Genomic DNA, 230,686 nt, shown 5'->3' with positions numbered 1-230,686 from the left:
TACCAGCCATCTAGCCTCTTTATTCCAACATTTGCGTGATATCCCAGAGGTAGTCAGAATTACCCGTGTTCAAAATTAATTCAGGAAAAACCATGACTAAAAGTATTATCAGTACTCCACACGCTCCTGCCGCAATAGGCACTTACTCTCAGGCCGTTCGCTGTGATGACACAGTTTACCTATCAGGCCAAATTGGGCTTGATCCAAAAACCATGTTGCTTGCTGAAGGCATTGATAACCAGATTATTCAAGTACTGAATAATTTAAAGGCGGTAGCAGAAGCTGCTGGCGGGAGTATGAACGATTTTGTTAGACTTACTGTATATCTCACAGATTTGAGTCATTTTGCAAAAGTGAATGACTATATGTCTCAGTATTTTGCTCAACCTTATCCGGCACGAGCAGCTGTAGGTATCGCTTCTCTACCACGGCAAGCACTCGTAGAAATAGATGGGATAATGGTTATCAGTTAAAGCATGACCGATCAGTTAGTTGATCTGAAACTGAATGAAAAGACAATCAAGCTATTAAATAAGCTTGGTATTTCTAGAGTTACTGATCTTATATTACATTTTCCTTATCGCTATAGCGATGAAACAAAAATCACTTTAATTCATGATATTCCCATGAATGAGGAATGTCTTATTGAAGGGGAAGTGATCGCAAGTGAAGTACTATACCGCCCACGTAAAATGCTGATCATAAAAGTGCAAGATGACAGCGGTGTAATAACCTGTCGTTTTTTAAACTTTTATGGCAGCCAAGTCAGTCAGTTATCAAAAGGGAAACGTTTTCGTTTTTTTGGTGAAGCCAAACAAGGTTACTTAGGTTTGGAAATGATTCATCCAAAATATCACGTAGCAAGTCCCCTTAAAGAATTATCCTCCACTCTTACCCCTATATACCCCACTGTGGCTGGGTTAACACAACCAACAATAAAAAAAGCTATTGACCTTGCTATGAAATCTCTGTCATTGGAGGATACTTTGCCAGAATCAGTAGTTCATAAATTGCACTTACCTTGCTTTGTCGATGCAGTTAAAACACTACATTATCCAGAACCCACAGTGGATATTCACGCACTGAGCAACAAAAACCATCCTGCATGGCAGAGAATCATCTTTGATGAACTATTGGCACAACAAATTTCGACGCGTATTAATTATCATAAAAGAGAAAAAAGACTAGCGCCGCGCTTAACAGGCAATAAAAGCTTTTTAACTGATTTTATTAATCATCTTAGTTTCACATTAACTAGAGCACAAATAAGAGTGCTACAAGAGATCACTTCCGATCTCAAGCGTACTTATCCCATGCATCGTTTGTTGCAAGGCGATGTAGGTAGTGGAAAAACAATTGTAGCCACAATAAGTTGTTTACATACGGTTCATTCAGGCTTTCAGGCGGCACTGATGGCTCCCACTGAAATTCTTGCTGAGCAACACTTTATTAAAATTGAACGTTGGCTCAGTCCACTTGGTATTCGTACGCAGTGGTTAACTGGTAGCATGAAGAAGAAAGAAAAAGATATTGCCCATGAGAAAATCAAGAATCATGAGGTAGATCTGATAATTGGTACACATGCACTCATACAACAGGAAGTTGAATTCGCCAAACTCGGCCTTGCTGTGATTGATGAACAACATCGATTTGGTGTAGAACAAAGACTTGCTTTACGTCTTAAAGCCACAGAAAACAAAAGTCTTGAACCACATTTATTAATGATGACCGCAACACCTATACCTAGAACATTAAGTATGAGCTATTTTGCAGATCTTGATGTATCGATTATTAATGAACTGCCTCAAGGACGTCAGCCGATAATTACAAAACTCATTGAAAGTCGTAGACGTGATGAGGTAATACTACGAATTAGAGAGATTTGTTTATCGGGTAATCAAGCTTATTGGGTTTGTCCTTTAATCGAAGAATCAGAAACCCTACAACTTGAAACTGCATTAGATACCTTTCACTATATTCAAAACCATTTTCCTGACCTACAAGTTGGGTTAGTCCACGGCAAAATGGATCGCTTTGAAAAACAAGCTATCATGGATTTATTTTATAAAAATGAAATCCACGTACTTGTAGCAACAACCGTAATTGAAGTAGGCGTTGATGTACCCAATGCCACAATGATTGTTATTGAACATGCTGAAAGAATGGGGCTTGCACAATTGCACCAATTAAGAGGTCGTGTGGGTAGAGGAGCGGATCAAAGTATGTGCATTTTACTGTATCATGGCCCCCTCAATGAGACGGCTAAAAAACGTCTAAAGATTATTTATGAAACTACCGATGGGTTTGAGCTTGCCAGACAAGACTTACTAATCCGTGGTCCTGGTGAATTATTAGGTGCCAAACAAAGTGGGGTACCCGGGTTTAGATATGCCAGCCTTGAACAACATGAGGATTTGTTGGCGCCGGTTCAACAAATTGCAGATGAAATGATCAGTGACTATCCTATAATGGCTACGAATCATGTTTCACGTTGGTATAGTCAGCCAAAAGATTATCTAAAAGCCTAATTATGAATTTGTCTAATTATATAAAATTAATGAGGCTCGATAAGCCTATTGGTATTTTGTTGTTACTCTGGCCAACACTATGGGCTGTATGGATTGCAAGCCATGCCCATCCAACTATACACATACTGCTGGTGTTTATTTTCGGTACTATTCTAATGCGCTCTGCAGGATGTGTAATCAATGATGTAGCTGACAGAAATTATGATCGCCATGTAAAGCGTACTGAAAATAGACCTATAACAAGCGGCGCCGTATCAGTAAAAGAAGCATTAGTCTTAACTTTTTTATTAAGCTTAGCTTCTTTTTTCCTCGTTCTTACTTGTAATAATTTAACAATAATTTTATCGGTTATTGCTGCTTTTCTTGCGGCCTCTTATCCTTTTACCAAACGTTTTTTATCTATTCCCCAAGCTTATCTTGGTATTGCTTTTGGCTTCGGTATTCCCATGGCATTTGCAGCACAACTTAACTTTATTCCCCCTGTTGCCTATCTACTACTAGTAGCTAATATATTTTGGGCTATTGCTTATGATACTGAATACGCCATGGTGGACCGCGATGATGATATTCATCTAGGTATTCATTCGTCAGCGTTGTTGTTTGGTAGATATGATGTATTAGCTATTATGTTGTGCTATCTGATTACCTTGCTATTATTAGCTGTTGCTGGATATCTTTTACATTTTGGCATAGTGTATTTTGCTGCATTAGTCATAGCAGGCTTGATCGCTACTTACCACTATTTGTTAATTAGATTAAGAGATAGACAAAGTTGCTTTAAAGCATTTTTGCATAACAACTGGTTTGGTGGTGTGATCTTTTTAGGAATATGGCTTGAATTTGCTCTACATTAGAATCGATATTTAAGCCCAATAGTTAACAGGTCCAATCCATTATCACCGTTGATTCGATTATATTTAAGTTGATATCGATCCAGGTTACCCTGTAATAACAAATGACTGCCTAAATCATAACTTATACCTAATCCCATTTGGTCATAGGGTAAGATGCCATCCATGCTCATGGATGACCCGTTACTGAGCCACGGACGATCGGGGGATACGGTACCTAGTCGCCCCAACATATTCCATCTTTTACCTAAGGGGACTGATCCTTCACCACCTATTAAATTAGGCCGATTACGTCCGGAAAACACACTATTACCTGCCCCATTATCTATACCCCCTAAAACGGTGGTATAAGGTAGGGCACTGATACCAGAGAACCATCCTTTCTCTTCTTGAGCAAACACACTCATACTCATAAGCAATAAGCTTATGACTATAATTTGATGTGTTTTTGTGCTCAGTTTCATTTAAATAGTCTCATTTATGAAAGAGTTCATAAGGCAACTTCCCATTCTTAATTTTACGCTTTTAAAAAAACTTTTCAATTAAATTATTGAGTTACACTCCAAATGAAAGCATAACGCTTTGTCTTATAACTCCTGAACTCAAGCGGCTAGCCTTGTCATAAAAACCTCCTAAATTCTCCGTTATACGAATTATTTGTGTCTAATAATTTTAGAGTTATTCAGATAACGCTGTAGATTGAAAAAGTAGCTAACGAACTCTCCCGCCGCTAAAGCCCTGTACATCTTGTAACGGGGGTGTCTTCTTGGGGCAACGACCAGAGCATTGAAGTATTGCCACCCTTGTGACTTACCGCGATCTAACCAAGCGTAGACTGTGATTCTTCGCAATCGCTTCGAGAGCCTTCCGCCCCTACTTTGATTTTTGTGGTCCTGTGTCGTTTCTTACCTTTTGTACGCACTAGTTAGCCAGCAATGGCCGGATATCCCGCATGGCAATAACCTTTGCCGCATTGTGATCCGCGTGGTCGGTGTTGCCGCAGCTTAAACAGATGAATCCAGATTGAAATTCCAGAGCGCTTCCCACTTGCCGCGTGAGGGTTCGGCTTTAAGGATAGCAACCATGGCGCGCTCTAATCAAATAAATGATGTCGTTAATGGTAATACAATCATCTTGTTTAGTTAATGCAATTGCATTGCCTTTATTAAATTATCGAGTTAAGTATATCCAGTCTAATAGTCTATGGATAAAAGGCATACTAGTTGCCGCATTGTCATCATTAATTAAGCAAGTTACTGTATACCATTGCCCTTTTTTAGTTTGCACATAACCTGCAACCGCTTTAACTGATTTTAATGTACCAGTTTTAAGATACATCTTATTAATCTCGAAGGAGTTAGTCTGCTTTCTTATTAGGGTACCTTCTGACCCCATTAAAGGTAACGAGGCGATGACTTCATGACCCAACGGGTCTTGCCATATGACCTGTAATAGAGAATTTAAAAATTGGGGACTTAGAGAAGACTCTCGTGAAAGTCCAGAGCCGTTTTTAATAACTAAAGGTTTTGTATCAATTCCTTTGCGTTGTAAAAAGTCTCTAATATTCTTCTCAGCTTGCTCAAAGGAGGTTTTTTGAGTTGCATCTGGGTTGCCGACACTAAGATAAATCATTCTAGCTATTACGTTATTACTATACTTATCCATCAGTGGAATGAGTACAAACAATGGTAGAGAGTGATTGCTTACTAACTCAGGAAGCTTTTTATAACTTTGATTAAAAATTATTTTTCCATCAAATTTACCACCTAGTTGTTGCCAAATTTGTACAATCGATGAGCTAATAACTCTTTCGTTAGGCAAAAGTCTTCTTGATAATTGACCAATACCACAAGAGATTGGCCACTCTCCTGTTACGTGAATATGGGTTTGGTCACCTTGTTGTTGAGCGAATACTTGAATGCTCTCCTCAACATCATGAGGACATGGTAAATCTACCGGTTTAACCTCATTAACGATTACTGTATCTGGCCAATTGAAATTACTATTTACGTAAATCGAATGGTTAATAGGGGTAATATTTAACGCGAAACGATCAAAATCTATTGTTAAAGGATGAGGAACTAAGTTATATACTCGGTCACCTTGATGATCAAATAAATTGGGATCTTGGTAATTGATTTGATAACGGGCATTATCAATAATGATATTACCGTGAATTTCATGTACACCAAGTAAATACAGTTCGCGCCACAATTGAGACCAATTCTCAAGGGTTAACAAGGGGTCTCCTTGCGCTTGTACTACTAAATCCCCTACTAATTGACTATGTTTATCTAATTCACCATGTATCGATGTTAACCAGGCATAATTAGGACCCAGCAATGACAAAGAAGAGTAAGCGGTTACTATCTTTATAACCGAAGCTGGTTGATATTGTTTATCTTTATTTAGTGACAGAAGCGGGGTTGGCGCCCCAACTTTCTGAACTATTAGACCCACATGCTCCTCAGGGATATTAAGATCCTTAAGTAGTGTTGCGAGTGGTTGAGGTAACCCTTCAGCATTAACCTTATTTAAGGTGAAGAGACACACTGTAATAAATAAATAACAAATTTTACTCACTAAGACTCTTGAAATTTGCATAATGCGCCCTTACTATATTAGCACTCGCTCTTAATGAGTGCTAACAACCACTTTTTTTATTAACCTCTTAGGAGATTAGTAGTATGAAAATTCGTCCTTTGCACGACCGTGTTATTGTCAAACGCCTTGAAGAAGAGCGCAAGACAGCTTCTGGAATCGTTATCCCTGATACTGCCACAGAAAAACCTGATCAAGGTGAAATCTTAGCTGTGGGTAAGGGAAAAACTCTTGAGGATGGTAGCGTTCGCGCCCTTGAAGTTAAAGTAGGCGACAAAGTGCTATTTGGTAAATATTCCGGACAAACTGTAAAAGTTGACGGTGAAGAGTTACTCGTGATGCGTGAAGAAGACATCATGGGTGTAATTGAATCTAAATAATTAATTAGTTCATCTAATTGCCTTTTAAGGAGTAGTAATTATGGCTGCAAAAGAAGTCCGTTTTCATGATAATGCCCGTTCACGTATGGTAACCGGTATTAACATTTTAGCTGATGCGGTAAAAGTCACCTTAGGCCCAAAAGGTCGTAACGTTGTTTTAGAGCGCTCTTTTGGTGCTCCAACTATCACCAAAGATGGTGTATCAGTTGCTAAGGAAATCGAATTGAAAGACAAATTCGAAAACATGGGCGCACAGATGGTTAAGGAAGTAGCATCAAAAACCTCTGACGTTGCAGGTGACGGAACTACTACCGCAACCGTATTAGCTCAAGCAATTGTTAAAGAAGGGATGAAGTACGTTGCTGCCGGTATGAACCCAATGGATTTGAAACGTGGGATTGACCGTGCTGTTACAGCTACGATTGAAGAATTAAAAAACCTTTCAAAACCTTGCACAACCAGCACTGAAATTGCCCAAGTTGGTTCTATTTCAGCAAACTCAGATACCTCAATTGGTGAAATCATCTCTCAAGCCATGGAAAAAGTAGGCAAAGAAGGTGTTATTACCGTTGAAGATGGTTCTGGTTTACAAAATGAATTAGACGTTGTTGAAGGGATGCAATTTGATCGCGGTTATCTCTCACCCTACTTTGTTAACAATCAAGATCGTCAGATCGCTTTACTTGAAGATCCTTTCATTCTCTTGCACGACAAAAAAATCTCTAACATCCGTGATTTGTTACCCGTGTTAGAACAAGTTGCCAAAGCCGGACGTCCTTTGTTAATTATTGCTGAAGATGTTGAAGGTGAAGCATTAGCTACTTTAGTTGTTAACAACATTCGCGGTATCTTGAAAACCACCGCCGTTAAAGCTCCAGGATTTGGTGACCGTCGTAAAGCTATGCTTGAAGATATCGCTATTCTCACTGGCGGTACTGTTATCGCTGAAGAAGTAGGCCTTTCATTAGAAAAAGTCACTCTGAACGATTTAGGTCGCGCCAAACGTATTGAAGTAGGTAAAGAAGAAACCACTATCATTGACGGCGCAGGTGATGAGGCTTCAATCAAAGCTCGCGTTACCCAAATTCGCAAACAAATCGAAGAAGCCACAAGCGACTACGATCGTGAAAAAATGCAAGAACGTGTTGCTAAGTTAGCTGGTGGTGTTGCAGTTATTAAAGTTGGCGCTGCAACAGAAGTTGAAATGAAAGAGAAAAAAGCCCGTGTAGAAGATGCACTTCACGCAACTCGTGCGGCAGTTGAAGAAGGGATTGTTCCTGGCGGTGGTGTTGCTTTATTACGTGCCCGCGCTGTTCTGAAAAACGTCAAAGGTGACAATGCTGATCAAGAAGCTGGCATCAAAATTGTTTCTCGCGCTATTGAAGAGCCGCTACGCCAAATCATTGCCAACTGTGGTGATGAGCCTTCAGTTGTTGTTAACAAAGTTCTGGAAGGTTCCGGTAACTATGGTTACAACGCTCAAACAGGCGAATACGGCGACTTAGTTAGCATGGGTGTAGTTGATCCAACTAAAGTAACTCGTTCTGCATTACAAAACGCTGCTAGTATCGCTGGTCTCATGTTGACCACAGACTGCATGGTTGCTGAACTTCCAAAAGAAGAACCAGCTATGCCACCTGGTGGCGGAATGGGTGGAATGGGCGGCATGGGAATGGATATGTAATTACCCCACCTGGATACTATCTAGGTGTTTCCCCGAAAAACCCGGCCACAAGCCGGGTTTTTTATTACCATCAACTCTTATAAAATAATCATGCTTTTTATATAAGAGTTAAAAATAAATTGGAATTATTCAATAATCCTATTACTATACAAAACAGTAAGTAAATATTCGTTAAGCTATTGTGTTAGTGAATGTTGTTTACACCATAAAACTACGTAGAGAGTTTATTTAATACAATTGGAGGAAATGTATGCAAAACGATATAGCTCGTCGTGTTCGCGCTCACCCTAAATTTGCCGAATTGGTAGCAAAGCAATCACGTCTAAGCTGGACCTTAACTATTATTCAATTAGTTATTTACTTTGGCTTTACCATTCTCATCGCTGTGTCTCCTGGCTTTTTTAAAGAGTCCTACTCAGGGGGGACAACTACAATGGGAATCCCAGTTGGGATTGCCGTTATTGTAGCCGCTTTCATTCTTTCAGCTATTTATGTCTGGAAAGCAAACAGTGAATTTGATGAACTCAATTCACAAATTATTGATGAGGTAACAAAATGAGTAAATTAAAACAATTAATGAACACCTCTCTTACTCTACCGCTAATTTTTATCAGCCAACTAAGTATGGCGGCAGGGGGTGATTTGGGACAAACTGAACGACAAGCCACTAACTGGCATGCCATTATTATGTTCATCGTTTTTGTGGCTATTACCCTATTCATCACCAAATGGGCAGCTTCAAGAACAAAGTCTGCGGCTGACTTTTATGCTGCAGGAGGCGGGATAACGGGTTTCCAAAACGGCCTAGCAATCGCTGGTGACTATATGTCTGCTGCATCCTTCTTAGGTATTTCCGCATTAGTATTTGCCAAAGGCTATGACGGCTTATTGTTTTCTATAGGCTTTTTAGTTGGCTGGCCAATCATCTTATTTATGATTGCTGAGAGGCTAAGAAACTTAGGAAAATTTACTTTTGCAGATGTTACTGCCTTTCGTTTTTCTCAGGGACCAATTCGTTCCATGGCAGCAATCAATACTTTAGTAGTCGTTCTTTTCTATTTGATTGCTCAAATGGTTGGAGCAGGGCAGCTCATTAAGTTACTCTTTGGTCTAGACTATGTATATGCCTTAGTCATTGTAGGTGTATTAATGATCTTATACGTACTCTTTGGCGGGATGTTAGCAACCACTTGGGTACAAATCATTAAAGCTGTGATGTTGTTAGCTGGCGCTACATTTATGGCTCTTGCAGTACTCAGTAACTTCAACTTTTCCTTTGATGCAATGTTTACTAAAGCTGTAGAAGTATATGGTCAAGTTCACCACACAGACGGTCACAGTATCATGGCTCCTTCGCCAATTAAGGATCAACTATTCTTAGGCTTTAATATTCCAGGATGGGTAGATTCTGTATCCTTTGGTATGGCTCTGATGTTTGGTACTGCAGGTTTACCACATATCTTGATGCGCTTTTTCACAGTAGGTAATGCTAAAGAAGCTAGAAAATCTGTTTTATATGCTACAGGTTTTATTGGTTACTTTTATATTCTTACTTTTGTGATTGGTTTTGGAGCGATCATTTATGTAACTCAAAATCCACAATACCTTGATGCTGTCAAAATGCTTGCCACAGGGAAACTGGCTCTACGCGGTGGAAATAACATGGCAGCTATTCATTTAGCTGATGCTGTGGGTGGTGATTTGTTCTTAGGCTTCATCTCTGCTGTTGCATTTGCTACGATTCTTGCAGTGGTATCAGGTTTAACACTATCAGGTGCTTCAGCTGTATCACATGACATTTATGCTAATGTAATTGCAAAAGGTAAAACAACCGATGAGCAAGAAATTAGAGTATCCAAAATGGCTACCTTAGCATTAGGTGTTGCTGCGGTATTATTAGGAATCGTTTTTGAAAAACAAAACGTTGCCTTCATGGTGGGCTTAGCTTTCGCCGTGGCAGCTTCCTCTAACTTCCCTGTACTCATTATGTCCATGTTCTGGAAAAATATGACTACACGTGGCGCAGTGATCGGTGGCTTAGTTGGTTTAGTCAGTTCAGTTATCCTGATTATCCTAACCAAATCTATGTGGGTTGACACTTTCCATATGGGTAAAGAAGCCATCGTACCATTTAAAAACCCTGCTATGTTCTCAATGATTCTGTCTTTTGTTTGCTGCTGGTTCTTCTCTATTACAGACAACTCCAGTAGTGCGAAAGAAGAAAGAGAGAAATTTGAAGAACAATATATTCGTTCGATGACGGGTATTGGTGCAGAAAAAGCAGCAAAACATTAATAAAACTGTAATTACTCTTAAAGGGCAGATAACTATCTGCCCTTTTTTTATTTCAACTTCAATAATTTCCTTAATTTCAAAAACATTAATGCAGCCATCAGCGAATCATTAATAGCATCATGCTCTGGCCATCTTGGAATATCTAAGTCTTTTAGAATATAGTTAAAGTGTAAATCCACATTGCTATCTGTATGTTGTTTGAATTTATAATCGTAAAATAAACCAGATACTTCTATTTTTTGCTGAGGCAATGGAATACCAATCATGGGTATTAAAAGCCGATTAATCATTGCTACATCAAACTCTAAATAGTAGCCAACTAATGGTCGACTACCGACAAAATGAAGAAGTTGATCAATCGCCTCGATTGGTTCAATGGCAGAACTTAAGTCTTTTTGTCTAATTTGATGAATTTTTATACTATTTGAATGAATCTGGCCTTGTGGTTTTATCAATATTTGTAGTTTTTCACTAGTTAGAATCTTATTATCACGAATTTTTATCGCGCCAATAGCGATAATATGATCTTTCTCACGATTTAATCCTGTAGTCTCACAATCTAAGCTCACCCACTCATTTATAGGTGGCGGATCTAATAAAAAACCGTATTGAGGTTTTTTTAACCGAGATTTATACCAACGACTCTGTAGAGTCTGCCAAATATTAAAGTGCATCGATTTTAAAGTGATAATGTATTAGCTGTTTGAATCGTTTTACAATTTGTAGACTGTCTTTAAATACATCTTTATCTAATGTAGATAATTGTGCCAAATCTAGTTGATTGTCAGGTCGTGAGCCCATTGATAATTGATTCAAACCACTTTTAAGACGTAAGCTCATCATAAAACCTAAGGTCTCAGACAAGTCTGTGGCCATATCTTGTGACAAAACCCCAAACCTTGCGAGTTCACTAATTCTCTCAACGGTGTTGGTTGACTTTACCCCTAATTCAAGAGCAAGACTTCTGACACCGTGAACGATGGGAAATATACCAATTTTTTTAATATCAACAAGATTGCTCTCCGCTGAACTACCTAAAAGTCGTCCAATCCAACTGCCTGTTTGGTCTGATACCAGTTCTCCTGCACGGGCAAAATGTGAGTAAAAACTTGGGTTATCAATGAGTCGTTGTCCATAGTACTCTTTTAAATGATCAAGTAGTGTTGTATCTCCACATACCGCTTCGGCATCTGTAAATATAGCCAAACGCATATGGTTTTCAGGATTAGCGTGATAAATCCATTGTCGTATGGTTTCTTTAAAATCCGCAAGCTTCTGACACCACAATGGATTTCTCATCATAACCCCACCTAAACATGGGGGATAACCTAGTTCTTCTAGATAATCATTAAAACGCTGTGCTACTTGTATCACCTCAGGATTCATGTATTGATCACTAATAATGAGTGCATTATCTTGATCGGTTTTCAGTATTTGTTCACCTCTGCCTTCGCTCCCCATAACAACCACACAAGTATTTTTTTGTATCTCGGGGGAGGCGATAAGTTGCCATAATCGGCTGAATACTTTTCTATTAAGCTCTGTGATAAGTTGTGAAATCATGGTGATTTTGACCTCACTTTCACACAACAGCTGTATCACTTTGGTTAAATTGTCGACAACCTGTTTTAATTCCTGAGGTTGAGTTACCTGTTGAATTTGAAGCGATATCAGATGTGAGTGATTAGAAATAAAACTCATCAAGTCTAGTTGATCTAATACACCCAATAATTGTCCGTTATGTTTTACCACTAAGCGATGGATACCATGACGAATCATTAATATTAGTGCATCTAATACAGATTTTTGGCTGTCGATCTCAATTAAAGACCAAGTAGCTAATGAACCGACCTCTAGATCATGTAAGTTACTATCTGATAACACTGCTTTTAATAAGTCTGTTGCGGTAAATATACCCAACTGATTATCTTTTTTTACTAGTAGATGTGTCAGATTTTCTTGTTCAAGCTTTCGGCATACTTGATAGATACTTAATTGAGAATCAACAATAATAGGTGCTCTGATAAAGGTCTTTTCAACCTTTGAATGCATAAGCGAATGAAGCTCTCTTTGGTTGGTCCGCTCTTCTCTGGCTTTTAATTTGTTCGCTAAATCTGAAAATAATAGTGAACCAAAGGCGTTATTAGAGGCAATCAATCGATTGATTGTTTGTTTTGGAATACGGTAGGCAATTAATTCTTCAGCTGTCTTGAAATAACCATTTATTTGACCAGATATGATGCCACGCGCATCAAAACATTCATCCGGTCCATAAATATAGTTAATTTCACCTGCCTCTTCGTGTTTGACATGCCCTTTGATAATCATCAACAGATAGTTTGGTTGATCTTCTGTCGATAAGATAATTTCTCCCTCTGGATAATATTCAATATCAACACTATCTGATACCCAACGTTGCTGTTCAACATTAAGCGTGTCGAAGGGTGGCACATGAAAATTAAAATTTGTCATTAGTCGGATCAGTCAGGATGATCTATACTTTACATCACTTTATACGGGATGTAATTGGTATGCAAAAAAAAATCAACTCTGCAAAGGGAAAAACGTGGTCTGGACGGTTTAGCGTCCCCACTACTGAACTAGTTAAAACTTATACGGCGTCTGTCTTTTTTGATAAAAAATTAGCTTTGTTTGATATTCAAGGCTCACTGGCACACGCGCAAATGCTCAGCGAAGTTGGTGTATTAAGCCAAAAAGACTTAAAGGATATTAAGTCTGGGATGGCTAAAATAAAAAAAGAGATTGAAACCAATGAATTTAACTGGTCACTTGACAGTGAAGACGTTCATTTAAATATAGAACGGAAATTAACTGACTTAATCGGTGATGCAGGTAAGCGCTTACATACTGGTCGATCAAGAAATGATCAGGTTGCTACTGATATACGTCTTTACTTGAGGCATGAACTTGATAATATCCAACTCTATTTGTTGGAGTTATTGAGTTCTTGCGCTACGTTTGCTGCAGAACACTTTGATACAGTCATGCCTGGCTTCACCCATTTACAAGTAGCGCAACCTATTACTTTAGGACATCATTTACACGCATACTGCGAAATGTTTGAGCGTGACCTAGAACGGTTTGAGGATTGTCGTAAACGTATTAATCGTCTGCCTTTAGGATCTGCAGCTTTAGCTGGTACCAGTTATCCTTTAAACCGGCAGCGTGTAATGGAGCTATTAGGTTTTGAAGATATCTCAAGAAACTCACTTGATGCGGTATCGGACAGAGATTTTGCTATTGAGTTTTGTTCTTGCGCATCCATTTTAATGATTCATCTCTCTCGTCTTTCAGAAGAATTGATACTCTGGATGAGTCCACGTTTTAACTTTATTGAAATTGGTGATGCTTTCTGTACAGGCTCCTCAATCATGCCTCAGAAAAAGAACCCTGATGTTCCAGAACTTGCTCGTGGTAAATCAGGTAGAGTGATTGGACATCTCATGGGTTTGTTAACGCTCATGAAAGCCCAACCTTTGGCTTATAATAAAGATAACCAAGAAGATAAAGAACCCTTATTTGACACAGTGGAGACAGTTTCACAAACTCTACAAGTTTTCCGAGATATGCTTGCTGATATAAAGGTAAACAAAGCCAATATGGAGCAAGCAGCTAAAGAGGGGTTTGCGACCGCCACTGATCTTGCTGATTATTTGGTTAAAAAAGGGATACCTTTCAGAGATGCTCATGAAATTGTTGCAAAGGCGGTATTAAACGCTGAAAAACGTGGCGTGGATCTGGATGGATTATCACTTGATGAGCTAAAAGTGTATTCAACACTGATTAATAAAGACGTCTATGAGGTGTTAACACTCAAAGGCTCCTTACATAGTCGCGATTTACCAGGTGCCACTGCGCCAAAACAAGTAAAAAAAGCACTCAATCAAACCTTATCACGTATCAAAAAACGACTTGGTCAATTTCAAGCTAGAGCATCAAGTACTTAACGAGCTACTTTTCGGGGCCTGTTCACGGCAAATTTTACGTGTTTCAGGTCCCGATAAACGCTCCCCAAACCAAGCACAATGGTGAATTCGCTGGCTTTTTCTTTGGTAATAAATGCAGTTATTACACACACCAAATGGTGTACCACCGTTTATACTCTGCATTTCAAACAAAATTGTCCTTAATACCGTTACACAATAACGAATTCGATGAGCACTAATTTCTCGTGCGCCACTTTGCCACAAGCCAGCAGGATTGGTTTCATCTAAAAAAGCTTCACCCAGCAGACTCAATCTTAATCTCACTACTCGTTTATCCACGTCATCTTGATAACGTTCTATTAATCCATGTCGATCAAGTAGCAGTAAGCTTTGCGATACGGTACCTTTAGTAACATTAAGATATTCTGATAACGCTTGAGGTGTATTACTAAATCGATTAGCTTGTTGTAGAAATAATAGGGCTTGTATATGAACAGGCTGCAACCCTTCTTCTCCTCCAATACGCCGAAACTCCCCACGCATCACGTTTGCGAGGCGCTCAACAATATCAAATAGAGCAATTGGATTTTTTAACATGGTTTAGATAATATCGACTCTAAACTATATTGTCAAAATCAAAAATTGCTTTTTTTTGGTATCGTATCGATACTACCACACGAAAAAACCCTTAAAAAACAGTGTTTTTTGTTCAAAATAAGGCTTTTTTTCACTCGTCAAGCACTATTTTCATACGTGTTGTAAAAACAACAACAACCTGCAAACCCTGCAAATAAGCGGCTTTCAAAGGGTTTAATATCATATAACATTGATTTTTTTAAATAAAATCAAAAAATCACTGCTTTTCTAGTATGTGTTAGACTTATTTCCCATGAAAAACATTTATTTAGTTAAAATTTCTCTTATTGTTATACCGTTTGCAATTCTGTTAAATAGTTGCGGCTTACGAGGTCCTTTGTATTTACCTCCCAAAACAACACCTAAAGAATCGACCAAACCTAACAATCAAAACAAACAAAGTCTTTTAATAGTTCAGCACAGTACGTTCAGGACCTAACATAAGTATGGCAAATCTCACTCCATTCCCAGAGCTTTCATATCGTCAACAAGAACTATACATTGAAGACATATCGTTAACAGATCTTGCAACGATTTACGGTACTCCTTTATACGTGTATTCCTATAGCGCCTTATCTAAAGCGTACCGTGAATTCAGTGAGGCTTTTGCTAGTCGAGAGACAATGATCTGCTATGCGGTAAAAGCCAATGGCAACCTTGCTCTATTAAGAGAGCTGGTGATGCTTGGTGCAGGCTTTGATATTGTCTCTGCAGGCGAATTAAAACGCGTATTAAAAGCTGGAGGAGATCCTCAAAAAGTTGTTTTTTCAGGAGTAGGGAAAAGTAAAGAAGAGATTATCTTTGCTTTAAATGCCAATATTTTCTGTTTTAATATTGAATCAGAAGCTGAATTGTATAGGATTCAAGAATGCGCTTCTGAGTTAAACATGGATGCCAACGTGTCTTTCCGCGTCAATCCAGATGTCGACCCTAAGACGCATCCCTATATTTCTACAGGACTTAAAAACAGTAAATTTGGTGTACCTTTTGATACAGCCATAGATCTATATAAGAAAGCCAATCAACTTAATAACATCATAATTAAGGGAATTGATTGTCATATTGGCTCACAAATTACAGACCTCAATCCATTCATTGAAGCCCTAGAACGTATATTAGAGCTGATTGATGAATTAAAACATTTAGGAATCATAATCTCTCATCTTGATTTAGGTGGTGGCTTAGGAATCACCTATAAAGATGAAAGCCCCATCTCATTAGCCGCTTACGCCGAGGCGCTATTAAGCCGCTTACATGGCTTTTCTGGTAAGTTAGTTTTTGAACCGGGACGAAGAATTATCGGTAACAGCGGATTGTTACTCACCAAGGTCGAATTTTTAAAACACTCTCCAGAACATCAGTTTGCAATTGTTGATGCAGCGATGAATGATTTAGTAAGGCCCTCTTTATATGATGCTTGGCATGAAATTATTGAAGTAACACGTCAGCCAAACCTTACATTAAATGAATTTGATGTAGCGGGCCCGGTGTGTGAAACAGGCGATATATTAGGCTCGAAAAGAAAATTATCTACAAAGTCTGGTGATTTACTCGCCATTCTGTCAACAGGAGCCTATGGATCCGTAATGAGTTCAAATTATAATGCCCGTTCACGTGCTGCGGAAGTATTGGTTTATAAAGATCAGCATTATCTAATTAGTCAACGAGAGAGCTTTGATGATTTGATTCGTAGAGAATTAACTGACTTTTTAACACAATCATCACTAACAAAAACCTGATTTATATTTTATTTTTATGTACATTTAGTATTGATACGATACTATTTATTAATCATCAATTCAAAATAACTTATATTCTTTTAATTAATTGTATTGTTTTGTTCTATTCAAAAGTTAAAATTCTAATCACCAGGAGATTAATTTATCTCTTACAAGAGTTAACTTTTAATTCTAAGTTGATTCAATGGAAGTGCATTGCACGACTTATAACAAATCGATCAACACTAAAAGGAGTAAGTTAGTATGGTAACAGCCAAGAAAAAGCCGGCAGCTAAAAAGCCAGCCGCAAAGAAGGTAGCTGCAGCTAAAAAACCAGCCGCTAAAAAAGTAGCAGCTGCTAAAAAACCAGCCGCTAAAAAAGTAGTGGCAGCTAAAAAGCCAGCCGCAAAGAAGGTAGCTGCAGCTAAAAAACCAGCCGCTAAAAAAGTAGCAGCAGCTAAAAAACCAGCCGCTAAAAAAGTAGTAGCAGCTAAAAAACCAGCCGCTAAAAAAGTAGCAGCAGCTAAAAAACCAGCCGCTAAAAAAGTAGCAGCAGCTAAAAAACCAGCCGCTAAAAAAGTAGCAGCAGCTAAAAAACCAGCCGCTAAAAAAGCAGTAGCCGCTAAAAAACCAGCTGCTAAAAAAGCAGTAGCCGCTAAAAAACCAGCCGCTAAAAAACCAGCCGCTAAAAAAGCAGTAGCAGCTAAAAAACCAGCCGCTAAAAAACCTGTGGTAAAAAAAGCTGCTCCAGTAAAAGCAGTTTCTGCACCTACACCAGCTCCAATTATCACAGCACCACTGATCAAACCAATGTTCTAATAGGTTGGATTTGAGACTTCTAGGTATCTGTCGATACCTAGAAGATTTTACTTAGGTATTAAAACTTGATTCATTCTTTGTTGAATGAGTTGAGATTTGTCTAATAATTTTTCTGTGGTTCCAAACCTATCATAATACTTAGGTTTTGGTATCATTGACGCCAATAGCGCTGCTTGGCTAGAAGTAACAGCACTTACCGTTACGCCAAAATAATGTCGGGCTGCTGATTCACAGCCATAAATTCCATCACCCCATTCAATGACATTTAAATAGACTTCTAATATCCTTCTTTTATCCCAAACCATTTCCAGCATTACTGTAATAATTGCTTCTTCAGCTTTCCTGAAAAGATTTCGCCTAGGGGATAAAAATAAATTTTTTGCTAATTGTTGTGTAATCGTTGATCCACCTGCAATAACTGTTTTTTTATTTATATCTTTTTGAAATGCGACTTTTATACCCCGCCAATCAAATCCGCTATGATTAATAAAATTGGCATCTTCTTCAGCTACTACCGCTCTTTTTAGTGAATTTGATATATGTGAATAGCTGATCCATGGATAATGAATATAGGGTATTTTATGTTGCGCTAATCTTTCTTTTTCGCGCTGCGCTGTTAGAGAAGTAAGTCCTTTGGGATTATAAAATTTCCACCAAACAATTTCAGAAAAAATCCATATATTCCAAAATAACCATATAAAAAACAATAACTTAATTGATTTTTTTATGGTCAAGAAAAAAAATTTCAAGATATATTTAACTGTTATTATTAAGTTGTTGTCTCAACAGTACCCTGAGTTCGTCTGTTTTAGGTCGGCAATGACGCCAGATTCTAAAGGATTCTGCTGCTTGTTCTATTAACATACCCAACCCATCATAGTAGTGTGCCGCTTTGTGCATTGCGGCTTGCTCTAGGAAAGGTGTCAGTCCTGCTCTATAACTCATATCGTAAGCATAACTGTGGCTAGAAAATAGATGTTGAGGAAAAACGAGGGCTTCACCTTTAATTGCCGCTGAGGTAGCGTTAATAATTACGTCAAAGGAACGTGATAGCCTTGGATCTGTAATTAATCCAGCATGGACTTTAGCGTTACCAGGATTGCTATCTGTCTGAAAGTCCTCAATCAGTTCTATGGCTTTTTTTGCTGTTCTATTAGCAATAAAAATCTCTGCAGGTGAGTGCTCTAGTAATGGCCCCAATACTCCTCTAACCGCACCACCTGCTCCTAATATCAAAACACTTTTATTTTTGATAGGAATATTCAAATAATTAAAGTCTGCTATGAGTCCTAAGCCATCCGTATTGTCAGCACAGATTCGCCCCTCTTCGATCCACAGAGTATTGGCTGCATGGGCTATTTTTGCTCTTGAACTAAGTTGTTGCGCTAACAAATAGGCTCTTTCTTTAAAAGGTAAGGTAATATTTAAACCCTTACCACCAGAGTTAAAGAAATCTTTGACGCATTCCTCAAACTGATCAATGTGAGGTGCTAGTCGACCATATTCTATTTGCTGCTGTGTTTGTATCGCAAAATAGGTATGAATATATGGGGATCGACTATGCTCTACAGGCTGCCCCACAACGGCATATCGATCCATATAACTTAACCTTGTTTCCATGGCAGACCAGCATGACGCCATCCACCAACAGTATTTCTGTGGTTATGCTGATCCTTATCTCCCTCAAATCCCTCTAACACATTATATGAATTAATAAATCCCGCTTCTGTGGCGAGTTTTGCGGCTGCATGCGATCTAGCGCCAGAACGACACATAAAAAACAAAGGGGTATCTTGGCTTACTTCGGATTGGATTTGTTTTATAAAATCTGGATTATGCTCACCACTTGGATAATCACTCCACTCTATATGTAATGAATCTGGCACATAACCCACCCAGTCTAATTCAGCTTGGGTACGTACATCAATTAATCGTGAGCCGTGTATGAGACTTAATAGTTCGTAGGCTTCTTTGGGTAATAACGCACCTGCATAAGGAAGGTTAGCTTGATGAGCGCGCTCTTGTGCTTTCAATAAAATTTCAGAAGATTTAGACATGATTTTTCTTCATCACTTTAAAAATGGATAAACGACTTTTATTTTACGCGCCAAAATGGTTTTATAACAAAAAAAGTATGCTTAATTAACTAAAATGCATTATTTTGGCGCAAATAAACTGCAAATGTTTTATTTTGGTGCGTAAATATTTTGTAAACTATATAAAAAGCCCGGCAAAAGTGAAAGAATGCTAATATTATTGCTTGGCATACAAAGTGCTTAATGAATAGCAAGAATTTCAAATCATTATGGGATTTCTCACTATTATGAAATGTCATAATGGCTTCATAGATTAACCAACTAGGAGATAAAAATGGCAGTTGAAAAGGTCATGCAAATGATTAAGGAAAACGAAGTCAGATTTGTTGACTTTCGTTTCACCGATACCCGTGGTAAAGAACAGCACGTATCAGTTCCAATAAGTGCATTTGACGAAAGCAAATTCACTGAAGGTCATGCTTTTGATGGCTCATCTATCGCAGGTTGGAAAGGTATCCAAGCCTCTGATATGTTATTAATGCCTGATGCAACCACTGCTAATATTGATCCTTTCATGGATGAGGCAACACTCATTTTAACTTGCGATGTTATCGAGCCATCAGATGGTAAAGGTTACGATCGTGATCCACGCTCGATTGCCAAACGCGCCGAAGCTTATTTAAAAGCAAGTGGTGTGGGTGATGTAGCTTATTTTGGACCAGAACCTGAATTTTTTATTTTTGATTCTGTCAGTTGGCATGTTGATATGTCAGGTTGCAGCGTAAAAATTTCAACAGAAGAAGCTCCTTGGTCATCTAACAAAGAATATGATGGCGGTAATATGGGTCACCGTCCTGCTGTTAAAGGCGGTTATTTCCCTGTTCCCCCAGTCGATTCATTGCAAGATATTCGCTCTGCCATGTGTCTCGCACTTGAAGATATGGGTGTACCTGTAGAAGTACATCATCACGAGGTTGCAGCACCTGGGCAATGTGAAATCGGTACCCGTTTTGCACCCTTAGTTCAGCGTGCTGACTGGACACAAATTTTAAAATACGTTGTTCATAACGTTGCCCATTCATATGGTAAAACCGCTACCTTTATGCCAAAACCAATCGTTGGCGATAACGGTTCTGGTATGCACGTGCATCAATCAGTTTGGAAAGATGGTAAAAACCTCTTTGCTGGCAATGGTTACGCAGGTCTTTCTGAGTTTGCCTTGTACTACATCGGCGGTATTATCAAACACGCTAAGGCATTGAATGCGTTAACCAACCCTAGCACCAACTCTTATAAGCGCTTGGTACCAGGATTTGAAGCCCCAGTTAAATTGGCTTACTCAGCACGTAACCGTTCTGCTGCAATTCGTGTTCCATTTGTTCAAAGTGATAAAGCACGTCGTGTGGAAATTCGCTTCCCAGATCCTACTGCTAACCCATACTTGGCTTTTGCGGCCATGTTGATGGCAGGCTTAGATGGCGTTCAAAACAAAATCCATCCTGGTGAAGCATCTGATAAAGACTTGTACCATCTCTCTCCTGAAGAAGATGCCAAGATCCCATCACCAGCTGCGTCCTTAGATGAAGCGCTTGAAGCATTGGACAAAGACCGTGAGTTCTTAACTCGTGGTGGCGTATTCTCCAACGAAATGATTGATGCTTATATTGCATTAAAAATGGAAGAAGTAACCTTGTTCCGTATGACAACTCATCCTTTAGAATTCCAGATGTACTACAGTCTGTAAAGGATTAGGCCCTAGATGGTTCATTTAGGGCAGTCACAATACCAACAAAACCCGCAATTTATGGATACTTAGATTGCGGGTTTTTTAACTAAAAAATCTATGAAAAACGACGATTATAGAGGTCTTGATCTCATCACTACAGCGGTGGTTGTACTCAACAAAGAATTTAATATCGTTTTCATTAACACTGCAGCTGAAGATCTGTTTGCGGTAAGCCGTAAAAATATTCTCGGATATCGACTAGACTCAGTACTCGCCGATATTGAAAGACTGCTAGAAGACTGTAGCCTATCCTTTGAAAAAAAAATGGGGTTTATTGAGCATGAATGGACTTTCCATTCGACGGCTCATGACAAATATGTTCTGACTTGTACTGGTACACCACTAGAAGATTCAGTAAATATTCTTCTTGAGTTTAGACCGATTAACCAACGAGCGAAAATAGAAAAAGAAGAAAAAATCATTCAAGATCAAGAGGTTAATCGTCAGCTAATACGTAACCTGGCGCATGAAATAAGAAATCCTTTAGGTGGCATTAAGGGTGCTGCTCAATTATTAGAAAAAGAATTGGATCAAGTGGAGCTTAGGGAATATACAGAAGTTATTAAGAATGAAGCAGGGCGCTTACAGTTATTACTTGATCGTATGTTAAGCCCCAATAGCCGTCTTCACCAAACTGCACCTCTTAATATTCATGAGGTACTTGAAAGAGTTCGCAGTGTCACCTTAGCTGAGTTTCCTAAGCGGGTATCGATACAACGAGATTATGACACCAGTATCCCAGAGTTTTTAGCTGATCGTGAACAACTTATTCAAGCCATACTAAATATTGTACGTAATGCCGCTCAAGCATTTCAAACTCAAGGCACAATTAAAATACAAACACGCATATTACGTCAAATTACTCTGGCTAAAAAACGGTTTAAATTAGGTATTGTCGTCAAAATTATTGATAATGGCCCCGGTATTCCAACCTCACTACAACCCCGTATTTTTCAACCTCTGGTCTCTGGTCGCGAGGGAGGAACGGGACTAGGATTAATGTTGGCACAGAATTTGATTAGTCAACATTATGGTATGGTGGAATTTGAAAGTCGTCCAGGATTCACTTGTTTTGATCTCATTCTCCCCATCACCGAAACAGAATATAGCTAACTTTGAAATAGCATAACAAGGATCAATATGAAACCTGTTTGGATAGTAGATGACGATAGATCAATAAGATGGGTCTTTGAGAAAGCACTCACACGAGAAAATATCGCTCATAAGACCTTCTCCTCTGCACCAGAAGCGCTCGAAGCGCTTGAAGAAGAACAACCACAAATTGTCATCAGCGATATACGAATGCCGGGTCAATCTGGATTAATTCTTTTAGATAAATTAAAAGAACGTTGCCCCCATGTGCCGGTAATTATTATGACAGCCTACTCTGATCTAGAAAGTGCGGTGAGCGCTTTTCAAGGAGGTGCTTATGAGTATTTACCTAAGCCCTTTGATGTAGATCATGCCATTGAGCTGATTCGTCGCGCCATGAATGAAAACGCTACTTTTGAAAATATGGCCATGGAGGACAACCTTCCCCCTGAAATCCTTGGTCAAGCCCCAGCTATGCAAGAGGTATTTAGGGCCATAGGTAGATTATCGCAATCTAACGCCAGTGTTCTGATTACCGGTGAATCCGGTACCGGCAAGGAATTGGTTGCTCGTGCACTGCATCGCCATAGCCAACGAGCTCATAAACCTTTTATTGCTATCAATACCGCAGCAATTCCTAAAGAACTACTAGAGTCAGAATTGTTCGGTCATGAAAGAGGTGCTTTTACAGGTGCCAATACATTACGTAAAGGAAGATTTGAGCAAGCTGAAGGTGGTACTCTGTTTTTAGACGAAATTGGTGATATGCCAGCTGATCTACAAACCAGACTATTACGAGTGTTATCTGATGGACATTTCTACCGCGTCGGTGGGCACTCACCCATCGCTAGTCATGTACGGATCATTGCTGCTACCCACCAAAACCTAGAGCAGCGAGTAAATGAAGGACTCTTTCGTGAAGACTTATATCATCGTTTAAATGTTATTCGTATCCGCATCCCCTCCCTACGCGATCGCCGTGAAGATATTCCATTATTAAGTCGATATTTTCTGCAAAAAAGCGCCCGTGAATTGCAAGTTGAACCTAAGCGCTTTACTGACAACGCCATCCAGTTTTTAAAAGGATTAGCATGGCGTGGTAATGTAAGGCAGCTTGAAAACCTGTGTCATTGGGTGAGTGTGATGGCGCCTGGTATGTCTGTGGACGTATCTGATTTACCTGAGGATATTAAAACCCCGGCTATATCCGAACAGACAGAAGCCAACTCAGTCTTGTCACATAACTGGCAAAGCGCACTTGAACGCGAAGTATCCTCATCTTTTAACCAAGGGGAGCAGGGTATTTTAAATCGCTTAATTACTGATTTTGAGCGTATTCTCATTGAACAAGCATTAATTCATACAGGGGGTAAGAAAGTAGAGGCAGCCCAATTGTTAGGTTGGGGAAGGAATACTCTCACTCGTAAAATTCAAGAGTTAGGATTGGAGGAAGATAAATCTACAAATAACGGAGCATGATCTGAGGGCCGCTCGTTACCTCTTGGCGTAGTATCCACCTGACAATCTTGTAAGCGAGGGAGTAGAGCGTTACTAATTAATGCATGGTCAATTCTAAGGCCCATTTTTCGCTTGAAGGCGTTCATACGATAGTGCCACCAGGTAAATCCAGGGTCATCTGGGTAGCGCTGTCTGAACGCATCCACTAAACCTAAAGACAACAATTGTTGGAAGGCCTGTCGCTCAGCATCGGTGCACAGGACTTCCTCTTTGTAAGCTTCAGGATCATAAACATCCTTATCCTGTGGGGCGATATTAAAATCACCCAGAATAACGAGCTGATCATTGCCAGATAAAAGAGCTTTTAAATATTCAGTTAATGCCCTATACCAATTTAATTTATATTGATACTTGTCTGAAGTGACTGCTTCGCCATTGGGGCAATATGCACTAATAATGCGCACATCATTAATTGTTGCAGCAATTAGACGCTGTTGATGATCTTCAAACTTAGGCATACCAATTACCACATCCTGTGCCTCATGACGGCTTAAAATCGCCACACCGTTGTAGGTCTTCTGGCCAGCAATCAGAGCGTGATAACCTAATTCTTTAAAATAACTCTCTGGAAACTGACTACTCTCACATTTAAGTTCTTGCAGACATAATACATCGGGAGAAGCTTTATTAAGCCAATCACCTACTTGCTCCATGCGTACTTTAATTGAATTAACATTCCATGTGGCAATACGCATCTATACCATTCCATTATGTCTTAATAACGCATCAATTGTGGGCTCTCTTCCTCTAAAAGCCACAAAAGAGTCCAAAGCGGGTCGCGATCCGCCACGAGATAGAATTTCCTCACGGAAACGATGCCCAATCGTGGTATTCAAACCACCGTTTTCTTCAAATAATGAATAGGCGTCGGCAGATAATACCTCGGCCCACTTATAACTGTAATACCCAGCAGCATAACCACCGGCAAAGATATGACTAAAACTATTAGGGAAGCGATGCCAATGAGGCGGTTGAACCACGGCGACTTCCTCACGGATTTGAGACAAAACGTTTAATGGTGATTGGTCAGCTAACAAACCACAATGAATTTGCATATCAAACAAGGCAAACTCGATTTGTCTTACTGTTTGCATTCCACTTTGGAAGTTCTTGGCTTGGGTCATACGTTGAAACAGTTCTTGAGGCAACGACTCTCCCGTATCAACATGACGCGTCATGTCTCTCAAGACATGCCATTCCCAACAGAAGTTTTCCATAAACTGGCTAGGTAATTCCACAGCATCCCACTCAACTCCGTGAATCCCAGAAACTGACAGATCATCTACTTCAGTTAACAAATGATGTAATCCATGACCAAACTCATGGAAAAGGGTAATGACTTCATCATGGGTAAAGGTTGCAGGTTTGTCACCCACAGGAGCAGAAAAATTACAGGTGAGATAGGCTACTGGTATAGCAAAATCGTGGCCACGACGACGACGAGTAATGGCCTCATCCATCCATGCACCACCTCGTTTTCCTGGCCTTGCATACAAATCAATATAAAATTGGCCTACTCGTTGTTGATGTTGATTCAATAGAGAATAAAACTTCACATCCTTATGCCATACCGGTGCATTATCAGCCACTACCGTTAAACCATATAAGGTATGAATGACTCTAAAGAGTCCTTCAAGCACTTTATCTTCTGGAAAATAATTTTTGACCTCAAGATCAGAAAAATCATAGCGAGCCACTCTCAATTTCTCTGAAACGTAAGCCACATCCCAGGGCATTAATTCATCAATAGCACATTGTTCTTGTGCGAATACAACCAAATCTTGCCAATCTTGCTGTGCATAAGGCTTAGCTTTACTGGCTAATTGTCTAAGAAAAGTCATGACCTCTTCAGCTGATTTAGCCATTTTGCTCTCAAGTGAGAGCTCAGCATAATGCTTAAAGCCCAGTAACTGTGCTTGATCAGCACGCCACTTTAAAATACTGCTTATTAAGTGCGTATTATCCCACTGTGGTTTACCCAGTTCTGAGGCTCGTGTTGCGTAAGCATAATATAAAGCCTCTCTCAGCTCTCTAGATTGCGCGTATTGCATAACAGGAATATAAGATGGAGCATGTAAAGTAAAGAGATATCCTTCTTTATCTTTAGAAGCAGCTAAATCTTGAGCTGTCTTAATGACATCTTTTGGTAAACCTGACAACATGGCATGGTCAGTTACTTGATAGGTGTATTCGTTCATCGTATCAAGTAGATTTTGCTCAAATTTAGCGGCAGCTTCAGCCAAATCGTTTTCAAGTTGGAGAAAAAGTTGCTTATCTTTATCAGAGAGTTCTGCACCACCGAGTCTAAAGTCTCTTAATTCGTTATGAATAATTTTTTGACGAACAGTAGATAAAGAATCAAATCCCTTACCAGAACGTAGTTGTTTAAAACCCTCATAGAGAGCTAAATTTTGTGCTAATTTTGCCCAATATTCGGTCACTATGGGTAAATTACGATTATAAGCATCCCTTAATTCTGGTGTATTTACTACAGAGTTAAGATGAGATACTTGACCCCAAGCACGCGAGAGCTCCTCATTGACCTTTTCCAGTGGCCAAACAAAGTTTTCCCAGCTAGGTTCGTGATTATGTTGTATCACTTGTTCTAAAGTTTGATGACATTGATCAATTAATACGGTTATAGCTTCATCAACATGTGAGGGCTGAATTTGATCAAAACGGGGAAGTCCAGAAAAATCTAATAAGGGATTCATATTGTTAATTAAGCTCTAGCATCTTCATAAATCAAAAAACCACCAATTATGGTGTGCGATACTTTACCGAGTAATGGACGGTTCACAAATGGAGTATTTTTTCCTTGGCTTTTCAGCATATCAGGGGTTACCCACCACTCTCGTTCAGGATCAAAAACACATAAATCAGCCTGTTCACCCACGGCAATTCTTCCCGCATGAATACCTAGTATTGCTGCAGGGATAGACGTAATTCGACTAAGCGCCTGTGGCAGAGGAATATTTTCTTCTCTACTCCATTTAAGAGTAAGAGGAAGTAAGAGTTCCAAGCCTGTAGCACCTACCTCTGATGCTTGGAAAGGTAACTGCTTTACATCTTCATCAACAGGAGAATGATCAGACACTAGTACGTCAATGGTTCCATCTTTAAGTCCGTTACGCAGTGCCTGTTTATCCTCCAAACTTCTCAATGGAGGAATCAAATGGCAATTGGCGTCAAAATAACTTATGTCATGCTCAGTTAAATGAAGACTATTTATAGAAATATCAGCAGTAAGTGGCAAGCCTTCTTTCTTAGCTGCCTTAATGAGTTCAACTGCTTTGGCGCTTGAGATTCGACACAAATGGACTCTGGCACCCGTTTCACGCATTAACTCTATAATAGTATGTACCGCAATACTTTCAGCACAAGAAGGAATCACGGGTAACCCTAAACGGTTCGCTACCTCTCCATCATGAGCGACCCCACCTTTAGACAAATAGGGGTCTTGTGGTTGTAGCCACACAGAAAATCCAAATGTGGCAGCATAATCCATTGCTCTAAGTAATACTTGTTTGTCTGCTATCAACTGATTAGCCTGTGAAAAGCCAATACAACCCGCTTCTTTCAACTCGCCCATTTCAGTTAATCGCTCACCTTTTAATTGCATAGTGAGGGCACCCAAAGGGTAGACGTTAGTTTGATTTTTACCCTTGGCACGATGTTTAAGCATTTCTACTAAACCTGGCTCATCCAGAGGAGGATCTGTATCAGGAGGACAAACCAGTGACGTAACACCGCCGGCACTGGCTGCTAACATTTCACTCTCTAGTGTGGCTAAATATTCATAACCAGGTTCTCTTAATCTGGCTGATAAATCCACTAGACCTGGAATAATTAATTTTTCATGGGCATCAATAATTCGATTAGGTACAAATCCTGGTGGTGCTTTATCAATCGAGACGATCTTTCCTGCTGCAATAAATACATCACCCATGCTCGTTGTCTGACTATGGGGATCGATAATTTTTCCTCTTGAAATCTGTATTTTCATATTACTTCCCCACTGGTATTACCAACTAAAATCGACATCACCGCCATTCTCACAGCGATGCCAAAAGTAACTTGGGATAAGATGACTGATTGACTTCCGTCTGCTACTTCTGAATCAATTTCCACACCACGATTCATTGGTCCTGGATGCATAACAATAGCATCGGGTTTTGCGTGCATTAACTTGTCTTTCGTTAATCCATAAAACTTAAAATATTCGTCACGACTAGGTAATAATGCGCCATTCATACGTTCATTTTGTAGTCGTAACATAATGACTACATCCACACCTTTTAAACCTTGAACCATATCGTGAAAAACATGTACTCCCATTTTCTCAACATTTCTAGGTATCAGCGTTTTAGGGCCAATAATACGTACTTCAGACACACCTAAAGTAGTCAATGCATGAATTTGTGAGCGAGCGACGCGAGAATGAAGTACATCACCCACAATAGCCACTTTTAAATGATTAAATTTACCCTTGAAATGACGAATGGTATACATGTCTAACAAGGCTTGGGTCGGGTGAGCATGTCTGCCATCACCGGCATTAATCACGTGTATATTAGGCGCCACATGATTAGCAATTAAGTGTGCAGCGCCACTGTCTGAGTGGCGAACTACAAACATATCAGCCTGCATAGCAGATAAGTTGTCTACTGTATCAAGAAGAGTTTCACCTTTACTCTGGCTAGAAGCACTGACATTTAGATTAATAACGTCAGCTGACAAGCGTTTGGCAGCAATCTCAAAAGTTGTTCTTGTACGAGTTGAAGGTTCAAAAAACAAGTTGAACACGGACTTACCTTGTAATAGAGGGACTTTTTTAATTTCCTGATGTGCAACATGCTCAAAAGATTTGGCTGTATCTAATATTTGATACAAGATAGTTGGAGGTAGGCCTTCAATAGTAAGCAAATGTTGTAATTTACCTTCCTGATTTAGCTGGATATTTTTACTCATGGACATCAGACTCCATATAACTCTGTAGAATAATTGCCGCCGCTTCCGCATGCTGCGTCAGCATTCTGTCCTTCACCTTTAAACCTCTTTCTTTCATTCGTAAGTCTGCCTCCAAAGAAGTATATCGCTCATCAATCAATACTGATTTAATGGAAGTTAATGATTCTAAATCTCTGGCAAATTGACGGCAGGCTTCAGTAAGAGGTTGTTCGTTACCTTCCTTATCAAGAGGGAGGCCTACAACTAACAATACGGGATCCCACTCTCTAACAATCATGTTTGCCAAATTCAGGCATTCACTATAATTTTTTGTTTCAATTGTTTCTAGAGGCCGGGCTGTTCTGAGAGCCAATTCACCGATAGCTATACCTGTAAAGCGTAAGCCATAGTCAAAGGCTAGTAATGTGCCCTCAGGCATGTCCTGCCTCATCGCTTAACATAGATAAGTCAAACCCTAATAATTGAATAGCAGCATTAAGACGACGTTCTGCAGGAGTATTAAATACAATTTCTAAATTTGCCTCCACGGTAAGCCAGCTATTCAACTTAATTTCTTCTTCAAGCTGTCCCGCATCCCAACCGGCATAACCTAGCGTAACAAACAATTGATCTGCCCCTAAGCCTTTACCTATTTCTTCTAAAATATCTTTAGAAGTGGTTAGTGCCACATGCTCGTTAATTTTAAGCGAAGAGCGCCAATCACCCACTGGTGAATGTAAGACAAAGCCTCTGTCAGTTTGTACAGGGCCACCTAGATACACTAAGCTATCTTTAAGGGCGTCATTCTCTAAAGGGACTTCAATTTGATTAAATAACTGAACCAAGGTAATGTCTGTTGGTCTGTTAACGATGAGGCCCATCGCTCCTTGTTCATTGTGACGACAAATATAGGTAAGTGTTCCAGAAAAATTGAGATCCTGCATAGCAGGCATTGCAATTAGGAAATGATTGGTTAAATTTACCGTTGTCATGGCGCATATTATCTCATAAGTTCTTAAAACTCGATGACGTTTTATAGGTAAAAAAATGCTAAATTCAGATCAACAATCTAATAAAAAAGCGCTCTTCTGGTTCCGTCGAGATTTACGTATTCATGACAATCATGGTCTCAGTTTCGCCCTTAACCAGTTTGAAAGTGTTTTTTGTGTATTTGTTTTTGATAGAAATATTCTAAACCAATTAAAAAATAAACAAGACAGACGAGTTGAATTTATATGGCGCTCGATTGAACTATTAAAGCAAAGTTTAATTAAAAAAGGAGGGGATCTTATTGTATTAGATGGCTCCCCTCACTCTCTAATTCCTGATTTAGCAAACCAATTAAATGTACAAACAGTTATCACTAACCACGACTATGAACCTTACGCTCGTTCACGTGACGCCGAAGTTGAAACACAGCTTAAGGAATTCGGAATTCAGTTTTTAACCTTTAAAGATCAAGCTATTTTTGAAAAAAATGAAATTTTAACTGCGCAAAACAAGCCCTATACTGTGTTCACTCCCTACAAAAACAATTGGCTAAAACAACTCTCCTTCGAACACTATGCCTATTTTGATGGACCATCTCAGCATTTAGCCAAGTCTTCAGCGTTTGATTACTCATTACCCAGTTTAACCGACTTAGGTTTTGCAGAAACCAATCTAACCACATTAAAAATCAATGCAGGGGAAGAGGGAGCCCAAGCACTACTCAACGAATTTATGCCGCGTATGTCCTTCTATCATGAACGGCGTGATTTCCCTGGTATACGCGGCGTCTCCTACTTATCTATTCATTTACGCTTTGGAACTATTTCAGTCAGAGAGCTCGTTAGGCAAGCACTACAACTTAACAACAAAGGCTCTTCCACATGGTTAAACGAGCTGATTTGGCGTGATTTTTATTTTGCCATAGTGTGGCATTTCCCTCATGTGGCCCATGGTGCATTTAAGAAAGAGTGGGATAGTTTGGTGTTTGATAATAATCATCAACTTTTTGACGCATGGTGTATGGGTTTAACAGGATACCCAATTGTAGACGCAGCCATACGGCAACTCACGCAAACAGGTTTTATGCATAATCGATTACGCATGATTAGCGCCTCATTTTTAGTCAAAGATCTACAAATTGACTGGCGTTGGGGAGAAGCTTTTTTTAGTGAACATCTCAATGACTTTGATTTGTCTGCCAACAATGGAGGATGGCAATGGTCGGCATCTACTGGTTGCGATGCCCAACCGTGGTTTCGAATTTTTAATCCCATTACGCAATCAGAAAAGTTTGATAGTGAAGGAAGCTTTATTAAACGATATTGTCCTGAATTAAAAAACTTACCACCCAGCAAAATTCATGCACCATGGTTACTATCAGCACTTGAACAACAACAATACAATTGTGTGATTGGTAAGGATTATCCTGCACCAATTGTAGATCATAAGATCGCTAGAGAAAAAACATTAGCCCGTTATAAGTTAAACTAATGACTAGAAACGGACTCATCCGCTTGTCTAAATACAAAGGTGCGGGTAATCCGCACCTCCTCAGTGACTGCTTTCATCGATTGAGAAAAAGGAGGGAATGGCTCACATAAACGAATAATTTTAATAGCCGATTGATCCAGCGCACTAATTCCCGAGCTCCTCACTACCAATAACTCTTGTATATGTCCTGCACTGTCTATCACTACACTGATCCGTACATTACCAGATAAAGGAAAGCCATTGACTGGAGGTGGGTAGTTAACCGATCCGATTCTTACTACTTTGTCTCTAAAATCCTTTTCATAATTTTGAATATCGCTATTTTGAGTAGTAATACTGTCAACGATTTTTTTTGATGACGAATCATCCAAACTAAGTGTTTTTGCTAGATTTAAACTGTTAGTTAATAAATCTTGACTTGGGGATTCTTTTCTTTGGATATTGTTATTTTGGTAACGAGTAAGTGCTTTATGGGTTATCTGCTTTTTATGAGTAGATACCTCTGTTTTATTATTTTGAGGTTGAAGCACCTGTCGGTTTTCTAAATGACTTGGCTGCTCTTGGTACCAATTTAATTCTATCGGCTCTTGAAACGAATGACTTACAGGTAAGCTAATACGAGGAATAGAATGCTGATAAAACAATAACCAAACAATTAATACATGAATAATAATTGATAAAAAAACAATCTTAGTAAATTGTGTTTTTTGTGTCATAGGCTACTGGACTAGTTCACAGTCACATTTTAGTTCCCACAAGTCTACCTTACTAATTTTAATCGTATAGTGTTGACCTGTTACTAATTTCTCTACACCTTTTACTGATAGTACTAAAGGTAACTCGTTTAACCGTACATTCACATCACGTAATGCTACAGCCTGCCAAGTAGTAACATTCTCTTGTATTAACCAACGTAGTGACCAATATCTTTCCATGTTTCTCTGAAAATCCAAGTAAGTACTGTAAGTGATATCAAATGACTTGGCTATCTCAGTAAATTCATTTTGCTCAGCAAAACAGTTATTTTGTTGGTGATTAATAATTCTTAACAATTGCCACTGATTGACCAAATCCACATAACGACGTAACGGAGAACTAGTCCATGCATATTTCTTCAAACCCAAACCTTGATGCGACTTAGGCTCAGTACTCATATAAGTTTTGCCGTTTTCTTGGACTCTATATAGCCCAACCAAATGGCTTTGCGATAACTTATCGGCCCAGTGACTATTTACCTCAATCATCAACTCTGCCACTAACGTATCAAGCGGTGAACCACGAGGTCGTTGAGTAATAGTTACCCGATCCTGTTCTACAATAAAATCATAGTCAATATAATGTGTTTGTGGTCGAGTGTTGACACCGCGTTGATCTGCCACATAGCGTGCAAGATGTAACAGAATTTGTAATTGCTGTTGATAAGCGTGAGAGGCCACTACATCATTATCTAAAAAATAAGGCTGAAGGTCATGTAATCTCAAATTATCTTCTACCCAAATTTTTTCAAGTTTGGTGGTTCTATCGCTAATCTCAAAGGTGTTTTTATTAACTGTTATATAACAAGATAAACAGGGATTCCATTGTTTTTCTTGAAGACTAAAACAATTAATAACCGCTTCTGGCAACATAGGAATTTTATTACCAGGCATGTAGACTGTAGACAATCTTAAGCGTGCATAGTGTGCAAGCTCTGATGTTTCATGAATACCAAGTGCAGGTACTGCGATATGAATACCAATTAACCAGTGTGTGTTATCCAGTTCCTGCACACTAAATGCATCATCAATTTCTGTTGTAAATGCATCATCAATACTAAAAGCAGCAACCGGCGACGCAGTTAACTGAGCGAGAAAAGTATCTTTATCAAAAGAAGATAAACCAATCTCTGGAGTAATATGGTCATGGATGAATTTCTGAGTAAAATAATCGTGACTATTTCTGATTAAGCCACATTTCACTATTAATTGCGGTAAAGACAACCCCAATGAAGTGGCAATAAAATCAGCGGTTTTGTATTCCCACGTATTCTTATCTGGTTTATATAAAATGACATGATAGTGAGACTTTAACCACTCTGGTGTCTCACCACGTTGTATCTGCTCTAATGATTTCTGTTTCTCTGCTTCCTGTACTCTTTTCTTTTCAATACCCAGTAAAGCTGCTTTTACATTTTCTTCCGGAGCTCTTCTAAATAATCCTTTACCACGTTTATAAAAATAAATTGGTGCATCAAAAATTGCCAAATAAAAAGACGCTAACTCAACAAAATTCGGTATATGCCCTAAATATTCAAGAGCAAGATTTTTAACATCTAGAGTATCAGTGGTTGGTGAGGCTTCCCACAATAAATTAACATCTATCTCTGTCTGAGCTGTTTTTGCCTGCGGTAAAAACTGCTCAAAAGGGGCATACTCAAATTCAAAGATCACCACTTGACGTTTGATTTTCACCCTTTTACCAAAAGGTGTTTCCACCATCATACTTTGTTCTGACTGAGTCAGTATTTTGGCTACTCTGAGCTCTCCCTCATCCTCATAAAAAACATTCATGATGCTAAAGCAGTTAATAGTCGCTGATGAATACCAGCAAATCCACCATTACTCATTACAAGAATATGGTCTCCAGAACGCACTTGGGCACAAATATGGCTGATCAATTGATCAATGTCATAATCAATTTTAAGCTTATCTGCTAACGGTAAGAGAGCGCTTTCAATATCCCAGCCTAAGTTTGCACCATAAGCAAAAACCCAGTCCGCACCATTTAAACTATTTGCCAATGTCTCAGCCCATACTCCCTGCTTCATTGTATTAGAGCGTGGTTCTATTACAGCCACGATACGTTGATTTTTTACTTTCTCTCTTAATCCTGCAAGCGTTGTTGCTATCGCTGTTGGGTGATGCGCAAAGTCGTCGTATACGGTAATGCCATTGACGCTGCCTCGTACTTCCATTCGTCTTGCTATGCCCTGAAAGCTACTGAGTCCCTCACTGATACTTTCAAGACTAAGACCAATTACCGATAAGGCAGTGGCTACCGCTTTTGCATTCATTTCATTATGTTTACCTAATAACTGCCAGGAAACGGTATGCGTTATTTGTGTAGATTGATGCATTAAAGACAATTGACCATCACTAACTGACAACTGAAAAAGACCTTTTTTTTCAAAAGGCACCAAGTGAGACCAACTACCTTGCTGAATAACATCGTTGATATTATCGTCGCTATCATTGTAAACCAGCGAACCTTTACTCGGTACTGTTCTTACTAAATGATGAAATTGCGTTTTTATTGCATCGAGGTCTTTAAAAATATCGGCATGATCAAATTCAAGATTATTTAAAATCGCAATTTCCGGATGGTAGTGTATAAACTTCGATCTTTTATCAAAAAACGCTGTGTCATATTCATCAGCTTCAATGACAAACCATGGTTTATCTTGAGCGCTCAGAAAATGTTTAGGCAGTCGAGCCGAAACCTTAAGGTTATGAGCGACGCCGCCGATTAGAAAACCTGGTTGGTATCCTGCCTGCTCTAATACCCAGGCCGCTAAAGATGAAGTAGTTGTCTTACCATGGGTGCCTGCAATAGCAAGAGTTCGACAATGTTTTAATATATGTTCAGATAACCATTGTGGCCCCGATACGTAATTTAAGTCATTATCAAGAATCGCCTCCATAAGAGGGTTACCACGACTAACTACGTTACCAACGACAAACAAATCAGGATTAAGATTAATTTGATCCGCCTCAAATCCCTCAATAAGATGAATACCTTGTTCGGTAAGCTGAGTACTCATTGGGGGATACACATTGGCATCACAACCTGTTACATGATGACCTGCTTCTTTTGCAAGCACAGCAATCCCGCCCATGAATGTGCCACAAATACCTAGAATGTGAATATGCATATATTATTTAACTAGATTGTAAGGATCGTAGCCTAAATTTGGTGCTAACCAACGCTCCACTTCCTCTACTGTCATATTTTTACGCTGCGCGTAACTTTCTATTTGATCACGATCCACTTTCCCGACAGCAAAATAACGACTATCAGGATGCGAAAAATAAAAACCACTCACAGCTGCAGTAGGTAACATAGCATAGCTTTCAGTAAGCTCCATATGCGCATTTTTTTCTACTTGGATTAACTCAAATAGTTGCGCTTTTTCGGTGTGATCAGGGCAGGCGGGGTACCCAGGGGCAGGGCGTATTCCCTGATAGGACTCTGCGATAAGATCTGTATTAGTGAGCTGCTCATTGTCCGCATAACCCCACAGCTCTTTTCTAACACGCTCATGAAGCCATTCAGCACAAGCTTCTGCCAGACGATCTGCCAGTGCCTTCAACATGATTGAATTATAGTCATCATGCTTTTTCTCAAACTCATTTAACTTATCATCAATTCCAAGACCTGCAGTTACCGCAAAGCATCCAATGTAATCACTTACACCTGAAGCTTCTGGGGCGATAAAGTCAGCCAAACTTTGGTTAAACCGATCCGAAGCTTTTTGATTTTGCTGCCTTAGAAAATGAAAAGTCGTTAGTAACTCATGACGTTGTGGATCGTATACAGCAACATCTTCACCCTCATGAATCGAGGCTGCAGGGAAAATTCCTACTACCGCTTTCGCATTTAGCCATTGATGGGTAATGATTTCATCCAACATTTTTTTACCATCATGAAAAACCGATTGTGCTGACTCGCCAACTATAGGATCACTCAAAATATCTGGGAATTTACCTGATAACTCCCAAGTCTGAAAAAAAGGTGCCCAATCTATATAAGGAACCAACTCTTTTAAAGAAACTTGGTCAAATACGGTAATACCTAATTGTTTGGGTTGAGGTGGAAGATAGTTTTTCCAATCAATACGCCAACGATTTTTTTCAGCTTCAACAAAAGGAATCAACGGCCCCTGACCTTTTTTCGACTCGTGTTGCTGACGTATGCGTTCGGTGTCGACTTTTAGTTTTGTTACAAACTCTGTTTTTAATTCATCGCTAAGTAACTGACTACAAATGCCCACAGCACGTGATGCGTCAGGAACATATACCGTGACACCGTTGGCATAATTAGGCTCAATTTTTACTGCAGTATGGACACGTGAAGTAGTGGCTCCACCAATGAGTAGTGGAATAGTAAATCCTTCTCGTTGCATTTCTCTTGCAACATGAGCCATTTCTTCTAGTGATGGCGTGATCAATCCAGAAAGACCAATAATGTCGACTTTTTCTTCTTTAGCCTTTTGTAAAATCTTATCAGCAGGAACCATCACACCCATATTCACTACTTCAAAGTTATTACACTGTAAAACTACTGCCACGATATTTTTACCAATATCATGTACATCGCCTTTCACAGTTGCAATGAGAATTTTCCCTTTCGATCGCGTATCTCCGGATTTGGCTTTTGCTGCCTCAATAAAGGGTATCAAATGAGCGACAGCCTGTTTCATTACCCGAGCGGACTTAACCACTTGCGGTAAAAACATTTTTCCTTCACCAAAGAGATCTCCCACCACATTCATCCCATCCATCAAGGGACCTTCTATCACCTCAATGGGTTGAGCGTACTGTAATCTGGCTTCTTCTGTGTCTTCAACAATCCAGTTTGAAATACCTTTAATTAGAGCGTGAGTCAGTCTCTCTTGTACTGATTTTTGGCGCCAACTCAAATCTTCTGTTTGTGTTTTTGAACCACCCTTAACCTGGCTTGCAAAAGCCACCATTCTCTCTGCCGCATCAGTTCTACGATTCAAAATGATGTCTTCGACATGTTCTAATAGTTCTTGAGGTATTTCAGCATAAACGCCTAATTGACCTGCATTAACGATACCCATTGTCATACCGGCACGTACAGCATGGTATAAAAATGCAGTATGAATAGCTTCTCTTACAGGCTCGTTGCCCCTAAAAGAGAAACTGACATTGGATACGCCACCACTGATTTTTGCGTGAGGTAGAGTGTCACGAATAATGCGCGTAGCTTCAATAAAATCAACTGCATAGTTATTGTGTTCTTCTATACCCGTGGCAATGGCAAACACATTCGGATCAAAAATAATATCTTCTGGTGGGAAGTCTAGTTTTTCTCTGAGTAAATTGTATGAACGAGTACAAATCTCTACTTTTCTTGCTAACGTATCAGCCTGTCCTTGTTCATCGAAGGCCATGACAATCACTGCCGCACCATAACGCAATACTAGTTTTGCTTTCTCGAGAAAAGCCTCTTCTCCTTCTTTCAGACTAATTGAGTTGACAATTGGTTTACCTTGTATACATTTAAGACCCGTTTCAATCACCTGCCAATCAGATGAGTCAACCATAATTGGCACTCTTGAAATATCAGGTTCCGCTGCAACCAAATTCAAAAAGCGTTTCATTGCTTCTTTTGAATCCAACATGGCTTCGTCCATGTTGATATCAATGATTTGCGCCCCATTTTCAACTTGGTTTCTTGCCACTGCTAACGCTTCATTAAATTCGCCTGCCAAGATCATCCTAGCAAAGGCTTTTGATCCAGTAACATTGGTTCTTTCACCCACATTAACGAACAATGACTGATCACCAATATTCAATGGCTCCAATCCTGATAAACGCAGTTCAGCAGGAATGGGTGGAATCCGCCGCGGCGGAACATCTCTTACTGCATCTGCAATGGCTTTAATATGCGCCGGTGTCGTACCGCAACAACCACCAACAATATTAATAAATCCGGCTTCAGCAAACTCCTTTAATAATCGAGAAGTGACCTGTGGGCTTTCATCATAACCAGATTCGGACAAAGGATTGGGGAGTCCAGCGTTAGGGTGAGCACTCACATACGTGTCTGCAATACGTGACATTTCTTCCACGTAAGGACGCATGAGTTCAGCACCTAAAGCGCAATTTAGCCCAATTGAAATAGGTTTAGCATGCTTTAAGGAATTCCAAAAAGCTTCTGTGGTTTGACCTGTTAGTGTTCGCCCACTTTGATCGGTGATGGTTCCTGAAATCATCACGGGCATACGTATGCCATGTGTCTCGAAATACGTTTCTATAGCAAATACCGCGGCCTTTGCGTTTAATGTATCAAAAATGGTTTCAACCAATAAGATATCGACACCACCAGCAACTAAGCCATCAATTGCTTCTAGATATGTTTCAACTAAAGCATCAAAATCCACATTTCTATAACCTGGATCATTCACATCAGGTGATATAGAAGCAGTTTTAGTAGTCGGACCCAGCACACCTGCTACAAACCTGGGTTGGTTTGGGTTATCCAATAAGGCCTGATCAACCACTTCTCTGGCTAACACAGCGGCACTTTTATTAATTTCAAATACCAACTCCTCCATGTAGTAATCGGCCATAGAAACGCGATTAGCATTAAAGGTATTGGTTTCAATAATATCGGCACCCGCCTCTAGATAGGCTTGGTGAATAGCTTTGATGATATGAGGTTGGGTTAAGACCAACAGATCATTATTTCCTTTCAAGTCATGAGGAAAGTCACGAAAACGTTCACCACGGTAATCCTCTTCAGTGAGCTTGTAGCCCTGAATCATGGTTCCCATGGCCCCATCAAGCAAAACTATTCTTTGCTTTAATAACTGCTCTAATTGATTGGTTTTATTTTGCATAGCACGCTATTTTACACCGTTTAAGCCTTCTTTCCCAAGCGCAAAAAGGCATAAAAAAAGGCGCCCGAAGGCGCCTTAAAGTACTTCTGGAGGAATAACTATTCCACACGTTCACCATGAAGAACCAGATCAAGCCCTTCTCTTTCTTCTTCTTCGCTCACTCTTAAGCCTACGATAAGATCAATTATCTTAAGAATAATCGTTGACATAACAAACCCATAGACAAGTGTTACACCGACACCAAGAGCCTGAGTCATCAAACTACCATCAACACCACTTAACTCTTTAATATTAAATACACCTGTTAGGAGAGCACCCACAATTCCGCCAATACCATGTACACCAAAGGCATCTAGAGAATCGTCATAACCTAATTTGTGTTTAAGGGTTGTGGCTGACCAAAAACAAATTGCTCCTGCAGCAATACCAATAATTAGCGCGCCCGTAGTATCAACAAAACCTGATGCTGGAGTAATAGCAACAAGACCGGCAACGGCACCTGAGGCGATCCCTAATACACTGGGTTTACCTTTTACAATCCACTCCGCAAACATCCAAGCAAGAGCAGCTGCGGCTGTAGCCACTTGGGTGACAACCATTGCCATACCAGCGCGCCCGTCTGCGGCTACAGCAGAACCTGCGTTGAAACCAAACCAACCTACCCACAGCATTGATGCGCCAACCAAAGTTAATACTAAGTTATGTGGTGCCATCGGCTCTTTACCATAACCAACACGCTTACCCATCATTAGTGCTGCTGCAAGACCTGCAATACCTGCATTGATATGAACGACTGTACCGCCAGCAAAATCTAATACTCCCTTGCTAGCTAGCCAACCACTAGGCTCCCATACCCAATGTGCGATAGGTGCGTATACAACTAAAGACCAAATTGCGACGAACAACATCATAGCTGAGAATTTCATTCTTTCAGCAAAGGCACCAGCAATAAGCGCTGGAGTGATAATAGCAAAGGTCATTTGAAACATCATATACACTGATTCTGGGACATTTGTCGCAATATGAGACACAGATACTTTTGCCGCATCATGTTGATAGAGCATGCCGTGCAATAAAAAGCGATCTAATCCACCTAACCAACTTGATCCTGGTGTGAAAGACAGACTGTAACCCATCACTACCCATAGTATGGTTACTAAACAGGTAATGGCAAAACTTTGCATAAGGGTTGCTAGGACGTTTTTCTTGCGCACCATACCGCCATAAAACAAGGCCAAGCCAGGGATTGTCATGAACAATACCAATGCAGTTGAAGTGAGCATCCAGGCTGTATCACCTGAATTGATTTTACTAAAATCCGTTAAAAACGGGGCGGTTGGTGCTGGGGCAGCAGCAGGTGCTGCCGCAGGAGCCGCAGGGGCTGCTGTGCTAGCAGGAGTGGCAGTAACACTTGCAGCAGGTGCTGCGCTGGATGGATTAGCCGCTTCATCAGCGAGCGCTTGATGTGAGCCAACTAGTAACGCCAACACAAACAGTGCTGCTGTTAAGCTCTTTGATAACATTTTCATTTTCTTTCCCCTTATAAGGCGTCTGAACCCGTTTCACCGGTACGGATACGTATAACTTGTTCTAATTCAAAGACAAATATCTTGCCATCCCCAATCTTCCCTGTATTAGCCGACTTCTCTATCGCCTCTAACACTTGATCTAACATCTCGGAAGCAATGGCAGCCTCTAATTTCACCTTGGGTAAAAAATCCACCACATATTCCGCTCCTCGGTATAACTCAGTGTGACCCTTCTGCCTACCAAACCCTTTCACTTCTGTCACCGTTATCCCTTGTACTCCTATCGCACTCAACGCTTCTCTTACCTCATCAAGCTTGAATGGCTTAATAATCGCCGTAACCAGTTTCATATGAGTCTCCTAATCATTAACTTTAAAATTTATAAATACCCTGTACGCCATAAGTCAGCATATTTTGAGTAAGAGAACCGTTACTGGTACCAAAAATTGGATTGTCAGCACGGTCACCACGTAATTCAGTTCTGATTTCAACGTTTTTAACTGGCGCATAACCAAGTGTTAAAGTCACTTCACGAACAGTATTCGCACCAAGTGGTGTCCCGCCACCGCTGTAAGCAATAGCTACTCCTTGTTCATCACGTAACTGTTCAGCACGTAAAGAAATACGGTATTGATCATTAAATTGATGGTTCAGATAAGCCGCTACACCCCAATAAGTTTCTGTCCCCACTGATGTGGCCGAAAGCGCTGCATTTTGTTGTGTAACATAATCTGCATCAACAATAAATGTAGTTTGTGCAGTTAGATTACTGGTAAAAACCACATCATAAATATTTCTTAAACCGCTACGCCCACCATTGGTAGGAAGTAAAGCACTACCACCGATCGTATTTGCAGTGTAGGTGAGTGGTACTACATTGCCAGGAGTATAGGTAGCACCGTATTGCGGCATAGCTTCATCGCCTGAATAAATACTGGCCACCAATGACGTGTCAGTAGTAAAAGTTTCGTTCAGTGCAAGCTCAATGGTTTTTGAACCAGTTTGAGCAACCGCTTGATCCCAGCCATTGTTGACACCAAAGGTCAACGTTGTTGAACCAGTTAGCGCATCTGATATACGTAAACCTGTATGGGTAAAAGGTTGATGGTTATACAGGATAGAGCGCGTCATATTAGTGTTGAGGGTACTATCAAAAGACTCCGCACCAGCTAATGAAGGAAACTTACCAAGTAGTGTTGTCCAGCTACTTTTTGCATACTGAATAAATGCCTGAGGAAGCGCTAGGCTGCCACCGCTGAAGGGTTGAGCTGTATTGTTAGTACAAATACCATAAGAACAAATTACGCCAGCATCAGATCCTGCAATAATATTAACTAATCCACCAAAACCCTCTTTAGGTTGCTTGGCTAAAACAACTCCTAACTGATGTAAACCAAATGAATTCTTATTAGGATCAATTACTTGAATATTGGTATTTGGCGTTTGATTGTGTCCAATATAACTTGCGTCAATATACTCTTTGTCTGTGATGCCGCTATTTGACAAAATAGTTTCTAACGTCGGTTTGCTTGCGTCAGTGGTTGCTGGAGCTGTCGCATCCGCATAAACAAAAGGCGAACTCACCAATAAAAGACTACTTAATGCTAACAGTGAAGTTTTTTTCATTGCATTTTTTCTCCCAAATAAATGCTACTTAAATTAAATAACTTAATGACCCAATCAATTAAAAGCACAGAGCGTGCCAGATTAATAATTTGGGCTGTTTTATTTAGTAAAAAGAGAAATACTAGAGTGAAGTGTTGATTACTTAAATTGAGATAATACAATTAGTTACAACTTTATTGACGAAAACAATTAACGCATTATTTTATGATTAAGATAGTTAAAAAATAGATTTTTTAACTATTAAAAAGAGTAATTATTTACTAATTAAAGTATCTCTTTGTTTACATGACGGATAACTCTTGTGCCGCATAATAGTGCACAGCATCATTGTTGCGCACTATTATGAGTTGATAAACTACAGCGCTTCTGAACCCGTTTCACCGGTACGGATACGTATAACTTGTTCTAATTCAAAGACAAATATCTTGCCATCCCCAATCTTCCCTGTATTAGCCGACTTCTCTATCGCCTCTAACACTTGATCTAACATCTCGGAAGCAATGGCAGCCTCTAATTTCACCTTGGGTAAAAAATCCACCACATATTCCGCTCCTCGGTATAACTCAGTGTGACCCTTCTGCCTACCAAACCCTTTCACTTCTGTCACCGTTATCCCTTGTACTCCTATCGCACTCAACGCTTCTCTTACCTCATCAAGCTTGAATGGCTTAATAATCGCCGTAACCAGTTTCATGTAAGTATCCTATTGAGTGTGAGCTAGAATTTATATATTCCTTGTACGCCAAAAGTAGTCATATTGTTACTGTTACTGTAAACAGCCAAGTCTGAATGGTCATATCTACCTTCAACTCTTATTTCTGTGTTCTTAACCGGTGCGTAGCCTAAAGTTAGAGTAGCTTCACGAACGTTATTGGCTCCTGGTGCATGAGCTCCGATATAAGCTCCAGAGTTAGGATCCGTCGCCCACCCACTGTTGTCACGCAATTCTTCAGCACGGAAAGATAAACGATAGATATCGTTAAATTGATAGTTTAAATATCCAGCAACGCCTGAATAGGTTGCGTTACCCGCTACACCTGGAACATTTTCTTGGGAGACGTAGTCGCCATTAAGAATAAATGTCAAAGAGTGAGTTAAATTAGTGCTAAACACCATATCAACTAAGTTTCTTGTACCACTAGGAATAACATTAGTGGCATTTTGAACCCCTGGGATGGCAGTATTATAGGTATAACCCGCATTAGGGAAACTGTTTTCAGCGCCAGAGTAGGCACTGATGGCTAAAGAGGTATCTTGTGTAAAGGCTGAGCTAAAACCAAGCTCCACTGTTTTTTGTGTGTTGGTGTCAGTGACTTGATCCCAACCATTATTAATACCAACAATAATGTTGGTCATATCTGACAAGGCTGTGGTAAGACGTATCCCTGTATGTGTAAAGGGAATTTTACCAAATAAAATAGAGCGGGTAATGTTTGTATCAGCAGAGCTATCAATGACTTCAGCGCCTGCCAGAGTACCAAATTTACCACCAATGACGGTATAACGACTTTTTGCGTATTGAATAAAACCTTGCGTAATATCAACTGATTGGCTACTGGCACCATATGATGAAATAGTTTGTGCATCACGTCCAGCTGTTATATTTAGTAATCCGCCAAACCCTTCTTTAGGCATTTTTGAAATGAACAAACCAAGCTGATGTAGTGCAAACGTGTTTTTGTCTTGGTTAAAAACTTGAATAGATGGATCTGGTATTTTATTGCTACCAATGTAAGAAGCATCAAAGTAACCTTTTACATCAATTTCTGAATTTTTGAGAATATCTGCAAATGTAGGCCCATTAGTATTATTATTTGATGTATTATTAGTACTACTTTCTTCTGCTAATACATAATTTGATATTAATAACCCACAACCCATAGCTGACGCTAGCACTAAGCCTCTTAAGTACATGGTTTTCTCCCCCTTGGGTACAGCAAAATTATTTTTTAAATTATTGTTACAACTGTTACGAAGTATAACCTATTTAAATATGCTTTTCACAAACAGACCCATTAGCTCCTAATTTGCTTAAAATAATCTTAAATAAACTGAAATTCTCCTTATTTAAGCTAATTCATATTAAAATTGTGCAACAAATTCAAGGAGTTTTCAGATGTTTAATAAAATTGCAATAGATGAAACCATTCATAAAATCTTATCGTTGGTTGAGAAGACACCAGTCAAAGACATCGAACAGAATCTTCGCCAAATATTAACTAATTTTTTTGCTAACAGCGGCTGGGTAACTCGTGAAGAATTTGAAATTCAGAAAGCTATTCTCTTAAAGACTCGCGAACGCTTAGAAGAGTTAGAGCAGAAAATTAATAATAAATAAAAAAACCCATAAAATTCATAGGTTAAACAAACAATGAAATATATAATTCATGTTCAACTGCTAAAATTTATTAGTTAATTAACCCTTATCCTGTGCTTCAGTGAATACATGCGCAAAAAAAATACAATTAAAAAAATATCGTTTCAAGGAGCACTGTATTTAACTGTGTGTTTATCAGGTTGCGCACTCGGTCCTGATTTTCAACAACCACAATTATCCAAGCAAGCAGGCTACGTAGAAAACCATAATAAACAACAACTTACCCCGTTAGGTAGTATTAACTTTAGTACACAAACATCCATACCCGCTGACTGGTGGAGCGTACTAGGATCGCCATCATTATCCACTTACGTGGAAATGGTGATCAATAACAATCCGTCAATGACTGTGGCTGAAACAAGCCTCAGACAGGCCAAACAAAATGTCATTGCTCAGCAAGGATTCTTTTTTCCTAGTATTGGTGCCGATTACGCGATTTCAAGAAATAAACTGGCAGGAAACTTAGGCGGAAATTCACCGGGTATACAAGGCAATGGTAATGTTATCTCCACATACCAAAATCCAAGTGGCCCAATATTTAACGGTCCAGCTTACTTTAATTTTCATACTGCTGAAGTAACATTAAACTACACCCCTGATTTTTTTGGTGCCAATAGGAGAGCGGTTGAGTCATTAGAAGCTCAAGAAAAAACCACTGCCTATCAACTTGAGGCCACATACATAACGCTGACTGCTAATGCTGTAGCTGCCGCCATCCAACAAGCTTCTTTAAAAGCCATCATTGAAGCTAATCAACGTATTATTAAAGACTATCAAACAATCGTTAATCTTACTCAACGGCAATTTGAGTTAGGGTACGCAAGTGCAATGGATGTGAATAGTCAATTCACTTTGTTAACTCAAGCACAACAACAAATCGTGCCATTCAAACAGCAACTTGAACAAACCAATGATTTAATTCATGTGCTGTCAGGACATTTTCCAAGTGAACAAATAAAGATGAACTTTGTGTTAGATGAATTTCATCTACCACATTCTCTACCCGTATCCTTACCTTCTAACCTTGTTAGACAACGACCAGATATTCTGGCAGCAGAAGAACAAATTCATTATGCTAACGCTCAAGTTGGCGTTCAACTTGCCAATCGTTTCCCCCAGTTTAATGTGACAGGCGCAATTGGTGGTGCAGCTGACGCCTTTAATCAGCTCTATCACAATGGGGCGGGATTTTTTAGTTTGATCGGCGATTTATCAGTCCCTATTTTTTCGGGTGGAACATTAAGCGCCCGTGAACAGGCTGCCAAAGAAGCCTTAGCTCAGTCTGTAGCACAATATAAACTTACTGTATTAAATGCTTTTCAAAACGTAGCAGACACCATGCACGCCATTCAGTCGGATGCGGATGCACTGAAAAACGCTGAAACACTACTTAATACTAATCAACAGTTATTATCGATGACAACCTCTCAAGAAAAACTAGGGTTCGTCAATCAACTGATCTTATTAAATGCCGATATCGCTTATCAACAAGCCAAAATTAACTATATTCAAATGCGTACCAATCAACTCGGTGATGCTGCAGCACTGTATGTAGCCCTTGGTGGTGGTTGGTGGGATAAAAAACCCTTAGATTCTCTAGCGAAAAAACCATAACTTTATGAAAAAAATTGCTATTACTATTGTTGTTCTGTTGTTGGTTGCTCTAACACGTTGGTTAGAACACAACAACAATGTTGTCACGCAAGTCGTTGCTGAACCACAAAGGAGTAACAAAGAACAAATTTTACTTACCGAGTCACAAAGCAAATTTGTTAAAGTTAAACCTGTCATAGATTATGACTTTCAAGCTAATAAAGAGGCTGTTGGCTCCATCGCTTTTAATGATCTGAAAACCATTCAAGTATTTCCTAACTACGCCGGAAAAATTCATCGTATTTTTGTCAAATTAGGTGATACGGTGAAAGTAGGTCAACCCCTTTATGCCATTGATAGTCCCGACTTATTACAAGCTGAATCAACTCTCATTGCTAGTGCTGCTACAAAGGAATTAAGTAGCAAAGCGTTAGTTCGAGCACAAGCATTATTTAAATTAAAAGCAATGGCTGAAAAAGACTATCAACAGGCCATTTCTGATCAACAAACAGCAGAAGGGGCGTACCAGAGCGCGATTAATAATCTAAAGATTTTTGGTAAGACGGATACTGAAATCCAACTGATGATAAAAAACAAGAAGGCTGATCCTGAGTTGATTGTACGTAGCCCTATTAACGGACAAGTGATTACTTTTAATAATCCAGCCCCTGGCGCCTACGTACAACCAGGTACGCCTCCAGCACCCATGGCAGTCTCAGACATAACCAGCAAATGGATGATTGCTAACGTCGCTGAAAGTGATATTTCAACCATCAAGTTAGGTCAGTCTGTTGATGTTAAAGTACCGTCTTTAAAGGATTTACATTTTAAAGGTGTGGTATCCAGTATTGGCGCACAAGTTGATATTAATACACATAGCGTTCTGGTTCGTTCGGATATTAGCGATGAATCCAATTCATTGATACCAGGGATGCTGTCTTATTTCACTATCACTACAGGTAACTTAAAAGGTTTCCCAGCCGTTCCATTCGAAAGTGTAGTGCGTCAAGGAGATGGGACGTTAACTGTATGGGTCACAGGAAATGGTCGTCTTTTTGAGAAAAGACAAGTAACCATTGGCCTGCAGCAGGGTGGTAATTATCAGATTCTATCGGGTTTACATAGCGGTGAAATGGTGGCAACGCAAGGCGCTGTTTTTGTCAGTCACGCCTATGACATGTCAACGGAGTAGTACATGTTAAAAAATCTCTTGGCGTTTTCACTCAGTAATCGTCCTATTGTTATTATTTTATTAGTTGGTTTTCTGTTTGTAGGGTTGGGAGCTTATTACAAACTCAATGTAGAAGCCTATCCCAACCCCGCACCAGTTATTCTTGAAATTACTGCGCAGTCCCCAGGGTTATCTGCTGAGGAGATGGAGCGCTATTACACTATACCCATGGAGACCGGGCTTGCTACTACACCAGGAGTTGAAGTTATTCGTTCGACTTCTTTTACCGGTTTATCTTTTATTAGAGTAACGTTTCACTATGGCGTTGATTACTATTTTGCTTATACGCAAGCAGCATTAAGCCTACAGCAAAATGTCTCATTACCTAATAATGTCACGCCACAAATTCAAGCTTCAAGCCTTGTTGGAGAAGTATATCGTTATGAATTAATGGGCCCCCCTCATTTTGGAATTACCAACTTAAGAACTGTACAAGACTGGGTAGTACAAAGACGACTTCTATCTGTACCAGGTGTTGTTCAAGTGAATACTTGGGGCGGAACTACAAAAGAATTTGAAGTTGAAGCTGATCCAGAAAAACTCGAACATTTTGGTATTACTATTCCACAACTACTCAGTGCCATTAATAATGCCAACATTAATGTAGGCGGTAGAACAATTAATTTTGGTCAGCAATCGGTCAATATAAGAGGCATAGGTCTCATCAATAGTGGCGGGGATTTAGACTTAACGAAAGGATTTAACGTCGAAGATATAAAACACATTGTTTTAAAACAAACCAATTCTTTCCCTATCACTGTTAATGATGTAGCTAAAGTCTATGTTGGCAATGTACCGCGGCTTGGCAGAGCAGGACGAGACTTAAATAATGATGTGGTTGCGGCCATTGTGGTTATGAATAGAACCATGCAAACCAATGAAGTGGTGGCAAGAATTAAAGAAGAAGTTAAAAAGATTAATCATGATGGTACGCTGCCTGCAGGGGTGCATTTGGTTCCTTTCTATGACAGAACCACTCTCGTTGCCGTCACCACACATACCGTTTTACATAACTTAATCTTTGGCTGTCTCCTGGTCTTTTTTATTCAATGGATTTTCTTAGGTGATTTGAGAAGTGCGATTATCGTCAGCGTCAACATTCCTGTGGCATTGTTTTTTAGTATTATCATATTAGTCATCACAGGGGAGTCTGCCAACCTATTGTCACTGGGCGCTGTGGATTTCGGTATTATTGTCGACTCCGCAGTCATATTAGTTGAAAATATTTTTAGAAATTTTCAGAAAGCCCCGGATGGCCGACGTGATCTCATTCAAGATCAGGAGCAAAGCGGTTTTCGTCAATTACTTATGAGTAAAGGGTGGACTAATCGTCTACGCATCATCTTCATCAGTACTATCCAAGTTGATCGCGCCATTCTTTTTTCTACTGCCATTACCGTGGCTGCCTTTATTCCGTTGTTTACTATGGAAGGGGTTGAAGGACAAATTTTCGGGCCCATGGCGCGTACTTATGGCTACGCTCTTGCTGGCGCGTTATTAGCTACTTTTACCATTACTCCGGTACTTGCTTCTTATTTATTACCTAAAGATGTGAAAGAAACAGAAACCATTCTTGTTGAAAAAATGCGTCATTTCTATAAGCCTATTCTCCAATGGGCTCTACAAAATGTTAACAAGACAGTAAGTATTGGTGTTGCGTTTTTAATTGTTTCCGTCATCATTTTTATACGTATTGGTTCAGAGTTCCTCCCCGCTCTTGAGGAGGGGAACTTATGGATAAGAGCAACCTTACCTCCCACTATTTCACTTGAATCAGGTATGCCTGTTGTGGATGCCATGAGAAAAATTATTATCAAACATCCAGAAGTAATTACCGTGGTTTCACAACATGGTAGACCAGATAATGGCAGTGATGCAGCGGGTTTTTATAATGCTGAATTTTTTGTGCCATTGAAGCCTTTTGATGAATGGAAATCAGGCTATACAAAAAATGATTTAATTAATGATTTACAAAAAGAATTTAATAGTCGCTTTCCTGGCGTTGAGCTGAATTTTTCACAATATATTCAAGATAATGTTGAAGAAGGTTTATCAGGTATTAAAGGTGCCAACTCCATCAAGATTTTAGGTCCAGACTTAGCCACACTGGAAAAACTAGCTGACCAAGTTCAATCGGAAATGGCTAAGATTAAAGGGGTGACTGACTTAGGTGTATTTCGTGTACTAGGACAACCTAATCTCAATATTAAAATTGATCGTATTAAAGCTGCTCGTTACGGCCTTAATACAGGAGACGTCAATACGGTTGTACAGGCAGCATTAGGTGGGACCCAGGCGACAACAGTCTACGAAGGAGACCGACAGTTTGCTTTAACAGTTAGATTGTCTCCTGACTATAGAAAAGATATCGATACCATCAGTCGTCTTAAGGTTGGCTATAGCGCCCCAAATGGCGCCATGGCTTATATTCCTTTAAAAGAACTAGCTGATATTTCACTTGATACAGGTGCGTCTTATATCTACCATGAGCGTAATCAGCGTTTTATTCCAGTAAAATTTAGCGTTAGAAACCGCGATTTGGGAAGCACTGTTGCAGAAGCGCAAGAAAAAATTGCCAACAGTATTGTTTTACCTGAGGGATATCATATTGTTTGGTCGGGTGAGTTTGAAGAATTACAAAAAGCCAAAAAACGTCTAGCTATCATACTCCCCATAGCCCTTGCTCTTATTCTTGTTCTTCTCTATACCTTATTTAATTCTCTCCGAGATAGCCTGTTGGCCTTAGCCGCTATTCCCTTTTCTATTGGGGGTGGCGTCATGGCTTTAGCTGTAACAGGATTACATTTTAGTATTTCCGCTGCGATTGGTTTTGTCTCTTTGTTCGGCGTCTCTGTAATGAATGGTATTTTAGTGATTACCTACTATAATCAACTTCGTTTTTCAGGTTTACCTCCTTTCGAAGCCATGTTCAATGCCGCTGATCAGCGCATGCGCCCTATGCTTATGACCGCATTGTCAGCCTGCATTGGGTTACTTCCTGCCGCCATTTCTACAGGTATCGGTAGTCAAGTACAACGCCCATTGGCAACTGTTGTGGTAGGAGGGATGTTGCTGGGACCCATTATGTTGTTAGTGGTTGCCCCAGCATTACAAATGATGTTTTTAGGAAAGGAAGAGCAAGACACCGCTCTTGAAAATGAAGATGAAATCTAAAGCGTTAGAGCATACCCAGGGTTAGCATAGCGGTTTCGCTCATTCTATCCCGGGTCCAAGGTGGCTCCCATACTAATTCCACTTTAGCACTATTTACACCTGGTACTTCCATGATACGTCTCTCAACTTCTCCTGGAAAGGTTTGTGCAACAGGACATCCAGGAGCAGTCAGTGTCATAGCAATGTCCACATGACCGGTTGAATGATCAATTGCAAGACCGTAAATTAATCCTAAGTCATAAATATTAACTGGAATCTCAGGATCATAAACAGTTTTTAATGCGTCGATGACAAGTCCCTCTAGTTCGTCCTCCCGCACTTCCTGACCTTGCTCCTGTGTTGCACCATCAGGTTGGGTGGTATGGTCTTTATTAAACCAATCTAATACAGACATGACTTACTCCGTCGTAACTGGTTGATTTGAATTATTGAGAGCAGCATGTAGCGTATGCCAGGAAAGTGATGCACATTTAACACGTGCAGGAAATTCACTCACTCCTGCTAAAACTGACAGTTTGCCAATATCAAATGAAGGTTGTTGCCCAGTAGTAACCATTTGATGAAACCCTTCAAATAGCTGTTCCGCCTCAGTCAGCGTTTTACCTTTTAAGACTTCAGTCATTAACGAAGCAGAGGCAGTAGAAATAGCACAACCTTGTCCTTCAAATTTAATATCAGTGATTCGGTCGTTATCAATGATTAAATATAAATCAAGACTATCGCCACATAAGGGATTAAATCCTTCTGCATGATGATTGGCGTTAATTAATTTACCAAAATTACGTGGGTGTCTATTGTGATCAAAAATAACTTCCTGATATAACTCTCTTAAATCACTCATTTTAAAAACATCTCCGTTACACGATGCAATGCGTTAAATAATGCATCAATATCCTGCTGTGTATTATAAAGTGCAAGTGAAGCACGGGCTGTAGCTGGAATCTTGAAATAATCCATAACAGGCATAGCGCAATGGTGTCCTGTACGAATAGCTACACCTTCACTATCTAAAATCGTACCAATGTCGTGCGGGTGTACCCCCTCCATCACGAAAGACAAGACGCTAACTTTTTCTTTTGCTTGGCCAACGATTTTTAATTGAGGAATAGATTTAGCTTGCTCAGTGGCATAGGCTAATAGTCGCCCTTCATGCTCTGCAATGTTTTTCAAACCCACAGACTGAACAAATTCTATAGCAGCGCCTAAACCAACAGCGCCTGCTATATGTGGTGTTCCTGCTTCAAACTTGTAAGGCAAATGGTTAAATGTGGATTTTTCAAAGGTCACTTTAAAAATCATATCGCCACCCGCTTGGTAAGGTGGCATGGCATTGAGTAATTGTTTTTTACCGTATAGGGCACCAATTCCTGTAGGGCCGTATAATTTATGTCCTGAGAACACAAAAAAATCACAATCTAATTCCACAACGTTAATTTCGTGGTGAAGAATAGATTGGGCACCATCTACTAAAACTAAAGCACCTACTTGATGAGCTTTTTCAATCATGTACTGAATAGGATTAACTGTACCTAACGCATTGGATACGTGGGTGATACCAAGCATTTTTGTTTTCGGTGTCAGTAACGCCTCGAACTGGGTTAAATTCAGTGTTCCTGTTTCATCTATAGGAATCACTTTAATCACGGCACCAGTTTGCTCAGCAATCAATTGCCATGGAACAATATTGGCGTGATGCTCCATCTGGCTTAATAGAATTTCATCACCTGCATGTAAATTTGCTCTACCCCAACTGCTGGCAACAAGATTAATAGCCTCGGTGGCACCACGTGTGAAAATAATTTCCTCACGATGCTGTGCCCCAATAAAATGCTGAATGGTATCGCGTGCTTTTTCAAACGCATCGGTAGCATCTTGACTCAACTTATGTACGCCACGATGAACATTGGCATTTAGCGCGTCATAATAATGTGATTCAGCATCAATCACCGACTGAGGTTTTTGTGTAGTTGCTGCATTGTCTAGGTAAACAAGTGGTTTACCTCTGACTGTACTTTTTAAAATAGGAAATTGTTCACGTATCTGTTCTACATTAAACATTTAATGACTCACGTAATAAGTTTGCGATGGTTTGTTTTAAATCTGTGTCGTTAATCTGACCAGCCACATCAATAACAAATCCCTCAATCAACATTTTTTTTGCTAACTCTTTATCGATCCCACGTGAACACAAATAAAACCACTGTTCTTCATTAATCTGACCAATTGTTGTGCCGTGAGCACACTTCACATCATCGGCGAAAATCTCTAGTTGTGGTTTGGTATCAACTTCAGCTTGATCTGACAAGATTAAGTTGTGATTTGCTTGTTGGCTCTCGGTATGCTGGGCATCTTGATCAACTACAATACGTCCGTTAAAAACTGCTCTGCCTGCTCCATCCAATACACCTTTGAATAACTCACTACTAGAACAGTCTGCTACTTGATGATGGATGAGTGTATGGAAATCTTGCAGTGATTTATGCGTGATGTGATACATACCATTGACAGTTGCGTGAGCGTGTTTACCCATTAATCTTGTGGATATATTATTTCTACCCCATTGCCCTGATAAAGCAAAATAAGAGCCATGAAAATAACTCTCGTGAGATTGATCAATGTCTGTATAGGAGAGATGAAATCCTTGGTTACCTTCTTGTTGTAACTTAACGTAATTTAAAGAAGCATTACTATCCAAAATATATTTATGTACTACGCTATTTAGATAAGACTCATCGGTAAGGCTAATATATTGCTCAACCACAGTCACTTTTGCGTTTTCACCCACAGTAATATGTTGAGCGGCGTAGTTTGCTGCCATTGCTTGTGTTGTCACATGTACCAGTAAAATGGGTTCTGCTAGTACACAGTCTTTCATCACATTAATAAAGATACCTTGATTGAGTAACGCCCCATTTAAAGCACTCAAACCGTCCGTATGATGCAGTTGAGCAAACTCTTTTTGTATCATCTCTTTTTCTGTCTCATTTATATGAGCCCAGTGTTTTAGAGTGATCTCGCCTGGTAACTGATTAATAATCGAATAGTCTTGATTGAACTGGCCATCCACCAAAACAATAAGATGTTTTGCTTGAGGCAACACTAAACGTTGACTCACCTGCTGCCAATCAATAGTAATTGTCTTATTAGTTGTTAATGCAAATAATAATTTTTGTAATGCAGCAGTAGACGTGTATTTCCAATCTTCCGCTTTAAGCGTTGGAAAGCGTAAAGTAGAAAAGGTCTCCCATGCTTGTTGTCTATATGATTTAACAGAATCAGAGTCTTGACTACTTAACTCCTGATACTGCTGTTGATAATGATTAATCACTTCCATATTACAAATTCACTGTAGATTGTTTTTCTGAAGGATCAATCCATGCGTACCCCTCTTTTTCCAACTGAAGAGCAAGCTCAGGTCCACCTGAGCGCACAATTTTTCCGCCTGCTAACACATGGACAAAATCAGGTTTAATATAATCAAGCAATCGCTGATAGTGAGTTACAAGAATCATTGAACGCTCAGGGCTTCTTAAACTATTGACCCCTTTAGCAACAATTTTTAAGGCATCAATATCAAGACCTGAATCCGTTTCATCTAAAATGGCTAAGGTAGGTTCTAATACTGCCATCTGTAAGATTTCATTTCTTTTCTTTTCTCCACCAGAAAAACCTTCGTTCACTGAACGGTATAACATGGCCTCATTCATTTCCATGAGTTTCACTTTTTCTTTAACCAAACTCAAAAAGTCCATGGCATCAAGTTCAGGCAGTCCCTGGTGTTTACGTTTTGCGTTAAGTGCTGCTTTCAACAAATAAATGTTACCTACACCAGGTATTTCTACTGGATATTGAAATGCTAAAAATAGCCCTTCTCGGGCACGCTCTTCTACATCCATGTCCAACAAATTTTTACCATGATAAAGAACTTGACCCGCTGTGACGTCAATATGCTCTCTACCTGCTAATACATTCGATAAGGTACTTTTACCCGAGCCATTTGGCCCCATAATGGCATGTACTTCGCCTGGGTTAATCGTTAAATCGATTCCCTTGAGAATACTTTTATCTGCTACTGTTGCCTGTAACCCTTTAATTTTTAACATATTATTCTCTCTTTAGCCAACGCTACCTTCTAAACTAACGCCTAGGAGTTTCTGCGCTTCAACGGCAAACTCCATAGGTAACTCTTTAAATACTTCCTTACAAAAACCATTCACTATCATGGATACGGCATCTTCCGCTGACAAACCTCTTTGTCTACAGAAAAATAATTGATCTTCACCTATGCGTGAGGTAGAGGCCTCGTGCTCAACTTGTGCTGAAGCATTTTTAACTTCAATATAAGGGAAGGTATTAGCAATACATCTGTCTCCCATTAACAGTGAATCGCATTGGGTGTAATTTCTGGCATTCACAGCACTTTTAGCGATACGCACTAAACCACGATATGACTGTTTACCAAAACCTGCAGAAATACCCTTTGAAACGATAGTACTTTTTGTGTTTTTACCAATATGAATCATTTTGGTACCGGTATCTGCTTGCTGACGATGATTAGTCAAGGCTACTGAATAGAATTCACCAACTGAATCATCACCGCGTAAAATTACGCTTGGGTATTTCCAAGTGATAGCAGACCCTGTTTCTACCTGAGTCCAAGAGATTTTTGATTTAGCACCGCGACAATCACCACGTTTTGTCACGAAATTATAAATTCCACCACGACCTTCTTTGTCGCCTGGATACCAGTTTTGTACCGTTGAGTATTTAATTGTCGCATTGTCTAGTGCCACCAATTCCACCACGGCTGCATGTAACTGGTTCTCATCGCGCATGGGTGCAGTACATCCTTCCAAATAACTGACGTAAGCGTCTTTATCTGCAATGATAAGAGTACGCTCAAACTGTCCTGTATTTTTAGCATTAATCCTAAAGTAAGTGGATAACTCCATCGGACAACGTACTCCTGGAGGGATATACACAAAAGATCCATCACTGAACACAGCAGAATTTAGTGCTGCATAGAAGTTATCTTGAACAGGGACAACACTACCTAAATATTGACGAATTAACTCTGGATGATGTTGGACTGCCTCAGAAAATGAACAAAATATAATGCCTTTTTCTGCGAGTTTATCTTTAAATGTTGTTGCCACAGATACACTATCAAAAACCGCATCCACAGCCACTCCAGCAAGCATCGCTCTTTCATGCAAAGGGATACCCAGTTTTTCATAGGTTTTGAGCAATTCTGGATCAACTTCATCTAGACTCTTGGGGCCTTCTTTTTGTGATTTGGGCGCAGAATAATAAATAATATCCTGATAATCAATGGGCGGATAATGCACATCTGCCCATTGAGGCGCTGTCATTTCTTGCCATTTACGAAAAGCATTCAAACGCCACTCTAATAAAAATTCGGGTTCATTCTTTTTCGCTGAAATAAGCCGTACTGTATCCTCTGATAATCCCTTTGGGATTTCATCAGACTCGACGGCAGTTTCAAAACCATGTTGATACTCTTGACTAATAATCTCTTCAAGTTGTGTTGTGCTGTTATTCATAATGTAACCTGCTCTGCTTTAGATGGACGCTTCATAACGATTGGTTGAGCGACTGGAACAGTCATTTCCGCAAGACTGACACTGGCTAATGCGTCATTGACTGCTTGACTAATACGTTGCCAATTGGCTTTAACTGAACACGATCTTTCTCGCTGACAATTACCCGGTTGATCAGAGGTGCCACAGTCTGTTAAACCTATTGGCCCCTCTAATGCACCAATAATATCTGCCATGGTAATATCTATTGGTGTTTTGGCTAATACATAGCCCCCTTTAATACCTCGATGAGACTCTAGTAGCCCTGATCGAGTGAGCATTTTTAATACCTTGGTGGCTGTTGGGACATTAATACCAATAGCTTGAGCGATATCTTGGGCTGAATGAAGACGTTTGGGTTCTCTAGCGAGATATGTCATCATTAACGTCCCATAATCGGTGAGTTTCCCCATCTTGATCATTTGTAATATAGCCTTAGGTATAATAGTAAAAACACTTTCATTAAAGTGGACTATTATAGTACTATTTTGTTCCCCAGCGCACAATCTTCTGTCTCTGGGTTTTTTTAGAAAGGATTAGTATGGTTCCTCACTTATCGACAGCTTTAACTGGCCCATTGCAATCATTGGAATCTCATATTTTAGATTCCATGCCTACCATTGAGCATTGGTTTCGCCAACAGTGGCTTGAACATCCTGCCCCTTTGTATACGTCTGTTGATTTACGTAACTCGGGCTTTAAATTAGCCCCTGTGGATACCAACTTATTTCCGGCTGGTTTTAACAATCTCAGACCTGAGTTTTATCCTCTTTGTATTCAAGCGCTTATGACCGCTGTTGAAAAAATTTGTCCTGACACAAGACAATTTTTGTTTATTCCTGAAAACCATACTCGCAATACCTTTTACCTTGAGAATGTGGCAGTACTCAAAACCCTGCTACAAAGAGCAGGCTTTGCTGTGAGAATCGGCTCACTTCTACCAGACATTACAGAACCCACGCGTTTTGATCTCCCTTCTGGGGATCATTTGGTTCTTGAACCGATAGTTAAATCAGGAAAACGAGTTGGCTTAAAAGACTACGACCCTTGTGCAGTCATCTTAAATAACGATTTGTCTGCGGGTATCCCAGATATATTAAAAGGTATTAACCAACATATTGTTCCTCCTTTATTTGCAGGATGGTCAACACGCAAGAAATCTCTTCACTTTAGTGCTTTTAATGATGTGGCAAAAGAGTTTTCTGAACTCATTAATCTTGATCCTTGGGTAATTAATCCTTATTTTGATCACGCTAAAGAAATTGATTTTAACGATACCAATAGCCAAGAGGCTCTTGCTAACAAAGTGGAACAGTTATTAGCTAAAATTAAGGTCAAATACGCCGAATACGATATTAAAGACGATCCATTTGTCATTATCAAAGCAGATTCAGGTACTTACGGTATGGGTATTATGACCGTTAAGAGCCCAGATGATGTGATGAACCTTAATCGCAAACAACGCAATAAAATGTCCGTAATTAAAGAAGGGCAAGTGGTGAGGGAAGTGCTACTTCAAGAAGGAGTTTATACTTTTGAGAATGTAGATGGGGCTGTTGCTGAGCCTGTTGTTTACATGGTTGATCACTTTGTTGTGGGTGGCTTTTATCGTGTTCATACCGAACGTGGTATTGATGAGAACTTGAACGCACCTGGTGCTAAGTTTGTTCCATTAGCCTTTGAAACTGAGACTATCGCACCGGATCAATCACAAAACTTTGATGCCACACCGAATCGTTTTTATACCTATGGTGTAGTAGCTCGCCTTGCTATGCTTGCTGCAGCCAAAGAGCTTGAATATATGGAAAGAGAAGCGAATTCTCTCATTTAAAGGTAAGTAAATATGAAAATCGCTTTCATTATTGATCCTTTTAATTCTCTTAATCCTAAAAAAGACTCCTCATTAGAGCTAATCCGTGCAGCACAGTTACGCCATCATGAAACCGCAGTAATTGAGCAGCATAATCTGCAACTCTATAACCACCATGTGGAAGCATTTGGTCACCAAGTGTTTTATGATTCAGGAAAGGGATTTTATCTTGGTAACAATTTTAAACGTTTATTAACTGAGTTTGATGCGGTGATCATGCGCGTTGATCCGCCACTTAGCATGAATTATATAGTAACCACTTACTTACTTGAAAAAGCTGAGAAAGAGGGCGTTTTAATATTAAATAAACCCAATAGCTTAAGAACCTATAACGAAAAATTCAGTACCACTTTGTTTCCTCAGTTTACCCCTCCGCTGATCGTCACCAGTTTGTCAGAGGAAATTAAGAGCTTTGTTATTGAGCATCAAGAAGTTATCTTAAAGCCACTTGATGCCATGGGTGGTAGTGGTATTTTTAAAGTGACCCCACGTGACCCGAATCTAAATGTCATTATAGAAACTCTTACTCATCATTCCACGCGTGCGATTATGGCGCAGCGTTTTATTCCAGCTATTAAAGAAGGTGACAAACGGGTATTAGTGATCAACGGCACACCAGCAGAGCATGCACTGGCTCGTATCCCTCAAAAAGGTGAAACGCGTGGTAATTTAGCTGCAGGAGGTCAGGGCATTGCTATGCCATTGACTAATAAAGAGAGAGAAATCGCCTTAACCCTATCACCCTTTCTAATTGATAACGGCTTATTTATCGTCGGGTTGGATGTAATCGGTGGCTTCCTCACTGAAATAAATGTCACGAGCCCCACCTGTATGAAGGAAATTCGCGATCAAACAGGTGAGGATATTGCCGAAAAAACTATTATTGAAATAGAACGCTCTATCTAACCGTTCTCCAGGGCGCTAAAACAGATAGACTCAATCAGTTCAGCAAAAGTCATTCCTGCTACCCGCGCAGACTGAGGAAGTAAACTCATGGCTGTTAATCCCGGTAGAGTATTGACCTCTAAGCACCACAACTGTCCTTGGGTATCTAATCTAAAATCACTGCGACTATATCCTGTTAATTTTAATGCCTGATGAATACTGAGAGATAAGTGTTGTACTTCTTCTGTCAGCTCTTGAGACAATTGAGCAGGAAACACTTCCTCTGCCCCTCCTGGCTGATACTTGGCTTCATAATCAAAGATTTCTCCGCGCTTTAAAATAATTTCTCCAACTGGAAGTGCGTTATTATTCAATACAGGGCACGTGAGTTCTCGACCGGGGACAAATGCTTCAATCATGACTTCATCATCATGCTGATAGGCTAAAGTGATGGCTTTTTCTAATTCAGAGGCTTCTCTTACAATAGACAATCCTACCGTAGATCCTTGTTTACTGGGTTTTACCACCACAGGCCAACCTAGTTGGCGCTCAACCTCTTCAGTACTAGAAGGAGCCATCAACCAATTAGGTGTTGGTAGGCCTGACTGACGTAATACCCTTTTGGCCATATCTTTATCCATAGCTAACGCACTACCCAGTACCGAGCTACCAGTAAAGGGGATACCCGTCATGGCTAATAACCCTTGCCAACGTCCATCTTCCCCAGAACCACCATGTAGCGCAATAAACCATAAATCAGCCTGCATCACTTGAGGTAATTGCAACCATTTAAATACTGCTTGTAGTTCATTACCAGAAATAGACGGTGGAGACAAAGAGACTGTTTTGTTAAACAATTGATTTTCTTGCTCAGAAGATAACAACCCCATAGCTGTATCAATGGCATTGACCTGATGTGAACGCTCTCTTAGGGCCTTAACCACCTGCGCGCCACTGGCAATGGATACATCTCTTTCACTACTGTCTCCACCAAAGAGAACATTAATTGTTAATTGTTGTTTATTCATTACGGTCTAACCACTATTTCTTAATCCGGCAGCAACGCCATTAATTGTTAAATGAATTGCTCGTTGAACAGCTTCAGTTGCTTCACCATGACGATAGCGTCTTAGTAAATCCACTTGTAAATGATTAAGTGGATCCAAGTAGGGACGCCTTTCACGAATACTTCTTGCGAGAGTAGGGTTAGCTGTTAAAAAATCTTTTTGATCAGTAATGGCTTTCAACGCCTCAGCAGTTAAATGAAATTCCGTCTCAATATTGGCGAAGATACGGCCACGTAACTCGTCGTCTTTCACTAATCCTGCATATCTCTTAGCGATAGTAAAATCTGTTTTAGCTAACACCATATCCATATTAGATAATAAAGTTTGCATAAAGGGCCAATGTTGATACATATATTGTAATTGTGCTAACCCGTCTGCATGTTGTTGCCTAAAAAGAGATACAGCACTACCAAAGCCATACCATCCGGGTAAGATCATACGTGATTGAGCCCAACTAAAGACCCAAGGGATAGCTCGCAAATCCTCAATACGTGCTGAGGACTTACGTGAGGCAGGGCGACTACCTATATTTAATTTTGAAATCTCACTTATGGGTGTGGCTTCCCTAAAAAATTGATCAAAATGTGGTGTCTCATATACTAATGAGCGGTATTGTTTAAATGAACTGACAGACAACTCTTCCATTACTTGATAAAAACGCTGCCATTCTTCGCCACTACCACTCTGATTAAGAAGCGTCGCTTCAAGAGTAGCCGCCACTAGGGTTTCCAAATTACGTCTACCAATGCCAGGATCGGAATATTTACTAGCAATGACTTCCCCTTGCTCTGTCAAACGAATTTGCGCATTAACGCTTCCCGCAGGCTGCGCCAGTATTCCATAGTAACTGGGTCCACCGCCCCGACCCACAGAACCGCCTCGGCCATGAAACAACCGTAGTTCTATTTGAAAATGCTGAAAGACGTCAACTAAGGTTTTCTCGGCTTTATATAATTCCCAGTTTGCCGTTAAAAAGCCGCCATCTTTATTGCTATCTGAATAACCCAACATCACTTCCTGCACATTACCGCGGCTCTTAAGCAAGTCTCGATATAAAGGAATTGAAAACACTTTCTTCATGATCTCGCCACAACCACGAAGATCGCCAATCGTTTCAAACAGTGGAATGATGTTTAAGTTAAGTTGTGGTGAAGTGCCAGGGATCAACAACCCCACTTCCTTGAGAAGAAGGGCTACTTCCAATAAATCACTGACACTATCGGTTTTTGAAATAATGTAATTGGTAACAGCACGCTCACCCAGTTCAAGTTGCATTTTTCTTGCAACGTCAAAAATAGCCATTTCCGAGCGGCATTCATCACTATACTGAATAAATGATGAGCGCAGTGGCCGAGGGTTATTGATTTCTGTAAGCAACAAACTAATACGTTGCTCCTCATTTAAAGCCAAATAATCCTCACATACACGAGCTTGTTGCACTATTTCAGCCACTGTTCTTGCGTGTATTTCAGAGTGCTGTCTTAAATCAAGTGATGCCAAATGAAAACCAAATATATCAACAGCGCGTTGTAAGTGTTTTAATCGACCATCTGCTAACGCCTCTGATCCGTGACTGACTAGAGAATGAGAAATGGTAGATAAGTCTTGTTTAAACTCATCGACACTTAAGTATGCATTCAAGCTATCAGCATGCGCTTCACTTGCTAGCTGTTGCAATACTTTTTGCGTGGCTAATAGACGTTGATAGACAGATGTTATGGCTCGTCGATAGGGTTCTTCTTTGCGTGCATCCTCTGTTTCTGGGACTAGTTCAGCGAGCCCCATGACCCCCTCACTGACAGTGACGAGGCGAGAAGACAGGGATAACTCACCACGTAACAAAATTATCTCTTGAAGATAAAAATCCATAGCCACATGACTATGACGGCGTAATGCATACTGGGTAACATCAGCGGTAACAAATGGATTACCATCGCGATCTCCACCAATCCAACTACCCATTTTAAGGGGTAATAATGGCTTCCCACCCAATTCGCGATAGGTGTCATCTTCTGCGATTAAGCGTTCAAGTTGCACACAAAAACGTGGAACTTCTTTTAAAAAGGTATATCGGTAATAAGACAGTCCGTTCTCGATTTCATCTCTTACTCTTAATTTAAAAGTTCTCAGCTCATTGGTTTGCCAAAGCGTTAATATGGCCCGTCTAATAGAGGCTTCATTGTCATCCAACTCTTCCGGTGTCATCGCGATTCGAGTGCGCTCACCCAAGCGCTTTGCAATCATCAAATGACAATCTAACACCGATTTCCTTTGTACTTCTGTAGGGTGAGCAGTTAACACAGGAGACACCAACGCTTTAGCAAAAAAATCAGCAAGCTCCGCTGTTTTTATGCGCGCTTTTTTTGCTCTCTCAAGAGCCAGTTGTATGCTCCCTTCTCTTGGTGGTGCGCCACGCTGTGAATAAATCATACGTCGACGATTATGATGGAGATCTTCAGCAATATTAGATAAGTGAGAGAAATAACTAAATGCTCTTACAACAGCAATCGTATCTTCAGCGGATAAGCCGTCTAAACTGTGTTCAAGTTTACGTAAATCAGTAGGGTTGTCATCACGTCGATATTGAATAGCGCTTTGACGTATGCCTTCAATGAGATTAAAAATGGCTTCGCCTTCTTGGCTTCTTAACGTATCACCAAGTATTCGTCCTAAAAACCGGATATCTTCCTTGAGCGGTAAATCCTTTTCAGAAGCATGATCATTCATAGCAAGAACTCCGGAATTTATGCAGCTTCATGCTACACTTTGATTTATTTAATTGTTGAAATAATTTATCCATGTCAGCACAACTCCCTATTACTATCGCAACCCGTGAAAGTCGCCTGGCCCTCTGGCAAGCTGAACATATCCGGTCCCAATTATTACAATTATATCCACAGCTTGAGGTTTCGTTGTTAGGAATGACAACTCAAGGCGATCAAATTCTTGACCGTACCCTCTCTAAAGTAGGGGGTAAGGGACTGTTTGTGAAAGAACTTGAGATAGCCATGGAGCAAGGAAAAGCACGGCTGGCGGTTCATTCCATGAAAGATGTCCCTATGGAATTACCACCGCTTTTTAATATGATTGTAGTGGGTGAAAGAGAAGAAGCCACTGATGCGTTTATTTCAAATAAGTATACCCATCTGAGCGAATTACCCAATGGAGCTGTGGTAGGAACCTCCAGTCTACGCCGAGAGTGCCAACTGCGTGAGCGCTATCCTCACCTCACCATTACCTCGTTACGAGGTAACTTAGATACACGTTTGAGAAAACTTGATCAAGGGGAATATGACGCTATTATTCTTGCTTCTGCTGGATTAAAACGGTTAGGTCTTGGTAACCGAATCAAAGCCAACATTAGCCTAACAGACAGTATTCCAGCAGTAGGTCAAGGGGCGCTTGCCATTGAATTTAGACATGATGACAAGGAGTTAGAACAACTCTTACAGCCTCTTATTAATCAAGAAACAGCCTATTGCGTCTTATCTGAGAGAACTCTGTCAAGACAATTAGCTGGCAGTTGCGATGTACCACTTGGCGCACACGCAACAATTAACAATGGTCAATTAACATTGCATGCTTTTGTAGGTCGCCCAGATGGTTCATTAATTATCCGAGCAAGCGCTACAGGAAGAGCAGAAGACTATCAGACTATTGGTCTTGACGCAGCAAAACAACTGATACAGCAAGGGGCGCAAGCCATTTTAGATGCTTGTCGTGCAGGGTAATGGCTGAACATCAGCATAAAAAAGAAGGTAGCATACTGTTAACTAGACCCATTCATCAAAATAGGGCGCTTGTTGAATTATTTGAGAAAGAGAAAGCGTTTGTTTATGAGCTACCGACAATAGATATTAGGCCGCTCACACCACCTCAAGTGCCGAATACCCCGTTTCTGACTCAATCAAGCCGATTCATTTTTATTAGCAGTAATGCGGTTAAATATGGCTGGCCAATTGTCCAACCCCATATAAACCCACATGCAACACTTTATACAATTGGACAGGCTAGCGCAAAAGAGCTTATGGCACTGTCTCACAAACCAGTCAATTACCCTCACAACAATAGCGATAGCGAAACATTATTGAATTTACCTGGCTGGCAAAAAATTAAGGGGGAAAGAATTACCATTTGCCGTGGAGTGGGTGGGCGTGAATGGTTAAAACAAGAATTAGAGCAACGCGGCGCCCATGTTGAATACCTAGAATGCTACATACGTGCTCTTCCAGAGGTAAATTTAGCGATTTTAGATAACGCAATTATCAGTCAAGCGGTTATACTTATTATGAGTAAAGAGTCTTTAACGAACCTCTGGCAAGTGGCTGGCATAGAAAAAATAGATGTACTAAAAAAAATGAAATTTTTAGTGTGTCATGAACGCATTAAAGATTACGCTAAAAGTTTAGGTATTGAGACAATTTATTTAACCGACAATAACAATCAAGCAATTTTAGATACGTGGCGCACAATCGCCCATTAAACATGACGACAGAATTAACGACTTCAGTGACAACTAAACCTTCAAAACTATATAAGCTATTTGGCTGGCTCAGTATTATTGCGTTTATAGGTACGTTTTCTCTCTGGTTACAATATCGACATGATGATTTGCAATTAAGGCGTGACTTGGCAACACGTTTAAATCAAGCTGATCGTGTAGTAAAACAAAGTCAAGGTGAGAACGCTCAGATACAAGAAGCCATTAAAGAAGCCAATCACCGCATTACTACTCTCGAATCACAGTTAGCAGATTCACAGAGCCAACAAATTGTTCTACAAAGTATGTATCAAGAATTAGCGCGTAATCGTGACGATTGGATTCTCGCTGAAGTTGAGCAATTGGTTGATGCTGCTAATCAACAATTACAATTAACTGGTAACGTTCAATCCGCTTTGTCAGCCTTACAATCTGCTGATATGCGCTTACAAAAACTGAATAAACCTTCTTTATTATTTTTAAGAAAAGCCATTAACCAAGATATTGACCGTTTAAGAGCCGTTCCTTTTGTGGATACTACAGGAATTAGTAAGCACATCGATGAAGTGGCAGCGAGTATTGATCTTTTACCTTTGGCGTCAGATACCAGACCAGTTAAAAAACCCTCTTTAACTGAACAAAACAAATCAGGTGCTTTGTCACGTATTGGACAGGAATTATTAATTGAATTAACAAAGTCTGTTCAAATTAAACGAATTGATACACCTGAACTCCCTTTATTAAGCCCGGAACAATCTTTCTTTTTACGAGAAAACCTACGTTTAAGATTAGTATCAGCAAGACTTGGTGCGCTCTCTCACAATAACATTACCTATGAAGCGGATCTAAATACAGCAGAAGAATGGATCAAGCACTATTTTGATCTGGCCTCCCCTGTGGTTAAAAACGATCTACAAATTATTCAACAACTACGCCATGCTCCCGTCAATATGTCCGTACAGGATATTAGTGCAACATTAGATGCTGTTAGACGCGCACGATCACAAAAAGAAGGTGGGCATCGATGAGCGGTTTATTATGGTTTATTGCTCTCTTTGTCGTTGCAACGATTGTTGCTATCGCTGTTGGGTTTAATACAGGTTATGTACTTATCGTCATGGCACCATGGCGTATTGAAATTTCTTTAGCCATGTTTGTGATTGGCATCATTATTATTTGTTTAAGCTTATATACTTTTTCTCGCTTAGCTTATTTGAGTTTAAGCCTACCTAATCGTGTACAGGCTTATCGTCAAAAACGCTCTAAAAACCGTGCTCGAAGTGCGCTGTATCAGGGCTTAACTGATTATTTTGAAGGTAATTTTAAACGTGCAGAAAAACAAGTGGAGTTGGCTCTTGAGAACGGGGAGTCCCCTGCTTTAAGTGCTATCGTTGCTGCTCGCTCTGCTCATGAATTACATAAATTTGAAAAACGTGACTTATATTTGGCTCGGATCACTGAGCTTGGTCCTGAAACGCGCTTATTACGCCTAACCACTCATGCGGACTTATTACTTGATGAACGTCGTTTCAATGAAGCCCTCACTCTACTAAAAGAAGCTCATCGCCTATCACCCAAACATATCCGCGCTCACCAGCTTTTATTAAAGGCCCAATTGGCAACAGGCGCGTGGCGTAATGCTATGGAAACCCTAGATTTATTAGAAAGTCTCAATGCCATTGATGAAGTACACGCACTACCTATCAGACGTAATGCTTGGCAACAGCAATTGCGTCTAGCCGCAACCTATTTAGATGACTTGAAAGCCATCTGGAAGTCTGTTCCCAGCTCAATGCGCCAAGACAATTTATTAGCCCATAGTGCAGCAGGGTATTTTATTGACCTTAAAGCACATGATGAAGCCTTAGTTATCATAGAGAAGAACTTAGAAAAATCCTGGGATGACGCTCTGGTGGCGTTATATGGCGAATGTCAGAGCCAGTCAAACCGAGCACAAATTGAAAAAGCAGAGAACTGGCTTAAAAATCATCCTGATAATGCCATTTTGTTATTAACTTTAGCTAAACTGTGCATGCGTGAATCTCTGTGGGGTAAAGCGCAAAGCTATCTTGATGCCAGCATATTTATCGATCCATCAAGAGAGGCCCAAGCTCTTCAACAGGAACTCATTGAACGAGTAGGGCCGCCTAAACAGACACAGCCTCGTAATAATAACGACATTGACCCTGATTTTGGGGTGGCTTAACTGGTCGCTTTATTATCAACTGAAGGGGTGAATGGATCAGAGTAAAATTCATCCTCAGGTAACGCTCTTGTTTGAGTAAAAGCTTTAAATCCTGATTCCACCATAATCGGTGCACCGCAAGCATAAACTTGGTAACCCGATAAATCGGCGTAATCAGCCAAAATAGCCTCATGTACCAATCCTGTTCTGCCTTGCCATTGATCCTCTAAAAGAGGTTCTGACAATACCGGAATGAATGTAAAACGATCATTTACCCAACTTTGAGCTAGGTCATAGTAATACAGATCCGCTTTGGTTCTGACCCCCCAATATAACACCATGGGACGATCAATTCCTTTATGTCTTGCCGATTCAATTATCCCTTTTATCGGTGCGAAACCAGTGGCACCAGCCATGAATATAATAGGCTTATCTGAATCCTCTCTTAAAAAGAAAGTACCCAACGGCCCTTCAAAACGTAAAATGGTTTTTTCTTTAAGCTCATTAAATACGTATTGGGAAAAGCTACCACCCGGATAGTTACGAATATGTAATTCAATCATACCGGTTTCATGAGGGGCGTTAGCCATTGAGAAACTTCTTTTCTTACCATCTTTAAGCAAGAAATCAATATATTGACCAGCCAGAAACTCAAACTTTTCCTGCGCAGGCAGTTTCAATTTCAATATAGCCACGTCATGATTGGGTTTTTCAATGGATTCCACTCGACAAGGTAATTTTTTTACTTGAATATCTTTTAGGCCATTTACTTGACGAATTTCCACTGTGATATCTGTTATTGGCTTAGCACAACACAATAGCGCGTATCCTTCCCCGACTTCTTCATCAGTTAATGCTGAACTTTGATACTCGCCACGATCAACAGAGCCATCAATGACTTTACCCTTACAAGATCCACACGCACCACTCCTACAGCCAAAAGGTAAAATAAAGCCTTCCTTCTGAGCGCCTTCTAATATGGTATCCTCTGAATCACATTGAAACTGGTTGCCACTTGGGCTTAAAGTAACCTTTACTGACATACGTTTTTTCCTGAACAATTAAGGTGTATTAAACAATGAAACGCTGGTTAATCATAGGGGCAGGGGATGTAGCACAGCGTATGATGCCACTTCTTAAACATCGCGTGCGACTCTTTGCCCTTTGTCGCAATCCTGAGAAAGCCCATTTATGGCGACAATTAGGCGCTATCCCAATCATAGGTGACCTTGATAACCTCAACAGTTTAACCAGAATTACTGGAATTGCTGATGGCATATTCCACTTTGCTCCGCCTAACCTAACGGGTACCAAAGATATCAGAACGCGCCACCTCATTGCAGCTCTTTCAAGGTGCAATAGTGTACCACAGAGCATAGTATATATTAGTACCACTGGTGTATATGGTGACCATCAAGGTCAATGGGTTGATGAAACCACTGCCACTAACCCAACCTCCGCCAGGGCCACAAGAAGAGTTGATGCAGAGAATCAATTACGTGATTTTGCGCGGCGTGCAGGGTCCTCTTTAACCATCTTAAGAGCACCAGGGATTTATGCTGAAAATAGGCTACCTCTTAATCGATTAAAAGAACAGTTACCCACTATTCAAGAAAATGAAGACTCATGGAGTAATCATATTCATGCTTTCGATTTAGCGAGAGCGGCCATATTAAGCATGTATCAACCGTTTAACTCAAGAGTATTTAACGCAGTGGATGACGAGCCCATGCAAATAGGCTCTTTTTACGATATGTTAGCGGATTTTTATCAATACACTCGTCCTCAGCGTTTACCGAGAAACCAAGTTAAAAACATGATTAGCGAAATTAGCTGGAGTTTCATGGCAGAATCGCGTAAAATAACAAATAAGAGATTAATTCAAGAACTTGGCTTTAGTTTTTTTTATCCATCAGTATTAAGCTGTTTATCTAATCTCAAAAAATAGAATAACAAACCATTAATTTCTCTTATCTTCGTCGAAAAACTAGACAAAATACCTGAAAATCAGGAAAATTGCTGTTATGAAGAAAATTTTAGTCATGCATGGACCTAATTTAAACTTATTAGGTACGCGCGAACCCGATGTCTATGGTAGAACTACACTTGATGATATTAATCATCAATTATTGGAGTTGTGCAAAGGACATCAAGTCACACTTATACCTTTTCAAAGTAACTGGGAGGGCGCTTTAATTGACCGCCTTCACCTTGCCAAAGATGAGGGAGTTGATTTTATTATTATCAATCCTGGTGGACTCACGCATACCAGCGTCTCGTTAAGAGATGCGCTATCTGCGATAAACATTCCTTTTATTGAAGTCCATCTTTCTAATATTTACGCTCGTGAGCACTTCCGTACCCATTCCTATTTATCTCCAATCGCTGCAGGGGTAATTAGTGGTTTAGGGGCAACTGGTTATCACTTAGCACTTACTTACTGGCTGGAACGTCTATGACTATGGATTTAAGAAAACTTAAAAAATTAATCGATCTAGTTCAAGAATCAGGAATCTCAGAACTAGAAATCACAGAAGGTGAAGAAAAAGTTAGGATTTCTAAGGCAGGCCCAAATTTTGTTATGCCCACTGCTATGCCTAATTTTAATTATGGTGCTCCACCTGCTCATCAAGTAGGTGCGCCTAATCAGACTTCTACCCCTCAAGTCACTAATCAGGCTCCTGAGGCAGTGAACCCAGACGATGAAGGTCATGTGGTGAAATCACCAATGGTTGGTACTTTCTACCGCTCACCATCACCTGGATCTCCTCCGTTTGCTGAAGTAGGTCAAAGCGTCTCTGAAGGGCAAACCCTATGTATTATTGAAGCAATGAAATTGCTCAATGAAATTGAATCTGATGTATCGGGCACCATCAAACGCATCTTAGTTGAAAATGGCCAGCCTATTGAGTATGGGCAGCCCTTGTTCATCATCTCCTAATTCATTGGTGACACGTTATGTTTGATAAGATTTTAATTGCCAATCGCGGTGAAATTGCGCTCAGAGTTCAGCGCGCTTGCCGTGAGTTAGGTATCAAAACAGTTGCTGTTCACTCTGAAGCAGATGCGGACGCAAAATACGTTATGCTGGCCGATGAATCTGTTTGTATTGGTCCAGCTTCTTCTCTACAAAGTTACCTAAATATCCCTGCGATTATTTCTGCTGCTGAGGTGACTGGAGCACAAGCTATTCATCCTGGTTATGGTTTTTTATCAGAAAATGCTGATTTTGCAGAACGTGTAGAAAACAGTGGCTTTGTCTTTATCGGACCGAGAGCAGAAACCATTCGCCTCATGGGAGACAAAATTAGCGCAAAAAGTGCTATGAAAGCCTCTGGCGTTCCTGTTGTACCAGGTTCTGAAGGACAACTCCCAGAGGATCCTAAAGAGCTTAAGAAAATTGCTCAACAAATAGGCTATCCAGTATTAATTAAAGCAGCTGCAGGTGGCGGTGGGCGCGGTATGCGTGTTGTGGAAAAAGAAGAGGATCTACTCTCTTCGCTACAAATGACAAGAACTGAAGCCAAAGCGGCTTTTGGTAACGACACGGTTTACATGGAAAAGTATCTTAGTCAGCCCCGTCATATTGAGATCCAGGTATTATCTGACGAACATGGTAATGCCGTGTTCTTGGGTGAGAGAGACTGTTCTATGCAGCGCCGTCACCAAAAAATCATTGAAGAAGCGCCAGGGGTAGGTATTACTGAAAAACTGCGCCAAAAAATTGGTGAGAGCTGTGTGGCTGCCTGTAAACGAATTAAATACCGTGGTGCTGGAACCTTTGAGTTTCTCTATGAAAACGGTGAATTCTACTTCATTGAGATGAATACACGCGTACAAGTTGAGCACCCTGTTACCGAGTTAATTACCGGTATTGATATTGTTCAAGAACAGATTCGTATTGCAGCTGGTAATAAACTGTCCTTTAGACAAAAAGAGGTGGTGCTCAACGGACACTCTATTGAATGTCGTATCAATGCAGAGGATCCCTATACCTTTATGCCCTCTCCAGGGCGTATTAATCAGTACCATGCGCCAGGTGGCCCTGGTACACGTGTAGACTCACATATTTACCAGAATTATTTTGTGCCTCCTTATTATGATTCGTTGATTGCTAAAGTATTGACTCATGGCGCAACACGCGAACAAGCCTTAGCAAGAATGAGAATTGCTTTATCGGAAATGGTTGTTGAGGGAATTAAAACCAATATTCCCTTACACCAACAACTACTCAACGATCCTGAGTTCATTAAAGGCGGAACCAGTATTCATTATTTAGAAGAAAAGTTATCTGCAAGCAAAGAATAATGGCCTGGCATCAACTTACCTTTGCTGTTACTCATGATATTGCTGATGAATTTTCAGATGCATTATTGGCACATGGTGCATTAACTGTCTCAATTGAAAACTTTGAAGTGCCAGGCCAACCAGAGTTTGAAGTCTTTGGTGAGCCTGGACATGAAACTGATCAATTGTGGCCATGGTGTACTCTTAATGTTTTACTTGATCTTGATCACAACGCGGAAGCGTTGATGGCAACCGTTGTTGATACACTTGGCTTATCTGAAATACCGGTTTATCAGGTAGATATCATTCACGATCAAGATTGGGTGAGACTCACCCAAAGCCAATTCGAACCCATCAAAATCAATAACCAAGTGTGGATTGTACCTACCTGGCATACCCCACCAAATATAGATGCAATTAATATCCGCATTGATCCTGGACAGGCTTTTGGTACAGGAGGACATCCTACCACCCAGCTCTGCTTAACAACTCTATTAAGCGAACTTAATGGTGCATCAGATATTCTAGATTATGGTTGCGGCTCAGGTATTCTTGCCATTGCTGCAGCCATGATGGGCGCCAAATCGGTAACAGGCATTGATATTGATGAAGCGGCTGTGAATGCGGCAAGACGTAATGCAGAACTTAACAATGTAAGCGCTCACTTCTTTAATAGTCAAGATTGGAAAGGTAATAATTTATATGATGGCGTTGTAGCCAATATTCTGGCAGCGCCTCTTAAAGTCCTTGCTCCCTTACTGTGCTCTTATGTCAAACCAGGTGGGTGGCTTATCTTATCGGGACTGCTTGCCAAACAAACGGAAGAAATGATCAGCATTTATAACCCATGGATTACCCTGTCACAAGTTGGTCAACAAGAGGAATGGGTTTGTTTGATGGGTAGAAAAAAATAATATATTTACTGGAAAGACTATGACACAACCAACTCTACGTCGTTACAGCGAAACACATCAATGGATTAGCCCCATTGATAATGATGTCTTTTATGTGGGTATTACTGATTTTGCTCAACAGCAATTGGGCGATGTTATGTTTATGGATCTTCCCAAAGTAGGAACTCAAGTTAAACAAAATGAAAGCTGCGCCACTGTTGAGTCGGTCAAATCTGCATCGGATGTCTATGCACCTGTTTCTGGCACCATAATTGAGATCAATAACCAACTTGCTGATAAACTAGAAAGTATCAACCAAGACCCTTATGGTAGCTGGCTGTTTAAAATCCAATGTAGCAATATGGCTGATTTTGAGCAACTACTTACTGAAGAAGCTTACCAAAAGCTTATTGGTTAATTTGACCAATTACCTCATCTAGAAAAATTACTGATGAGACAATATTTACGGATACCTCTATAAACTATTATGAAAACCTTAATTTGTGGTTCTATGGCTTATGACACCATCATGGTGTTTGAAGATCGTTTCCAGCATCATATTTTGCCAGAAAAAATTCATTCTTTAAGTGTGGCTTTTTTAGTCCCTACCATGCGTAGAGAGTTCGGTGGTACTGCTGGCAATATCGCTTATAACCTTAATTTATTGGGTGGTAATCCAGCCATTATGGCAACCGTTGGTCACGATTTCACTGAATATCAGAAACGTTTAGACTCTTTACGTATTTCCACTCAATATATTCAACAAGTTAACGATAATTTTACTGCCCAAGCGTTTATAACCACTGACTTAGATGACAACCAAATCACGGCTTTTCATCCGGGAGCAATGAATTTCTCTCATATTAATCAGGTAGAACAGGCTGATAACGTCAGTTTTGGTGTGGTTTCTCCAGACGGTAAGCTTGGCATGATTCAACACGCTAACTCTTTTTATCAACAGAAGATCCCTTTTCTCTTCGATCCGGGACAAGGTTTACCTATGTTCAATGGCGAAGAACTACTCAACTTCATTGAGCAAGCGAACTATTTTGCTGTCAATGATTATGAGGCCCAACTTCTAGTTGATAAAACCGGGCTATCAATTGAAGAACTAGCAAAAAAAGTAGATGCTGCTGTGGTGACTAGAGGTGCTGAAGGATCTACTATCTATACAGACAATGAGTTAATTCATATTCCAGCAGTAAGGGCTGATAACATTGTGGACCCAACAGGCTGTGGTGATGCTTATCGAGCTGGGCTTATTTACGGCATTACACATCAATGGTCTTGGGCAAAAACAGGACGCCTGGCGGCACTCATGGGCTCAATAAAAATAGCTCATCGTGGTGGACAAAATCATAGCCTTACTACTAGTGAGATTGCCTCTCTATTCAATCAATATTTTAATTTGGATTTTTATACGTGATCCGTATAACGTCTACTATTAAGCTTGTTTTTGTCTCTTTTCATGTTGTACTTGGTGTCATAACTTGTACACTGGTTTTTCCTGTTTCATCAAAAAAAGTACGTTACGGCTTAATTAGAAAATGGGCACAGATTCTATTGTTTTATCTTAGAATCCGGGTTGAGAGGATAGGGGAGCTACCTAATTTTAGAAATCAAACCTATATCCTGACTTCAAACCATATTTCTTGGGTCGATATTTTTGTTATTCATTCTCTACATCCAGTTCGCTTTGTATCCAAGTCAGAAGTGAGAAGTTGGCCTATTTTTGGTTGGTTAGCCAATAAGTCTGGAACGCTTTTTTTAGAAAGACAAAACAGAAAAGCCACACATATGATTGGTAATGATATGGTTGTCGCACTCAGAGAAGGGGACTCATTAGGCTTGTTTCCAGAGAGTACTACTTCTGATGGGCTACAAATCCTGCCCTTTAAGAGCTCTATGTTACAACCCGCTGTCAGTGAAAAAACCCCTTTTGTACCTATTGCGCTGCGCTACTATCTTGCCAATGGCAAGCTTAATCCTCATATTCCCTTTGTTGGCGATATGAATTTTGTCTCATCTCTATTTGGAGTATTAAAAAGCCCGCGAACCACTGTACGAGTTGCCATTGGGAACATCATCACTCCTGTCGATGTTCATCGACGAGAACTAGCTCAAATACTTGAAAAAGATACCCACACACTACTTCATGAAGTGCTTCAGTGACGCTTCAGCCTGGCAGTTAACTTGAAATAACTTTCTATCCTCCAAGCGTAAAGCGGTTAAACATCCTCCCCATAAACATCCTGTATCTAAAGCAAGAATAGTTGATTCTATATGAAGCCCTAAGGCTGACCAGTGCCCAAATACAATCGTATCTCGACTGGATTTTCTTTTTGGAAACTCGTACCAAGCATATAGATTCTTAGGCTTTTCTTGAATTTTCCCCTTAAAAGAAAAATCCATCTTTCCTTCTTTATCTATTAACCTTAATCGTGTCATGGCGTTGGTTATCACTCGTAAACGCTCCATACCACTTAATTTATCACTCCAAGAGGCTGGTTTATTACCATACATATGAATTAAAAAATCATGATATGTTTCGCTTCTTAATACGCTTTCCACTTCTCGCCCCAAAGAAAGGGCCTCTGTAATTGTCCATTGAGGAAGAAGACCTGCGTGAACCATAGTTACACCCTGATCATGATGAATCATTGGTCGTAATCTTAACCAATTCAATAACTCTTCTTTATCAGGAGCGGCTAATATGGGTTCCAGCGTGTCGCTACCATGGGCTTTTTGATAACCTCGAGCTACACACAACAAATGTAGATCGTGGTTCCCTAAAATAGAAATTGCACTATCACCAAGATCTTTTATAAAGCGTAATACTTCTAATGATTGTGGACCACGATTAACTAGATCCCCTACAAACCATAATTGATCTTGATTAGCACAAAAGTTAATCTTATCTAATAATTGTTGTAAAGGTGTAAAACATCCTTGTACATCACCAATAACGTAAATACTCATACGCTATTTAGCTGCAGCCACCATATAATCAACAGCAGCTTTAACCTCAGCGTCTGTTAAAGAAGGATTACCGCCTTTAGCAGGCATACTATTTTTACCGTTAATAGCACTGTGATATAAGATATCTATGCCTTGAGCTATTCTTGGTGCCCAGTCTTTTTTATTACCAAACTTAGGAGCACCTAACGCTCCAGAACTATGGCAACCAGTACAAATAGCATCAAATGTTTTTTTACCAACTAAAGTATTATCGTTACTAGCTACAGACTCTTTAGTTACTGATGATGTAGAAGCAGTATCAACAGTTTTATTTTGCGAACTATTTGCTGGTTCACTGGCGGCGGTAGCTTGCTTGGGGAGAGGAGTTATGACGACACTCGCTAATGGTTTAATTCTTTTTTCTATTTCTGTATTTGAGATATGCGGTTGTGGCTTTAAACTAAACACAAAATGTTGTAGGAATAAAACCACTACAACGCCTGCTGCTGTTAACAAAATACCTTTAACTACATTTAGAAAAGAAGAGTTTGTATTAGACATGATCTAAATCCATTGCGATATACTTTTTCATTATAGCTTCTTTGTATCTATTCAATAAAGAATATAAAATAGCACTATTCTATTAAGAATATATACGCTTCAATTTTAATTATAGTGCGCTCGTAGCTCAGTTGGATAGAGTGTTGGTTTCCGAAGCCAAAGGTCACAGGTTCGACTCCTGTCGAGCGCGCCATTTTCAGGATCAAAATAAGATCCTTACTTTATGCTAAAACCCACAAAAAAATATTTAATTATTTGTACATTAAGATTAGGAGATATTTTATTAAGTACTCCGATTGCCCATTCTATTCGCCAGCACGATCCCCATGCACAGATTGATTATTTAGTATTAAAAGGTAATGAAGGAATTCTTGAGGGTAATAGCATTATTAATAATGTCATTACATCCCCTCACCGTACTTCATTATTTAATAGAATAAAAGAGTATTTTTTTCTATGGAATAAATACGATGTGGCGTTAAGCCCTGTTTCCTCAGATAGAGCAAGATGGTATTGCTTTATATCAGCCAAAAAATCCTATGGCTTTTACAATGAACACACATCAAAATTATCCAAACATCTATTAACAGATAGTATTTTATTTGATGATTTAAACACTCATACAGTAATTCATGGACAAAAATTACTTTCTTTTTTAACTATTTCACCAAGTAACACTGTCGTCCCACCCTTTAAAGAACTAGATTTATCAAAATTTAATATTCACACTCCTTATTTTGTTATTCACCCATACCCTAAATTTAATTATAAGATGTGGGATAAAGCCAAATGGATTGAATTAATTAAATATATAAAACAAAAAAGCGTAGAAGTAATATTAACGGGAAGTTCAGACAAAAATGAACTTGAATATTGTCATGATATTCAGCAGGCAACAGGTAGCTTAAATTTAGCTGGCAAACTTTCTCTTGGAGAGGTAGGCGCTCTCATTAAAAAAGCAAATTGCTATATTGGACCAGACACTGGAATTACCCATATTGCCGCTGCTACCGGTACAAAAACTGTTGCATTATTTGGTCCAACCAATCCAGTTAAATGGGGTCCTTGGCCTATAGGTAATTTTTCAGGCAATCCTTGGGTGTTAAAAAACAATCCCTTAATAAACAATATTATTATTGTACAAGGTGAAAATGGCTGCGTACCATGTAATAAAGAAGGATGTGAGAACAACTTACTTAGTTTCAGTGATTGTATTTTGAATATATCAGTTGATCATATTAAAAATCTAATAATCTAGGTCATGAAATCTTATATTGATTTATCAATTTTAATACCTACTTATAAACGTCTAGTATTGTTAAATGAATGTCTTTTGTCTATTACAAAGCAAGAGGTAACGCCAAATGAAATATTAATTGGGAATGACGACTCATCAATGCTTCTATCACAAGAACAACTTAAAAAGAAATTTAATCTTCCCATTTTGGTTTTTAATCGAAAAATACCTTTAGGGCAATCAAGAAACGTTCAAGATCTAATAAGCAACTCTAATTCAACATGGTTGATGATTCTCCATGATGATGATCTACTACTCGAAAACTCCCTTAAGAATTTCTTTTCATATGTATCCCATGATAAGAGTATGGTTTATTTTGGGATGCAAAAATTGCTCACTAATAAAGGCTTACAAACAGATAAAGAAGGCGTGATTTTTAATAATCAATTTAAGAGAAATAGTACTTTAAATGATATGAGTACCTTTGACATAGTTTTAAATCAATCAGTACCAAGCAATGGTTTCATCATTAATACTAATACTGCCAAGAGTATTGAATATACATATAACATTAAATTTAGTAATTATGGATTGATTAAAGACGCTTGTGATTATGCATTCACGTGGAAATGCTTTAAACATAATTTAAATTTTAATTTTGTACCTTTATTTACTACTGCATATAGAATTACTGAGGGTAGTGTATCAAACTCAAAAAATGTAACAATATTAGAATCTTTTCTTGTTGAACTTGATATTTTTTTGAATTTTAATTTAATTAAATCGCTCAAAATTTTTATAAAAAAGAAATTAAACAAAAGATATACTAAAGCACTTAAGACATGTATACGTATAAAAAACTGGAAATTACTTTATCAATTAATTTTACTTAAACTCAAATCTTAATTTTAGTATTTAAAGTAGATTGATTTATTTGTTCTTTTATATTATTAGAAGTTAAAGGTGCCAACAAGCCTGCCATCATAAAACTATAAAACATAATCATATATTTAAATAAAATAACCATATCAGAAAAACCTGAAACTATTTGTGTTATCAAAAAGATAATTAGTATAGTTGCGTTTTTTCTAATTAAAAAATCATGTTTTATTTTCTCGATGATTCTCAGAGATTGTACTAAGGGAACAATAAAGCATATTAAATAAATTATTAACCCAAATATTCCATACCACACTAACAAAGTTAATAGTTGATTATGAAAATGGGTTAGATAAACATACTGCAATGTATATTTAGAAGAAAAAGCTAATAATTCAGGATTGCTTAAGATATGACCAAACCCTTTAATACCCCATCCATACCAATTTTCATGACATATTAAAAACCAGCCTATACGATAAAAAGTAATTCTTAGCCCAACAGATGTCTCTGGAGCAATACCTCCCGACCAAGGATAACTTCTAATTTCATTATAAAGCTCAATTAATCTAGAGGATACATCATGATTAAATTCAAATAAGATAATTACAATTGCTAATATAAAAACTGGTGTGATAAAGAAAAAATACTGTTTTACACTTCTTCTGTTCAACCATAACAAAATCATGGGAATTATCAAAACATTAATCCAACCAGTTCTACTCTCTGTTTTTATGGAAATATAAAATCCCACTAATATTCCAATAACTTTTAAAATACTAAAAAATGAATACCTATATGGTGATAAAAAAAATGTAGATAAAAGAATTAAACTCATAGAAATAATAATTTCTCCATAATAAACTGGATGAAGAAATAAATCTGTAAATCTATTTGTACCGTATTGAGTGTCTAAAAAAAAATATTTTGTAGTTATTAAGGATAAAAATAAAGATATTGGTAAAACTATTTCTAAAATTTTTGTGAAATCAATTTTTTTTTCGGATAAATATATTAGTATTGGTATAGCAAAAAGAAACCTTAAACTATCTAAATACTCATGAAAATTCCATGCCCATCGAAATAATTGTGTTATAAAAATTGTGAGCGGATAAATCAAAAATATCATTAGTGAAGCTTTATTTTCTTTCCAATTAAACAATATTTTCTTTTTTTGTGTTATTAATCCTATTAAGGAAAGTAAGGAGATTAGTTTATAGACCTCTCCAAATAATTTTTCATACGAAAAGAAAACTACTGGAGCAAGACAAACCAGTATATAAATCCATAAAGATAAATTATTCTCCAAGAATTCTATTGGTATTAAATTCCCATAACTTTTTTTAGATATTTTCATTTACCTAGATAATTCATTAATTTTTCAAAAAAAATATCTTTTTTTATTAGCATAATATTCGCAGTTTTGTCTGCAACACCATATGATACTTTTACTTCATTATCTAAAATGTCCATTCCCGCACAAAATTCAATTCCCTTTTTTTCAAAAATAAATTTTTCACTAGATAAAATAGTACTAAATGAAGCATCTAAAACATGTAGTTGATGATAAAAAATAACTTTGTTTTTTTTATATTTTTCTTTATTAGTTAATTTTAAAAAAATTTTTTTTAAAATATTTATCTTTTTTCTATGATGAGAAATAAATATAAACCTATCATCGTATTTTAGCGCTGTTGATGACCCTGAAATAAAACTTTTTTGCTTTCTATATTTAGATTTAAAAATCAATTCTAATTTATTATCTTTATATAAGTATATCTCTAAAGGATCAATTTTATAAACAAAATATAAATCGTTATTTTTAATTAATGGTATCCAGTTTTTTTCTCTTTTCAAATTTTCAGGTGATGCAATAACTTGAAAATTCTCTAATTTATTTTCTACAATCTTTGCTATACACATTGTATTTATAAACTGATTGTTTTCTATGTTTAAACCTGAAAATATTACCCATACTTCATCATTCCAGCAAAACAATCTTCCATCTTCAAGACCATAGCTACATTCTTTTCTATTTAGTATTATTTCTTCATCATCTATTCTTAAATAATTTTTAACGTTTAAATTTTCATCGTAATTTATTATCCAATTCTCAGAATAGAAAAAGCCGTTTCTATTTTTTTTGGTTTTATCTTCCTCTACAACTCTTACCAAGACCATTGATCCACCTTTAACTGAAATTAAAGATGGATTAAATACAGTCATATTTGTTGGAACTTCAATTTTTTTAATTTGATTTGGTATATCAATTAATTTCATGATTTACATATTCAATAATTTGATTTGTAGCATTACTTGTACTAATAGGTAATTCATTGATATTCACTTCTTTTTTTTCATTCCAGTTAATATAAATTTCATTTAGTTTTTCAACTATTGAATTAATATCTGTTGCATTTGAAATTAAACTTTTATATTTTGATAACAAGTTTTTAAATTGTTGATTTTTATTTATTATCGCGAATATTGGACGCTTAGCCCATAAATAATCATAAAACTTTGATGGGATATATTCTGCACAATCTTCTGTGTCTCCATGGATAATTAATAAATAATCCATTTCTTGCATTTTTATTTGTATTTGTTCTCGGCCTGATTTTTTTGTTTTAGGGTCATACTCTAAGCGTCCAATATCTATAAAATACTTTTCCAATTGATTTTCAGTTATAAATTTTTTTGCATTGGTATCTATATGACCACCGTAGCATTCTATTTTGAAATGATTTGCAATATCCAAACTCTCTTCTTTTAACTTTAAGAATGCCTGAGCAAACCCTTTTAAAGTTCTTACATTAGATAATGATCCAAAATGTCCAATATGAATATATTGTGGATCTCTTTTATATTCTGCTGTAACTATGGGCGGTTCTGCGCCTGGTAAAATAACCTTTCCTTTGTCGCCAAGCTCAGGATGTCTTCTTTTGGCACTGAGCATCGCCTGATCAGTAAACCACCAAGCAAAATTGGCCTCTCTACAAATCATTCCCTCAAGTTTTGCCCAAAACTTTAAATTTCTAGTTTTTGGTACCGTTCCAGGAAACACCATAGGATCATGTATTTCTGCAATCCATGGTTTTTTAGTAATCCGTTTCAACCAAATACCTGCCCAATGAGCTGAATAGGCACCGCCTGTTGAATAAATTAATTCTGGATCAAATTTCTTAATTGCGATATATCCCCAAAATATGGCAGCAGGTGTCCATGACCATTGACTTTGTAGACCGATAATCAAACGCTCTATTAAAATTAAAGGAGAAAGAATAATGGATACAGGACCAGTTGTTAGTCTATAAAATAGACCACGCCCGTACTTTTGAGCAATCAAATGCCGTAAATCAAAACGTAATCCCGCAGGACCCCAAGGTAGAATTTGACGATGGTAAAAACGGGTATCTTTTTTTCCTGTGACAGCGCTTAATACGACAGGCTCTATGCCTTCTTCAATTAAATGAGGGATTTTGTCAGTTATAGTAAGGCTAGCTGCTCTCCCATCCATGTTAAATCCGTGGGAGAGTATTAGCCATTTACGTTTTATCATTCTTCGCCTCGTTGAGAGGCAAGTTTTACTCCAAGTTGTTTTAATTTACGATATAAATGTGTTCTTTCTAAGCCAACTCTTTCAGCCACACGCGACATATTGCCCGATTCATTTTGTATATGATATTCAAAATAGGCCTTTTCAAATAAGTCTCTGGCATCCCTTAAAGGCATATCAAAACCAATCATATTAAAATGATTTTTTTGCTGTCGATCAAAATCTGAGGAGATTTTTATGACATCCTCAGAAACAATATCTGTGCCTGTTGTTGTTAAAGCCAGTGTACGAATAGCATTGGTTAGGGCAGGGAGATTACCAGGCCATTGTAACTGTCTTAAGCTATTCAATGCAGAGGAGGTAAGTACTTTATGAGGAATTTCCCCTGCCTCAATTAACCTACCCAATATTGCTGCAGCAATATCTGGTATATCTTCTGCATGATCTCTTAAAGGAGGGATAGATAGTGTTAATTGTGACAGTCTAGTTATCAATTCAACATCAATAATATTTTCACTAATTAAGTTACCTACCGTCATACTAGAGGCACAAATTAATCTTACATGATGTTTTTCTAACTTTCCTAATAACTGACTTAATCCCTTTTGTTCAGTCTTAGTTAAATTCTTTATTTCTTGGATAAAAATAATACCGCCTTGGCACTCATTCAAAGGCTCGAAGGGATTGTCAGTTAGCCAGTTATTCGAGTCGGGTGCAAACCACGGAGTATTAGGCTGATGAAGATAACGCGCTGCAAGTTCAGTGCCACAACCCACCTCACCAACTAATAGTAATGGTGCCAATCTGTTTGAAACCTGATCTAAACGTCGTTTTAACTCACTAACAACGGCCCCTTTACCAAGCTGTAACATTGATAAATCTGGTCTATATTGGGTTTCGCCTTTACGTAACGCTTTTTCTACTGTAGCTAGTAGTTTAGGTAATGTAATTGGTTTTTCTAAAAAATCCACAGCACCTATTCGTGTGGCTTCCACTGCAGTATCTACCGTCGCATGCCCTGACATCATAACCACAGGCATGGTTAATTGACCTAAACCTACCCATTCACGCAATAAAGTAATACCATCCATTTCTGGCATCCAAATGTCCAGTAATACTAAATCAGGTCTTGTGGTTTGCCTTAATTGTTTGGCTTCTAATGCATTTGCAGCCAAGGTTATTTCATAACCTTCATCGGACAGAATTTCTGACAATAACTCTCTAATACCAACTTCATCATCTACTACTAAAATATGATTCGCCATTACACTTTCTCCGCTACAGGAAAACTAATGCTTACTTTCGCACCACCTGTATCTAAATTACCTGCCTCAATATTACCTTGATGTTCTTCAACTATTTTTTTTACTATCGCTAATCCCAGTCCCGTTCCCTTAGTTTTAGTCGTCACATACGGTTCAAATATTCTTGTTAAGAACTCTTCTGAAAAACCAGGGCCATTATCGCTAATTGTTAAAATAACTTTATTATCCTGTGCTCTAGTTATTATAGTAACTTTTGGATGGCTATGGTCCTGCAATGCATCCAACGAGTTTTGCACTAAATTATGAATTACCTGCCTTAAACGATTTAAGTCCCCCTTAATTTCAGGCAAATTAGAAGCTAACTGTAAATGAATTTGTTCTCCATTTGATTCATATAAACCCATTATCTCTTGTATTAAATTATTTAAATTTAATACTGTATTTTTAGTTGCTGAAGATCTAGCGTATTCACTAAAGTCATTAACCATATTTTTTAATGCATCAACTTGGTTTACTATGGTTAGAATTCCTCTGTTTAGTAACTCCTGTTCTGCCTGAGGCAATTTATCAGTAAGTTTTAACCTTAATCGTTCTGCTGACAACTGAATAGGCGTTAATGGGTTTTTAATTTCATGTGCAAGTCTTCTTGCTACTTCAGCCCAAGCAGCATCCCGCTGAGCTTGAACCATTCTTGTTATATCATCAAATACTAAAACATAATCGCTGTTATTTCCACCAGGCAACCTTGATCCTCTAAAGTGTATTTTTTTCAGTCCACTTTTAGTTTTAAAATCAATATCGCCATCCCAAGTAAAGTCATTGGCTTCTCTAAAGCGCTCCTGAATATACTGACTTAACTCTGTTAACTCGTTTATAAAGCGACTCCATTCTTGAATAGCAATATCACGCACTCTAATTAAACGAATACCTAATATCTCATTTGCGCTCACATTAGCGCTTTTTAATTGAAAGTGTTGATCTAATACAATCACACCAGTAGAAAGATTGGAAAGAATGTTTTCTTGGTATTGTTTAGCTTCTGTCAATTTTTCCTGTGCACGTTCTCTGGCTTCAGAAGTATCCTTTAACTTTTCTGTCATAGTGTTAAAAGATTCCGTTAACATACCAAGTTCATCATTACTAATAACGGGTATTTTTCTGCTGTAGTCACCCAAGCCAATTACTTTGGTAATTTCAGCAAGAAGACCTAATGGTGCACTAATTTTCTCTGAAATAATAAATGCAGAAATAATTGCGCTTAACATGCTTAATAATAAAACAAGCGACAAATTCAAGGCATAAATACGTTTTAATCCATCACGAGCTAATAATAGTTCCTGATAACCACGGTAGGCTGCTTCAACATTATCAGCTTCTTGTGCGAGTTCTTTTGATATGGGTTGAATAACTTGCAGAGCTCTTAAGTTTTCTTCAAAAGAAATAGTATTAATAGGGACAACTACTCTTAAAAACTGTCCTTTTCCCGGACGACTCTCAACCATTTTATAAGGGCGTTGTGTTCTTATTTGGTGAATGATATTACTACTAGTTGGTAGAGCCTCTGGTACTAACGCATCATTTTGAGCGCTTGAAAAAGACAACACAGAACCTGCTTTTGAAAAAAGGGTGGCCTCTTGTACCCCATATTGCTCTCTTAAATGATAGAGCATAGTCTCTTCATCAATAATTGATGCATCAGACAATTGCAAAGCCATATTTTCTGCTTTCTGTGTTAAATCATTGAGCAAGGTATCGTAAGTGGTGCGACCCAGATCAAGCCCTGAGGTCAATGCCTTATCCACATTCACATCAAACCATGATTCAATACTATTTGATAAAAATTTAACAGAGACTCCATACACCAAGGTGCCTGGAATAATTGCCATTAATACAAAAATCATTAATAACTTTAGCGTTAACTTTGAACCAAAAACACGAGCACGTATTTTTTTATAAAGTAACAGTAGTTGTACTAAGATGAGTAATATCAATACCAAAGCAACACCTGCGCCAATGGCCAGTAAACGCGGATAGTTTTTAGAAAAGAGCGACGTGTTACCCGTCGCTTCTGATAACAAATACAGTAATACCACGCCAAAGATAGCGGAGATAATAAGAACCCATTTTAACCATGAAAAACTGGCTGTTTTTTCTGCCTTCATGGTTTTATTATCCATTGATATTGTTTAGAAGAAAGAGTCCAGTCACTATTAGCGATGGCATCAATTTGAAATGGTTTGGGTAACTGAGACACGTCTAGCTTTAATTGAAGTGTAGCTTGGTAAGTTTCATTTTTTTTCAATAAATTAGGTTCACCTAAAGACCAATTACTAATTTGTCCCACTGCTTGTAAGGCTTCTGATAACGAATCATATGAAACATAAACAGGTCCTAGATAAAATCGATATGTACGAGTTAAGGGATTAAAGGTGAGTTTTCGATCTTGTTGAGAAGAATATACTTTTTTATCGAACCAATACCACCTTGATTGAATCACATCGCAATTTAAACTAAAAATGAGAGGAATACCACGATTTAACCCTTGTTCAAGCGTGTTATTAAGTTGAATCGTGTAGCGTGCACTAATAATTCCCTGTTGAGAGTCTACAGTAACAGTAGACGAATCAATAGTAATACCCTCTGCCCAGCTATTCAGTGCAAGACCTGTTAATAGTATTATAAAAAACAGTTTAATTTTTTTGGCATACCGCATAGTAAAATCCATCGTGGAAACTATCGGGTTTTATAAAGCTTTCTTGTTCTGATCCGCTATTTAATTGCTTTGCATCTGTGTGTTTTTTTAAAAATTTTTGTATTTGTTCACTGGTTTCTTCTTTAAAAATTGAACAAGTTACGTATACTAATTTTCCCTGAGGTTTTAATAAAGGCCATAAATTATTTAGCAGTGCTTCTTGTTCTGCTACTAACTGAGATATATCACTTTCTCGCCTTAACCATTTTATATCAGGGTGTCGTCTCACCACACCTGAACCCGTACAGGGCGCATCTAATAAAATACGGTCAAATTGTACGCCATCCCACCAACTATTAATATCGCGTGCGTCTACTGCTTTTATACTAAGTCGAGGTGTGCTTAATTTTAATCGTTTTATATTGTCCCAGATGCGCTGCAATCTATCCTCTGATTTATCTAGAGCCAGTAATTCAATGGATTGTCCATGCTCGAGTAAATGACAGGTTTTGCCCCCTGGTGCTGCGCAGGCGTCTAAAACACGAGCTTGAGAAAATAAATCAATATAATTTAAAGCAAGTTGAGCCGATGCGTCTTGAATTGAAACCATACCCAAATCAAAACCCGGTAATTTATCTACGGAACAAGGTGTTGCAAGAATAATCGCTTCGTTGTTCACCCAAACCACATCTATGTGAGCTTCATTCAATTTTTTCACATACTCTTCAACACTACATTGCCGTGTATTTACTCTTAATGTGAAAGGGGCTCTCTGTTGAGCTTCTTTTAATATATCCTCCCAAATTAATGGATATTGATGTTTTATTTTATTAATCCACCACTGTGGGTGGTTGTAACGCGCTTCTTCGTTCTGTTGTGCTACTTGTATAAATCTATCTTTTTCTCTCAAAAAAGTACGTAATACAGCATTAACAAAGCCTTTTAAAGCAATATGATCAAGCTTAGCAGCGGTATTCACAGCTTGAGAGACGATAGTAAAAGCATCGTCATTGGTATAGAGAAGTTGGTAGAGTGCAATTAATAATAAATTTTCTATAAGTTGCGAGGGATATTTTTTACATAGTTTCTTTACTATAAATTTCAGCTGCCAACCATAACGCAATACACCGTAAGTATAGTCTTTTACGGCACCTAAATTAACCTCTCTTAATGTAAGTTCCTTTTCTGCCAATAATAGTGCTTGATCAATGTTTTTCCCTTGAAACACGTACCATAAAACCCATACTGCTAAACGTTGATTCTCTTCCATCATTGACCTAATATTTCACCTAGTTGTAATGAATGGCCTCGTAAAAATTCATGACTTTGCAGTGCCTTTCCACCTGCGATTTGCAACACTTTTATATTTAACTTTCCTTTTCCACAGGCCACTTCTATTCCATCCTGCGCCTTAATAATAGTTCCTGGTTGAACTTGAGTGTCACTCTCTATGACTTCTGCTTGATATATTTTTAATATATTACCGTGATGTAAGGTTTTAGCTACCAAATGGGGTTGCCATGCTCTAATTTGTCTATCTATTTGAGTGGCGGTTTGAGTCCAATTAATCATGGTCTCTTCTTTAGTAATTTTATGGGCATAAGTGACTCCCTCTATCGGTTGGGGAAGACTTTGAATGGTATTGTTTTTGAGTTGGGATAACACCTCTTTTAAGCCTTTAATACCTAAAAGAATTAATTTATCGGTCAATGTTTGACCTGTGTCTTGATTGGTTATGGCACAAGGATAAATGGCTAACATATTTCCTGTATCTAACCCTTCATCCATTTGCATGATGGTTACCCCTGTTTCTTTATCACCCGCTTCAATAGCCCTTTGTATAGGTGCAGCACCACGCCAACGTGGCAACAACGAGGCATGAACATTAATACAACCCAGGATTGGTATAGATAAAATACGCTTGGGGATAATTAAGCCGTATGCCACCACAATCATTAAATCACATTGTAGATTTTTTATAAGCTCAATGACTTCGTCATTTTTTAAATTATTTGGTTGATATACTGGTATGCCGTGGGCTAAAGCCACAGTTTTTGTGGGGCACGCAGTTAACTTTTGGCCACGTCCTGACGGCCTATCAGGTTGCGTGAAAACAGCAATGGGAACAATATTTGCTTCGATTAACCCTTGAAGATGAACACTAGCAAACTCAGGCGTACCACAAAAAATAATTCGCATTACAAGGTTTCTCTAGCACGTTTTTTTAATTTGGTCTTTATGCGGTTTTGTTTCAATAAAGAGAGATACTCGACAAATACCTTACCATCTAAATGATCTATTTCATGTTGTATACATACAGCCAACAACCCTTCTGCCTCTAATTCAAAACTTTCTCCCTTTTCATTCAAGGCGTTTACTTTTATTTTTTTTGCTCTTGTCACTTTGTCATAAATACCCGGAACAGATAAACATCCTTCCTCATTAACTGCTTCTCCTTCTTTTTCAACAATGACGGGATTTATAAATACACGCAAGTCATTTTGTTCAGGTGATACATCAATCACAATAATTCGTTCATGTACATTTACTTGAGTGGCAGCTAAACCAATACCTGGTGCTGCCCTCATGGTTTCTGCCATATCGTGAACTAATGTTTTGATTCTCTCATCTACTCTTAAGACGGGTTTGGCTACGGTATGAAGTCTCTCATCAGGATAATGAAGTATTTGTAGTAATGACATATATAAAGTATAAAAACATGAAGTAGTAATTATGAATTATAGCTTTTCCTGTTTATTGCGCCTATTTTAAAAACAAATAATGGATTTTTATAAGAATTTAACAAATCCTTAAGGGTAACTAATGATAAAATTTTGGAGAATAATAATCATTTTATAACAAACTATTCAACCTATTGATTTTAATAGAATAATTCTTTTATTTTCATTTATTTACGATTTATAGTTGTTTTTTTAAGGCAAAAATTTATTACCTCATGATAGGATAAAAACAGTAAAGCTGTTTAATAACCATTTATTTTTTGATTTTTTTAATAAAATCAATTAGTTGCGTTTACCGCTTCATTTTATTTACTTTAACGATAGGGCGGTTATAACATGGTTGATATATTGATTTTTGTATATGAGAATTTTTTTACGAGTGGTATTTACCCAAGTAATACCACTCTTCAAACCAGACTTTTCGCCGCTGGTTTTAATGAAAAAGAAGTTAACTTGGCTCTAGATTGGTTTGATCACTTAGATCAATTATCTAATCAATCTGGTAATAGTCAACCTAATGAAACTATTCGTTGTCTTCACGCACATGAACAAGAAAAGATCTCTGCTTCAGTGTGGGGATTTTTGTTATTTTTAGAACAAAACAGTATTATCTCTGCGATTCAGCGAGAATGGGTTCTCAGTAGTCTTATGTCACTAGATGTCAATGAAATTGATGTTGAACGCGTAAAATTAATTACATTAATGATTTTATGGCGCCAAGGACAATCTTCAGAGACGTTACTATTGGAAGAACTTCTTCACGAACATGAATTTTTACTCCATTAATTATTAGAATTTATCCGTGAGTACACAATTATTAATTGTCGAGTCGCCCTCGAAAGCAAAAACATTAAAAAAATATCTTGGCCCAGATTTTGAAATTTTGGCGTCCTACGGCCACGTGCGTGATTTAATACCGAAAACAGGTGCCGTGGATCCTGATCAACACTTTGCCATGAAATATCAATTGGTAGAGCGCAATGAAAAGCATCTTGATCAGATACTTAAAGCTGTAAAGAACGTTGATTCTGTCTTGCTTGCCACTGACCCGGATCGGGAAGGAGAGGCCATTGCTTGGCATTTGGCGGAAATCATTCGCTCTAAAAAAGGCTTAAATAATAAGCCCTTAAAACGCGTAGTATTTTATGAAATTACCCAAGGCGCTGTGAAACAAGCGGTAGCTAATCCTCGAGAAATATCAGAGTCTCTAGTCAATGCACAACAAGCAAGACGTGCATTGGACTATCTTGTTGGTTTTAATCTATCGCCTTTATTATGGAAAAAAATTCGCCGTGGTTTGTCAGCTGGGCGTGTACAAAGTCCTGCTTTACGTTTGATTGTTGAGCGTGAAAACGAGATTCGTGCTTTTACCAGCAAAGAATACTGGAGTATTCATCTTGACAGTCACAAAGATGGACAAAGTTTTAGCGCTAAACTCATTCAGTTTGCTGATAAAAAAATCAATAATCTTGATATAGATTCTGAAGTTAAACACAAAGAGATTATTGATCAACTAACTAGTAGTAATGGCAAAGTCAGTCGCGTTGAAAAGAAAAGAAAAAATAGACATCCAGCGCCTCCATTTACTACCTCTACATTACAACAAGAGGCTGTAAGAAAATTAGGTTTTACTACTGACCGCACCATGAAAGTTGCACAGCAACTTTATGAAGGTATCGATATTGGTAGTGGAGCTGTTGGATTAATCTCCTACATGAGAACTGATTCTGTGAATCTCTCTCAAGAGGCATTAAACGATATTCGTGGTCATATTAAAGAGCAATTTAACGCTGAGTATCTTCCTGAAAAACCCAACTTTTATGCCAATAAATCAAAAAACGCTCAGGAAGCCCATGAGGCAATTAGACCTACTTCGATTGCTCGTACACCTGCTAATGTTAGAGAACATTTAACACCTGATCAATTTAGACTATATGAAATGATTTGGAAACGCACCGTTGCCAGTCAAATGACACAAGCCCAATTTGATACGGTGAGTGTTGATATTTCTGTTAATGAGGGTAAAGCCCTATTTAGAGCCACAGGGCAAACACTTGTCTTCCCTGGGTTTATTGCTGTTTATCGCGAAGATTTAGATGAAGAAACACAAAACAATGCCGATGATGAAGCTCGTTTACCTGTGTTAGAAGAAGGTGAGATCGTTGCTATTGATCGAATTTGGGGTGACCAACACTTCACCCAACCCCCACCGCGTTATACAGAAGCAAGCTTAGTTAAGGCTTTGGAAGAATTTGGTATAGGTAGACCTTCCACCTATGCCAGTATTATTAGCACCTTAATTAATCGTGATTATGTGTTACTAGATAAAAAACGCTTTACCCCCACTGATGTCGGTGAGGTAGTGAATAAGTTTTTAACAGAACACTTCACGCGCTACGTGGATTACGACTTTACCGCAAAACTTGAAGATCAATTGGATTTGATTTCTGAAGGAAAGCTTGAGTGGCTTCCTGTCATGGATGAGTTTTGGCGTGATTTCTCTAAACAAATTGAAGATAAAAGCCAAGTTTCTCGCGCTGAAGTAACGCAAGAAGCGTTAGATGAACAATGTCCGCAATGTGGGGCACCTCTTGTTGTGCGTCTTGGTAAAAGAGGTAAATTCGTTGGCTGTAGCGCTTATCCGGAATGTAACTACACGCGCAACGTAGATAATGGTGTTAATTTATCTGAGCCAGTATTATTAGGTGAACACCCGGTTAAAAAACAATCTATTTATTTAATGAACGGGCCATACGGACCCTATGTTCAGTTAGGTGAAAGTTCTGAAGAGAATAAAAAACCAAAACGTGTTTCAATACCAAAAACCATTTCGTTAGAACAGTTTTCTATTGAACAAGGTATTCAGTTAATTGATTTACCTCGTGAACTGGGTTTACACCCTGAATCAAATAAGAAGGTAACTGTTAATATCGGTCGTTTCGGTCCCTACATTCAATATGACGGTGGCTTTAGATCAATACCCAGAGGGGATGATATTTTTTCCATCTCTCTCGAGCGTGCCCTAGAAATTCTTGCCCAACCCAAATCTCAGGGTCGTGGCGCACTCAAAAGCTTGGGTAATCATCCAGATGACAATGAGCCCATTGGTGTGTATAGCGGCCGCTATGGTCCGTATGTTAAACACGGTAAGGTGAATGCTACATTACCTTCAGGAACAGACCCTGAATCTGTAACACTAGAAGAAGCTATAGTACTGTTAGCGGAAAAAGCACTTAAACCTAGTTCTGCTAAGAAAAAAACTACAAAAAAAACAACTAAGGCAACGACAGCCAAGAAAACGACTACAAAAAAAACAACCACAAAGAAAGCCAGTACTAAGAAAGCCAGTACTAAAAAAATAAAAGCTAAAGAGTGAGATTAACCCACCAATAGTTTTAATTTACTTCTTAATATATCGTAGTAATAAAGTAAGCTTCTATCAGGTTCCCGCAGAACTATACCTTCTGCGGGCTGACCACGTCGTAAATAATGACGATCAAAAGTGGTTTGTGTAATTCCCCATTTTTTTAGAAATTGCTTTCTACCATCGTTTCTTACCACTTTGCCAGTGGATTTAGACATGAAATGGTAAACTCTACTTTGTCCCACACCAAGAAATATACGACATCCCGCTTGCCACATTTTCATAGAAAAATCATTGTCACTACTCATTCCAGGAGAAAATTCTTCACTGTAACCGCCAACCTTGTCCCACCACTGTCTATGTACTACGCAGGGCGGCCAAGTGGCACCGTACCAGTCTTTTTTATAATATTGAAGAGAGGTTTCAATGAGTTTCTTTTGATCTAAGGTTTCAGGAGATAAGCCACAATTGCTCACAATTACACAGGGATTTCTAGTTTCACGTGGTTCAATCATCGTTCCTGATAACATGAATGCGTTGGTATTAAGTTGTTTAATAACATTAAATAGCGCGCTATCCCAGTTAGGGCATACCACCATGTCGTCGTTTAGATAAACAATATAAGGAGCATTTGCTTGTTGAACGGCTATATTCAAAGCTCGACAAATACCAATATTCGTCTCTGAATAGGTAAACTTAAAGGATTGGTGTTTTAACCAGTCAACTGTCCCATCACTTCCTTCATTGACATGAATAACTATTTCATAAGGAATGGTAGTGTTCTGTTGAATGGCAGTGATACAGGATTGTAATAATGACAGGTTATTCCAAGTGGGGATAACTATAGAAAAAATAGTCTCCCCATTGTTTGATCCATTAGATGTCAAGATTGGTCACGCCCAAGGCATTGGATTCAATAAATTGACGACGCGGTTCAACTTCATCCCCCATTAAGGTTGTGAACACTTCATCTGCGCGTATCGCATCTTCAATTTGTACCCTAAATAGTCTTCTCACCTGCGGGTTCATGGTGGTTTCCCATAATTGCTCGGGATTCATCTCACCGAGACCTTTGTAGCGTTGAATTGATAAATTACGTCTTACATCAGCTAAGAGCCAATCAAGCGCTTCTTTAAAGGAATACACTTTAGCTGATTTTTCTCCACGAATAACCGTTGACTCTTGATTATTCATGCCAATTAAAAAATCACCTGTTTTTCTTAGTTGAGCGTAATCTCCACTATTTAGGAAATCTTGTTCTAAATAACTAATATGGTAGTTACCATGTGACAAACGAGTCATCATTAAACGCCATTTATTATGACGGTCGTCATAATTAACTGTTACCTCAACCCCTTTTGTGAGTAAAGTTTTGGATAACAATTGAGCGGCGTTTTTTGTACTGTCTTCAGTACTAAAATCTACAACTGGGTTAACCATTAAGGTTTCTAAAACCTCAGTGTCAATTACCCTTCCTAAACGAGTAATAATTGCTTGAGCCAATAAATACTCTCTAGCCACTTCCTCAAGAGCACTAGCGGTTAAACTTCCCTGAGGATGATTAATTGAAGCAGATTCAAGTGCTTGAGTGAGTAAATATTGGTTTAACTCTAACTCATCTTTTAAATATTGTTCTGATTTACCGTGTTTAACCTTATATAAAGGAGGTTGAGCAATATAAACATGTCCGCGTTCAACCAACTCGGGCATCTGACGATAAAAGAAAGTCAATAATAAAGTACGAATATGTGATCCATCCACATCCGCGTCAGTCATGATAATAATGCGATGATAGCGAAGTTTTTCAGGATTATATTCATCCTTACCAATTCCTGTACCCATCGCAGTAATAAGAGTCACAATCTCTTGCGAAGAAATCAACTTATCAAAACGTGCACGTTCAACATTCAAGATTTTTCCTTTTAAAGGTAAAATCGCTTGAAATTTTCGATCACGTCCTTGTTTTGCAGATCCTCCTGCGGAGTCTCCCTCTACCAAGTAGAGTTCACATAATGCCGGATCTTTCTCCTGACAATCTGCCAGTTTTCCTGGTAAACCCAATCCATCTAGCGCCCCTTTTCTGCGTGTCATCTCTCGCGCTTTTCTGGCTGCTTCACGGGCACGTGCTGCATCAATTATTTTACTTACAATAATTTTTGCTTCATTGGGATTTTCGAGAAGGTATTCTGATAGTTTTTGAGCAACCACCTCTTCAACAACCGGCCTTACTTCAGAAGAAACTAGTTTTTCTTTAGTTTGTGAAGAAAATTTAGGATCAGGCACTTTTACAGAGAGAACACACATTAATCCTTCACGCATGTCATCGCCTGTGGTTTCTATTTTTGCCTTTTTAGCAAGTTCATTATCTTCAATATATTGATTTAATGTACGGGTCATTGCTGCTCTTAGAGCAGTCAGATGCGTGCCCCCATCTCGTTGAGGGATATTATTGGTAAAACATAAAACAGATTCTTGATAAGAATCATTCCATTGCATAGCCACTTCTACACCAATCCCTTCTTTTTCTCCTTGAGCATGAAAGATGGAAGGGTGTAATACCGTTTTATTTCTATTTAAATAATCAACAAATCCTTTCACGCCACCAGAGAAAGAAAAGTTTTCTGTAGTTCCTGTACGGTGATCTGTTAATACAATACTAACGCCATTATTTAAAAAGGACAGTTCTCTTAATCTTTTCGCTAAAATATCGTAATGAAATTCAATTAAACCAAACGTTTCTACGCTTGGCATGAAATGAACCTCTGTTCCCCGATCTTTTGTCTCACCAATAACATCAAGTGGTGCCACAGCGTCACCATCTTTGAACATCATTTGATGGACTTTTCCATCACGTCTAATAGTAAGTTTTAACCAAGTAGACAGGGCGTTAACAACAGATACCCCCACACCATGAAGACCACCGGAAATTTTATAGCTGTTTCCATCAAACTTACCACCCGCATGAAGAACCGTCATAATTACCTCAGCGGCAGAACGACCTTCTTCAGGATGAATATCTGTTGGGATTCCGCGCCCATTGTCAGAAACGCTAATGGAATTATCCAAGTGGATGGCTACATTTATTTCATTACAGTAACCTGCTAGCGCCTCATCAATGGCATTATCCACTACCTCAAATACCATGTGATGTAAGCCCGTTCCATCATTGGTATCGCCAATATACATGCCAGGTCTTTTTCTTACTGCTTCAAGACCTTTCAATACCTTAATATTCTCTGATGTATATGTTTCAGGGATTTTTTTATCTGATTCCACTCTTATAGACCTTAATAAATTTTGACTTAGATTCTCATTGGCATGACCACATACTTAAATTGGTCACCTTGACTTGGGTCAGTAATTAACATGCTGCTATTTGCATCTCCAAACGAACAAGTCACTTTATCATGGGTTAAATGATTCAACACATCTAACAAATAAGAGATGTTAAAACCGATATCTAATGCCTCTTGTTGATAATCAATATCGATTTCTTCTTGCGCTTCTTCCTGTTCATTATTTGTACATACAATGGCTAAACAATTTTTTGAAAGTAATAATCTAACGCCACGTATTTTTTCGTTAGATAAAATAGATGCTCTTTGAAGAGATTGCAGTAAATCAACTCTATCGAGAGAAATGTGTTTTGCATAATTAACTGGTATTACACGTGTGTAATCAGGGAATTTACCATCAATCACTTTGGAAACCAGTTCTATATCAGCAAATTCAAAAACAACCTGATTTTCTCTTAAGGTCATTTTTACCAAATCATCTGTTACTGATAACAGTTTTATTAACTCAGAAACCGTTTTTCTAGGAAGAATCAATTCAATTTTGTCATGGTGTTCAGAAATTTTTTCTGTGGCATAACTTAACCGGTGGCCATCTGTTGCTACAACTGTTAATTGATTTTCGTTTACAGAAATTAATGTACCGTTTAAATAATAACGTACATCTTGCATAGCCATAGCAAATTGAACTTTTTCCAACAATCCTTTTAATAACTTTTGCGATAAGGTAATGACTTTACCTGGCTCATTAACAACGCTAACTTGTGGAAAGTCACCACCAGGTAAAGTTTGTAAGCTAAAACGTCCTTTACCAGAACGAACTGTTAATCGATTGTCTTTTGCCTCAAAGGTAATTACTGATTCAACTGGAAAGCTTTTTAAAATATCGTAGAGTTTTCTAGCTGATAACGTTAAAGAGGATTTTTCTATTACTTGCTCTGTTAAGGTCGATTTAGTTTTAACTTGAACTTCTAAATCGGTTGCGGTCATGTATAAATTGGTCCCTTCTGTCTCAATTAATACATTAGACAAAATGGGGAGGGTATGTCGTCTCTCAACAATACCAATTACAGATTGTAGAGGTTCTAATATTCTGTCACGTTGACTTCTAATAATAATCATTAATATACCTTAGTTAGTAATTAATAGGAGATGTAACTTTTAGTGGATAACCTATAAAAATACTTTTAAAACATTATTTTACGTTATTTAAAATCTTTGGGATAACTTAATTATTTCATGATGATATTTTGTGGATAAGTTAAAAAAAACCAAAAAATATCATTTTATTCACATTCTATTCACTTTTTATACCGTACTTATCCCTAGAGTTATTAACTACTCAAAATTTGCTGTAATGCTTGATAATCACGTTGAATAGTTTGGTCACTTGTACATAATTCCTGCATTTTTCTACACGCATGAAGCACTGTTGTATGATCTCTTCCTCCGAAAGCTTCGCCAATATCAGGTAAGCTAAGTGAAGTAATATCCTTAGCTAAAGCCATCGCCATTTGTCTTGGTCTTGCTAGAGAACGTGTTCTTTTTTTAGAAAACATGTCAGCAACTTTAATTTTGTAATAATCGGCTACTGTTTTTTGAATGTTTTCTACTGATATTTGCCTATGTTTGAGTGCCAGTAGGTCTTTTAATGCTTCTTTGGCTGATTGTAATGTAATGGGTTCATTTTTAAAGCCGGAATAAGCCTGTACACGCTTTAAAGCACCTTCTAATTCTCTAACATGAGAGCGGATATGTTTGGCTATAAAAAAAGCCACATCTTCATTAAGCTCAATATGTTGTTGTTTTGCTTTATTAATTAGAATTGCGACACGCATTTCTAATTCAGGCGCTTCAACTGCTACAGTTAACCCCCAACCAAAGCGTGAAATTAACCGCTCTTCCATACCAACAATTTCTCTAGGGAAACTATCGCAAGCAATAATAACTTGTTTATGAGACTCTACCAGGGCATTAAAAGCAAAAAAGAATTCTTCTTGAGTTCTGGTTTTGCCACCAAAAAATTGAATATCATCTACCATTAATACATCCAGTGAATGATATTCTTTTTTAAATGCATCAAACGATTTATGTTGATAGGTTCTCACTACATCTGAAACATATTTTTCCGCATGCACATATTTAACACGCGCTTGCGGATTTCTCAGCAGTACTTCATTACCTATTGCTTGAATTAAGTGTGTTTTACCTAATCCAACACCACCATAGATAAATAAAGGGTTATAAGCCTGTCCTGGGTTTTCTGCTACTTGAATGGCAGCTGCACGTGCTAATTGGTTAGCTTTACCAGCAATAAAGTTATCAAATGTAAATTGCGGATTTAATTTGCTTGGGTAGGGTGTGCTAATCGGTTCTTTTACCGCAGCATCATTATTATCCGTGTTGGTTTTAATAATAGGTTTGGGTTCAAGACGTTGAGTGATAAGCACAACCTCATTAAATCCTTCTTTTTTAGCCAACTCTTCAATTTTTACCAAAAATCTATCTTTAATCCATTGCAGTACGAAACGATTATTAGCAACAATTATTAATTGTTCATTGGTTTCTTCTACACGCAAGGGTTCAATCCATGTTGCAAATTGTTGCTCAGGAATTTCTTGGCGAAATTGATTTTTTACTTGTTCCCAGAAAGACATTATATTATTGATTATATTGGTTATTTATTATATTTTTAGGAGAATTAACTTAATTCTAAACGAGTAGTTTACTCCTTTCAATTAAAGTTATCCACCGATATATTTTTACCTTGTGGATATATTTATCTTGACTAAAACCTAAATTTACGGTTTAATCGCGGGTTCTCTAATTAGTTTTGTGAGTTTTATCATGAAGCGTACATACCAACCTTCGGTTACCAAACGCAAACGTACACACGGTTTTCGTGTTCGCATGAAAACACGTGGTGGTCGTGCTGTTATAAATGCACGTCGTTCACGTGGACGTTCCCGTTTAGCTGTTTAACGGATGAATTGACTATCATGGCCAACGAAAAATCTTTCGTCGGCTGTGATTTCAATGCTGTTCTTGCTCGTCGTTGTGGCAAAAGAGGTAAACTATTTCGTTTGTTTGCTTTACCTAACGGACTTGACTATGGTCGTTTTGGACAAACAGTTGCTAAAAAAATATGTCCTAAAGCTGTTTCTAGAAATTATATGAAGCGTGTTACTCGACAGCTGTTTAGAAAACATGCGTCAGATCTGATGGGATTAGATGTGGTGTTAATGCACCAAACTCCCTTTACTTCTTTTACTTATAACGATGTGGCTTTAGAGTTTGAATACTTAGTAAAAGCTATTCAATCATGTCGCGACTTATCCAGTATTTAATCCGCTTTTACCAATGGACTATTAGTCCTTTTTTGGGAAGATCATGCCGATTTGAACCCAGTTGTTCACAATTCGCCTATGAGGCGCTTGAACGTCATGGTATGATCAAGGGCGGTTTTTTATCAATTAAACGTGTTTGCCGATGCCATCCATGGCACCCCGGCGGATATGACCCTGTTCCTTGAGAGAAAATTCATGCCAATGCAACGAATGATTCCTTTATTAATTTTTATTTTTTCAAGCTTTATGCTGTGGAATGCTTGGCAGCAAGAACATGCGCCAAAGCAAACTACTTCAGCACAAATTCAGCAAAAGAACACGGTTACTTCTACAGTTCCTGCAAGTAATACGGTTCCTGCTAACAATCAATCAGCTGGTGTGACGCAGCTTAATACGCTTAACTTAACTAATATGAAACAAGGTGAAAGAGTTAAAGTTAGCACAGACCTGTTTCAAGCTGAATTTGATACTGTAGGCGGGGATCTAAGACGTTTGAAATTGTTAAAGCAACTCACAACAGGGGATGATCCTGGTAAGCCCCTTGAGTTATTTAATGACGTTGGCACCATCCCGTACGTTGTTCAAACTGGGTTGATTGGTAATGATTTACCTAATCACACGTCAACTTTTGTCCCTAGCACCACTTCAGCTACCTTAGAACCAGGTCAAAATAGCCTATCCATTTCATTTAAATCGGTGGTTCCCAATAAAGTTGAGTTAATAAAAACCTATACTTTTACTCGTGGTTCTTATTTGATTTCCTTAAATACAACTATTCATAATTTAGAAAACCAATCGTTAAATGTCGATAGTTATTTCCAGTTTTTAAGGGCATCTACTTCACCACCGGGTGATCCAAGATTTGTAAGTACTTACACTGGTCCCGCTTTTTATACTGATACCACCAAGTTTGATAAGGTTAGTTTTAAAGATATTGATAAAGGCACCCATGATTACCCAGGGCAGGCTAATAATGGTTGGGTTGCTATGATTCAACATTATTTTATTTCTGCTTGGTTACCAAGTAATGGTGTTCAAAGAGAGTTTTATGCAAGAAAAGTAGGGAATGATTTATATACTGCGGGACTTATTATTCCAGTTAAAAATATTGCTGCGGGAAGTACCTCTTCAATTAATGTTCCTCTCTACGCAGGACCACAGGAAGGGGAAAAACTAAAAGCCTTGGCTCCCGGTTTGCAATTGACTATTGATTATGGTCGTTTAACGATTATTGCTACGCCAATTTTTTATGTGTTGAATTTGATTCACTCATGGGTAAACAATTGGGGGGTAGCAATTATTCTTTTAACTGTCTTGATTAAGCTTATATTTTTCCCTCTCTCTGCCGCAAGTTACAAGTCTATGGCTAGGATGAGAACATTACAGCCCAAAATGACTCGTTTAAAAGAACAGTATGGTGATGATAAAGCAAGACTAAACCAAGCCATGATGGAGTTATATCGTACTGAAAAAATTAACCCATTAGGCGGATGTTTGCCGATGGTGGTACAAATTCCAGTATTTATTTCTCTTTACTGGGTGCTGTTAGAAACAGTTGAACTTCGTAATGCTCCTTTTATAGGCTGGATTCATGACTTGTCAGCGAAGGATCCCTTTTACATTCTTCCATTAATCATGACTGCCTCTATGTTTATTCAACAAAGAATGAGTCCAAAACCACCTGATCCTGTTCAGGCGAAAGTCATGATGTTTATGCCTTTAATGTTTAGCTTTATGTTTTTCTTCTTCCCATCAGGTTTGGTCCTGTATTGGGTTGTAAATAATATTTTGTCTATTGCACAGCAATGGCAAATTACTAGAATGATTGGAGATGGCAATAAAAAATGATGTAATTGTTGCTATCGCTACCGCCCCAGGGCCATCAGGCGTTGGGGTGGTACGTCTCTCGGGTTTTAGCCTTCATTCTTTTGTCCAACATATCCTTCAAATAGAGTCACTATCGCCAAGAAAAGCCGAGTTATGCTGGTTTTATGATATCCATCGAGAACCCGTAGATCGGGGTTTGGCTTTGTGGTTTTCTGCGCCCCACTCTTATACAGGAGAAGAGGTATTAGAGTTACATTCTCATGGCAGTATGGTGGTGTTAAGTGCTCTTGTGGCAACCTGCCAGTCTTTGGGTGCCAGACTTGCTGAACCGGGTGAGTTTACACAGCGCGCTTTTTTCAATGGAAAACTAGACTTGACTCAAGCTGAGGCTGTGATTGATTTGATTCATGCAGACAGCCAAGCGAGCGCAAAAGGAGCTATTCGTTCCTTAAGCGGAGTTTTCTCAAGAAAAGTTCAAGAGATAAGAAACTCGTTAATTGAGTTACGTATGTTCGTTGAAGGAAGTATAGACTTCTCAGATGAGGGATACGATTTTCTTGCTAGTATCCCTAAGCAATTAACCCAGACATTTATTGCCGATCAATTAATACAACTAATTAAAGAAGCACAAGATACATTGGTTTTTAATCAAGGCAGGCAGGTTGTATTGATTGGAGCGCCTAATGTGGGCAAGTCAAGTATCTTAAATGCGTTAAGTCAAGAAGACTTGGCTATAGTGACTGATATACCAGGCACTACAAGAGACTCAATCAAGCATCAAATAATTATACAAGGTATCTCTTTTCACGTAATAGATACAGCGGGGTTAAGAGAAACATCAGATGTGGTTGAGAAAGTCGGTATAGAAAAAACCTGGCAGGCAATCGAAAAGGCTGATATGGCTTTGGTTGTTTTTGATATTCAACAGGGTCTCACTGAAGCTGATCAACAGTTAATTAACAAACTCCCCTCAAGCCTACCCATTATTAAAGTAGCCAACAAAGTTGACTTAATTCACTTCAACGAAAAATCTCCTATAGATGAATGGGTGACTGTTTCAGCAAAAACGGGTAGCGGTTTTGATACGCTCAAAAATAAGCTTATAGAATTAAGCGGGACAAAAGTTAATTTCGTTCCCCCATTTCTCGCACGTGAGCGACATATTGCAGAATTAGAAAACTGCTTAAAGCATGTTGCATTGTCCGAACAAGTTGTTGAAATAGAGTTTATCGCAGAGGAGCTGCGCCTTGCCCAGCAGGCATTAAATGCGGTCACTGGAGAATTCACTGCTGACGACTTGCTCGGTGAGGTGTTTTCAAAGTTTTGTATTGGTAAATAATGTTTCACGTGAAACAAGCTGGTTTTACAGTTTGGTCATTTCAATTATATTTTAGGTTAATGTTCCACGTGAAACCAAAAAGTGTATTTTTTCTTTCTTTGCGGTATCATAACAGGCCCTATTAAAGCCTTATTTGTCGATTAAATAATGAATTATCCGGAACGCTTTGATGTAATTGTAATTGGTGGTGGTCACGCTGGTACGGAAGCGGCCTTGGCGTCAGCTCGTTCCGGGGCAAAGACTCTGCTGTTAACCCATAACTTGGATACCCTTGGCCAAATGTCTTGTAATCCCTCCATTGGTGGGATAGGGAAGGGGCATTTGGTTAAAGAAATTGATGCGCTTGGTGGCGCTATGGCGTTGGCAGCGGATGAGGCGGGTATACATTTTCGAATCTTAAATGCACGTAAAGGACCTGCGGTTCAGGCTACACGTGCGCAGGCTGATCGTGTTTTATATAGAAAGGCGATACGCCAACGCTTAGAAAATCAAAAAAACCTCTTTATTTTTCAGCAGGGCGTAGATGATGTTTTGGTTGAAAACGGCTCTGTAGCAGGCGTAGTAACCCAGGTTGGCATTCGTTTTTCCGCGTCTTCAGTTGTGTTAACCGCAGGAACATTCTTAGCTGGTTTAATGCATGTTGGTCTTCAACAAAACCAGGGTGGAAGAGCTGGTGATCCCCCTGCTGTTACTTTGGCTCATCGTTTACGTGAATTAGGTCTACCTGTTGGTCGGTTAAAAACAGGCACGCCACCGCGTATTGATGGTAAAACTATCGATTACACGAAACTTACTCCTCAGCATGGCGATAACCCCGTCCCAGTTTTTTCATTTATGGGTAGTAGTGAGAGTCATCCTATGCAGATTCCATGCTGGATAACCCATACTACTGAAAAAACTCATGACATTATTCGCTCTGGGTTGGATCGTTCACCTCTTTTTACTGGGGTGATTGAGGGGGTAGGACCTCGTTATTGTCCTTCAATTGAAGATAAAATCCATCGTTTTGCCGATAAAAGCTCACACCAAATCTTTTTGGAGCCTGAGGGGTTAAGTACGCATGAAGTATATCCTAATGGTATTTCAACCAGTTTACCGTTTGATGTTCAGTGGGATTTAGTGCGCTCTATTCCTGGTCTTGAAAATGCCCATCTACTTCGGCCAGGTTATGCCATTGAATACGACTATTACGATCCACGTGCTTTAAAGCATTCACTTGAGTCTAAACATATACATGGCTTGTTTTTTGCTGGACAAATTAATGGTACAACCGGCTATGAAGAAGCGGCGGCACAAGGGCTTTTGGCAGGAATTAATGCGGCTCGATTTAGTCGTGGTGAAATGGCTTGGGTTCCAGGGCGCGATGAGGCCTATTTGGGTGTGCTAGTGGATGATTTGGTTACTCAGGGAGTAACTGAGCCCTATCGTATGTTTACGAGCAGAGCCGAGTATCGTTTGCAGCTACGTGAAGACAATGCGGATTTCAGATTAACTGAGATAGGTCGTGATTTAGGTTTGATTGATGAGGAAAGATGGCGAAGTTATAGTGACAAAAAAGAGGCCGTCGAAACGGAAATTGAGCGTCTAAGATCCACATGGGTACACGCTAGAAATATCGATAGACAACGTGCTGAAGTGTTGTTTGGTCAGCCATTGGAGCGCGATTACACGGCCCATGATTTACTTAAACGACCTGGTGTCACCTATGACAATTTAATACAGTTGGAAGAAGTTGCTTTAACCACTAATTTACCCCAAGACGTAAGCCGGCAAGTTGAAATAGGTGTTAAATATCAAGGCTATATTGCTCGCCAGCTAACTGAAGTGGAAAGATTAAAGCAATTTGAGCGTGTACTCATACCCGAGCAGTTTGATTATAAAATAGTGAAAGGTTTATCTCGTGAAGTAGAGCAAAAGTTAATGCTTCATCGTCCTGAAACCTTGGGACAGGCTAGTCGTATTAGTGGCGTTACTCCTGCTGCAATCACTTTACTTATGGTTTATTTGAAAAACTATCAGGCAGGTAGCCAAGCAATAGGGCAAATTTAATGACGCACAATTTAGAAGAAGGATTGGCTTCGCTCGGCATAACTGTTTCAACCAATCAAATAGCTCAATTAAATGCTTATTTGGACTTATTAGAAAAATGGAATCGCACTATTAATTTAACAGCGGTTCGTGATCGTAACCAAATGATTTTATTGCATTTATTGGATTCGTTGTCAGTTAACAATGTGCTGGTGTCAGCGCAAGTTACCGCTCTTTTAGATGTGGGCTCAGGTGCAGGTTTGCCTGCCATCCCTCTGCAAATAGTTAATCCTCAATGGCAGGTAAGTGCAGTGGAATCCAATCAAAAAAAATGCGCTTTTTTAAGACAAGCAAAACTTGAATTGTCATTGGACAGTTTTTCAGTGCTTAATGAGCGTGTGGAGCAGGTTGAAGGGCTTCGTTTTCCATGCATCATTTCCCGCGCTTTTTCTGATTTGACCGACTTTGTTGAGAGAACTAAGCATTTGTTAACTGAAAATGGTTTTTGGGTAGCCATGAAAGGTGTGGTTCCTTATGAGGAAATGGAAAAACTACAAAAAAATTATGTTTTTTCCGTGGATTCTTTGACGGTTCCGGGTTTAAATGCTCAACGTCATGCTTTGATTATTAAGAACAGGTGATTCAGAATGCACGTGTTAGCCATTACCAATCAGAAAGGTGGAGTAGGAAAAACCACAACTGCAGTCAATGTGGCTGCAGCTTTAACCAAACTTAAGCAACGTGTACTACTCGTTGATCTTGATCCACAAGGGAACGCTACAACAGGAAGCGGCCTTGATAAAAGTAACTTATCTAACAGTATTTATGATGTGTTATTAGATCCGCAGTTAGCACAAGGAGATATTTTTTCTCTGTCACAAGCTGGCTACCATGTTTTACCGGCAAACCGCAATTTAGCTGGGGCTGAAGTGGAGTTGGTGGACGGAGAAAAGCGTGAGTATCGCCTTAAAGAGGCGCTAGCAATTTGTAGTGATCGTTATGATATTGTATTAATAGATTGCCCACCTACACTTAATTTGTTGACTATCAACGGATTAGCAGCCGCCACAAAAGTAATTATCCCGATGCAGTGTGAGTATTATGCATTAGAAGGATTGTCTGATTTAGTGCAAACTGTGCGCCAAGTACGTGGACATTTAAATCCACATTTAGAAATTGAAGGCATTGTGCGTACCTTACTTGATCCAAGAAACGCGTTAGCACAACAGGTATCTGAACAATTACAAAAACATTTTGGCGATAAGGTGTACAACACGCCTATTCCCAGAAATGTTCGACTGGCAGAAGCACCAAGCCATGGTTTAAGTGCCATTGAGTATGATGCTTCCTCAAAAGGTGCCAAAGCCTATATACAGTTAACACAAGAAATTTTGCAACGATTAACTCAAGTAAAAAATTAAAAAAGAGAGAATAAATGGTTAAAGGTAAAGGATTAGGGCGAGGATTGGACGCGTTATTGGGGGGCTCCGATAAGGGTGATAACAATCAAGAGAAGCTATCTACTTTGGCCATAAGCGCGCTCACCCCAGGCCGCTATCAGCCACGAACTGCAATGAGTGATGAGGCGTTAGAAACGCTAGCTAACTCAATTAAAGAGCAAGGAATATTACAGCCTATTTTAGTTAGACCTCTTGATCAGGTGGGGCGCTATGAGATTATTGCCGGAGAGAGACGTTGGCGTGCAGCACAACGCGCGGGAATAAGCCAAGTCCCTGTTGTAATTAAAAATATACCAGATAAAGCTACCTTAGCTGTGGCTTTAATCGAAAATATACAACGTGAAGACCTCAATCCAATTGAGGAAGCAAAGGGCTTGGCACGTTTAATTGAGGAGTTTAAATTAACACACGATCAAGTGGCTCAAGCCATTGGGCGATCAAGAAGTGCTGTGACTAACTTGCTACGTTTATTGGATTTGGATGATTACGTCCAGTCGTTAATTAATCTTGGCCAAATCGAAATGGGTCATGCTCGGGCGTTATTGAGTTTACCGTCAATTAAACAACGTCATTTAGCAAGTCAAATTGTCGAGCATCACTGGTCAGTACGTGAAACTGAAAATCAAGTAAGGCGTGAGTTAAGCGGATCGTCTATTAGAAAGGCTGATAAAACAGATCCAGATGTGATGCGTTTGCAAAATGAGTTATCTGATACGTTGGGTGCAATAGTGACTTTTAAGAGTGGAACGAAAAAAGGAGCAGGATCAATGACCATACGGTATGAAAGCCTTGATCAGTTAGATGGCATTTTGGCTTTCTTTAAAAACACGCATTAGTAAAAGTATTTCATTGACCGTAACACTCTGAAACGTTTATAATCTAACCGATTTGCTACTTTATTTGTGATACACAAAAAAATTATCCAGATAATCTTGCTGCAAATTTTACTTACCTTTTTGATTTCCTTGGTTTTTTTGGGGGTTAAGGGAGTAAATACTGCTGTATCTTCGCTACTAGGTGGCTCTGTGGTGTTTTTACCCGGAGTAGCCTACGCCTTGAGAAGTGCAGTAGTAAAAGGAAAAAATCCGCAAGACTGGTTAACAGCCCAATATGCGGGGGAGAGAATAAAATTTTTTGTAACCATAAGCTTATTTGCGTTGATTTTTAAATATGATACGCAGTTGCAGCTTGTTGGGTTTTTTACAACTTTTTTGGTAGTGTTAGCCATTTACTGGCTAGCGCTGTTAAGGGCTTAGAAGAATAGAAAATTATGAGCGAAAGTGCTGGTTTAACAAGTAGTGAATATATTCATCACCATTTGACTAATTTACAAGTGGGTCAAGGATTCTGGACATTTAATCTAGATACTATGATCACTTCAGCATTATTAGGTTTCGTTGTTTTGGGTTTATTTGCTTTGGTCGCAAGTAAAGCCACTTCAGGTGTACCTGGTAGACTCCAATCCATAGTTGAAGTTATTCTTGAGATGGTGCAGACTCAAGTAAGAGATGTATTTCATGGCGAACCAGGTATGGTTGCACCTCTTGCTCTAACTATTTTTGTTTGGGTATTCGTTTTAAATGCTGTTGATTTGTTACCAGTTGATTTAATTCCTCACCTATTAGGCCTGGCTGGTGTAGGGCACTGGCGTGCGGTACCAACAGCTGATCCAAATTTGACTTTTGCCATGTCATTAACTGTATTTGTCCTAATCTATGCCTATACCTTCAAGGCTAAGGGGGTGGGTGGTTTCTTGAAAGAAGCGCTTACCGCTCCTTTCGGTGCGAAAATGGCTCCGTTTAATTTAATCTTTAGATTAATTGAAGATTTAGCAAAACCTATATCATTGGCTCTTCGGTTATTCGGAAACATGTATGCAGGTGAGATGGTATTTATTTTAATTGCGTTGTTGCCTCCCTACCTACAATGGTTACTTGGCGCTCCTTGGGCAATTTTCCACATTTTGATTATCACGTTGCAAGCATTTATTTTTATGATTTTAACCATCATTTATTTGAGTATGGCTAACGAAAGCCACTAGTCAGGTAAGGGATCAATTTTTTTTAATTAGTACGTTTTTTAAGGAGAAATTATGGAACATCTTGCTTCATTACTGGGTAGCACCGCTATTGCTGTAGCCATTTTAATTGGTTGTGGCGCGTTGGGAACCGCTATTGGTTTCGGTATTTTAGGTGGTCGTTTCCTCGAAGGTGCTGCACGCCAACCAGAAATGATTCCAACTTTGCAAGTTAAAATGTTTATCGTTGCAGGTTTGCTTGATGCGGTAACCATGATTGGTGTGGGTATTGGTTTGTTCTTGTTATTTGCAAACCCATTCGTACCAATGCTCAAAGGTTAATTCGTTAATAGATAAACGGAGTTAAAGGCATGAATATTAATGCCACACTGCTAGGTCAGGCAATTACATTTGCGATTTTGATCTGGGTAACAATGAAGTTTATTTGGCCGCCTATCACTGCTGCATTAGAAGAGCGAGCTAAAAAAATAGCTGACGGTCTTGCTGCGGCAGAACGTGCCAAATCGGATTTAGCTAACGCAGAAGTTAAATCACAGGAAGCGCTGAAAGAAGCTAAAACAAAAGCTGCTGAAATTATTTCTTTGTCTGAAAAAAGACGTATTGAAATTATTGAGGAAGCCAAACATGAGGCTCGCACAGAAGCTGAACGTGTATTAGCGCAAGCAAAAGCTGAAGTAGATCAAGAAATCAACAAAGCTAAAGAAGCGTTACGCAGCCAAGTTGCAGATCTTGCTATGGCCGGTGCTGAAAAGATTTTACGTCGTGAGATTAATCCTGCTGCACATGCAGAATTGTTGTCATCCATAAGAGCGGAATTATAAGGAACAGATATGGCAGAGTTATCGACCATCGCAAGACCTTACGCTCAAGCAATTTTTGAAATTGCCCACGAACAGGGGCAATATGATAAATGGTCAGATGCATTATCTAAGCTGGCCGTTATTGTTAAAGATGAGCAGTTTGCAAACGCTGTAGGTGATCCTCGACTTGATCGCGGTGCCATAAAAAAATTAGTTAATTCATTATTAGCTAATTCAGATAATGATATTAATCACCTTGTAAATGTATTGGTTGATAATCACCGTTTATCTGCTGCTACGGCAATATCAGTTCAATTTGAACATTTGCGTCATGAGCAAGAAGGCATATTGGATGCTGTGATTGAAAGTGCATTCCCAATTAGTGATGCTGAAAAAGAAGTATTACTAAAAGAATTAGAAAAGAAATTTGGTCGCAAAATACGTGCTGAAGTAACGGTGCGCGAAGAATTAATTGGTGGCGTAAAAATCATTGTCGGTGATGTGGTTATCGATGGATCGGTTAAGGCCCAAATTGAGAAAATGACCGCCGCATTAAAACATTAAGTCGATGAGCTGATACCTCATAGGTTAGGAGAATAGAATGCAGTTAAACCCATCTGAAATTAGTGAACTGATTAAAGCAAAAATAAAAGATTTGCCTGTATCAGCAGAAGCAAGAACACAAGGTACAGTTGTATCCGTGACTGACGGTATCGTTAGAGTTCACGGGTTAACAGACGTTATGCAGGGTGAAATGCTTGAGTTTCCCAAAAATACATTTGGGCTAGCTCTCAACCTTGAGCGTGACTCAGTTGGTGCGGTTATATTAGGTGAGTATGAACATATCAGTGAAGGCGATCAAGTTACCTGTACTGGTAGAATTTTAGAAGTACCTGTTGGCCCTGAATTAATTGGTCGTGTCGTTGATGCTTTGGGTAAACCCATTGACGGCAAAGGCCCAATTAACGCCAAAAATACTTCTCCAGTTGAAAAAATTGCACCAGGCGTTATTTGGAGAAAATCAGTTACTCAGCCTGTACAGACAGGGCTGAAATCAATTGACTCAATGGTACCAATTGGCCGTGGACAACGTGAATTGATTATTGGCGACCGTCAAACAGGGAAAACAGCCGTAGCAATTGACACCATCATTAACCAAAAAGGCCAAGACATGATTTGTATCTATGTCGCCATTGGTCAAAAAGCTTCATCAATTGTTAATGTGGTAAGAAAATTAGAAGAGCATGGTGCGATGGACTACACCATTGTGGTTGCTGCAACAGCCTCTGACTCAGCTGCTATGCAATTTATTGCACCTTATGCAGGTTGTGCGATGGGTGAATACTTCCGTGATCGCGGACAAGATGCGTTAATTATTTATGATGACTTAACCAAACAAGCTTGGGCTTATCGTCAAATTTCTCTACTATTACGTCGTCCACCTGGTCGTGAAGCTTATCCTGGTGACGTATTCTATTTACATTCCCGTTTACTAGAACGTGCTGCTCGTGTTAGTGAAGAATACGTTGAGAAATTCACCAATGGTGAAGTAAAGGGTAAGACAGGTTCACTCACTGCTTTACCTATCATTGAAACGCAAGCAGGTGATGTTACCGCTTTCGTTCCAACCAACGTAATTTCTATTACGGATGGTCAGATTTTCTTGGAAACAGATTTATTTAATGCTGGTATTCGCCCTGCCATTAACGCTGGTATTTCGGTATCACGTGTGGGTGGTGCAGCACAAACCAAGGTTATTAAGAAGTTGGGGGGTGGTATTCGTCTAGCGCTTGCCCAGTACCGTGAGTTGGCTGCATTTGCACAGTTTGCTTCTGATTTAGATGACACCACACGTAAACAACTTGAGCGTGGTCGTATGGTAACAGAGCTTATGAAACAGGTTCAGTACGCAACTTTATCTGTTTCAGAGATGGCGGTAACACTGTATGCAGTAAATAGCGGTCATTACGACGATGTGGAAGTTAAACGTGCATTGGCATTTGAAGCTGGCTTAAAAGCCTACTTGAAAGACAAGTACGCAGGTTTGATGAACAAGATTGAAACCACTAAAGACATGGATAAGGATGCTGAAAAAGAATTGGAAGCAGCTATTCAGGACTTTAAAAAGAATGGTGTGTATTAATTCATTCGTTTAATAAGTATTAAATGAATACAGTACTCTATTGGAGTTGAGATGGCAGGTTCTAAAGAAATTAGGATGAAGATCAAAAGCGTACAAAATACGCGTAAGATCACTAAAGCCATGGAAATGGTGGCTGCCAGTAAAATGCGTAAAGCTCAAGATCGCATGCGAGCAACACGTCCTTATGGCGAAAAAATTCGTCAAGTGGCAGCCCATTTATCGACAGCACATCCTGAGTACCAACATCCTTATTTGGTACAACGTGAAAAAGTTAAGTCAGTAGGTTTTATTTTAGTTAGCTCTGATAAAGGCTTGTGCGGTGGTTTAAATACTAACGTATTAAGACAACTTACCCAAGCAATGAAAAAGTGGGAAAACCAAGGTGCTAGCATTGAGCTCGTTACTATTGGTAATAAGGGCTTAAGTTTTATGCAGCGCATGGGTGGTAATGTAATAGCTCAAGTCACTCAGTTAGGTGATACCCCTCATTTGGAAAAACTAATTGGTCCAGTAAAGGTAATGTTGGATCGTTATACCAATGGGGAAATTGATGCGGTTTATATTGCATACAACCGTTTCATTAATACCATGAAACAAGAACCTACCATTGAGCCGTTATTGCCGCTTGCTAAAGGTGAGTTAAAAGAAAACGAGAATCAAGTAAATAGTGCTGCGTGGGATTATATTTATGAACCTGATCCTAAAGCAGTGATTGATGAATTAATGGTGCGCTATGTTGAGGCGCTTGTTTATCAAGCAGTAACAGAAAATATTGCTTCTGAACAAAGTGCTCGTATGGTAGCCATGAAAGCAGCATCTGACAATGCAGGTAATGTGATTGGTGAGTTGCAATTGATTTATAACAAATCAAGACAAGCGGCAATTACTAAAGAGTTATCTGAAATTGTCGGTGGTGCAGCAGCAGTTTAACATTCTGATTAATATTTAACGGGACATACACATGAACCAAGGAAAAATCGTCCAATGTATCGGTGCAGTGATTGACGTCGAGTTTGCACATGATCAAATGCCGGCAATCTATGATGCTTTAATCATGGATGGTAGTGAGCTTACCTTAGAAGTTCAGCAACAGTTAGGTGATGGTATTGTTAGAACTATTGCCTTAGGATCCTCTGATGGTTTAAGAAGAGGCATGATTGTTAAGAATACCGGCGCCCCTATCTCTGTACCAGTGGGTCCGCAAACCTTAGGGCGTATCATGGATGTATTAGGTCGCCCAATTGACGAGGCCGGTCCTGTTACCACTGAGAAAAAATCATCTATCCACCGTAAGGCACCTGCTTACGAAGATCTATCCCCGAGTCAAGAGTTGTTAGAGACAGGAATTAAAGTGATTGACTTAATCTGTCCCTTTGCTAAGGGTGGTAAGGTTGGTCTATTCGGTGGTGCGGGTGTAGGTAAAACCGTTAACATGATGGAATTGATTAATAACATCGCTAAAGAACACGGTGGTTATTCAGTGTTCGCTGGTGTGGGCGAGCGTACTCGTGAGGGTAATGACTTTTACCATGAGATGAAAGACTCCAACGTTTTAGATAAAGTGGCTTTAGTTTATGGACAGATGAATGAGCCACCTGGTAACCGTTTACGTGTGGCCTTAACAGGTCTTACTATGGCTGAGTATTTCCGTGATGAAGGGCGTGATGTATTGTTCTTCGTTGATAATATTTATCGTTATACTCTAGCCGGTACTGAAGTATCTGCGTTACTTGGACGTATGCCTTCTGCGGTGGGCTACCAGCCCACTTTGGCTGAGGAAATGGGCCGTCTGCAAGAACGTATTACTTCAACCAAAGTGGGATCAATTACCTCTGTACAAGCAGTGTATGTGCCTGCAGATGACTTAACCGATCCGTCACCTGCAACTACCTTCTTGCACTTAGATTCAACTGTTGTGTTATCACGTGATATTGCCTCATTAGGTATTTACCCTGCGGTAGATCCACTTGATTCAACCTCACGTCAGTTAGATCCATTGGTCGTGGGTGAAGATCACTACAATACAGCACGCGCAGTTCAAGCAACATTGCAACGTTACAAAGAGTTGCGTGACATCATCGCTATTTTAGGTATGGATGAATTGTCTCCCGAAGACAAGCTAGTCGTAGCTCGTGCACGTAAGATTCAACGTTTCTTATCACAGCCTTTTAACGTAGCTGAAGTGTTTACTGGAGCACCTGGTAAATATGTTCCCTTGGCTGAGACCATTAAAGGCTTTAAGGGAATCGTTAATGGCGATTATGACTCCTTACCAGAACAGGCATTCTATATGGTAGGAACCATTGAAGAAGCAGTTGAAAAAGCCAAAACAATGCAATAAGGGAGTAACAGCATGACCCAATTAATCCACGTGGATGTGGTCAGTGCCGAGGAGCTTATCTTCTCGGGGGAAGCTGAGTTTATTGTACTTCCAGGAGAAATGGGGGAGCTTGGTATTTATCCACGCCATACTCCTCTGATTACCCGTATCCGACCAGGGTCGGTGCGTATCCGTGTGGCTGGACGGGATGATGAAGAGTTGGTTTTTGTGTCAGGTGGTATTTTAGAAGTCCAACCTGATGTGGTGACTGTGTTAGCTGATACGGCCATTCGTGGTCACGATCTTGATGAAGCCAAAGCTTTAGAAGCCAAGCGTCTTGCTGAAGAGTCGTTAGTTGAAAAATCTGCTTCACTTGACTATGCCAAAGCTTCTGCTGAATTAGCTACTGCTGTTGCACAATTAGCAGCCATTCAAAAACTACGTAAAACTCTTCGTTAATCGGAGTGGTGGGTGAGTCTCGAAAAACCGATCCCACCACATTCCCCACAATCTTTAAGTGTGGTTATTCTGGCAGCAGGTCTTGGTACCAGAATGAAGAGCCAACTTCCTAAAGTACTTCATCCTTTAGCCGGTAAACCGTTGTTAAATCATGTCCTCGATCGGGCAGATGAGCTACATGCCATGCAGCGTTTAGTGGTCATTGGTCATCAAGCTGAGTTACTACAATCTCATTTACAACACGATCAAGTGGAAACAGTGCTGCAGCAGCCCCAGCTTGGAACAGGGCATGCATTAACCCTAGCGCTTAAACATATTCCTCATGAGTGCCATACTGTACTCGTGGTATATGGTGATGTACCTTTACTACAATTAAATACCTTACAAACCTTAGTTAATTTATGTGATGGTCAACACCTCTCATTATTAACGCAAATCGTTGATGATCCTCAGGGCTATGGCAGAATTTTAAGAGATGCCAACAATCGAGTGATAGGTATTCGTGAACATAAGGATGCCTCAGCCAGTGAGTTAACAATTAAAGAAATCAACACAGGTATTATGGCGCTACCTCGTTCACAACTCGAAGGTTGGCTGACAGCCTTAACCACCAATAATGCTCAAGGTGAATATTATTTAACCGACGTGGTGGAACTCGCTCAGCAAAGCGGCTATACAATTCAAACCTGTCACCCTGAGTACGCTTGGGAAGCGCTTGGGGTAAATAGTCAACAGCAATTGGCTGAGCTTGAAAGACATTATCAAGCGCATGTGGCTCTCACTCTACAAAAAGAGGGGGTGGCAATTAGTGACCCTCATCGTTTTGATGTGCGCGGCAGCCTACAGTGCGGGCGTGATGTTTATATCGATGTGGGCTGTATTTTTGAAGGAACAGTAATCCTTCAAGATGGAGTGCGAGTCGGTCCTTATTGCGTGTTAAAAGACTGTAGCATAGCTAAAAACTCACAAGTACTTGCCTTTAGCCATATTGATGGTGCAGCAATTGGTGCCAATAACCGCATTGGTCCCTATGCACGATTAAGGCCAGGTACACACACTGAAGAGTGTGTACACATTGGTAACTTTGTAGAAACAAAAAAAACCACCTTGGGTCATTCATCAAAAGCCAATCATTTAGCTTATCTTGGTGACAGTACAGTGGGGGCCAGAGTGAATATTGGTGCAGGTACTATCACTTGTAACTATGATGGGGTGAATAAGCATCAAACAGTAATAGAAGATGATGTATTTATTGGTTCAGATTCCCAGCTTGTGGCGCCTGTCACCATTGCTCAAGGCAGTACCATAGGTGCGGGATCCACTATTGTCACTTCAACGCCGCCGGGAGAGCTGACTCTATCACGCTCCAAGCAAGTTTCTATCCCCCGTTGGCGTCGTCCAAACCCCAAAAAAAATTAGTGGTGGTTATTCTTTAAACTGCTTTCAACTAGAGCGTTGAGTACTGGAATAAGTTGTGTATATCCCCCTGCCATACTAGGAGAAGTACGATATTTGTTATCAATGATCAGTGTGGGAACAGCATCAACACCATAAGCCATCGCTAATTGATCACCTCGTTGAAGTTCACTTTGTACACTAAATGAGCGATAAGCATTAATAAATTGCTGGCGATTGACACCTTGCTTCTCAATCCAATCAAATAATACGTCTTCAGAGAATAAATTGACATTTTCTTCATGAATTGCATGAAAGATTTTTTCATGTAACTGGGGCACAAGATGCAGTGCATTGATTGCATAATACGTTTTTGCAGTGACTGCCCATTGGCTACGCCCAAAACTCACAGGGATACGTTTAAATACCACATTTTTAGGTAGTTTTTTAGCCCATGCTTCAATGGTCGGAGCAAAATGAGCGCAGTGGGGACAGGCGTAGGAGAATACTTCATCTACCTCTACCACTTGGCTATTGTCCTTAGGTATTGGTGAGTCAATCACCACATAATCTTTACCATTAACGGGGGCACCAGCATTGGCTGTGGTAACAATAGCCATAACACCAAAGGCTACAACAATAGAGTTTAGGAGTGTTTTCAAGACCATCACCTCATTAATAATTAGTCGTGTTTTTCTTTTACAACTGCAGTATGGCTAAAACCATTACTCTTAAGGGTACTGATTAGAGTATGTGCTTCATCCATATTGGATAGTGGACCAATCCGCACACGATATAGTTTCTCTTGGCCACCATTGGGTGCAATGACATTAGCGTCAACGCCAATGAGCGCTAGGTTAGCACGTTGATCTTCAGCTTCACGGGCTTGTTTAAATGCTCCCGTTTGTACAAATAAAGAGGTTTTGCTGGCAGGTTGACTGCTTTTGGCAGAATTCTCTGTGGCCGTTTGAGGAGCACTTTGATTGTTATCAACTGTGGCTTGCGGGGTAGTTACGCCACCTGGCACCACAACCTGATTATTGGCTGCATCATTGTTAGTAACAGCTGGTGGGCTGACAGGTTGAGGCGTGTTAACGACAGGTTGCGGCATACTGGGCGTGATGAGTGCCCCCACTGTTCCGTTACTACCCTCAACCGTGGTGGGATTCATAATGCCATGCTTTGATACATCAGGCATTTCATTAATGGGTTTGTCAGAACTGCTATCCACTGAGTCCACTTTTTTAACAAAGGGATTAGGCATATGAGTGACGTAAACGGCGGTACCAGCAGAAAGTGCCACCCCCAACACAAGGCCAATTAAGACACCTTTAAAAAGCTTCATCCCACCACTCTCAGGCGTGTGACTGCGTGGGGGTGTGCGTGATCTCATATCCGGTCTGTTCATTCAACAGTCATCCTACATAGTTAAAGGAGCACTTACTCCTAATAATTGTAGCCCATCATTTAAGACTGTGGCGACAGCTAATATGAGTGATAAACGTGCACGACAAAGAGTAACATCATCCACTAAAAATTGTTGTGAATTGTAGTAACTATGTAATTCAGCAGCCACTTCTTTTAGATAAAAGGCTAGAGTATGGGGTGCATAATCACGGGCTGCGGCATTAATGGTATCTGGATAATCCTCTAATAGTTGCATGAGCTTAAATTCATGCTCCAGCGTAAGAGGAGTTAAATCGCAGTCAACTAGAGTATTTAGATCTTGCCCCCATTTGTGTAACACGCTATGAATTCTTGCGTGGGCATATTGAATATAGTACACAGGGTTGTCGTTACTATGGGATTTAGCCAAATCCAAATCAAAATCCAGATGTTGGTCTGATTTACGTAACACATAAAACAAGCGGGCAGGGTCATTGCCCACTTCCTCTCGTAATTCTCGCAAGGTAACAAATTGAGCTTTTCTGGTGGACATCTGTACTTTTTCTCCACCACGATAAAGACTAACAAATTGAACGAGAGGAATAATTAAGCGCTCAGTATTAAATCCCAGTGCTTTGAGTGCTGCTTTAACCCGTGGGATATAACCATGGTGATCAGCACCCCAGACATCCACGAGTAAGTCAAAGCCACGTTCAAATTTATTGGCATGATAGGCAATATCAGAAGCAAAGTAAGTATAGATACCGTTTTCTCGTTGCACTACGCGGTCTTTTTCATCGCCAAATTGTGTGGATTTAAACCACAGCGCACCATCTTGCTGATAGAGATAGCCTTGAGCATTAAGTTGATCAACGACTTTTTTCACTGCCCCAGAGGTATATAAAGACTGTTCAGAAAACCACATATCAAAGCTAACACCAAACTCATTTAAATCCTCTTTACAGTCAGATAACTGTAACGATAAGACTTGCTCATGTAGTTGATGATAGTGGTCTTTTAATAAGAATTTTGCACGCGCAATGAGCGTATCCATATAGCGCTCAATGGCTTCATCATCCTCTGTATGAGTAGGTGGATTCAGGTTAAGAAGAACAAACTCATCGGCGTGATAGAGCTGGTTTGACCACTGTGATTGTATCAATTTTGCCATATCCGTCACATATTCACCCTGATAACCATTGCTTGGAAAAGCGATGGTGGAACCGAACAAAGCAAGATAACGCAGCCACGTAGATACGGTTAAAATATCCATCTGGCGACCGGCGTCATTGACGTAGTATTCTTTACTAACCTTAAAGCCTGCTTTGTTAAGGATATTGGCTACCGAGTCACCATAGGAGGCACCGCGTCCATGACCTACATGGAGTGGCCCTGTTGGGTTACTTGACACAAATTCAATCAATAACGAGCGTTGATGTCCAAAATTCGTGTTCCCCCACGCTGATCCCTTGTGGTGTACTTGATGAACAACGCGTTGTTTGGCGCTTGCTTTAACAAAAACATTAATAAAGCCAGGGCCTGCGATATCACAGCGTTCAATAAGCGCGTTATCAGGAAGTGCGTCAATCAGCTTTTGCGCCACCTCGCGTGGAGGTAACTTAACTAGCTTAGCCAGCTGTAAGGCACCATTATGGGCGTAGTCTCCGTGATTGCTTTGTTTTGGTCTTTCAAGAGACATCGAGGTGGCATCTACATCAGCAATACGACCAATGGCCTGATGAAATAATTGATTGAGTTCCGTTAACAGTGATAGATGTGCGTTGTTCATAACTTAGAAAACTGTGAGTGAATAGTACATTATAAAGGGTAATCGAAAGCCTCAACAATCAATCGGATCGACGTCAATAACCCAATTGATAGAATGAGGGGCATAGCTAAACAAATAATCACTCCATTGAGATAAGGCCTGTTGTAAGAGTGGTCGTGAATGACATTGAAGCAGTAATTGTAAGCGGTATTTATTACCAATTTTGTGGAGAGTAGGGGCCACCACATCAAAGAGGGTGATATCTTCATAAGATAGTCTCTTTAGCGCCTCTCTGGCCTCGCGCATAAACTGTTGTAGGGGTGACAATTCCGTTGCCGAACCTCTTAATAGCGCTTGATAGCAAAAGGGCGGAAAACCAAATAAGCGTCTTTCTTCAAGCTCGTTATCGGCAAAACGCTGATAATCATGGTCAATCAACGCCTCGAATAAAGGATGTTGGGGGAAAGCTGTTTCAATTAATACTTGCCCTTTGTCACTACCTCGACCTGCTCTTCCGGCTGCTTGCAATAGTTGTGTAAATAAGCGCTCACTTGCTCTAAAATCACTGCTGTATAAAGCGCTATCCACATTAATAGCAGCAACTAGAGTGAGCTTTGGAAAGTCGTGGCCCTTAATTAGAATTTGTGTGCCAACTAAAATATCTACCTCACCGGCGTGAATATCTTGGATTTGTGTAGCCCAACTTTTGCTCTGCAGGCTATCGCTGTCAATACGTAAAATTCGTGCCTTGGGCCACAATTCTTGAAGGCTTTCTTCTATTTTTTGTGTGCCCTCACCTAAAGTCGTCAGGTCTTCGCTATGACATTGACGACAGTGGTGATCAATGGGGCGTTGGTAATTACAATGGTGGCAGCGCAGTCGCTGTTGTCGGCGATGGACCACGAGTCGTGTTTGACAATCAGGGCAGGTGGCAAGCCACTGGCACTGATTACACATTAATACTGGAGCAAAGCCACGTCGATTAATAAATATTAAAGATTGCTGTCCTTTTGTCAGTCGTTCTTCAATAGCATGAATGATCTCAAGACTGAGTGTGGGTGAGTCATGTTTGAGATTGGCTTTTATTAACTGAATGTCAGGGAGTGTGGCACCCTGGTGAGCGCGTTCAGTCAGTTTAATAAGTTGGTATCGACCTTGTTTGGCATTCCACCAACTCTCTAATGAAGGAGTAGCAGACCCCAACACCACAGGAATAGCATTGTATTGTCCGCGCATAATGGCCAAGTCTCTAGCATGATAGCGCATCCCTTCAGCTTGTTTATAGGAGCTGTCATGTTCTTCATCAATAATGATGAGGCCAAGATGGTCAAGTGGTGCAAAAATAGCAAGGCGTGTACCTAACACAATTTGAATTTTTCCTGAGGCCACATCAATCCAGCGTTGAGCACGTTCTTTTTCGCCAACGCCACTATGTAAACTGACCATTCCCGTTGCAGGAAAACGTGCTTGAAAACGCTGTTCAATTAATGGCGTCAGATTAATTTCAGGAACCAGTATCAGAACTTGTTTTCCTCGTCCTAGGGTTTGCTTAACCAGCTCTAAATACACTTCAGTTTTACCGCTACCAGTAATCCCTTGCAATAACCAGATACGAAACTCATCATCATGCTGATTAATTTCATCACAAGCATGACGCTGCTCTAGATTCAGTTGTGGCGCACTAGTTACTGCAACGTTAATGGCTTTACTTCTTTTTTTGGGCGCTTGCCAGTCGTTGGTTTTTTTTAAAGCAGGGGGTAGGGCGTGTAATACAACAGGCCCCAGGGGATGCTGATAGTAGTGACTGGTAAAATGTAGCAAACGCAGTATCTCCTCTGACAGAGGAGGAACATCACGCCAGAGTGTTGTGGCTTTTTTAATTTTATCTAAGGGAAGCGTACTGTGATCTTTAACATTAAGGATCACCCCTACTTTTTCATCGCGACCAAAAGGGACTTTAACGCGTCGGCCAATATCATCAGGCGTTGCCTCATCACACTGATAATCAAACAGTGTATTGAGGGGTAGATCAAGGGCAACTTCAATGAAAATCATGGCTTAAGAGAATATTGGCTGCCTGTGGATAACTTTGTGAATATCTTAATAAAAGCCTTGCTAGATCTAAAGTTTTGTACTTTTTTAATTCGTCAAGGCTTTTTTAAATAAAAAAATAGTTTTAAAAATCAATTGGTTATATTTTCTTCTTGGATAGCTTTTTGATTTTTAAAGAAATATTAACACTGCTATCTTATTGTGCATAACACAAACAAAAAAGTTAAATTCCTAATTGTTTGTACGTAGGCGTCTACTTACGTTATGAACCGCATCAACCAATATCGCCACATGTTCAGGAGGGGTAAATCGAGAAATCCCATGCCCTAAATTGAACACATGACCAGGACTTGCACCAAAAGAGGTGAGGATTCTATCCACTTCATTTTCAATTGCTTGAGGTGAGCCAAACAATACTGAAGGATCCATATTGCCTTGTAGTGCCACTTGATCACCAATGCGTCTTTTGGCTTCAGACAGTTCAATCGTCCAATCCAATCCCACCGCATCAAACCCTGCTTGAGCGATGCGCTCAAGCCATAATCCACCACCTTTGGTGAAGACAATACTAGGTACGCGTCGGCCATCGGCATGTTTCGTTAATTCCGCTGCAATACGACGAAGGTAGTGTAAAGAAAACTCTTCATAAGCAGGAGTAGAAAGTGTACCACCCCACGTATCAAATACCATTACCGCTTGCGCGCCTGCTGCGATTTGTGCATTCAAATAAAGGATCACAGATTGTGTGGTCACTTCAAGAATTTGATGGAGTAGATCAGGGCGACGATAGAGCATACCTTTAATATGCCGGAAGTCTTCTGAGCCGCCGCCTTCCACCATGTAGCAGGCAAGGGTAAAAGGGCTACCGGAGAAACCAATCAAAGGAACAGTTCCTGCTAGAGAGCGACGAATTTGACTTACCGCACTCATCACATAATTTAAATGGGTGTCAGGATCAGGAGCGCTGAGGTTTCTAATTTCCCACTCATCACGTAGCGGTCTTTCTAGTTTTGGTCCTTCACCTTCAGCAAAATATAAACCCAATCCCATGGCATCAGGGATTGTTAAGATATCTGAAAATAATATAGCCGCATCAAGGGGAAAGCGCGCTAAGGGCTGAAGGGTCACCTCAGTGGCAAGATCAGGGTTCTTACATAAATCAAGAAAGCTTCCTGCTCGTGCTCGTGTGGCGTTGTATTCAGGCAAATAACGTCCAGCCTGACGCATGATCCATAAGGGCGTGTAATCCGTCGGTTGACGCAGAAGAGCTCTTAAAAAAGTATCATTTTGTAGCATGGTGTCCCTTAGCGTGGCAGAGTCGATGAGCCCATTAGATATTCATCAATGGCGCGCGCTGCCTGACGACCCTCACGGATAGCCCATACTACCAAAGATTGTCCACGACGCATATCTCCCGCAGCAAAGACCTTGTCCAAACTGGTTTTATAGTTGTCGGTATTGGCAGCAATATTGCCACGGTTATCAAGACCAATATTCAGATCTTTAAGCATCCCCTCGTGCACCGGGTGCAGGTAACCCATAGCAAGTAACACCAGATCAGCTTTAACCTCAAATTCTGAACCAGGCACTTCTTTCATGACCATTTGTCCTTGATCGTTCTTTTGCCAATCAAGACGCACGGCGAGAAGTTTTTCAACTTTACCATTACTACCTAGAAATGCTTTAGTAGCCACACTCCAATCACGTTGACAACCTTCCTCTTGTGAACTGGAGGTTCTCATTTTCATGGGATAGTTAGGCCATACCAGTGGTTTGTTTTCTTTTTCAGGTGGTCGTGGCATCAATTCAAATTGCGTAACTGAGGCAGCTCCTTGACGAATGGATGTACCCACACAGTCAGAACCTGTATCACCACCACCGATCACCACCACATGTTTACCTGTGGCAAGGATATTGTTGTTAACGCTATCACCGGCATTGCGTTTGTTTTGCTGTGGTAAAAAAGACATGGCAAAGTGAACACCCTCCAAGTCACGTCCCGGTACAGGAAGATCTCGAGGATGTTCAGAGCCACCGGTAAGTAGCACAGCATCAAAATCCTTTAACAATTCATCAGTGCTTAAGTTAACACCAACATGAACGTTGGTTTTAAAGCTTACTCCTTCTGCTCTCATTTGTTCCATACGGCGATCAATGAGATGTTTTTCCATTTTAAAATCAGGGATACCATAGCGAAGTAAACCACCGATACGGTCATTCTTTTCAAATACAGTCACCTCATGCCCAGCGCGCGCAAGCTGTTGAGCCGCAGCAAGTCCTGAAGGACCTGAGCCTACAACGGCCACTTTTTTACCAGTTTTTTGTGCGGCAATTTGTGGTTTAACCCAGCCTTGTTCCCAACCATGATCAATAATAGTGTGTTCAATATTTTTAATGGTTACAGCATCACTATTGATATTTAATACACAGGCAGCCTCACAGGGGGCAGGACAAATACGGCCGGTGAATTCAGGAAAGTTATTGGTTGAGTGCAGCGTTTCCAGTGCACTTTGCCATTGCCCTTTATAAACCAAATCATTCCAATCTGGAATAATATTGTTAACAGGACAACCTGTTTGACAGAAAGGAATACCGCAATCCATGCAACGTGAGCCCTGTGTACTCACAGACTCAAGAGAAAGCGGAATAGTAAACTCTGAATAGGTTTTAACGCGCTCTTCAGGGGGAAGGGAGGTGAGATCTTGTCTTGCAACCTCCATAAAGCCAGTAATCTTACCCATGTTGTATCACCTTATTATCTTCTTGATGTTGTTCACGTGCCAATTCAATTAATGCACGACGATATTCCATTGGCATAACTTTAACAAAACGTGGCAAATAGTGATTCCAGTTAGCAAGAATTGTCTTGGCACGTTCACTGTTAGTATAGTGAGCATGTTTTTCAATAAGACTCTTCAGTAACTCGCTATCAGATTTACCAAGATGGTTAACTTTTACGCGACCATGGCTATCTAAGTTCCCACGGCTTTCTTCCAAAGCATTGTCTTCTTCAGGAATAGGCTCCAGTTCAACCATGGCGAGATTACAGCGTTTCTCAAAATCTCCTGCCTCATCGAGAACGTAGGCCACCCCTCCGCTCATACCGGCTGCGAAGTTGCGACCTGCCTCACCTAACACCACCACAGTACCACCTGTCATGTATTCGCAACCATGATCGCCCACTCCCTCAACCACAGCGGTAGCACCAGAATTTCTCACAGCAAAACGCTCTCCCGCCACACCGCGGAAGTAACATTCTCCAGAAATGGCACCATAGAGTACGGTGTTACCGACAATAATATTTTCTTCGGGTTTAATCGGACAAACAGGATCAGGATAAATCACAATACGACCACCACATAGTCCTTTACCGACATAGTCATTGGCCTCACCAACCAGCTCAAAGGTTACCCCTTTGGCCAAGAAGGCACCAAAACTTTGTCCTGCAGTACCATGCGCTTTGACAACAATAGTATCATCAGCTAAACCTTGATGACCATAGCGTTTAGCCACTTCACCTGAGAGCATAGCACCCACTGTACGATTTAAATTACGTACTTCAGTATTGATAGTGACGGGTTGTTGTTGCTCAAGAGCTGGTTGTGCTTCAACAATCAGTTGATGGTCAAGTGCTTGTTCAAGACCATGATCTTGTCTTTCTTTCCATGAACGAGCCACTTCTTTAGGCATATCAGGCTGATGGAAGATTCTTGAGAAATCGAGTCCTTTGGCTTTCCAATGTTCAATGCCTTTTTTCATGTCGAGCATATCAACACGCCCTACCATTTCATTGAAAGTTTTGAATCCCATTTGGGCCATGTATTCACGTACTTCTTCGGCGACAAAGAAGAAGTAATTAATCACATGCTCAGGTTGACCTGTAAATTTCTTAATTAATTCAGGATCCTGTGTTGCCACACCGACTGGGCAGGTATTCAAATGACATTTTCTCATCATGATACAACCCTCTACCACGAGAGGTGCGGTAGCAAAACCAAATTCGTCAGCGCCCAACAGTGCTGCGACCACCACATCACGACCTGTTTTCATTTGGCCGTCTGCCTGCACACAAATACGTCCGCGTAATTTGTTAAGTACCAGCGTTTGTTGTGTTTCAGCAAGACCTAACTCCCAAGGAGAGCCTGCATATTTAATTGAAGACAAGGGCGATGCACCAGTCCCACCATCATGACCTGAAATGGTCACGTGATCTGCGTGGGCTTTTGATACACCAGCGGCCACAGTTCCTACACCCACTTCGGAGACCAGTTTTACACTGATCCGAGCTTGCGGATTAACGTTCTTTAAGTCGTGAATTAATTGAGCCAAATCCTCAATGGAGTAAATATCATGGTGTGGTGGAGGAGAAATCAGTCCAACACCAGGCACCGAATGGCGCAGTTTACCAATGTATTTACTGACTTTGTGTCCTGGTAATTGACCGCCTTCACCCGGTTTAGCACCTTGAGCCATTTTAATTTGAATATCATCTGCATTAACCAAGTACTCTGCAGTCACACCAAAACGACCTGAAGCCACTTGTTTAATGGCTGAACGCATTGAATCACCATTAGCCATAGGCTTAAAGCGCACAGGATCTTCACCACCTTCACCGGTGTTAGATTTTCCACCAATACGGTTCATGGCAATAGCCAGTGTGCTGTGTGCTTCATGAGAAATGGAACCTAACGACATAGCACCCGTTGCAAAACGCTTAACGATGGATTGCGCACTCTCCACTTCAGAGAGAGGGATCGGTTGTGCTGTGGATTTGATTTCAAAGAGTCCACGCAGTGTCATCAATTTCTCAGATTGATCATTGATGGCTTTGGCATACTCACGATAAGTATTGTAACTACCAGTTTTAGTTGCAAGTTGTAGTTTGGAAATACTCTCCGGTGTCCACATATGAGCTTCACCACGGATGCGATAAGCATACTCACCGCCGGTATCAAGGGCGTTAGCATATAAAGGTGAATTGGAATAAGCTTGCTGATGTAGTTTAAATACTTCCTCAGCCACTTCCTCTAGGCCAATACCTTGAATTTTAGTAGCCGTACCAGAGAAATAACGTTCCACAAAACCACTATTTAATCCAACTGCTTCAAAAATTTGCGCACCCATATAAGATTGATAGGTGGAAATACCCATTTTTGAAGTCACTTTTAATAAGCCTTTTGACACAGCTTTAATGAAACGCTTGTGCGCTTCTTTAGCATCTACATCTTGGGGTAATAAATCACCCATATTACTGATGGTTTCAAATGCCAAATAGGGGTGAATGGCTTCTGCGCCATAACCGGCTAATAAGGCAAAATGATGAACTTCACGGGCTGATCCTGTTTCGATCACTAGTCCAGTATTGGTTCTTAATCCTTGTTTAACCAAATGATGGTGAACCGCTGCGGTTGCCAATAAACCTGGAATAGCAATATGGTTTTTATCAACTCCACGATCAGACAGGATTAATACATTAAACCCTTGTTTAACGGCCTCTTCGGCATCCATACACAATTGGTTGACGGCCCCTTCCATGCCTTTGGTACCATTGGCAACAGGGAAGTTAATGGACAGAACATGCGCCTTAAATTGATTGTTGGTGTACTGATCAATATGTCTTAACTTATTGATATCCTCGACAGATAAAATAGGTTGTGATACCTCTAATCTTGGTTGAGGCTCGTTACTATGCAGACCTAATAAGTTTGGTCTAGGGCCAATAAAAGACACCAATGACATGACTAATTCTTCACGAATTGGATCAATTGGTGGGTTGGTTACCTGAGCAAATAATTGTCTAAAGTACTGGTATAAGGATTTGGGGCGATTTGATAGTACAGCCAAAGGTGTGTCATCACCCATTGACCCCACAGCCTCTTGACCGGTGGTGGCCATCGGTACCATCAAGAACTTTAATTCCTCTTGCGTCATGCCAAAGGCTTGCTGACGATCAAGTAAGGTGGCGGTGTCTTCCGTTACTACTTCCTTGGGTGCAGGAAGTTCTTCCAGACGAGTCTGGGTTTTTAATAGCCATTCACGATAAGGGTGGGCACTAGCCAACTCTTTTTTGAGCTCAGCATCACTAATGATACGACCCTGCTCCATATCGATAAGAAGCATTTTGCCAGGTTGAAGGCGCCACTTTTTGATGATTTTTTCTTGCGCTATGGGTAATACCCCCATCTCTGATGCCATTAACACCAAATCATCACTGGTTTGCAAATAACGGGCAGGACGTAGACCATTACGATCTAGGGTGGCACCAATTTGGCGACCGTCAGTAAAGGCTACAGCGGCAGGGCCATCCCATGGCTCCATCAGCGCTGCATGATATTCGTAATAGGCACGACGCTCTTCATCCATTAACGGGTTACCGGCCCAGGCTTCTGGAATCAATAAAGTCATGGCTTGGGTAAGTGGGTAACCACCTGCCACTAACAATTCGAGGGCATTGTCAAAGCTCGCTGAGTCAGATTGACCCTCATCAATGAGAGGCCAGATACTTTTAAGATCTTCTCCTAATAACACCGACTCCATCGCTGCACGGCGCGCAGCCATCCAGTTGACGTTACCTCTTAAGGTATTGATCTCACCATTGTGCGCAATCATTCTGAATGGATGAGCTAAATCCCAGGTTGGGAAGGTATTGGTTGAGAACCGTTGATGAACTAGCGCTAAAGCAGACACCATTTCTGGGTCTTTTAAATCAAGATAGTAAGTACCTACTTGGTCAGCTAATAACATCCCTTTATAAATCATGGTACGTGATGACAATGAGGGAACATAAAACTCTTTACGATCTATGCCTAAGGCAATGACTTTATGTTCACTGCGCTTTCTTGCAACGAACAATTTACGTTCAAACGCATTTTGATCTGCGCAGTTATCACCCTGTGCAATAAAAATTTGTTTTATGACAGGCTCAACAACTTTGACGCTCTCGCCTAAACCGTTATTGTCAGTTGGTACGCTACGCCAGCCAAGTACGCGTTGCCCTGCTTCTTTCAAGCATTCAGCTAAGATATTTTCACACTGCTCGCGCTTTGTTGTATCTTGCGGGAGAAATACCATGCCTACGGCATAGTGGCCCACTTCAGGCAGGGTAATATTTAATGGAGTTGTTACTTTACGTAAAAAAGCATCCGGTAATTGAATGAGAATCCCTGCACCATCCCCAGCTAACGGGTCTGCACCTGTTGCGCCGCGGTGCGTTAAATGTTCAAGAATTTGTAAGCCCTGTTGAACAATACTGTGACTCTTGACCCCTTTAATATGGGCAACAAAACCCACACCACAAGCATCGTGCTCGTTAACCGGATCATAGAGACCTTGTTCAGATGGAATGTAAGGATGGTTCACTCGAATAACCTCTACCAATCAATAAAGTACTAATTGTTGTAAACGGCCAAAAAGGCAAAAATTTTTACCCAGACATCTTGTTTGTCCCAGCTTGCGGGACAAAGTTTCAGGAGCTTAGCATTTAACTAAGTTTTTATACCGGGCATAGGATGATACAGCCATAACAGCTTTAGGGCAACCCATTTCTAGTCTAGATATCCGTTAGCAACGAACAATAGGGTTTAGTTTTGTGGCGCATAAATAATTTCCTCTAACTGACAACCTAAACCGGTACAAGAAGATCGCCCTTCTGAGCTTACCTTAACAATCAATAGTTGATGATGATGTTTAGGCGGTAATATTTTATTTTTATAAGCAGCACAGCTGCCTTAGCTGAGGTAATGAGTAATGAATGGATTTGGATTAAACAAAACAAACTTTGTATTATTTAATGATGAAGTCGTACTTTTCAACTAAATAGGTTGTTCAGTGGCTGAGCCTATAAACTGTCCACTGTTTGGTGATAATACCTCTTTAATTAAACTTTCATTAACGTCTTGCGAGAGCATTGCTTTACCCAGTTTTTCAAGAAGAACATAACGAATTTTTCCAGCTTCTACTTTTTTATCTCCTGCCATGATGTCTAAGTAACGAGTAACACCAAGGTCTGGCGCTTGGTAAGGTAAATGTAATGCTCGCGATAAATTGATAATACGTTGTAGATCGTCTTTTGGTATCAAGCCTAAACGTTGTGAGAGTTCACTTGCAATTAACATTCCCACAGCCACCGCTTCACCGTGTAGCCAAGCCCCATAGCCCATTCCCGTTTCAATCGCATGACCGAAAGTATGACCAAAATTAAGTAGCGCTCTGAGACCTGTTGTTTCGTATTCATCCTCTGCCACAATTACCGCTTTATTATGGCAAGAGCGATAAATGGCTTCTGTGAGCGTTGCTTGGTCTCGCTCGTTAAGGAATGTGCTGTGCTCTTCTAGCCAAGTAATAAACTCAATGTCACGAATAAAACCATATTTAATCACTTCAGAGAGTCCTGCGCGGTATTCTCTGTCTGGTAATGTAGATAGGGTATCTGTGTCTGCCAATACTGCCCTCGGTTGGTGAAAAGCACCGATTAAATTTTTACCTAAGGGGTGATTAATGCCAGTTTTGCCACCCACAGAAGAGTCAACTTGAGCAAGTAAGGTGGTGGGTATTTGAATAAAGTTAATACCACGCAAAAAAGTGGCAGCAGCAAATCCTGTTAAATCACCGATGACTCCACCGCCCAGAGCAATCAACGTTGAACGTCGCTCAAAACGTGCTTCAACAAGAGCGTCTAATATTATGCGATAAGACTCAAAGTTCTTATAACTTTCTCCATCAGGAAGAATCACTTGTTTTACGGTCAGACCTGACTCGTTAAGCGTATTGCGAAGTGTCGCAAGATAGAGAGGCGCCACAGTGTCGTTGGTGACAATCATCACTTGTTTGCCAGTGATGTGTGGGGTAATCAGAGAACTATTTGATAGTAACCCTGAGCCAATATGAATAGGATAGGCTCGACCAAATAAATCAACGCTGAGTGTTTTCATGATGGGCTAAGTAATTGGTAATAGTTGTTTCAATAAAAGTGATCAGTTTATCAATACTGTGGTTAACAGTATCCACTTCAATATGAGCTGTTTCTTGATATAACGGATCACGTTCGCCAAAGAGCTGTTGGAGTTTTTTTAAAGGATCGGTATTTTGTAATAGGGGACGCTGACGATCTTTTTTGGTTCTTTTCCACAAATCCTCAACGCGCGCTCGTAAATATAGAGTCACGCCTTTATTATGAAGTAGTTGACGAGTCTCGGCATTTAATACTGCACCCCCTCCTGTGGCTAGCACGATACCAGGCTTGTCCACCAGTTCTTTGATGAGCTCCGCTTCGCGCAGACGAAAACCCGCCTCCCCCTCTAATTCAAAAATAGTGGCAATGGAGACCCCAGTACGAGCTTCTAATTCATGATCAGCATCAATAAATTCTAAGTGCAGTTTTTTAGCCAGTTGTCGACCAACGGTTGTTTTTCCTGCTCCCATCAAACCAATTAAAAAAATATTTGGAAATGTATTCATACTGTTATTGTACCCGTGCACCGCATATAATGGCGAGTAACCGTTTACGAGATGATGAATTATGATCTTCAAAAGATTGCTCTTGCCATTTGGCGTTCTTGTGGCATTAGGGCTCACCGGCGCTGCTCTTGTGGTACTTGCTATGGCTTTAATTTATCCAAGCCTGCCATCCCTTGAGGCCATGACTGATTATCGACCTAAGGTTCCCTTACGCGTATTTACTGCAGACAATCAATTAATTGGTGAATTTGGTGAAGAAAAGCGCGTCGTCATGAAATTGCGTACGGTTCCTTTAAGAATGCGCCAAGCTATTTTAGCTGCAGAAGATGATCGTTTTTATCAACATGGAGCGGTAGATTATCAAGGTGTGTTAAGAGCTTTTATGGCTGATATTTTCTCTGGCAGTGCCAAAGAAGGAGCCAGTACCATTACCATGCAAGTGGCTAGAAATTTCTTTTTAAGTAATGAGCGTACGCTCACCCGTAAAGTATCTGAAATTCTATTGGCCTACAAAATTGAAAGTAATTTATCTAAAGATCAAATTTTAGAGCTCTATATTAATCAAATTTATTTAGGCCAACGTGCCTATGGCTTTGGGGCAGCAGCTTTTACTTATTATGGGAAGCCTCTTGATCAGTTGACCGTTGCTGAGATGGCCATGCTGGCAGGACTACCTAAGGCGCCATCCCGTTATAACCCGATGATTAACCCAAAACGCGCCGCCTTAAGGCAACAATATGTATTAAGACGTATGCGCGAATTAAATTATATTAATGTGGCTGAATACAATTATGCACTGGAGCATCCTGGGCATGTGGCTGACAGTCATTCCATTTATTCTGTTAAAGCAGATTATGTGGCTGAGATGGTTCGTCAATATATGGTGAAAGCCTATGGTGAGAGAGTATATGGTCTTGGTTATAAAGTCATTACTACACTCTATAAATCTAACCAAAATGCAGCGTATGCTGCTGTACGTCGTGGGGTAATGGCTTATGATCATCGCCATGGCTACCGTGGACCCGAAGACAGTGTTGACCTTCCTGATCATGCTGTCACGGATGCCGATCTTGAGGATGCACTCTCTGATTATGATATTAGTAATGCCTTGTATCCGGCGGTGGTAGTCGATGCGTCAGCACAAGAGGTGCGAGCCTACGTGAAAACTGCCGGTGTCATGATATTGCGCGGTGAACAACTTAAATTTGTCCAAGCAGCATTAGGTGATAAAGCCAAACCAAATATTCGCATTAAACGTGGTTCAATTATTCGCCTTGAGCAAGAGGATAACGGCACGTGGGTTATTTCGCAGTATCCTAAAGTAGAGGCGGCATTGGTATCGTTGGATAGTCATACCGGAGCTATTCGTGCCTTAATAGGTGGTTTTGATTTTGATAACAGTAAATACAATCATGCCCTACAAGCCTATCGCCAACCTGGGTCAAGTTTTAAGCCTTTTATTTATTCAGCGGCTTTAGAAAAAGGCTACATGCCGGCAACCCTCATGGATGATTTACCAATATCTATTAATGATCCGAATTTAAATGGTGGGCAACCATGGCAGCCACATAATTATGAGAATGAGTATCTGGGACCCATGCCATTACGTTTAGCCTTAGCTAAATCAAAAAATATGGTGGCCATTCGATTATTACAGGCAATTACACCGAGTTATGCTCATCAGTATATTACCCGCTTTGGTTTTGATCCTGATCGTCACCCCCCTTATTTAAGTATGGCTTTGGGTTCAGGGCTTGCTACTCCCATACAAATGGCAACGGCTTACGCTGTATTTGCTAACGGTGGTTTTAGAGTAAAACCATTTTATATCGATCATATTGTGGATGCTCAAGGCAAAATCATCAGTCAGACCATCCCACAGGTGGCAGGGGAGGGGGCAGAACAGGTGATTGATGAACGCAATGCCTTTATCATGAGAAGTATGTTGAAAGAGGTGATCCGTCAAGGTACGGCAGTGAAAGCGCAAGTATTAGGACGCTCTGACATTGCTGGTAAAACAGGGACCACCAATGATCTAGTGGATGCATGGTTCACTGGTTTTCAGCCATCTCTGGTGGCGGTGGCATGGGTGGGTTTTGATAAACCAGTAACCTTAGGTTCAGGAGAGACTGGGGCGCATGCAGCACTACCTATTTGGATCGACTACATGGCCGTTGCACTCAATCATATTCCTGAAGCAGAAGAGAATATTCCTCCAGGAGTCGCCTATGTGCCGATTAATCCTAGTACAGGTAAACCAGATCCAGCGGGTACCGTAAAGGATTATGTTTACACAGATAACAGGTAATTGATGGCTCAAGGAAAGCGTCAGCAGCGCGAGCACCTAGCCTATCTTGCGGCACGCCTTCTGGCCGAAGATGGATCCATTGATTTTGCTCAAGCTAAACGTAAAGCAGCGCGTCAAGCAGGCATCACCAACCCACAGTATTTGCCTGATAATCGTGAGATTGAGGAAGCGCTAAGAAGTTGGCAGAGTCTTTATCAGCAAGATGAGTTGCCGCTACGGCGTTTATATTTAAGACGTATTGCCTTAGCTGTGATGCAAGATTTTTTAGCGTTTAATCCTTACTTAGTGGGTTCCGTATTAAATGGTTATCCAGGGCCCCATTCTGATATTAATATTCATATTTTTTCAGATCAGCAAAAAGAATTTGAAATGGTGTTGCTTAATCTCGGTATTGATTTCACCAGTGAAACCAAGTCGGTGAAATTAGGAGATAGAACCTTCTTGGCAGAGCAGTATTCTTTTTATCAAGAAGGGGTAGTGATTAACTTGTTATTACTACCCGAGAACGCCGAGCGCATTAGCCCAAAAGCCCCAGATAAACGCGCTCTTGAGCGAGCGCGTATTAATCAATTAAAAGAGCTTATTGATAAATAAAAGGCTTAATAAACCTTATTTAGTATATTGTAGAGTGTTTTTAAAAGCACTATTAAAAGATCTTTATAAAATGTGATATGAAAGAGGTAATATGGCACACACCATTTTGTCTACTATTTCTGCTAGTGTTACCGAGCTTAAGAAAAACCCAATGGATACAGTTGCTGCTGGTGAAGGGTTTCCTGTAGCTATCTTAAATCGTAATGAGCCCGTCTTTTACTGTATTCCTGCCAAGGCTTATGAAGAGTTAATGGAACATCTTGAAGACCTCGAGCTGAATGCAATTGCTAACGCTCGCCGTGGTCAAAAAACAATACGAGTCAATATGGATGACTTATAAATTAGACTTTTATGAACAAGCGTTAAAGGAATGGAGAAAGCTTGATCAATCTATTCAAGTTCAATTAAAACAGAAACTTGCAGAACGCCTTGAGTCACCAAGAGTGCCAGCATCTAAACTTAGAGACAGTAAAGATCATTATAATATCAAGCTAAGAGGCTCTGGTTATCGACTTGTTTACGAAGTTCAGGATCACATTGTTACCGTACTGGTGGTTGCAGTTGGCAAGCGTGACAAAAATGACGTTTATTCGAAGGCTGGCCAACGTTTTCTTTTTTGACACAATCAGTAAGTAACTGAGTTTACTGACTCAAATAATTATGTAAGTGGTTTTCTACAATTAATGAGCGGCATACTACCGATTGGTTTTTGCTGCGCGCCGTCAACGTTATAATCATATTTACAATGATTTTAGCATCTGCGCTGCTTCAATAGCAAAATAGGTCAGCACTCCATCTGCTCCTGCTCGTTTAAAGCACAGAAGTGACTCTAGGATGCATTTTTTATCTAGCCATCCCGCGTTGATTGCCCCTTGTAACATGGCGTACTCACCACTTACTTGATAGGCAAAAGTAGGGACTTTAAAGGTATCTTTGACACGATGAACGATATCAAGATAAGGTAGCCCTGGTTTTACCATGACCATATCTGCCCCTTCCTCTAAATCAAGTCCCACTTCCCATAGGGCTTCATTGCTATTGGCAGGATCCATTTGATAGGTTTCTTTACTCCCTTTACCCAATTGCTTAGCTGAGCCTACCGCATCTCTAAATGGACCGTAAAAGCTGGAAGCGTATTTGGCGGAATAGGCCATAATTCTGGTATGAATATAGTTGGCACTATCTAATTCTTTGCGAATAACGCCTACCCGACCATCCATCATGTCAGAGGGAGCGACTACGTCAGCGCCAGCCTGGGCCTCTACCAAGGCTTGTTTGGCAAGGGCGTGAAGTGTTTCTTCATTCAACACATAGCCGTTGTCATTAATAATGCCATCCTGACCGTGGCTTGTGTAGGGATCAAGTGCTACGTCAGTAATTAAGCCTAATTCTGGGAAACGCTCTTTGAGAGCTCTCACCGTTCTTGGGAGCAAGCCCTCTGGGTTCCAGGCTTCTTCAGCGCCAAGAGATTTTTTATCGCTCTCGATCACTGGAAATAAGGCCAGTGCTGGGATACCTAATTCTAAACAGTGTTCAGCGGTATGACATAACTTGTCGATACTTTGTCTATGAATGCCTGGCATTGACGCCACAGCTTGCTCTTTATTGGTTCCTTCTATAACAAACACAGGATAGATTAAGTCATTGTTTGTTAATGTATTTTCCTGGACAAGACGACGTGTAAAAGAATCAAAACGGTTACGCCGTGGGCGTCGATGCGGAAATTGTCCTAATACTTGCATACTAAATCCCTTTAATTTTTAAAAATGATTGAACTTTATCATTCATTCTTGACTCTACCAATCGGTTGGTCAATTACTGTTAATTACCAACGCCTGCTCTCTCCCTATGCAGGTGCCTTATTTTTTAATATAGGCCTTTACCCCCCACCCTTCCCAATTGTGGGGGGTTTTTTTTGCTACTACTCATCTAACTCTTTAATTTGATTATCTTTTTTAAAGAAAGAATGAAGTATTTCAGTCACCTCATCAAAACCTTGCCTAGTATGACTAGAAAAAGGTACCACTTGATAAGGTAGTTTTAATGACTTTAATTCATTTTTCACTTCATGTAAGACTTTGGTTTGTCCTCCTCGACCCAATTTATCTGCTTTAGTTAATAAAATGAGCAAGGGTTTACCGGTAGGCTCAAACCATTCTAATAATTGTCGATCAAGATTAGTCAACGGATGACGGATATCCATTAAAACCACTAAAGCCTGTAAGGATTCACGATAGGTTAGATAATCGGATAACAACTTTTGCCAATGTAATTTAACTGAAAGTGGTACCTCAGCATAACCATATCCTGGTAAATCCACTAAAAAGCACTCATCTCCCAGCGAAAAGTAGTTAATATGCTGTGTTCTTCCAGGAGTTTTACTGGTAAAGGCTAGTTTTCGTTGTTGTGTTAAACAATTAATGGCACTGGATTTCCCGGCGTTGGAACGACCAGCAAAGGCTACCTCGATGATGTTGTCTTGAGGTAAGCCTTTCCACTCGTTAACGGTAATAAAAAATTTAGCTTGCTGAAAATTCACGCTTCTTATCCTTAACCTGCCAACTCACAAAACACTTTTTCAGCGGCTTCGAGTGTTTCATGGAGTTCTTGTGTGCCATGCACAGAGGAGACAAAGCCTGCTTCATAGGCAGATGGTGCCATGTATATACCTTCTTTTAACATGCCATGGAAAAAGCGTTTGAATAAGGCAATATCCGCTTTCATTACCTGTTCCAAGTTACCGGGACACTCTTTTTGAAAGTGTAGACCAAACATGCCACCCACAGAGCAGGAAGAGAGTGCAAAGCCGTAGCGTGTGCCAATTTCCGTGATGCCATCCATCACAGCCCGTGTCATATCACCTAAGCGCTCAAAAAGACCGGGCTCGCTCGCTAACTCCAAATTAATTAAACCTGCCGTCACGGCAACCGGGTTACCAGAGAGAGTACCTGCTTGGTAGACCGGACCCAGAGGTGCCAGATGCTCCATAATATCGCGGCGACCACCGAAAGCTGCTAGAGGCATACCGCCACCAATTACCTTGCCTAAGGTGGTGAGGTCAGGTTGTATACCATAAATGGATTGAGCGCCACCTAGTGCCACCCGAAAGCCTGTCATCACTTCATCAAAAATTAATACTGCCCCGTATTCTTGGGTTAATTCTCGACAGGCCTGTAAAAACTCACGTTGTGGCAGAACCATGTTCATATTGCCTGCTATGGGTTCGACGATAATTGCAGCGATCTCTTCGCCATAGCGCTGAAAACATTCTTTTAAAGCATGGGCATCGTTGTAGGGTAACACTAAGGTATGTGAGGCGAGATCAGCAGGAATACCCTTTGAATCAGGTTGCCCTAAGGTCAGCGCTCCTGAACCCGCTTTCACTAATAAGGCATCACCGTGACCATGGTAACAACCATCAAACTTGATGATGTTAGTGCGTCCGGTAAAGCCACGCGCTAGACGTATGGCACTCATGGTAGCCTCAGTTCCTGAACTGGTGAGGCGCACCATTTCAATGGAGGGGACAAGACCAATAATTCTTTCGGCAAGATCTATCTCAAGCTCAGTGGGTGCGCCAAAACTCATCCCATCTTGAGCCACACGGCAGACTGCATTAACAATATCTGGGTGGGCATGGCCGTGTAATAGGGGACCCCAGGAACAAACAAAATCAATATATTCACGGCCCTCAGCGTCCCAAAAGCGCGGCCCTTTTCCTTTTTTAAAAAAACGTGGTGTTCCTCCTACGCTACGAAAAGCGCGAACAGGAGAGTTAACGCCACCGGGAATGACGAGTTGTGCACGATTAAAAAGTTGTTCGTTAGGCGTGTTCATGCTGCTTCCTTGCTTCAATAAGTTGTTGGAATTGTTGTACTGTGCTCTCTAAGGTGGTTAAGTTGCTCAATGCCTGCACCACGGCAATGGCTGTTACTCCTGTGTTTAATATCACACTAGCATTGTCAAGATTAATACCACCAATCGCAACCGTTGGTATAGTTAATAGAGTTTGAGATTCACTAAATAAATGAAGTGGTGCCAATACGGCCTGGGGCTTAGTTTGTGAAGCAAAGACACTGCCAAAGGCCACGTAATCGGCACCCTTGTGTTGAGCCTCAACAGCTAACTCAAGACTGTTGTAGCATGAGGCGCCCACCATCAATCTGTGAGAGGGGAAGCGCTCTTGTAATTCTGTCAAAGTGAGATCACTCGCTCCTAAATGAACACCATGAGCATTGATTTCAGTAGCTAAGTCCACATGGTCATTAATGATTAAATGGCCATCATGGTGAGTAATCAGTTGATTAAGAATCTGGGCTTCATCAAGCATCTGTTGCTTGGATAGTTGTTTACGTCGATACTGAAACCATTGCACACGGTGTGCCAGTAAACATTCAGCCCATTCAATTAATTGATTGAAGCCAAAGGACTCTGGTGTGATGGCATAAAGGCCAGAGGGTGTGGCGTGCTTAATGTGTGTCACCCGCGTGTCGATCCTCTCTAGCCCAGAACAGTCGATCAGGAATGGGTTGCCCCATCCCTAAGCGAAAAGCATCTTTGAGTGTTTGCCAGGTGTACTCCTGTGCCTCAGCCACTGCCTCGGCAATATCTAACCCTTGAGCAAGTCCTGCTGCAATAGCAGAACTCAATGTACAGCCTGAGCCATGATAACTTCCTGACAAGCGCTCCCAACCATCAGCACGAATAACCCCTTCACGGCCGTAGAGCGTATTAATCACTTGTGTGGTGTGGTGATGGGTACCCGTAATCAACACATATTCACAGCCTGTAGCAAGAATCTCTTCGGCAGCCAGCGTTAAATCTTGATTGTCTTCCTCTTGATTGTCATCGGAGGTGAGTCGCAGTATTTCAAGTGTGTTGGGCGTGATGATCGTAGATTGAGGGATAATTAAATCTTTGAGAGCTGCAATCATGTCTTCAGAGGCCAACTCATCTCCACGGCCACTGGCTAATACAGGATCCAATACCAATGGAATTTCTGGGTAATCTGAGACGATTTCAGCAATAGCTGCGATATTCTCAATACTCCCTAATACGCCTAGTTTGAATACGGAAACAGGAACATCCTCTAGAATACAACGGGCTTGATCGGCCACCCATTCTGCATCGAGTGGAAAAATATCTTCCACACCCGTGGTATCTTGAATGGTGACTGCCGTTACCACAGACAAGGGATGACAGCCCATACTCGATAGCGTCATGATATCAGCTTGTAGTCCTGCTCCTCCGCTCGGGTCGGTGGCTGCAAAAACAAGTACGGCTGGTGGTGGAGTGGTCATGATACAGTTGCTCTAAAAGGCGTCCGGTTTTATGATGTTCGTTTTGCGTATTAATCCTAAGTAAAGCGGATTAATACACTTTCAGTAAAATTCATTTTAACTCAAATTTTAGGAAAAGTATGAATACAGAAGCACCTTTTAAGACCTATTTATGTTTAATTTGTGGCTACATCTACGATGAAGAGCAGGGTGATCCAGAGGAAGGGCTCGCCCCTGGAACACGTTGGGAAGACGTACCAGTTAACTGGGTATGTCCTGAATGTGGCGCTAGAAAAGAAGATTTTGAGATGATTGAAATCTAACCATTAGCCCAATCAACCCATCCTTGATAGGCACTAACAAGAATTAATAGGCCAAATATAATCCGATAGTAAGCAAATGAGGTAAAACGGTGCTGGCTCACAAAACGCAATAATGCCCGCACCGTAATAAAGGCAAAAATAAAAGAAAACACACTGCCTACAGCAAATAAAGCAATATCCTCACGATGAAATAAGTGATGGTACTTCACCACTTCATACACGGTTGCTGCAAATAAGGTTGGGATCGCCAAAAAGAAAGAAAATTCTGTGGCAGCTTCTCGAGACAAACCAAAAAACAATGCCCCCATGATGGTGGCTCCCGAGCGTGAAGTTCCTGGAATCAATGCTAGTGACTGACAAAAACCAATCTTGAGTGCTGTTTGCCAATTCATATCATCCACTGAATGAATCACAGGCTTTTCTTTTCTGGCTTCAATCCACAGAATAAAAACAGCGCCAATGATGAAAGCCAGCGCCACGGGTAAGGGTGCAAACAAAGTGGCTTTGATTTTTTTAGCGAATAATAAACCCAATATTGCAGCTGGCATAAAAGCCAACAACAAATTAAAGGTAAAACGTTGCGCTGATTTATCCTGGGGCAGACCTACTAATACTTGGCCGATTTTACGGCGATACTCCCAGCACACGGCAAGAATCGCTGCCAACTGAATAACGATTTCAAAGACTTTGCCTTTTTCATCATTAAAATTAAGCAGGCTTCCTGCTAATATTAAGTGTCCCGTTGATGAGACAGGTAAAAATTCAGTTAAGCCTTCAACTGTTCCTAATATCGCCGCTTTGACAAGTAATAACTCACTCACACCGAACCCTTATAGTTTTTTGTATAAATCAAGACCTGTTTGACTAAACTCTTGGGCTTTTTCCGCCATTCCTTGAGTAAGTGCTTGCTCTTCGCTAACGCCAACAGATTGTGCGTAATCACGTACATCTTGAGTGATTTTCATGGAGCAGAAATGCGGTCCACACATGGAGCAGAAATGAGCCAGTTTCGCTCCCTCTTGGGGTAGGGTTTCGTCATGAAATTCGCGCGCCTTGTCAGGATCAAGACCTAAATTAAATTGATCCTCCCAGCGGAATTCAAAGCGTGCTTTAGATAGAGCATTATCTCTGATTTGTGCTCCTGGATGTCCTTTGGCAAGATCTGCAGCGTGGGCGGCAATTTTGTAGGCCATAATGCCGTCTTTAACGTCATTTTTGTCTGGTAGCCCCAAATGCTCTTTAGGCGTTACATAACACAGCATGGCAGTACCAAACCAGCCAATCATGGCAGCCCCAATGGCTGAGGTAATATGATCATAGCCTGGTGCAATGTCGGTAGTAAGCGGGCCTAGTGTGTAAAAAGGCGCTTCATGGCAGAGCTTCAACTGCCAATCCATGTTCTCTTTAATTTTATGCATGGGCACATGACCCGGTCCTTCAATCATCGTTTGCACGTCATGGCGCCAGGCAACGGAGGTGAGCTCTCCCAAGGTCTCAAGTTCAGCAATTTGTGCCCGATCATTGGCATCATAAATTGAGCCTGGGCGCAGTCCGTCACCCAAAGAAAAGCTCACATCATAGGCTTTCATGATGTCGCAGATATCTTCAAAATGGGTATATAAGAAGTTTTCTTTATGGTGAGCTAAACACCATTTGGCAAGAATTGAGCCGCCACGGGAAACAATCCCTGTCATGCGTTGTGCTGTCAGGGGAATATAAGCTAAGCGCACACCGGCGTGAATAGTAAAGTAATCCACTCCCTGTTCAGCTTGTTCAATTAAGGTATCTCTAAAAATCTCCCATGTGAGCTCTTCTGCTTTACCATCCACTTTTTCAAGTGCTTGATAAATGGGTACCGTACCAATGGGTACTGGCGAGTTACGAATTATCCATTCACGGGTTTCATGAATATTTTTACCTGTGGATAGATCCATTACCGTATCGCCACCCCAACGAATAGCCCAGGTCATTTTTTCCACTTCTTCTTGAATACTAGAACCTAAAGCTGAATTACCAATGTTGGCATTGATTTTCACTAAGAAGTTTCGCCCAATAATCATGGGTTCTAATTCTGTATGGTTAATGTTGGCGGGGATAATAGCGCGTCCTCTTGCCACTTCATCACGCACAAACTCTGGGGTAATCATGGGCGGAATGGCTGCATCAAAGGAGTGCCCTGGGTGCTGCTGCGATAATAGGCGATGTATATCTTTACCTTGTTCCTTAAATTGTTCCAGCATTTCCTCACGGCGTGAATTCTCACGAATGGCAATAAACTCCATTTCAGGGGTCACGATGCCTTGGCGCGCGTAGTGCATTTGGGTCACGTTATGCCCGGATTTGGCGCGACGGGGCTCACGTTTCAATTCAAAACGAAAGCTTGCTAGTTGTGGGTCAACTAAACGCTCTTGGCCATAGGTTGAGGTGGGACCTGATAGGAGTTCTGTATCATTGCGCTCCACGATCCATTGTTCTCTAAGAGCTGATAATCCTTGGCGAATATCAATCTTCACCGTCGGGTCTGTATAGGGACCAGAGGTATCATAAACAGTAATGGCTGGATTTACTTCGTCACCCCGAAGGCTTGGTGTGGGGTGCTGAGAAATCTCACGCATCGGTACGCGAATATCAGGGCGAGAACCGGTAACATATATTTTGCGCGATGCGGGTAAGGGTTGAACCGCGTTTTCATCAACGCTGGCATTCTGCGACAAAAATGGGGGTTTTGCATTCATGGCAACAACTCCAAAAAAACATCAAATTAATTAGACTATGAGTTTACCTCGAAAACAGGTTTTCGTCCTTTAACTCGAGAGTTTCTTTTTGTTTTCCATGTTTTTGGTAGAATAGGGTTTTTAGCTTTCTGGGAGTCGTCCGTGAATACCGAACAAGCCCGCTTTAATATGGTTGAGCAGCAGATTCGTCCTTGGGATGTGCTTGACTTCACTGTTCTTGATCTTTTGTACGAAGTTAAAAGAGAAGAATTTGTTCCGGCACCCTATCGCCAGATGGCTTTCATGGACACAGAAATTCCCTTGGCTAATGGTGAGTCGATGCTGTCACCTAAATTAGAGGCACGGTTACTGCAATCCTTAGAATTGAAACCACATCACAACGTATTAGAAATTGGTACAGGTAGTGGTTACATGGCAGCACTCATGAGTCGCCTCGCAAAGTCAGTAACCACCCTTGAAATTCACCATGATCTTGCCCAACAAGCTCAAGCTAAACTAAGCCGCAGTGGATTTAATAATGTATCAGTCATTATTGGTGATGGTGCTCAAGGTTACGGTCAGGCTCTTAACTGGGATGCCATTGTTTTAAGTGGTTCAGTCCCACAATTACCTCAAAGTTTGTTAGATCAACTTGCGGTGGGTGGCGTACTGGTGGCGGTAGTAGGATTTGCCCCTGCCATGTCAGTGACGCGGGTAAAACGTGTGAGCGAAAGAGACTACCATACTGAAGTACTCTTTGAGACGGTCATTCCCGCCTTACATCATGTGGAAAAAACCTCACGTTTTGAGTTTTAATCAGGTTTGACGTAACTGACCTCAAGAATATCAATCTCGCGTCTGCCAGAGGGGCTCATAAAGCTAACCCGATCCCCTTCGCGCGCTTTAAGGAGCGCCTTGGCGATAGGAGAAATCCAACTAATTTTGCCTTGAGAGGGATTGGTTTCATCAATGCCCACAATTTGAAAGCGTTGCTCAATGCCTTGTTCATCGGCAATGAGCACATAGGCGCCAAAGAAAATCTGATCATTACCCAATTGCAATTGGGGATCGACCACCTGAGCGATTTCTAGGCGTTTAGTAATGAAACGCAATCTACGATCAATTTCCCGCAGACGGCGTTTACCGTAAATATAGTCTCCGTTTTCTGAGCGGTCACCATTGGACGCTGCCCAGGCAACGGTTTCAACTACTTTAGGGCGTTCCTCACGAATCAACCATTCCATTTCGTTTTTTAAGCGCTCAAAACCCTCTGGTGTAATGTAATTGGGACCCTTAGTAGGAAGCGTTGAGGGATTTAATTCCTCATCATCGTCATGATCGGGTTCTTTGACAAAATCTTTAATAAACTCTTTCATTGCTAAAACCCTGGATATCTTGTGGCGGATGTGTCTTTTTGGGTTAATGACCAAAGCGCAGAAGTATTGCGATCCTTGTTACTACTTACCGCGATCTCACCAACCGTATAGTGAGATTCTTTGCAAGCGCTTCGAGAGACTTCCAACCCTATCTTGATGCTTATGATCCTGCGCTGTTTCTTCTCTTTTTGAACTGCGACGTACTGACAGAACAGTCCGCGTAGATGGTATCCATAATTTTCCCTTAAAGTAATAGCTGAAAATATAGCTATTCTTACAGGTATGATCAAGGGGGGTTATACATTATTATTCCCACACCATAACTCTAATAGAACTTTCCTCTCCGCCATATTGATACTAAGAGCCAACTAAACTGATTTATTCATAACCTGCATATTGTCCCTGATCTCAATCACAATACAGTCAAGATGCACGATAGGGTAAATAGCGTCCAATGAACAAGACGGCTATTCTATAACCAATACATCCAGTGTAAAGCGATCCACGAATCAGATCGTAGGCATTGATTTCTGAAAGAATAATAGTCTAATATTATTTCCATAGAAAGGATACTGATCATGAATGCATCTGCCCGCAACCTAGCTACCAAGCTAGACTCATCTTCGGTGCTGACCAAAGCTGTGGCACGCGCCGCTGAGCGGTTGGATATCTCGCGCGCCTTGCTCGTCAAGATCCTGGGCGTCAGCCCGCCCACGGTGACCCGCCTCTACAACGGCGACTACAAGCTCGATGAGCGCCGCAAGGAATGGGAGTTCGCCTTGCTTTTCTTACGCGTGTTCCGATCGCTGGATTCCATCTTCCTTGCGGCTGCCTAGCGAAACGCTAGGTGTTGTCCCCGCCTAAGAAGGAGAATGTGCGGATAAATAGTCATATTGTGTGAGTCATATAACGTTGAATCAAGGTCAAAATCGCATCAGTTGCACCTTGATGGGTTAAGGTGAAATGTTTACCAGCCTCTCCCATTTGTGCCCGTTTGGTGGCGTCTTGCAGGAGTTCGGGGATGAGTGTGAGTAACTCCTCCACTTTGTTAAAACGCATAGCAGCTCCTGCGTCCAGCGCAAAACGCGCTGCTTCTTGAAAATTATAAGTATGCGGACCAACAACCACAGGGCAGCCCATAGCGGTGGCTTCGATTAGATTTTGTCCACCAAAGGGCAGGATACTGCCACCCATAATGGCCATGTCCGCTGCTTGATAATAGTTACCCATTTCTCCCATGCTGTCACCTAACAATACACTCACCTCATCAGGAACCGCTTCATGTTGACTGCGTTTTATAAAAGCAATATTTTTTCTGGCAAGAAGGGATGCCACCTCATTAAAGCGTTGTGGATGACGTGGGACGATGATGAGGAGTTGCTTGTCAATGGTTAAGCGTTTAAATATGGCTATGATGAGTTCCTCTTCTCCAGCTCTAGTGCTTGCTGCAAGCCACACGGGTCGATCATTAGACCAGAGGTGACGCAGGTTTTCTGTGGATGTATCCTGAACTGTTTTAGCTGCATCAAATTTAATGTTTCCTACAACTACCACTTCGTGTGCGCCTAATAACTTAAAGCGTTCAGCATCCTGTGCAGATTGCGTCGCAATCACACTTAATTGATTGAGTATCTCTTTAGTGAGTGGTTGATAACGCAAGTATTTCTCAAAAGAGCGCTGTGACAGCCGTGCATTAACAAGAAGTAATGGAATTTTCTGCTCCCGACATTGCACAATGAGCTCAGGCCAAATTTCTGTTTCTAACAAAATACCCATGTCAGGCTGAATACGTTTTAAGAAACGTTGTACTGCACCCTTGGTGTCATAGGGCAGATAGCAACGAAAGGCGAGTTGATTAAAATGATTCTCATCGGTTGCTCGTCCGGTGGGCGTCATGTGAGTGAGTACAATACTGTGTTCTGGGTAGCGCTCTTTGAGGCGTTTAACAAGAGTGAGCGCTGCTCGCGTTTCACCAACGGATACGGCATGTAACCAAATCACGGGACCTTGTTTTTTGAAGGGCACAAAACCTAAACGCTCGAGCCAATGTTGACGGTAGCGAGGATCAAGACGGCCTTTCCACCATAGCCTTAAAAAAGCCAGCGGTAAAAGACAATGAATGAGAAAACGATAGCGAATCATAAGCACAATGTCATTATAGAGCTTACCTCAGGCATCATGCCAATGCCCCCCACATTAACGGCGCGTTCACTACCATACACCCCGGTTGCTTGAGGATCGGTGTCAGTATAAATGGCGATTACTTTTTGTTTCAGTGCCACAGCCAAATGAGTGAGTCCCGTATCCACGCCCACAACAAACTCTGCCTCTTGTAATAGACTGGCAAGCTTTGTTAAAGAGGATTTAGGCAGAGCAAAAGCACCGTTAATCTCTTTGGCAATCAACTGCGCTCTGTGATGTTCTTTAGCATTACCTGAGGGCAGTAAAATTGCTAACCCTTGCATGGCTAGTTGTTGTCCTAAATCGACCCAATGCTCAATGGGCCACTCTTTACTTGCACGACTTGTGGCATGCAAAAAAACCACATAAGGTGAAAGAGGACGCTCGGAATGTAATAAAGGTGGCGCTGCAATACCATAAGCTACCTCTTTAGGTGGAGTGTAGCCAAATACCTGGGCTAATAGCTGTCGGTTACGTTCTACGGCATGCAGTTGCCAGGATACGTGGTGGGTATGTTGATAACAATAGCTTGCCAAGGGTTCACGAATACTATGCTTATCATAGCCGTGACGCCTACCTGGTAATAGTCTTGCAATAACCGCGCTTTTTATTAGCCCCTGACAATCAATTGATAGATCATAGGATGTATGACGAATATCTTGTAAGCGATGAAATAACTCGCGCCAGGTGGCAACTTGTAACCAATGATGGCGCCAACGTCTTAAGGCAATGGTTTTAACCTGTTTAACTTGATTGTGCAAAGCTGGAATTTCTTTAAACGACTCTTCCACCAACCAATCAATCTCAATCTCTGGACGATAATGAGCCAAGTCCGTTACAGCGGGCAAGGCGTGAATCACATCTCCAAGCGATGACGTTTTAATGAGTAACAATGTCGACATGTGAGCATTGTAGGACGCTCGCCTCAAACAAGCTACTTTTTCCTGTTACAAGAATTCATGGTTTGCCATTAATTGGCTTTTTTTGTCATGTTAGAATGCTTTCATGAAAATTTTACTTACAGGGGCAGCAGGGTTTATTGGCATGCATGTGGCACAGAGGTTGTTGGAACAAGGCCACACTGTTATTGGTGTTGATAATCTAAACTGCTATTACTCCGTTCAATTAAAGCGTGATCGTTTAAGTCGATTACAGGCTATTGATCATTTTCATTTTTATGAGTTAAGCGTTGAAAACCGTGAGGCAGTAGAAGCTCTTTTTAAACAATACAGCATTGACCAAGTAATCCATTTGGCCGCTCAAGCGGGCGTGCGCTATTCATTAGAAGCGCCCTATACCTATGTGGATAGTAATGTCACAGGCTTTCTCACTATTCTTGAGATGTGTCGTTTTTATTCTGTTAAACATTTACTCTTCGCGAGCTCCTCCAGTGTTTATGGTTCAAATCAGTCTATGCCCTGGCATGAGGGGCAAGGAGTGGATCATCCGTTAAGTCTTTATGCCGCCACCAAACGGGCTAACGAGGCCATGGCTCACTCTTACAGTCATTTGTTTGGTATCCCTACCACGGGATTACGTTTTTTTACGGTGTATGGCCCATGGGGGCGACCTGATATGGCCTACTTTAAATTTGTTGAGGGTATTCGCCAGGGGCAACCTATTACGGTATTTAATGAAGGGCAAATGTACCGTGATTTTACCTATGTCGATGATATTGTCCATGGACTAGTGGCTTTACTGAATTACCCTCCGCACGCCTCACCAGGTGCGGCTCTACTGAATACGGATCCCGCTAAAAGTGAGGCTCCTTGGCGTATTCTTAATATTGGCCATGAACAACCGGTGTTATTAATGGATATGATTAATACACTCGAATCCTTATTGAATAAAAAGGCTGTTATTAACTGGCAGCCTTTTCAGAAAGGGGATGTACTTTCAACTTATGCCAGTAATGCACGTTTACGGGAATTAATTGGCCCGCTCCCGCATACTGATCTACAGGAGGGGTTGGAGCGTTTTGTGAAATGGTATGTTGACTGGAGACATTAATGAGTTTATCTGTCATTATCATTGCTAAAAATGAATCTCATGCTATAGAAGATTGTCTTGAGTCAGTGTCTTTTGCTGATGAAATCATTCTAATTGATGGTGGTAGCACAGATGACACGGTAGAAAAAGCCAAAGCATTGGGGGCTACAGTGCATGTGAATAGTCATTGGCAAGGTTTCGGTTTTCAGAAAAACTTAGCACTTCATCACGCCACGAAAAACTGGGTATTATCAATTGATGCAGATGAACGGGTCACGCCTGAATTAAAAAACGCAATACAACGTGCCATGGCAGAGCATCAATTTGATGTCTATCGCTTGCCGCGCTCATCAAGTTACTGTGGCCATTTTATGCGCCATGGCGGTTGGTGGCCTGATTATGTGGTGCGCTTATTCAAACGTGGTGTGGCAGAATTTAGCGCTGATAGGGTGCATGAGCGTATAGAAACCGATAAACCAATTGGCACACTGCGCCATCCTCTCATTCATTTGACATATGAAACCCTTGAGGAAGTGATTGATAAAACCAATCACTATTCAACTCTAGGTGCGGAGATGCTTTTTGATAAGGGTCGTCGAGGAGGGCTTGGCGTGGCAAGTCTTAAAGCGTTGTGGGCATTTTTGCGTACCTATATTTTACGGGCCGGGTTTTTAGATGGAGGTTATGGATTTTTACTGGCAGTTAGTAACGCCCAAACCACTTTTTATCGCTACGCCAAACTGTGGCTTAAGCGCTAGCTAAAGACTGCATGCGCCACAGTTTGGTGTAATAACCATCTTGGGTTAATAGCTCCTGGTGTTTACCTACTTCAACAATTTTTCCTTGATTGAGTACCACAATACGATCAGCGGCTTCAATGGTGGAGAGGCGGTGAGCAATTACAACAGTGGTACGTCCTTGCATGAGGGTTTCTAATGCTGCTTGAACAAGGCGTTCGGATTCTGTATCTAAGGCTGAGGTAGCCTCATCGAGAATAAGAATGGGTGCGTTTTTAAGCAGTGCTCTGGCAATAGCCATACGTTGTCTTTGTCCACCAGACAAGCGCGCACCATTTTCTCCAACGAGTGTATCAAAACCATTGGGTAAGTTTTCAATAAACTCAAGAGCGTGAGCCGCTTTTGCAGCTTGTTTAATATTATCAAGTGACGTGCCACGTAGTGGTCCATAAGCAATGTTATTGGCAATGGTATCGTTAAATAACACCACATCTTGGCTTACCACAGCAATGTGGGCACGTAAGCTTTCTAGTGTTAAAGCGCTTAAGGGGTGACCATCAAGAAAAATAGTGCCACTTTGTGGTTGATAAAAGCGAGGAATAAGATTGGCAAGAGTGGTTTTACCACTTCCTGATTGGCCAACCAATGCCACTGTCTCGCCTGCATGAATGGTCAGTTGAATGCGATCTAAGGCTGGTTTACTTTGATTATTATATTGAAAAGTGACTTCATCAAAACGGATTTCACCACGAACATCATGAATAGCATGATTACCATCATTCATCTCAATGGGCTCATCAATCAATAAAAATACACTTTCGGCCGCAGCCAATCCGCGTTGCAAGGATTCACTGATATCTGATAAGCGCTTTAATGGAGCAAGCAACATAATCATCGCTGTGATGAAAGAGACAAATCCACCCACTGTAGTTTCATCGGCTCCTGCCTGAATGGTTGCCATCCAGACGATGATGGATATAGCAATGGCAGCAAAAAATTGCACTAAAGGAACATTAGCAGCAGAGGTAGCGGCTTGTTTGGTATTAAGGCGTCTGACGAGGTTACTTGCTTGATGAAAGCGCTCAGACTCTAATTCAGCTCCGCCGAATACTTTAATCACTTTTTGACAATTAATGGTTTCATCCACCACGGTGCTAATACCACCCATGGCATCTTGTGTGGCACGATTTACTTGTCTTAAACGGCCATTTACTCTTTTGACAAGAAAGGCAATGGGCGGGGCTGCCAGCAAAGTAATGCTGGTGAGTTTCCAGTTAAGTATGAGTAACCAACCCAGAAGACCAATCACCACGAAAGTGTCAGTGACCAAGTTGGTGATCACTGAAGTGGCGGCTGTCATCACTTGGCTGACGTCATAAATTAATTTTGAGATGAGCGTGCCTGCGGGATGCTCATCATAATAGGCGACGGGAACGTGTAATAAACGCTCAAACATTTTTGTGCGCAAGTCCATGACCACTTTATTACCCACCCAATTCATAGCAAATTTTGAGATAAAGTTAGCTACCCCACGAATGACAAATAAACCAAGTAACATAACAGGTACCCAGTGCATCCACAGGGGGTCTTTATGGACAAAGCTTTTATCAAGGAGTGGTTTTAACAGTGCCGGTAAGGAAGGTTCGGTTGCTGCAGTAATCACCATACCAACAATCGCCAAAAGAAATTGAGCGCGATAGGGATATACGTAACCCAATAATCTACGGTAGAGGCCAGTGCTTAATAGTGAAAGAACAAATTTACTCACAGTAATGGTTTTTATATTAACAATATGACCTACAGTATAACTTACCACCGACGATGTGCGAATCTGATAAGATAGTGAGCAAGTGAAAACAATGTAGGTTGCTATGAATACCGTATCACATCGATTATTAACGGCTTTGGTCTTAACCATAATGGTTGTGTTGACCCAGAGTCATCATTTTATGACGCTCTATCATTTTCCCCCTGCAGCCTTTGCTGTTATGTATTTGGGCGGATTTTTTCTGAAACGTTTGAGTTGGTTTGTTTATCTATCTTGTGTTGTTGCATTCATAGATAGCCTCACTATTAGTCTAGGTGCTGCTGCAGGAGCTTACTTTAGCTGGTCTTATCTATTTATGTTTCCAGCCTATGCACTATTGTGGTTTGCTGGTCTTTGGGCTAATCAGCAATCCAATCACGGTGTCATGAAAAGTGGTGTCATGACGCTAATTAGTTTTTTTAGTATTGCTCTAGCTGAAATGATTGCCAGTGGCAGTTTTTATTTGTTAAAAACGCCTAACCCACACAGTGTATCGGGACTTATTCAGTACTACACAACCTGGGCCTATCAATCTGTGGAGTCTTTCTTGTTTTGGGCGCTACCTATAATGACAATCTATTATGTAGTGAAAGTAGCCGCAGTGTTTATTAAAGGCGGATCCCATCAAGATCTTATGCAACGTTAGCGAGGTGTATGGATAAACATTTCGTCAATTTAGAGAAAAAAATCGAGCGTGTTGTGGCGCAGTGTGATGCGCTTCGCTCTGAAAACCTTAAATTAAGGCAAGAGTTACTCCAAAAAATTGATGAAATGAGATACCTCAGCGACAAAGTTGAGGAAGCCAAACACCGTTTACATCAACTCATGAATAAGGTAACGGAGGACAGTGAATGAGTGCTAATCGACAACGTGCCTCCGTAGTTGAATTCACTCTTTTTGATCGCTCCTATCGGTTAGCTTGTGAAGCTGATCAAAAACTTCTCCTTGAACAAGCAGCCACTGAGTTTATTCGTCGAGTTCAAGAAATCAAAGAATCTCATTCAGGAATGGGGCCTGAGAGCGCTGCAGTTATGGCTGGAATAAATTGTATGTTTGAGTTATTAGAACAACAAGCGGTCAGTTCTTGGGATGTGACTGAGGTAAAACAGAAAATAAAGTCATTAGAAACTCAACTTGAGCGTTGTTTTTACGAGCAAGATAATTTATTCTAGTATGTCCCCTGTGGAGTTTGTTACGGTTATATATTCTTTGAACCGATAATCATCTTACCCGGAGATTTGCTAAAAGAAATCTGTTGTGCGCATCCCATGGGACGTGCCTGATGATTTCGGCAGGTCACCACTCTTGAAGAGCCTGGGTTCAAGATGCTAACCGGACGGCTCGATGGGGGACTTCACTCCCGCTGCATATTATTTATATTTCTCCAGTTAATATATCTTATTCTTGTACGCCTGCTGTAGTAGGAGGGTTAAGCATAGCTGGCGCCACTTCAAAGAGAAACTGTTTGAATGCTCTTGCCACAGGAGAGTGGCGCTTATCTCTGTGATGCACTAAATGCCAATCCCTCACAATGGGGAAACCTGGCACAGGGAGAGTGACTAAGCGGTGTGTTTCTAGTTCAAGTGTTATGGTATGTTCAGATAAAAATGCGATACCCATTCCAGCAATGGCCGCTTGTTTAATGGTTTCGTTACTACTCATTTCCATTCTAGGTTTTACTACGAGCCCATGTTGAGCAAGAAAGCGTTCAAAGAGTTCACGTGTTCCTGAACCCTTTTCGCGTAACAGAAAAGGTTCCGCAGCCACACGTTCAAGTGTGAGACGTTTTGCTTCAGTGAGTGGATGGCTGGGGGGCGCCACAATTAAATGTGCATTTCTTGCAAAGGGCTGATTAATAAGATCCATGCCCTCTGGGGGTTGCCCCATGATGGCAAAATCCACTTCATTGTTCATTAATTCTTCAACAATACCAGCACGGTTATTGACTGATAATTTGAGTTGAACAGCAGGATACTGTTCGCAAAAACGAGCCAACAAATTAGGCGCAAAATATTTGGCCGTACTAATAATGGCGATATCTAATCGACCACTAACTCCTTCACGTAAACTCTCTAGCGCTTCTCGCGCTTCTTTCATTTGTTTGGCTATAATTCTAGTGTGTTCAAAGAGCTCTTTACCTGCATGGGTTAGAAAAATGCGTTTACCCATATGCTCAAATAAAGGTAAACCTGCTAAATCTTCTAATTGTTTAATTTGCATGGATACAGCGGGTTGCGTGAGGTGTAATTCTTCGCTAGCCCTTGAAAAATTAAGATGTCGGGCAACGGATTCGAAAATTTGTAGCTGACGGAAAGTGAAATGCATGAAGCGACCTCTTATGTATAAGAATATCTTATACTATTTGTATACAGCTCGTATACCATTTTATGATGACAGTTATGTAACACTTACTAAGTATCTAACAAAAATGAGCTTAAGTGGTGACAGTTTTTTAAAAAATCTCACTAGGGGGAGAAATAATGACAATTCGTATTGGTATTAATGGTTATGGCCGTATTGGACGCAATGTTCTTCGTGCATTGTATGAGTCTGGACGTAAAGATATTCAAGTGGTAGCGATTAACGACTTGGGCAACTCAGAAACGAATGCTCACTTAACCCGTTATGACACAGCCCATGGAAAATTTTCTGGGGAAGTACGCGTTGAGGGTGATTCAATTATCGTTAATGGCGATAAAATTAAAGTGTTTTCACAACGAAATCCTGCCGAAATTCCATGGGGCAGTGTGGGGGCGGATGTGGTACTTGAATGTACAGGTTTATTCACCACCAAAGAAAAAGCCTCAGCTCACTTAACAGGTGGTGCCAAGAAAGTGATTATCTCAGCACCTGGCGGAAAAGATGTGGATGCCACAGTTGTTTATGGTGTTAACCATAGTGTTCTTAACTCATCAATGACAGTGATTTCTAATGCCTCATGTACTACTAACTGTTTAGCGCCTTTAGTGAAACCATTACATGAAGCGATTGGTGTGGTCAAAGGATTGATGACCACCGTTCACTCTTACACTAACGATCAGGTATTAACAGACGTCTATCACAGTGATTTACACCGTGCTCGTTCTGCCACCATGTCAATGATCCCTACTAAAACTGGTGCCGCTGCGGCTGTTGGTCTCGTATTACCTGAATTAAATGGTAAATTAGATGGCTTTGCAGTACGTGTCCCCACCATTAATGTGTCTTTAGTTGATTTAACTTTTGAAGCAGCGCGCGCTACTACTGTGGATGAAGTAAACGCCATTATGAAAGCCGCCTCAGAGGGACCATTAAAAGGGATTTTAAATTACAACACAGCGCCTCTCGTGTCAGTGGACTTTAATCATGATCCGGCATCAAGCACCTTTGATGCTGGTTTGACAAAAGTATCAGGTGGTAATTTAGTCAAAGTATTGTCATGGTATGACAATGAGTGGGGCTTTAGTAACCGTATGTTAGATGTGACCGCTGCTTGGATGGCTGCAAAATAACTTTTTGGAGAGCTATTCATCATGTCTATATTACGTATGCAAGATTTAGATTTGGCACAACAGCGCTGTTTAATTCGTGTGGACTTTAATGTGCCTTTAAAAGACGGTGCCATAACAGATGACACGCGCATTCGAGCAAGCTTGCCAACCATTGAGTTGGCATTAAAACACAATGCTGCTGTTATGCTCATGTCGCATCTTGGACGCCCCACTGAGGGCGTCTATGAAGAGGAGTTTTCATTAAAGCCTGTGGCTCAACATTTAAGTAAACTTCTGGGCCGTGAAGTAAAACTCATTCAAAACTGGTTACAGAGCACGCCCGATGTTGTACCAGGACAGGTGGTGATGTTTGAAAATGTCCGTTTTAATCCAGGTGAAAAGAAAGACAACGAAGAATTGTCCAAGAAAATGGCCGCTTTGTGCGACGTATTTGTCATGGATGCCTTTGGTACGGCTCATCGTGCTGAAGCCTCAACCCATGGTGTGGCTAAATTCGCACCCAAAGCCTGTGCTGGACCTCTTCTTGCAGCAGAGCTTGACGCACTAGGGAAGGCATTAAAAGAGCCTAAACGCCCTCTGGTGGCGATTGTGGCGGGTTCTAAAGTCTCAACCAAACTCACTGTGCTTTCTACCTTATCTGCAAAAGTCGATCAGTTAATTGTTGGCGGGGGTATTGCTAACACGTTTTTGCTGGCTGCCGGTAAAAAAATAGGTAAGTCACTGGCTGAACCTGATTTGGTGCCTGAAGCGCAAAAAATTATTGAGGCAGCTCGTCAACGTGGTGGAGATGTACCTATTCCTGTAGATGTGGTTGTAGGTAAAGCCTTTTCAGAAAAAGAACCGGCTGTTATCAAGAGTGTTGATGAGGTCGCTGATGATGACATGATTTTTGATATTGGTCCTCAGACAGCCAAGCAACTTGCTGGTATTCTTGAAACAGCGGGTACCATCGTCTGGAATGGTCCTGTGGGAGTATTTGAGTTTGATCAGTTTGGCGAGGGTACCAAAACCTTAGCCATGGCCATTGCCAGATCACAAGGCTTCTCTATTGCAGGAGGAGGGGACACGTTAGCGGCAGTAGCAAAGTATAAAATAGCCGATCAAGTTTCCTACATCTCAACAGGTGGCGGCGCATTTTTAGAGTTTTTAGAAGGAAGAGAACTACCAGCTGTAAAAGTACTAGAAGACAGAGCTCAAGGTTAAGGCACCAATAAATCAAGGTTAAGGCACCAATAAAATAGAATAGGGAGAGAGGAGAGTATGCCAAGACGCACCAAAATTGTTGCCACCATTGGGCCTGCTTCAAGCACTCCTGAAGTGCTCGAGAAAATGATTTTGGCGGGTATGGATGTGGCCCGCCTTAATTTTTCTCATGGTACGGATGAAGATCATTTAGCACGAGCAGAACTGATTCGACGTATTGCCAAAAAACTTGGGCGAACCGTCGGCATTTTAGGTGATCTGCAGGGGCCTAAAATACGGGTGGGTAAATTCAAGGATCAGCGCATTACATTACAGCCTCATGCTGAGTTTATTTTAGATGCTGATTGTCAATTGGGGGATGAAACCCGTGTTGGCTTGGATTACAAAGCTCTCCCTCAGGATGTAAAAGCAGGGGATGCACTTCTTCTGGATGACGGCAAAATCGAGTTAACCGTTATTCAAGTGGTCGGTAACCAAGTCTTCACCAAAGTGGTACAAGGTGGTGTGTTGTCCAATAACAAGGGTATTAATCGTCGTGGTGGTGGGCTTACAGCACCTGCCTTGACCGATAAAGATATTCAAGACATTCACCTTGCAGCACGATTAAAAGTGGATTATCTCGCGGTATCATTTCCACGATCAGGCGATGATATGGATTACGCAAGACGTCTACTTAAGGAGGCTGGCTGGGAAGCGCAAATCCAAGCTAAAATTGAGCGCGCTGAAGCCATTGATGCGCTTGAAGATATTATTCGTGCCAGCGACTCCATCATGGTGGCGCGCGGAGACTTGGCCGTTGAAGTGGGGGATGCCGTGGTCCCTGCCCTACAAAAACGCATGATTCGTTTAGCACGACAAATGAATCGAACCATCATTACAGCAACGCAGATGATGGAATCCATGATTTCAAGTCCAGTCCCCACTCGCGCTGAGGTATCAGATGTAGCAAACGCCGTATTGGATGGAACGGATGCGGTGATGTTATCCGCTGAGTCTGCTGCCGGTCAGTTTCCAGTGGAAGCCATTGCCGCTATGGCCAGAGTATGTAATGAGGCAGAAAAAGAAGCCATGCCGGAGGTCACGATTCTCGATAATGATCCCATCGACCGAGTAGAAAAAGCCGTTGCGCGAGCGGTTATTCATACCACGAGACATTTACAAGTTAAAGCCATCGCAGCACTTACTCAAAGTGGCACCACCGCGTTATTGGTGTCACGCTCTGACATGGATGTCCCTATTTTTGCTCTCACTCCCAATGAGAGTACGCAGCGTCGTGTGACGTTATTTCGAGGGGTATATCCCTTGGATTTCCAACATGAGAACCGTTCTTCTGCAGAAGTTATTGCCATGGCAGAGCAAAAGCTGTTAGCCTTAGGGGCTGTGTCCGTTGGTGATATCATTTTGCTCACGATTGGTGAACCTATTGGTATTCCAGGGGGAACGAATACTCTTAAAATTATTCGAGTTGGCGAGCACTCACATCTAACATGAACGCATTAATTGAAACAAACATTACTTCTTTACCATTGGTTGCTAAAGGTAAGGTTAGAGATATTTACGCCGTTGGCGATGACCATTTATTAATGATCACCACAGATCGTTTATCGGCCTTTGATGTGGTCTTTCCAAATGGTATTCCAGGAAAGGGCAAAATCCTCAATCAATTTAGTTTGTTTTGGTTCAAGATGTTTGAGCCCCTTATCGCTAATCATCTTTCAGGCATCGCTCCAGAGTCAGTAGTTGCCCCGTCAGAAGTGGATCAAGTAAAAGACCGCTCGGTGGTGGTAAAGCGTCTAAAGGGTGTGCCGTTAGAGGCTGTGGTACGTGGATACCTAGAAGGATCCGGTTGGAAAGAATATCAAGATAGTCATAGTGTGTGTGGTATTAAGCTGCCTGATGGGCTACAACGCGCTGACAAATTACCTCAGCCTCTTTTTACCCCAGCCACCAAAGCGGCAGTGGGCGATCATGATGAAAATATTTCTTTTGAACAAGCTTGTCGCGCTGTGGGACAAGAACTTGCCACTGAAGTAAGAGATATCTCAATTAAGCTTTATCAACGGGCGGCGGATTATGCCCTAGAAAGAGGTATTATTATTGCCGACACTAAGTTTGAGTTTGGTTTAAATGACCAGGGTGAGTTAGTTTTAATGGATGAAGTGCTCACTCCCGATTCTTCACGCTTTTGGCCTAAAGACTCTTATCAAGTCGGCACCAGTCCTGAGAGTTTTGATAAACAATATGTACGTAATTGGTTAGAAAAAATTAAATGGAATAAAGCGCCTCCAGCGCCACTGTTGCCACCTGATGTGATTCAAGTGACACACAATAAATACCTTGAGGCGTGGCAATATCTCACCAAATAGAGTGATATCCGCCAACAGACCTGACGCTGACTAAAAAACATGATGAGTCAGAAGTTAGAGTAATGTTTGGATAACTTGCCACTCCTCTTCACTCACGGGAGTAATCGATAGTCGATTACCTTTTGCTAACAGGCGCATACTTGAGAGTTGCGGTTGATCTCTCAGTTCTTTAAGGCCAATCCAGCGCGTTTTTTGAGTTATTTGTACATCCACATGAAACCAGCGAGGTTTATTCAGCGTGGCTTTCATATCAAAATATTTAGAAGTGGGATCAAATTGTGTGGCATCAGGGTAAGGCTTGCTAGCTACTCTAGCAAGACCCACTATGCCAGGCTGCGGACAGCTTGAGTGATAAAACAAAACAATATCACCCACTTGCATATCACGCATCATAAAGTTACGTGCTTGATAGTTTCTGACCCCAGTCCATGCCACAGTTTTTTTGGGCATGGCCAGTACATCATCAATACTGACTTCTTCGGGTTCTGATTTCATTAACCAAACTTGTTGAGCCATATTATTTATCCTAAAAAGAATGGCTTTTAAACCAATTAAGCCATTGATCAAATAAATGAGCGTCATGCGCTGCAATCACTGAGCGTTGCCAGGGTTGATGCTGATGCCAAAAAGGTTCTTGGTTTAGCGTTAAAAATACCCCGCCAGCCTCTTTTAAAATTAAAGAGCCAGCAGCGTAATCCCATAGCTTTTGTCCACCATGGAGATAAACATCAAATTTACCTGCAGCCACATGACACCATTCAAGAGCACAGGCACCAAAATTTCTTTGTGAGGCATAGGGTGGTTGAATGCTTAAGTGCTGTGCAAGATCTTTGGGTAAGCGCTTAAAATCCACAGAAGCTATAGCTTCATGAAGAGCTTTTGAGCGAGGTTTCTGGGTGAGTGGCGTGTCATTACACCATGCCCCACCACCTTGTTCAGCACTGTAAGCTTCATCGGTGATGGGGTTGTAGACCACACCTAGTACCGGTATACCTTGATAAAGAAGAGCCACAGAGATGGCGAAGTAGTCAATGCCATTAGCAAAGTTTGAGGTGCCATCAATGGGATCAATACACCATAAATAGTCATCATGTGATTGCCATATGGCCAATTGCTCCTCAGTACTCATTTCCTCCCCCAGAATAGGGCAGTGTTTAAGACTGAGTAGTGTTGTGGAGAGTACTGACTGAGTGCAGAGATCAGCTTCAGTACAAATACTGCCATCTAATTTACGGTGTTGCAGTGCCTGATGATAGCGGGGTACAACCTCTTGTTTGGCAACGGATTTAATTAAATTAATTAAAGGTAAACGCATAGTGCCATGATAGCATTAGTTGGTTATTAATAGATTGCTGGATAAGGTTGCTATGTCTCGTTTTTACAGTCCTACACCCATTCCCAACCAACAGCGTTGGGCACTGCCTGATGCGGTTTTTCATCATGCCATTCGGGTATTACGCTTATCCATTGATGATGAGATAACTCTTTTTGATGGGAGTTCTACGGAATACCATGTAAAAATTGTAAGTGTCACCAAACAGGCGGCTGAAGTAGTACTCATTGCTCAATCTACGGAAAACCGTGAGTCGCCTTTAACCATTTCTTTAGCTCAAGCATTACTCAATCACGACAAAATGGATTGGGTAATTCAAAAGGCTGTGGAGCTTGGTGTAAAAGAAATAATGCCGCTCATGACAGAACGCTCAATGGTTAAATTAACGCAAGATAAAGTGAAGCCACGAGTTGAGCGCTGGCTCAATATTGCCATTAGTGCTTGTGAGCAAAGCGGTAGAAATCATATCCCCATTATTCACACGCCACAATCATTAGAATCATGGACATCTCATCTTAGTATAGATAAAAAAGTAGTGTTACATCCACAAGCCAGTGTGACCATGAGGGAGTTAACTTATCAAAAGGGTGAGTCAGTGGTGTTCGCTGTGGGGCCTGAAGGGGGGTTTAGTCCTGAGGAGATGACTCTGTTGGCGCGTTACCAATTTAGTTCGATCAGATTGGGTCCTAGGGTGTTGAGAACAGAGACAGCAGGTCTTGCGATTCTCTCTGTAGCACAACAACTATGGGGAGATTTTACTAGCTAAATAAGCCCGTATCGTTATAATCATAACTATGAATAAAACAGACTCTTTTGTTAACTGGTTTCGCTCAGCAGCACCCTATATTCACGCCTTTCGTGATCGTACTTTTGTGATCGCTTTTGGCGGTGAGGTGGTGGCTGATGGTAAATTTATTGCCCTCACTCATGATCTTAACTTGCTACAAAGTTTAGGTGTCCGTTTGGTGCTGGTGCATGGTGCCCGTCCCCAAACTGAGGCACGTCTTAAACAAAAAGGATTAAAACCACGTTATGTTAAAGGGGTAAGGGTGACGGATTCAGAAGCCTTAGGTTGTGTTATAGAGGCTGCTGCAACACTGGGTTTTGAAATTGAAGCACAGATGTCCATGGGTATTGCTAATTCCCCTATGGCAGGATCATCAATACGTATTGCCAGTGGTAATTTTGTGATGGCTCGTCCAATTGGTGTGGTAGATGGGGTGGATTTTCAGCACACGGGATTAGTCAGACGAGTGGATGCGGTGGGTATTAGAAGACGTCTTGATGATCAAGAGATTGTGCTGTTACCCCCTCTTGGTTACTCTCTCACAGGCGAAGTTTACAATTTAACTGTAGAAGAAGTCGCTACGGCTACGGCTATTGCTCTTTCAGCAGAAAAACTTATTTTCATGACAGACACGCCAGGTGTACTGAATGCTTTAGGTGAGACTCTATCAGAAATGAGTGCTATTGAAGCTGAAGCCTTGCTTAATAAGCCTGAACAATTAACAGAGGATGTGGCTTTCTTTTTACCCTGTGCTGTGAAAGCCTGCCAACAGGGAGTCACAAAAACTCACTTAATTAGTCGTCATGTAGATGGGGCGCTGATTCAAGAGCTCTTCACCCGTGAAGGTATTGGTACGATGGTGACCCGTGATATGAATGATGTATTACGGGCCGCCACTGCTGATGATATTCCAGGCTTAGTCCGATTAATTGAGCCCTTAGAAGCAGACGGGGTACTGGTTAAACGTAACCGTGCTCTGCTTGAATCAGAAATTCATCGCTTTTCTGTCATGCTTCATGAGGGGCAGATTATTGGTTGTGTGGCTTTATATCCGTTCACGGAAGAAGGATCAGCAGAGCTTGCAGCCCTTGCTATCAATCCTGGTTTTAGAAATATTGGACGTGGTGATAAGTTACTTAAATATATTGAGTTACAAGCTAAAAGCATGGGGATTAGACGGCTCTTTTTGCTAAGTACCCGTACAGGTCAATGGTTTGTGGAAAGAGGATTTTTAGAGACCACTATTGATCAACTACCTAAGAAAAAACAAGAACTCTATAATTATCAGCGTCGCTCAAAAGTGTTTGTTAAACAATTGGCTTAAAGGTTTGAAAGAATATTATGGCAAGAACAGTACATTGTATTAAGTTAAAAAAAGAAGCTCCGGGACTAGATAGACCTCCCTATCCAGGAGAGCTTGGTATGCGTATTTATAATGAAGTCTCTCAGGAAGCTTGGGCTGGCTGGATTCGCCATCAAACTATGCTTATCAATGAAAACCGCCTTAATTTAGCTGATGCCTCCGCTCGTGCTTATTTAGCTAAGCAAATGGAAGCGCATTTCTTTGGCGATGGAGCAGAACAAGCCTCGGGTTACGTTCCACCCAAGGCTTAATGTGATTAGAAAAGTGGTGCGACAACTTCTTTTTCGATTTCCTCAACCGAGGTATGACGCACATCCTTTCCTTTAACAAGGAAAATCACGTATTCAGCAATATTTTTGGCATGGTCGCCAATACGCTCAATGGCTTTGGCGGCAAAGAGTAGCTCAATTGAATTAGAAATGGTACGAGGGTCTTCCATCATGAAAGTGATGAGTTGGCGCAAAATCCCTCTAAAGGATTCATCCACATCTAAATCATCACGCAAAATTTGCATGGCAGTATTGGTATCTAACCTGGCAAAAGAATCCAGAGCACGGCGAAGCATGTCTACCGCAAGCTGAGCCACATGACGTAAATCCACAGGACGTGTATGCATGAGTCGCTCTGAGGTATGAATCATTTTAGCCATACGCGCAATTTTTTCTGCTTCATCACCCATACGCTCTAAATCAGTAATGGTTTTAATGATAGCAATAATTAACCGTAAGTCACTGGCAGCGGGCTGGCGTCTAGCAATAATAAAAGTACAGTTCTCATCAATGCTTACTTCTAAGGCATTAACATGGTGGTCTTCTGCAATAACATGATCAGCCAAAGCTAAATCAGCTTCATGTAAGGCCTCAACGGCTTTTTCAATCTGTTCTTCGACTAAACCACCCATCTCAAGAACTTTGGCACGAACAGCCTCAAGTTCCACATCAAACTGTTTTATTGTGTGCAGTGTTGTTGACATAGTTTGCCCTCTTCATCAGTGAAAGCTAAATGTTTCATTTTTATAATAATTAAGACTCAGTATTATGCTAAACGTTCCTTAACACTCACACCACCACTTTTCGCTAAAATTAACGTGTCTGCAGGTCTTTTAGCAAAGAGCCCACACATAACGACTCCAGTAATCGCAGTGATTTTATCCTCAAGCTCCACTGGGTTAAGTATCGTCATATGATGTACGTCTAAAATAATATTACCGTTATCAGTCACAAAACCTTGACGTAAAACAGGTTGGCCGCCAAGCTTCATTATCTCACGAGCCACATAGCTACGCGCCATAGGTATAACCTCTATGGGGAGAGGAAATTGGCCAAGAAGAGGAACCAGTTTTTTCTCATCAGCAATACATACAAATCGTTTTGCCACAGCAGCAATGATTTTTTCGCGAGTGAGAGCACCACCTCCCCCTTTTAGCATGGCAAAGTGTTCAGTAATTTCATCAGCTCCATCCACATAGACCGGCAATTCATCAACGCTGTTTAAATCATAAACAGGGATTCCTGCTGCTTTAAGTAGTTTAGTAGAGTTTTCTGAGCTTGATACGGCACCTTCAATACGGTGTTTAACTTTTGCGAGTTCTTGAATAAAGAAATTCACAGTGGATCCAGTACCAACACCAATGATGGCGTCATCTGGAACGTAATCGATGGCTTTTTTAGCAGCCTGTTGTTTAAGTTCATCTTGCGTCATTATCTCTCTCCTTACTTGTCAGGATAACGCGTCGTTTAAAATGACTCAATATTTATTATCAACTAATTGTTTATTAGATGTTGAAAAAATTTAATCTATATGAAGTCTTCTGTTGGAATAATTTAAACAAAGTACTTGTTCGATTTGACATATCTTTAAGATATCTATATCTTAAAGATATCTATTGATGAAAGGTTAATATGACTACTCTTAGCGCGCAAATTTCATTTCGATATCGCTTAAAAGACAGTGCTACCGGCGTGACTCGAGCCACTGCGAAGCGTTTAGCTGAAGTGCTGGGTGTTGATGAAACTCAACTCATTCATTTGGCTTTACATGACTTGGCCACTAAAGTATTACCCCAATACGAAGAAGACGAGGGAGCAATAACTAAAGCTCAATTTAGGCAAATTAAAAAATCAGTACCAAAATTTAAAGATATAGTTGTACGTAGTAATCTCTTTGACACGGAAAGTATTTGATGAGATGGTGGCCAGAGCCTACAGCTGGTGACATTCTCTGGTGTCATTTCCCGGACAGTATTCATCCGAAACCCAAACCAAGACCAAGTCTTGTGACACTAGTTGGGATGGATAAAGAAAGTAAAATTATTGTAAGTGTAGCCTATGGCACAAGCAAAAAAACTGATCGATTATATAAAGGTGAATTTCGTATAACAAAACATGAAAACCCTGCTGCATATTTAAGTGCTGGATTGAGTTACGATACTAAATTTGATTTGAGCAAAATAATTAATTTGCCATACAACAATCATTATTTTTCTGTACCGCCTCATGCACCGTATGGTCAAAATCCTAAATTAGGTATTCTGCATCCTAGTATGGTTAAGTTAGCTTGGTTAGCTTATTCTCGTTCAAATGCATAAAAGTTATATCACTAAAAAGCTTGGTTTGTAAGAAGCTAAAGATGGTGAAATCACGACTTTTTAAGCCTGTCCTCAGGGTGAGCTTGCTGAAGAGAAGACTGTTCGTTGATAATAAAAGATAGTTTCTGTTTTGCATCTTACTTAAATATATACTGTTAGTAGTTATAAGTTAAACAAATATTAAATGAAAATCGATTATTTAGAAAAAATTCTCAATGCCACGCGCGTCTATGACGTGGCTATAGAAACACCACTACAAATTGCTCCTAATTTAACTGAGCGATTACACAATACAGTATTACTTAAACGAGAAGACATGCAACCTGTCTTTTCTTTTAAATTAAGAGGGGCCTATAACAAGATGGTGTCTCTCACTCCTAAAGAAGCTAAAAAAGGAGTGATTGCAGCCAGTGCCGGCAACCACGCTCAAGGTGTTGCCTTGTCAGCACAGCGTCTTGGCATGCGTGCTGTGATTGTTATGCCTATCACCACCCCTTCTATTAAAATCGACGCAGTAAAAGCGCGCGGCGCTGAAGTGGTATTAAATGGCGTCTCTTACTCTGAAGCCTACGAGTATGCCTTAAAGCTTGCCGCACAAAAGGGATATACCTTTGTGCATCCCTATGATGATCCAGAAGTGATTGCAGGGCAGGGAACCATTGCCATGGAGATATTGCGCCAATACTCCAAACCCATTCATTCTATTTACGTGGCCATTGGTGGGGGTGGACTTATTTCAGGGGTGGCGGCTTACGTCAAAAGACTGCGTCCTGATGTGCGTATTGTGGGTGTGCAACCCGTTGACTCTGATGCCATGCGCCAGTCCCTCATTGCTAATCGTCGGGTGAAACTGGATCAAGTGGGGCTTTTCGCTGATGGAGTGGCAGTACGTCAGGTGGGAGTTGAAACATTTAAGTTATGTAAAGAGTGGGTGGATGAAATTGTCACGGTTTCAACGGATGAGATTTGTGCGGCCATTAAAGATGTCTTTGATGATACAAGAGCAGTGTTGGAACCTGCGGGAGCGTTAGCGGTTGCTGGAATGAAATATGTGGTAAAGCGAGATAAACTTAAAAATCAGAATTTGGTGGCGATTGCCTGTGGCGCCAATATAAACTTTGATCGATTACGTTTCATTGCTGAGCGAGCAGAGCTTGGCGAGCAGAGAGAGGCTGTATTTGCTGCTACGATCCCAGAGGAGCCAGGTAGCTTTAAGGCTTTTTGTGACTTATTGGGCGATCGTTCTGTCACTGAGTTTAATTATCGTTATGCAGATAGTGCTCAAGCACAGGTTTTTGTGGGGGTAAGTATTGCTCACCAACCAGAAAAACAGCAATTATTTAAAAAGCTCAAACAGCACGGTATTGATTGCGTGGATTTAACGGACAATGAAATGGCCAAACTTCATGTGCGCCATATGGTGGGGGGGCATGCGCCACGGGTTAAAAACGAACGCCTATACCGTTTTGAGTTTCCTGAGAGACCCGGTGCATTAACGCGCTTTCTTAATAACATGAGTGAGAACTGGAATATTAGTCTCTTTCACTATCGTAACCATGGCGCAGATTATGGTCGGGTATTGGTGGCCTTAGAAGTCCCGCCATCAGAAAACAAAGCCTTTCAACAATTTTTAGTGGGCCTTGGCTACCCTTATGTGGAAGAGACTAACAATCCTGCCTACCAGCTTTTTTTAGGCACTAAAGTGACCTAACCCACAGGGTTTTGATATTCGTGAATTCTCTGATGCCATGGGAGGAGAGTTCACGACCAAACCCTGATTGTTTGGTGCCACCAAAGGGTACGCGTGGATCTGAACGCACTAACGAATTAATAAAAGTAGCCCCTGCTTCAATTTGGTCGGCAATAGTGCGTGCTCGATCAATATTTTTTGACCAGACACTAGAACCCAAACCATAGGGCGTGTCATTGGCAAGCTCAAGAGCCTGTTGTTCATTATCAGCCTTAATGAGAATAGCAACGGGACCAAACAATTCTTGGTTCCAAACAGGAGATGAAGGCGTCACGTTCTCTAACACTGTAGGTTCGTAGTACCAGCCAGGCATAGCAGGGATTGTCCCGCCAGTTAAGGCTACGGCACCATTATCAATGGCTAAAGCCACTTGTTTAGCCAATTGGTCACGTAAATCGCGTCTTGCAAGTGGGCCGATTTTAACGGATTCATCTATTGGGTTACCTACAGTGAGTTCTTTGGTGAGGGCAACAAGCTGTGATTTGAAGGCATCGTAGAGTTCTTTTACTACAATAAAGCGTTTTGCAGAGATACAGGCTTGTCCACAGTTGGTGAAGCGTGAAGTCATGGCCTGATTAAGAGTCCAGGCAATATCAGCATCCTCAAGAACCACGAAGGGATCAGAGCCACCAAGCTCCAGAATACATTTTTTAAGCGCTGCTCCCGCGAGAGATGCCACAGCTCGCCCTGCACGATCGGATCCGGTTACGGTGATAGCGTGAACATGGGGGCTATTAATGACTTCTTTGACTAGTTCGTCTTCAATCATCAAGTGGCTAATTAAATGTTCGGGAAAACCAGCTTTTACAAATAATTCGACGATTTTAATAGCATTTTGCGGTACGTTAGGAGCATGTTTGAAGACGACACCATTGCCTGCCATAATCGCTGGAACACTAAAGCGTAGTACTTGCCATAACGGGAAATTCCACGGCATCACGCCAAACACCAAGCCAAGCGGAAAATAATTAATCTCAGCAACCACATTGTCTTCGTTAATCAAGGTTTCCGCTTGCAGGAATTTTTCCCCTTGATCCGCGTAGTACAAACACAGTTGAGCACATTTTTCCACTTCGGAGCGCGATTCTTTGATGGGCTTACCCATCTCAGTGGTCATGATGTGAGCTAATTCATCGCGCTCTGCCATCAAAACGTCATTCAATTGTCTAAAACACTGGCTACGATGCGCAAAACTGGTGGTTTTCCAGTGCTGTTGGACTTGATGGGTCATACTCAATTGAGCATGAACCTCTTCCGAGCTGATGGAACGGTATTCGTTGATTAACTCTTCAGTGGTGGGGTTAAGACTAACAAATGGCATAATCGCAACTTTACTTTGTTTGGAAACTAACTAGATTAACTCTAATTGATTGGGGTTAACAATATATCTTCATCATAAATTAACAGGTTATGTTAATTAAAACTTATAACTGAGACTTGTAGACTTTCGCTTATAGGAGATTTTTAGTCAATTTAACCATGACTAAGCCACAGCTATAACTTAACAAGTAACTTGATTTCAGTGAATTATGATTGTACGAGTTAGTGATAGGTTCATCTTTTAGTGGTTTTTTAGTCGTTTCTATACTATTGCAAAAATAAGAGGTTTTATGGAGAGTGCAATTACCTATAAACTACCACTGGTTTTATCAAGGTAGTAATCAGTAAACATATTGACACTATCTTACTTGATGGATTTTATCTAATTTAAAAAGAATCACATATGGTGAATAGACAAATCGTTACCTTTATTTTGATGGTGTTGTGCGTTGCGCTCACCCTTTCCTCGGCACAGGCTAAGAATTTATATAGTTATGTGGTGGTGGGGCCTGATAACACACAAATCATACGAGTCATTGTTGATGACAATCACTGTCCAACACTCTATTCAAAAGATAAGGCGTATGGCATGACTTTGCGTGTGGCAAGTGACGCCAATCATGACAATCCGTCTTATTTTCCTGTGGCGGTGTGTGAGTTAGTAAAACCCATCAATATCACAGAATTAACACTAGATAATCAACCATTACCATTATTACCAGCACACATTAACAAAATCGCCGTTATTGGCGATACGGGCTGTCGTATTAAAGCTCCTTTTTCTTATCAAGGGTGTAATGACCCTCAAGCATGGCCACTACAGACTGTGGCAAGATCAATCGCCTCAGAAAAGCCTGATGTATTGATTCATGTGGGTGATTATCTTTATCGCGAAAGTCGTTGTATCACCCAGGGTTGTCAGGGTAGTGTGCATGGGTACGGATGGGAGAGTTGGCAGGAGGATGTCTTTAAGCCTATGAGAGAGATGATGTTAACCACTCCCATGGTCTTTGTGAGAGGCAACCATGAATCCTGTCATCGGGCGGGGCAGGGATGGTTTCGCTTTCTCGATCCTTATCCTTATAATCCACAACATGCTTGCGTGAAACCCAATGCTGTTGATATGGATCAGCCCTACTCCATTATTGTTAATCCCTCTTTACAATGGATCGTGTTTGATTCTGCAGAAATACAAGAGTTACATCCTACAGCGCATTTTGAAGATTTTGTTCGTAGTATGAATAGGGTGGGGGAATTATTACAACCACAGTATCATCATTGGTTGCTACTGCATCATCCATCCTTAGGTTACGCCTATAGCCACATATTGGGATGGAACGGTGGCACCACAGAAATATATAATGCACTGTTACAGGCAAAGCCTAAACTCATGGACCAATTTGATCTCTTTATACAAGGGCACATTCATACCTTTGCCATAAGTAATTATAGAGAGTCAGGACTACCTTTGAATATTGTTTCAGGGATGGGCGGCACTAGCCTTGAAGATCGCTTTCCTGCAAAAAATCTTACGGGGTATGCTGTACAAAATACCGCTCACATTAGTAAAGAGGTCAATGATCAGCACTTTGGTTTTTTAGTTTACAGCGAAGTATCAGGGCAATCTATGCTGAATGTGAAGGATACCGAGGGTCATAATCGCATGACTTGTCAGATTCACATAAGTACACGCGATTTTACCTGTCAACCACATGATTAAGTTGTTAGGGTAGGATACATGGTTCGTAATGAAGAGCCTTAAAATTAAGAGTATTATGGCGCTCAAAAAGACATCAATTTTAAAAAGTTAACTTATCTTGCAACACTATACTGAACAACAGATACGCTCCATTATCACAGGTCTAATCCTATCTATTTTCTTAGGGGCCTTGGATCAAACCATTGTGAGTATTGCTCTCCCTAATATTTCTCATGAATTTGCTGATGTGAAGTGGTTGTCATGGGTGATATCAGGTTATTTGCTCACCTCAACCCTGGCAACGCCCATTTATGGCAAGCTCTCAGATCTTTATGGTCGGCGCTTATTATTAAGTTCATCAATTGGTATTTTTTTAGTGGCATCAATTGGTTGCGCTTTGTCACACAGTATGTTCATGCTGGTGATCTGGCGTTTGGTGCAAGGTGTGGGTGGGGGAGGGCTGATTTCTCTGGCGCAAGCCACTGTGGCAGATGTGATCCCGCCGCGCGAGCGTGGACGATATCAGGGCTATATTAGTGGGATGTATGCTATAGCCAGTGTTATTGGTCCCTTATTTGGTGGGGTATTAACCCATTCACTATCATGGCGCTATATTTTTTGGATTAATTTACCTATTGGCTTGGTGGCCTTGATCATCTCGCGGCGCGCTCTTAGAGTTCTGCCGGTACCTAACATTAGAAAGGAGCTCGACTGGGCAGGTATTTTTACTCTCACTATTACCTTACTATTACTGTTAACGGCATTTACCTTGCTAGGACAATATGGTCGTGTCACAGAGAGCATGGTGGTGTTAATCATGCTTTCGCTCTTAGGCGGTATTTTATTTATTTATGTAGAAAAACGCGCTAAAGAGCCCGTGATTCCCTTAAGTCTTCTAGATGTGAGAGAGTTTTCAGTGGGGATCCGGGTGTTATTCGTGGCCTTTATGCAAATTTTAACTTTGACCATCTTGGTGCCCTTAGAGCTACGTATGGTAAATAACATGACAGCCAGTGATACAGCTTGGCGTTTATTGCCCTTGTCGCTATCAGTGCCCTGTGGTGCGTTTATTTGTGGACAGCTCATGACGCGCACAGGCTTTTATAAGCGCTATCAACTAATCAGTCAGGCCATGGTATTACTAGGAGTAGCTGTGGTGGCATTCACTCCTTCTGGTAATACTTTCTGGTTTTGTGTGATGTTATTTATTTCCGGTGTGGGCATTGGTGGGCAATTTCCTACCACCTTGGTTGCTATTCAAAATGCTGTGCCAAAACAGACCATTGGTATTGCCACAGCCACTACAGCGCTGTTTCGCTCCATGGGTGCCACCATTGGCGTATCTGTGTTATCCAGTATTTTGCTTGCTTTACTGCAATATTATTTACCCCTTGATCAAAAGATGGGTATAGATATGATTAAAGAGTTAATGATGCAACCCGCAGGTAGTGGACACGATCGACTCATTTTTGAGTTCGCCTCACAACAGGCATTTAGATGGGTATATCTTTTATTAGCTCTCCCCACTGTCATGTCCTTTTATTTAGTATTGAACACCCGAGAGCAGGCACTTAAAACTCATTAGAACCAAATGGGATAAGCTCAATCAATTAGGAAAACTCATAAGGTTTACTGTTTCTGATCAAAATCAGGATTTACTTTCCCGACCTCAATGTCCTACTCACCACCATCCAACTTTATTGAAGATCCCTGTAGTCAACTGCGGGCAAATGTAATCAAATCGTTAAATTGTCCGTGATCGGCTGCTCGCAAGGCTGTCAGGTATTGATCGCGAAGTACTCCCATTGTGGTGATGGTGGCCTCACCTTCGCCCCACGTCAGCCGTGGACGACCAAGTCGCATGACCAACAAATCTGCCATCAAACGGGCATGGCGTCCGTTGCCATTAGGGAAGGCGTGAATCCACACCAGTTGGTGGTGAAACCGTACCGCCATCTCATCGGTATCGTAAACATGGTTCTCAATTTGATATTTTGAATTGTCCAGCAAGTTGCGTAACCTCACTGCAACCTGCGTCCAGTCCACTCCAATATTTTTATTGCTGTGGCGAAATCTTCCCGCCCAAGCCCAAGTCTTATCAAACATCTTGCGATGCAATTCGCGAATAAACCCCTCCTCCAGTAGGTCTCGTTTTTTCTGTCGTGCAGCCCAGCGAGCTCCCTGAGCAATGTTGACCTGCTCCCATGCATTTAGATCGCTTTGTGTTGTAATATGCGTCGGCACCAGACCTGCGGCTTCGTCTGGATCGATTGGGGTTGCCCCAGGCGCGTAATGAAATTCCATGTGTAAAATCTCACCACAGCTCGCGACGCGAACCTTCAATCAGATCCTTGATGGCCAGCTCAAGCTGAAGCTTATTCTGTGGCTCTTGGACTGCTTGGTCCTCCAGCGCCATAGAATGTGCAATCGGGCGTAAACGCTCACGAGCGACTGTTTCAGCTCGGTTTTTCACCTGCTGCACCAGGCTGGTGCGAGGCACCAATGCATATTGCAACTCGCAATCCAGGGCCTGAGCCAGCTTGCGTAGACTGGCTAAAGTGATGGCGTCAGACGCCTCTGCACTTTCCAGTTTGCGAACACCAGCTGGTGTCATACCTAGGCGCCTTGCAAAGGCTGCAGCAGACATACCCAAAGACTCTCGTATGGCACGCACCCATCCAGACTTGGGGCGAACGCTCAATTGTGTCGCTTTCCAGGTCTTAAGAAGTGCGTCCATTTGTTGTAGCTGAAGATCACGAAATTGCTTTATCATAGAAACCTTAAGGTAACGTTTTAATGGTTATATGTTAACCTATAGGTTTTTAAAAGTAAATGCAAACAGAACCTATAGGTTATTTATAAATCACGAAAACAACAACTCTAAGTGTCTTTTTATATCTCATAAAATGATTGAATCAAAAATCTGAACAAACTCTTGGTAGTTATTAGGAATTAAAACAAGAAGTACATCTCTTATTAAAGTCTACGTAACAGTTATTACTGGTAGATCAATAAGATGCAATAATAGGATAAATATAATATAAGGTATTCTGGTTATGAAACAGATTGTAGCTGCAGTGGGTATGCTTGTTGTGAGCGTGTTGGTGTATGCACAAAGCCCAGCATCACCTGATCTAAATACCATTCAAAATTGGTCTAATGCTGATTATATTTTGTTGGGAGAGGTACATGACAATGCTGCAGGCCATGCCTTAAGACAGGAGTGGCTCAAGGCGCTTGTCACTAAAGGGCATTTTGCTCTTGCTATGGAACAACTCGATCGTGAAAACCAAGCGCTGTTAACGGTTACCGAACAGGATTTACTATCTAAAGCCAACACAGTGAATGAAGGACAACTCAAAGAATTAGCCAAAGCAGGGAGCTTTTCCTTTAAGGGATGGCAGTGGTCCTTTTATGAGCCCCTCTTTAAGATGGCTGTTGAGCAAAATCTGCCGTTAATTGCCACCAATCTCTCACAAAGCGAGATGATGTCGCTGATGACAGGGAAAGTAAAGGCTTCTACCTTGCCATCAGAATGGCACAGTAGTATGACAAAACTCATGCAAGAGCGAGTTGAGAAGGGGCATTGCAATATGCTGCCAAAAGAGATGGTGTCCCCCATGGCGAGCGCGCAAATTGAGCGAGATCGATCGATGGCGGAAGCCATTGTTGCCGCTCATCGAGATACCCATTTGCCAGTGATATTGGTCGCAGGCAATGGTCATTTGCGTGAGGATTTGGCAGTCCCTTTCTGGTTAAAGGTTTTGGATCCTAAGGCAAAAGTGGTTAGTATTGCTGTGATGGAAGAGGGCAATACCGACAATGAGCCTCAAAAAGCGTTTACTTCAGTCTATTATGTTCCAGCACAAGATCGGGCTGATCCCTGTGAAGAGTTAAAGCACCATCGTTTTGCTATGCCTGAACATAAAAAGTAAGATGTATTCACTAAATTTCCGTTAGCACACGAGTGACTGCGCTCTAATTGTTTATTTCTTAAGTTAAGTTTGAGTAAACAAACAATGTAATTACTCTGTTATTTATAACCCTCAAACTGATTGGTATCGTGACTTAAGAGCCTCATCAATTTTAGATGAATAAAAATCTTTTCTTTTCCTACGCTGATCTCATTCAGAACACCAACTTCTACGAGGCTTTTTAGATACCGAGAGGCAGCTTGACGCTTTGCTACTCCTTTGTTTACTAAATCTGAAATTCGGCAATACGGTTGCTCAAAAATAACATTAACCAATTCACGGGTATATATTTTTGGCAGTTTAAGTCGAATGAATTGTGTGGTGTGGTCCGAGAGACTCTTTATCGCCACAATCTTTTCTCTTGTCCAGTGAGAGGTTTCTTCAATTGCCTTAAGCATAAACAGTATCCAAGGCTCCCACGCTTCAAAACGAGTTACATCAAGCAGAAGTGTGTAGTAGTCGTTCTTATTTAAAATGATGTGCCGGCTAAGAGACAGAATAGGTAATGGTAATAAGTCTTGCTGAATCAAATATAAAATGTTGATCACTCTACCCGTACGTCCATTACCATCAATAAATGGATGCACAGCTTCAAATTGATAATGTCCAACGGCCATACGAACGAGAGGATCAATCTCTTCCTCATTGTGAATATACTGTTCCCAGTTAGCCAACATATTACGTAGAGTATTTTCGCCTTCTGGCGGCGTATAAATGATCTCACCAGTTCTATCATTTATTAACTGTGTCCCCGGTGTTTTTCTGATATCCATGTCTACACCCTTGAGCGTACTGCAGACTTCAACAGCAGTTGCTGTACAAATTGGGCGATTTTTTAATGATTGATAGCCTTTGTACAGTGCGGATCGGTAACGAAGTGCTTCTTTGGTTGCTGGGTCTGCTTGGGCTTCCCCTAGTGCGTATTGAAAAAGCTTATCGGTCGTTGTAACAATATTCTCAATTTCAGAGCTATCCTTTGCCTCAAGCAGTGGGATTGTGTTAATCAGCATGGTTTGATTAGGTATCAATCCCGCAGCCTGTTTGAGCTCGGCTAGAGCTACCCGTGCGTTGATGCATACCTTCAAAACGGCCCTGCTTTCCAGTTTCTAAGCAGGAGGTAAGGGAGGGAGGCTGTTGTGCTGCTTTTCGGGAGTCCAGGGCATACTAGTATTTCTCATGATTTAAAAAGACATTTTTAACGACATGTTCTCATGTTGTTGCGATATGAACGACACGTCCAGGTAATGTGTCGATATTTTTTGAATTTGGCGACATATGTCTAATTCATGTCGCCATAAACCACATCAAGAGACAACGTGTCACCATTATTCAAAGTCGGCGACATTGGGTTTCCCTCAACAAAGAACGAGCAAGTAAAATAGTGTGTACTAAGTCAAAGTCCAAGATCGCAAAGATCTCTGTGAAGAGCCAGAGCAATACCTTTTTAAAATACCTCATCAAATCCCTTAATCTTAATTACATTTTATAAAGGTTAGTAACAGGATTTCTGGTTATTATGTTTATATGAAAACTGTTTTCTTACGTTATACATTACTGTTACTCACACTGACTCTTCTTGCCGGTTGTGCTGGTATGAGTATGGGCCCAGGCTTTGTGGGCGGTGATGGCTTTGGTGATGCGCCCGATTTTACTGAGCCAGGTGCCATGGTAGGCATGGAGCCGATGTTCGGCCCCCCTGAAATGGGTATGTTTGGTCCCTTTGGTGGATTCGGTGGCTTTGGTGGTTTCGGTGATATGGATGGAGATTAATTAGCCTTATGTTACAACATACAATCATGCGCTCCCTCTCACGGGTATTATCTAGTAGTGTTTATTTGGCTCTCGTCATGGGGTTTGCTCTACAGGCAGCCTCTCTGCCTTCAAGTGACCACTTAAATAAAGTTAATGAGCGTCTTGATAGGTTAAAGGCAAGAATATCTATTACTGCCAGTGAAGAGCCTTATTGGCAAGAGTACCGTCAAAGTGTGTTAGACAATGTCACTGATAACGAGTCACTTCTTCATGCGGAAAACAGCCAACCCAGTTTCACCGCTCCACAATACTTTGCAGCACGTATGGAACGAGTAGATAGGCTTGATCATCATTTGCACATTATCTCTGAGCGCTTTAATACTCTTTATCATCATTTAACAGCCAGTCAACAGGCTATTCTTGATGGTTATTTTGAGGCGCGGCGCCGTACTTTTAATCACTCTTTGAAATAAAAAGTTACACTTTAGTTTGTCACAATCACTGTGATGTGACACCAAACTCCATGGTACTCTTTCAGACTGTCAAAGTTAAGCTGTTGTAAGTCATTCACTTGTTATTCGTCATTACATTTAATAATTAATTTTATTATCTACGACAATGTTAAGTATGGTATCTTACAAAATGTCATGACTAAGTAACAATTATTTAATAATAATAACCAGTCATGTATTTGGTATAAAATAAAATTACTACAAAAACAATAAAATATTGGGGGAGTTGAGCCTTATTATGATTTTGTTGTGCGTGGCTTTTTTTGCATCCCTTCTTGTTGCCTTCGTAATAATTCGTTACGAATACATGCATGCTCACATGACTCATGATCATGATCTCACTGCCATACAAAAGTCTCATCTTCATCCCGTGCCGCGCATTGGCGGATTGGCTATTTGGCTGTCAGTGATTGTGGCGGTGGCGGTAAACTACTTTTTCTTCGCACAAAATGTGCAAGCAGAGTTGTGTCTGTTAATCGTTTCTTTTCCGGCTTTTTTGTTTGGTTTAATGGAGGATGTTCGTCACAGTATGGGTGTTACTTGGCGTTTGTTGGCGAGTATGCTCTCCGGTGTTCTTGGTGTTGCCATGATGCATGCCTCCATTAACAGAGTGGATGTGGCAGCCTTCGATACTGTACTGGCATTGCCTGTTTTTGCCATGGCCTTTAGCGCCTTTGCGGTGGGTGGGTTGACTAATGCCTTTAACATTATTGATGGTATGAATGGCTTACTTGCTGGCATCGCACTAATTGTGCTGGGTGCTATCGCTTATCTTGCCCATCAGCTACAAGATAGCGCCTTACAGTTACAAAGCTTAATCTTTATGGGGTCCATCTTGGGAGTGATGTTATTTAATTATCCCCGCGGACTACTTTTTTTGGGTGATGGTGGTGCCTATTTTATTGGTGTCATGGCGGCTGAGTGTTTAATCCAGTTGATTAATACTCATCCCGATCTCTCGCCTTGGTGTGCCCTGACCCTCGTTATTTACCCTGTTACCGAAACGCTTTTTAGTATGCTGCGCCGTGTGCTAACGCGCGCTCACTTAGGGCATCCTGATCGCCGTCATTTGCATCAGCTGTTATTTGATTCTCTGCAGGGGCGTAGGAGTAAAGAGGCAAGTGAGTTGTGTAATAGTAGCAATTCTATTGTTTCCCCTTATTTGTGGGTGATTACAGTCCCTCCTGTGATGGGGGCGTTAGTTTATCGCACAGACACCAGCGCGCTGCAGGTGATATGTAGCCTGTTTGTGCTGTGCTATACACTTTTATATATGTTACTGAAGCGCTATTCTTTGCCGGCCTATTTGAAAATCTCCGCTGATGAGTAAAGTGTATGTTATTAAATTGTCATCGTTGAGATAAATAATATAGAATTGTTCAATAAGTGAACGTATCTAAATTTTAGAGTGATTTTAAAATATACCCTGTCTCTGGTAGGGCGGTAGCGTCTTTAAGAGTTATTAAATTTAATATTGAAAACTCCCAATCCTAACGAGCTTGCTATTTTGGCTTATGTGAAAGAGCATCCTCATCACTCGCAGCGTGTTATGGCCAGTAACTTGAAATTAAGTCTGGGTGCTGTGAATTACTGTGTGCAGGCCTTGATTGATCGAGGCTTGATGAAGGTGCAGAACTTTAAAGGGTCGCAACATAGATGGAAGTATGTGTATGTGTTAACGCCGCGTGGCTTGCGAGAGAAAATGCGTTTAACGCAAGCGTTTTTGGTGCTCAAATATGAGGAATATGAGCGAGTGGCACGTGAGATTGAAGCGCTTGAGCGTGCTTTGACTGAGAAAGGTTAAGGACGCGCTAAACGGGGTTAGCGCTCTCTTGAAAATAAAATTGAAGTAGTAATGCCGGGTAAAAATTATAAGTAAAAGCAGTTAAATTACTTCAAGCAATATTAAATAAATTAACCATTAATGAATCAAAATCTCAATCAAAAAATCTATGTTGCAGGTCACTGTGGTATGGTGGGTTCAAGTCTTGTAAGAGAACTTGAGCAATTAGGTTTTAAGAATATAGTTACCCGTTCTCATAGTGAATTAGATTTAACTAATCAATCTGCTGTAAGAGAATTCTTTGTGTCTGAAAAACCAGATCAAGTCTATTTGGCAGCAGCTAAGGTAGGTGGTATTCATGCTAACAACACTTTTCCTGCTGAATTCATTTATCAAAACATCATGATAGAAGCCAATGTTATTGAAGCTGCTTTTAGAGCTGGGGTAAAGAAGTTACTGTTTTTAGGTTCAAGTTGTATTTATCCAAAGTTTGCCAAGCAACCCATGACCGAGGCAGAACTGTTAACGGGCACCTTAGAGTCCACCAACGAGCCTTATGCCATAGCGAAGATTGCGGGTATTAAGTTATGTGAAAGCTTTAATCGTCAGTATGGGCAATCTCATGGGATCGACTATCGCAGTGTGATGCCCACCAACTTGTATGGCCCTGGGGATAACTACCATCCTGAGAACTCACATGTGATACCCGGACTCATTAGCCGCTTTCATGAAGCTAAGGTAAATAAAGCGAGTAGTGTTACTGTCTGGGGAACTGGAATCCCAAAACGAGAGTTTCTGTATGTGGATGATATGGCTTCAGCCTCCATTCATGTGATGAATTTAGATAAAGCTATTTATGATCAACATACTGAACCCATGCTGAGTCACATTAATGTAGGTTCGGGAGTAGACATCACTATTAGTGAGCTCGCTCACACTATCGCAGAGGTAGTGGGGTTTGATGGACAAATCCTGTTTGACTCCTCCAAACCCGATGGTACGCCCAGAAAGTTAATGGATAGCGGCCGCCTTAATTCTTTGGGTTGGCAGGCAACTATCAGCTTAAAAGATGGACTGAAACTCGCCTATCAAGACTTCTTACTTAAACATTAATAAGGCTCTGTAAACAGTTATGTCAACCAATCAACCCAAAGTCGCTCTAATTACAGGTGTAACAGGACAAGATGGTGCTTATCTCGCTGAGTTACTACTTAATAAAGGCTATATTGTTCATGGGGTTAAGCGCCGTACGAGTCTATTTAATACCGATAGAATTGATCATCTATACAAAGATCAACACGAATCAGACGTTCGTTTCTTCCTACATCATGGAGATTTAACGGATAGTTCTAGTTTAGTACGTATTATTCAGCAGACTCAGCCTGATGAGATTTATAATTTAGCGGCTCAGAGCCATGTGGCAGTGAGCTTTGAGGAACCGGAGTACACGGCTAATTCGGATGCTTTGGGAGCGTTACGGATTTTAGAGACCATTCGTATTCTAGGACTTGAAAAGAAAACCCGTTTTTACCAAGCCAGTACCTCAGAGCTCTATGGTTTAGTACAAGAAACTCCACAAAAAGAGACTACTCCCTTTTATCCCAGAAGCCCATATGCGGTAGCCAAACTTTACGCATATTGGATAACTGTTAACTATAGAGAAGCTTATGGGATGTATGCTTGTAATGGTATATTGTTTAACCATGAGTCACCAATTCGCGGGGAGACCTTCGTTACCAGAAAAATTACTCGAGCATTGGCTAGAATAAAACTTGGCTTACAGGAATGCCTATACTTAGGTAATCTTGATGCTAAACGGGATTGGGGTCATGCTAGAGACTATGTAGAAATGCAATGGCTTATGCTACAACAAGATCAACCAGAGGATTTTGTGATTGCCACCGGTATTCAATATAGTGTCAGAGACTTTGTGAATGCTGCAGCTAATGAACTAGATATGCAAATTGATTGGCAAGGTCAAGGTGTTAAAGAGGAAGGTTATTTAAAAACCGATAATGGTAAAAAACGCATAGTAGCTGTGGATCCTAAGTACTTTAGACCAACGGAGGTGGAAACGTTACTAGGAGACGCCACTAAAGCAAAAGAAAAACTGGGCTGGACTCCTAAAACCACCTTTGAAGAACTGGTATCAGAAATGGTAAATGCAGACTTTAAGTCAGCCGAACGAGATGAACTCGTTAAGAATCATGGTTTTCAAACTTTGAATTATCATGAATAATTCATGTCTTCTAAAAATTGCTTGATTTTATTAACTTAATAGTTTTGCTATATAAGATGAAGAATTTTTGGTCTGTAATAAAACCAGTTACAGTTAGAAAAGTATCCTAGTGAAAATATTTGTTCGGAAGAAGTATATGCTACAAATATTATCAATATTTGTGAGTCTTGCTTCCGTTTTTATCGTTTTTAAAACATCGAATTGGCGCAATACTATAAGGCTATTTAATCCAAATATTTCAATAGAAACAGTAATACTATTTATATTGTTAGCTTTATTAATTTTATGGTTGACTGGCTTACGTTGGAATTGGTTAATAGGTAGTGCTTTGTGCACAAAGACCTTACTGATTGCCTCGTTACTAAGTGCCGGTGGTAACATGTTTTTACCTTTCCGTGGTGGTGATCTTCTACGTGTGCACTACAGTCATCTTACCGGCCAAGTTAGCCATACAATGGGCTTAAGCAGGCTACTAATTGAAAAGATGATCGATTTGATGACTGTAATGATAGTTGGGATTCTATCGATTATTTTATTAAAAAATACAGGGGTTGGTTTCTCTCAAATTTTTATCTACACGGTAGTAGTGGGATTCTTTATATTAGTAATTTTGACCTTATTTATTAAGTATGCTAATCAAATATTATTAAAATATTTACGGCTATTTTTTAAGAAAATAGGTAAATTTGAAGGTTTAGAAAGACGATTAATACACTTAATTCGAGACATTTCAGGCAATTTAAGCATATCAATTATGCTTAAGCCTACATTGTTAACAATTGTAATATGGTTAACAGTTTATGTACCATCTTACATGTTAATTGCTCATATAGTAGGGGTAACTCTTCATTATAATGAGGCTATTTTGGTTCTGTTTGCAGGAGCAGTAGGGCTAATGATTCCGGCTGCACCATCTGGAATCGGAACGTTTCATGTGTCGGTCATTTCAGCGTTTATTATGCTAGGAAGATCATCATCACAAGGACTGCTTGTCGGAACAGCTATTCACATTGCATTCCTAATTATTTACGTTACCCCGACGATTTTTCTTTATATGATTTGGCTCTTTAAGAGGGAACTATTAAATTAAATCATGAGAAATTATTTTTATACACTTCAAAGAAAATATCTGTCATTATTTTTACGTCCCGAAGATGTAGTTGTTGAAATTGATCCATTATCTCCTCTCCTAGTAAATAGAATGCCTGGTGGGCGAGTTACTTTCCGAAATACAGCCAAGGGTACAGAAAGATCTAAATACCATTCAGAGCTCATCCAGAAATGGCAGGACCTCGACGCATTAAAAATTGATTATATTGTTTTAGGTGGTGTCATTCACTATGAGCGAGATATACAAAACTTACTTTCCGTAGTCCATAAAAAATGCCATCTTGATACACGAGTAATAATTACCTACTATAATCAGTTATGGAAACCTTTGATACGCTTAGCTTCACTATTGGGTTGGCGTGAGAAACTGCCAGAGATGAATTGGCTTGCCCATGAGGACATATTTAACTTATTAACTCTCGAGGACTACGAACTGGTTTGGCGAGATAGTAAAATATTGATACCTTTTTATATTCCAATAATAAGCAATATTCTAAATCGTTATGTGGCTCCACTACCCGTTTTTAGAAGCCTTTGCATGCTTAACATTTCAGTAGCTAGGCCGTTGATAAGGACGAACCCTATTACTAACCCTTCAGTTTCAATCGTGGTGCCTGCCCGTAATGAAGCGGGAAATATTGAAAGTATAATACAACGAACTCCTTCTATGGGTCCTGATGACGAAATTATATTTATCGAGGGAAATTCATCTGATAATACTTGGCAAGTAATTCGTGCAGTACAGGAAAAATATGGTAACAATCGACATATTGTAATAGCTCAGCAAGATGGAAAAGGGAAAGGTGATGCAGTACGCAAGGGGTTTACACTTGCGTCGAAGGATATCCTTATGATCTTAGATGCTGATATGACAGTGTCTCCCGAGGATTTGCCTAAATTTTATAAGGCTATAAAAGAAGATAAGGGTGAATTCATTAATGGCTGTAGATTGGTGTATCCCATGGATAAAAAGGCTATGCGTTTTTTTAATCTTTTAGGAAATAAATTCTTCGCTAAAGCATTCTCTTGGGTTATTGGGCAAAACTTTAAAGACACTTTATGTGGAACGAAAGTGCTAACTCGGAATAATTATAAAAGGCTTGCTTTACACAGATCATATTTCGGTGAATTCGATCCATTTGGTGATTTTGATTTAATTTTTGGAGCTGCACGTATGGGGCTAAAGATAGTTGAGTTACCAATTCGATATCGTGAAAGAACGTATGGTGATACGAATATTTCGCGTTGGAAGCATGGTACCATTCTGCTTGCCATGTTAGCTTTTGCTGCAAGACGAATTAAATTTATCTAATTATGAAACCTAGTATCCAGCCTCTTTATGACAAAGAGGCTTGAACAGATCCAAGAGAGCCATGCGCGTCTAAAACTCAATTTAAGTCTGATGTATTAGTGTCAGAGATTCTATCGGGAATTATTTACATCAAATCCTGAGGTTAATAAGAAAGATCTTGAAAATTGGAAGTGGCTCATCACCCCTTAGAACTTTTCTAGATTCAGTGACAACCTCAAACGTATTAGACCTTGATTATTTAAATTTTGTTTTCGACTGTCATTAGAATCCAAAGGCCAGTGCTCCACAATATCAAGGACCCATTACCAACATCAAATCAGATAATTCCCCGTATGATTTTTCTTCTCGCAAAGAGGGACTCAATTAACAATCAGACTGCTATGAACTTTAAAATATAAAGTATAGTTTTTAAAAAAATATGGCTTATATGTTAGCGGGTGGAATTTTGAGAAACTTTTCGATTTTGTATCGCTATTATCGATTTTTCTTTGAGATAGATGGCTTACAAGTTGTTGGCCTAAGATATTTATCTTATTTTTTACTGTGCGCTTGGTAGTTAGGAAATAATTATGAAAAAAAGTTTACTTCATTTTGGAAACCGACTTTATTATGTTTGTTATCCAGTATATTCACCTTTATATACTATTTATAAAGTATTTTCTGATAGATCGGAGCGTAAATTTTTTAGGTACGTAATTAAGCCAGGTATGAATGTAGTCGATGTAGGTAGTAATATCGGAATTTATACAAAGTATTTTTCTAAACTCGTCGGTGATTTGGGAAGTGTACATTCCTTCGAGCCTGATCCACTTAACTTTAAACGTTTGAAGGAAAACTCAAGAAAATTTGTAAATGCTTCACTTAATCATGCAGCCGTAGGGGAAAGTAATGGAACCATTAAATTATATATTTCCGATAAATTAAATGTTGATCATCGTACATTCGATAGTGGAGATGGAAGACGTAGTATAGATGTTCCTGTTATTGCCTTAGATAGTTACTTTTCGCCTGGTCAACGTGTTGATTTCGTTAAAATCGATGTTCAGGGTTTTGAATGGAGTGTGTTTCAGGGTGCCAAACGTATACTAACTGAAAACAAAAATATAAAAATTCTTATGGAATACTGGCCTTGGGGTTTAAAGAAAGCATCTTCGGATCATTTAAGTTTAATTGAGTTTATTGAATCCTTAGGTTTTAATATTTTTAAAATTTCGAAAAAAGGGATTGAAAAATTTAATATAGATATCGATTTGGATGTTGAAAACGAAAATGATTATATAAATTTAATAATTTACAGATAATATTCTATTAAAGAATTGCTTAAATTACTGAATAAATACTGTTTATCATCAATATGAAACAAGAAAACGACATCTTTTTAGTTTGGGATTTTAAAAAAACCGCATATTTTATTTTAGCGTTAGTACTGTTAGTTGCTATTAGAATTACTTATTGGAGCAGTATAAATGAGACACCTTTTTCAGATATGGCGGACTACATATTTTGGGGAAAAAGATGGTCTGTTGGCGATTGGATGATGAAAGGACAATTTTGGGGTGCCTATAAACCACCTGGAGTTCCTTTATTGTATGCTAGTATATTCTATTTAACTAATGGATTTAATATTGAATATTTAAAGTGGATGCAACTTATAATTCTTGTTTTAAGTTTGACTCTGTTATCGGTTCAACTTTTCAAAATGTCAGGTACGTTTATTTTAAGTTTGTTATTAATATTGGTTGTGGCATTTTCAAAATCGTCCGTATTTTGGAGTTTTAAAGTAGGAACAGAATCATTAGCAGAGTCAATGATTTACTTGTCATTGGGGGTCACTATTTGGGTTTACAGAGACAATTATAATCCTTACAAATATTTAGTGCTTGCTTTAGTAACTGTTTTTTCAACGTTTATTCGTCCCAACTTATTGCCTTTAGTTGTTGTGTTGGTTTTACTTCCCTTATTTAAATTATTTAGTTTAAACAAAATAAAAGCCTATAAATTATTTTTTATTTATATTTTAACTGTCATATGTTTGTGGTCACCCTGGATAGTCCGTAACTACGTATACTGCGGTCAATTTGTTCCGCTATCTACTCAAGGACCATATACTTTTATATGGGAATTAGGCAGGATAAGCTTAATAGAAGATAATGGGCAACATATCAGTGTGCATGTCAATCAATTACAAGCAGATGCATCTAAGCGGTTTATAAATGATTGTCAAGCAAATAGATATGCTATGGGCCTGGTAAAACTTTGGATTAAACAAAACATTAAAGTTTATCCTGAACTTATTTTCAGTCGACTTGTTAGATATGCAACTGATAGACAAATTGATTTAACGCATATTTCACGCTTTAATTTGAATCCATGGCTAGATAGATTTCTTTTCGATAAGTCTCAACTTGAAGTGGTATTTTCTTTAATTTCCTCAATAATCTTATCGTTTTATTTTGTTTGGGCAAGAATTATTGCATCTGGTATCTTAGCAACAATTTTATTTTCTTCCCTATTTTTAGGTGATGCGAGAATGTTTGAACCATTTATCCCAATTTCAATTTTCATGTTGCTTGCCCCTGTTATACCTTTATGGAAAATGATAAAGCAAAGATTAGAGTCTGGAATATAATTTTATGAAAATAGCTATTGCAGGAACAGGGTATGTTGGGCTATCTATTGCCATGCTCCTTGCGCAAAACCACGAGGTCGTTGCTCTTGATATAATACAAGAAAAAGTTGAAAAGCTTAACCGCCACGAATCCCCAATTGAGGATAAGGAGATTAATGATTTTCTTAAAAATAAGTCGCTTAATTTCCGAGCTACGTTTGATAAGTGGGAAGCATACACTAATGCGGACTATATTATAATAGCCACTCCTACGGATTATGATCCTGAGACAAATTACTTTAATACGTGTTCTATTGAGTTGGTAATTCAGGATATCATGGAAATCAATTCTAAGGCCGTTATGGTAATTAAGTCGACGGTACCTGTAGGTTATACTGAAAAAACCAAAAGTCGTTTCAGATGTGAAAGTCTATTTTTTTCCCCCGAATTCCTTAGAGAAGGCAAAGCTCTTTATGACAACTTACATCCGTCTAGAATTGTTGTTGGTGAAAGATCACATAAAGCAGAAATTTTTGCAAATCTTTTAAAACAGGGAGCAGTAAAGCAGGATGTTCCAGTAGTTTTTACAGGATCAACAGAGGCCGAGGCGATTAAGCTTTTTGCTAATACGTATCTTGCTATGCGTATTGCGTATTTCAATGAGCTTGATACCTATGCAGTAACCCATAAGCTTGATACTAAGCAAATCATCGACGGAGTTTGCCTAGATCCTCGAATCGGTAATCATTATAATAACCCAAGCTTTGGATATGGCGGCTACTGTTTGCCAAAAGATACTAAACAATTATTGGCTAACTATCAAAATGTTCCACAGAACCTTATACATGCTATCGTTGAGTCAAATTCAACACGCAAAGACTTTATTGCTGATCAGATTATTCGTCTAGCCCCTAGGGTTGTCGGCGTTTACCGTCTCATTATGAAGGCTGGTTCAGATAATTTTCGTGCATCAAGTATTCAGGGTGTCATGAAGCGTATTAAGGCGAAGGGAATCACCGTGATTGTATACGAGCCTGTATTACATGAAAAAGAGTTTCATCATTCACTAGTAGTTAATGACTTATCTGTATTCAAACGTGAGGCGGATCTGATTATTGCTAACCGAATATCAGCTGAACTTGAAGATGTTTTTGACAAAGTTTATACACGTGATTTTTTTGGAATTGATTTATGAAGATACTTGTTACCGGATCTGCCGGCTTTATTGGCATGCATGTCGCAAAGATTCTGCTCGATCGCGGTGAAGAAGTGATTGGTATTGATAATCTAAATGATTACTACAATCCTGCTTTAAAACATGCCAGGCTTGCAGAACTTTCTACGTATCAAAATTTCAGTTTTATAGAATGCGACGTTGCTGATTGGTCAACTCTTTCGAACTTGTTTAAGCAGCAAAAACCTCAACGCGTTGTACATCTTGCTGCGCAGGCTGGTGTTAGATATTCGATAAAAAATCCACAAGCATATGTTCAATCCAATCTAGTAGGTTTTAGTAATGTTCTAGAGGGATCCCGCCATAATGATGTTGAGCATTTAGTATACGCCAGTAGTTCAAGTGTCTATGGTTCCAACACACATATGCCTTTTTCAGTAAAAGATAATGTAGATCATCCAGTTAGCCTCTATGCAGCAACTAAAAAAGCTAACGAATTAATGGCTCACAGCTATAGTCATTTATACGGTCTACCAACTACGGGCTTACGGTACTTTACAGTTTATGGCCCTTGGGGGCGTCCGGATATGTCTCCATGGTTATTTACTTCAGCTATATTGGAAGGACGCCCAATAGACGTTTTTAACCACGGGAAAATGCAGAGAGATTTTACTTTTATTGATGATATTGCAGAAGGCACTGTAAGGGTATTAGATCGAATTGCTTCTTCGAATCTAGAATATAATAACGAATTACCTGATCCTGCCTCAAGTAGTGCGCCATATCGTGTTTATAATATTGGAAATCATAAGCCAGTAGAACTAATGACATTTATTCATACTATTGAAATTGCTCTTGGTCTGGAGGCGAAAAAAAATTTTCTATCAATGCAAAAAGGCGATGTGATCGCAACCTACGCGGATGTTGATGATTTAAAGAGAGATGTGGGGTTTGAACCAAAAACACCACTATCAGTCGGAGTTTTCCGTTGGGTCGAATGGTATAAAAAATATATTCAACTGTAAATGAAAAAATTTTCAGTAAAACTTGGTTTGGGTTCAATTTTCATACATCGCGATCTTCTAAGATCTTTAGTGAAGCGTGAAGTTGAGATGAAGTATCGTGCCTCCATACTCGGTAAGTTCTGGGTAGTTATTTATCCTATTATGATGTTGGGTGTATATACATTTGTATTTGGTAGTGTATTTGGCTCACGATGGTCTGGACACGGAGATTTAATCGATTTTGTCCCCATGCTTTATTGTGGCCTAATTGTGCATTCTATCTTCGCAGAAACAGTAAGTAAGGCTCCAAATATAATTGTTAATAATCCCAACTATGTTAAGAAGGTGATTTTCCCTCTAGAACTCCTTCCTGTTGGTAGCTTGCTTACGGCGTTGTTTAACGCCTTTATTAGTTTCACACTCTTGATGATAATGGTCCTTATTTTTAAGCATAGCCTGCAATGGACTTTAATTTTTTTACCTTTGGTTATACTTCCATTGGTACTTTTTTCTATTGGATTTGCTTGGTTAATTGCCGCCTTGGGAGTTTTTTTTAGGGATATTGAGCAGTTTATCGGTGTGTTCATGTCAATATTATTGTTTCTTAGCCCCGTTTTCTATTCGATTGATTCAATACCTTTGATAGCACAAAAAATATTATCTGTTAACCCTCTTACTTATCCGATTGAAGATCTTCGGAAGGTTGCTCTTTTAGGTGAACTACCCAACTGGAAGCCTCTTTTTATGAATTTGTTGTTTTCGTTTGGAACTGCATGGTGTGGGCTTTGGGTCTTCGAAAAAACTAGGCCTGCTTTTGCAGATGTTGTTTGAGAGATAAGCGTGTCTAATCAATCTGTTATTCGTTTAGAGAATATAAGTAAATGTTATCGAATCTATACCAATCCAAAGGATAGATTTAAACAAGCTTTAAGAGAGCGTTTTAATTACTTATTTGGTAAGCAGGAGCATCCGCCACTTTACCAAGAGCATTGGGCCTTAAAAAATATTAGCTTTGAAGTTTTTCCGGGAGAGGTTGTAGGTATTCTTGGGCGAAACGGTGCTGGTAAAAGTACCTTGCTACAAATTATCGCAGGAACTGTAAATCCAACTGAAGGTAATGTTTGGGTTTCTGGGAGAATTACTGCGCTTCTTGAGTTGGGAAGTGGTTTTAATTCTGAGTTTACTGGAAAAGAAAATGTTTTTCATAATGCTCAAGTTTTGGGACTTTCACGACTAGAAATAGAAAAAAAATATGAAGATATAATTAGTTTTGCTGATATCGGAGACTTTATAGATCAACCCGTCAAAACATACAGTTCAGGTATGATGATGAGATTAGCGTTTTCTGTTCAAACCGTTTTAGATCCTCAAGTGTTGATTGTTGATGAGGCATTAGCTGTTGGAGACGCCCGATTCCAAGATAAATGTTATAGGAAACTTAGAAAGTTACGTGAAGATGGAGTTAGTATTTTACTTGTTACGCACGATGTAAGTTCTGTTACAACTTTTTGTGATCGTGCTATGCTTATTGAATCAGGGCGCATGTTAAACATTGGTAGTCCAGATACTGTTGTCCGCCAGTACGTAAACATTTTATATTCTGATGATCAACAATCACAAATAGGGAACATTACTGCTGAGAAAGATAGCAAATTAACACAAAAAAATAGCAGAGACGATAATAAAAATAATCTTTTAAATCTCGATTCAAAAAGAGATTTGAATCGTTTTGGTAATAAAAAAGTTGAAGTAGTAGAAGTAGGCATTACAAATTTAAATGGTGAAATTGAGACTCTGCTTACTTCTGGAAATAAATATATATTCAAACAGAAACTAATAGTTAATGAGAGGGTAGGCTATTTATCAACTGGGTTTACTGTAAAAACTCTAAAGAATCTAGATATATTCGGTTTTACAAATAAAACTAGTGGACAAAACTTGTACTTTAATCTTGAACCTGGGCAGGAGATTGAGGTGTCTATGACGGTTGATCTCTGGCTTGCTGCAGGTGAATATATACTGCACCTAGGCAATGCAGATGAGGATGGCGTACAGTATGACTGTGTTCAATCTGCACTAATATTTAGAGTTGTGGGTACACCTAGTTTATTTACTACATCTATTGTTAATTTAAATCCCAGCATAACTTTGGATATTAATTAACTTTTTAGCTAATCTCAGTTTACTAATAATGGCTTTCGATATCACTTTTTTAAGAAAAATTCGTAAGTTTGAATATCTTCTTGTGCGTAAATTTATTGCACCTAATTCAAGAATCTTGGAGATCGGGGCAGGTACAGGAGACCAAGCTTTAATGTTCTTCAATGATGGGTTTAAGGTAAGTGCTATAGATGTTGGTGGGTCAGTATACAAGGCAGATCGTGTATTTGACGTCTTAGATTACGATGGGATTTCTATACCATTTCCTACCGCTTACTTTGATGTAGTCTATTCATCGAATGTACTTGAACATTGCACTAATCTACCTAGCTTACATAAGGAAATTAAAAGGGTACTTAAGCCTGGGGGTGTTGTGATACATGTTTTGCCATCAGGCCAATGGCGGTTTTGGACGTTAATTTCCGGCTATGTCATAGCCGTGACTGAATCGGTAAAGTTATTTTCAAGATTGTTTCAAGAGTTTTTTCATCCCGGGTCGTTAAACCGGAATTCTGTGAAGGAGACATGGCGGTTTTTAGTGAAAGACTATTGGCTACCTATCCGGCACGGTGAAATTGGAAATGCATATTCAGAGATATGGTACTTCAGTAGTCTTCACTGGATATGTCATTTTAAGTCAATGGGGTTTTCAATTAAGCTAAATCAACCTATGGGTATTTTTTACACTGGAAATATGCTTTTTGGAAATAATTTAAGTTTAAACTGTCGAGTATGGCTGTCCAGAATTGTTGGTAGCGCATGTCGAGTGTATATATTAATTGTATAAAATCTGTATTGATAATTAAACTTAAAGCATAAAATTCTGTATTTAATTTATTTTTAAGTTTATATTATCAAGGGAAGTTACTAATTATTAGCTGGTAACTTTTTAATTAGTATCTTGTTAAATTAAATTCTATTTTAGTATTCCATTTTAAGTAGCTTACCTAATATGTTTTTCCGCATTTAGGATATTAAAATTAAATCTAATAATATTAAAAATAGAATCCCAACGTCCTTAAGTCAATTGGCGACTGGTAAAAAAACGTTATCAGTAATAATAGTCCTGTTTTTTTGACTTTTATAAGTTTTTTAATTAACGCATTATTTCTTAATCTTACAACTTTAAAAAACATTGTACTTAATACGGAATTAGCTATTCACGATACCAGCTATCTTCATGTTATACCAGTCGTACTTCCATACATTCCATTTTACGAAGCTATAGACGAAAAGATGTACGGCTCTGTTCATAATCTATCTATTAGTGAGAATGGAGTAATGCTGGGTTCAGCAGATACTTCACACAGGAAATTCGTGAAAAGGGTATGAGGCGTTTTTCCTACTTGGATGTTATAGTACTAGATTATCTAAAACAAAATGAAATTTCAGCAGTATTTTACTATGTTCCATTACATAAATCCCTAGCTGGCTTGAGTTATGGACGTACATATAGGACTTAACATAATTAATCAACAAGTTAAAAAATTAATTAGACTGCCACCCTGGATTGGATTATAGGTAAAACAGAAGGAGCGGATTGTTGATAATTTGCATAAAGCAATTTACCAGTATTTTTAAAATATTAGTCTTGTTTATCAATTAAGCTAATTCACTGATTTTTCTCTTTTTAAAACAACCATAATTTTTTAAAATGTTTTTGGGGTAAAAAAATGTGCGGTATTGCAGGTATTTATTCCGGTTCACCAAGAATAGAAAATATTAAACGTTACTCTATTATTGTAAGAAAAATGACAGATCGCATGGTGCATCGTGGACCTGATGCATCTGGTATATATTCTGATAACATAGGATGTTGTACCTTAGGTCACCGGAGACTCTCTATTATTGATACTTCTGATGCTGGTCGACAACCAATGCATTGGAATAAAGGTGAGTGGACCATTTCATTCAACGGTGAAATTTATAACTTCCAAGAATTAAAAAGTGAATTGCAGGCTAAGGGGATTGTATTTCAAGGGCGCACAGACACAGAGGTTTTGCTTGCAGGTCTTGTTGTATGGGGAGAGCATATTTTAGAACGTCTGGATGGAATGTTTGCCTTTGCCGCATACCATCAACCAACTAAAAATTTAATATTGGCTCGAGATCCGTTTGGAGAAAAGCCTCTTTATTATCTAAAAACACAAGATGGTGTTTTTGCGTTTGCTTCCGAATTACAATGTCTAGAAATTATCCCTGGATTTTCTGCTGAAGTATGCCCAGACGCTATGAGCGAGCTTTTAATGTTTCAATATATTGGAGCCCCTCGAACTATTTATCGTAATGTCCACAAGCTTTCTCCAGGGCATTATATGAAGATAAATGGAAACAATGTAACTATAAAGCGCTATTTTAAATTCGAGCCCGGAGTTCATGATCAATTTAGTGCCTCTAGAGAATATCTGGTCGACCAGTTGGAAGACATTCTTGTCAGGAGTCTTAAGCGTCGTCTAATTTCTGATGTTCCACTGGGCGCTTTCCTATCAGGCGGAGTAGACTCTTCGACTGTATGTGCTTTAGTGCGCCATAAGCTAAATATACCACTACAAACATTTTCGATCGGATTCGCTGGTGATACGGAGAGTGAACATTTAATAGCACGACAGCTTGCTAAGCATTTAGGGACCGAGCATAGAGATCAAATCGTCACTCCATCTTCGATGGAGTTTCTTGTTGAGGCGGGAAGTTTTCTGGATGAGCCAAATGCTGATAGCTCTTGTATGCCAACTTATTTACTTTCAGGATTTGCCCGTAAGCATGTAACAGTTGCGCTTTCAGGCGACGGTGGTGATGAACTTTTTGGAGGGTATAGCCGATATTTCCAAACCCTTAAAAATCATGAAGAACAAAGGAATGGTGATATTGGATGGAGCGCAGGTAAAAGCTACTATTATTCAAATCGTATTTTGGTATTTAGTCCTGAACAATTAGCGCAGTTATTTGGGTTTATTCCAACTGCAAGTGCAGAACATGTTAAACGGCTAATTTCAGAGGTAGACATTAATCGCTGGGGGCTACTCAACAGATTGAGAGCAACTGATGTTGAGAATTATCTGCCAGGAGCTGTATTGCCCAAGGTAGACCGGATGAGTATGCAACATTCACTCGAGGTTCGTACACCATTTCTTAATGTTGAACTTGCACGATTTGCTGAACGACTACCTATCGAATATTTGGGCAATAGTGGACGTGGTAAATTATTATTAAGAGAAGTTGCATATCGATATTTGCCACGTGAGATTATCGACCTCCCAAAGAAGGGATTTGGCTTACCATTAAATTCTGACTGGGGGAAACTACAGTTAGTTTCTGCTTTACGTGAGAGCCTTGGTGATGACACTCTACTTGGTAATTGGCTTGGTTCGAAGCGTGTTAAGCATTTTGTTGATACACAGTCATCTGAAAATGGTTTCTCAATTTACCAGACTTGGTCAGTTGTTATGTTATCAAATTGGTTAAGAAACCGCCCTGCAGTTCTCCCAGACTCGCAGTCTTTTTCAGTTATTCCCAAGAGTGGCGTTTCTAAATTCTTTTCAGCTAACCAAGGTATACGACAAAGGTTGGTGTTTTTTGTAGCACCGTCTGTAATTGTTGTTACGCACCCTATGATTAAAAATTATGATGATACCGAAGAATTAAATGGATTGAGTATTCCTGATCTAGCAAGGTTGTATTTTATTCTTAAATCTATTTCGATAGATCTAAATATAGAAGAATTAAAAAAATGGTCCAATGCGTCTTGGGTTGACGCAGAAGTTGATATTGATCAAGCTCTAGCATTGGCTCAAGTGGATATATCAGCCTGTTGCGTAATTTCACTTGATTTCAATAATTATTGGGTGACTATTAATGCAATTCAAAAATTGAGATTAAATAATTTGCGAGAACTAATTATTCCGGCTAGATTTATGAAAGAAGAAAACTGGATTAAATATGAATTTAATCGGTTTAATATTTTTGAGAGAATTATTAATTTAATACGTCTATTTCCATACGCGTTAGCCGTATGGATTCAAAATCCCATTACGTCTGAACAAGAAACTGAATGTAAGTTCAAGCACCTTAGTCAACTTACTATAGAGACAGACACTGAAAATGTTTTTAACTATGTTTTTTTAAATAGTTTTAGTCAATATTTACCTTTTATATCTTCACATAAAGAAATTAGTAAAAATGATGTCGGACGTTACTCGATTTGGAATCAGGGTGTTTACTATTCACAGCAAAGAATTAAGAGAGCATGGTATTTAAAACCTTTTTTCTTTTTTAACTTAGTTGCGCCTATAAATAATAATACAAAAAGATTTCTTTCTGTAACTAGTCAATTACTTAAAAGAAAAATAGAGACAAATCTTGAGGGTTCAATCAAAAGTTTAGTTCAATTAACAAATCAAAATAAACCGGAAAACAAAAACCAAGAATCTTTTGTGGTCTATACACAAAATTTATCTGCTGGTGGCGCGGAGAGACAGTGGTGCAACTTAGCCATTGGTTTAAAAGAGTTAGGTAAGAATGTATACATGGTTGTAGACAACCTTGATGGAGCTAACGGCCACTATTTGTATCTAGTTAGGGCTGCTAACATTAACATTTTACAGTTAACTCAAGAGTCAAAATTTATAAAAAGTTGTCTTAATCCAGATTTATTTAGTTTATTTTTTCATCCTAAGGTCAAAAGTAGTTTCTTTCTTGCCGTTTTGTTGAAGCGTTTAAATCCATATGCTTTGATCACACAATTGGATGCTACCAACATAAATGGAGCTATAGCCGCCTTATTATCTGATATTCCTAAAATAGTAATGTCATTTAGAAATTATAATCCAACGCATTTTGATTATCTAAAAGAGCCGCATTTTCTCTATGCATATCAAAATTTAGTGAAGTCCCACAGAGTTACTCTAACAGGCAACTCTAAGGCGGGAAATTTTGACTACGCCAAATGGATTGGAATAGAGCCCAATCAAATTAGTCTTCTTCACAACTCCTACCTTCCAGATGTTGTAAATTCATTAAATACTTATGAAATTTTAGATGTGAAGCGTTCGTTTGGTATTTCCTCTGAAACAAAAGTCATTCTTGGTGCCTTTAGATTAACCCAAGAAAAGAATCCACTTTTATTCATAGATGTATGTGCTGATGTTTTAGAAGCCGTTCCTAATGTGACAGTTTTGCTATGTGGTGAAGGTTTAATGTACGAGGAATTACAAAAAAGAGTACGCGAGCGAAACATACAAGATCGCTTTCATTTTTTAGGAAGAGTATCCCAGATTTGGAGAATTATCAGTATTTCCGATGTTTTATTACTTACTTCAAATTTTGAAGGAACTCCAAATATTGTACGTGAAGCTTTAATGTTAAATTGCCCTGTTGTTTCAACAATATGTGGAGGAATACCTGATATGATCGAAGAAGGTATAACAGGATACTTGGTTCCTACTGGGGATCGTAAGGGTATAGTAGCGAGATTGAAAAAACTATTAGAGAGTGATGAGATAAGAAAAAATATGATTAAATCAATAAAGTCTAGGCCATTGATGAAATTTGGCCCCAAAGAAATGGCTGCTAATCTTATAAAAATAATAGAGGAAAAAGATTCTCGGATTTTATAAAAAAATCCTAGTCATTATTATTTTTGTTTTTTTAGTAAGTAAGGAGAAAGTTAATTGAGTTTAAGTAGAATATTTGATATCTCAAGTTTCATTCATGAACAAGGGTATTGTTGGATCGCTGATTTACCTGTTGAAGTTCCATTGGGCGAGCTAGAAGGAAGTTCAAAAAAGTCAACGCTTAGATTGTTTGAGAACGGTGTTGAGATGGGCCCATCATCAGCATTACATTCACAAATTCGTGAAATAGGGCTTGGTGCCTACTCGCATTGGGGTAAGGACTTGTACTTTTCTAGCTCTAACAATACCAACCCTAGTAAAAAAAAATATCAAATAACAATTGAGGATCCTTGTCTATTTTTAGAGGTAGACTCAGCTATCGCAAGCGAAAATAATATAGATACACCGATAAATTATTTACAATCCTCATACGATCCTAGCAGAATAGATAGCGATGCTAAATATGCTATTAGGATTGCTGACACTTATGTGACAGCTTTGCCTGAGGGAAGAAAGTCGCTTTATGGTAAATCTGTTCTTGAGCTAGGCCCTGGAAATTCTTTTGCTACCGTGTTAATTCTGAAAGCGTTAGGTGCTAAATCTATTGGTGTTGCAGATAGATTTCTAGCTAAATTTGATAGTTTATACCATCCAGTGCTATATAAAAAAATAGCTGAGCTGTTAAAAGTAAAATACGCTGATGCAGATTTAGAAATTTTTTATCAGGTTTCTGATGTAGGGCATGCTACAAATATAGTTGATTCATATGAAGTACCTTTAGAAAAGTTAAGAGAAGTAATAAAAAATGTTGATTTAACTTTGTCTAATGCAGTATTGGAGCATCTATATGATCCTTTTGCAGGAGCTATTTCACTTTATGACATCATGGCTCCATATGGGATTGGCCTTCACCAAGTTGACTTTCGTGATCATAGAGATTTTTCTAGGCCTTTAGAGTATTTGATGCTTGGAGATCAAGAATTTAAAAATTTATTTTATAAATGTAATGGTGAGTGTGGTGGAAAAACACGTCCGTTTCAAATGTCTAGAATGTTTTCTCTAGCAGGATTTGAAAAGGTGGATTTCTATCCAAATATGTTTGTAGATCCTACTTATCTGGATGATTTTTTCAATCGACTTAAAAGACTTCCATGGAATTTGTATGGTTATTTTGATAAGACTTTGTTAATGCCAATAAGTGGGCAGTTTAGATTACGAAAAAGATTTTTGGATAAATAATTACTTCCCACAAATAATTGGCTAAAATGAAATTATATAAATATTCAGTTGATATTTTTTCCAGACTTTTACATATCAGACGTCCGTATAATCGCCAAGATATAAAGGTAGGCAATCCGTTTCCTATTTACTCTAATAGTATATTGATACAAAAAATAGATGTAAGACCTTTTTCTATTAATAGGTTAGCTTTTCTAATAGCCACTTACCAGAGAGTTAATAACTGTAAACTTAGTTTCTCTTTGTTCTCTAATGTTAATCAACTTTTATTTAATGAGGTGGTATCAGCTGAATTATTAGTCGATAACAGTTTTTATTTTTTAAATCTCCCTGACGATTTTAATTACAAAGGTGAGTTATATATTGTCATTTCATCACCTGATGCAACCAGCAGTAATTGTGTTGCTTTATGGACGGAAATGGATGTTGGTGGAAGTGCGTTATACGAGTGTCAGAATATTAGAAAGGATATAATTGATTTAAAATTTTTATTAAATCGAAGTTTGAAGTATCCTAGCTTGATTCTTAAAATGAGTATTAGTCAACAGAAATTTTCTAATACTTTACGAAGCTATCTTCGTGATTTTTGGAGACCCTCACTAAATCCAATAGTAACTATCCATCTAGCATTAGTTGGATTCGATCAATCTCAAATAAAGTTATTGTTGCAGTTAAAAAATTCTTATGATTTAAAAGTTTCATCTCTGAAATTTGATGAATTAGAATCATTTTTTGAATGCCAAGCAATATTAATACCTGTAGAAACAGATCTAATCTTGGCTAGATCTTTGGGGAAAATAGCTAGAAGAAGAAAAATTCCCTTGATTTTGGTCGATACTAGAAATAACTCGATGAATAGAAAAATAAGTGATGATTGGCTATCTTTTGCCGATGGTTTTTTAGGCTTAGAAATATTTTATTCGTCAAGATTACCTAGTGGGTTACTTACTAACGGATTACATACGGCAGTTGAAGAAATATTTAATAAATACCAAATAAGGCGATCACCGAAAGTATCAATTATTACAATTCTGAGTGGTAAATCTGATCAACTTAGATATGTAATTAAGTCGTATTTCAATCAAACTTACGAAGGTGATATAGAGGTTATATATATTGATGATTGTTTTGGTAATACTGAATCGATTATACATGAGGAGTTCTCTAGATATGCGATAGATGGCCAGATGCCAAAATTGACTTATCGCATTATTAAAAACGAACGCAATCTTGGAAATTGTGCGTCTCGTAACCGTGGTATTGCTTCTTCAACTGGGGATATTATTGTAATCATTGATGCGGACTGTATTATTAATAGCCAATTCATAGCGGCGCATGTTGATGCTCATTCATATCTTGATTGCGAAGTGGTTATCGGTCCGTGTAATATCGAAACGAACGGTGTTCCACCTCTTCAAAAACTTGCTGAAATAGAAAGTAAAGCAGGTGTCGCATTAGCTGAGTCTGACTTACAGGATAAAATTTATTTAGATAGTTTTTTGAATTGTATAACTCGTAATTTCTCAATAAAAAAAAAATCTATTGTTGAGGATTTATTTGATCTTGATTTTTCTTACTCATTATCTTCAGATTCTGGTTTCGGTTGGGAGGATGTTGAGATGGGATATCGTCTATACAAGAGGGGATTAGGAATTAAGTTTACAGAAGATGCATTTTCTATCCATATCTCACATACCTCCTCAGTACCTGAGATAGAGAAACCCAAGAGATCTATTCGAAATTTTCGTAAACTCTTTTTAAAGCACCCAGAGCTAAGAGATATTGCGCGACGTTGGGCAACAAAAACTTTGAATGCATTAAATGATTGGTCTTATAAAGTAGATCCATTACATGATGAGAACACAGATTTGTTATGGTTAAAAAATTTATTTTTTGGTACTCATAGAATTACAGACCAAATAAATATTCAGCACAAAAAATTAAGAGTACTAACATACCGTTGGCATGTACCTCATCAATATGAGCTTTATAAAAGTGGTCATGATTTTTTTCTTGTTAAAGGTCTTGGGACTCCATTGTGTGAGAATTGGCAATATGAACATCGACCATTACCAACTAATGCTCATTTCATAAACATAGAAGATGTAAACGAGTTGAATTTTGATTTAGCCTTGTTACATTTCGACGAAAATGTACTTAATCATGAAAACACAAATGGTAAAATAGGACCGGAATGGGGAGCAACATTTCGTCATTTTGTCGAGAAAGTAAATCTACCTAAGGTTGCAGTTTGTCATGGCACCCCACAGTTTCATGGGCAATACACGCCTAATTATGATAAACCAGATCTCATGGCTGTTATTGAACCTGCAAGATTGCGACTTGTTGAATATGTGAAAAATATTGAGATTATATGTAATTCTTATCAGGCACAGCGTGAATGGGGGTTTTTCAAATCTAGAGTTATATGGCACGGCTTTGACCCAGCAGAGTTTTTGCCATCGACATACACTAAAGGTATTCTTTCTCCTCAAGGGCCATTAGTTAATTCTCGTCCACACTATAGAGGTTTCTATATTTATCAACAAGTTTTTTCAACTGACTTTCCAAAAGAGTTCTCTCCTGAAACTTTAAATGTACCGGACCCCGATATTGAATATATCGATAATATTTTTGCTGTAGCAAAATATAAAAACTATATAGATCAAATTCGGCAATATAGTGTATATTTTAACCCTACTCTTCGTTCCCCTATGCCTCGAGCTCGATGTGAACCAATGATGTGTGGCATTGTTACAGTTAATACAAATAACCATGATGTCGATTTATTTATTAAAAATGGTATCAATGGTTTTTATTCAAATGAACCCGATGAATTACGGGAGCAACTAGTTTATTTAATGAGAAATCCAGTGGTTATTCGGAAAATGGGTGAGCAGTCGCGGAAAACAGCAATTGATATATTTAATCATGATCGATATCTTGCAGAATGGTCAATGGTATTTAAGTCATTTGCGTAATATTTATATTTGAAACACCAATATGAAAATAAACCCTAGGTCAATACTGATTAATTTTAAAGATGTTTTTTAAAATAGTAAAATTAGTTCTAATTAAATAAAAAATATATTTACTATAGAGCAACATTAGTAATTAACTTCATAGTTAATTATATTTTTAAAAAAATATGAGATGAGTTTTTATTACTAAGCTGTTAAGTAAGTAAAGTCAAAATTTTCTGCTTGAGACCAATGCGGGTTTAACTTAGTTTGTTACAAGAAAATCTTATGAAAAATTCAAGAGTTTTAATAATTTCAAATGAAACTTTAACTAAACGAATGTCTGGAACTGCAATAAGATCACTTGAATTAGCTAAACTTGCAGCCAATTGGGGGAGCGTAATAATTTCTGTACCAAAGATAGACCCATGTTATGAAATGGATTTTTATCTTGTAGAAGAAGGAACGGAAGATTTCTTTAACGAAATTGAGTTAGCAGATTATATATTCATACAAGGATTTGGATTAGAAAGATGTCCTCAGTTGTTAAGTACTAATGCAATAATTATTGCAGATATGTACTGTCCAGTTTTGCTTGAGTATATTCAATCATTCAATTTACAAAATGTTAAAAACAGATTGGAAGTAACGAATTCAATAATTAATTCTCAAACTTATTTATTAAAATTTGCAGACTATTATATTTGTGCGTCAGAGAGGCAAAGAGATTTTTGGATTGGCTGGTTGGCAGCAACAAATAACATAATGCCAAAGAAAAATATAAACAATGAAACAATAAAAATTAATGATTTAATTAAAATCTTACCCTTTGGTTCACCTGAGAGAAACCCGGTAGAAAAATTCAATGGGTCATTAAGGAAAAAATTTCAATTAAAAGATAATGATTTTATAATGATTTGGGGGGGAGGGATTTATGATTGGTTTGATCCTCAAACAATTATTTTGGCGGTACAAAGACTTTATGAGCAAAACATTAAAATACATTTAATTTTTTTGGGTGTAAAGCATCCAAATTCTGAAATTAGTCAACATCAAATAGTTAGCGACTGTATTAATTTGGCAAAAAAATTAAATATTTTAAATAAATTAGTTTATTTTAATTTCGATTGGGTTGAATATGAAAAACGTGATTTGTATCTAAGGGATGCAAATATTGCAGTGAGTGCTCATCATGAATCAGTTGAGACTCGTTACGCATTCAGAACACGGATACTTGATTATATTTGGTGTGAAATTCCAATTATAAGTACTAAAGGTGATTATTTTTCTTCAATAATACAAGACAAAGGATATGGATTTACTACAAATTATAATGATGTAAACGACTGGGTGTCTAAAATCTCAATTTTATATAATGAACAAAAAATATATAATGAATGCGTTGTTAATCTTAAATTAACTTCCTCAAATTTTAAATGGTCGAAATCTTCAAAGGTTATGTTTGAGTTATTATCTAGCCCTAAGGTTGATAAGAAGCTTTCTCTAAATGATAAATACTTTAGATCAAAGAAAATTATTAATATATTTTTTTTGGTTAAGAAATCTATTAGTTTTTATAATAGTTATGGTATGAAAAAATTTGTTTCTAAAGTTTTTTCTAGTATTGTTAGAAAATCTCATAGTAATTAGTATTTTTCGCAGGTAATTAAGAGGAACATTATAAAAATCCTAACAATAACCGTTACTTTTCATCCTGACTGTAACAACTTAACTAGACAATTACAAAATTTGCAAAAAGTTAGTAAAGAATTTTCTTTGACTTCAATTATTGTGGATAATGGATCAGATGAAAACGAAATAATTAATATCAAAAAAATTGTTAATACATTTAGTAGACTTGATATTGTTTTTTTAAAAGAAAATATTGGTCTTTCAGCAGCACAAAATGTGGGAATTAAGTACGCAAAAAATAATAATTTTTCCCATATCTTATTAATGGATCAAGATAGTTTGCCTGCAGAAAACATGGTTAAACAACTTGTAAAGTCTTGGAATAAACTATCTAAAAAAAATTTATATTTAGCTGCAGTTGGACCGAACTATAAAGATTTAGCTTTAGATAATCCTGTAGACTTTGTAAGATTAAAAGGCTTTGGGATTTATAGAGTACCTTATATAGATGGTATTAATGAGGTACGTGTTGATTATTTAATTGCTTCAGGTAGTTTAATTTCGTTATCAGCAATAGAGTGTGTTGGCGACATGCGTTCTGATTTATTTATTGATTATATTGATATTGAATGGGGTCTTAGAGCCAAAAGGTTAGGTTGGTTAATTTATGGAATATTTGACGCTAAAATGAGTCATTCGTTAGGCGATAAGGTAATTAGTATTTTCGGCAGACGTATTCCTCTTCACGACCCAATTAGAAACTATTTTGCAGTTAGAAACTCTTTAGTACTTTTAAAAGATAAAAGCTTACCTATAACATGGCGGTATCCGAATATTTTAAAATTACCTGTTCGTCTAATGCTTTACATAATCTTTGGGGATCGAAAAGTTTATAGATTAAAAATGATATTATACGGAATAGTAGATGCTTTCCGGTTTAAAATGGGAAAGCCAGCTTGGCTTAAGTAAGTATTTAATACTTTTAGCTAATTAACTTTAATAAAAATCTATAATGAATAATTGAACTTATAATTTCATATAAAAAAATTTATACCTATACAAATTAAATAATGAAAGTTTGTGTCTCAGTTGTTTCTCATAATCATGGAGAAATGGCCTTTAACTTAGTAAAATATCTTGTCAGTCTTCCTTCAATTGATAAAGTAATTCTGACTATCAATATTAATGAAAGTATTCCTTTATTTTATTCGGCAAAATTAAGACTGGTCGTAAATAATAAGCCTAAAGGTTTCGGTGCGAATCATAATTCTGCTTTTAATATTTCAAGATCAGATTTTTTTTGTGTTATAAATCCTGATGTAATTATAAGTAGTGATATTTTTATAAAACTTTTAGAAAAATTTCATGATCCTTCAATTGGATTAGTAGGACCATTAGTGTTTAATAGCCAAGGTATAGAAGAAGATAGTTTACGATGTTTTTTGACTCCATTTGGAATTGTAAAACGTATTTTTAAAGCTAACTCGGTAATGTATAAAATTAATAACAATGATAATGATGTTACACCGGATTGGATATCTGGATTGTTTATGCTTTTCCCTTCAAGAGTTTTTCAACACGTTGGCGGCTTTGATGAAGATTATTATATGTATTGTGAAGATGCAGACATTTGCACAAGACTTTGGAAAAAAGGCTATAAAGTTTTAGGTTGTCCATCTGTTAGCATAATCCATAATGCACAAAGAGCAAGTCATAAAAATTTAAGACACTTCTACTGGCACCTAAAGAGTTTGCTGCTGTATTTCTTAAAACATAGTTTTAGATTACCTAAAAAACAAATTACTTAAATTAATTCTGTATATATTTCATTACGGTATCTATTTTCGTCCATCTTCCTTTATTCATTAAGTTTGGGAAACTTAAATTGTTCTTGGCTAGTTCCTTCGCAGCACCCACCCTAAAAGAATGCCCGCTAATATTTCTGACTTTACCTTCATCCAATTTTACTTGCTGAGCAATTCTCTTAAAAATTCTATTAATTTGCCCTACCGATAGTTTTTCTCTTAATTTAGCATTCTTTTTTATTCCTCTAAATAAGTAGCCTTCATTAATTTTTGCTTTTCCAATCCAATTCTTAATATTTGTAATCGTCTCTCTGTTAAGATTAATAATGCTTCCCTGTTTCTCCTGATCTATCTTACTTTTTCTGAGTAATACTGATCCAGTCCCATCTTTATTTATTTTTAAATCCTCAATTCGTAGATCACATAACTCACTTCTTCTGCACAGTGTGTCGAAGGCAGTAACTAATAACGCTTTGTTTCTCAATTCATAAAGTGAATTGTCTTGCTGTTTAATCATTAAAGTTAATTCTTTTTTATTTATTCCATAGGCTTGTTTAGAAGTGCGACCAAGTTTTCTGTGCATACGCCGCATCTCAATATTTACGTCTGGATCTTTAGTAGGGTCAGGATATCGATTAAGTCTATGAATGCCTGAGAGTCCTGCAACGGCTCTTCTAATACTGGCAGAGCATAAATTATCATTAGTGAGTTTAATAATGAATTGAGCAACTGAGTTACTAGATGCTGGTAGAGCATTTTCATGTTGAGCGTCGCAAAACTCAATAAATTTTAAAAAATCAGCTCTGTAAGCTCTAATGGTTGCGTAAGCATATGCGCCTTCTATCTTATTAATTGTTTGGAATAGAGTATATTTTACAGTATCATTGTTCATATCTTTAAATCCCATAAATAATACAATTTGTATTATTATATATACTTTTAGAATTGATAACAAGTGATCAAATAAGGGCGGCACGAGCGCTTTTGAGGTGGTCGTCAAATGATTTAGCAACTAAATCAGGTATTGGTGTGGCTACTATAAAACGCTTTGAGCTAATGCAAGGTGTTCCTGTTGGAAACATCAAGTCTCTATCAAATATACAAAATGCCTTTGAGAGTGCTGGTATCGAGTTTATTGGTACACCAGAAGATCGCCCCGGAGTACGCTTATCTATCAACTATAAGATTAAGTAACATCTTATTTTTGTTCAGTTTTTCTTAAAATTCATTAATTATTTAAAATTCAGCTTCGTGGAGATCCTTGATTTATATAGGTGTTTGACATCTTTTTTACACTACTGTACAAGTAAACAGGTGTGGATAACTTTTTATCCGTAAGTCTCAGATAGTAGGTAAATACCCGGCCTGATCTTAGACTGTTTGATTTACGGGGCAATTAGGAGCTAAAAATGTCAATTCCCGTTACTAAAAGATCAGGTGGCCCAAGAACAGAGGCAGGTAAATTAAAAGCATCCAGAAATAGTAGTAAAACTGGTATTTACAGTTCCTCAGTAATTATTCAAGGGGAGAGTGTTCAGGATTATCAGGATTTTGAGGATCAAATCATGAATGTTTACAATCCTCAGGACACTCTCTCAGAAATCATTATTAAAGATATTGTCAACATTCTCTGGAAGAAGCAACGAATTCAAAATTTCGAGACAGGTTACTTAAACCAGCTAATAAATAGACCTATTACTGATGAAGAGTTTAGAATAAATATTGAGAAATATCACAAATATTGGAATGTAAGTGTCATTAATAATTTGGATTCTTATTTAAAGTTCTCTAAAGAGGAATATACAAAAAGTCTAAATTACGCTAATCAACTACTAATTAAAAGAAAGTTAATCCCAGCAGATATTGAGACCTTAGAAGAACAGTTTCCAGCGCTATATTATTTCGTAATAAAGAAGAATAAAAATTTTCAGAGTATTGGAAACACGCCAGAAGAGTTAATTGCAAGACAAATTCATGACGGTTATTTCGGAGTTATAAATTGTCTTCTTCAGTGGTTAGAATCTTTTAGGCAGCATGTCGAAGAGGCCTTTATCGCCATAGATTATCAAGAGATGCTGCGCGATTCCAAACGACAAATCCAAAACCTTCGCATTATTGCCATCATGGAAGACAGTCACTTGAAACGAGCAAGCCTTACTCTAGAGACAGCTTTCTCTAAAAAACTTGCAGAACTTCGTGCTCATCAACAGTGGATTGATCGTAGAATTCATCAAACCATCAATATGGAAGAAGTGGATGAGGAATTAGGTTCCTCAAACGTTAATCAAGAGCAGATGGTCATTAATCAATCTCAAACAGGTAATGAAGGAAGAGTGGTGAATTAAATTGACTCATTTTCACAAAACGGACTCATTCTCATTTAAAGGTAAAAATTCAGATAACTGAAGAGAATGAGTCACAAGATCAGTGTGTAAAAAGTCACTCAAAAAATCTAGCAAGTTGACCATCACTTTTTTGAATAATGGTGAATTAATCCTATTTAATCGGTATTTTTGAGCGACTTATTTGGGGTAGGGTGAGTATTATTTGAGAGATATTTGGATTTATTTATATCATTATGATATAGGTTTTGTGCATGCTAATACCACGTAGCACCCTTCGAAAATTCAGGTATGCAATTTCAGGGCATATCTGATATACTATTCGTAATGACTAAAAAATCCAAACCCAAGATCGAATCCCAGTTGGAGAGGGAGACATTTAAGTTAAAGGCAAATAAGGGCGGCGGAATTTTAAGCTTCGAAGTTTGGGGGTATGTTCAAGACGGTAAGACGATAGTAACAAGGTACAACCTGGCTTATATCAATCCACTGATTTGTCAGAAAGATAACGGGCGGGTGTTGGGGTTTGATAATGCACATGATTATCACCACAAGCACTATATGGGCAAAGTAGCCCCTGTTGAATTTGAAAGTTATGAGCAAACTCTAGAACAGTTTCAAGAAGAGTGGCAGCACATCGTTAAAGGATTAAAAAAGGTGAAAAAATGACTAAAGTAATTATTCGCACTGATAAGGTTGAGGGCTTTTTCGATCGCGCGCGCAAAGCTGCGCAAAAAGCAGATCGTGGTGAATCATTTAAGAAGTCAGCAACTTTCTCATTTGAAGATCCTCAAGAGATGTTCATGGTCCTCTCAGAAGCGCGTAGGCGCCTGATGTTAGAGGTGATGGATGAGCCTAAAACGATTACCCAACTAACGGTCAAGTTGCATCGTGAACGCTCTGCCATTACTAAGGACATTGGACTCTTGGAGAAATTGGGATTACTTGTTTCGCAAAAGAGGTCTAATCCTGGCCATGGAGTTGAGAAACTGGTAAGAACAGTTGCGCCAAAAATAGAGATGATTGCGACTTTAGGCTAATTTCTTCTGAAATGGCTTAGTAATTTGCACTCATGTTTTTATTGATAACTTGGAAAGAAAATTATGGATTGGTTGCAAGTTATAGAGGGTCTAAAGTTAGCGTTAGATTTAACTGATTTAGGAATTAATGTGAGAGATTACTTCCTTACAAATCAAGTGGAATTTGAGAGTCCTGAGGTGCAGGAAGTCATTCTACATCTTCCTTTTAATGCATCTCCCGATGAGATCATCAGTGCACTAACACCTATATACGAGCAAAAATTTCATTTGCATTTTAAGGCTGGCGATAACAACGGAGGTGACTTGTATATTCATAATGCTCAGGTTGAAGCTGGTCCAGGACATGGCATTCGCGTAAGTGGGGGTGATGGCGGTCCATTAGGAAGAGGTGGGAATACAGTTATATCCAACTCTACCTTTACTGGTGGTAAGAAAGAATAGTTAAGAAACTTATTTAGGCCCGCTGTGCGGCATTATCAGTCTTACTATCATAAGACCTGTATTTTATGGGTATTCAGCCTGATAATGCCATTTAACGCATAAGCTCTCTATTTTTTTCTTGAGGTCTTTTTCTTGATCCCTCCATTGACTCAAGCATAATCAATACTCCAGGATTTGCATAGGTAACGTCGCTATTGGCAACATTAGTCAATGCTTCATTCACTCTTGATCAAAGTTCAATATCTGCCTTGTGATAAGCCGTCTATTTTTTTAAAAGTTCATAAAACAAATACTGAGCTTGTTCCATTTTCATAATTATCTTCAACTATGATACCCAATTCTCCAACGCTAAATTGGGAACCCTCTTAAACTCTCTCAAGTTATTGGTAACTAGAATCAAGCCCTGGCTAATAGCATGGGCTGCAATATGAATATCATTCTCACCAATGATTTTGCCTTTTTTTTCTAGGGCTGCTTTAATTTGACCATAGTGTTGCGATGCCTTGGCGTCATAGGGGAGCACGTCAAGATGACTAATAAACTCTTCGATCGCCTCTAAATTTTTGTCCACATTTTGACTTTTTTCTGAGCCATAAATCAACTCAGATAAAGTAATGCTAGAAATTGCCATGCGACTGACATTTGTATTAAAAATATCTAACATTTCCTTGGGTCTGCGTTTTAGAACATAAATGACAATATTGGTATCGAGCAAAAACTTGAGCATTACAGGCTTTCTCTCTCAACTGATTTTTGTACTCCGCGCTCATTCATAAAGTCATCCGTTACCGCTGGGCCACTTAAGAAAAAGTTATCCCAGGTGTTTTCAATCGGCGTAATGATGCGTTCACGACCTCGAATGCGTACGATTACCCTTTTCACCTCATCAGGTAAACGCGCCTCAGCAGGGAGCCTGACTGCCTGGCTTCGGTTATTGGTAAACACCGTTGTAATCGCTATTGTCATCTCTTACTCCTGTGTATATAGCACAAGTATATAGCATCTCGCTTCATATAGGCAAACACTGACCAACCTTCCCATAGAGCACCTGATACTGATTCTTGGTAACTTAGTCACGCTTAACGTTATTTACATAAAGCGTTACTATCTCTCATACGGTTATTAGTTTTACATGCGCCGAAACCCAAGCGCATTTTGAAGAGAAATGCGTCGCTCGGTCTGCCAATATACACAACGTCACCACGCGTAAACTAGCACAATTAAACGCTGCAGCAAACGAGCATTTTCTGCGTTTGCCACCGGGTAGTCGATTGGAAACACTACACTGTGATCGCGCTGGGTAGTACAGCATCAGGATCAATAATCAGTGGCGCATCTGCTCAACAGGGTCACCGGGTCCTGTACGAGAGGTTGAAATTGTGGATTACCATTAAGGAGAGAGATGACAACCATTAAATGGCCACACCCAGGTGAGGTACTTCTTGAAGACTTTTTAAAGCCAATGGCGATTAGCCAGTACCGCCTAGCCCACGAGATCGGCGTTGTGCCACGCCGCATTAATGAAATCGTCAAGGGCCAAAGAGCAATCACTGCCGATACGGCTCTGCGCTTGGGTATATTTTTCGGAACGGGCGCAGAAAGCTGGATGAACCTCCAGTCGGACTATGAATTGCGCCAAGCAAAGTTGAAAATAACCAAGATCCTGTCAAGTATTCGCACATTTGATCAGATCATAGCTTAAGCGAAGTGGGTAGCGAAAATAATTATGTTCAGCCTCTGGTTGATTTTCCGCTTTACGTTCAGCTGTCAAAGCTTGTAAATAGCCCTAAGAGTGTATCCAGTAGACTTTTAAGAAAATAACTTGGATATAGAAAAAATACTGTAAAGAAACGTTATTGAGTCGGTTATATTTTACCGTTTCTCTCGGCGCAATATCCGTTATCCGCCAATATATCGAACAACAACACTGGTCATATTAATGGTAAAACGATAATCAAAATCACGTCTTATATCACCGACATTAATGGCGAGAGTTTATGATGCAAACGCTAAAGTACATTAATGCTTTGGTTGGAGGTTTGGTAATACTTTTTAGTGACTCCGCCTATCAAGTTTTATTTTTGTATAACATTTTGAAGTGGCATTTAATTTATGTTATATTTAAATATAACTCAAGGAGGCAACAATGCAGACCAATTTAAGAAAAGTAGGTGGTTCGGTGATGATGGTGATTTCGCCCGCATTTTTAGAGGAGTTGAAGATTAATGCAGGGGCAATGGTTGATGTTGTCATGCTTGAGGGCCGCTTAGTAGTCAAGCCTATTACCAAACCTGTATATAAATTGGCGGATTTGCTGGCAAAGTGCGATGCCAATGCCAAAATACCCAAAGAAGACAAACGCTGGCTGGAGCTCACCCCCGTTGGTAATGAGATCTTGTAATGAATCGAGGCGATATTTATTTGGTTTCTCTGGACCCTACCTCCGGCCATGAGCAAAAGGGAGTGCGACCAGTACTCGTGGTCTCGCCTGGTCCTTTTAATAAATTAACCAAGGCACCCATTGTGGTGCCTATTACTACAGGCGGGAATTTTGCAAGAGTTGCTGGGTTTACAGTCACTTTAGAGGGCTCTAAAACAGTTGGCGTAGTTCGCTGTGATCAACCAAGAGTGCTGGACTTGGTAGCCCGAAAAGCAAAAAAGTTAGAGAGTGTGTCAGTCGCTGTAATGGATGAAGTATTGGCTAAATTGGCGACATTGATCGCATAATAAAGTTCTTCTGAAGGTAGTATGGTGATTGCCATTGTTTTAGAAGATGAACCATCTCAGTAGATTGCGTTGCCAGTAAAGGTTAGTTTTCCTGATGGAGCGATGGTACTAAATATCAAGCGATGAGAAAACGAAAGAGTAATCATTCCTAATTAAAATACTTACAATGGTTTTTTAATTGGCCCGAAAGTGAATGATAATTTTACGAATAAAATCTAACACCCTTACTAATTAGCATTTCTAATCCTATTTTTGCTGTAAACAGCATTGTAAATAGTTAATTAACACACTACAATTTAAAAATGATAAAATCATTTAAACATAAAGGGCTTAAAGACTTTTATGAGCATGGCAATAAGGCTGGAATTCTGCCTCATCATGCTAAAAAATTACAACTATTACTCACTGCACTAAATGCAGCTAAAGATGAGAGAGATATGAATGCTCCTAGTTGGAATTTACACTTATTAAGTGGCAACTTAAAAGATTATTGGTTAGTCACTGTCAGTGGTAATTGGCGAATTACTTTTAGGTTTGATGAAGGTGATGTTGAGTTAGTAGACTATCAAGATTATCACTAGGAAAAAATGATGAATATGTATAATCCAGCGCATCCAGGAGAGGTTCTTAGAGAATGGTTACCAGAGGGTATGCGCATAGAGCAAGCTGCAAAAGAATTACACATCTCTCGTACAACCCTCTCCAAGGTCTTAAATGCAAAATCAGGGCTGACTGCTACAATGGCGTTAAGACTGTCCGCGTGGTTGGGTACGTCTCCTGATTTGTGGTTAGGCATGCAATTACAGTGGGAATTGCGTCAGGCGAAAAAAAAACGATTACCCACAATAAAACCACTTAAAAGACAAGCTGCATCTATAGCTTAGAGTTTATATTACCTTTTGGTAAAAAAGTAACGTTGTACTTCGTATTTGATTTCATCAGTATCTCCGGGAAACCCCGGCCTTCAGGCTGAGGAGGTAAAGTGACGGTTTTACTTCCCGTCTCGAATAAGTTGTATCTTAATAAATTACGTATATTGTGTAAGGCATGGACTGGAATTCCCCCAATATTACTGACACCCCTGTAAGCTCAAATAGCGTCAATTCAAACTTCAAAAATAAGTGGTTTGCGTGTTATTAATGATGTATAAACAGTGTAGATGCGTTCAAGGAGATATGCTATGGAATCTGTCATTCGCAAATGGGGAAATAGTCCCGCTCTACGCTTGCCGACCACTGTTTTAAAAGAAGCAGGTTATCAACTCGAGCAGAAAGTTGACCTTATCGTCTCTCCTGGTCGGATCATCATCCAGCCATCCAAAAATATAGCCTATGACCTTGATACTTTGATTAAGGGAATCAATGCTGCCAACATGCATGAAGAAATCAGCTTTGGTTCTCCAGTGGGGAACGAGGCGCTCTGATGCCGCGCTCTTATGTCCCCGACACAGGCGACGTGGTTTGGCTCGAATTTGATCTTCAAGCTGGACATGAACAGATGGGACACCGGCCTACGCTCGTCATCAGTCCAGCAAGTTACAACAGCAAAACTGGATTGATGGTATGTTGCCCGATATCTACCAAAATTAAGGGTTATACCTTTGAGGTGGTGATCCAGGTCGACGGCGTGGATTACGCGGCGCTTGCTGATCAAGTGAAATCGCTTGATTAGAAAGTTCGACGTGCTAAAAAGAAGTCTATCGTTAGCATAGATGTCCTCGTGCATGTCAGAGCAAAGATGAAGTCCTTATAACAAATTACTTGATTACCTATAGCGTAGCTTTGTTATGTCTAGATGGTTCGTACGATATGGAACTCCAATGAGGTTAGTGAATATAAACTTTTTTGGTTTTAAGTGCCTTTTCAAATTGTTCCCTACTTACCCAGATAGGAACAAAAGTATTCTAATCTTACAGAAAAACGATCGGTAGAGTCTGCAATATCGTACCTTGCTAATAATCATGTTCAATAGTTTAATTAAATTAAAGTTTACTTTTAGGAGATGGTTTAAATTTAAACTTAAAACTAAACAGTGAGTAAAAAAAATGAAAGAAAATTAAACCAACTTATCTTGAAAAATTTAGAGGATACCTACATTGTGTTAAACATCAATTCTCTTGTATACGCTAAATAGGCGTAAGCTATATATAACCTAATACAATTTAATCATTCACAAAATAAAGCGACACTTTATATGAACGACATCATGAGTTCCATGTGGGCGGCCACTCGAACCCAATTCAATCCTAAAATGATGATGCTGATTTTTGCGCCATTTTTTATAGCGCTGATTCTGTGGTCAATTCTGATGTTTGTATTCTGGGGGAGTTGGCATGATTCACTAATGCTTTGGGTCAATGGAGCCACCTATCCCACTTGGATATCGCCAGCAGTAGTGGCTATTGTCTCAGGCTATTTTATTTCTATTATGTTATTGTTTTTACTGGCCCCAGCAGTCTACTTAACTACCATTTTAATCACGGCATTTTTTTCTATGCCAATTATTGTCCAGCATGTACAACGTCGTTATTTTCCGCAAGTGAGTGAACAAGGGTCTCATCATGTATTGGGCAGCATACTCAATACACTGATTGCTATAGGTGTACTCTTAATAGGGTGGGTATTGGGTTTTCCGTTTTGGTTATTAACTCCCCTAGCACCTGTTATATCGCTAGTACTAACAGCGTACATGATTCAACGACTCTTTCGTTATGATGCGCTAGCAGCTTATGCCACCAATGAAGAAATGAGAGTGATCATACAACGCTCATCTTCTAAATTTTTTATGCTCGGTATTGTTGCGGCATTTATTCAATTTATTCCCATCATCAATCTTTTTATGGCAACTTGGGTGGGATTATCCTTTACCTTTTTAGCATTCAACGAGTTACGCCAATTAAGAGAGTATGAGATAGGATATCCATAGGCGGTTATAAATAAGGAGAACATTCATGAGCATCTTAAAAGACTTTAAGGATTTTGCGATTAAGGGAAACGTGATTGATTTGGCAGTGGCTGTGATTATTGGCGGTGCTTTTGGCAAAATCGTCTCATCTATGGTTGAAGATATGATTATGCCAGTGATCGGCGCAATCATTGGTAAGCTTGATTTCTCTAATTTGTATATTGTATTAGGAACACTGCCGGAAGGTGTCCCCGACACTCTAGAGAATTTAAAAAAACTAAAAATACCCGTATTGGCTTATGGCCGTTTTCTGACAGTGAGTGTGGATTTCATGATTCTTGCGTTTATTATCTTCCTCATGGTGCGATTGATTACTCGGCTTAAAAAGCAAGATGAGCCGATAGAGGCTACTCCGGTTGAGGTTCCTATCTCAGAAGAAATATTGTTGTTACGTGAAATTCGGGATCAATTAAAAAAAAGTAGTTAAAAACACAAAGCTTAAATCACTATTCATGGGCAAGCTGTACCAAATTGAGCGACCGCCTCCATGTCTTACGAGTAGGCCTTTTTTAACAAGATTGCCGAATGTGGTTTTAAGCGTATTGGGACTCGCGCCATACACGCGAACGATATCGCGTGACGTTACCCGTCCGTGATCTCTTACGTAATCTAAAACGTGAACAGCTAATTCTGGTAATACCGCAAGAGTTACTTTTTCTCTCTCAACTTTGGCGGCAAGTCTTTGTTTTTGATGTTGCAATGCCCGCATAAAGAATATCAGCCAGGGTTGCCAATTTGGCGTTTCATTATGTAAGGATTGTTGGGTTTGGCGCAAAGCCAAATAATAACTTTCCTTGTTAAGCTCAATGACGCTCTCTAGCGAACTATAAGGCACAAAGGTATACCCTGCTTGTAGAAGTAAGAGCGTAGTCAATATTCGACTCAATCTGCCATTGCCATCTTGAAAAGGATGGATTTCTAAAAAAGTCACTATAAAAACAGCAACGACTAACAGAGGATGTAATCGCCTAAGTTCACGAGCATCCTTTAGCCACTCAACTAATTCAGTCATACGACGTGGAGTATCAAATGGAGAAGCGGTCTCAAAAACAACGCCAACCATGTTGCCCTCGGTATCAAAGGCCGTCACATTGTTTGATAGTTTTTTATATTCTCCTCTATGGCGTTCATCCTTTAGACTGTAACGCAGAAGATCTCGGTGTAACTGCTTGATATGATTTTCGGTGACGGGTATGTCGTTAAAGCCATAGAAAATCATCTCTATTGTCTCGGCATAACCAGCTACTTCTTCTTCATCGCTGCTATCAAATTTCTTGATATCTAGTTTTGAAAGAAGCATTTCGACTTCACGGTCTGTTAGTTGGCTACCTTCAATGCGGGTAGAAGAGCCAATGCTCTCAATGGTAGCTGCTTGTCGCAACGCATTGAGTCTTTCTCTGGAGCAAGCGTTCCAAGCGCGCGCCAAGCTCCTTTAAATTCGTCCACTTCGCTCAGTAAATTGAGCAATTCATCCGTAATTTGTATACTTTTAATAGTAATCATACTTAAAATATGCCCGATTATACCGGATTGTCAGCCAGTATAGACCTGAATAGAGTGTGCGTAATGTCTATTGTCAGCCTGAAAATAAAGACTTGATTAAACCCGAATAAAGCAAAGCTTAGCTATTATTTGCATAATGTAATCAGAAGGTAGATGCATGGATGGATTTCAGTCTTTCGTCGCGATAGAGTGACTTGATCTAATTTATAGTCTCAGTAACAATTAAGTAAAATTCAATCTTGTTGATATAAAATTGATCAGAAAAGATTATATTGAGGTCTTGAATAAATTGAGATACAGTGTATCTCAATTGAATATAATAAGAATTCACTATGGCCACCACCACTATGGTCCACGTTCGAGTGGACGAGAACGTCAAGGCGCAAGCTAATGAAACGTTAGCATCGATGGGTTTGACTATCTCAGATGCAATTCGTGTGTTCTTAACTCGTATTGTTGCCGATAAAGAATTACCATTTTCCCTCAAAGCACCAAACGCCACCAGTCGTATCGCCATCGCTGAAGCCAGTGAGATCATTAAGAGCCATCGCTCTCGTTTTGTAACTCTAGAAGCTCTTCTAAATGACCTCGAAAAAGCCGGCAGTAATTAAGCGCACAAATCTGCCTTGAGCGGCTGACTATACCAAAGAGTTTCAAAAAGACTGGATACGTTTATCTCACTCCGGAAGATACAATATGATCCGGCTCAAAGAAGTAATGCTTCTACTAATCTCCAATGAGGGTCCGCTACCGCCAGAATGGCTTGATCATCCCTTAACGGGCGACTGGGCGGGCTACCGTGAGTGCCACATTGGTGGCGATTTTCTACTAATCTATACAATAGGTGATTTGGTAAAGAATAGCCTGATTGTCTTTGTTCGCAGTGGGACTCATTCAGATCTGTTCTCTTGATTCTGTTTAAATTCTTTAGTATAACTTTTAGGGTTTTAAATTTGAGAGGAATGGCAAAGTTGGTTTTGGTGCCGCAGACCGGAATCGAACTGGTGACCTACGCGTTACGAGTGCGTTGCTCTACCGACTGAGCTACTGCGGCAATAATTTATATTTTATCATAAAAGAGAGTTTGATTAACTAGACTCAATGCTATGGGGATCAATAAACATCACATCTCTGGAGGAAGCAGCTAAATGCTGCCCGCCATCCACATAAATCACACTTCCTGTAAGACTTGATACAGAGGAGCAGTAGAGGACTGTATGGGCAATATCCTCTGCAGTGGCAGACTTTTTAAGAGGGTTCATCTGCTGTATTGCTTCAAAATGACTTTGTGATTGAGGACCAGAGGGCAGAATGATGCCTGGAGCTATTCCCATTACCCTTACGTGAGGTGCAAATTGCTGAGCCATCAAAGGAATGGCAGATGCTAGTGCCGCCTTTGATAAGGTATACGAAAAATAATCGGGGTTAGGATTAATTAACTTTTGATCTAAGAGATGAATGATCAACCCTTGCGTTCCCTGTTGTTGATGTATCCCATAGAACTTTTCAGATAACAAGATGGGCGCTTTAACATTAATATCAATGTGCTGATTAAATAAACGAACATCAACCGCATCTGGCCTATCATACTCAAACAAAGAGGCATTATTCACTAAAAGGGCGGGGGGGCTAAGCTCAGCGCTCACTTGATCAATAATGTTACTTACTTCCTGTGGCTTTGCGAGATCAGCCTGGACTAACACAGCACTTCGTCCCATCGCGTTAATTAACGATTGAGTGTCCTTAGCCTCATGTGCAGATTGATTGTAATGAATGGCAATATCCCATCCATGTTGAGCGAGGATTAAGGCGATGGTGCGGCCAATTCGTTTACCCGCTCCAGTGATGAGCGCTACAGGACGAGCTGCGTTCATGGTAGTAGCGTCTCAAGGGCGGTTGGATTGATATTAAAGAGCTCTTTTAAGCTCTGGTATTGACTAGGTAAAACATTATCTCGTTGCATTGAAGCCAAATTGTCTCGACTCATCAGAGTTTTACCTGGTAAATGCTCAAAAGCCCAGGCTTGTATTACGCCAAGAGCGTGAGGCATAGGAATCACCAAGGGTTTTTTATTGACGGTGCGTCCTGCCAATTCCACCAGCTCTTTTAAGGTATAAATAGATGGTCCGCCCAAATCAATGGATTGATGAAAAGTGTTGCGTTGATCAATGGATTGACTAATGGCCTGTGCCACATCGCTAACTGCCACCGGCTGAAAACGACTCTGAGCGGAGGCTAAAGGAATCACTGGAAAAATGTTACATAAAGAGGCAAAGAGCTGTATAAATTGATCATCTGATCCAAAAATCACTGAGGGTCTTAAAATAGTCCAATTTAATGAGCTCTCTTTAATATACCGCTCAGCATCACCTTTGCTACGTTGGTACATGGATGGTCCGTGACTATCAGCTCCCAATGAGCTGATATGAATAAAACGTCTTGCTGGGCTGTGATTAAACGCATTAATGAGACGTTTAACCAACTCCACATGAGCTTCCTTAAACACTGGTCCATAGGGAAAGCCAGGCCTGTCATGAAGCTGACCCACAAGATTAATCACTACGCCACCAGAATCTAATTTACTAACCCATTGATTTAAATGCTCTTGAGACAACTCAGTGTCGGTTATCCAAGTCACCTCGATGGGATGATGCGAAATAGTAGCTGAGCGGGTAGGAATGATAACTTTGTCACCTCTCTCAAGCAAAAGAGAGGTGACATAACGGCCTAGAAAGCCACTGCCACCGATGAGTAAAACAGTGGCAGCTTGGGACATGATTTACAACTTAAGCGGCATGCGACATCGCAGTAGTGTGTGCACGACGAATGCGAACTACGATATCTACGCTCTCCTGAATCATGCCAGGAGGAAGTTGAGGTAAACCTTCTACGCGTAACATATCTGACTCTATATCATGCAACTCACCTGATTCGATATCAAAGAAGTGATGATGAGAACCTGTATGTGTATCGTAAAAGACACGTTCTGGATCAACGATGATTTCTTTGACCAGGCCTTTTTCGGCAAATAAATTAAGTGTGTTATAAATGGTCGCTTTTGAGACCTCAGCATGGGTTTCATTAACCATGGCAAGTAGGCGCTCGGCAGAAATGTGCTGGCGACGCTCAAATAGTTTTTCGGCAATCATCAAACGCTGCTGTGTTGGAATAATGCCTTTTTTTCTTAATAACTCGGCTATATGGTTCATAATTTTTTCTCTCCCTTTTAAGACACTTGTCTCCCCTTCAAGTTCCTAGTGTACTAAAAAAAAGGGTTATTTTTCAATGGGTCAGGGATTTAGGTAAGGGAAATACTACATTTTCAGGGGTTCCTTGCAGCTCCATCACTTCCTGCGCCCCTAGTTGTTGAAGTCTTGCAATCACTTCATTAACCAGAACTTCTGGTGCTGAAGCGCCCGCTGTAACACCAATAGAACTTTTATTATTTAACCATTCCGCTTTGATATCTTCTGCTCTATCAACCATGTAAGCACTTACTCCTAGGTTCTCTGCAACCTCTCTCAGGCGGTTTGAGTTGGAGCTGGTAGGAGAGCCCACCACAATCACCAGATCCGCTTGTTCACTTAGCTTCTTAACGGCATCTTGACGGTTTTGGGTGGCATAACAAATATCATCTTTGCGTGGCCCCTGAATGAGAGGAAAGCGCTCTTTGAGCGCATCAATGACTTTTTGTGCATCATCCACCGACAGGGTGGTTTGGGTTACATAGGCCAGTTGATCAGGGTGGTGAATCTCAAGACTTTGTACATCCTCAGGCGTTTCAACAAGGTAAATGTTGTCTTTGGCTTGCCCTAGAGTGCCTTCCACTTCGGGGTGCCCCTTATGGCCGATCATGACAATCTCGCGCCCAAGTGCATGTAAGCGAGAGACCTCAGTGTGCACTTTGGTTACCAAAGGGCAGGTGGCGTCAAACACCTTAAGACCTCTTTTTTCTGCTTCTTCTCTGACTTGCAAGGATACGCCATGAGCGCTAAAAATGACTGTGGCCCCTTGAGGCACTTGATTGAGCTCATCAACAAAGATGGCTCCCTTGTTCTTCAGATCTTCCACCACAAAACGGTTATGGACCACTTCGTGACGCACATAAATTGGCGCACCAAAGCGAATAAGTGCTTGCTCGACTATGTCAATTGCTCGGTCTACTCCGGCACAAAACCCACGCGGATTAGCTAATTTTATGGAAATAGGTTTAGTCATTTATTCAATATCCATTGGTGGAAAACCAAAGCGCTCTTCAAGCCATGGATCGGCATCGTTATGGTAGCCTCTTACTTCCCAAAACCCTGGCCGATCTTTTTTGTGCAGCTCTATAGCTTTAAGCCACTTAGATCCCTTCCATGCATAGCGTTTAGGTACGATGATTCTTACCGGGCCCCCATGCTCTTGAGCAATAGGTTGGTTAAAGAGCTGATGAGCAATAATCACATCATCATCAAGTAGCGCTTCCAAGGGTAGATTGGTGGTGTAATTGTCGTAGCCGTGGAGGGTAACAAAATGCGCTTCATCCAATGGTTCAGCCTGTAGTAATAAATCTCTTGCTAACACCCCATGCCACTGCATATCAAGTTGCGACCAACGGGTGACACAATGAAAATCTGCCGTCACAACAGATTGAGGCAGCGCTAAAAAATCCTGCCAAGTTAAAGTCAGTTCATGATTAACTAAACCAAATACTTTAAGTTGCCAGTGAGATAGAGGAATGTCAGGACGAAAACCTAAATCAAGAATAGGAAAATTAGATACTTCGGTTTGTCCTGGAGGAATTCTTGGGTTATCACTGACTTTCCCAGGTTTCATGGGACGTTGAGTTACTAATGTTTTTGCACGAATAAGTTTGAGCCAATCAGTCATTTTTCTTAAATAGGCCATCCCAAATTAAACATATTACTCCCACCGTGATCGCTGAGTCGGCAATGTTAAAAGAAGGCCAATAATGCTCCCCCACATGCCATTGAATAAAGTCAGTCACCACCCCTACATATAATCTATCAATTAGATTACCGAGTGCCCCACCAAGAATCAAGCTTAAACTAATTGAGAAAAAGTGCTCTTGTTGATGGCGATAAATGAGTATGCACAACCATATTACTGCAGTGACAGCAATGGCTGTAAAGAAGTAGCGTTGCCACCCCCCGGCGTTAGCAAGCAGACTAAATGCCGCACCTGGATTTTTAGCTAAGACAATGTTAAATAATGAATTAACCGTAATGACGTCGTGGTAGGGAATAAGATGTGACAACACCCAGCTTTTTGTCCACTGATCCACAGCGATCACCATCATGACAATCAATAAATATACTCTGAAGTTACGCATAGTGACGTGTTTCCTCGCTGCCATGAATATTACTTATACAGCGCGCGCATAAGAGTGGATGATCATGGTCATGTCCTACCTCTTCACGATAATGCCAGCAACGTTCACACTTTTGATGCTCACTGGCTTTGACCTGAATGGTGAAATGAGTGGTGTCTCCATTAAGCGTAAATTCAATTGTCTCTCTATCCTGTAATTCACTCTCAGACAATAAAGAGAGTTGAGCTTGCGAGGTTATAAAAATAAAACGTAAATCCTCTTTGAGAGGTGCGAGCCAGTGCATCAGTGTCTGATCAACATAGAGTGTCACGTCAGCTTTAAGTGATGAGCCAATCACTCCCTCTGCTCGTTTATGTTCTAACTCTTTTTGTACAAGGGAGCGAAACTCTCTTAAATGGCTCCACTCCTTAAGAAGAGTAGAGGCATCAGAGAGTGTTGGAAGGGTATACCACTGTTCATGAAAAACTGACATGTCAGTATCTTCTGGTTGCCCATTAAGTGTTATCCAAGCCTCTTCCGCTGTAAAGGTTAAAATCGGTGCCAGCCAACGCAATAAAGCATGCGTGATGTGATAGAGCGCTGTCTGCGCAGAGCGACGCGCAGTGCTATGTGGTGCTGTGGTATAGAGTCGATCTTTAAGGATATCTAAATAAAATCCACCTAAATCTTCACTACAAAAAGTTTGGATACGTTGCGTCACTGAATGAAACTCAAAGCGCTCATAATAACCTTGTATTTCTCGTTGTACTTCTTCAGTTAAACTCACTACATAGCGATCAATAGCAAGCCAGTTCTCTATAGCAACGGCTTGACTGGAGAAATCAAAATCTGAAATATTAGCGAGTAAAAAGCGTAAGGTATTTCTAATGCGACGGTAAGACTCCACCACCCGTTTGAGAATTTCATCGGATAAATTAAGCTCCCCTGAATAATCAGTGCTAGCTACCCATAATCTTAAATTATCAGCACCAAGATTTTTCATGACCTCTTGCGGGAAAATCACATTTCCCAACGACTTACTCATCTTACGACCTTCCCCGTCCACCACAAAGCCATGAGTGAGCAGTGCTTTATAAGGGGCGTGAGACTTCATGCCGCAGGAGGTGAGAAGAGAGGATTGAAACCAACCACGATGTTGGTCTGATCCTTCTAAATAAAGATCAGCAGGACTGTGTACTCCCTCGCGCTGGTCGAGTACTGAAAAATGAGTAGTACCAGAATCAAACCACACATCTAAAGTGTCTTTTAGTGGACGATAGTCTTTGGCATCATTACCTAATAACTCATCAATAGACGCTTCAAACCAAGCATCAATTCCCTCTTTTTCTATACGCTGGGCAATTGTCTCAGTAATGGCTTGAGTATTAGGATGAAGCTCACCCGTTTGTTTGTGGACATAAAAAGGAATAGGTACTCCCCATGCGCGTTGGCGTGAGACACACCAATCAGGACGCTTTTCAATCATGGCATTAAGTCGTGCGCGACCCCATTGCGGGAAAAACGCTGTCTTCTCCACTTCTTGTAAAGCCGTCTCTCTCAATGAAGGAAGCCCATTGGGGTGGTTATCCATGGTGATAAACCACTGAGCGGTAGCTCTAAAGATAATTGGCGTTTTATGTCGCCAACAGTGTGGGTAACTATGAGTAAATTCACTGTGCGCTAACAAAAGTCCTGTTTCTTTCAGTTTGGCCACAATGATGGGGTTGGCTTTCCATACAAACTGCCCTGCCACAACAGGGGTTCCCTCTACAAAGCAACCATTATCAAGAACAGGGCTCTTTACAGGTAATTGATAACGCAGACCTACAATATAGTCATCCATACCATGGGCAGGAGCAGTATGGACCAATCCTGTTCCCGAATCAGCTAACACATGTTCCCCTAAAATAATGGGAACTTGTTTATCAAAGAGTGGGTGAGTGAGCTCTAGTCCCTCTAATTCGCGACCTTGAATGGTAGCCACTGTATTTCCTGATACTTGATAACGTAATAGAGAAGCATCAACTAAATCTGTGGCTAATAGCAAATAGTTTGTTTCTGTTTCGGTGAGTGTGTAGCTTAACTCTGGATTCACACATACCGCTTCATTACCAGGTAATGTCCAAGGGGTAGTAGTCCAAATAACAGCTAAAATCGGTTTATTAGTGAGTGTGAGATCAAGCTTTTTTTCTAACTCTTGTTGATGGGTAACAGTGAATCCCACATCCACAGCAGGAGAGACTTTGTTTTCATATTCCACTTCTGCTTCAGCTAAAGCTGAGCCACAATCTAGGCACCAATTCACGGGTTTTTGACCTTGGTGAAGAAAGCCTCGTTGCCATAACTGACCAAGTGATCTAACGATATCAGCTTCAATCTGAGGCGCTAAGGTGAGATAAGGATTGTCCCAGTCAGCACTCACTCCAAGGCGAATAAAATCAGCCTTTTGTTTGTCTACTTGTTCAAGAGCGTATTGGCGACATAGCTGCCTAAATTGTTTGGCATCAATATTTTTACCGTGTTTTTTTTCTACTTGTAGTTCAATAGGTAAGCCATGGCAATCCCAACCTGGAATATAAGGCGCATCAAAACCAGATAAGGTTTTACTTTTGATAATAATATCTTTAAGAATTTTATTGACAGCATGACCAATATGAATATCACCGTTGGCATAAGGTGGGCCATCGTGAAGAATATATTTAGGACGATTAGCTGCGACATGACGTAATTGTTGATAGCGTTTTTGTTCAAGCCAGCGCTTGATCCATTGTGGCTCGCGTTTAGCGAGATCTGCACGCATGGCAAAAGGGGTATCAGGTAAATTAAGGGTTTTTTTGTAATCAGTCATAGTGATAGTGAGGTTAAATAAGCTTTTGCTTCAAGAGCATCCAAATCAATTTGTTTAATTAATTCGTCTAAGGTTGTAAATTCCGCTTCGTCACGGATCTTGTGATAAAAGTTCACGTGGATACGTCGACCATAAATGTTGTCATTAAAGTCAAACAAATGGACTTCTAACCAAGGCTCATGGTTTGACTCAACAGAGGGTCTTGTGCCAAGACTCGCTACACCTTTAATAGGCTCATTATGTAGCCCCTCTACTGTAACAGCAAAAATACCTTGTAACGGAGGTATTCTTCTTCCTAAAGGGATATTCGCCGTGGGGTAGCCTATGGTTCTTCCTAATTGTTTACCAAAGGCGACGCGCCCGCTAATATAAAAAGGCCGACCCAGTAATTGACGCGCCATGTCTAATTGACCCTGCTGCAGTGTCTCACGGATCGCGCTACTTGATACCCTCTCTTGCCCCACCCTATGGCTATCCATCGATTCGCAGGTAAAACCTGCTTCTGTCGCACGGGAGAGAAGATAAGCAAAATCGCCCTGTCGTTTGGCACCAAACCGAAAATCATCGCCAACAAGTAAATAACGGGTATGCAATTGTTGCTTGAGAATACGATTAACAAACTCCTCTGCTGTGGTTTTTGCCAAATCATGATTAAAGCGCAAAATAACCACGTGATCCACATTAGCCGCCTCAATTAATTCAATTTTTTCCCGTAAGCTGGTAAGGCGAGGTTGACTAAATTGAGGGGCAAAAAAGTCTTTGGGATGCGGCTCAAAAGTCATGACCACACTGTTTAAATGACGAGCACGTGCTTGAGTCACCACTTGCTTAATCATCATTTGATGACCTAAGTGGACACCGTCAAAGTTGCCTATGGTCAAGGCGCAAGACTTGGTTAAGGGCTGGGATAGCCCTAAGTGAATTTGCATCTTAAGACGTAAAATACTCAATTTTAACGCTAATTCGCGGTTTTGTCTGAATTGAATCCCATACAAGGGTAATTATTGAAATGCAACTTTGGCTCCCTATTACCTGTGTTTTTTAATGGATTATGCGAACCCGCAATTTGTTAACGCTATGTTTAATGAGGAAAGATTCCGACTATTTACCCCACAGGGTGGCGAGCGGAGCCGCCCAAATATTGTCACCCAAAGGCAGGGTTTCATCACCGTTATAAAGCAAGATACCCATCTTAAATTGCGTACCGGCCAAATGACTCAATTTTCTCAATCCCTTTAAATCACTCTCCTTCACAGTGCCAGAGGCTTTCACTTCAACACCAACCAATTGTCCGGCTGCGTTCTCAATTACTATATCAACCTCAACTTTGTCGGTATCGCGGTAGTACATTAATGTGTACCTACTCTCTGCTGTAGTAGTGGCTTTGAGTAGTTCACCGTAAACAAAGGATTCCAGAACATGACCAAACCGACTTCGGTTATGCTGAACCTCTTCAACAGTCAGACCAACTAAGCTCGCCAGTAAACCAGAGTCAATGAACTGTAATTTAGAGGTTTTAACGATTCGCTTAAGTCTGTTGTGGGCCCAAACCTCTGTCCGTCTGAGTAAGTACATCTGCTCAAACACGCTGACGTACTTCGCTGCAGTTTTGCTGTCCAGCCCACACAGGCCGCCTAGCTCACTGTAGTTACACATTTGTCCCGCAGTTTGTGCCAAGGCGTGCAAAAATCGTGGCAACTGATCCAGCTTGTCAATACTTGCGACATCACGAATGTCACGTAAAATGAGCGCGTCGATATATTGCCGTACCCATGAAGCTCGTCGTCTCTCTGTGGTTCTTGAAATAGCTTCAGGGTACCCACCCCTTAGTACACGATCAACCAAGTCAGATTCCACTGCTTTTGTATATGGCTTGGGAATTTGCTCAGAGAATACGCTATCAAGCCAGTTTGTTGACTGCCCTTCGATTTCACTTTGGGAGAGAGGAAGCAGTAATAAAGTCTCCATACGACCAGCTAAGGAGTCTGCCACTGTCGGTAAAGCCATTAGATTAGCTGATCCTGTCAGTAAGAAACGCCCGGGACGTCTATCTTCATCCACACTCTTTTTGATGGCTAACAGCAAAGAGGGAGCGCGCTGTACTTCGTCAATGACCGCACAATCTAGGTTACGGATCATTCCGACAGGATCTTCTTTGGCTGACATCAAAGTAAGCTCATCATCCAGGGTTAAATATCGACCCACGCTGCCTGATAGTTGACGAACCAATGTTGTTTTTCCTGACTGACGAGGCCCGGCCAGTAACACTACAGGCGTATCAGACATGGCTTCTGTAATACGCGACTCGATGTGACGTGGGTAAAAAGTTAAGTTAGACATGCTTAATATAATAGCGTAAATTTCGGAATTTTAAAACGTAAATTTTGGAATATACGAGCGTGAAATTTGGAATATACGAGCGTGAAATTTGGAATTAAAATTAAAGAAATCAGACTTTTTAGGATTATCTATTTGATAATTAAGTCATTATTTTGATGCAAGATTAACTTTTTTGACGATTATTGTAACGCTCCTGATGCCAGCGGCTCCACTTTTACCTACTTCAGTTATTCATTTCTTTTGTAGCATGAAATGATTATAAATCTCGCCAACTGGTTACTTGATAATTATCGCGCTCAAAACTCTCATCTCCTCCATAGATAACTTTTAATTGAACAGAGGGATTGTTCAATAATCGGTTTAATTTGATTAGAGAGTGTACCCATTCTGTTGTGAAGGTGGCACCAGATTTGATTTCTACTGCTTTGATAGGGTTTTCTTGCTCATCAATGATATCTATTTCAGTTCCTGAGTTATCACGCCAAAAGCTTAAGTGTAAACGACTGCCGTGATTAAATTGGTGTTTGATCATCTCAGCCACTACCATTGATTCAAAGAGAGCGCCTCGAAAAGGGTGGACAGACAAGATATCACTAGTGGTTATATTCAATAACCATGAGGCGAGACCTGTATCCAAAAAATAAAGTTTTGGTGCTTTAATTAATCGTTTACCAAAATTGCTATGAAACGGCATAATACGCTTCACGATGTAACTTGCTTCTAATACGCTGATCCATTCTTGTGCCGTATGGCTACTGATACCGCAATCATTTCCAAGTGAAGTTAAATTGAGTAATTGACCGCTACGAGCTGCGCATAATTTTAAAAAACGTTGAAACTGATTAAGATTTTTTACATTAATGAGTTGACGAACATCTCTTTCTACATAAGTTGCGACATAATTACTGTACCAATCAGTAGGTTCAATCTCTCTGCTGTAAAGAGCAGGATAGGTACCCTTGAGTATTAATTGATCCAATGTTGCGGGCATGCAATGAGCCGCTTTGAGTTCTGATAAGGATAGTGTCAATAGCTCCACCTTTCCCACTCTTCCAGCTAAAGACTGGTTAATGCTACTAAGTAACTCAAACTGAGATGAGCCAGTAAGGATAAACTGCCCAGGAATCATCTGTTGATCAACAATTCCTTGTAACCATGAAAACAGGCTTGGACAACGTTGAATCTCATCAAGGACGGCCCCCTTTGGGAAACGAGCCAAAAATCGTTTGGGGTCGTTGGTGGCGAATTCTCGTTCGTCAGGATTTTCGAGAGAAATGTAAGGCTTGTCAGGAAATTGATGGCGCGCAAGGGTGGTCTTGCCTGATTGCCGAGGTCCTGTAATAGCAATGATCGGAAAACCTTTGGTTAACCGTTCAATCGTTTTTGAAGCGTTACGCGCATAAAACATACGGATTTGAAGTTGAATTTCATAATTGTATATTTTATTATAAATCAGATAGTTAAGCAACTCTTATTAGCGATTTTGGCGTTTTAAAAGTGTTAATTACTCTTGGTGTTATGTTTTATATGATTTTGTTAGGTCAACATAAGCTTTACAGCAATGCCAGCTAAGAGAGTGGCAAGTAAAGGGCGAGTAACTTTTTCTGAAATTTTGCTATTGAGTTGAGTGCCAAGCCAAATACCAGGGATAGATCCGATTAATAAATTAATCAGTAATGAAAAGTTAATTTCCCCTAAAGCCAAATGTCCCATCCCGGCAATAAGAGTGATAGGAATAGCATGAGCAATATCTGTCCCGATAATTCTCGATAAGGGCAGTTTTGGGTATAAAAGAAGTAAAGCAGTAGTCCCTACCGCCCCTGCACCCACTGACGATAGAGTAACTAACGATCCAATAACCATCCCCACAATAACAGAGATAAATCGTTTATAGGATATCTCTTGGGTTATTTGGATAGCCGTTTCACGGCGATAGAGATTGCGCCAACCCCACAATAAGGCGAGGGCTGTGAGAAAGAGGGCGAGAGCTAAGGAGTAGCGAATAGTGGCGCGGAAGCTCTCTTGCTGCCAATGACTGCCGGCCAATGACAAGGTAATAAGCGAGGCTGGAATACTTCCTAAACTTAAGTAGGATACAGCATGCCAATCAATATTTTTTTTACGGTGATGAATGAGTGTGCCGCTCAGTTTAGTAATTGCAGCGTAAAGAAGATCCGTACCCACTGCGCTCAAGGGATTAATTTTAAAAACCAAAATGAGTAAAGGAGTCATCAGTGAGCCACCGCCCACGCCGGTTAACCCCACTAAAAACCCACCTAATAACCCTGATAGGGCATAAGACCAATGCATGTCTTGTGTCGCATAAAATAAAAAGACATGTTAACCGTCAATCCTATAAAATATTAAGGAATATTATCTTTTCTCTATAAAACTAAATGTTATATAGGACAGGCTCCCCATGAAATTACAACAATTACGTTATCTGGTGGAAGTGGCTCAAGCAGGACTCAATGTGTCGCAAGCTGCCGAGAATCTCCATACCTCTCAACCTGGTATTAGTAAACAAATTCGTTTGCTAGAAGAAGAGCTCGGAGTGGATGTATTTGTCCGCAATGGGAAACGTATTGTCGGTATTACAGAACCTGGTATGCGTATTGTTAAAATGGCGCAAAATGTATTGTTAGAAGCCAAAAACTTACGTGAGGCAGGCCGTGAATTTAGTCATGAAAGTGCAGGTAGTCTCACTATTGCCACCACTCATACTCAAGCGCGTTATGTGTTACCTAACATTATTCATCAATTCGCCCAGCGTTATCCTTTAGTTAAATTAGTGCTCCATCAGGGCAACCCCATTGATGTATCTGAAGAGGTGGTAGCTGGCAAAGCAGACATTGCTATTGCCACTGAAGGGATGGACCAATTTGCTGATTTATGTGTTCTCCCTTGTTACCAATGGAATCGCTGTTTGGTAGTGAAACCTAATCATCCACTGTTAGCAGAAAAGAAGTTAACACTCAAGAAATTAGCTGAGTACCCTTTAATTACCTATGATTTTTCATTCACTGGTCGCTCAAAAATTAATCAAGCCTTTGAGCGTGAAGAGTTAACGCCTAATGTGGTATTAACAGCACTGGATGCAGATGTCATTAAAACTTATGTTGAGCTTGATATGGGGGTGGGAATTATTGCTGCTATGGCTTACGATAAAGAGCGTGATAGTGGCTTAAGAGCCATTGATGTTAGTCATCTTTTTGAAAACAGTACCACTCGTATTGGTATTCGTCGTGGTGCGTTTCTGCGTCAGTATACCTATGACTTCATCGAGCTGTTTGCTCCACAACTGACACCTGATATCGTCCGTGAAGCCATTGTTAAAGAATTGGATGAAGATTAGGATGACAAAACTAGTGAGTGGATTAAGCACCTTCTTTTTTGAAATGATGAAAACGCAGTCCCATTAACCACAAGCTTAAAAAGTAACTCACCGCTGCAATGGTCAATAGAGGAATTAATCGTAATAAGTGTTGTAGAGTATTACCTGTTAGCCATAACGACGCATTACCCTGTCCCCACCATAAAATAGCGCTCATGACGAGTGTTGCAATACCAATCTTAACCAGAAAAACAGCCCATCCTGCTTTGGCATGATAAAGCCCACGTTTTTTTAAGCCTATTAAGAGCCAAGTGGCGTTAATACAGGCACCTAACCCTGTGGCAAGAGCTAATCCTGCGTGAGCAAAAAACTGCATAAAAAGGACGTTCATTAATTGTGTAATAAAAAGAACCATAATGGCGATTTTGACGGGTGTTTTGATGTCTTGTCTGGCGTAAAACCCTGGCGCTAGAATTTTGACACCAATTAACCCGGTTAAACCAAGGCTGTAAGCAATTAAGGCATGATAAACCTGGGTTGCATCAGACTCTAAAAAAGCGCCCCTTAGAAACAGGGTGCTGATAAGAGGAATGCCTGCGACAGCTAACGCTGCTGCTGCAGGAACAGTTAATACGAGAGTTAGTCTTAAACCCCAATCAAGTAAATCAGAATAGCGATCTTCATGCCCTAAACTATGATGTTTAACAAGAGAGGGGAGAAAAATGGTCCCTAAGGCCGCGCCTAATAATCCTGTGGGAAACTCCATTAAGCGGTCGGCATAAAATAGCCAAGAAACACTACCTGTAGGCAGAAAAGAAGCGAAAATAGTACTGACTAACAAACTGATTTGTCCAACAGATACGCCAACAACAGCAGGAGCCATCAATTTTAATACTCGTCTGACTCCCTTATCATGCAAAGCCAAGCGAAAGCGTGGCAGCATATTAATTTGTTTTAAGAAGGGGATTTGAAAAAACAGTTGTAATACCCCACCCATAAAGGCACCCCAAGCCAGTGCCATGATGGGTGCGTTAAGATGGGGCGCTAAAAATAGAGCGCATAGGATAAAGGATAAATTTAATAATACCGGGGTGAAGGCAGGAATCCAGAAGCGATTCCATGTATTTAATATTCCCGCCGATAGCGATACTAAGGTAATAAAAAATATATAAGGAAAAGTAACTCTTAATAAATCAACGGTGGTGTGAAATTTAATACTGTCAGCACGAAAACCTGGTGCTGATAAATAAACAACTTGGGGTGCAAAAATAACGCCTAGTAGGGTGGTGACAAATACCACTACAGCCAGAAAGCTTGAAACATGGTCGATGAGGTTTTTAGCAGAGTCATCACCTTCTTTGGCTTTAGCGTCCGCTAAAAGTGGTACAAAAGCTTGAGAAAAAGCCCCTTCTGCAAATAGACGACGTAATAAATTAGGAATCCTAAAAGCCACAAAGAAAGCATCTGTTAGGCCGCCTGCACCAAAAGCATGGGCAATTACAGCGTCACGAATATAACCTAATATACGTGACAATAAGGTCATACTGCTTGTTTGAGCTAATGCTTTAAGAAGATTCATTATTACAAGTTAAGATAAGTTGTTTTGATGGTTTCGTAAGGTGGTTTAATCTTACCGTATTTAATATCTTGTAAGCGATATTAATTGCCACAGAACACATCAAGAGGGTATGACCTGCACCCAATTTTTAGTTTTATGTTAAATCTAGTAAAGTTCATTTATGTAAAGGAGAATGGACTTGAAGAAGCGATTTACAGAGGAACAGATTATTGGGTTTTTGAAGGAAGCAGAAGCTGGTATTCCTGTAAAAGAGCTATGCCGTCGACATGGTTTTAGCGATTGTTCTTTTTATACTTGGCGTGCCAAGTTTGGAGGAATGACAATACCGGATGCTAAAAAGCTGCGGGATTTAGAGTCTGAGAACAGTAAATTAAAGAAACTGTTGGCTGAGGCTATACTGGACGCTGAAGCCTTAAAAGTGGCTCTTGGACGAAAGTACTAAGCCCACAAGACAAACGCGAGGCTGTAAAGCTTATGTGCCAGACTACGGCTATTTCTGAGCGACGTGCCTGTTATCTTGTGGGTATATCAAGAACTGTTCTTCATTACCAGCCTGTAAGTGGGATAAAGAATCAGGAACTACAGCAACGTATTGTTGATCTTGCCCATGAGAGACGTCGATTTGGTTATAGACGTATTCATGCTTTATTAAGACGAGAAGGAGTAGAAGCCAACCATAAAAAGGTATTCCGTCTTTATCAGGAAGCGGGGTTGGCTGTTAAACGTAGACGTAAGAGACATGGCGTGATGGTACAAAAGCAGAGCTTATCCTTACCCAGTAGCCCTAATGAGGTATGGTCTATGGATTTTGTATCAGATGCCCTAGCCAGCGGAAGAAGGGTTAAAGCATTGACCATTGTGGATGATTTTACTAAAGAGTCTATTGATATTGCTCTTGAACACGGTATATCGGGACAACAGGTGACCCGTATACTGGACAAGCTATTTACTTTAGAGGTGCTCCTAAAGCCATTCGAACGGATCAAGGGCCGGAATTCACAGGTAAAGCACTAGATCAATGGGCTTATAGGCATGGGGTAGAGTTACGTTTAATACAACCTGGGAAACCTACCCAAAATGCCTATATAGAAAGTTTTAACGGTAAATTCAGGGATGAATGCTTGAATGAGCATTGGTTCATGAGTTTAAAAGAAGCGAGAGTACTTATTAATGCTTGGCGAAAAGATTACAACGAGCATAGACCACATAGTGCTCTGAACTATCAAACGCCAGCAGAGTTTGCGGCAGCATTTAGGTCAAAGCAAACAGGGTCAGTATTACAGGAAAAGAAGGATGTTTAACAGAATTTTACTAGATCGATACTGAGACTATAAATGGGGGCAGGTCAGTTTTATTAGAAATGAAAAGAAGATTTGGTATTTAATATATATTTATATTTTATAGCTTAATTGCTCATTATAATTTTATACTTAGGGACGTACTGCAAATACTTAAGTTTTATTTGTTATATTGTCTACATGTTAATATGAAGGTTTTGTGACAGATTTTATTACTTTTAGCGAGGAATCCAAAGAATTGCTAAGTTTAAATAATGAATATTATTGTTTTAAAAAACTGGAAATTCATATCCAGGTATTTTTTTTACATCAACATAATCGATCTGATCACTATCAAGAAATTCATGGGCATATTTTTCATAAATTTTTTCAGAGACAAACAAATTAAAGATATCTGGATCAATATGGTTTTGGAGTTTAAATTTACCTAAAATTTCTAAAGCTTCGCTGAGAGTTTTTCCTTTTTTATATGGTCTATCTTTAGCAGTAAGTGCCTCAAAAATATCTGCTATAGCAATACAACGAGCTTGTAGTGATAATTCGTCTTTTGTTAAGCCTCTTGGGTAACCTGTTCCATCCATTTTTTCATGATGTCCGCCAGCATATTCAGGTACATTTTTAAGGTGCTTAGGCCACGGTAGTGCTTCTAGCATATTTATTGTCGTTTCAATGTGCTTATTAATCACTGCCCTTTCTTGGCTATTAAGAGTGCCTTTTTTAATATTAAGGTTTTCATGTTCATCTTTACTTAATATGGGTAAATTTTGGTTATTGATATTGATGTTATAACTGTTTGCAATTTTTTTTAATCGCTCTTCATCTTCTAGGCTCATGTGTTCAGAACCAAGATTTATTCTTTCCAAGAAATTAAAGTCTGAATCTACTTGACTAATAGTCTCATTAAATTCATTGGCATTTATTTGATTTTTCAACAATTTTATTTCGAGATCTTTTTTAAATAGATTAAAACGTAACTCAATTAACTCTATACGATCAATAATTGATTCTAATTTTGTAGATTTATCTACAATATGAATGGGGGTGCCAATTTTTCCACAATCATGTAAAAGGGAAGCTATTTTTAATTCGTATCTGTCTTTATCTGTTAGGGTAAACTCTTTAAATGGATATGAGTTTGTATCATGTAATGCGTTAGCAATTAACTCGGTTAGCCTTGGTACTCTGTTACAGTGTTTTCCTGTATAGGGAGATTTATCATCTATCGCTGTATTTATTAGACAGATAAATGATTCGAATAACTGTTCTAGTCTTTTTATTAATTGTTTTTGAGTAGAAGCAGAGGCAACCAAAGAACATAGTGATGCAACCACTGACTCATCATTATGTGTGTAAGAAACAATTTCTTCATTATGAACAGGATTTATTAGTTGTAATATGCTAATGACTTCATTTTCGTGATTACATATAGGTACTGTTAGCAAAGAAATGGTTGTGTAATTTAATTCTGTATCAGTACTTTTGGTGCCTGAAAAATCGTAACTTATATCATCATTTATATTGTCAATATTTATTATCGATTTTTGGTGATAACTGTTTAAAACTGCTCTGTTTAACAAAGGCTTAAAGTTATCATCGTAGAGAGGTATTGGATCAATTGTTATTTTTTCTCCAGATATCCCACCCTGGTGAAGATTAAGACTTTTTGTTTTTAATATTTCGAATTTTAAAAATTTATCTTCCGTAACGTTATATATTGTCCCACCATCTGAATTTGTTATACCCATTGCGGTATCAAGAATAATTTCTAAAAATTTAGTAGTGTTCTTCTCTTTTGTTAATAAATTTATTAGTTCTAGTAACTCTTGTGTGTTTAAATATGATTTCATTTTGTGATGTATATACAATTAAAAATATTTTGTTACATAAGTATACTAGTTTGGATATTATCTTTTTATTAATCATTAATAAATATTTATTATGAGTCGTTATAAGAAATTCTTTTTTTATGTTTCTTTTTTATCGATTCTTGCCTTTTCCTTCAATGTGAATGCTAATCCAATTGATAATTTGAGAAGCTTAATTCACCAGAAGCGCTTTGATGAAGCATTTGATTTAGGTTTAAGTCATGAGCAGTTAATAGGGAATCCTAAATTCGATTATTATTTTGCTATTGCAGCCATTGATAGTGGTCATGCTGCAATAGGAATTACGACTTTAGAGAGATTATTGGCTATTTATCCAGAAAATGATAAGGCTCGTTTAGAATTAGCCAGAGCTTACTTTTTAACAGAAAATTATGAAAAAGCTAAAATTGAATTCAACAAAATATTAGAAAAGAAAATACCGCGCAAGTTAAAAACCACAATAAAGAGATACTTGTTTGATATTGATCAGCATGATCCTGTAACACGTACTACTAAAAGTGGCTATTTGAATATCATGGTTGGGCAGAATACAAACTCTATTACCGAAACGTTGGGGAGTATGGATTCATCATGGTTATACAACGTAATTTCTCCTGTTTATTCGTCTTCAGTGTATGGAACGCAATCTGGTTATTTAGACGGCAGTGTTGGTTATTTGTTGTCAAGTCATTTAACGTCATCATGGCGATATATTATTGATTTAAACGGTAATTATAGGAACTACACTCTTAATAATTATGATCAAAGATCAACGTCCACGGTCTTTGGCTTGGCAAATACAAGAGATGATAATGAATTTACAATTCTGTCTAATATAAGCCAAGATGGGCTTAATGGTGGAGATTTAAGGTCTGTATATAGCATTAAAACCGGATGGAACAAGAATCTTAATCGAAATACAGTATTAAAGTCGTCCATTACTTATTCCATGTTGAGGTACAACAATACATTATCCCCTACCTTTAATTCAAATATGCCTGTCATCAGTATTGGCGCTTCACAATGGGTCGGTGGTAAACATGGTTTAAAGTTTGATATAGAAATGAGTGGGGCTCAGGAAAGGAACCTACAAGCGCAAAACAGTTTATCAAGAAATATTTTGGGTGGAAAAATGGGTGTGGCCTCTATTATCCATGGCAATCTAACTTCTTATTTATCAGCAGGTTATTATAAAAGTAATTATTGGACTTCTCAGATAAACCCCTTATTAGCAAATCAAATAAGACAAGATAGACTATTAACGCTTGACTTGTCACTGAAGTTAAAATTAGATCGATCTTTCAGTATAGTTGGTAATTTATCAAGGATAAGTAATAACTCAGAATATATTTCCTCTGTTTTTGCTCAAAATGAATATGGAGTTGGTGTTAGTTACTCTTGGTAATAATTTTACTTAAGCACATCTTTTTACTATTAACCATTCATTTCTCATATAAGATAATTTTACTTGTTTTATCTATTACTAAAGTTATAGTTTTTTTGGCGCCTTCACTTCTTGTCATCAATAGTTAATAATTGACCTACTTATAAAAATTACTGGTAAATGATTAATTATGGCTGACGTTACTACCACAGATTCCAGCGAAGGCTCATCTCAAATAAACTCTGATGCTCAGCATTTAGATAATCTGACATCATTGCAACAGTCGCAGCCAACGATTAATAGTAACGTTCAGCAAACCAATCAGGCCACTCATCAGGTCGCAAGTCAGGATATTATCGCACCAGATAATCCTAGCATCGTAAATAAACCAACTGAATCTAGTGTTCCTAAAAGTAACCCGACTGAATCTGATTTTCGGTTACAAATTCAAGAAAATACGTCTAGTTCTTCAGTAGACAACCAAGTCAAATCCGTTCAAATAGGAACTAGTGATGGCAATGACGTAAATTTACATACAAATTTACTCAATCAAAATTTACTTAATAATGGCAACAGCAATTTTAATACTATTGGTGCTAATGCAAGAAACCAAGCCATTAACGCAAATGGTGTCGCGCCTCCACACGTTGGTGTGGGAACGTCTAAAAGCGTAGGATCAAATGCATCATCAGCTACGGTTGCTAGTGTTGGGTCAAGTAGTTCAGCGTCTCAACAGGCGGTTCAAGTCAGCACGAGTTCGACCGGTACTACAGATGCTTCATCGAGTAGTAGTTCATTATCAAGTTCTGTTGCGTCTAACACAAACACACAAACAAATAATTTTGCTTCAACACCTTATCTAGCCCCTAATGAAACGACTAATTTTAAAGGCGCTTTGACACATGGTAGTACAACCAGTGGTACAGAAGGCTCTACAAACTCGTTTACAGGATCAATTCAGTTAAACGGGTCTTTATCTGTTTCAACAGCTGGTACAACTACTGGCCACTATGGCACGTTGACGCTGAATGCGAATGGCAGCTACAGCTACAGTGTGAATGAAAGTGCGATGGAGCATGTCCAGCACGGCACCACGGTGAATGATACGTTTACCTATCAGGTTGAGGACAGTCATGGCAATACGTTGAATCAGACGTTGACGATGACGGTGTCGCCGGACAATGACACGACAGGGTTTACGGCGCAGGCGAGTGTGACGGCGGCGCAGGATGGAGGAAGTGCGGTCAGCGGTCAGATCACTTTGAGCACGAGCGAGAGTGGCGAGACGTTGAGTGTGGTGACGGGTAGTGGCACGAGCGAGTCGCTGACGGGCAGTTATGGCACGTTGACGCTGAATGCGAATGGCAGCTACAGCTACAGTGTGAATGAAAGTGCGATGGAGCATGTCCAGCACGGCACCACGGTGAATGATACGTTTACCTATCAGGTTGAGGACAGTCATGGCAATACGTTGAATCAGACGTTGACGATGACGGTGTCGCCGGACAATGACACGG

214 protein-coding genes, 2 tRNA genes, 1 other RNA gene and 6 pseudogenes (1 of these 223 cut by a window edge) are annotated in these 230,686 nt (G+C 39.8%); 126 read left to right on the top strand and 97 right to left on the bottom strand.

Annotated features, from left to right (window positions below):
- The 4 genes in view from FV185_RS05765 to ubiA are tightly spaced (at most 13 nt apart) and all read left to right on the top strand, a layout consistent with a single transcriptional unit that may run on beyond the window.
- Positions 1-79 carry the final stretch of a RelA/SpoT family protein gene (locus tag FV185_RS05765; RefSeq protein ID WP_067494889.1) on the top strand. It extends 2,060 nt beyond the left edge of the window, so only the last 79 of its 2,139 coding nucleotides appear in the window; the start codon falls outside the window, past its left edge; its stop codon occupies positions 77-79.
- A 13-nt stretch (positions 80-92) separates the two neighbouring features.
- On the top strand, positions 93-473 hold the full coding sequence (locus FV185_RS05760; RefSeq protein ID WP_067494886.1) for a RidA family protein: 381 nt from the start codon (positions 93-95) through the stop codon (positions 471-473).
- Between the two features lie 3 nt (positions 474-476).
- Complete coding sequence (gene recG / locus FV185_RS05755) at positions 477-2,528, top strand: ATP-dependent DNA helicase RecG (RefSeq protein WP_067494882.1); 2,052 nt, start codon at positions 477-479, stop codon at positions 2,526-2,528.
- Positions 2,529-2,530: 2 nt separating this feature from the next.
- Positions 2,531-3,382 (top strand): 4-hydroxybenzoate octaprenyltransferase, encoded by an 852-nt coding sequence (ubiA, locus tag FV185_RS05750; RefSeq protein WP_067494878.1) that lies wholly within the window; start codon positions 2,531-2,533, stop codon positions 3,380-3,382.
- Here ubiA and FV185_RS05745 read toward each other — a convergent pair.
- Both FV185_RS05745 and dacB read right to left on the bottom strand, forming a co-directional pair.
- Positions 3,379-3,786 (bottom strand): hypothetical protein, encoded by a 408-nt coding sequence (locus FV185_RS05745; RefSeq protein ID WP_197457788.1) that lies wholly within the window; start codon positions 3,784-3,786, stop codon positions 3,379-3,381. The genes ubiA and FV185_RS05745 overlap by 4 nt on opposite strands.
- A gap of 763 nt (positions 3,787-4,549) precedes the next feature.
- Positions 4,550-5,983: a D-alanyl-D-alanine carboxypeptidase/D-alanyl-D-alanine endopeptidase gene (dacB, locus tag FV185_RS05740; RefSeq protein WP_067494872.1), complete on the bottom strand. Its 1,434-nt coding sequence runs from the start codon at positions 5,981-5,983 to the stop codon at positions 4,550-4,552.
- A gap of 83 nt (positions 5,984-6,066) precedes the next feature.
- On the opposite strand from dacB, the gene groES reads away from it, so the two are divergent.
- From groES to FV185_RS05720, 4 genes are all read left to right on the top strand, one after another.
- Positions 6,067-6,360, top strand: a complete 294-nt coding sequence (groES, locus tag FV185_RS05735) for a co-chaperone GroES (protein WP_067494869.1) — start codon at positions 6,067-6,069, stop codon at positions 6,358-6,360.
- A 40-nt stretch (positions 6,361-6,400) separates the two neighbouring features.
- Complete coding sequence (gene groL, locus FV185_RS05730) at positions 6,401-8,044, top strand: chaperonin GroEL (protein WP_067494867.1); 1,644 nt, start codon at positions 6,401-6,403, stop codon at positions 8,042-8,044.
- A 250-nt stretch (positions 8,045-8,294) separates the two neighbouring features.
- On the top strand, positions 8,295-8,603 hold the full coding sequence (locus tag FV185_RS05725) for a DUF485 domain-containing protein (RefSeq protein WP_067494864.1): 309 nt from the start codon (positions 8,295-8,297) through the stop codon (positions 8,601-8,603).
- A 17-nt stretch (positions 8,604-8,620) separates the two neighbouring features.
- Positions 8,621-10,339: a cation acetate symporter gene (locus tag FV185_RS05720; RefSeq protein WP_067495060.1), complete on the top strand. Its 1,719-nt coding sequence runs from the start codon at positions 8,621-8,623 to the stop codon at positions 10,337-10,339.
- A gap of 47 nt (positions 10,340-10,386) precedes the next feature.
- Here FV185_RS05720 and FV185_RS05715 read toward each other — a convergent pair whose 3' ends face one another.
- Positions 10,387-11,013 (bottom strand): 3'-5' exonuclease, encoded by a 627-nt coding sequence (locus FV185_RS05715; RefSeq protein WP_067494862.1) that lies wholly within the window; start codon positions 11,011-11,013, stop codon positions 10,387-10,389.
- Positions 11,003-12,811, bottom strand: a complete 1,809-nt coding sequence (locus FV185_RS05710) for a DUF294 nucleotidyltransferase-like domain-containing protein (RefSeq protein WP_067494859.1) — start codon at positions 12,809-12,811, stop codon at positions 11,003-11,005. The genes FV185_RS05715 and FV185_RS05710 overlap by 11 nt, the downstream gene beginning before the upstream one ends.
- A gap of 59 nt (positions 12,812-12,870) precedes the next feature.
- Here FV185_RS05710 and argH point away from each other — a divergent pair, with 59 nt between their 5' ends.
- Positions 12,871-14,307, top strand: coding sequence for an argininosuccinate lyase (gene argH / locus FV185_RS05705; protein ID WP_067494855.1), 1,437 nt, complete (start codon positions 12,871-12,873; stop codon positions 14,305-14,307).
- Here argH and FV185_RS05700 read toward each other — a convergent pair.
- Positions 14,296-14,883 (bottom strand): MarR family winged helix-turn-helix transcriptional regulator, encoded by a 588-nt coding sequence (locus FV185_RS05700; protein WP_067494852.1) that lies wholly within the window; start codon positions 14,881-14,883, stop codon positions 14,296-14,298. The genes argH and FV185_RS05700 overlap by 12 nt on opposite strands.
- Positions 14,884-15,175: 292 nt before the next feature.
- On the opposite strand from FV185_RS05700, the gene lptM reads away from it, so the two are divergent.
- The 3 genes from lptM to FV185_RS09430 all read left to right on the top strand — a co-directional run bounded on the left by lptM (position 15,176) and on the right by FV185_RS09430 (position 17,459).
- Entirely contained in the window at positions 15,176-15,361 is a 186-nt protein-coding gene (gene lptM, locus FV185_RS09885; protein WP_420710407.1) for an LPS translocon maturation chaperone LptM, read from the top strand.
- A gap of 7 nt (positions 15,362-15,368) precedes the next feature.
- Positions 15,369-16,661, top strand: coding sequence for a diaminopimelate decarboxylase (gene lysA, locus FV185_RS05695; protein WP_067494850.1), 1,293 nt, complete (start codon positions 15,369-15,371; stop codon positions 16,659-16,661).
- Positions 16,662-16,904: 243 nt separating this feature from the next.
- Entirely contained in the window at positions 16,905-17,459 is a 555-nt protein-coding gene (locus tag FV185_RS09430; RefSeq protein ID WP_082787050.1) for a histone H1-like repetitive region-containing protein, read from the top strand.
- A gap of 47 nt (positions 17,460-17,506) precedes the next feature.
- Here FV185_RS09430 and mtgA read toward each other — a convergent pair whose 3' ends face one another.
- From mtgA to FV185_RS05675, 3 genes are read right to left on the bottom strand one after another with little or no spacing between them, the layout of a single operon-like run.
- Positions 17,507-18,208, bottom strand: a complete 702-nt coding sequence (gene mtgA, locus FV185_RS05685; protein WP_197457787.1) for a monofunctional biosynthetic peptidoglycan transglycosylase — start codon at positions 18,206-18,208, stop codon at positions 17,507-17,509.
- 7 nt (positions 18,209-18,215) lie between these two features.
- Positions 18,216-19,058 carry a shikimate dehydrogenase gene (gene aroE / locus FV185_RS05680; protein ID WP_082787049.1) on the bottom strand — a complete coding sequence of 281 codons (843 nt, stop codon included), beginning with the start codon at positions 19,056-19,058 and terminating at the stop codon, positions 18,216-18,218.
- 5 nt (positions 19,059-19,063) lie between these two features.
- The gene (locus FV185_RS05675) at positions 19,064-19,516 is read right to left on the bottom strand and encodes a rhodanese-like domain-containing protein (protein ID WP_067494843.1); all 453 of its coding nucleotides are present in this window, start codon (positions 19,514-19,516) and stop codon (positions 19,064-19,066) included.
- Positions 19,517-19,829: 313 nt separating this feature from the next.
- Between FV185_RS05675 and glnA the strand changes: the two genes are divergently transcribed.
- The 3 genes from glnA to ntrC all read left to right on the top strand — a co-directional run bounded on the left by glnA (position 19,830) and on the right by ntrC (position 23,852).
- On the top strand, positions 19,830-21,239 hold the full coding sequence (gene glnA / locus FV185_RS05670; protein WP_067494839.1) for a type I glutamate--ammonia ligase: 1,410 nt from the start codon (positions 19,830-19,832) through the stop codon (positions 21,237-21,239).
- Positions 21,240-21,338: 99 nt separating this feature from the next.
- Positions 21,339-22,394: a nitrogen regulation protein NR(II) gene (gene glnL, locus FV185_RS05665; protein ID WP_067494836.1), complete on the top strand. Its 1,056-nt coding sequence runs from the start codon at positions 21,339-21,341 to the stop codon at positions 22,392-22,394.
- Between the two features lie 27 nt (positions 22,395-22,421).
- Positions 22,422-23,852 (top strand): nitrogen regulation protein NR(I), encoded by a 1,431-nt coding sequence (gene ntrC / locus FV185_RS05660; RefSeq protein WP_067494833.1) that lies wholly within the window; start codon positions 22,422-22,424, stop codon positions 23,850-23,852.
- On the opposite strand, the gene xth is transcribed toward ntrC, so the two are convergent.
- Genes xth through FV185_RS05630 form a run of 6 tightly spaced genes read right to left on the bottom strand, consistent with a single transcriptional unit; the run spans position 23,804 to position 29,833 of the window.
- Positions 23,804-24,586 carry an exodeoxyribonuclease III gene (gene xth, locus FV185_RS05655; protein ID WP_067494830.1) on the bottom strand — a complete coding sequence of 261 codons (783 nt, stop codon included), beginning with the start codon at positions 24,584-24,586 and terminating at the stop codon, positions 23,804-23,806. The genes ntrC and xth overlap by 49 nt on opposite strands.
- The gene (locus tag FV185_RS05650; RefSeq protein ID WP_067494826.1) at positions 24,587-26,605 is read right to left on the bottom strand and encodes a M3 family metallopeptidase; all 2,019 of its coding nucleotides are present in this window, start codon (positions 26,603-26,605) and stop codon (positions 24,587-24,589) included. It abuts the gene before it with no gap.
- An 8-nt stretch (positions 26,606-26,613) separates the two neighbouring features.
- On the bottom strand, positions 26,614-27,897 hold the full coding sequence (locus tag FV185_RS05645; protein WP_067494822.1) for a dihydroorotase: 1,284 nt from the start codon (positions 27,895-27,897) through the stop codon (positions 26,614-26,616).
- On the bottom strand, positions 27,894-28,862 hold the full coding sequence (locus FV185_RS05640; RefSeq protein WP_067494817.1) for an aspartate carbamoyltransferase catalytic subunit: 969 nt from the start codon (positions 28,860-28,862) through the stop codon (positions 27,894-27,896). Before FV185_RS05640 ends, FV185_RS05645 begins: the two co-directional genes overlap by 4 nt.
- Positions 28,855-29,280 (bottom strand): Holliday junction resolvase RuvX, encoded by a 426-nt coding sequence (gene ruvX / locus FV185_RS05635; protein WP_067494814.1) that lies wholly within the window; start codon positions 29,278-29,280, stop codon positions 28,855-28,857. The genes FV185_RS05640 and ruvX overlap by 8 nt, the downstream gene beginning before the upstream one ends.
- Positions 29,273-29,833: a YqgE/AlgH family protein gene (locus FV185_RS05630; protein ID WP_067494811.1), complete on the bottom strand. Its 561-nt coding sequence runs from the start codon at positions 29,831-29,833 to the stop codon at positions 29,273-29,275. Before FV185_RS05630 ends, ruvX begins: the two co-directional genes overlap by 8 nt.
- A gap of 55 nt (positions 29,834-29,888) precedes the next feature.
- Here FV185_RS05630 and FV185_RS05625 point away from each other — a divergent pair, with 55 nt between their 5' ends.
- Complete coding sequence (locus FV185_RS05625) at positions 29,889-31,322, top strand: cryptochrome/photolyase family protein (protein ID WP_067494808.1); 1,434 nt, start codon at positions 29,889-29,891, stop codon at positions 31,320-31,322.
- Here the strand turns inward: FV185_RS05625 and FV185_RS05620 are convergent.
- From FV185_RS05620 to FV185_RS05580, 9 genes are all read right to left on the bottom strand, one after another.
- Positions 31,319-32,038 (bottom strand): energy transducer TonB, encoded by a 720-nt coding sequence (locus tag FV185_RS05620; protein WP_067494806.1) that lies wholly within the window; start codon positions 32,036-32,038, stop codon positions 31,319-31,321. The genes FV185_RS05625 and FV185_RS05620 overlap by 4 nt on opposite strands.
- A gap of 3 nt (positions 32,039-32,041) precedes the next feature.
- Positions 32,042-33,871, bottom strand: a complete 1,830-nt coding sequence (locus FV185_RS05615; protein ID WP_067494803.1) for a ribonuclease catalytic domain-containing protein — start codon at positions 33,869-33,871, stop codon at positions 32,042-32,044.
- Positions 33,868-35,232, bottom strand: a complete 1,365-nt coding sequence (mpl, locus tag FV185_RS05610; RefSeq protein WP_067494800.1) for a UDP-N-acetylmuramate:L-alanyl-gamma-D-glutamyl-meso-diaminopimelate ligase — start codon at positions 35,230-35,232, stop codon at positions 33,868-33,870. Before mpl ends, FV185_RS05615 begins: the two co-directional genes overlap by 4 nt.
- A gap of 3 nt (positions 35,233-35,235) precedes the next feature.
- A complete protein-coding gene (metH, locus tag FV185_RS05605; protein ID WP_067494797.1) occupies positions 35,236-38,949 on the bottom strand; it encodes a methionine synthase in 3,714 nt (1,237 codons plus the stop codon).
- 98 nt (positions 38,950-39,047) lie between these two features.
- Positions 39,048-40,478, bottom strand: coding sequence for an ammonium transporter (locus FV185_RS05600; protein ID WP_067494794.1), 1,431 nt, complete (start codon positions 40,476-40,478; stop codon positions 39,048-39,050).
- An 11-nt stretch (positions 40,479-40,489) separates the two neighbouring features.
- A complete protein-coding gene (glnK, locus tag FV185_RS05595) occupies positions 40,490-40,828 on the bottom strand; it encodes a P-II family nitrogen regulator (RefSeq protein WP_067494790.1) in 339 nt (112 codons plus the stop codon).
- A 22-nt stretch (positions 40,829-40,850) separates the two neighbouring features.
- Complete coding sequence (locus FV185_RS05590; protein WP_067494787.1) at positions 40,851-42,104, bottom strand: outer membrane beta-barrel protein; 1,254 nt, start codon at positions 42,102-42,104, stop codon at positions 40,851-40,853.
- A 355-nt stretch (positions 42,105-42,459) separates the two neighbouring features.
- Positions 42,460-42,798, bottom strand: coding sequence for a P-II family nitrogen regulator (gene glnK, locus FV185_RS05585; protein WP_056929286.1), 339 nt, complete (start codon positions 42,796-42,798; stop codon positions 42,460-42,462).
- A gap of 23 nt (positions 42,799-42,821) precedes the next feature.
- On the bottom strand, positions 42,822-44,018 hold the full coding sequence (locus FV185_RS05580; RefSeq protein WP_067494783.1) for an outer membrane beta-barrel protein: 1,197 nt from the start codon (positions 44,016-44,018) through the stop codon (positions 42,822-42,824).
- 202 nt (positions 44,019-44,220) lie between these two features.
- Here FV185_RS05580 and FV185_RS05575 point away from each other — a divergent pair, with 202 nt between their 5' ends.
- The 4 genes from FV185_RS05575 (at position 44,221) to FV185_RS05560 (ending at position 50,479) form a co-directional block, all read left to right on the top strand.
- A complete protein-coding gene (locus tag FV185_RS05575) occupies positions 44,221-44,442 on the top strand; it encodes an accessory factor UbiK family protein (protein ID WP_067494780.1) in 222 nt (73 codons plus the stop codon).
- A gap of 108 nt (positions 44,443-44,550) precedes the next feature.
- Positions 44,551-46,095 carry an efflux transporter outer membrane subunit gene (locus FV185_RS05570; RefSeq protein ID WP_067494777.1) on the top strand — a complete coding sequence of 515 codons (1,545 nt, stop codon included), beginning with the start codon at positions 44,551-44,553 and terminating at the stop codon, positions 46,093-46,095.
- Between the two features lie 4 nt (positions 46,096-46,099).
- Complete coding sequence (locus FV185_RS05565) at positions 46,100-47,266, top strand: efflux RND transporter periplasmic adaptor subunit (protein ID WP_067494772.1); 1,167 nt, start codon at positions 46,100-46,102, stop codon at positions 47,264-47,266.
- A 3-nt stretch (positions 47,267-47,269) separates the two neighbouring features.
- Positions 47,270-50,479, top strand: a complete 3,210-nt coding sequence (locus tag FV185_RS05560; protein WP_067494769.1) for an efflux RND transporter permease subunit — start codon at positions 47,270-47,272, stop codon at positions 50,477-50,479.
- Between the two features lie 4 nt (positions 50,480-50,483).
- On the opposite strand, the gene FV185_RS05555 is transcribed toward FV185_RS05560, so the two are convergent.
- The 7 genes from FV185_RS05555 to FV185_RS05525 are packed head-to-tail and all read right to left on the bottom strand — an operon-like array spanning position 50,484 to position 56,501.
- Entirely contained in the window at positions 50,484-50,873 is a 390-nt protein-coding gene (locus FV185_RS05555; RefSeq protein WP_067494766.1) for an SUF system Fe-S cluster assembly protein, read from the bottom strand.
- Positions 50,874-50,876: 3 nt separating this feature from the next.
- On the bottom strand, positions 50,877-51,320 hold the full coding sequence (sufU, locus tag FV185_RS05550) for a Fe-S cluster assembly sulfur transfer protein SufU (protein WP_067494763.1): 444 nt from the start codon (positions 51,318-51,320) through the stop codon (positions 50,877-50,879).
- Positions 51,317-52,537, bottom strand: a complete 1,221-nt coding sequence (locus FV185_RS05545) for a cysteine desulfurase (RefSeq protein WP_067494760.1) — start codon at positions 52,535-52,537, stop codon at positions 51,317-51,319. Before FV185_RS05545 ends, sufU begins: the two co-directional genes overlap by 4 nt.
- Positions 52,530-53,813, bottom strand: coding sequence for a Fe-S cluster assembly protein SufD (sufD, locus tag FV185_RS05540; protein ID WP_067494757.1), 1,284 nt, complete (start codon positions 53,811-53,813; stop codon positions 52,530-52,532). The genes FV185_RS05545 and sufD overlap by 8 nt, the downstream gene beginning before the upstream one ends.
- A 1-nt stretch (position 53,814) precedes the next feature.
- Positions 53,815-54,582: a Fe-S cluster assembly ATPase SufC gene (gene sufC / locus FV185_RS05535; RefSeq protein WP_067494754.1), complete on the bottom strand. Its 768-nt coding sequence runs from the start codon at positions 54,580-54,582 to the stop codon at positions 53,815-53,817.
- A 12-nt stretch (positions 54,583-54,594) separates the two neighbouring features.
- The gene (sufB, locus tag FV185_RS05530) at positions 54,595-56,043 is read right to left on the bottom strand and encodes a Fe-S cluster assembly protein SufB (protein ID WP_067494751.1); all 1,449 of its coding nucleotides are present in this window, start codon (positions 56,041-56,043) and stop codon (positions 54,595-54,597) included.
- Positions 56,040-56,501 (bottom strand): SUF system Fe-S cluster assembly regulator, encoded by a 462-nt coding sequence (locus FV185_RS05525; RefSeq protein WP_067494748.1) that lies wholly within the window; start codon positions 56,499-56,501, stop codon positions 56,040-56,042. Before FV185_RS05525 ends, sufB begins: the two co-directional genes overlap by 4 nt.
- A 119-nt stretch (positions 56,502-56,620) precedes the next feature.
- On the opposite strand from FV185_RS05525, the gene gshA reads away from it, so the two are divergent.
- Positions 56,621-57,910 carry a glutamate--cysteine ligase gene (gshA, locus tag FV185_RS05520; RefSeq protein WP_067494744.1) on the top strand — a complete coding sequence of 430 codons (1,290 nt, stop codon included), beginning with the start codon at positions 56,621-56,623 and terminating at the stop codon, positions 57,908-57,910.
- Between the two features lie 12 nt (positions 57,911-57,922).
- Complete coding sequence (gshB, locus tag FV185_RS05515) at positions 57,923-58,855, top strand: glutathione synthase (RefSeq protein WP_067494741.1); 933 nt, start codon at positions 57,923-57,925, stop codon at positions 58,853-58,855.
- Here gshB and FV185_RS05510 read toward each other — a convergent pair.
- The gene (locus tag FV185_RS05510; protein ID WP_067494738.1) at positions 58,852-59,862 is read right to left on the bottom strand and encodes a D-alanine--D-alanine ligase family protein; all 1,011 of its coding nucleotides are present in this window, start codon (positions 59,860-59,862) and stop codon (positions 58,852-58,854) included. The two genes, gshB and FV185_RS05510, sit on opposite strands and share 4 nt — an antisense overlap.
- A gap of 6 nt (positions 59,863-59,868) precedes the next feature.
- On the bottom strand, positions 59,869-62,628 hold the full coding sequence (gene ppc, locus FV185_RS05505; protein ID WP_067494735.1) for a phosphoenolpyruvate carboxylase: 2,760 nt from the start codon (positions 62,626-62,628) through the stop codon (positions 59,869-59,871).
- A 71-nt stretch (positions 62,629-62,699) separates the two neighbouring features.
- On the opposite strand from ppc, the gene hemC reads away from it, so the two are divergent.
- The 4 genes from hemC to FV185_RS05485 are packed head-to-tail and all read left to right on the top strand — an operon-like array spanning position 62,700 to position 66,587.
- Positions 62,700-63,632, top strand: coding sequence for a hydroxymethylbilane synthase (gene hemC, locus FV185_RS05500; RefSeq protein WP_067494732.1), 933 nt, complete (start codon positions 62,700-62,702; stop codon positions 63,630-63,632).
- Positions 63,632-64,384 (top strand): uroporphyrinogen-III synthase, encoded by a 753-nt coding sequence (locus FV185_RS05495; RefSeq protein ID WP_067494729.1) that lies wholly within the window; start codon positions 63,632-63,634, stop codon positions 64,382-64,384. Before hemC ends, FV185_RS05495 begins: the two co-directional genes overlap by 1 nt.
- A 2-nt stretch (positions 64,385-64,386) precedes the next feature.
- Positions 64,387-65,409: a uroporphyrinogen-III C-methyltransferase gene (locus FV185_RS05490; protein WP_067494726.1), complete on the top strand. Its 1,023-nt coding sequence runs from the start codon at positions 64,387-64,389 to the stop codon at positions 65,407-65,409.
- Positions 65,406-66,587: a heme biosynthesis protein HemY gene (locus tag FV185_RS05485; RefSeq protein WP_067494723.1), complete on the top strand. Its 1,182-nt coding sequence runs from the start codon at positions 65,406-65,408 to the stop codon at positions 66,585-66,587. Before FV185_RS05490 ends, FV185_RS05485 begins: the two co-directional genes overlap by 4 nt.
- On the opposite strand, the gene FV185_RS05480 is transcribed toward FV185_RS05485, so the two are convergent.
- Positions 66,584-67,609: a CDP-6-deoxy-delta-3,4-glucoseen reductase gene (locus FV185_RS05480; RefSeq protein WP_067494720.1), complete on the bottom strand. Its 1,026-nt coding sequence runs from the start codon at positions 67,607-67,609 to the stop codon at positions 66,584-66,586. The genes FV185_RS05485 and FV185_RS05480 overlap by 4 nt on opposite strands.
- Positions 67,610-67,644: 35 nt before the next feature.
- On the opposite strand from FV185_RS05480, the gene FV185_RS05475 reads away from it, so the two are divergent.
- The 8 genes from FV185_RS05475 (at position 67,645) to FV185_RS05440 (ending at position 73,918) form a co-directional block, all read left to right on the top strand.
- Positions 67,645-68,514: an SDR family oxidoreductase gene (locus FV185_RS05475; RefSeq protein WP_067494717.1), complete on the top strand. Its 870-nt coding sequence runs from the start codon at positions 67,645-67,647 to the stop codon at positions 68,512-68,514.
- Between the two features lie 76 nt (positions 68,515-68,590).
- On the top strand, positions 68,591-69,025 hold the full coding sequence (gene aroQ, locus FV185_RS05470; RefSeq protein ID WP_067494714.1) for a type II 3-dehydroquinate dehydratase: 435 nt from the start codon (positions 68,591-68,593) through the stop codon (positions 69,023-69,025).
- 2 nt (positions 69,026-69,027) lie between these two features.
- On the top strand, positions 69,028-69,507 hold the full coding sequence (gene accB, locus FV185_RS05465; protein WP_067495054.1) for an acetyl-CoA carboxylase biotin carboxyl carrier protein: 480 nt from the start codon (positions 69,028-69,030) through the stop codon (positions 69,505-69,507).
- A gap of 17 nt (positions 69,508-69,524) precedes the next feature.
- Entirely contained in the window at positions 69,525-70,874 is a 1,350-nt protein-coding gene (gene accC / locus FV185_RS05460) for an acetyl-CoA carboxylase biotin carboxylase subunit (protein WP_067494711.1), read from the top strand.
- Positions 70,874-71,767, top strand: coding sequence for a 50S ribosomal protein L11 methyltransferase (prmA, locus tag FV185_RS05455; RefSeq protein WP_067494708.1), 894 nt, complete (start codon positions 70,874-70,876; stop codon positions 71,765-71,767). Before accC ends, prmA begins: the two co-directional genes overlap by 1 nt.
- A 19-nt stretch (positions 71,768-71,786) precedes the next feature.
- Entirely contained in the window at positions 71,787-72,164 is a 378-nt protein-coding gene (gene gcvH, locus FV185_RS05450) for a glycine cleavage system protein GcvH (protein ID WP_067494705.1), read from the top strand.
- A 69-nt stretch (positions 72,165-72,233) separates the two neighbouring features.
- Positions 72,234-73,172, top strand: a complete 939-nt coding sequence (locus tag FV185_RS05445; RefSeq protein WP_067494702.1) for a carbohydrate kinase family protein — start codon at positions 72,234-72,236, stop codon at positions 73,170-73,172.
- On the top strand, positions 73,169-73,918 hold the full coding sequence (locus tag FV185_RS05440) for a lysophospholipid acyltransferase family protein (protein ID WP_067494699.1): 750 nt from the start codon (positions 73,169-73,171) through the stop codon (positions 73,916-73,918). The genes FV185_RS05445 and FV185_RS05440 overlap by 4 nt, the downstream gene beginning before the upstream one ends.
- Here FV185_RS05440 and FV185_RS05435 read toward each other — a convergent pair.
- Positions 73,895-74,725: a symmetrical bis(5'-nucleosyl)-tetraphosphatase gene (locus FV185_RS05435; RefSeq protein ID WP_067494695.1), complete on the bottom strand. Its 831-nt coding sequence runs from the start codon at positions 74,723-74,725 to the stop codon at positions 73,895-73,897. The two genes, FV185_RS05440 and FV185_RS05435, sit on opposite strands and share 24 nt — an antisense overlap.
- 3 nt (positions 74,726-74,728) lie before the next feature.
- On the bottom strand, positions 74,729-75,265 hold the full coding sequence (locus FV185_RS05430; protein ID WP_067494692.1) for a c-type cytochrome: 537 nt from the start codon (positions 75,263-75,265) through the stop codon (positions 74,729-74,731).
- Between the two features lie 116 nt (positions 75,266-75,381).
- Between FV185_RS05430 and FV185_RS05425 the strand changes: the two genes are divergently transcribed.
- The 3 genes from FV185_RS05425 to FV185_RS05415 all read left to right on the top strand — a co-directional run bounded on the left by FV185_RS05425 (position 75,382) and on the right by FV185_RS05415 (position 77,408).
- Positions 75,382-75,458, top strand: a tRNA-Arg gene (locus FV185_RS05425).
- A 30-nt stretch (positions 75,459-75,488) separates the two neighbouring features.
- Positions 75,489-76,523 (top strand): glycosyltransferase family 9 protein, encoded by a 1,035-nt coding sequence (locus tag FV185_RS05420; protein ID WP_067494688.1) that lies wholly within the window; start codon positions 75,489-75,491, stop codon positions 76,521-76,523.
- A gap of 3 nt (positions 76,524-76,526) precedes the next feature.
- Positions 76,527-77,408, top strand: a complete 882-nt coding sequence (locus FV185_RS05415) for a glycosyltransferase family 2 protein (RefSeq protein WP_067494685.1) — start codon at positions 76,527-76,529, stop codon at positions 77,406-77,408.
- Here the strand turns inward: FV185_RS05415 and FV185_RS05410 are convergent.
- From FV185_RS05410 to def, 9 genes are read right to left on the bottom strand one after another with little or no spacing between them, the layout of a single operon-like run.
- Entirely contained in the window at positions 77,398-78,738 is a 1,341-nt protein-coding gene (locus tag FV185_RS05410; protein ID WP_067494682.1) for an O-antigen ligase family protein, read from the bottom strand. The two genes, FV185_RS05415 and FV185_RS05410, sit on opposite strands and share 11 nt — an antisense overlap.
- The gene (locus tag FV185_RS05405; RefSeq protein ID WP_067494679.1) at positions 78,735-79,661 is read right to left on the bottom strand and encodes a hypothetical protein; all 927 of its coding nucleotides are present in this window, start codon (positions 79,659-79,661) and stop codon (positions 78,735-78,737) included. The genes FV185_RS05410 and FV185_RS05405 overlap by 4 nt, the downstream gene beginning before the upstream one ends.
- Positions 79,648-80,940 (bottom strand): hypothetical protein, encoded by a 1,293-nt coding sequence (locus tag FV185_RS05400; RefSeq protein WP_067494676.1) that lies wholly within the window; start codon positions 80,938-80,940, stop codon positions 79,648-79,650. Before FV185_RS05400 ends, FV185_RS05405 begins: the two co-directional genes overlap by 14 nt.
- A complete protein-coding gene (locus tag FV185_RS09795; RefSeq protein ID WP_067494674.1) occupies positions 80,937-82,202 on the bottom strand; it encodes a sigma-54-dependent transcriptional regulator in 1,266 nt (421 codons plus the stop codon). The genes FV185_RS05400 and FV185_RS09795 overlap by 4 nt, the downstream gene beginning before the upstream one ends.
- Entirely contained in the window at positions 82,202-84,379 is a 2,178-nt protein-coding gene (locus tag FV185_RS05390; RefSeq protein ID WP_082787047.1) for a sensor histidine kinase, read from the bottom strand. Before FV185_RS05390 ends, FV185_RS09795 begins: the two co-directional genes overlap by 1 nt.
- Positions 84,361-84,915 carry a DUF4390 domain-containing protein gene (locus FV185_RS05385; RefSeq protein ID WP_067494668.1) on the bottom strand — a complete coding sequence of 185 codons (555 nt, stop codon included), beginning with the start codon at positions 84,913-84,915 and terminating at the stop codon, positions 84,361-84,363. The genes FV185_RS05390 and FV185_RS05385 overlap by 19 nt, the downstream gene beginning before the upstream one ends.
- The gene (gene rsmB, locus FV185_RS05380; RefSeq protein ID WP_067494665.1) at positions 84,893-86,167 is read right to left on the bottom strand and encodes a 16S rRNA (cytosine(967)-C(5))-methyltransferase RsmB; all 1,275 of its coding nucleotides are present in this window, start codon (positions 86,165-86,167) and stop codon (positions 84,893-84,895) included. Before rsmB ends, FV185_RS05385 begins: the two co-directional genes overlap by 23 nt.
- Positions 86,164-87,093, bottom strand: a complete 930-nt coding sequence (fmt, locus tag FV185_RS05375; RefSeq protein WP_067494662.1) for a methionyl-tRNA formyltransferase — start codon at positions 87,091-87,093, stop codon at positions 86,164-86,166. Before fmt ends, rsmB begins: the two co-directional genes overlap by 4 nt.
- Positions 87,093-87,596 carry a peptide deformylase gene (gene def / locus FV185_RS05370; protein ID WP_067494659.1) on the bottom strand — a complete coding sequence of 168 codons (504 nt, stop codon included), beginning with the start codon at positions 87,594-87,596 and terminating at the stop codon, positions 87,093-87,095. Before def ends, fmt begins: the two co-directional genes overlap by 1 nt.
- A gap of 375 nt (positions 87,597-87,971) precedes the next feature.
- On the opposite strand from def, the gene FV185_RS05365 reads away from it, so the two are divergent.
- Entirely contained in the window at positions 87,972-88,421 is a 450-nt protein-coding gene (locus FV185_RS05365; RefSeq protein WP_067494655.1) for a DUF494 family protein, read from the top strand.
- A gap of 16 nt (positions 88,422-88,437) precedes the next feature.
- Entirely contained in the window at positions 88,438-91,011 is a 2,574-nt protein-coding gene (topA, locus tag FV185_RS05360; protein ID WP_067494652.1) for a type I DNA topoisomerase, read from the top strand.
- A gap of 2 nt (positions 91,012-91,013) precedes the next feature.
- Here the strand turns inward: topA and FV185_RS05355 are convergent, their stop codons facing one another.
- From FV185_RS05355 to dnaA, 4 genes are all read right to left on the bottom strand, one after another.
- A complete protein-coding gene (locus FV185_RS05355; protein ID WP_197457786.1) occupies positions 91,014-91,886 on the bottom strand; it encodes a glycosyltransferase family 2 protein in 873 nt (290 codons plus the stop codon).
- Positions 91,876-94,275: a DNA topoisomerase (ATP-hydrolyzing) subunit B gene (gyrB, locus tag FV185_RS05350; protein ID WP_269446645.1), complete on the bottom strand. Its 2,400-nt coding sequence runs from the start codon at positions 94,273-94,275 to the stop codon at positions 91,876-91,878. Before gyrB ends, FV185_RS05355 begins: the two co-directional genes overlap by 11 nt.
- Positions 94,276-94,301: 26 nt before the next feature.
- Positions 94,302-95,414: a DNA polymerase III subunit beta gene (gene dnaN, locus FV185_RS05345; RefSeq protein WP_067494646.1), complete on the bottom strand. Its 1,113-nt coding sequence runs from the start codon at positions 95,412-95,414 to the stop codon at positions 94,302-94,304.
- Positions 95,415-95,626: 212 nt separating this feature from the next.
- Positions 95,627-96,961: a chromosomal replication initiator protein DnaA gene (gene dnaA, locus FV185_RS05340; protein ID WP_442856306.1), complete on the bottom strand. Its 1,335-nt coding sequence runs from the start codon at positions 96,959-96,961 to the stop codon at positions 95,627-95,629.
- 178 nt (positions 96,962-97,139) lie between these two features.
- Here dnaA and rpmH point away from each other — a divergent pair, with 178 nt between their 5' ends.
- The 19 genes from rpmH to glmU all read left to right on the top strand — a co-directional run bounded on the left by rpmH (position 97,140) and on the right by glmU (position 113,472).
- Positions 97,140-97,274, top strand: a complete 135-nt coding sequence (rpmH, locus tag FV185_RS05335) for a 50S ribosomal protein L34 (RefSeq protein WP_067494640.1) — start codon at positions 97,140-97,142, stop codon at positions 97,272-97,274.
- Positions 97,275-97,291: 17 nt separating this feature from the next.
- Positions 97,292-97,639: a ribonuclease P protein component gene (gene rnpA / locus FV185_RS05330; protein WP_067494637.1), complete on the top strand. Its 348-nt coding sequence runs from the start codon at positions 97,292-97,294 to the stop codon at positions 97,637-97,639.
- Positions 97,615-97,824 (top strand): membrane protein insertion efficiency factor YidD, encoded by a 210-nt coding sequence (yidD, locus tag FV185_RS09425; RefSeq protein ID WP_082787045.1) that lies wholly within the window; start codon positions 97,615-97,617, stop codon positions 97,822-97,824. Before rnpA ends, yidD begins: the two co-directional genes overlap by 25 nt.
- A 10-nt stretch (positions 97,825-97,834) precedes the next feature.
- Positions 97,835-99,487, top strand: a complete 1,653-nt coding sequence (gene yidC, locus FV185_RS05325) for a membrane protein insertase YidC (protein WP_067494633.1) — start codon at positions 97,835-97,837, stop codon at positions 99,485-99,487.
- Entirely contained in the window at positions 99,471-100,805 is a 1,335-nt protein-coding gene (gene mnmE / locus FV185_RS05320; RefSeq protein WP_067494630.1) for a tRNA uridine-5-carboxymethylaminomethyl(34) synthesis GTPase MnmE, read from the top strand. The genes yidC and mnmE overlap by 17 nt, the downstream gene beginning before the upstream one ends.
- A 147-nt stretch (positions 100,806-100,952) precedes the next feature.
- Complete coding sequence (gene mnmG / locus FV185_RS05315; protein WP_067494627.1) at positions 100,953-102,854, top strand: tRNA uridine-5-carboxymethylaminomethyl(34) synthesis enzyme MnmG; 1,902 nt, start codon at positions 100,953-100,955, stop codon at positions 102,852-102,854.
- Positions 102,854-103,474, top strand: coding sequence for a 16S rRNA (guanine(527)-N(7))-methyltransferase RsmG (gene rsmG, locus FV185_RS09685; RefSeq protein WP_067494624.1), 621 nt, complete (start codon positions 102,854-102,856; stop codon positions 103,472-103,474). Before mnmG ends, rsmG begins: the two co-directional genes overlap by 1 nt.
- Before the next feature lie 6 nt (positions 103,475-103,480).
- Positions 103,481-104,254, top strand: coding sequence for a ParA family protein (locus FV185_RS09680; protein ID WP_067494620.1), 774 nt, complete (start codon positions 103,481-103,483; stop codon positions 104,252-104,254).
- Positions 104,255-104,268: 14 nt separating this feature from the next.
- Positions 104,269-105,129: a ParB/RepB/Spo0J family partition protein gene (locus FV185_RS05300; protein ID WP_067494618.1), complete on the top strand. Its 861-nt coding sequence runs from the start codon at positions 104,269-104,271 to the stop codon at positions 105,127-105,129.
- A 96-nt stretch (positions 105,130-105,225) separates the two neighbouring features.
- Positions 105,226-105,549, top strand: a complete 324-nt coding sequence (locus FV185_RS05295; RefSeq protein WP_067494615.1) for an ATP synthase subunit I — start codon at positions 105,226-105,228, stop codon at positions 105,547-105,549.
- Positions 105,550-105,563: 14 nt separating this feature from the next.
- Positions 105,564-106,334: a F0F1 ATP synthase subunit A gene (atpB, locus tag FV185_RS05290; RefSeq protein ID WP_156474187.1), complete on the top strand. Its 771-nt coding sequence runs from the start codon at positions 105,564-105,566 to the stop codon at positions 106,332-106,334.
- A gap of 51 nt (positions 106,335-106,385) precedes the next feature.
- The gene (gene atpE / locus FV185_RS05285) at positions 106,386-106,652 is read left to right on the top strand and encodes a F0F1 ATP synthase subunit C (protein ID WP_056929227.1); all 267 of its coding nucleotides are present in this window, start codon (positions 106,386-106,388) and stop codon (positions 106,650-106,652) included.
- A 29-nt stretch (positions 106,653-106,681) separates the two neighbouring features.
- The gene (locus FV185_RS05280; RefSeq protein ID WP_067494609.1) at positions 106,682-107,152 is read left to right on the top strand and encodes a F0F1 ATP synthase subunit B; all 471 of its coding nucleotides are present in this window, start codon (positions 106,682-106,684) and stop codon (positions 107,150-107,152) included.
- 9 nt (positions 107,153-107,161) lie between these two features.
- Entirely contained in the window at positions 107,162-107,695 is a 534-nt protein-coding gene (locus tag FV185_RS05275) for a F0F1 ATP synthase subunit delta (protein WP_067494606.1), read from the top strand.
- A gap of 37 nt (positions 107,696-107,732) precedes the next feature.
- Positions 107,733-109,274 carry a F0F1 ATP synthase subunit alpha gene (gene atpA / locus FV185_RS05270; protein ID WP_067494603.1) on the top strand — a complete coding sequence of 514 codons (1,542 nt, stop codon included), beginning with the start codon at positions 107,733-107,735 and terminating at the stop codon, positions 109,272-109,274.
- A 51-nt stretch (positions 109,275-109,325) separates the two neighbouring features.
- Positions 109,326-110,204: a F0F1 ATP synthase subunit gamma gene (gene atpG / locus FV185_RS05265; protein ID WP_067494600.1), complete on the top strand. Its 879-nt coding sequence runs from the start codon at positions 109,326-109,328 to the stop codon at positions 110,202-110,204.
- A 31-nt stretch (positions 110,205-110,235) separates the two neighbouring features.
- The gene (atpD, locus tag FV185_RS05260; RefSeq protein ID WP_067494597.1) at positions 110,236-111,615 is read left to right on the top strand and encodes a F0F1 ATP synthase subunit beta; all 1,380 of its coding nucleotides are present in this window, start codon (positions 110,236-110,238) and stop codon (positions 111,613-111,615) included.
- A gap of 12 nt (positions 111,616-111,627) precedes the next feature.
- Positions 111,628-112,053 carry a F0F1 ATP synthase subunit epsilon gene (locus FV185_RS05255; RefSeq protein WP_067494594.1) on the top strand — a complete coding sequence of 142 codons (426 nt, stop codon included), beginning with the start codon at positions 111,628-111,630 and terminating at the stop codon, positions 112,051-112,053.
- A gap of 12 nt (positions 112,054-112,065) precedes the next feature.
- Complete coding sequence (glmU, locus tag FV185_RS05250; RefSeq protein ID WP_231862154.1) at positions 112,066-113,472, top strand: bifunctional UDP-N-acetylglucosamine diphosphorylase/glucosamine-1-phosphate N-acetyltransferase GlmU; 1,407 nt, start codon at positions 112,066-112,068, stop codon at positions 113,470-113,472.
- Here the strand turns inward: glmU and FV185_RS05245 are convergent.
- The 9 genes from FV185_RS05245 to FV185_RS05205 all read right to left on the bottom strand — a co-directional run bounded on the left by FV185_RS05245 (position 113,469) and on the right by FV185_RS05205 (position 128,110).
- Entirely contained in the window at positions 113,469-114,110 is a 642-nt protein-coding gene (locus tag FV185_RS05245; RefSeq protein ID WP_067494591.1) for a thiol:disulfide interchange protein DsbA/DsbL, read from the bottom strand. The genes glmU and FV185_RS05245 overlap by 4 nt on opposite strands.
- Positions 114,111-114,130: 20 nt before the next feature.
- Positions 114,131-114,841, bottom strand: a complete 711-nt coding sequence (locus FV185_RS05240) for an SPOR domain-containing protein (RefSeq protein ID WP_197457785.1) — start codon at positions 114,839-114,841, stop codon at positions 114,131-114,133.
- A gap of 27 nt (positions 114,842-114,868) precedes the next feature.
- On the bottom strand, positions 114,869-116,623 hold the full coding sequence (gene argS, locus FV185_RS05235; RefSeq protein WP_067494583.1) for an arginine--tRNA ligase: 1,755 nt from the start codon (positions 116,621-116,623) through the stop codon (positions 114,869-114,871).
- Between the two features lie 51 nt (positions 116,624-116,674).
- Entirely contained in the window at positions 116,675-118,657 is a 1,983-nt protein-coding gene (priA, locus tag FV185_RS05230; protein WP_067494580.1) for a replication restart helicase PriA, read from the bottom strand.
- Positions 118,658-118,885: 228 nt separating this feature from the next.
- Positions 118,886-119,950 (bottom strand): uroporphyrinogen decarboxylase, encoded by a 1,065-nt coding sequence (gene hemE / locus FV185_RS05225; RefSeq protein WP_067494577.1) that lies wholly within the window; start codon positions 119,948-119,950, stop codon positions 118,886-118,888.
- A gap of 8 nt (positions 119,951-119,958) precedes the next feature.
- Positions 119,959-121,395: a glutamate synthase subunit beta gene (locus FV185_RS05220; RefSeq protein WP_067494575.1), complete on the bottom strand. Its 1,437-nt coding sequence runs from the start codon at positions 121,393-121,395 to the stop codon at positions 119,959-119,961.
- Entirely contained in the window at positions 121,388-126,013 is a 4,626-nt protein-coding gene (gene gltB, locus FV185_RS05215; protein WP_067494572.1) for a glutamate synthase large subunit, read from the bottom strand. The genes FV185_RS05220 and gltB overlap by 8 nt, the downstream gene beginning before the upstream one ends.
- 452 nt (positions 126,014-126,465) lie before the next feature.
- A complete protein-coding gene (gene aroB / locus FV185_RS05210; protein WP_067494568.1) occupies positions 126,466-127,584 on the bottom strand; it encodes a 3-dehydroquinate synthase in 1,119 nt (372 codons plus the stop codon).
- Positions 127,565-128,110: a shikimate kinase gene (locus FV185_RS05205; protein WP_067494565.1), complete on the bottom strand. Its 546-nt coding sequence runs from the start codon at positions 128,108-128,110 to the stop codon at positions 127,565-127,567. The genes aroB and FV185_RS05205 overlap by 20 nt, the downstream gene beginning before the upstream one ends.
- Before the next feature lie 61 nt (positions 128,111-128,171).
- Here FV185_RS05205 and FV185_RS05200 point away from each other — a divergent pair, with 61 nt between their 5' ends.
- From FV185_RS05200 to FV185_RS05185, 4 genes are all read left to right on the top strand, one after another.
- On the top strand, positions 128,172-130,418 hold the full coding sequence (locus FV185_RS05200) for a penicillin-binding protein 1A (protein ID WP_067494562.1): 2,247 nt from the start codon (positions 128,172-128,174) through the stop codon (positions 130,416-130,418).
- Between the two features lie 3 nt (positions 130,419-130,421).
- Entirely contained in the window at positions 130,422-131,012 is a 591-nt protein-coding gene (locus FV185_RS05195; RefSeq protein ID WP_067494559.1) for a hypothetical protein, read from the top strand.
- A 91-nt stretch (positions 131,013-131,103) separates the two neighbouring features.
- A complete protein-coding gene (locus tag FV185_RS05190) occupies positions 131,104-131,352 on the top strand; it encodes a type II toxin-antitoxin system Phd/YefM family antitoxin (RefSeq protein ID WP_067494556.1) in 249 nt (82 codons plus the stop codon).
- Positions 131,342-131,632 (top strand): type II toxin-antitoxin system RelE family toxin, encoded by a 291-nt coding sequence (locus FV185_RS05185; protein WP_067494553.1) that lies wholly within the window; start codon positions 131,342-131,344, stop codon positions 131,630-131,632. Before FV185_RS05190 ends, FV185_RS05185 begins: the two co-directional genes overlap by 11 nt.
- 120 nt (positions 131,633-131,752) lie before the next feature.
- On the opposite strand, the gene hemB is transcribed toward FV185_RS05185, so the two are convergent.
- The 5 genes from hemB to thiD all read right to left on the bottom strand — a co-directional run bounded on the left by hemB (position 131,753) and on the right by thiD (position 136,312).
- The gene (gene hemB, locus FV185_RS05180; protein WP_067494550.1) at positions 131,753-132,754 is read right to left on the bottom strand and encodes a porphobilinogen synthase; all 1,002 of its coding nucleotides are present in this window, start codon (positions 132,752-132,754) and stop codon (positions 131,753-131,755) included.
- A 179-nt stretch (positions 132,755-132,933) separates the two neighbouring features.
- Positions 132,934-133,551, bottom strand: coding sequence for a ribosome biogenesis GTP-binding protein YihA/YsxC (gene yihA / locus FV185_RS05175; protein ID WP_067494546.1), 618 nt, complete (start codon positions 133,549-133,551; stop codon positions 132,934-132,936).
- 11 nt (positions 133,552-133,562) lie between these two features.
- On the bottom strand, positions 133,563-134,849 hold the full coding sequence (gene hemL, locus FV185_RS05170; protein ID WP_067494544.1) for a glutamate-1-semialdehyde 2,1-aminomutase: 1,287 nt from the start codon (positions 134,847-134,849) through the stop codon (positions 133,563-133,565).
- Positions 134,836-135,495 (bottom strand): thiamine phosphate synthase, encoded by a 660-nt coding sequence (gene thiE / locus FV185_RS05165; protein ID WP_067494541.1) that lies wholly within the window; start codon positions 135,493-135,495, stop codon positions 134,836-134,838. Before thiE ends, hemL begins: the two co-directional genes overlap by 14 nt.
- Positions 135,482-136,312, bottom strand: coding sequence for a bifunctional hydroxymethylpyrimidine kinase/phosphomethylpyrimidine kinase (gene thiD, locus FV185_RS05160; protein ID WP_067494538.1), 831 nt, complete (start codon positions 136,310-136,312; stop codon positions 135,482-135,484). Before thiD ends, thiE begins: the two co-directional genes overlap by 14 nt.
- A 119-nt stretch (positions 136,313-136,431) precedes the next feature.
- Here thiD and FV185_RS05155 point away from each other — a divergent pair, with 119 nt between their 5' ends.
- Complete coding sequence (locus FV185_RS05155; protein WP_067494534.1) at positions 136,432-136,614, top strand: rubredoxin; 183 nt, start codon at positions 136,432-136,434, stop codon at positions 136,612-136,614.
- Here FV185_RS05155 and FV185_RS05150 read toward each other — a convergent pair.
- A complete protein-coding gene (locus FV185_RS05150; RefSeq protein ID WP_067494530.1) occupies positions 136,611-137,435 on the bottom strand; it encodes an undecaprenyl-diphosphate phosphatase in 825 nt (274 codons plus the stop codon). The genes FV185_RS05155 and FV185_RS05150 overlap by 4 nt on opposite strands.
- 9 nt (positions 137,436-137,444) lie before the next feature.
- Positions 137,445-139,349 (bottom strand): phosphomethylpyrimidine synthase ThiC, encoded by a 1,905-nt coding sequence (gene thiC / locus FV185_RS05145; protein ID WP_067494527.1) that lies wholly within the window; start codon positions 139,347-139,349, stop codon positions 137,445-137,447.
- A 141-nt stretch (positions 139,350-139,490) separates the two neighbouring features.
- Between thiC and FV185_RS05140 the strand changes: the two genes are divergently transcribed.
- Complete coding sequence (locus FV185_RS05140) at positions 139,491-140,144, top strand: protein-L-isoaspartate O-methyltransferase family protein (RefSeq protein ID WP_067494524.1); 654 nt, start codon at positions 139,491-139,493, stop codon at positions 140,142-140,144.
- Here the strand turns inward: FV185_RS05140 and greB are convergent.
- Together greB and FV185_RS09880 are read right to left on the bottom strand one after the other, a co-directional pair.
- Positions 140,141-140,704, bottom strand: a complete 564-nt coding sequence (gene greB, locus FV185_RS05135) for a transcription elongation factor GreB (RefSeq protein ID WP_067494521.1) — start codon at positions 140,702-140,704, stop codon at positions 140,141-140,143. The genes FV185_RS05140 and greB overlap by 4 nt on opposite strands.
- Positions 140,705-141,009: 305 nt before the next feature.
- Positions 141,010-141,159: pseudogene (locus tag FV185_RS09880) on the bottom strand (transposase); the annotation flags it as partial.
- 123 nt (positions 141,160-141,282) lie between these two features.
- Here FV185_RS09880 and FV185_RS05130 point away from each other — a divergent pair.
- Positions 141,283-141,540, top strand: coding sequence for an antitoxin Xre-like helix-turn-helix domain-containing protein (locus FV185_RS05130; protein WP_067494518.1), 258 nt, complete (start codon positions 141,283-141,285; stop codon positions 141,538-141,540).
- A gap of 52 nt (positions 141,541-141,592) precedes the next feature.
- Here the strand turns inward: FV185_RS05130 and waaA are convergent, their stop codons facing one another.
- Positions 141,593-142,846 (bottom strand): lipid IV(A) 3-deoxy-D-manno-octulosonic acid transferase, encoded by a 1,254-nt coding sequence (waaA, locus tag FV185_RS05125; protein ID WP_067494515.1) that lies wholly within the window; start codon positions 142,844-142,846, stop codon positions 141,593-141,595.
- Positions 142,843-143,787 carry a lipopolysaccharide heptosyltransferase I gene (waaC, locus tag FV185_RS05120; RefSeq protein WP_067494512.1) on the bottom strand — a complete coding sequence of 315 codons (945 nt, stop codon included), beginning with the start codon at positions 143,785-143,787 and terminating at the stop codon, positions 142,843-142,845. The genes waaA and waaC overlap by 4 nt, the downstream gene beginning before the upstream one ends.
- Positions 143,788-143,890: 103 nt before the next feature.
- On the opposite strand from waaC, the gene FV185_RS05115 reads away from it, so the two are divergent.
- Positions 143,891-144,895 (top strand): NAD-dependent epimerase, encoded by a 1,005-nt coding sequence (locus tag FV185_RS05115; RefSeq protein WP_067494509.1) that lies wholly within the window; start codon positions 143,891-143,893, stop codon positions 144,893-144,895.
- The gene (locus FV185_RS05110; RefSeq protein WP_067494506.1) at positions 144,895-145,632 is read left to right on the top strand and encodes a glycosyltransferase family 2 protein; all 738 of its coding nucleotides are present in this window, start codon (positions 144,895-144,897) and stop codon (positions 145,630-145,632) included. Before FV185_RS05115 ends, FV185_RS05110 begins: the two co-directional genes overlap by 1 nt.
- Here the strand turns inward: FV185_RS05110 and msbA are convergent.
- Positions 145,622-147,379 (bottom strand): lipid A export permease/ATP-binding protein MsbA, encoded by a 1,758-nt coding sequence (msbA, locus tag FV185_RS05105; protein ID WP_067495046.1) that lies wholly within the window; start codon positions 147,377-147,379, stop codon positions 145,622-145,624. The genes FV185_RS05110 and msbA overlap by 11 nt on opposite strands.
- Before the next feature lie 103 nt (positions 147,380-147,482).
- Here msbA and FV185_RS05100 point away from each other — a divergent pair, with 103 nt between their 5' ends.
- The 4 genes from FV185_RS05100 to ssrS all read left to right on the top strand — a co-directional run bounded on the left by FV185_RS05100 (position 147,483) and on the right by ssrS (position 148,773).
- Positions 147,483-148,064, top strand: coding sequence for a hypothetical protein (locus FV185_RS05100; RefSeq protein ID WP_067494503.1), 582 nt, complete (start codon positions 147,483-147,485; stop codon positions 148,062-148,064).
- A gap of 8 nt (positions 148,065-148,072) precedes the next feature.
- Positions 148,073-148,273 carry a hypothetical protein gene (locus tag FV185_RS05095; RefSeq protein ID WP_067494500.1) on the top strand — a complete coding sequence of 67 codons (201 nt, stop codon included), beginning with the start codon at positions 148,073-148,075 and terminating at the stop codon, positions 148,271-148,273.
- Entirely contained in the window at positions 148,270-148,590 is a 321-nt protein-coding gene (locus FV185_RS05090) for a cell division protein ZapA (RefSeq protein WP_067494497.1), read from the top strand. The genes FV185_RS05095 and FV185_RS05090 overlap by 4 nt, the downstream gene beginning before the upstream one ends.
- A gap of 2 nt (positions 148,591-148,592) precedes the next feature.
- Positions 148,593-148,773, top strand: a non-coding RNA gene (ssrS, locus tag FV185_RS05085) — 6S RNA.
- A 43-nt stretch (positions 148,774-148,816) separates the two neighbouring features.
- Here the strand turns inward: ssrS and FV185_RS05080 are convergent.
- A complete protein-coding gene (locus tag FV185_RS05080) occupies positions 148,817-149,743 on the bottom strand; it encodes a LysR family transcriptional regulator (protein ID WP_067494494.1) in 927 nt (308 codons plus the stop codon).
- A gap of 155 nt (positions 149,744-149,898) precedes the next feature.
- On the opposite strand from FV185_RS05080, the gene gap reads away from it, so the two are divergent.
- From gap to FV185_RS05060, 4 genes are read left to right on the top strand one after another with little or no spacing between them, the layout of a single operon-like run.
- The gene (gene gap, locus FV185_RS05075; RefSeq protein WP_067494491.1) at positions 149,899-150,909 is read left to right on the top strand and encodes a type I glyceraldehyde-3-phosphate dehydrogenase; all 1,011 of its coding nucleotides are present in this window, start codon (positions 149,899-149,901) and stop codon (positions 150,907-150,909) included.
- A gap of 21 nt (positions 150,910-150,930) precedes the next feature.
- Positions 150,931-152,112, top strand: coding sequence for a phosphoglycerate kinase (locus FV185_RS05070; RefSeq protein ID WP_067494488.1), 1,182 nt, complete (start codon positions 150,931-150,933; stop codon positions 152,110-152,112).
- A gap of 57 nt (positions 152,113-152,169) precedes the next feature.
- Positions 152,170-153,603: a pyruvate kinase gene (gene pyk / locus FV185_RS05065; RefSeq protein ID WP_067494485.1), complete on the top strand. Its 1,434-nt coding sequence runs from the start codon at positions 152,170-152,172 to the stop codon at positions 153,601-153,603.
- A complete protein-coding gene (locus FV185_RS05060; protein ID WP_067494482.1) occupies positions 153,600-154,478 on the top strand; it encodes a phosphoribosylaminoimidazolesuccinocarboxamide synthase in 879 nt (292 codons plus the stop codon). Before pyk ends, FV185_RS05060 begins: the two co-directional genes overlap by 4 nt.
- 54 nt (positions 154,479-154,532) lie before the next feature.
- Here the strand turns inward: FV185_RS05060 and FV185_RS05055 are convergent, their stop codons facing one another.
- Together FV185_RS05055 and FV185_RS05050 are read right to left on the bottom strand one after the other, a co-directional pair.
- On the bottom strand, positions 154,533-154,994 hold the full coding sequence (locus FV185_RS05055) for an EVE domain-containing protein (RefSeq protein WP_067494479.1): 462 nt from the start codon (positions 154,992-154,994) through the stop codon (positions 154,533-154,535).
- Between the two features lie 10 nt (positions 154,995-155,004).
- Positions 155,005-155,793, bottom strand: coding sequence for an inositol monophosphatase family protein (locus FV185_RS05050; RefSeq protein WP_067494475.1), 789 nt, complete (start codon positions 155,791-155,793; stop codon positions 155,005-155,007).
- A 52-nt stretch (positions 155,794-155,845) separates the two neighbouring features.
- Here FV185_RS05050 and FV185_RS05045 point away from each other — a divergent pair, with 52 nt between their 5' ends.
- The 3 genes from FV185_RS05045 to FV185_RS05035 are packed head-to-tail and all read left to right on the top strand — an operon-like array spanning position 155,846 to position 158,212.
- Entirely contained in the window at positions 155,846-156,577 is a 732-nt protein-coding gene (locus FV185_RS05045; protein WP_067494471.1) for a 16S rRNA (uracil(1498)-N(3))-methyltransferase, read from the top strand.
- A 28-nt stretch (positions 156,578-156,605) separates the two neighbouring features.
- Positions 156,606-157,922, top strand: coding sequence for an amino-acid N-acetyltransferase (gene argA, locus FV185_RS05040; RefSeq protein ID WP_067494467.1), 1,317 nt, complete (start codon positions 156,606-156,608; stop codon positions 157,920-157,922).
- Between the two features lie 17 nt (positions 157,923-157,939).
- Complete coding sequence (locus FV185_RS05035) at positions 157,940-158,212, top strand: oxidative damage protection protein (protein WP_067494464.1); 273 nt, start codon at positions 157,940-157,942, stop codon at positions 158,210-158,212.
- 5 nt (positions 158,213-158,217) lie between these two features.
- On the opposite strand, the gene phoU is transcribed toward FV185_RS05035, so the two are convergent.
- Together phoU and rpiA are read right to left on the bottom strand one after the other, a co-directional pair.
- Positions 158,218-158,934, bottom strand: coding sequence for a phosphate signaling complex protein PhoU (gene phoU, locus FV185_RS05030; protein WP_067494461.1), 717 nt, complete (start codon positions 158,932-158,934; stop codon positions 158,218-158,220).
- 62 nt (positions 158,935-158,996) lie between these two features.
- Positions 158,997-159,662, bottom strand: coding sequence for a ribose-5-phosphate isomerase RpiA (rpiA, locus tag FV185_RS05025; protein ID WP_067494458.1), 666 nt, complete (start codon positions 159,660-159,662; stop codon positions 158,997-158,999).
- A 200-nt stretch (positions 159,663-159,862) separates the two neighbouring features.
- Between rpiA and FV185_RS05020 the strand changes: the two genes are divergently transcribed.
- The 3 genes from FV185_RS05020 to ilvA all read left to right on the top strand — a co-directional run bounded on the left by FV185_RS05020 (position 159,863) and on the right by ilvA (position 162,259).
- Positions 159,863-160,144 (top strand): hypothetical protein, encoded by a 282-nt coding sequence (locus FV185_RS05020; protein ID WP_067494455.1) that lies wholly within the window; start codon positions 159,863-159,865, stop codon positions 160,142-160,144.
- Entirely contained in the window at positions 160,144-160,548 is a 405-nt protein-coding gene (locus FV185_RS05015; RefSeq protein ID WP_067494452.1) for a hypothetical protein, read from the top strand. Before FV185_RS05020 ends, FV185_RS05015 begins: the two co-directional genes overlap by 1 nt.
- A 184-nt stretch (positions 160,549-160,732) precedes the next feature.
- The gene (ilvA, locus tag FV185_RS05010) at positions 160,733-162,259 is read left to right on the top strand and encodes a threonine ammonia-lyase, biosynthetic (protein ID WP_067494449.1); all 1,527 of its coding nucleotides are present in this window, start codon (positions 160,733-160,735) and stop codon (positions 162,257-162,259) included.
- Here the strand turns inward: ilvA and FV185_RS05005 are convergent.
- Complete coding sequence (locus FV185_RS05005) at positions 162,246-163,619, bottom strand: NAD-dependent succinate-semialdehyde dehydrogenase (RefSeq protein WP_067494446.1); 1,374 nt, start codon at positions 163,617-163,619, stop codon at positions 162,246-162,248. The two genes, ilvA and FV185_RS05005, sit on opposite strands and share 14 nt — an antisense overlap.
- Positions 163,620-164,021: 402 nt before the next feature.
- Here FV185_RS05005 and FV185_RS05000 point away from each other — a divergent pair, with 402 nt between their 5' ends.
- Together FV185_RS05000 and FV185_RS04995 are read left to right on the top strand one after the other, a co-directional pair.
- Positions 164,022-165,338, top strand: a complete 1,317-nt coding sequence (locus FV185_RS05000; protein WP_067494443.1) for a metallophosphoesterase family protein — start codon at positions 164,022-164,024, stop codon at positions 165,336-165,338.
- A gap of 97 nt (positions 165,339-165,435) precedes the next feature.
- A complete protein-coding gene (locus FV185_RS04995; RefSeq protein WP_197457784.1) occupies positions 165,436-166,902 on the top strand; it encodes an MDR family MFS transporter in 1,467 nt (488 codons plus the stop codon).
- Positions 166,903-167,033: 131 nt separating this feature from the next.
- Here the strand turns inward: FV185_RS04995 and FV185_RS04990 are convergent, their stop codons facing one another.
- Together FV185_RS04990 and FV185_RS04985 are read right to left on the bottom strand one after the other, a co-directional pair.
- The gene (locus tag FV185_RS04990) at positions 167,034-167,660 is read right to left on the bottom strand and encodes a mobile mystery protein B (RefSeq protein WP_197457783.1); all 627 of its coding nucleotides are present in this window, start codon (positions 167,658-167,660) and stop codon (positions 167,034-167,036) included.
- The gene (locus FV185_RS04985; RefSeq protein WP_229347547.1) at positions 167,632-168,054 is read right to left on the bottom strand and encodes a mobile mystery protein A; all 423 of its coding nucleotides are present in this window, start codon (positions 168,052-168,054) and stop codon (positions 167,632-167,634) included. Before FV185_RS04985 ends, FV185_RS04990 begins: the two co-directional genes overlap by 29 nt.
- Positions 168,055-168,373: 319 nt before the next feature.
- Here FV185_RS04985 and FV185_RS04980 point away from each other — a divergent pair, with 319 nt between their 5' ends.
- Entirely contained in the window at positions 168,374-169,252 is an 879-nt protein-coding gene (locus FV185_RS04980) for a ChaN family lipoprotein (RefSeq protein ID WP_067494431.1), read from the top strand.
- Between the two features lie 98 nt (positions 169,253-169,350).
- Here the strand turns inward: FV185_RS04980 and fic are convergent.
- Positions 169,351-170,469 (bottom strand): annotated as a pseudogene (fic, locus tag FV185_RS04975) (protein adenylyltransferase Fic).
- Between the two features lie 346 nt (positions 170,470-170,815).
- Here fic and FV185_RS04970 point away from each other — a divergent pair.
- The 21 genes from FV185_RS04970 to FV185_RS04870 all read left to right on the top strand — a co-directional run bounded on the left by FV185_RS04970 (position 170,816) and on the right by FV185_RS04870 (position 198,193).
- Complete coding sequence (locus tag FV185_RS04970) at positions 170,816-171,061, top strand: hypothetical protein (protein ID WP_067494428.1); 246 nt, start codon at positions 170,816-170,818, stop codon at positions 171,059-171,061.
- 8 nt (positions 171,062-171,069) lie between these two features.
- Positions 171,070-171,516: a hypothetical protein gene (locus FV185_RS04965; protein ID WP_067494424.1), complete on the top strand. Its 447-nt coding sequence runs from the start codon at positions 171,070-171,072 to the stop codon at positions 171,514-171,516.
- Positions 171,517-171,793: 277 nt separating this feature from the next.
- Positions 171,794-172,885, top strand: a complete 1,092-nt coding sequence (locus tag FV185_RS04960; protein WP_067494421.1) for an MraY family glycosyltransferase — start codon at positions 171,794-171,796, stop codon at positions 172,883-172,885.
- 144 nt (positions 172,886-173,029) lie between these two features.
- Positions 173,030-173,359, top strand: a complete 330-nt coding sequence (locus FV185_RS04955; protein WP_082787039.1) for a MarR family EPS-associated transcriptional regulator — start codon at positions 173,030-173,032, stop codon at positions 173,357-173,359.
- A gap of 120 nt (positions 173,360-173,479) precedes the next feature.
- Entirely contained in the window at positions 173,480-174,451 is a 972-nt protein-coding gene (gene fcl / locus FV185_RS04950; protein ID WP_067494418.1) for a GDP-L-fucose synthase, read from the top strand.
- Positions 174,452-174,470: 19 nt separating this feature from the next.
- Entirely contained in the window at positions 174,471-175,577 is a 1,107-nt protein-coding gene (gene gmd / locus FV185_RS04945; RefSeq protein WP_067494415.1) for a GDP-mannose 4,6-dehydratase, read from the top strand.
- Between the two features lie 136 nt (positions 175,578-175,713).
- The gene (locus tag FV185_RS04940; protein ID WP_067494412.1) at positions 175,714-176,667 is read left to right on the top strand and encodes a lysylphosphatidylglycerol synthase transmembrane domain-containing protein; all 954 of its coding nucleotides are present in this window, start codon (positions 175,714-175,716) and stop codon (positions 176,665-176,667) included.
- Positions 176,668-176,670: 3 nt separating this feature from the next.
- Positions 176,671-177,999 (top strand): glycosyltransferase family 2 protein, encoded by a 1,329-nt coding sequence (locus tag FV185_RS04935; protein WP_067494409.1) that lies wholly within the window; start codon positions 176,671-176,673, stop codon positions 177,997-177,999.
- Between the two features lie 569 nt (positions 178,000-178,568).
- Entirely contained in the window at positions 178,569-179,300 is a 732-nt protein-coding gene (locus FV185_RS04930; RefSeq protein WP_067494406.1) for an FkbM family methyltransferase, read from the top strand.
- Positions 179,301-179,353: 53 nt separating this feature from the next.
- Positions 179,354-180,628 carry a hypothetical protein gene (locus FV185_RS04925; protein WP_067494403.1) on the top strand — a complete coding sequence of 425 codons (1,275 nt, stop codon included), beginning with the start codon at positions 179,354-179,356 and terminating at the stop codon, positions 180,626-180,628.
- Positions 180,629-180,632: 4 nt separating this feature from the next.
- Complete coding sequence (locus FV185_RS04920; protein ID WP_067494400.1) at positions 180,633-181,802, top strand: nucleotide sugar dehydrogenase; 1,170 nt, start codon at positions 180,633-180,635, stop codon at positions 181,800-181,802.
- Complete coding sequence (locus FV185_RS04915) at positions 181,799-182,806, top strand: NAD-dependent epimerase (protein ID WP_067494397.1); 1,008 nt, start codon at positions 181,799-181,801, stop codon at positions 182,804-182,806. Before FV185_RS04920 ends, FV185_RS04915 begins: the two co-directional genes overlap by 4 nt.
- A complete protein-coding gene (locus FV185_RS04910; RefSeq protein WP_067494394.1) occupies positions 182,807-183,616 on the top strand; it encodes an ABC transporter permease in 810 nt (269 codons plus the stop codon). It begins immediately after the preceding gene.
- A 9-nt stretch (positions 183,617-183,625) separates the two neighbouring features.
- Positions 183,626-184,948: an ABC transporter ATP-binding protein gene (locus FV185_RS04905; RefSeq protein WP_067494391.1), complete on the top strand. Its 1,323-nt coding sequence runs from the start codon at positions 183,626-183,628 to the stop codon at positions 184,946-184,948.
- A 28-nt stretch (positions 184,949-184,976) separates the two neighbouring features.
- Positions 184,977-185,732, top strand: a complete 756-nt coding sequence (locus tag FV185_RS04900) for a class I SAM-dependent methyltransferase (RefSeq protein WP_067494388.1) — start codon at positions 184,977-184,979, stop codon at positions 185,730-185,732.
- 886 nt (positions 185,733-186,618) lie between these two features.
- On the top strand, positions 186,619-190,557 hold the full coding sequence (gene asnB / locus FV185_RS04895; RefSeq protein ID WP_067494385.1) for an asparagine synthase (glutamine-hydrolyzing): 3,939 nt from the start codon (positions 186,619-186,621) through the stop codon (positions 190,555-190,557).
- 54 nt (positions 190,558-190,611) lie between these two features.
- Complete coding sequence (locus tag FV185_RS04890) at positions 190,612-191,793, top strand: hypothetical protein (RefSeq protein ID WP_067494382.1); 1,182 nt, start codon at positions 190,612-190,614, stop codon at positions 191,791-191,793.
- 26 nt (positions 191,794-191,819) lie between these two features.
- A complete protein-coding gene (locus FV185_RS04885) occupies positions 191,820-194,774 on the top strand; it encodes a glycosyltransferase (protein ID WP_067494380.1) in 2,955 nt (984 codons plus the stop codon).
- A 267-nt stretch (positions 194,775-195,041) separates the two neighbouring features.
- Positions 195,042-196,403, top strand: coding sequence for a glycosyltransferase (locus FV185_RS04880; RefSeq protein WP_067494377.1), 1,362 nt, complete (start codon positions 195,042-195,044; stop codon positions 196,401-196,403).
- Positions 196,404-196,418: 15 nt separating this feature from the next.
- Positions 196,419-197,354, top strand: a complete 936-nt coding sequence (locus FV185_RS04875; RefSeq protein WP_082787038.1) for a glycosyltransferase family 2 protein — start codon at positions 196,419-196,421, stop codon at positions 197,352-197,354.
- 101 nt (positions 197,355-197,455) lie between these two features.
- A complete protein-coding gene (locus tag FV185_RS04870) occupies positions 197,456-198,193 on the top strand; it encodes a glycosyltransferase (protein ID WP_082787037.1) in 738 nt (245 codons plus the stop codon).
- Between the two features lies 1 nt (position 198,194).
- Here FV185_RS04870 and FV185_RS04865 read toward each other — a convergent pair whose 3' ends face one another.
- The gene (locus tag FV185_RS04865; protein ID WP_197457780.1) at positions 198,195-199,082 is read right to left on the bottom strand and encodes a tyrosine-type recombinase/integrase; all 888 of its coding nucleotides are present in this window, start codon (positions 199,080-199,082) and stop codon (positions 198,195-198,197) included.
- A 92-nt stretch (positions 199,083-199,174) separates the two neighbouring features.
- Between FV185_RS04865 and FV185_RS04860 the strand changes: the two genes are divergently transcribed.
- The 5 genes from FV185_RS04860 (at position 199,175) to FV185_RS04840 (ending at position 202,013) form a co-directional block, all read left to right on the top strand.
- Positions 199,175-199,384: a hypothetical protein gene (locus FV185_RS04860; protein ID WP_197457779.1), complete on the top strand. Its 210-nt coding sequence runs from the start codon at positions 199,175-199,177 to the stop codon at positions 199,382-199,384.
- 215 nt (positions 199,385-199,599) lie between these two features.
- The gene (locus FV185_RS04855; protein ID WP_067494362.1) at positions 199,600-200,535 is read left to right on the top strand and encodes a hypothetical protein; all 936 of its coding nucleotides are present in this window, start codon (positions 199,600-199,602) and stop codon (positions 200,533-200,535) included.
- A 324-nt stretch (positions 200,536-200,859) separates the two neighbouring features.
- Positions 200,860-201,201 carry a toxin-antitoxin system TumE family protein gene (locus FV185_RS04850; RefSeq protein WP_197457778.1) on the top strand — a complete coding sequence of 114 codons (342 nt, stop codon included), beginning with the start codon at positions 200,860-200,862 and terminating at the stop codon, positions 201,199-201,201.
- On the top strand, positions 201,198-201,572 hold the full coding sequence (locus FV185_RS04845; protein ID WP_067494359.1) for an HVO_A0114 family putative DNA-binding protein: 375 nt from the start codon (positions 201,198-201,200) through the stop codon (positions 201,570-201,572). Before FV185_RS04850 ends, FV185_RS04845 begins: the two co-directional genes overlap by 4 nt.
- Before the next feature lie 63 nt (positions 201,573-201,635).
- Positions 201,636-202,013 carry a hypothetical protein gene (locus FV185_RS04840; protein ID WP_067494357.1) on the top strand — a complete coding sequence of 126 codons (378 nt, stop codon included), beginning with the start codon at positions 201,636-201,638 and terminating at the stop codon, positions 202,011-202,013.
- Between the two features lie 91 nt (positions 202,014-202,104).
- On the opposite strand, the gene FV185_RS09790 is transcribed toward FV185_RS04840, so the two are convergent.
- The 3 genes from FV185_RS09790 to vapB all read right to left on the bottom strand — a co-directional run bounded on the left by FV185_RS09790 (position 202,105) and on the right by vapB (position 202,979).
- Entirely contained in the window at positions 202,105-202,236 is a 132-nt protein-coding gene (locus tag FV185_RS09790) for a hypothetical protein (protein ID WP_269446644.1), read from the bottom strand.
- Between the two features lie 102 nt (positions 202,237-202,338).
- Positions 202,339-202,740: a type II toxin-antitoxin system tRNA(fMet)-specific endonuclease VapC gene (gene vapC, locus FV185_RS04835; protein WP_067494354.1), complete on the bottom strand. Its 402-nt coding sequence runs from the start codon at positions 202,738-202,740 to the stop codon at positions 202,339-202,341.
- Positions 202,740-202,979, bottom strand: a complete 240-nt coding sequence (gene vapB / locus FV185_RS04830) for a type II toxin-antitoxin system VapB family antitoxin (RefSeq protein WP_067494351.1) — start codon at positions 202,977-202,979, stop codon at positions 202,740-202,742. Before vapB ends, vapC begins: the two co-directional genes overlap by 1 nt.
- A gap of 155 nt (positions 202,980-203,134) precedes the next feature.
- Here vapB and FV185_RS09875 point away from each other — a divergent pair.
- From FV185_RS09875 to mscL, 10 genes and pseudogenes are all read left to right on the top strand, one after another.
- Positions 203,135-203,407, top strand: a pseudogene (locus FV185_RS09875) (type II toxin-antitoxin system RelE/ParE family toxin).
- 8 nt (positions 203,408-203,415) lie between these two features.
- Positions 203,416-203,715, top strand: coding sequence for a HigA family addiction module antitoxin (locus FV185_RS04825; protein ID WP_067494348.1), 300 nt, complete (start codon positions 203,416-203,418; stop codon positions 203,713-203,715).
- Between the two features lie 444 nt (positions 203,716-204,159).
- The gene (locus FV185_RS04820; RefSeq protein WP_067494345.1) at positions 204,160-204,414 is read left to right on the top strand and encodes an AbrB/MazE/SpoVT family DNA-binding domain-containing protein; all 255 of its coding nucleotides are present in this window, start codon (positions 204,160-204,162) and stop codon (positions 204,412-204,414) included.
- A complete protein-coding gene (locus FV185_RS04815) occupies positions 204,414-204,740 on the top strand; it encodes a type II toxin-antitoxin system PemK/MazF family toxin (RefSeq protein WP_067494342.1) in 327 nt (108 codons plus the stop codon). Before FV185_RS04820 ends, FV185_RS04815 begins: the two co-directional genes overlap by 1 nt.
- Before the next feature lie 302 nt (positions 204,741-205,042).
- A complete protein-coding gene (locus FV185_RS04810) occupies positions 205,043-205,321 on the top strand; it encodes a type II toxin-antitoxin system RelE/ParE family toxin (protein WP_067494339.1) in 279 nt (92 codons plus the stop codon).
- A 6-nt stretch (positions 205,322-205,327) separates the two neighbouring features.
- Positions 205,328-205,624: a HigA family addiction module antitoxin gene (locus tag FV185_RS04805; protein ID WP_067494336.1), complete on the top strand. Its 297-nt coding sequence runs from the start codon at positions 205,328-205,330 to the stop codon at positions 205,622-205,624.
- A 296-nt stretch (positions 205,625-205,920) separates the two neighbouring features.
- Complete coding sequence (locus FV185_RS04800; RefSeq protein WP_067494333.1) at positions 205,921-206,163, top strand: AbrB/MazE/SpoVT family DNA-binding domain-containing protein; 243 nt, start codon at positions 205,921-205,923, stop codon at positions 206,161-206,163.
- Entirely contained in the window at positions 206,163-206,411 is a 249-nt protein-coding gene (mazF, locus tag FV185_RS04795; protein ID WP_156474186.1) for an endoribonuclease MazF, read from the top strand. The genes FV185_RS04800 and mazF overlap by 1 nt, the downstream gene beginning before the upstream one ends.
- 534 nt (positions 206,412-206,945) lie before the next feature.
- Positions 206,946-207,665, top strand: coding sequence for an EI24 domain-containing protein (locus FV185_RS04790; protein WP_197457777.1), 720 nt, complete (start codon positions 206,946-206,948; stop codon positions 207,663-207,665).
- A gap of 25 nt (positions 207,666-207,690) precedes the next feature.
- Entirely contained in the window at positions 207,691-208,131 is a 441-nt protein-coding gene (gene mscL / locus FV185_RS04785; protein ID WP_067494328.1) for a large conductance mechanosensitive channel protein MscL, read from the top strand.
- Here mscL and FV185_RS04780 read toward each other — a convergent pair.
- Positions 208,114-209,207 (bottom strand): annotated as a pseudogene (locus FV185_RS04780) (Fic family protein). The gene mscL and the pseudogene FV185_RS04780 sit on opposite strands and share 18 nt — an antisense overlap.
- A 332-nt stretch (positions 209,208-209,539) precedes the next feature.
- Here FV185_RS04780 and FV185_RS04775 point away from each other — a divergent pair.
- Both FV185_RS04775 and FV185_RS04770 read left to right on the top strand, forming a co-directional pair.
- Complete coding sequence (locus FV185_RS04775) at positions 209,540-209,818, top strand: type II toxin-antitoxin system RelB/DinJ family antitoxin (protein WP_067494325.1); 279 nt, start codon at positions 209,540-209,542, stop codon at positions 209,816-209,818.
- Positions 209,790-210,119 (top strand): annotated as a pseudogene (locus tag FV185_RS04770) (type II toxin-antitoxin system YafQ family toxin). Before FV185_RS04775 ends, FV185_RS04770 begins: the two are co-directional and overlap by 29 nt.
- Before the next feature lie 66 nt (positions 210,120-210,185).
- On the opposite strand, the gene FV185_RS04765 reads toward FV185_RS04770, so the two are convergent.
- From FV185_RS04765 to FV185_RS04710, 12 genes are all read right to left on the bottom strand, one after another.
- Positions 210,186-210,261: transfer RNA gene (locus tag FV185_RS04765), tRNA-Thr, on the bottom strand.
- A 34-nt stretch (positions 210,262-210,295) separates the two neighbouring features.
- The gene (locus tag FV185_RS04760; protein ID WP_067494319.1) at positions 210,296-211,081 is read right to left on the bottom strand and encodes an SDR family oxidoreductase; all 786 of its coding nucleotides are present in this window, start codon (positions 211,079-211,081) and stop codon (positions 210,296-210,298) included.
- Positions 211,078-211,983: a complex I NDUFA9 subunit family protein gene (locus FV185_RS04755; RefSeq protein WP_082787035.1), complete on the bottom strand. Its 906-nt coding sequence runs from the start codon at positions 211,981-211,983 to the stop codon at positions 211,078-211,080. The genes FV185_RS04760 and FV185_RS04755 overlap by 4 nt, the downstream gene beginning before the upstream one ends.
- Positions 211,984-211,993: 10 nt before the next feature.
- Entirely contained in the window at positions 211,994-212,416 is a 423-nt protein-coding gene (locus FV185_RS04750; RefSeq protein WP_067494316.1) for a Fur family transcriptional regulator, read from the bottom strand.
- 73 nt (positions 212,417-212,489) lie between these two features.
- Positions 212,490-213,425: a 4-hydroxy-3-methylbut-2-enyl diphosphate reductase gene (gene ispH, locus FV185_RS04745; RefSeq protein WP_231862152.1), complete on the bottom strand. Its 936-nt coding sequence runs from the start codon at positions 213,423-213,425 to the stop codon at positions 212,490-212,492.
- Positions 213,426-214,079, bottom strand: a complete 654-nt coding sequence (locus FV185_RS04740; RefSeq protein WP_067495028.1) for a sulfite oxidase-like oxidoreductase — start codon at positions 214,077-214,079, stop codon at positions 213,426-213,428.
- Positions 214,072-214,542 carry a signal peptidase II gene (gene lspA / locus FV185_RS04735; protein WP_082787034.1) on the bottom strand — a complete coding sequence of 157 codons (471 nt, stop codon included), beginning with the start codon at positions 214,540-214,542 and terminating at the stop codon, positions 214,072-214,074. Before lspA ends, FV185_RS04740 begins: the two co-directional genes overlap by 8 nt.
- The gene (ileS, locus tag FV185_RS04730; RefSeq protein ID WP_067494310.1) at positions 214,535-217,369 is read right to left on the bottom strand and encodes an isoleucine--tRNA ligase; all 2,835 of its coding nucleotides are present in this window, start codon (positions 217,367-217,369) and stop codon (positions 214,535-214,537) included. The genes lspA and ileS overlap by 8 nt, the downstream gene beginning before the upstream one ends.
- Positions 217,366-218,298, bottom strand: coding sequence for a bifunctional riboflavin kinase/FAD synthetase (locus tag FV185_RS04725; RefSeq protein ID WP_067495031.1), 933 nt, complete (start codon positions 218,296-218,298; stop codon positions 217,366-217,368). Before FV185_RS04725 ends, ileS begins: the two co-directional genes overlap by 4 nt.
- Positions 218,299-218,470: 172 nt before the next feature.
- Positions 218,471-219,709, bottom strand: coding sequence for an ATP-binding protein (locus FV185_RS04720; protein WP_067494307.1), 1,239 nt, complete (start codon positions 219,707-219,709; stop codon positions 218,471-218,473).
- 256 nt (positions 219,710-219,965) lie between these two features.
- Positions 219,966-221,117, bottom strand: coding sequence for an ATP-binding protein (locus tag FV185_RS04715; protein ID WP_067494304.1), 1,152 nt, complete (start codon positions 221,115-221,117; stop codon positions 219,966-219,968).
- Between the two features lie 128 nt (positions 221,118-221,245).
- Positions 221,246-222,019: a sulfite exporter TauE/SafE family protein gene (locus FV185_RS04710; protein ID WP_067494301.1), complete on the bottom strand. Its 774-nt coding sequence runs from the start codon at positions 222,017-222,019 to the stop codon at positions 221,246-221,248.
- A gap of 109 nt (positions 222,020-222,128) precedes the next feature.
- On the opposite strand from FV185_RS04710, the gene cysB reads away from it, so the two are divergent.
- Positions 222,129-223,064, top strand: coding sequence for an HTH-type transcriptional regulator CysB (gene cysB / locus FV185_RS04705; protein WP_067494299.1), 936 nt, complete (start codon positions 222,129-222,131; stop codon positions 223,062-223,064).
- 22 nt (positions 223,065-223,086) lie between these two features.
- On the opposite strand, the gene murJ is transcribed toward cysB, so the two are convergent.
- On the bottom strand, positions 223,087-224,622 hold the full coding sequence (gene murJ, locus FV185_RS04700) for a murein biosynthesis integral membrane protein MurJ (protein ID WP_067494296.1): 1,536 nt from the start codon (positions 224,620-224,622) through the stop codon (positions 223,087-223,089).
- Positions 224,623-224,800: 178 nt separating this feature from the next.
- Here murJ and FV185_RS09550 point away from each other — a divergent pair.
- Positions 224,801-225,923, top strand: a pseudogene (locus tag FV185_RS09550) (IS3 family transposase).
- 266 nt (positions 225,924-226,189) lie between these two features.
- Here the strand turns inward: FV185_RS09550 and FV185_RS04685 are convergent.
- Entirely contained in the window at positions 226,190-227,767 is a 1,578-nt protein-coding gene (locus FV185_RS04685) for an HD domain-containing phosphohydrolase (RefSeq protein WP_067494293.1), read from the bottom strand.
- Positions 227,768-227,858: 91 nt separating this feature from the next.
- Between FV185_RS04685 and FV185_RS04680 the strand changes: the two genes are divergently transcribed.
- Together FV185_RS04680 and FV185_RS04675 are read left to right on the top strand one after the other, a co-directional pair.
- Complete coding sequence (locus tag FV185_RS04680) at positions 227,859-229,190, top strand: tetratricopeptide repeat protein (protein WP_067494290.1); 1,332 nt, start codon at positions 227,859-227,861, stop codon at positions 229,188-229,190.
- 169 nt (positions 229,191-229,359) lie between these two features.
- On the top strand, positions 229,360-230,686 hold a 1,327-nt coding region (locus FV185_RS04675), incomplete at its 3' end, for a VCBS domain-containing protein (RefSeq protein WP_197457774.1).

The organism is Ferrovum sp. PN-J185 (genome assembly GCF_001581925.1).
Taxonomy (GTDB): Bacteria; Pseudomonadota; Gammaproteobacteria; order Burkholderiales; family Ferrovaceae; genus PN-J185.
The sequence above is the reverse complement of the archived record's forward strand: the minus strand, read 5'-3'. Positions and strand labels throughout refer to the sequence as shown.

Coding starts and splice junctions, on each gene's coding strand:
- FV185_RS05760 (WP_067494886.1), top strand. CDS start 93: ATGACTAAAAGTATTATCAGTACTCCACACGCTCCTGCCGCAATAGGC.
- recG (WP_067494882.1), top strand. CDS start 477: ATGACCGATCAGTTAGTTGATCTGAAACTGAATGAAAAGACAATCAAG.
- ubiA (WP_067494878.1), top strand. CDS start 2,531: ATGAATTTGTCTAATTATATAAAATTAATGAGGCTCGATAAGCCTATT.
- FV185_RS05745 (WP_197457788.1), bottom strand. CDS start 3,786: ATGAGTGTGTTTGCTCAAGAAGAGAAAGGATGGTTCTCTGGTATCAGT.
- dacB (WP_067494872.1), bottom strand. CDS start 5,983: ATGCAAATTTCAAGAGTCTTAGTGAGTAAAATTTGTTATTTATTTATT.
- groES (WP_067494869.1), top strand. CDS start 6,067: ATGAAAATTCGTCCTTTGCACGACCGTGTTATTGTCAAACGCCTTGAA.
- groL (WP_067494867.1), top strand. CDS start 6,401: ATGGCTGCAAAAGAAGTCCGTTTTCATGATAATGCCCGTTCACGTATG.
- FV185_RS05725 (WP_067494864.1), top strand. CDS start 8,295: ATGCAAAACGATATAGCTCGTCGTGTTCGCGCTCACCCTAAATTTGCC.
- FV185_RS05720 (WP_067495060.1), top strand. CDS start 8,621: ATGAACACCTCTCTTACTCTACCGCTAATTTTTATCAGCCAACTAAGT.
- FV185_RS05715 (WP_067494862.1), bottom strand. CDS start 11,013: ATGCACTTTAATATTTGGCAGACTCTACAGAGTCGTTGGTATAAATCT.
- FV185_RS05710 (WP_067494859.1), bottom strand. CDS start 12,811: ATGACAAATTTTAATTTTCATGTGCCACCCTTCGACACGCTTAATGTT.
- argH (WP_067494855.1), top strand. CDS start 12,871: ATGCAAAAAAAAATCAACTCTGCAAAGGGAAAAACGTGGTCTGGACGG.
- FV185_RS05700 (WP_067494852.1), bottom strand. CDS start 14,883: ATGTTAAAAAATCCAATTGCTCTATTTGATATTGTTGAGCGCCTCGCA.
- lptM (WP_420710407.1), top strand. CDS start 15,176: ATGAAAAACATTTATTTAGTTAAAATTTCTCTTATTGTTATACCGTTT.
- lysA (WP_067494850.1), top strand. CDS start 15,369: ATGGCAAATCTCACTCCATTCCCAGAGCTTTCATATCGTCAACAAGAA.
- FV185_RS09430 (WP_082787050.1), top strand. CDS start 16,905: ATGGTAACAGCCAAGAAAAAGCCGGCAGCTAAAAAGCCAGCCGCAAAG.
- aroE (WP_082787049.1), bottom strand. CDS start 19,058: ATGGATCGATATGCCGTTGTGGGGCAGCCTGTAGAGCATAGTCGATCC.
- FV185_RS05675 (WP_067494843.1), bottom strand. CDS start 19,516: ATGTCTAAATCTTCTGAAATTTTATTGAAAGCACAAGAGCGCGCTCAT.
- glnA (WP_067494839.1), top strand. CDS start 19,830: ATGGCAGTTGAAAAGGTCATGCAAATGATTAAGGAAAACGAAGTCAGA.
- glnL (WP_067494836.1), top strand. CDS start 21,339: ATGAAAAACGACGATTATAGAGGTCTTGATCTCATCACTACAGCGGTG.
- ntrC (WP_067494833.1), top strand. CDS start 22,422: ATGAAACCTGTTTGGATAGTAGATGACGATAGATCAATAAGATGGGTC.
- xth (WP_067494830.1), bottom strand. CDS start 24,586: ATGCGTATTGCCACATGGAATGTTAATTCAATTAAAGTACGCATGGAG.
- FV185_RS05650 (WP_067494826.1), bottom strand. CDS start 26,605: ATGAATCCCTTATTAGATTTTTCTGGACTTCCCCGTTTTGATCAAATT.
- FV185_RS05645 (WP_067494822.1), bottom strand. CDS start 27,897: ATGAAAATACAGATTTCAAGAGGAAAAATTATCGATCCCCATAGTCAG.
- FV185_RS05640 (WP_067494817.1), bottom strand. CDS start 28,862: ATGAGTAAAAATATCCAGCTAAATCAGGAAGGTAAATTACAACATTTG.
- ruvX (WP_067494814.1), bottom strand. CDS start 29,280: ATGCCTGAGGGCACATTACTAGCCTTTGACTATGGCTTACGCTTTACA.
- FV185_RS05630 (WP_067494811.1), bottom strand. CDS start 29,833: ATGACAACGGTAAATTTAACCAATCATTTCCTAATTGCAATGCCTGCT.
- FV185_RS05625 (WP_067494808.1), top strand. CDS start 29,889: ATGCTAAATTCAGATCAACAATCTAATAAAAAAGCGCTCTTCTGGTTC.
- FV185_RS05620 (WP_067494806.1), bottom strand. CDS start 32,038: ATGACACAAAAAACACAATTTACTAAGATTGTTTTTTTATCAATTATT.
- FV185_RS05615 (WP_067494803.1), bottom strand. CDS start 33,871: ATGAATGTTTTTTATGAGGATGAGGGAGAGCTCAGAGTAGCCAAAATA.
- mpl (WP_067494800.1), bottom strand. CDS start 35,232: ATGCATATTCACATTCTAGGTATTTGTGGCACATTCATGGGCGGGATT.
- metH (WP_067494797.1), bottom strand. CDS start 38,949: ATGCAAAATAAAACCAATCAATTAGAGCAGTTATTAAAGCAAAGAATA.
- FV185_RS05600 (WP_067494794.1), bottom strand. CDS start 40,478: ATGAAAATGTTATCAAAGAGCTTAACAGCAGCACTGTTTGTGTTGGCG.
- glnK (WP_067494790.1), bottom strand. CDS start 40,828: ATGAAACTGGTTACGGCGATTATTAAGCCATTCAAGCTTGATGAGGTA.
- FV185_RS05590 (WP_067494787.1), bottom strand. CDS start 42,104: ATGAAAAAAACTTCACTGTTAGCATTAAGTAGTCTTTTATTGGTGAGT.
- glnK (WP_056929286.1), bottom strand. CDS start 42,798: ATGAAACTGGTTACGGCGATTATTAAGCCATTCAAGCTTGATGAGGTA.
- FV185_RS05580 (WP_067494783.1), bottom strand. CDS start 44,018: ATGTACTTAAGAGGCTTAGTGCTAGCGTCAGCTATGGGTTGTGGGTTA.
- FV185_RS05575 (WP_067494780.1), top strand. CDS start 44,221: ATGTTTAATAAAATTGCAATAGATGAAACCATTCATAAAATCTTATCG.
- FV185_RS05570 (WP_067494777.1), top strand. CDS start 44,551: ATGCGCAAAAAAAATACAATTAAAAAAATATCGTTTCAAGGAGCACTG.
- FV185_RS05565 (WP_067494772.1), top strand. CDS start 46,100: ATGAAAAAAATTGCTATTACTATTGTTGTTCTGTTGTTGGTTGCTCTA.
- FV185_RS05560 (WP_067494769.1), top strand. CDS start 47,270: ATGTTAAAAAATCTCTTGGCGTTTTCACTCAGTAATCGTCCTATTGTT.
- FV185_RS05555 (WP_067494766.1), bottom strand. CDS start 50,873: ATGTCTGTATTAGATTGGTTTAATAAAGACCATACCACCCAACCTGAT.
- sufU (WP_067494763.1), bottom strand. CDS start 51,320: ATGAGTGATTTAAGAGAGTTATATCAGGAAGTTATTTTTGATCACAAT.
- FV185_RS05545 (WP_067494760.1), bottom strand. CDS start 52,537: ATGTTTAATGTAGAACAGATACGTGAACAATTTCCTATTTTAAAAAGT.
- sufD (WP_067494757.1), bottom strand. CDS start 53,813: ATGGAAGTGATTAATCATTATCAACAGCAGTATCAGGAGTTAAGTAGT.
- sufC (WP_067494754.1), bottom strand. CDS start 54,582: ATGTTAAAAATTAAAGGGTTACAGGCAACAGTAGCAGATAAAAGTATT.
- sufB (WP_067494751.1), bottom strand. CDS start 56,043: ATGAATAACAGCACAACACAACTTGAAGAGATTATTAGTCAAGAGTAT.
- FV185_RS05525 (WP_067494748.1), bottom strand. CDS start 56,501: ATGATCAAGATGGGGAAACTCACCGATTATGGGACGTTAATGATGACA.
- gshA (WP_067494744.1), top strand. CDS start 56,621: ATGGTTCCTCACTTATCGACAGCTTTAACTGGCCCATTGCAATCATTG.
- gshB (WP_067494741.1), top strand. CDS start 57,923: ATGAAAATCGCTTTCATTATTGATCCTTTTAATTCTCTTAATCCTAAA.
- FV185_RS05510 (WP_067494738.1), bottom strand. CDS start 59,862: ATGAATAAACAACAATTAACAATTAATGTTCTCTTTGGTGGAGACAGT.
- ppc (WP_067494735.1), bottom strand. CDS start 62,628: ATGAATGATCATGCTTCTGAAAAGGATTTACCGCTCAAGGAAGATATC.
- hemC (WP_067494732.1), top strand. CDS start 62,700: ATGTCAGCACAACTCCCTATTACTATCGCAACCCGTGAAAGTCGCCTG.
- FV185_RS05495 (WP_067494729.1), top strand. CDS start 63,632: ATGGCTGAACATCAGCATAAAAAAGAAGGTAGCATACTGTTAACTAGA.
- FV185_RS05490 (WP_067494726.1), top strand. CDS start 64,387: ATGACGACAGAATTAACGACTTCAGTGACAACTAAACCTTCAAAACTA.
- FV185_RS05485 (WP_067494723.1), top strand. CDS start 65,406: ATGAGCGGTTTATTATGGTTTATTGCTCTCTTTGTCGTTGCAACGATT.
- FV185_RS05480 (WP_067494720.1), bottom strand. CDS start 67,609: ATGTCAGTAAAGGTTACTTTAAGCCCAAGTGGCAACCAGTTTCAATGT.
- FV185_RS05475 (WP_067494717.1), top strand. CDS start 67,645: ATGAAACGCTGGTTAATCATAGGGGCAGGGGATGTAGCACAGCGTATG.
- aroQ (WP_067494714.1), top strand. CDS start 68,591: ATGAAGAAAATTTTAGTCATGCATGGACCTAATTTAAACTTATTAGGT.
- accB (WP_067495054.1), top strand. CDS start 69,028: ATGGATTTAAGAAAACTTAAAAAATTAATCGATCTAGTTCAAGAATCA.
- accC (WP_067494711.1), top strand. CDS start 69,525: ATGTTTGATAAGATTTTAATTGCCAATCGCGGTGAAATTGCGCTCAGA.
- prmA (WP_067494708.1), top strand. CDS start 70,874: ATGGCCTGGCATCAACTTACCTTTGCTGTTACTCATGATATTGCTGAT.
- gcvH (WP_067494705.1), top strand. CDS start 71,787: ATGACACAACCAACTCTACGTCGTTACAGCGAAACACATCAATGGATT.
- FV185_RS05445 (WP_067494702.1), top strand. CDS start 72,234: ATGAAAACCTTAATTTGTGGTTCTATGGCTTATGACACCATCATGGTG.
- FV185_RS05435 (WP_067494695.1), bottom strand. CDS start 74,725: ATGAGTATTTACGTTATTGGTGATGTACAAGGATGTTTTACACCTTTA.
- FV185_RS05430 (WP_067494692.1), bottom strand. CDS start 75,265: ATGTCTAATACAAACTCTTCTTTTCTAAATGTAGTTAAAGGTATTTTG.
- FV185_RS05420 (WP_067494688.1), top strand. CDS start 75,489: ATGCTAAAACCCACAAAAAAATATTTAATTATTTGTACATTAAGATTA.
- FV185_RS05415 (WP_067494685.1), top strand. CDS start 76,527: ATGAAATCTTATATTGATTTATCAATTTTAATACCTACTTATAAACGT.
- FV185_RS05410 (WP_067494682.1), bottom strand. CDS start 78,738: ATGAAAATATCTAAAAAAAGTTATGGGAATTTAATACCAATAGAATTC.
- FV185_RS05405 (WP_067494679.1), bottom strand. CDS start 79,661: ATGAAATTAATTGATATACCAAATCAAATTAAAAAAATTGAAGTTCCA.
- FV185_RS05400 (WP_067494676.1), bottom strand. CDS start 80,940: ATGATAAAACGTAAATGGCTAATACTCTCCCACGGATTTAACATGGAT.
- FV185_RS09795 (WP_067494674.1), bottom strand. CDS start 82,202: ATGGCGAATCATATTTTAGTAGTAGATGATGAAGTTGGTATTAGAGAG.
- FV185_RS05390 (WP_082787047.1), bottom strand. CDS start 84,379: ATGGATAATAAAACCATGAAGGCAGAAAAAACAGCCAGTTTTTCATGG.
- FV185_RS05385 (WP_067494668.1), bottom strand. CDS start 84,915: ATGCGGTATGCCAAAAAAATTAAACTGTTTTTTATAATACTATTAACA.
- rsmB (WP_067494665.1), bottom strand. CDS start 86,167: ATGATGGAAGAGAATCAACGTTTAGCAGTATGGGTTTTATGGTACGTG.
- fmt (WP_067494662.1), bottom strand. CDS start 87,093: ATGCGAATTATTTTTTGTGGTACGCCTGAGTTTGCTAGTGTTCATCTT.
- def (WP_067494659.1), bottom strand. CDS start 87,596: ATGTCATTACTACAAATACTTCATTATCCTGATGAGAGACTTCATACC.
- FV185_RS05365 (WP_067494655.1), top strand. CDS start 87,972: ATGGTTGATATATTGATTTTTGTATATGAGAATTTTTTTACGAGTGGT.
- dnaN (WP_067494646.1), bottom strand. CDS start 95,414: ATGATTATTATTAGAAGTCAACGTGACAGAATATTAGAACCTCTACAA.
- rpmH (WP_067494640.1), top strand. CDS start 97,140: ATGAAGCGTACATACCAACCTTCGGTTACCAAACGCAAACGTACACAC.
- rnpA (WP_067494637.1), top strand. CDS start 97,292: ATGGCCAACGAAAAATCTTTCGTCGGCTGTGATTTCAATGCTGTTCTT.
- yidD (WP_082787045.1), top strand. CDS start 97,615: ATGTCGCGACTTATCCAGTATTTAATCCGCTTTTACCAATGGACTATT.
- yidC (WP_067494633.1), top strand. CDS start 97,835: ATGCCAATGCAACGAATGATTCCTTTATTAATTTTTATTTTTTCAAGC.
- mnmE (WP_067494630.1), top strand. CDS start 99,471: ATGGCAATAAAAAATGATGTAATTGTTGCTATCGCTACCGCCCCAGGG.
- mnmG (WP_067494627.1), top strand. CDS start 100,953: ATGAATTATCCGGAACGCTTTGATGTAATTGTAATTGGTGGTGGTCAC.
- rsmG (WP_067494624.1), top strand. CDS start 102,854: ATGACGCACAATTTAGAAGAAGGATTGGCTTCGCTCGGCATAACTGTT.
- FV185_RS09680 (WP_067494620.1), top strand. CDS start 103,481: ATGCACGTGTTAGCCATTACCAATCAGAAAGGTGGAGTAGGAAAAACC.
- FV185_RS05300 (WP_067494618.1), top strand. CDS start 104,269: ATGGTTAAAGGTAAAGGATTAGGGCGAGGATTGGACGCGTTATTGGGG.
- atpB (WP_156474187.1), top strand. CDS start 105,564: ATGAGCGAAAGTGCTGGTTTAACAAGTAGTGAATATATTCATCACCAT.
- atpE (WP_056929227.1), top strand. CDS start 106,386: ATGGAACATCTTGCTTCATTACTGGGTAGCACCGCTATTGCTGTAGCC.
- FV185_RS05280 (WP_067494609.1), top strand. CDS start 106,682: ATGAATATTAATGCCACACTGCTAGGTCAGGCAATTACATTTGCGATT.
- FV185_RS05275 (WP_067494606.1), top strand. CDS start 107,162: ATGGCAGAGTTATCGACCATCGCAAGACCTTACGCTCAAGCAATTTTT.
- atpA (WP_067494603.1), top strand. CDS start 107,733: ATGCAGTTAAACCCATCTGAAATTAGTGAACTGATTAAAGCAAAAATA.
- atpG (WP_067494600.1), top strand. CDS start 109,326: ATGGCAGGTTCTAAAGAAATTAGGATGAAGATCAAAAGCGTACAAAAT.
- atpD (WP_067494597.1), top strand. CDS start 110,236: ATGAACCAAGGAAAAATCGTCCAATGTATCGGTGCAGTGATTGACGTC.
- FV185_RS05255 (WP_067494594.1), top strand. CDS start 111,628: ATGACCCAATTAATCCACGTGGATGTGGTCAGTGCCGAGGAGCTTATC.
- FV185_RS05240 (WP_197457785.1), bottom strand. CDS start 114,841: ATGAGATCACGCACACCCCCACGCAGTCACACGCCTGAGAGTGGTGGG.
- argS (WP_067494583.1), bottom strand. CDS start 116,623: ATGAACAACGCACATCTATCACTGTTAACGGAACTCAATCAATTATTT.
- priA (WP_067494580.1), bottom strand. CDS start 118,657: ATGATTTTCATTGAAGTTGCCCTTGATCTACCCCTCAATACACTGTTT.
- hemE (WP_067494577.1), bottom strand. CDS start 119,950: ATGCTACAAAATGATACTTTTTTAAGAGCTCTTCTGCGTCAACCGACG.
- FV185_RS05220 (WP_067494575.1), bottom strand. CDS start 121,395: ATGGGTAAGATTACTGGCTTTATGGAGGTTGCAAGACAAGATCTCACC.
- aroB (WP_067494568.1), bottom strand. CDS start 127,584: ATGAAAACACTCAGCGTTGATTTATTTGGTCGAGCCTATCCTATTCAT.
- FV185_RS05205 (WP_067494565.1), bottom strand. CDS start 128,110: ATGAATACATTTCCAAATATTTTTTTAATTGGTTTGATGGGAGCAGGA.
- FV185_RS05200 (WP_067494562.1), top strand. CDS start 128,172: ATGATCTTCAAAAGATTGCTCTTGCCATTTGGCGTTCTTGTGGCATTA.
- FV185_RS05195 (WP_067494559.1), top strand. CDS start 130,422: ATGGCTCAAGGAAAGCGTCAGCAGCGCGAGCACCTAGCCTATCTTGCG.
- FV185_RS05190 (WP_067494556.1), top strand. CDS start 131,104: ATGGCACACACCATTTTGTCTACTATTTCTGCTAGTGTTACCGAGCTT.
- FV185_RS05185 (WP_067494553.1), top strand. CDS start 131,342: ATGACTTATAAATTAGACTTTTATGAACAAGCGTTAAAGGAATGGAGA.
- hemB (WP_067494550.1), bottom strand. CDS start 132,754: ATGCAAGTATTAGGACAATTTCCGCATCGACGCCCACGGCGTAACCGT.
- hemL (WP_067494544.1), bottom strand. CDS start 134,849: ATGAACACGCCTAACGAACAACTTTTTAATCGTGCACAACTCGTCATT.
- thiD (WP_067494538.1), bottom strand. CDS start 136,312: ATGACCACTCCACCACCAGCCGTACTTGTTTTTGCAGCCACCGACCCG.
- FV185_RS05155 (WP_067494534.1), top strand. CDS start 136,432: ATGAATACAGAAGCACCTTTTAAGACCTATTTATGTTTAATTTGTGGC.
- thiC (WP_067494527.1), bottom strand. CDS start 139,349: ATGAATGCAAAACCCCCATTTTTGTCGCAGAATGCCAGCGTTGATGAA.
- greB (WP_067494521.1), bottom strand. CDS start 140,704: ATGAAAGAGTTTATTAAAGATTTTGTCAAAGAACCCGATCATGACGAT.
- FV185_RS05130 (WP_067494518.1), top strand. CDS start 141,283: ATGAATGCATCTGCCCGCAACCTAGCTACCAAGCTAGACTCATCTTCG.
- waaA (WP_067494515.1), bottom strand. CDS start 142,846: ATGATTCGCTATCGTTTTCTCATTCATTGTCTTTTACCGCTGGCTTTT.
- waaC (WP_067494512.1), bottom strand. CDS start 143,787: ATGTCGACATTGTTACTCATTAAAACGTCATCGCTTGGAGATGTGATT.
- FV185_RS05115 (WP_067494509.1), top strand. CDS start 143,891: ATGAAAATTTTACTTACAGGGGCAGCAGGGTTTATTGGCATGCATGTG.
- FV185_RS05110 (WP_067494506.1), top strand. CDS start 144,895: ATGAGTTTATCTGTCATTATCATTGCTAAAAATGAATCTCATGCTATA.
- FV185_RS05100 (WP_067494503.1), top strand. CDS start 147,483: ATGAATACCGTATCACATCGATTATTAACGGCTTTGGTCTTAACCATA.
- FV185_RS05095 (WP_067494500.1), top strand. CDS start 148,073: ATGGATAAACATTTCGTCAATTTAGAGAAAAAAATCGAGCGTGTTGTG.
- FV185_RS05090 (WP_067494497.1), top strand. CDS start 148,270: ATGAGTGCTAATCGACAACGTGCCTCCGTAGTTGAATTCACTCTTTTT.
- FV185_RS05080 (WP_067494494.1), bottom strand. CDS start 149,743: ATGCATTTCACTTTCCGTCAGCTACAAATTTTCGAATCCGTTGCCCGA.
- gap (WP_067494491.1), top strand. CDS start 149,899: ATGACAATTCGTATTGGTATTAATGGTTATGGCCGTATTGGACGCAAT.
- FV185_RS05070 (WP_067494488.1), top strand. CDS start 150,931: ATGTCTATATTACGTATGCAAGATTTAGATTTGGCACAACAGCGCTGT.
- pyk (WP_067494485.1), top strand. CDS start 152,170: ATGCCAAGACGCACCAAAATTGTTGCCACCATTGGGCCTGCTTCAAGC.
- FV185_RS05060 (WP_067494482.1), top strand. CDS start 153,600: ATGAACGCATTAATTGAAACAAACATTACTTCTTTACCATTGGTTGCT.
- FV185_RS05055 (WP_067494479.1), bottom strand. CDS start 154,994: ATGGCTCAACAAGTTTGGTTAATGAAATCAGAACCCGAAGAAGTCAGT.
- FV185_RS05050 (WP_067494475.1), bottom strand. CDS start 155,793: ATGCGTTTACCTTTAATTAATTTAATTAAATCCGTTGCCAAACAAGAG.
- FV185_RS05045 (WP_067494471.1), top strand. CDS start 155,846: ATGTCTCGTTTTTACAGTCCTACACCCATTCCCAACCAACAGCGTTGG.
- argA (WP_067494467.1), top strand. CDS start 156,606: ATGAATAAAACAGACTCTTTTGTTAACTGGTTTCGCTCAGCAGCACCC.
- FV185_RS05035 (WP_067494464.1), top strand. CDS start 157,940: ATGGCAAGAACAGTACATTGTATTAAGTTAAAAAAAGAAGCTCCGGGA.
- phoU (WP_067494461.1), bottom strand. CDS start 158,934: ATGTCAACAACACTGCACACAATAAAACAGTTTGATGTGGAACTTGAG.
- rpiA (WP_067494458.1), bottom strand. CDS start 159,662: ATGACGCAAGATGAACTTAAACAACAGGCTGCTAAAAAAGCCATCGAT.
- FV185_RS05020 (WP_067494455.1), top strand. CDS start 159,863: ATGACTACTCTTAGCGCGCAAATTTCATTTCGATATCGCTTAAAAGAC.
- FV185_RS05015 (WP_067494452.1), top strand. CDS start 160,144: ATGAGATGGTGGCCAGAGCCTACAGCTGGTGACATTCTCTGGTGTCAT.
- ilvA (WP_067494449.1), top strand. CDS start 160,733: ATGAAAATCGATTATTTAGAAAAAATTCTCAATGCCACGCGCGTCTAT.
- FV185_RS05005 (WP_067494446.1), bottom strand. CDS start 163,619: ATGCCATTTGTTAGTCTTAACCCCACCACTGAAGAGTTAATCAACGAA.
- FV185_RS05000 (WP_067494443.1), top strand. CDS start 164,022: ATGGTGAATAGACAAATCGTTACCTTTATTTTGATGGTGTTGTGCGTT.
- FV185_RS04985 (WP_229347547.1), bottom strand. CDS start 168,054: ATGGACGCACTTCTTAAGACCTGGAAAGCGACACAATTGAGCGTTCGC.
- FV185_RS04980 (WP_067494431.1), top strand. CDS start 168,374: ATGAAACAGATTGTAGCTGCAGTGGGTATGCTTGTTGTGAGCGTGTTG.
- FV185_RS04970 (WP_067494428.1), top strand. CDS start 170,816: ATGAAAACTGTTTTCTTACGTTATACATTACTGTTACTCACACTGACT.
- FV185_RS04965 (WP_067494424.1), top strand. CDS start 171,070: ATGTTACAACATACAATCATGCGCTCCCTCTCACGGGTATTATCTAGT.
- FV185_RS04960 (WP_067494421.1), top strand. CDS start 171,794: ATGATTTTGTTGTGCGTGGCTTTTTTTGCATCCCTTCTTGTTGCCTTC.
- fcl (WP_067494418.1), top strand. CDS start 173,480: ATGAATCAAAATCTCAATCAAAAAATCTATGTTGCAGGTCACTGTGGT.
- gmd (WP_067494415.1), top strand. CDS start 174,471: ATGTCAACCAATCAACCCAAAGTCGCTCTAATTACAGGTGTAACAGGA.
- FV185_RS04940 (WP_067494412.1), top strand. CDS start 175,714: ATGCTACAAATATTATCAATATTTGTGAGTCTTGCTTCCGTTTTTATC.
- FV185_RS04935 (WP_067494409.1), top strand. CDS start 176,671: ATGAGAAATTATTTTTATACACTTCAAAGAAAATATCTGTCATTATTT.
- FV185_RS04930 (WP_067494406.1), top strand. CDS start 178,569: ATGAAAAAAAGTTTACTTCATTTTGGAAACCGACTTTATTATGTTTGT.
- FV185_RS04925 (WP_067494403.1), top strand. CDS start 179,354: ATGAAACAAGAAAACGACATCTTTTTAGTTTGGGATTTTAAAAAAACC.
- FV185_RS04920 (WP_067494400.1), top strand. CDS start 180,633: ATGAAAATAGCTATTGCAGGAACAGGGTATGTTGGGCTATCTATTGCC.
- FV185_RS04915 (WP_067494397.1), top strand. CDS start 181,799: ATGAAGATACTTGTTACCGGATCTGCCGGCTTTATTGGCATGCATGTC.
- FV185_RS04910 (WP_067494394.1), top strand. CDS start 182,807: ATGAAAAAATTTTCAGTAAAACTTGGTTTGGGTTCAATTTTCATACAT.
- FV185_RS04900 (WP_067494388.1), top strand. CDS start 184,977: ATGGCTTTCGATATCACTTTTTTAAGAAAAATTCGTAAGTTTGAATAT.
- asnB (WP_067494385.1), top strand. CDS start 186,619: ATGTGCGGTATTGCAGGTATTTATTCCGGTTCACCAAGAATAGAAAAT.
- FV185_RS04885 (WP_067494380.1), top strand. CDS start 191,820: ATGAAATTATATAAATATTCAGTTGATATTTTTTCCAGACTTTTACAT.
- FV185_RS04880 (WP_067494377.1), top strand. CDS start 195,042: ATGAAAAATTCAAGAGTTTTAATAATTTCAAATGAAACTTTAACTAAA.
- FV185_RS04870 (WP_082787037.1), top strand. CDS start 197,456: ATGAAAGTTTGTGTCTCAGTTGTTTCTCATAATCATGGAGAAATGGCC.
- FV185_RS04865 (WP_197457780.1), bottom strand. CDS start 199,082: ATGAACAATGATACTGTAAAATATACTCTATTCCAAACAATTAATAAG.
- FV185_RS04855 (WP_067494362.1), top strand. CDS start 199,600: ATGTCAATTCCCGTTACTAAAAGATCAGGTGGCCCAAGAACAGAGGCA.
- FV185_RS04850 (WP_197457778.1), top strand. CDS start 200,860: ATGACTAAAAAATCCAAACCCAAGATCGAATCCCAGTTGGAGAGGGAG.
- FV185_RS04845 (WP_067494359.1), top strand. CDS start 201,198: ATGACTAAAGTAATTATTCGCACTGATAAGGTTGAGGGCTTTTTCGAT.
- FV185_RS04840 (WP_067494357.1), top strand. CDS start 201,636: ATGGATTGGTTGCAAGTTATAGAGGGTCTAAAGTTAGCGTTAGATTTA.
- vapC (WP_067494354.1), bottom strand. CDS start 202,740: ATGCTCAAGTTTTTGCTCGATACCAATATTGTCATTTATGTTCTAAAA.
- vapB (WP_067494351.1), bottom strand. CDS start 202,979: ATGACAATAGCGATTACAACGGTGTTTACCAATAACCGAAGCCAGGCA.
- FV185_RS04825 (WP_067494348.1), top strand. CDS start 203,416: ATGACAACCATTAAATGGCCACACCCAGGTGAGGTACTTCTTGAAGAC.
- FV185_RS04820 (WP_067494345.1), top strand. CDS start 204,160: ATGCAGACCAATTTAAGAAAAGTAGGTGGTTCGGTGATGATGGTGATT.
- FV185_RS04815 (WP_067494342.1), top strand. CDS start 204,414: ATGAATCGAGGCGATATTTATTTGGTTTCTCTGGACCCTACCTCCGGC.
- FV185_RS04810 (WP_067494339.1), top strand. CDS start 205,043: ATGATAAAATCATTTAAACATAAAGGGCTTAAAGACTTTTATGAGCAT.
- FV185_RS04805 (WP_067494336.1), top strand. CDS start 205,328: ATGATGAATATGTATAATCCAGCGCATCCAGGAGAGGTTCTTAGAGAA.
- FV185_RS04800 (WP_067494333.1), top strand. CDS start 205,921: ATGGAATCTGTCATTCGCAAATGGGGAAATAGTCCCGCTCTACGCTTG.
- mazF (WP_156474186.1), top strand. CDS start 206,163: ATGCCGCGCTCTTATGTCCCCGACACAGGCGACGTGGTTTGGCTCGAA.
- FV185_RS04790 (WP_197457777.1), top strand. CDS start 206,946: ATGAGTTCCATGTGGGCGGCCACTCGAACCCAATTCAATCCTAAAATG.
- mscL (WP_067494328.1), top strand. CDS start 207,691: ATGAGCATCTTAAAAGACTTTAAGGATTTTGCGATTAAGGGAAACGTG.
- FV185_RS04775 (WP_067494325.1), top strand. CDS start 209,540: ATGGCCACCACCACTATGGTCCACGTTCGAGTGGACGAGAACGTCAAG.
- FV185_RS04760 (WP_067494319.1), bottom strand. CDS start 211,081: ATGAACGCAGCTCGTCCTGTAGCGCTCATCACTGGAGCGGGTAAACGA.
- FV185_RS04755 (WP_082787035.1), bottom strand. CDS start 211,983: ATGTCCCAAGCTGCCACTGTTTTACTCATCGGTGGCAGTGGCTTTCTA.
- FV185_RS04750 (WP_067494316.1), bottom strand. CDS start 212,416: ATGAACCATATAGCCGAGTTATTAAGAAAAAAAGGCATTATTCCAACA.
- ispH (WP_231862152.1), bottom strand. CDS start 213,425: ATGACTAAACCTATTTCCATAAAATTAGCTAATCCGCGTGGGTTTTGT.
- FV185_RS04740 (WP_067495028.1), bottom strand. CDS start 214,079: ATGACTGATTGGCTCAAACTTATTCGTGCAAAAACATTAGTAACTCAA.
- lspA (WP_082787034.1), bottom strand. CDS start 214,542: ATGCGTAACTTCAGAGTATATTTATTGATTGTCATGATGGTGATCGCT.
- ileS (WP_067494310.1), bottom strand. CDS start 217,369: ATGACTGATTACAAAAAAACCCTTAATTTACCTGATACCCCTTTTGCC.
- FV185_RS04725 (WP_067495031.1), bottom strand. CDS start 218,298: ATGCAAATTCACTTAGGGCTATCCCAGCCCTTAACCAAGTCTTGCGCC.
- FV185_RS04720 (WP_067494307.1), bottom strand. CDS start 219,709: ATGTCTAACTTAACTTTTTACCCACGTCACATCGAGTCGCGTATTACA.
- FV185_RS04715 (WP_067494304.1), bottom strand. CDS start 221,117: ATGTTTTATGCGCGTAACGCTTCAAAAACGATTGAACGGTTAACCAAA.
- FV185_RS04710 (WP_067494301.1), bottom strand. CDS start 222,019: ATGCATTGGTCTTATGCCCTATCAGGGTTATTAGGTGGGTTTTTAGTG.
- cysB (WP_067494299.1), top strand. CDS start 222,129: ATGAAATTACAACAATTACGTTATCTGGTGGAAGTGGCTCAAGCAGGA.
- murJ (WP_067494296.1), bottom strand. CDS start 224,622: ATGAATCTTCTTAAAGCATTAGCTCAAACAAGCAGTATGACCTTATTG.
- FV185_RS04685 (WP_067494293.1), bottom strand. CDS start 227,767: ATGAAATCATATTTAAACACACAAGAGTTACTAGAACTAATAAATTTA.
- FV185_RS04680 (WP_067494290.1), top strand. CDS start 227,859: ATGAGTCGTTATAAGAAATTCTTTTTTTATGTTTCTTTTTTATCGATT.